The organism is Neobacillus niacini (assembly GCF_023715785.1).
Taxonomy (GTDB): Bacteria; Bacillota; Bacilli; order Bacillales; family Cytobacillaceae; genus Neobacillus; species Neobacillus niacini_E.
In genome coordinates this window covers 115,344-346,029 of the sequence record NZ_JAMBOX010000003.1, presented here as the reverse complement: position 1 = coordinate 346,029, position 230,686 = coordinate 115,344, and the positions used below count along the sequence as shown (strand labels likewise).

The window sequence follows — 230,686 nt, the reverse complement described above, 5'->3', positions numbered from 1 at the left end:
GAATGAGGAATGGCGCCAATCGAATGGCAGGCGTCAAAGCCGATTAAAATGTTTCGTTTATGGGCTTCGGCCGTCAACCGTTCCATATCTAGGATTTGACCGCTCCTATAGAGGACAGTCGGCAGGATCACGGTCGCAACCTCTTCGGTCATTGCCTCGATGATATCGTCTTCTTCGAGGATTCTGCCATCCCGGCTTTTAACAAGAATCAAATGTTCCTTTGGGTCAAGACCGCGGGATTGCAGCTGGCTTTTCAGGGCATATAGATCACTGGGAAAGTTCAATTCATCTGCTAAAATCTTAGTCCTTGCCCCAGTGGGTTTGTAAAACGTTGCAATATGCTGATGTAGATTGGTAGTAGTGGAACCGCTTACAATTATTTCGTCTGCAACTGCCCCTACGAGCGGAGCCAGCCTTTCGGCCAATTGTTCCGCCAAGTAAAACCATGGCTGTTTCCCCTTTGTCCAGCCGTCAATTCCGTGGTTCTTCCAATCTTCCAAGGAATTCAGCAGTGCGCGTTCTGCACGTTTTGAAAGCAATCCTAATGAATTCCCATCCATGTAAATACAATTGGGCGTTATGTAAAATTCCTGGCGAAATGAAGCTAGTGGATCCTCGCTGTCTAGCTTTCTGGCAAAATCAAGAGTTGGTTGAAAAGTGTATGAGCTCATTCTAATTCCCCGCTTTCGAAGTACTTTTTAATAGAATCATATCAACTGCTGGGAAATAGTGTCAATCGTACAATGGTCTATAGTTTAGATAAAAAAGGCAAAAAAAATAGATTGGTGTCGGCACCAATCAAAATTATGGGAAGTTTTAAGAAATGAGTTCAAGTGAACCTATTTCCTAATTAAGTTACCTTTATAATATAGAATAGTTGTGTAGAAGTTAGGGGGAAGTTGTGTGGAAGTTGTGAAGATTTGGGTTAACTAGGCCGAATTTCCTGATTTAGCCAAAGTCTATAATAGATTGTTTAAATATAAGTCCGCGTGATTTATAATTTAATTGTTAACCTAATTTAATTAATGGTTAACATATTAAAAGAGGTGATGATATGGATTGGTTAAACCTGGCTAAAAACGTACTCGATGGCTACCAGTTGACAAGGGAGGAAGCTGAGAAAATTTTGCTGTCAAAGGATGATGAGCTGCTATCCCTGGTCAATGCAGCTTTTGAAATTCGTAAAAGGCATTACGGCAAAAAGGTAAAACTGAATATGATTATTAATGCAAAAAGCGGGCTTTGTCCGGAGGATTGCGGTTACTGTGCCCAATCCAGTAAAGCGAAAACCGAAATCGACCGCTACACTCTGATCAGCAAGCAGACAATTGTTGAGGGGGCAAAGGAAGCAAAAAGAAACAAAATAGGTACATATTGTATCGTCATGAGCGGGCGGAAACCGACGAATAATGAGGTTGACACAGTCATTTCTGCGGTTCAGGAAATTAAAAACGAGGTTGAGGAAATTAAAATTTGTGCCTGTATGGGATTAGTCAATGAAGAGCAGGCAGTAAAACTGAAGGCGGCCGGGGTAGATCGCTTTAATCATAACATCAATACTAGCGCGAACCATCATGCTAACATTACTACGACTCATGATTATGATGACAGAGTGCAAACCATTGAGAACGTAAAAAAAGCAGGAATCTCTCCTTGTTCTGGGGTTATTTGTGGAATGGGTGAGACTGACGATGACATTATCGACATGGCATTTGCACTGAAGGAACTGGATGCCGACTCCATCCCAGTCAATTTCCTCCATCCGATCAAAGGAACGAAACTTGAGAATTTAAATGAACTAACACCAATCCGCTGTCTTAAAATCCTAGCCTTGTTTAGATTTATTAATCCAACAAAAGAAATTCGTATTTCCGGCGGGCGTGAGTTTAATTTGCGTTCCCTCCAGAACCTTGGGCTATTTATCGCCAACTCCATTTTCGTCGGCGATTATTTAACTACCGCTGGTCAAGGGGCTAAGGAGGATTACCAATTGATCAATGACCTTGGCTTTGAAATTGAAGAAAACCCATTTGAAACCGAGAGCCAGACATTAGCAAAGACATACTAAAAAAAGCCCCTTGTCAAAATGGCAGGGGCTGTTCAGAACAAAAAAATAGATTGGTGTCAGCACCAATCAAAATTATGGGAAGTTTTAAGAAATGAGTTCAGGCGAACCTATTTCTTAATAAGTTACTTTTATACTATAAAAAACTTGTGAAGAATTTATAAGGAACTTGTGTGGAAGTTGTGAAGATTTCCACTTTTAGTACCGTAGCACAACTTCTACGTGCATGCAGTCTCAGTTACGTAATTTTTAATAACTTCCAAGTCGCTTTCCAATTCTTTTTATTAATACGTACATCATAGACCCTCTTTAACTCAGCATTGGAAAATAGCGGTGTGGGTTTAACCAACAAATCTATCACATCCCCAATACCCCAAGGTGCTGCCAAAATGATACGATCATTTTCATCAAGCTTGACTCCCAAAGCCGTGACCGTTTCCGGAAACTTCGAAATTCCGTCCACTGCAGAGGAGTAGGGAGGCAGATTGTTAATAACATGCATCCTCGCTTGATTTTTTACAGACCAAGGGATATCCGGCCTCAAGGCTTTCAGCTTGCCCTCAAGGATCTTTTCATCAGCTTCACCTGTATTTACTGGATCAAAATAGATCACATCCACATCTTGAAGGGGAGTCCTAGCCTCAAACCCATGCAACACATCCCATATCTTTGAACGTACAAATCCAGCGCATACCCACCAATCAGGCAAGTTCAAAGTTTTTACCAACGTCAAGATTCCCATCATCCAGTTATCATCATTAATTGCCTGAATAATATCCTCCCCAGTCTTCAAACTGTCTAACACTCCCTCATTCGAACTCGATTTAAACATATGTCAACTTTACCTTTACATCCAACGTTATTTCAATACCTTTCATGTCCCATAAGCTCGCCATCTTAAAAAAATTTTTAAAAAATTAAATCCTTTTGCCAACTTCCTAGTCTAATATATAGACAAAACGGTTTAAGGGGGGAAACCTATAAATTAAATAAAACGGTGACCATCCAAGGTCAGAAGATCACCTTCATCGATGCTAAAGTTTATCCTTTAAGAGCGGCCATCCATGTAAAAATGGACCCTGAAAATTCAAAACGGATTCTTAATTTTGAAGATTTACGGCTTGTGGATGAGAACGGTGAGGCTTGGAATAAAATAAATAATGGCATTATCTCCAGTCAAATTTCGCCTGATGAAGCAATCGTCTATCTGCAGAGCAATTATTTTAAACAGCCAAAGGAATTGTATTTGGTGTTAAATAAGCTTCAAGCGGTTAATAAAGATGAAGTGTTTGTGGTGGTGGATACTGAAAAGCAGGAGATCCTGAAACAGCCAAAGGAAAACTACTTTAGTGAACTAAGGGTAGAGAAGGATGCGATTTATTTTAATTTTAAACCTGGGAAAGAATTTAATTATTTTCTTTTTACAAGAAAAGTGGATGGGAATGGGGAGGAGATTGCCTCTGAATGGGGTTCCTCGCAAAGTGGTTTCGAGAACGGGGTAATGGAAATCGGCGTGAATATACCTTCACTGCAAAACCAAATAAATCCTATCTCATTAGAACTGGTCTACTTTCCGTCCTGGATTAAGGGAGATTATAAACTTCGAATAAAATAAAGAAAATGGAGTCCTTCATTGGGGGCTCCATTTTGGCTTCGCTTATTTTTCCCACAGCTCAATCCATCTTCCTTCAGGATCTGCAATCCAAACAAATGTACCAAATTCGCTTATTTCAGGATCACGAAGGAGAGGAACCCCTTTTTGTTCAAGATGCTTCAAACATTCCTCCATACTTTTAACCTGAAAATTTAACATAACAGACTGCTCTTTTGGAAAATAGTCACTATTCTCGGAAAAAAACGAAAAGACCGTTTGATTTCCGGAACCTGGTGTTATAATTGTTCCATTCCAATCCTCCATGGAAAGCCCAAGGACCTCTTTATACCAGGCTTTTAAAACATCCATTTGTCTGGTTCTCCAAAAAACACCGCCAAATCCGACAATCTCCATTTTTATCACCTCTAATATATTTGTCTATCTATAAAAAATTCACCAAAATTTTAAAAATCCCTTCCAATATACCAACTAACCCAAAATAAGGCAACTTTTTTTTGAAAGAATCGTCTAACATAGATGGGGTGATATTTTGAACGGTTATAGTATTAGATTAGGTATGGAAAAGGACAAGGATTTCCTATGGGAGATGCTTTATCAGGCCATCTATATTCCTGAAGGCGAACCGCGACTTTCAAGGGATATTCTTAACGAACCGGAAATTGCAAAATCGCTGCAAGGCTGGGGTAGAACAGGTGATCAAGCGCTTATTGCTATGCACAGAGATAATACGCCAATCGGAGCCGTATGGGTGCGGTTATTCGATGAAACCAATAAAACGTATGGATATGTTGACGAAAAGACTCCGCTTTTAGGAATGGCTTTATTGCCTGAATACCGCGGAAAAGGAATTGGCACTGCCCTGCTTGCTGAAATGCTGAGACTCACAAAACAAGCAGGACACCCTGGCATTTCCTTAAGTGTCGATCCCAACAACCCTGCCCTTCAGTTATACAAACGATTCGGCTTTCAAAAAATTGGCGTCGATGGAACCTCATGGGACATGTTAGCAACATTTTAAGTATTGAAAGGGTGCCGGCATCTCTAATGGTGTCAGGCACCTTTTTTCATATAAAACTAACAAAGGATTCATATATTTGGTAATATTGAACTAGAAAATGCCAGAAATTTTTTCCTCTCCATTCCGCTATTTATTTAATTTCCTAACGAACAATTAAACCAACTGAAGGAGCATATGATGATGATAAATACACTACAGCCCCATATCAGATTAGGAAATGAGCAAGCCGCAGAGTATGCCCTGCTGCCGGGAGACCCGGGCCGCGTTGCCGAAGTTGCCAAATACCTGGAGAACCCGGAAGAGCTGGCCTATAACCGCGAATATAAAACAGTTAGAGGTCTTTATAAAGGGATTCCCATTTTGGTTACCTCTACCGGAATTGGCGGGGCGTCTGCCGGCATCGCCATCGAAGAACTAAAAAATATCGGTGTAAAAGCAATGATTCGCATCGGCAGCTGCGGGGCACTAAAGCAAAATCTGCGTATTGGCGACCTGGTCATTGCTTCCGGTGCAGTAAGAAACGATGGTGCCCCGGATGCCTATATTGACAAGTCCTATCCTGCTGTTCCCGATACCGAATTGCTGTTCCATGCCCTGACGGCCGCTAAAAGTAAAGGAATAAATTTTCACACAGGTATTGTCAGGTGTCATGACAGCTTTTATACTGATAGAGAACAAGAAATCGACAACTTTTGGTCCGAAAAAGGCGTCTTTGCCTCGGACATGGAAACAGCCGCCCTGTTTGTCATCGGGGGCTTACGAGGTGTCAAGACTGTCTCCATTTTGAATGTTGTTGTCGAAAAAGAAGGAGACCTGGAAGAAGGAATAAATGATTACGTCGACGCCGAGTCGGCCAGCAAGCGTGGGGAAGAAGCCGAAATTTTAACCGCACTTGAAGCCATAAGTTCCTATCATTCTAGCTTTCAAAAATAAAAGGGGGTTATTTTTATGAACAAGAAAAGCATGTGGTCGTTCCGTTTTTCTACTGCGGCACTGGTTCTTATTCCAGTGGCAGTCGGTGTCAACTACATCGGAAAGTTCATTGCCGGTGTTCTGAAACTGCCGTTATGGCTTGATTCCATCGGCACGGTCCTGGCGGCGATGCTGGGCGGCCCGGTTGTTGGAGCGTTGGCGGGTGCCATCAACAACATCATTTATGGGCTAACTGTTGATCCAATCTCGTTCGTTTATGGAATTACTAGTGTGGCGATCGGTCTTGCAGTCGGAATTCTGTTTTACAAAGGCTATATTTCTACCTTTGGAAAGGCGATTGTTGCCGGCCTGATTATCGGGTTAGTGGCAACGATTGTCTCTACACCGATTAATATCGGTTTCTGGGGCGGGCAAACAGGAAACGTCTGGGGCGATGCACTCTTTGCTGCCGTGCTGGCGAAAACTGACTCGGTCTGGCTGGCGTCCTTCCTTGACGAAATTGTTGTCGATGTACCGGATAAATTACTGGTTGTGTTAATCAGCTTCGGAATTTTTAAAGGATTACCGCGAAATGTCGTGCAATTATACAATAACAATGACAAAGTGGAAACATTGGATTAATTCTATAACTCTACCAATGAGGGCTCGCCGATTGGCGGGTCTTCATTTAGCTAATAGGAAAGTATAAATTCAACTACGCCTCTGTCTTCGTCCTAACGGACTCGCCAATCGGCGAGTTTTCATTTAATGATTGACCCTTGTCTCAATTTACAGGAAAATTGAGGTATATTGAAGGAAAGCTGGTGAGGCTTCTTGAAGTCGATTAGCTTATATGTGGACAGGGAATCGTTCGTCCATGATGTCGATCCCATCACGAAACTAATCTATATTTTATTTGCCATTTTGGTTCCGATCATTCTACCATCATTTACGGTCTCGTTCATTTGTGTCGGAATCAGTTTACTGCTGATACTGGCAGCGGGTGTTTTTCGAAAAACCCTGCCGATATTCGGATTTGTCTTTCTCGTTCTGATTACCGTTGTCATCATCCAAGGGCTGTTTAGGCCGGAAAACGAAACGGTGCTGTTTCAAATCGGTCCATTTGCCATGTATCAGGAAGGACTTCATTATGCATTAAAAATTACACTAAGGGTTGTCAATATTGTCGGGGCATTTATGATTCTGGTGCTGACAACCAAACCATCACATCTTGTCGAGTCATTGGTCCGCAAAGGCATGTCGCCAAGAATCGGTTATGTGATCGTTTCTGTGTTCCAAATCATTCCAGAAATGATGGCATCAATGAGTACAATCACCGATGCCCAGCGGTCGCGTGGGATGGAGACGGAAGGGAACCTGCTTGTCCGAATTAAGGCATTTCTGCCGCTGCTGGGTCCAGTTGTATTAGGGTCGCTGATCAATACGAAGGAGCGGGCAATGGCCTTGGAGGTAAGAGGTTTTAATTCACGGACCCCAAAGACCTATCTTAATGTGGAAAAAACCTATGCCTATAGCAAAGGGATTCAAGCCTTACTGCTGCTGCTTATCGTGGGCGCCGTTGCCTGGAGGATTTTTTTATGAAGAAAATTATTGCCCAAGGACTTAAATATAAATATCCATTAGCCGAAACATTGGCGCTCAATGACATTTCCTTTGAAGTGGAAGCAGGCGAATTCATTGGGGTTATTGGAAAGAATTCAGCGGGGAAATCGACATTATGCCAGGCCATGGTTGGACTTGTGCCGCATTTCTACAAGGGTGCGTACGGTGGGAAGGTCCTGGTTGACGGGCTCGAAGTCAAACAGCACAGTATTGCCGACCTCTCTTTAAAGGTAGGAATGGTGTTTCAAAACCCTTTCACGCAAGTGACGGGCTCTAAAATGACTGTTTATGAGGAAATTGCCTTTGGACTTGAGAATATCGGACTGCCGCGGGACGAAATGCTGAAACGAATTGATGAAGTGCTTAAGCTGTTAAAAATAGAACATGTCAAAGACCATAACCCGTTCGACCTCTCCGGCGGGCAGTTGCAGCGGATGGCCATCGCCGGCATCATCGCGATGAAACCGGAAATTTTAGTGCTGGATGAACCGACTTCCCAGTTGGACCCGGCCGGTTCCGATGAAGTGTTCAGGGCGATTCATGAGCTTAGTCAACAGGGTTTTACCGTCATTATGGCCGAACACAAAATGGAAAAGGTCGCCCAGTATTGTAATCGGGTTCTATTGCTCGATGAAGGTAAAGTTGCCGCTTTCGATACCCCTGAAAAAATATTTTCGCGGGATGATTTGGAATCGTATGGCGTCACAGCCCCGGTTTATACTAGGGTGTGCAGGGCATTGGGAGTGAAAAATGCGGGGACCGATTGTTACCCAGTTACGCTTGAGGATGCGGAGATGGCATTGCGAGGTGTGATCAAATGATAAAAGTGTCCAATCTTTCGTTTTCCTATCATAAAGCGGAGGGTCCCGTGCTCTCCGGAATCAATTTGGAGTTTGACCGGAGGTCCACAGCCATTATCGGCCAAAACGGTGCCGGAAAAACAACCTTTGTGAAGCTTCTAAAAGGCCTGTTAAAACCGGATGAAGGTGATATTCTGATTCAAAATCACAGTGTAAAACTGAAAACGGCGGCTGAATTGGCCAGAACGGTCGGGCTGGTGTTTCAAAATCCAAACGATCAGATTTTCAAACGAACGGTTCTTGAGGAAGCGATGTTCGGGCTGCTCAATATTAAGATGGGAAGGCATACAGCCGAGAATCAGGCCATCAAGGCTTTGAAGCTAGTTAACCTCGACGATAAACTTGAGATGAACCCTCATGATTTAAGCCTATCGGAAAAAAAGCTGCTCTGCATTGCTTCCATTGTCGCGATGGATCCAGACATCATCATTTTAGACGAACCGACCATTGCTCAGGACCATGCCGGCAAGAAAATCATTAGCCAAATCATTAAGGAGCTTGCGGAGAAAGAGAAACTGGTCATGACGATTATCCACGATATGGATTTTGTCGCCGAGAATTTTGAACGCACGATCGTGTTTAACGAGGGGAAGGTCCTGCTTGATGGGGAAACACGTGACGTGTTCGCCCAAAAAGATATTTTGCAAGAAGCGAATGTCGAAGCTCCGGGAATAACACAACTGGCGGAGAAACTAGGTTTTGAACATACCATTTTAACGGTAGAAGAATTTATTAAAGCTGTAAAGTGAGGAAGGTGACCATATAGGGCACCTTTTATTATGTGCTTTTAATTAAAAAATAATAAACAGATTTACTTTTTTATTCTCCGTTTCTGCTATATAATGAAGTTATTATAGTGTTCACAGAATTGTTAAAAATATAGCTTGACCAATGTTTATATAGGGTGAAATATGGTTTGGAGGGGTCGGTAATGTTACGTGCGGCAATTGCGGGTGTGTTGGGGTTTGTGCTTGTTTTTATCGAATCAATCATTGTAATGAAACTTAAAGGCTATGTAACCATCGAATTTGGCGGAATTGCTCCGTTTATCAACGTCTGGGCCATGAACTTCTTCTTCGTCTTTGCTATCCTGACGCAAGTGACGAATTGGTATACAAACAGAGAAAGCCTTAAAGAAGATAATAGCTATTAAAAAAGAGCGCCACAATCACCTTTTGGATGATTGTGGCGTTTTTCTTTTGCCTGTAGAGGGGTCAGGAGAGGGTCCAGCGATAAAAAAGAAGGCTTTAATTTGCCCGGTAAGGTGCCAGAGAAGGTGTCAACGGTAAAAAAGAGACCTTGATTTTACCCGGTAGGGGACCACAACAAGTTCAGCGGTAAAAATCCAAAAATAAATAAGACTAGGCCGTGGCCCAGTCTTATTTCCGATGCATCTTAAATTGCAAAAACAACTCATTATAATACGCCAAATTTCGTTTTCCTAGGTTCTCGTAAACTTCGAGCTTCTCGGTCAGCTCCGGTGACGGATAGAACCGCTCATCCTCCACAACTTCCTTAGGCAGGTACTTCAATGCCGCCTTATTCGGTGTGGAGTAGCCTACGTAATCGGTGTTTTGCGCAGCAACCTCGGGATCGAGCATGAAATTGATAAACTTGTGCGCCCCATCTACGTTCTTAGCGGTTTTCGGAATGACCATGTTATCAAACCACAAATTCGAGCCTTCCTTTGGCACCACATAGTCCAAATCCTCATTTTCTGACATGATTTCCGAAGCATCCCCAGACCAGACGAGACCAATCGAAGCCTCCTCATTGGCCATGAGCATCTTGATTTCATCTCCGACAATTGCTTTTACATTCGGCGTCAGCTTATCAAGTTTCGTCTTTGCTTCCTGCAAATGCTTTTTATTCGTATCATTTAATGAGTATCCAAGACTATTTAATCCCATGCCCATTACCTCACGGGCACCGTCAATCAACAAAATTTCATTTTTAAAAGCAGGGTCCCAGAGGTCATTCCAGCTGGTGATTTTTTTTCCGTTAATCTTAGATGGATTATAGACAACCCCAACAGTTCCCCAGAAATACGGAACGGAATATTTATTATCAGGGTCAAACGGTAAATCCATAAACCGCTGATCAATGTTTTTCAAGTTCGGCAGTTTGGAATGGTCAAGCGGAATCAGCAAATCATCCTGGCGCATTTTATCAATCGTGTATTCAGACGGGACCGCCACATCATAGCTGGTACCGCCCTGCTGAATTTTGGTCATCATCGCCTCATTAGAGTCAAAGGTTTCATAAATAACCTTGATGTCGGTTTCTTTTTCGAACCGTTTAATTAACTCCACATCAATGTAATCGCCCCAGTTATAAACGGTCAGCGTATTGTTCCCGGAATAGCCCTGGGAGGTGTTCAAATGGGAAATCGTCCCCAGCAGGATCCCGGAAACGACAACGATGATTAGGAAAAATCGGACCAAATTGTTCATCGCTTGCGCACCCCCATTCCATTAACCTTCGAAGCTCTTGTGATAAAGTAATAGATCACGACTAGCAGCATCGTAAAGAGGAACAAGAGGGCGGACAAGGCATTAATATTTAACGAGATTCCCCGCCGCGCCAGTGAGTAAATTTCCACGGACAGCGTCGAAAAACCGTTCCCGGTTACAAAGAAAGTGACGGCAAAATCATCGAAAGAATAAGTGAGCGCCATGAAAAAACCGGCCCAGATTCCCGGTGTAATGTACGGGATGATGACCTTGGTGAAAATATTCCACCGTCCCGCCCCCAGATCCCGTGCTGCATCAATTAACGATGGGCTCATCTCCAACAGTTTTGGGAGCACCATCAGCACAACGATCGGAATGCTAAAGGCAATATGCGACATCAAAACCGAATAGAAGCCCAGTTTGATTCCGGCCATCGTGAATAGGATTAAAAACGAGGCGCCGATGATAACGTCAGGGCTGACAATTAATATATTGTTTAACGAAATTAAGGTGTTTTTTGTCTGACTTTTTTTCGCCAAATAAATCACCAGTGCCCCGAGCACCCCGATGATCGTCGCAATCAGTGCCGACAACAATGCAATTACAATCGTATTTAATACAATAATAAATAATCTTGTATCCTGAAACAGTTCCCGGTACCAATCAAGCGAAAATCCTTCAAAGTCATACATCGTATCGCCGCTGTTGAACGAATAAAAAATTAGAAAGAAAATCGGTGCATATAGGATAAAAAAGATGATCGCCAAAAACAGTTTCGATAACGGAGTAATTTTTTTATCCAAGTTACACACCTCGCTTTCTGGTGTTTGTGAGGATCATAATCAGAACCATCGCAATAATTAAAAATACGGCAATCGTTGAGCCCATGCCCCAATCCTGGGTCACGAGGAAATGCTGTTCAATCGAGGTTCCCAGGGTAATCACCCGGTTTCCGGCAATTAACCGCGTCAGCATGAACAACGAAAGGGCAGGAATAAACACAACTTGGCAGCCCGATTTCACGCCATCAAGCGTCAGCGGAAAAATCACCCTTCGGAAAGTCACCCATCTCGATGCTCCCAGATCGCTTGCGGCATCCAGAAGCGTCGGGTTCAATTCATTTAGGGCATTGAAAATGGGCAAAATCATGAACGGGATAAAAATATATACCGAGACAAACACAAAGCTGAAATCGGTAAACAGGATTTGCTTCGAGCCAATGCCAATGATTTTTAAAAAGCTGTTGGCGGCGCCGTATGTCCCGAAAATCCCCAAAAAAGCATAGGCCTTCAATAAAAGATTAATCCACGAGGGAACGATAATCAGCAAAAGCCATAATTGCTTATGTTTGGTTTTTGTCAGCAGCAGTGCGGTCGGATAAGCAACCAACAGCGAAATCGCCGTGATTAAAAACGCATACCAAAACGAACTTAGGGTCATCTGCAGATATACGGGCGTGAAAAACTTTTGATAGTTAACAAATGAAAAATTTCCTTCAATATCAAATAAAGAATAATAAACGACGAGCACTATAGGTGCCACTACGAACAGGAGCATCCACAGGAAATAGGGGATGGAGTATAAATGGCGGGTTAGCTTATTTTCCATCGCCAGAACCCTGCCCATCACTATATGCCTCTAACCGGCGGTCGAATTCTTCCTCTGTCTCCCCGTGACGCATGACATGAATCGCTTCCGGGTCAAAATAAAGCCCGATTTCATCGCCGACATTCGCCTTTTTGGTGGAATGGACGAGCCACTCATTTCCGTCCTTGTCGTAGCAGGAAAGCTCATAATGAACCCCGCGGAACAATTGCGAGTCAACGCGGACCTGAAGTTTACCGCGGTCCAAAGTGGTAATTTCCAAATCCTCCGGACGGATGACAACTTCAATGGGTTCATTTTCGTTAAAGCCTTCGTCGACACAATCAAACTGCTTGCCCGTAAATTCAACCAGATGATCCCGGAGCATGACTCCGTCGACAATATTGGACTCACCAATAAAATCAGCAACGAAGCGATTGATCGGCTCATCGTATATATCGGTCGGTGTACCGCTTTGCTGAATGATCCCTTTGTTAAGAACAAAAATTTCATCGGACATCGCCAACGCTTCTTCTTGATCATGGGTAACAAAAATAAAGGTAATCCCAAGCCGGCGCTGCAGCTCACGAAGTTCATACTGCATTTCAGTGCGCAATTTTAAGTCTAGTGCCGAAAGCGGCTCATCAAGCAGGATGACTTCCGGTTCGTTCACAATTGCCCTCGCAATCGCTACCCGTTGCTTCTGCCCGCCGGACATCTCCCTAATTTCGCGTGTTTCATATCCCTGAAGGTTAACAAAGCTCAATGCTTCTCGAACCTTTTTAGTTATTTCACTGTTTTTTAGCTTTTTTATACGTAAGCCGAAAGCGACATTTTCAAACACATTTAAATGGGGGAACAACGCATAATCTTGAAACACCGTGTTCATCTTGCGTTTATTGGCAGGTACATGATTGATTTTTTCTCCGTTAAAATAAATATCACCGTTTGAAGGTTCGGTAAATCCGGCAATTAATCGCAATATTGTTGTTTTACCACAACCTGAGGGACCAAGTAAGGTGTAAAATTTCCCTCGTTCTATTTCAAAACTAACATCTTGAAGTATGGGTGGATCGTTATCGTATTGCTTTGTTACATGGTTAAATTGAATAATGGTAGTATTTGGCACAAATAGCCACCCCCTTGTATTATTATCTATTCGTTCGATTCGGGAACAATTATACAGGTTCTGTCAAAAAATTCAATCGTAGTTTGCTTTTACATAAAAAAATGCCTCATTCCATACTTGGAATGAGGCATTTTTTAAATTATGCGTTGCTTTTGACAGGCTCGCTGTTTTTGAAAACAGTTTTGCGGATGAATGGAACCACCCAGCGGTCAAGACCGATACGGCCTGCGTTATAACCAGCAGTTAAAATGATGAAGCCAAGCAAGATGTCTGTTGGGTTATGAGATACGGTTCCGGCAAGGAAGAAAGAGAAGTTCATCACAAGGCCAAAGAACATGGCAGCAGTTGTTAAGCAGCCCAAAAGTAATCCTAAACCAATCAATGTTTCACCGACAGGTACAACAACGTTGAAGATATCTACGTTTGGAAGAGCGAAGCCTTTTAGGAATTCCACATACCAGCTGTAAACCATGGCACCGTCCGGACCTTTAACCGGGTTGGCAATAGCGCCTTTTAAAAATCCAGAAGCATCGAAGCCGCCGCTGGTTAATTTACCTAGACCTGCGGTAAACCAAGAGTATCCAAGATATAGACGTAACACTGTTAAAATACCAGCAGCAATTTTGTTTTCTCTTAACCAATTTGCAAACATTTGAAACATCTCCTTAGTATGTTAAATAAGTTATAAATAATTACCACGCTATTAATATAGCAAATTAATTTCATGTCGGGAGTAGTTTGTGCACTAATTCACATTTTTGTAAAAAAGTATTGAACAATTTGTTACAAGGCGACAGTTAATACAATTTTTTACAAAAAATTTTTTGAAAAAACCTTGCTAAAACTAACCATATTAGTTAATATAAAACTAACGATATTAGTTTTAGGGGGATGGGTAAAATGAGAATCATTCAAAACGGATATTTGTATCAGGTTACGTTTATGGCAAATGTGTTTCCGGTCAACTGCTATTTGGTCGAGGAAGAGGACGGATTAACCCTAATTGACGCGGCACTTGATTTTGGCAAAAAGGGAATCATTCAAGCGGCCCAAAAAATGGGAAAGTCGATTACCAAAATTGTGTTGACCCATGCCCATGAAGACCATGTCGGGGCACTAGATTCATTAAAAGAAATCCTGCCAAATGTCCAAGTTTACATCTCCGCACGAGACAGCCGGTTAATGTCCGGCGACCGCTCGCTTGATGCGCATGAGGAGCAAACTCCCATCAAAGGTGGAGTTCCCAAGAATCTAAAAACGAGGGCCGATGTTTTATTAAAGGAAGGGGACTTCGTTGGTTCGTTGAAGGCATTTGAGACTCCAGGTCATACACCAGGATCGATGTCATTTTTGGACACTCGGACAAATGCAGTCATTGCCGGAGATGCTTTTCAAACACGGGGAGGAATCGCCGTTTCAGGAGATATGATGTTATTTTTTCCATTCCCGGCCTTTGCCACATGGAGTAAAAAGGCGGCTTTAGCCAGCGCCAAGAAACTGGTGAATTTAAAACCGAGTCTATTGGCGGTCGGACATGGGGAGCTGGTTGAAAATCCATTCCATGCAATGACCACAGCGATTAAAAATTTGGAACAGAAAATGAAATAAAGGAGCTTAGTGATGTCACCTAGACCAAGATTTGCACTAGACTTAACAACGATACTAGAAGCGGCGGGGGAACTAGCCAACCAGCAGGGAATGCAGGAGGTTACCCTGGCGAACTTGGCTAAAAGGCTCAATATCCGCCCGCCTTCATTATATAATCATTTTGATGGGCTTCCAGGCTTACGAAAACACCTCGCTATCTATGGATTAAATAAACTGTATGAGGAAATGACACAAGCGGCCATTGGGGTATCCGGCACTGAGGCAATCCTTTCAATCAGCCGGGCATATGTTAATTTTGCAAGGAACTATCCAGGAATATACGAGGCAACCTTGATGGCCCCGAATCCGGAGGATGCCGATGTCCAGCAGGCAGGATCAAAGATTGTCGGCCTCTCCGTCCGGTTGTTGCAGGCATATCCATTGGAGGGAGATATGGCTTTACATGCCGTCCGGGGCTTACGCAGCATTTTACACGGATTTTCCTCATTAGAGCAAAGGGGTGGCTTCAAAATGGCGTTGGATTTGGATGAAAGCCTAGAAATAATCATTAAAGCGTTTATTGATGGAATCCGTAAGGGGAAATGATCCCTTACGGATTTTTTTCCAGAAGAAACAGGTTGATAAATTTGATATAATAAAGGAAATTTTTGATTTAAAGGGTGATGGTTATGCTGAAACAGGAGAGCTACGGTTTAATGCTCGATGTTGAGACTACCGGATTAGGGCCAACTAAGGATGAAGTCATTGAACTGGCCTTGAAGCTTTTTTCCTTCCGGTCGGATACCGGTGAAATTCTTGATATACTGGAAGAAGAGTCATTTTTACGTGAACCGCTTTCTGCCACGGCACGGAAGAACTATAACCAAGCGTTCCGTGTTCACGGCATTCCCTTTGATGATGTTAGAGGAAAAAGCTTTTATGATGGAAAAATTAAAACCTATTTTCACAGGGCAGAGGCGGTTTTTGCGCATAATGCATCATTTGACCGCAGTTTTCTTTTTCATATGTACCCGGAAGTAAACGATTTGAAGTGGTACTGCACAATGCGAAATGTCCCGTGGAAACAATACGGATTCCCAAATGGCAAGCTGCTTACGCTTCTGCAGGCACATGAGATTACTAGCTATCAAACACATAGAGCGATGGATGATATTACATACTTGATGGAATTGCTGAAAAAGGTGAGTCCAAAGGGAAATCTCTACCTTCAGGAGGTTCTTGACTACGGACCGATGCGAAAATATCAGCCTGCTGCTTCAAGGGCAAAAATGGGGTAATAGTTAAGTAAAAAAGCTCTGATGCACTAGTTGCAATCAGAGCTTTTTCTTTTATGAATGCGGCTTCCCTTCAGTAAACACCTGGAAGGTGACCCCGAATTTGTCCGTTACTGTGCCATAAGCTGGGCTAAAGAACGTTTCCTGGATCGGCATTTCCACTTGGCCTCCGTCCGAAAGCGCCTCGAACATTCTCCTTGCCTGCTCCGCATCGTTTGTGGTAATACAAATTGTTACTTGCGTTCCGGTTTGGTGCGGTTGTCCCGGGAATGTGTCAGAAAACATAATTTCAGACTCGCCGACCTTTATGGAAGCGTGACTGACACGGTCCTTGGCATCTGCAGGCAGCGGGAAATCCGGGTTTTCAGGCATTTCGCCAAAGGATTGCATAAACAGAACTTGGGCGTCCAACGCCTTCTCATAAAATTGGACTGCTTCCCGTGCGTTTCCATTCATCACTAAATAGGGTATTAATTTAACGGCCATCCAATATTCACTCCTTGAATTAAAATTATTAGCTAACGTTTTTAGAAATTGAAATCAACGCAGTTGCTATTATTAACCAATAATTACATTATAAAACAAGGAACGGGTGTTCGTAAACATTTTTTTGAAGTTAATGAGATGATGATTGGGAAAAAGTTGTAAAAGTGGGTTGTTTAGTGTAAAATTACACCAATCGAGTGGGTCCGTTCGTGCAAACTTTTAACGGGAGGAAGGTCCGTCTTGAAAAAAGGCATAATCAGTATACTATTGTTTAGTTTACTAAGTTTTCCCTACGTATTTATCGCGATGTTTCTTGATGTTTCACAAGGCTCAATGCTAGGGTACGGTATTATGGCCGTAATGAGCCTGATATTGGGTTACACCGCAAGGTATTTCGGCTTGGTACCAGTACTGGTGATTGGCAACCTGGTCTCATTGGTCATTTCCTATTATCTCAATACAACAATGGCCGGACACGAAAAATGGGGCTGGTACTTCAAACCCCTCACATCCCAACAACTGCTAATCGTTGTAAGTATCCTAAACCTAATCCCCCAAATCCTTGGACTAACCATCCACCGAAACCAAAAAGATAAACCCAAAAAGGCAAGGATCTAATCCCTTGCCTTTTCCTCATTATGGGGTAATTTTTAGGTGTCCACCTGAGGAGTACAAATGTCCACGAGTGGTGCCTGACACCATTTAGGTTGACACCATTTATTTAAATGTACCGATGTATTTGGATTGCGGCCGGTAAATGGTGTTGTTTTCGGCTTGTTCGAGGATGTGTGCCGTCCAGCCGACGATCCTGCTTGCGGTGAAGGTTGGTGTGAATAGGTCTGCTTCCATGTGGATGGCTTTCATGATGGCGGCAGCGTAGAACTCTACATTTGTATAAAGGGACCGTCCGGGTTTTAGTTCTTCCAACACCTTAACAGCGGTTTTCTCTGTCTCCATTGCAAGGTCGAGCCATTCATCTTGACCAACTAGTTCCTGCAATTTGGCCTTTAAGGCAATGGCGCGGGGGTCATGAGTTTTGTAGACTCGATGGCCAAAGCCCATTAATCTTTCTCCCCTAAACAATTTATTCTTCATTACCATTTCGGCGTCGCCAACTGCCACAACCTCATCCAACAGTTCAATAACCCCTGAAGGAGCTCCGCCATGAAGCGGCCCTTTCATGGTTCCAATTGCCGAAGTGACAGCAGAAACCATATCGGATTCAGTCGATGCGGTCACCCGTGCGGAAAAGGTGGAGGCGTTCATTCCGTGTTCAAGAGTCAGGATCATATACGTTTCTAGAGCTTCCACATGTGCTGTTAAAGGGTTGGTGCCGTTAAGCATGTAAAGGTAATTGGCGACATGGTCCAACTCATCCGAAGGCCGGATAAACTCTTTTCCTTCCAACTGTCTTTTCCGATAGGCGATAATGGTCGGCGCAAGGGCGGTAATCCGAATCGCCTGTGAAACTGTCGGCTTCCAGCCATAGTCAGAGTCAAAGTTTCCGGCTTCTGCTGAAATGGCTGTTCTTATGACACTCATTAGGTCCATGGCATGCGGGAGTAGGTCGATTAATTTTTTCATATAATCCGGAAGCTGCCTGTGACTCTTTAACTCTGCTTTCAGGGAACTTAACTGTAGTTCATCCGGTAAATAGCCAAACCAGAGAAGATAGGTAACCTCTTCAAAAGAAAGGCTTTTGGTGAGACTTCCGACATCATATCCCCGATATATTAGCTGTCCATTTTCACCATCAATATGGCTGATTAACGTTTCAGCAGCAACAATTCCCTTTAACCCCTTTTGAATCATAAAAAATCTCCCCTTTCCTTATTTAGTAATAGTTTATAAAATAAATGTAATTAAGAAAATTAAATTATTTTAAATTGATTGATTACTATTTTTAATAAGGAGGAGAGTATGGAGTTCCAATGGCTTAACACGTTTATTACGGCTGCCAGTTGCGGGAATTTTCGCAGGACGGCGGAAATCCTTTATATTTCACAGCCATCTGTCACCGTCCATATTAAACAATTGGAACAAGAGCTTGGGATTCCGTTGTTTGACCGGGATGGGAAAAAAGTAAAACTGACCGAGGCGGGGAGGAGGTACCTGGTCCATGCAAAAAAACTGCTTGAGGTCTATCAGAGCGGGCTTGAGGACATTCAGTCATTTAGTCAGGGGTATACAACGCAATTTTCGATTGCCATTTCACCGTTGATTGCGGATACGATTCTGCCATATGTCCTAAGAAGCTATACGAACCAGCATCCAGAAGTGGAAATTTCGATAAAAATTATTGAATCCGTGGGAATTGAACAAGCAGTATTGGAAGAAGAGGTCGATATTGGGTTATCTTGCTTAAACAGCACTGATCCTGAATTGATTAGCAGACTATTATACAATGACCGGGTGATCCTGATTGCGCCGCACGACGGACGCGATTCTGAAACGGCTCCGCCGTTGGATGAAGAAGAGGTATTAACATCCAACTACCTGTTAACACATAATCATCCAGGTTACTGGGATGGCCTTTGCCACGCCATAAAAAGTAAATACCCTAGTGTGCGAATGATGAAAGTATCCCAAGTTCACATCACGAAAAGATTCATTGTCGAGGGTTTGGGAGTCTCGTTTCTACCGACATCAACTGTCAGAAGAGAGCTGCTGGAAGGAAGGCTATTGGAGGTAGATTGCCATACGATTCAATTGCCCGAAGCCAACACCTACGCCATCATGAAATACGACCACACCAAACAAAAAGAATTCCTCGAATTTATCTCAAACTATCGAATTTAATCAACGGTGGCATCAATGGTGTCAGGCACCACCCGTGGACAAATGTCCGTGTGGGGTGGACACTTTCGGCGGTCGGTGCCTGAACCAAAACAGTCTTATTTCAACTTTGTTAGGTATCTTTCGGTTACGATGTTGCGGTGGTGGATTTCGTGGCCAGCGATGATGTAGGCGATGGCGCGGGCGGTGACCTCAAGGTTGTTTGCGTTCCCGACGTTGGCCCATGCTGCCTCAGGCATATTTTCGATTAATGATATGGTTGCTTTTCTGACGGCGATGAAATCGGCAAGGATGTTTTTCAATGGCAAGTCACTCATTTGTGCTCCGGCGATATATTCATTTTCATCAAAGCCAGCTAACGGAGTCTTGTCGCCGCGGCCGACTCGAAGCAGGCGATAGCTCATAATTCTCTCGGTATCCGCCATGTGGCAAAGAACTTCTTTCATGCTCCATTTGCCAGGTTCATAACGAAAATGTTCGTCTGGCTCGGAAATCCCTTCGAACAACGAAATCACCTTTTCCAGGTTATCTTTTAGAATCGATAAAATATCCCCTTGGGGAACCAACCCGACATATGGAACATAATAATCTGGAAACTCATGGTTATTCGGACGCTGCAGCATGCTAAAAACTCCCTTCCATCCTTTTTTTACTATTAATACTATTTCAATTTTAGTATCTTTTTCCTCTAAATACCAATAAAGTGAAACTTCAATCAGTGGGGTTTTTTCCCCACTGATTGTTAGTTGAACCAATCGGACATTTAGGGGCAGTTAGTCCTACCTATACTTCTTGGTTTTTTGCATATTTAGGTGGGGCTTACTGCCCGTTAATGTGGGATAAAAAAGCTGCTGCCCGGTTCAAAGACCCAAGCAACAGCTTTTGAAAAACTATTTAAACATTCTATCGAAACGAACACGCTTGTTAATGAAGTACATCACTGGCATACCGACAGCCATTACGACGAACTCACCCGCAGCGGTTGTAAGCCATGTAAACATAAATGGCAGGTCAAAGGCCAAATGCAGTTCAAGCGCAATCAAGAACATCGTAAATGTAAATACCACAGTGTTCACAATCATCCGAGCCCAAAGACCCTTAATAAACTTGGCACTCATCATCGTTATCAATAAGGCAATTAACGACTGGCCGACACCAAAGATAAGGTCATAGGCCTTCATTGGCGAAAAGAATAAATTGGTTAAAAATACCCCTAAAATAATCCCGTAAAGGTACTTTTTGTTGAAAACGATCAAGTGGTTGAACATTTCCGAAACCCGGAACTGTACCTGTGTAAACCCGAACGGCTGGATTAACGCCGAAACGGCGATGTACAAGGCGGCCACGATTCCGTTGACAACAATTTCCTTCACTCTGCTGCCCGATTGCCCGGCGGCAGCAACACCTGTACCGGCACCCATTTGCGCCAGCGGCTTTGTTGTGTTTTCCATATTCACTTCTCCTTAGTTTTTTATAGTGGGAGGTTCTCGAACCACTCTATAATACTTACAAACTAATATATTAATATAAACGGCCAGCTTGGTCAATGACACTTTTTTGAAAAATATTGAAACTCGCGCGCCATACTAACGTATATAATAGAAAAATAATAGGGGGCGGGCAGATGTACGAATACAAATTTGAAAAAATAGAATTAAGCAAGTTAAGTGGGAAACCGAAAGAAAGCTATCATGAAGTCATTCAACAGAATGCGAGGAAAGGCTGGAGGCTGGTGCAAATTTTTGCGCCCGGGGTCGGAGCTTACGGTTCCGCCGCCTATTACGAAGCCATTTTTGAAAAAAGAATTGACTAAATACAAGAGGTGAGGCCGAAAAAACAGCCTCACCTTCTATTAATTATGTACCTCGCTCATTAATGCATGAACGTTGTTTTCGGTGTCTTTGAAAAACGTCATCCATGTTTCGGTTTGTCCCATTTTCGCAACAACGTGGGGTTCACCGACGAATTCAACGCCCTTTTCCATCATCTTTTCATAGCTTTCCTTAATATTTTCTACTTGAAAATAAACGACGGAGCTTGGATGGGCAAACTGCTCCTTTTCCGGAAGGCTCAGGAGAAGACGCAGACCGTTACAGTCGAAAAAAGCCATTGTATCCGTACTAAACAGCAGCGGCAGCTCGAGCTTCTCTTTGTAAAATTGAATGGATCTTTCTACATCTTTTACGGGTACCCCAATTTGTCCAACCTTTTGAATATTTGTCATAATCCTCCTCCTTTCCAAGTTAATCATAGAATACTGGGGGAATTGTTGCAATTTTTGAAAAATCATTCGTTCATGTTACAGTGAAGTAAAAGAAGGGGGTACGTCATGCTTCATCATCTTGAAATCAATGTTTCAAATCTAAATAAAACGATCGAATTCTGGGAATGGTTATTAACTGAATTGGGTTACCAGCAATACCAGCAGTGGGATTTCGGCATCAGTTGGAAGTACGGTGAAACCTATCTTGTTTTTGTACAAGCAGAGGAACGGTTCATGGACCCTCCATACCATCGCCGAAGGGTTGGGTTAAATCATCTTGCCTTTCATGTAGAATCGAGGGAACAGGTTGATGCAATGACTGAAAAATTAAAGGAGAAGGGTTTGCGTATTCTCTATTCAGACAAACACCCGTATGCAGGCGGCCAGCATCATTATGCCGTATTTTTTGAAGACCCCGACCGAATAAAGGTCGAGTTGGTGGCACCGTGAAAAATATAAGTATTTTAAAGTAAAAGGAAGGAGAAATCTGCATGAGTTTAGTTGAAATTATTGTTTTAAATGACGAGGATGCACGTGCGGCGGAAGCGCATGGGGCGGACAGGCTTGAATTGGTTTCGGCAATCGGCGAAGGAGGGTTGACTCCAAGCTACGGTATCATCAAAACCGTTGTAAAGAGTGTCAAGATTCCGGTAATGGTGATGATCAGGCCGCATAGTTATTCTTTTACATATCGGGGACAAGAGTGGGCTGCGATATGTGAGGATATCAAAATTGCCCAGGAACTTGGGGCTGCAGGAATCGTTTTCGGTGCAACCACGGAAACGGGAACGCTGGATAGTGACCTGCTTGGCATGGTGCTCGAGGAAAGCAAAGGACTGTCGGTTACGTTTCATCGCGCGATTGATGTTGGAAACACACAGGGGATTTACCGTTCTTTATGTGAGGGGCCTTTTCGGGTGGATCGGGTGTTAACATCAGGGGGAAGGCCGACCGCAATTGAGGGTGCTGATACGATAAAAAGCATGATGCAGATTGGAGCGGCAAGCGCTCATGCGCCAATTATTATGCCTGGTTCGGGATTGACAGGCGAAAATATTGGTGAGTTACATAAGGATCTGCAAGCCTTAGAATACCATTTCGGCTCGGCAGTCCGGTTCGAAGGAAGTTTCCTTAAGCCCATTAATGGAAAGGTAATTGAAAAAGTAAAGGATGTAGTAATTTAAAATCGATACCCAGAACGATGGGAATTTGTGTAATTCAGCAATGAGTGTGATTTATATCACAAAACACCATCCGACAAATCTTTATAATATTTTATTACAGGGGAAAATAAACAAGGGATGGTGAGCAATTTGGATATTTCATTTAAATCACTTTATACAGAAATCGGCGGGCAGGAAACGATTAATAAACTGGTCGACGCCTTTTACCCGCGCGTCTATGCGGATCCTGAATTGGCTCCATTATTTGAAGGGGACATGGAAGAAATTAAACGCAAGCAACGGATGTTCCTGCCGCAATTCTTGGGCGGCCCGGCACTGTACAGCCAGGAGTTCGGACCTCCGGCGATGCAGCAGCGTCATCTGCCATTTGAAGTGACGCCAAGAAGAGCCCAGTGCTGGCTTCGCTGCATGAAAGAAGCATTTCGAGAAATCGGTCTTGACCAGACTCCGGCGGGCCAAGTTTTCTACGATCGCCTGACCCAAGTAGCCGGAATAATGGTAAACAGTTCCGATAAAGAAGATTAATATAGGGACCCATCTCAAACGAGATGGGTCCTTTTCTTATCTAGAGCAAAAAAGGACCTCGTCTTAATAAGAAAGGTCCGGACTCTGATTATCTTTTTACAAGATTGAGAGATTGAGTGCTTTCACGTGGAACCAGATGATGAATCACATTGATATGGGGGGCAATGTGCTCCTCACCTTTGCAAAGTTTAATCAGATTTCTTGTTGCTGTCATTCCGATCTCAACTGCAGAATATTCAACCGTCGACAATGAAGGGCGTACCAACTTCGTTATTTCAAGACCGTCAAAACCAAATACCGAGATATCTTCCGGAACTCGATAGCCATTGTCGCTCAGATAGTTGATGGCCCCGATTGCCATCGAATCCGTCGAACAAAAAACGGCAGTCGGTAAAGTATTTTGCTCCAATAGGGATGCCATTGCTTTCCCTCCACCTTCTATTGAAAAATCACTATCTGCAACTAACCGTTCATCGAATGGTATACCGGCATCCGCCAATGCATTCTTGTACCCCGTAAATCGATCCTCCCTAATAGATTTCCCATTTGTTCCTCGAATCATGGCAATTTGCCTATGTCCATTTAAAATTAGATATGTTACTGCTTCATAAGAGGCAGTAAGGTTGTCAACATGTACAGATGGAATTGAAGGGATGGAAGAAATTTGCCCAGCAAGCACAACTGGGATAATATTTTTCCTGGTAATCTCTGTATATTGTTCATCCCATTGATTTCCCATAAAAATGATACCTTGAACAGATAAGACATTGCTGAATAAATCAATATAATGCATTTCATTTTCCCGGGTACTGTCGGTCAAACCAATTACAGTGTCATATCCATAAATTTTGCAAACACGGTTAATTCCTAAAATTAAATCATCAAGCACTGTATTGCTGTGCTGCGGGCAAATCACCCCGATTAAAAGCCGTTCTTGTTGCAAAACCAGGTTCTGGGCAACAAAGGGAAGATAATTTGTTTCCTTTAGAACATCCAATACCCGCTTGCGGATTTCCTCGTTAACAGGCTTGCTATTATTAAGTACCCTTGAGACGGTTGATGTGGATACACCCGCCATTTTGGCAATTTCCTTAAGCGTAATTTTCATAGAGACACTTCCTTATAAAAACTAGAGTAAAAGTAGTAAACTTTTAAAAAATAAATATATTGACCTAGGAAATATTCTGTCATATAATCTGCTTGTAAGCAAGAAATTTTCCTAATTGGAAACGCTTTTTTAAAAAGGAGATGAGTAAATGGGGATCAAAGGATTTATGAAGAAATCAGCAGCTATTGGCGTTGCGGCCGCTTTAACACTTTCATTGGCTGCATGTAGCGGAAAATCAAGTAATGAATCAACAGGTTCAAAAGATGGCAAGGTTAATATCATCGTAACAAATGCTAAAGGTGAGATTGACGCACAGTTCAAACAAGCAGCAAAGGATTTTATGAAAGCGAATCCAGAAGTTAAAATTGAAGTAAACTCGACTGCCGTTGGGGATACACTGAATGTTTTCGATAAACTGACGTCTTCTGGGAAAACGGTTACACTGGCCATGTTTGAACCGTATGCTGCCTTACATAAATACAAAGATGTCGGCATCGACCTTTCAGACAAGAAATGGAATGAAGAAACAGACGTAGCACTTAAAAACGCCGATGGCAAAGTGGTTGGCTTCCCATTTGCAGTAGAAGGCATGGGGTTAGTATACAATCAACAAGTAGTGGAAAAAGCAGTGGGTGGAAACTTTGACCCATTCTCCATTAATACAAGAGATAAATTTAAAGATCTATTAGATAAGATTAAAGCATCCGGCGTTGAGTACCCAGTCGCTTATCAGACAGAAGCATGGTCTGTGGGTAACCACTATAGTTCATTATTCTTAAATCAGTCTGAAAATCCTACTACTCTTGCTGATCAATTAGCTGCCGGCAAAGAAGATCTTGCCAAGAATGACGTATGGAATGGCTACTATGACACTATGGAACTATTAGCTTCCAAAGAATATAACAAATTTGGTGACCGCCCGATCGGCCAATACTATGATGCAGCACATGTAGCTGTTGGTAAAGGCGAATCTGCTATTCTATTCAACGGTAACTGGGCATTTGATTCACTGAAGGCCCTTGAAGGCTCCAAGTTCGGATTTATGCCAGTTCCTGTTGACAACAATGCTGACAATGAACTGAACAATAAAATCGCTGCTGGCCCTACTCAAGTATTTGTGATCAATAAAAAGGCATCAAAAGAGCAGCAGGAAGCAGCTGAGAAATTCCTTGAATGGCTAGTATATGATGAAGCAGGACAAGATTTCGTCGTAAATAAGGCTCAAATCATTTCTGCATTCAAGAACAATCCAAACAAAGTGACAAATCCGCTTGGTGTTGCAATTGGTAACGCAATTGAGAAAGGCAAGACAATGCCGTTCACTACTAACTATATCAATGCTTCCGAGTGGTCTACAACAGTCGGACCTGAGGTTCAAAAATTTATTGCAAAAGAATCTAAGAGAGCCGATTTGGCAAAATTCGTTGAGGAAAACTTTAAAAAGCAAAAGTAATTCCTAAACTGATTTTAACATGAGAAAACCACTAGAGTGGGCGGGGAGTGAGGATCTCGCCCACTTGTTTTTAATTTTAGGACAGGATGTGAAATAAATGAAGCGTGGAAGCAAATTGGCCGACTGGGGCAATTCTCTGTTATTCCTGGGACCGACAACGTTATTTTTTGCGATGACAGTCATCATTCCTTTCCTGTATGGAATTTACCTGACGCTTTTCAAAATGGATAACCCAACTGACCCAATGGTGTTTTCCGGAATATATAATTATCTTAATGCGATGGATGATAAGGATTTCTGGGAATCACTTTGGCTGACGCTTAAGTTCGTATTTGCCACTGTCTTTTTTGTGAATATGGTAGGTTTTGGGTTGGCTTACCTGGTTACTTCGGGTATGAAAATTCAAAACTCACTAAGGACCGCCTATTTTACTCCAAACTTAATCGGTGGATTGCTGCTAGGTTATATCTGGCAATTTATATTTGTCCAATCCTTACCGGCAATCGGGGGAAAAATGGGGATTAGATGGCTGGAGCTTGGTTGGCTGGGTGATCCGGATATGGCTTTCTGGGCGCTTGTCATCGTTACGATTTGGCAAACCTCCGGCTATATGATGATTATTTTCATTGCCGGATTAATCAGTATTCCGAAGGACCTAATTGAAGCATCCACCATTGATGGCGCAGGTCCTTTAAGAAGATTATTTAATGTAACGCTTCCGTTAATGGTGCCATCCTTTGTTGTCACCGTCTTCTTATCACTGAAAAATGCATTTATGGTTTATGACTTGAACTTTGCCCTGACAAAAGGCGGCCCGTTCGACAGCACCAAGATGGTTTCGATGCATGTTGTAAATAAAGCCTTTGTTGAATCGAATTATGGCACTGGTCAAGCTGAGGCCATCATTTTATTCGTTATTGTTGCTGTTGTTACCGGTTTTCAGGTTTATTCCAGCAAGAAAATGGAGGTTGAGGCATAATGGCAAAACGGAAAATAATGACTTCCATCTTCACTTACGTCATTGCGATCATAGCCTTAATTTGCTTTATATTTCCCTTCTATTTGCTGATCATTAACTCGTTTAAAAGTAATGGGGAAATCTTGGTCTCTCCGTTTTCTTTACCTACAAGTTGGGATTTCTCGCAATTTGCTGATGTCATAGAGAAGATGAATTTTGCCGTTACATTTAAAAACACATTCCTAATTACAACAATCAGTACGATTTTAATTGTATTTTTTTCCGCAATGTCGGCTTATCACCTTGTAAGAAAACCATCCAAATATAATAAAATATTTTTCACCATATTAGTTGCCTCCATGGTCATTCCGTTCCAATCGTTAATGATTCCGCTTATGCATATTTATGGGGCAAAGCTTCAGGTGATTGATGTCATACCGATTCCGTTGTTAATTGCCTTTTATATTGGTTTTGGCAGTGCGCTTTCGATTTTTATGTTTCATGGGTTTATTAAATCCATCCCGCTTGAGATTGAAGAAGCGGCCAGGATTGATGGATGCAGCACATTACAAACGTTTTTCCTGATTGTTCTTCCAATGCTCAAGCCAATAACCGTTACGATTGCGATTCTCAATGTCTTATGGATCTGGAATGATTACTTGCTTCCTTCCTTAGTACTTAATAATGAAAATGTATATACAATGCCTGTTCAAATGAAGGTTTTTAACGGAACCTATATGAATAACTGGGAATTGTTAATTCCAGCCATTTTAATGACAATCGTTCCAATCTTAATTATGTACATGATTGGTCAGAAGCAAATTATTAAGGGTGTCATGCAAGGTTCAATCAAATAATAGGATTGTAGGATAAAGAAGAAGCCGGTAATGCAGATGTTCAGTTAAAACCGTATGCTGGATTTTTAATAGGTTGTGTAAAGTGCAAAAAAGTTAATGAGAGGTGCGGTATGACAAAAAAATGGTGGAAAGAAGCAGTCGCCTATCAAGTGTATCCCCGCAGTTTTATGGATAGCAATGGGGATGGTATCGGGGATTTAAAAGGAGTAACGAGCAAATTAGATTATCTAAAAGAATTGGGGATCGACGTCATCTGGTTATCTCCAATGTATAAATCACCTAACGATGATAATGGCTACGACATTTCCGACTATCAAGATATTATGGATGAATTCGGGACGATGGCAGATTTTGATGAACTGCTTCAGGAAGTTCATAAGCGTGGGATGAAAATAATCCTCGACCTTGTCATCAATCATACGAGTGATGAACATCAGTGGTTTATTGAGTCGCGTTCTTCCAAAGACAACCCAAAGCGCGATTGGTATATTTGGCGGGATGGGAAAAATGGCAAAGAACCGAACAACTGGGAATCGATTTTTAACGGTCCTGCTTGGAAATATGATGAAGAGACAGATCAATATTTCATGCATATTTTTTCCGCGAAACAGCCCGATTTGAATTGGGAAAATCCTGAGGTAAGGAATGCCTTATATGATATGGTCAATTGGTGGCTTGATAAGGGGATTGACGGGTTCCGTGTTGATGCCATTTCTCATATTAAAAAGGAACCAGGCTTCCCGGATATGCCGAACCCGGAGGGCTTTGATTATGTTCCTTGCTTTCCTTACATGATGAATGTGGACGGCATTGATGATTACCTAACCGAGCTTTCAAAAAAGACTTTCAAGAAGCGAGATGTGATGACAGTCGGTGAAGCGAACGGAGTCGGCATTAATGACGTTGATAAATGGGTCAACGAAGAAAACGGCTATTTTAATATGATTTTTCAATTTGAATTCCTTAAACTTTGGGAGAAAGATGGCGATGGCTCAGTCGACATCCGCAAGCTCAAAAAGAACCTGACGAAATGGCAGCTTGGGCTTGAAGGGAGAGGCTGGAATGCACTCTATATTGAGAATCATGACCAGACCCGCCGGGTGTCGAGTTGGGGGGATGATCAGCTATTTTGGAAGGAAAGCGCCAAAATGCTGGGAGCTCTTTATTTCCTAATGAAAGGAACGCCCTTTATCTATCAGGGCCAGGAAATCGGGATGACCAACGTTCAGTTCCCTTCCATTGAGGATTACAATGATGTCGGCATGGTCAATTACTATAAGATTGAAACGGCGAAAGGGCGTCCACACACTGAAGTGATAAAGGTCATCTGGGAATCAGGACGTGACAATTCCCGTACCCCGATGCAATGGGATGCTGGAAATATGGCCGGATTTACAACGGCCGATCGCACTTGGATGAAAGTGAATCCTAATTATCGGAAAATTAATGTGGCAGCACAATTAAACGATTCGGATTCGATCTTATCTTTTTATAAAAAATTGATTCGCCTGCGCAAAGAAAACCCGCTATTTGTGTATGGTACATACGAATTGCTATTGCCTAATCATCCAAGGCTTTTCGTGTATACCCGGACAATGGGCGGTAAAAAGGCGATTGTCATCAATAACTTCAGCAAAAAGCCAGCAAGATTCAAGGTGCCATCTTGTGTGTCCTTTTCTGCTTCTGAACTCATTCTTAACAACTATGATGTTAAGGATCGTAAATTAAGAAAAGAATTCACGCTGAAGCCTTTTGAAACAAGAGTATATCTTCTGAAATAAGAAAAGACGATTCGGGAATCCCGAATCGTCTTTTTGGTGAATCGGATAAACGATACAATATTTATCATATTCAATTGGAATGAGAGCGCTTTCTTAAAGTATTTTTCAGCTAATTGTCGAATTCATCGGTTTCTGATATCTTTAAATAAAAAATTAAATCTACCAATCCATAAGGAGAACGGAGAAATAGGATGAGAAGGACTTTTACAAACTACCGGGAACTGGCAATCCTCATATTTTGTCTGCTCTTTTTTTCAGAAATATTGGGTATAGTAGGAACCCGTCTCTTTCCCACTTTACCATATATAAATTTGATTAGCTTAATGATCCTTTTTATAACGATTCCGATTTTGGTTTACGTCTTAAAAGACTTAAATAAAAAAGAAGAGGCGCATAAACATGATAAGCAAAGATTAAGAAATATTTATGACACCCTCGATGTTGCCATTTGGTCACATGATCTGAAGACAAATGCGCTATTCATTACACAGGGAATTGAAAAATTATACGGGTACTCGTCGGAGGATTTTTATCACGACAAAACACTGTGGAAAAAAGTTATTTACCCTGATGACATGCAAGTGATTGCTGAAAGAGAAGAACGCCTAGCCGAGGGCGAAGCTGTCACCAGTGAGTACCGGATTATACGGCCTGGCGGCGAGGTGCGCTGGATTCTGGACCGCGGTTTTCCGACAATGGATGACAATGGCAAAATGGTGTTTTTTAATAGTGTTTTGTTTGATAATACGGATCGAAAAGAGAGTGAAGGCAGATATCGAAGTTTAGTAGAAATGTCACCAGATATTATTGCAGTCGTCAGCCTGCAGAAGGTAGAGTATATTAACGAAGCGGGCTGGAAGCTGATGGGGGCCACCTCCCATAAGGAAATAATCGGACAATCTCCGTTAAGGTTTGTACCATTACGAATCGTCCAGAAAATTCGCACCAAGGTGGGAACCTTAAATAATCCCAGACAAGAAAGAGTCAGCATTGAATTTCAAGTGAAACGGCTCGATGGTAAAACGATTGATGTGGAGATGGCCTCGACACCCATCCTTTATGAAGGCAGATTTGCGGTGCAAATTGTCGGAAGGGACATCACCGATCGAAAAGAAGCGGAAAAAACAATTAAAACGATGGCCTACTACGATACCCTTACAGGTTTGCCCAATCGCAACAGCTTTAAAAAGCATTTAAATGATGTCTTGACCTTTCAAAAAGATAAAATGCTTGCCGTTCTATTTTTGGACCTGGATAGATTTAAAATTATTAATGATACGAAAGGACATACCGTAGGAGATCTTATTCTTCAAAAGGTAGCCCATCGTCTGGAACTGACTATTCGAAATGACGGGTTCGTCTCTCGGCAGGGCGGCGATGAATTTATTATTTTACTAGGTGACACAAGCAAGGAAAAAGTAAGGGATAAGTGTCGCCAGATTTTAAATCAGTTTGCGAAGCCTTTTGAAGTGGAGGGCCAGGAATTTTTTGTGACAACCAGCATTGGCATCAGTCTCTATCCGGATGATGGGATAGATGAAGAATCATTAATTAAATTTGCGGATACGGCCATGTACCAGGCAAAAGAGCGGGGGAAAAATAATTATCAATTTTATTCCTCCAATTTAAATGGGGTGTCGGTCCGTAAAATGGAGCTAGAAACCTGCTTAAGGAAAGCTTTGGAGAAGAACCAATTTTTGCTTCATTATCAGCCCCAGGTGTCCCTAAAAACAGGGGAAATCGTCGGCATTGAGGCGCTGATTCGCTGGCAGCAACCGGAAAGCGGCTTTATTTCACCGGCAGAATTCATTCCGCTTGCCGAGGAAACAGGTTTGATTGTTCCGATTGGAAAATGGGTTTTGCGTGAGGCATGCAAACAAAGGAAAGCATGGAGCGATGCTGGGATTCCTGACTTTCCAATCGCGGTCAATGTCTCAGTCCGTCAATTTGAAGATGAAGATTTTATTCACTATATCTCTAGTGTTTTAAATGAATTTACACTTGATGCCAGTATGCTGGAATTGGAGATTACAGAAAGTATTATGCAAAACCTGGAGAGATCCTTCGTTATCCTTAATGAATTGAAGGAACTTGGCATCCTACTGTCAATTGATGATTTCGGTACAGGGTATTCCTCGTTAAGTTACCTGAACTACTTGCCGATTAATAGAATAAAAATTGATAAATCGTTTGTGAATGAAATATCCAATCGCTCCAGCCAAGGGGCCTTGGTCAAAACCATCATTGATATGGGCTTGAATCTGAACTTTGGTGTGGTGGCTGAAGGAATTGAGACAGAGCAACAACTTGAGTTTTTAAAGAAAAACGCATGTGATACAGGACAAGGCTATTTCTTTAGCAGGCCGCTGCCTGCCGATGAAGTGGGGGCGATGCTGGAAAAACAAAAAACTGGTATGCCGAGCTAATCGGAATACCAGTTTTTTTCTTGATCCTTCGCGGAGTCCCCTGTGGAACACATCGTTGATTTTGCCATTTGTTTCATTGACCCCATTTCATGTTGATGGTTAAGGTACAGCAGTTGTTTGGATGTGCTTGGGTTGTTTGTGTGCCAAGAATAAAGTTTACCCCTGTGGGCGTAAATTGGGTTATGACCGGAATTTTTAGGCCGGTAGTTTTTATCAGGCGGTCGACTTCCGCATTATTTCCTTGCTGGGCAGCGGTCATGATTCTTCTTGCGAATGAAATATCTCCCAGTCGATCTAACAATAAACTCCCTTGCGCCATTAACAGACGAAATGATTTCACGGAGCTTTCAAATATTTTAATATCGACTGGCGGATAAGCCCGCGGCGGGACATATGGGCCTATGGTATAAACGGGGTAAAACTGGCTGGGAGGAAGTACCGGGTAATGAGGGGTATAATACATAAGAACGCTCCTTCCATAAATAAAAAAACACACCGCAATATACGGTATGTATTTCCGGGATAGTTGGTTCCGAAAGTGAAACAGGGACAGTTCACGTGCATGTTTTTACGCACAGAACGGCCCCTGTATAACTAATTAATATTTATAATCCCGCTTGAGACATCCAGGTTGATAGTATGCTTTCCTGACCCATGTTTTCCACTGATCATCTCTCTATTCTGCACTTTATCCTTTAACGGCAGGTCGCAGGAGATCTTACCGCTGCTCACTTCACCATTTAAGGTGAAATCGGCATCGTCTGGCAAATCCAAATCAACAAGCCCAGAGCTAATATCCATTTTAATGCTGTCGGTCAACTGCTCAACTTGAACCGCTAGCCTTCCGGAACTGACATCGGCTGCAATTCCGCCTGAATAGTGGTCGATATCAAGATTCCCCGAGCTGACATCAAAGATACCTTTTTCTGTTTTAATAGAATTCATATTGACATTACCAGATGAAACGTCCTGATAAAGCTCTTTCACCTCAAGATTGCGAAGATTCATATTACCTGAACCTATATCTAAGGTTAATTTTTCTAATTTCATTGGTTTATTTTTGGAGGCACCGGAAAAATTCAAATTCCCTGAGCCAAGGTCAATCCACATATCCTGATCATAATCTTCCGGAATGTATATTTTTAGATTGCTTTTTTGGCTGCCCCAGTTAAACCAATTAAACCATTTGCTTTTTAAGCGAACCTCTACTTCGTCACCATTTTCTTTAACTGTCAGCTTTTGCTTTCCTTCATATTCCGCCCGTAAATTCTTCCGGTCTTCTGGAATGATCGTAGTGCTGACACTACCCACATCCACCTTGATTACTTCCGTATTATTGGTAATGGCCGCTTCATCATTTTTATTGCCGTTTCCACCTAATACATCCAGCACATTGGATTGATTAAAGACAATATATAGGCCAGTAATGACTAATAAAAGAATTAAAATTCGCTTCATTTTTCCCCATCCCCTTTTCTTCCTTACATCTTCTATATTTAGAATAAGAAATCCTTTGTTTTTTCGCGATGTACCAGGGGATTAATTTTGACTAAGGCTTGAGATGTATTTATGCTTTTCCGTGCGTGAAATAGTTTAACTATAATTGCATGGAAAGTTGTGATATCTTTTTTAGTGTAGTAATTAGGTTGTTTTGGAAAGAAGGAATTCCACAATGAACGAAATGGAACAAAGAGGCAGTGCCGCTTTATCGGGGATACAGGGAATCCAATGGGCGATTTTTATGTTAACCAATGTGATTGCTGTCCCGGTGGTGGTGGGCGCCGCCTTTCAAATGTCCCCGGCGGAAATTGCAGGCTTCATGGAAAGAATGCTGTTGATTTCCGGTGCGGCTACATTAATTCAAATCTTCTTCGGCCATCGCCTTCAAGTGGTCGAGGGTGCCGCCGGGATGTGGTGGGCGATTTTTATCCTGCTTGGGACCATGAGCGCCCCCGGTGAACACGGACAACTGCTGCAACAATTAGAAATGGGACTTATCATTTCCGGAATCTTTCTGGCTATCCTCGGCTTTTTGCCGATTATTGAAAAAGTCCGCAATCTGTTTACTCCAATCGTGACAGGTGTTTATTTAATTTTACTTGTCAGTCAGCTGAGCGGTTCATTTTTCAAAAGCATTCTCGGTGTGACTGCGACTGGCCAGTTGAATGGAAAAATTGCGTTCATTTGTTTCGTTGAAATCTTGATCATCCTAGTGATTTCTTTAAAGACCAATGGCCTATTAAAAAGCATGGGGCCCTTTTTTGGCATTATTGTTGGCTGGTTGTTGTTTTATTGGCTGGGACTCATTCATCCCGGAAAAACTTACGAGCCGTCAAGCTGGTTTTCGGTACCAAAGCCGCTTAGCTGGGGTATACCGGAGTTTGATGCGGGAATCATCCTGACCTCGATCATCACCTCCATTGTGCTGATTTCAAATGTTATAGCCAGTATCTTGGTGGTCGGAATTGCGCTGGAAAAAGAAATTAAGCCGGTTCAATACCAAAAGGGGATTTTCGGCAATGGAGTCAACTTGGTTTTATCCGGGTTGTTTTCGGTTGTTGGGGTTGTTCCCTTGTCCGTATCGGCAGGATTTATTACGACAACCGGGATTAAAGCGAAACGCCCAGTGATCATTGGAGCCCTGATGATGATTGTCATTGCCTTTTTTCCATATATTTCCGGATTTTTGGCTGTCATGCCATTAGAAGTTGCCTATGCGTCCTTGTTTATTCCTTTTTCACAAATGCTTGGCTTCGGTATACGCGATTTAATGGGACAGGAGCCTTCCCAACGCAATTTATTGGTCATCGGCCTTTCATTGATGGTTGGCATTGGCCTGATGTTCCTGCCTCCGGAAAGCTTTGAATCGGTGGTGCCATGGCTGCGCAATATCGTGGCTAATGGCTTAATCGTTGGCTTAGTGCTGTGTCTTCTGCTTGAACATGTCATTTTTCGCAGAAAAATCTCTTTACCATGATGTGGAGAGATTTTTTTGCATAGAAAGTGTGGATTAGAGGAAACTAATATATTGACATGAAACCAAATGGTTTTATATAATTCAGAATGTGAAACCAAAAGGTTTTGTATTTTTAATAGGAAAGTAGGAGAACAAATGGTAAATACACTGGAAGATATCAAAAAATCTGTTGTCATCGAGGCACCCATTCAAAAAGTATGGGACCAGGTTTCCACCGCTGAAGGGATTGCCGCATGGTTCATGCCAAATGATTTCAAACCGGAAGTCGGCCATGAATTCCATTTGCAGTCACCATTTGGTCCATCCCCATGCAAGGTAACGGAATTGGACCCGCCCAATAAACTTTCGTTTAATTGGGATACCGAAGGCTGGTTTGCTTCGTTTATTTTGAAAGACTTGGGCGGCAAGACCGAATTCACGTTGATCCACGGAGGCTGGAAAGCAGCTGATGAAATCATCGGCAAAGCCGGGCAGAAGTCCTCTGTCATTCGGGAAACAATGTCAGGCGGCTGGGAAGGCATCGTGCAAAAATTAAAACGGATCGTGGAGGGCTAAGTGTCCGCATCAGCTCAAAAACATGATGTTTTTCAAGCGATTGCTGACCCGACACGGCGAGAGGTATTAAAGCTTCTTGCCGAAAAAGAACTGCCGATTTCCGAAATCACTTCACATTTTTCGATTAGCCGCACGGCCATCGCTAAGCATCTGCAAGTTCTCTCTGAAGCGGAATTGGTCCGCGGCCGCAAACAGGGCAGGGAAAAAATCTATCAGCTTCAGCTGGAACCGTTAAAGGAATTGAAACAATTCTACGACCAGTTCTGGACCAACAGGCTGTCCGTGTTGAAACATATCATGGAAAATCCGGGGGAATCCAGCTTGAGAGTAATCGAATCCGAGAAAAGTCAAGATTAACGAGGGCCACATGGTGGTCCTTTTTTGATGGGATTTGTGATACACTTTTTAGTAAAAAGGGGTCGACATCTTTGAATATTATAGACTTGCATTGTGATGTACTTCTAAAGCTTTGGGAGGCCAAAGGGGAGTTGCGGTTTGCCGATGCGCCGGAACTGCAGGCGAATAAGACTCGATTGCAGCAGGGAAATGTTAAAGTCCAATTCTTTGCCATTTTTATCGAGCCATATCTCAATTCAGATCAAAAATTCCAGGTGGCGCTGGAGCAGGTTGATTATTTTTACAAGGAAGTCCTCGGTAAAAATCCTGACATGGTGCATATCAAGGAATGGTCAGAAATTGACAACCTTAAAATTGGCCAGATTGGGGCGGTGTTAACACTTGAAGGTGTCGATGCAATCGGCAATGATTTAACGAAGCTTGAAACACTATATCGCCTTGGAGTTCGATTAGTCGGGCTGACTTGGAATTTTGCCAACTTGGCTGCAGACGGTGCTGGGGAGCCGCGCGGCGGCGGACTGACCCTGTTCGGAAAAGAAGTCGTGAAATTAAATAACAAGAATCAGGTCCTGACCGATGTTTCACACTTGAGTGACAAGGCGTTTTGGGATGTAATGGAACTGGCACAGTACCCGATTGCCAGTCATTCAAACGCCAGGGCACTCTGCAACAGTCCACGTAATTTAACCGATGAAATGGCAAAAGTGATGTTTAAAAAAGGCGGGATGATTCATGTTGTCTATCATCCGCCGTTTATTAAAGAATCCGGGGAAGTAACCATTACTGACCTCGTGAAGCATATTGATCACTTTTGTTCTTTGGGTGGGGTGAAGCAGATTGGCTTGGGATCGGATTTTGATGGGATTTCCCAATTTGTCATCAACCTGGAGGACGCGTCAAAAACGCAAAATCTCATCAATGAGCTTTTAAAATACTACTCCGAGGATGAAGTTAGAGGCTTTGCTTCTGAAAACTTCCTTTATCACAGGACGGGGGTGAAACGATGAAGGCGAGAGAACTGGGAATCAAAGTCGGAAGGCTGCCGGTTGGGGTGAAAAATTGCATTACCGATGTTCGCGGTGTGATGGTCGGTCATGTGACGCTGGATTTTTCGATAGGTGAAACGGGTGAAGACTATGCTTGCACGGGTGTGACGGCGATCCTTCCGCATAACGGCAATATCTTTAAAGAAAAGGTGACAGCGGCAAGCTATGTCATTAATGGCTTTGGAAAAACAACCGGGCTAGTCCAGGTTAACGAATTGGGAGTCCTAGAGTCGCCAATCATGCTGACCAATACCTTTGGCGTGCCTGCGGTAACCCAAGGGACATTGGCTTACATGCTTGATCTGAATCCGGAAATTGGCGATACGACCGGAACCATCAATGTGGTGGTCGGCGAATGTAATGACGGCCACCTCAATTCTATTCGCTTGTTTCCGGTCAAGCCGGAACATGCTATTGAGGCGATTAACAAGGCCACGAACGGGCAAGCAGAAGAAGGAGCGGTCGGGGCCGGTAAAGGGATGGTTTGTTTTGGTTATAAAGGTGGTATCGGCTCTTCATCACGTGTGGTGGAAGGTTACACAGTTGGCTGTCTTGTTTTAAGCAATTTTGGGAAACAGGAAGAGTTTCGGGCGTTTCAGTATGAAGGCGAGGGGGGGCTCTCGGAAACGTCAGACGGTTCGATTATGATTGTGTTGGCAACAGATGCTCCGTTAAGTGACAGGCAGCTGCTTCGAGTTTCCAAACGCTGCGGTATTGGTCTTGGCAGAACCGGAAGCCATTTTGGCCACGGCAGCGGCGATATTGTCATTTCTTTTTCAACGGCCCAAAGAATCGCCCATTTTTCAGAGGAGATGACGGAAACGCGGATCCAGCTGCGTGAAGACCACCCGCTTATGAATGAATTATTTGCAGCGGCGGCAGAAGCGGCCGAGGAAGCGATTCTTAATTCACTATCACAGGCGGTCACTACCAAAGGAAGGGCGGGGCGGGTAGTTAACGCCCTTGATTTTACGAAAGCGAGATAAGGACTATGTATTTAACATTAAAAGAAACAGCGGAATATCTTAATATGCCAGAAGCGACAGTAGAAAAACTAATTCAGCAGAAGAAAATCCGCGCTCTTTACGACGGTATCGAGTATTTAATTTATAAAGATCAATTTAACACCCATCTAAGACAAATGGAAAAATACAAACAACTCGTCGAAGAAATCCTGAACGAACCAATCCCGGAAGACCTCGATGTGAAAGACGAAGATTAATTGCCAAGCGGATGAGAAACACATAGTGTATACAAAATTTTACAATTTGTCCATCTGGAGTGGACAAATTCGGTAATTTGTCTTTTTCTGGTGCCTGACACCAATCTTTATTTTCCAAGAAACAGGTGATTGTATGAGCAATATTTTTTTAAAGCGAATTTATGAGCCGTATGATGAGATGGATGGATGCAGGGTTTTGGTGGATCGTGTTTGGCCGCGGGGCATTTCGAAGGAGTCTGCCAAGCTGCAGTATTGGTTTAAGGACATTGCTCCAAGCCCGGAATTGAGGAAATGGTTCTGTCATAAGCCTGAACTGTTCCCAGAATTTCGCAGTCGCTATCTTGAAGAACTCCGATCCGACGATCAAAAGCAAAACCTGATGAGACAAGTCCTCGAAACTGCAGCCAATGAGCAGGTAACGCTATTATACGGGGCAAAGGATCCAGTATATAATCATGCTGTCGTTTTGCATGAAGAGCTGATGAATCGAATTAACGGAGAAAGTCTGTGAAAAAGCATTATTACCTATTTTCGATGGCACTGCTATTATTGCTGGTTATTACGGGATGCACAAAAGATGAGGAAAAACCTGCAGTAGAAAAAGTAGAATTAACAATTTCGGCTGCGGCCAGTTTACAGGCAGCGCTAAATGAAATAAAAGATGACTTCGAAAAGGAACATCCCAATATAAAAATTAACTATAATTTTGGCGCGTCAGGAGCGCTGCAACAGCAAATTTCTCAAGGTGCGCCTGTCGACTTATTCTTTTCCGCCACAGAGGATAAATTTGATCAACTGGTGAGAGACGGCCTAATTGACAAGGACAATAGTGTTGATCTTGTCGGTAATGAACTCGTTCTGGTGGTGCCGAAGGGTTCGGCGAAAGGGATCAAGACACTTGCAGACATCACTAAAGCAGACAAGATTTCACTTGGAACCCCAGAATCGGTCCCCGCGGGAAAATACGCGAAGCAAACACTAGAAAACTTGAAGGTTTGGGAAAACATTGAATCCAAAGTAATCTATGCCAAGGATGTCCGTCAGGTGCTGACCTATGTAGAAACCGGAAACGTCGATGCAGGATTCGTTTATAAAACGGATGCGCTTATGTCCAAAAAGGTGGAGGTGGTCGCAACCGCCGCAGAGAATACCCACGAACCGATTATTTATCCGGTAGGCGTGATTAAGGAAACCGCCCACCCAAAGGAAGCGCAACTATTTTTCGATTATCTGCAAACGGAAAAATCGCTGAAGATCTTAAAAAAGTATGGTTTTATAGAAATCTAAAAGAAATCAAAAAAAGAGCCTAGCCCGTCGGGAAGGCTCTTTCCTATATTACATACAAAAACACACTCAAGAAATGCGCCAGGCTGCCAAGCATGATAAAAATGTGGAAAATTTCATGGAAGCCCCAATGCTTGAATTTTAAGAACTTTGGTTTTGCCCCGTAAATCACGCCGCCAACTGTGTAGAAGACTCCACCTAGTACCAAAAGGAACAAGCCCACCGGATTCAAACTGCCTGCAAGCGGTGAGAAAACGAAAACAACCATCCAGCCCATGGCGATATAAAGAGCGGTTGAAATCCACCGTGGGCAATGGAACCAAACCATTTTAAACACAACTCCGCAGACCGCAATTCCGGAAATGATGGAAAACAGAATGGCACCCGTTTTTCCATTCAAACTGATAAAGCAAAATGGAGTATAGGTACCGGCAATCAGGATAAAGATCATTGAATGGTCAAGCCGTCTCAGAAAAGCAATCACCTTATCCTTTGCCATTACCATGTGATAAGTGGCCGATGCGGAATAAAGTAAAATCATGCTAATCCCAAAAATGATGACAGCTGTAATGGCTAATGGTGATGGTGTGGTCATTGATGCTTTGATGACCATCGCCAGCAGTCCTACAAATGACAAAATTGCTCCAATTAAATGTGTGAGACCGTTGATAGGTTCGCGGATATAAGCGTTCATAATGAATCCCTCCTGTTACAACATGTAGTTTTAATAACTACATATAATGATACGAGTGTATCTTCATCTAGTCAATGCCTTTTCCATCAGGTATAATAAAAACATTAGTAAATGAACGGGGTTTTACAAATGGAAAAAATCAACCAAATCATCGAGGGGATAAACCTGGAGGCGAATTTGGCAATAGAGGATATCCCAAAGATTGATTTATATATGGATCAAGTCATTCAATTGTTTGAAAGCAAGTTTGCGGACTCTAGACGAAATGACGAGGAAAAAGTCCTGACCAAGACGATGATTAACAACTATGCAAAGGGAAAGCTGATGTTTCCGATAAAAAATAAAAAATATTCGAGGGAACATCTGATGTTAATCAGCTTAATCTACCAATTAAAAGGGGCCCTTTCTATCAATGATATTAAAACAACGCTTGATGGTTTGAATAAAAGAGTTGTTAAAGAGGATATCGATTTGGATTCTTTTTATCAAAGCTACTTGAATATTACTGAAAAAGATGTCGACGATTTTAAGCAAGATATCAATAGAAGGGTAGAGGAAGTGAAGAAAGAAATCACTGATGGACAAAGTGGCCAGTCGCCATACCTTGAACAGGTGCTGATGATTGCCTCACTTGTGCATATGGGGAATTTGTATCGGAAAGTAGCAGAGCGGCTTGTTGATGAAATCATCATTGAAAAAGAAGAAAAGCGCCATAGATAATATAGTCTATGGCGCTTTTTTTAAACGAAAAAGGTGAAAATTTTTTTCAGAATTATTGATTGAGGGGGAAATAATTTACGTTATCGATTAATTGTGATATATTCTGTTTGAAAGCGTTTAATACCAAGACAACTTATTCAGTTAAGGAGCAAAAGAAATGATAGCAGATCATATAGGCAATTTTGAACTATATAAAGGAATAACCGAAAGAGTTAATCGTGCGGTTCAATACATTCAGAACCACGATTTTGCAGGACTCCAAACAGGTACGCATGAAGTGGAAGGGGATGAAATTTTCTTCAACTTAATCGAGTATGTAACAAAAGATCAGGAGGAACGTTTCTGGGAATCTCACAAAAAATATCTCGATCTTCACTATATTCTTGAGGGTTCCGAATTTATTGCCCGTGAGCAATTTGACAAAATGACTGTAACAAAGGAATACGATGAACAGGACGACTATTACTTGCTTGAAGGCAAGGTGCAATCCAAGGTAAAGCTGGAACAAGGCGACTTTATGTTGTTGTTTCCGGATGATGTTCATATGACGGGCATCAAAGTGGACGATCCGGAAAAGGTTAGAAAAGTGGTTTTTAAAATACTTATTTAGGATGTGCAGTACAAATGATTAAAGACATCATGACAACAGATGTATTGGTTGTTGGCAGCGGTATTGCCGGTCTTAAAGTGAGCATGGAACTGGCCAAGGCCGGAAAAAATATCATTATGTCAACCAAAACACAACTGTGTTCCGGTTCAAGTTTTTTTCCGTTAAAGGCCTCATTAGGAACACAAGTTACTAAAAATGAAGAAGATAAGGCCGTGTTTTTAGAGGATATTGACGCCGTCAGCCATAATATGCAAGACCGAGAAATGGCGAAAATCTACATTGATGAGATACAGGACAGGGTCGAGGAGTATCCCGAAATCGGGATTGAGCCTTATAAGCTTTCCGATGACCGCAAAGCCTGTTTTGCCAATCATGGCAGAACGATATACATGCTGAAGGACTGGGACAAAATCAGGACAAATGTGACAGAAATAATGGAAAACTACCCTAATATTTCCTTAATGGAAAGAACGGCGGTCGTTTCTCTACTTAAAGAGAATGATAGAATATGCGGTGCCATCCTTTTGAATCGGGATAATGATTTCATCATGATTAACTGTAAAGCCGTTGTCCTTGCTACTGGTGGGTTTGGAAATATTTACAAGCATAATCTGAATCCAAATGATGTCGATGGTTCCGGGCATATTCTTGCGCTTGAAGCAGGAGCTAGCCTGGTGAATATGGAGTTCATTCAGTTCATACCCGGCTTTACCTCGCCAAAATATAAGACATTATGGGGCGAGCATACCTTAAATTATTGCAAAGACTTTGTCGATGACAAAGGAAAAAGCATATTGGATAAAGTGCTTCCGGAAGGAATGTCGAAGGAGGACTGCTTTAAGGTCCGCAGCACCCATGGGCCATTCACAAACTCCTTGCCATCTAAATATTTTGATATCGCGATGATGAAAGAAATTTTCAGAACGAATAGTGAAGATGGATTCGAGCTGATCTATGATTCCGAAATCTACCAGAATAATAGTGATTTCTATACCATTTATTTAAATTGGCTAGATGAACGCGGAATCAACCTGATCAGGGATACGATGAAAATTGCTCCGTTTGCCCATGCCAGCAACGGCGGCGTCAAAGTGGACAGCCATGGCCGGACAGGTGTCCCGGGGCTTTATGCAATCGGGGAATTGGCTGGAGGTATTGAGGGTGCTAACAGACTCGGAGGAAATTCTACCGGGGCGTGTATGGTATTTGGAAAAAGAGCGGCACAGGATTGTCTCCAATACCTAGAGGGAGTCAATCTGGAAAAAATCAATTCACAGCAAGAGACTGCAACATTGTCTCAAGCGATTCAATCCTTTTCGGCACAAACCAATGATTCCATAACACCACATGAAGTGCTGGATGCTGTAAGAGAAATAATGTGGTTCAATGGCAATGTCATTCGTGATGAAAAAAATCTTCAGGCTGCTTTGGAAAAAATAGAGAGATTGAAGTCCTCTTTTAACATGGAGTTTTTCATAAATAATGTCAAAGAAAGAAAAAGTGCCTTCAAGGCAAGAAACTTTTTGGTCCTTTCGAGCCTGTTGCTTAAGGCCATGCAAGAAAGAAGGGAAAGCAGGGGGGCACATTACCGTGAAGACTATCCAGCCGAGGATGAATTTTATAACAGAAGATTATTCATTTCACTACGTAATGGGGAAATGAACCTTGATTTTGAAGCAAGGTAAAATTGGCATGGGATTTTCAAAAAAGGTGAAGAATTTTTTCAGGAAATCAAAAAAAGAAGAAAATTATTTACATAGTTAGATTACTATGATATATTTTTATTGTAAACGGTAACATTACTATCACTCAGGTGGGGAAGACATATGAATCTAGAAAAATTTAAAGGTATTATTCCGGCATTTTATGCTTGCTATGATGATGCAGGAGAAGTATCAGAAGACAGAACAAAGGATCTTTGTAACTACCTTTACGAAAAAGGGGTAAAGGGTCTTTATGTAGGTGGAAGCTCAGGCGAATGTATTTACCAAAACCTTGAGGAAAGAAAAGCAACGTTAAAATATGTTGCCGAAGCGGTTAAAGGCAAGCTTACGTTAATTGCTCATGTGGGTGCGCCGTCTACGAGGGAAAGCGTTATTTTAGCCAAGCATGCAGCAGAGTTGGGATATGATGCATTATCTGCCATTCCTCCAATCTACTTTAAGCTTCCGGACAGCTCAGTAATCAAGTATTGGACGGAAATCATGGATTCAACAGAATTGCCATTTATTATATACAATATCCCGCAGACAACAGGATACAATCTGTCGCTTTCGACTTTTAACAAGTTAATTGAGAACAAGAAAGTAATCGGCGTTAAGAACTCTTCAATGCCAGTTATGGATATTGAACGGTTTAAGGCAGCGGCCGGAGAAGATTTTATTGTCTTTAATGGTCCGGATGAACAGTATGTTTCCGGAAGATTAATCGGTGCTGACAGCGGGATTGGCGGGACATACGCAGCTATGCCGGAACTGCTTTTAAAAGCAGAAGAGTTTGTGGCAACCGGCAATTTTGAACTAGCAAGGAACATTCAAAGGGATATTAACGATATTATTATTGCTTTATGTTCTTTGAACGGCCATATGTATTCCACGATTAAGGAACTTCTCAAATTACGCGGCGTCAATATCGGAAGCGTAAGAGGGCCGCTTGAGCCTGTGACAGGCGACGACCTAAACAAGGTAAAAGAAATTAAGGATATGATTGATAACGCCATTCGCAAATACGGGATGTAACACTATGAAAAAAAGAATCGTTTGTTTCGGAGATTCTAATACATGGGGTTTCGATGCCAAAACATTGGAAAGATTTCCGGAAGGTGTCAGATGGACAAGCCTCCTGGCCGAGCGTTTGGGTGAAGAGTTTCAAGTGGTGGAAGAGGGACTTTCAGGCCGGACTGCTGTAGTGGATGATCCTTTATTCGAAGGGTTAAATGGATTGAATTATATTCATCCCTGTTTGATGAGCCATGCGCCGCTCGAACTGGTCATCATCATGCTTGGTACAAATGATACGAAGGAAAGGTTTCATTTAACTTCGTATAACATTGCACAAGGGATCGCCAGAATCTCGCAAAAAGCAAAGGCCACAACCGCAGGCATAAAGGGAGCTAGTCCAATAGTTTTGGTGGTTGCCCCGCCTCCAATCGGTAAAGAGTATTTTGAAACCGAAGTGGGAAAATCAATGGGAAAAGATTGTGACCTTAAGTCAGCGGAGCTATCATCACACTTGAAAGGCCTAATGCAAATACAAAATACGGAATTCCTCGATACCAAGGGGATTGTCCCGATGAATACGATTGATTATATGCATCTTGATGAGGAAGGTCACAGGCTTCTTGCCGAGCTTGTCTTCAATAAAATAAAAAATATTTTATCAAGGGAGAGAAACGTATGTTAAAAAAGCGTTTTCTATCAACCGCTTTAACCGGTGTTCTGGCACTTTCAGCTTTATTAGCTGGATGTTCAGATAAAGATTCAGGTAAACCTGCAGCAGGTTCCAAAGACAAAACTGTAGAATTATCCCTGATGTTAACACCACAGTGGAAAGGTGTTATGGATGCAAATGAAAAAGGGGCTGACTATGATAGCTTCTTCAAATATGCTGCGGAGAAATTCTCAAAGCAATATAAGGAATATGATGTAAAAGTTAATGTTGAAGTCATCGCCAGTGACCAACGTGATGAGCTGTTAAACGTTAAATTAAACGGCGGCACTCCTCCGGATATCTTCTTTGAAAATACATTTGCTATGGGTGACTACGCACATCGCGGTGCTTTAGTTCCATTAAATGATATTGTGGATGATACTGCCAAGAAAGATATTGATCAAAATTATTGGGAAAGTGTCACTTTCGGTAAGGACATTTACTTCTATCCATTCTCTCATATGCCAGGAACATTAGCCTATAATGCTGAGATGTTCAAGGCTGCCGGACTTGAGGAGTATATCGGCGGTGAGAATGAAATCAAGACTTGGACTTTAGATGAATACGAAACAATTTTAAACAAGCTTAAGAACGATTTACCAAAAGACAAATATTCAAATGCTTATCCAATGGGACTTTATGCCCTTAATAACCAAGGTGACACTTGGAACCTTGCTTATTTAAGAATGTTTGGCAATAAATTCTTTGATAAAAAAGGCAATATCGTGCTTGATGATGCAAAGGGTGCTAAAGCGGCTGAATGGTTAAAGAAAACGTATGATGCCGGCTTAACAAACCCAGGTGCCGAATCTGTTTCTTCTAATGACGTGCTAGCTATGTTTAAGAACCAAAAGATTGCGATCGCCTTTACGAACTCTGTTTTATTTAACAACACGAAGGCGGAAATGAATGAAGGAAAAGCACCAAAGTTTGATATCAGACTTGCTAACATTCCATCTGAAAGCGGCGACCCGTTAACATTCACATATGTTTCCGGCGCAGCAGTATTTAACACTCAAGACGAAACTAGAATCAAAGTAAGTAAGGATTTCGTAAAGTTCTTCTCCACTGACCCTGAGTTAGTTAAAGCATCAAAAAATGGTGTACCTGTAAGAACTTCAGTAGCGGATGAGTTCAAGGCAGACAACCCATTATTCGAAGCTTATGATAAAAATGCTCCATATTTGTTTAACTTTACAGGCAGTGTTCCTGGTTACAGCCAGTTAAGACAGGTTCTGTACCCTGAACTACAAGCTATTTTTACAGGTCAAAAATCACCTGAACAGGCGATGAAAGATTATCAGAAGAATGGTAACCAAATCATCAAAGAGGCAAAAGAGAACTCTGTGATTAAATAGCCTTTAGGTTAAAACATCAAAATTAAAGCCCCGGCATTGGGGCTTTAATTTTAGAAAGGTTAAGGATTCTTATGAAGTTTAACAAACATGCTTTAAAAGAAAATATGACAGGGTACCTGTTTATTGCTCCACAGCTCATCCTGTTCTTGGTATTCCTCGTTTATCCTATTATTGAAGGAATCCGGTTAAGCTTATACAGGATTAATTATACAAATGAAGTCTTTGTCGGTTTTGAAAACTATCAAAAATTATTCCAAAACCCGGTTTTTGTAAAATCCACTCTTAATACAGTTGTCTTTGTTGTTTTTATCGTGGCCTTAACGGTTGCATTTGCCATGTTCGTATCTGCGGCTGTGTTTGATAAAAACGCGAAATATGTCTCGTTTATTAGAGGAAGCTATTACATCCCAGTTATGGTTTCAATGGTCGTCATGAGTATGGTCTGGAGCTTTTTATTAAACCCGGCCAATGGTCTTATTCCTTATATCGCCAAACAAATGGAAATGTCATCTGTCAACTTCCTGGGTAATCCCAAAACGGTTTTACCTGTCATCATTTTTGTAACTTTTGCCACTAACGTTGGTCAAGCGATCATACTTTATATAGCGTCAATGATTGGGGTTCCGAAGGAATTATTTGAAGCGGCAGAAGTCGATGGCGCCAGCCGTACGACCATCATTTTCAAAATCTTAATTCCTTTGGTAAAGCCTACAACCATTTATATCATCATTATGAATATTATTGCTGTATTAAAAATATTCGTTGTTATCCAACTCTTAACTGGCGGCGGACCAAACAATGCATCAACAACACTTATGTACTTCTTATATAATAACGCCTTTAAGTTTAATCAGCTTGGTATTGCTTCTGCTGTCGGTGTCATTATGTTCTTAATTACATTAGTGCTATCGGTTCCACAATTAAGAGCAATGTTTAAAAAGGATTGAGGTGACATAGCATGTCTAAAAATAAAAATAAAAGAAAAAGAGAAACGGTTGACGTAGTAGCAAACGTGATAATTCTTTTCTTTGCAATCTTAAACCTATTTCCGCTTTACTGGCTATTTACCAGTTCATTAAAAAACAGTTCGGATGTTATCAAAATGCCGCCGGATTGGTTCCCAAAAACGATATCCTTCGACAACTATGTCGATGTGTTCCAAAACCAGCCGGCATTGCAGTGGACATTTAATAGTATTATTGTATCACTTGTTTCAACTGTCGCGGTTATCGTATTCAGTTCCATGGCAGCCTATGCTTTTTCAAAGCTTCATTTTAAAGGGAAAAATGTAATCTATATTATCTTTATTTCTAGTTTAATGATCCCAAAAGAGGTTATGATTGTTCCTTTGTTCAGAATTATTCAAGACTTGGGTATGGTCAATTCTCTAAATGGTATGATTTGGCCGAACGTCGCAACTGCTTTTGGAGTATTCTTGCTTAAAGGGTTCTTCGATTCAATCCCTGATTCTTTACGAGAAGCTGCCAAAATGGATGGTGCAGGGGAGTTTTATACCTTCTATAAAATTATTATGCCAATTGTAAAACCAGGTATTGGTGCATTATTTATTCTAAACTTTGTTCAGGTATGGAATGATTACCTATGGCAGCTAGTTGTTGGACAGAGTGAAGAATCCAAAACATTAATGGTTGGTATTGCATCGTTAATGCAGGACCTAAATCCAAACTTTGCCTATAAGATGGCAGGAGCTACTGTTGCAGCAATTCCGATGCTCGTAATATTTATCTGCTTCCAAAAATATTTTACTAAAGGCTTAGCAATTGGGGCAGAAAAGGGATAAAATTTAACTTGGAGATGCTTTAAATGGATCATAAGGATAAAATTTTCGAACAGCTTAGAGGAAAGTTAATTGTTTCGTGCCAGGCACTTCCTGAGGAGCCGTTGCACAGCCCATATATTATGGGAAGAATGGCGTATGCGGCTAAACTTGGAGGGGCAAGCGGCATTCGTGCCAATAGTGTCGAAGACATAAGGGAAATCAAGAAGACGGTTGATTTGCCGATCATTGGAATCATTAAGCGTGTCTATGAAGGATCTGATGTGTTTATCACACCTACAATGGAGGAAATTGATCTTCTTTATCGAGAAGGTGTCGATATCATTGCACTAGATGCAACCAATAGAATCAGGCCTGACGGCAAGACGATCGAAGAAGTTTTTCCGCTAATAAGAGAAAAATATAAAGATCAACTCTTTATGGCCGATTGTTCCACTTTTGAAGAAGGAAAGAAGGCCTATGAACTTGGCTTTGACTGTGTGGGGTCAACGCTGAGCGGTTATACGGCATACACAAAAGGAAAAGCATTGCCAGATACCGATATGCTTAGTAAATTAGTTAGTGAGCTACCGGTACCGGTTATTGCCGAGGGCGGTATTTGGACCCCTGACGCATTAAAGACTGTTTTCGACCTAGGCGTTTATACAGCTGTGGTAGGCACGGCGATTACAAGACCTATGGAAATTACGAAAAGATTTGTCAACGCTATCCAATAATGGAGAAAATTTTTTTCAGAACTAAATCCCTCGAGTTTCTCGTGGGATTTAGTTCTCCTAACGTGTAAAAGCAGAGGGTGAATAAAGTGAAAATATTAGCAGTCGATATTGGAGGGACTTCGATTAAGCTTTGTCTCTCTAATGAAGCAGGAAAAATCGATGTATTTAAAGAATATGATACTGAAAGTAAAAAGGGCGGGCCATATATAGTAGAAAAGCTGATCGAGATTATATCAGATTTTAGTGGATATGATGCGATTGGGATCAGCACCGCCGGTCAGGTTGACAGCGATGAAGGGTATATCATTTATGCCAATGAAAATATCCCTGACTATACCGGGACAAGATTAAAAGCGATTTTTGAGGAAAAATTTCATGTTCCTGTTAAAGTGGAAAATGATGTAAATGCAGCGGCGTTGGGTGAAAAGTACTTTGGTGCCGGCCGGGAGTTTACTGATTTTCTTTGCTTGACATATGGAACTGGGATTGGCGGAGCGATTATCGTTGATTCAAAGGTTTACAAAGGAGCTAAGGGGGTTGCCGGAGAATTCGGCCATATCATTACCCATCCCCAAGGCAATGACTGCAATTGCGGCGGGCATGGCTGTTATGAAACCTATGCTTCCACAACTGCCCTGGTAAGAAAGGCATTAGAAATTGACCCGGAATGCACAAATGGCAAGGTTATTTTTGAGAAAATTAAACAAGGGAATACCGCTTTATTAAATGTGCTTAACGCATGGGTAGAGGAAGCAGCGCTTGGGTTGGCTTCATTAATTCACATTTTTAACCCTCCTGCCATTATTGTGGGCGGCGGGGTCATGGAGCAAGATTTTCTGGTAGAAAAGGTTTCTGCTAAAGTGAAAGAATTAATTATGGAAAGCTTTTCTGAAGTGAAAATAATGAAAGCTTCGTTAGGAAATAAAGCTGGAATGTTAGGGGCAGTTTCACTTCATTTGCGAAGTGAGAATTAGAAGGGGTGCAACATGGCAAATGTAGATATTTTTTCACTCATTCGTTCAAGATACAATGCATTTACGAATACGGAAAAAAAAGTTGCAGATTACATCCTGGAACATACAAAGGATGTTCTATATATGTCGATTACCGACCTTGCGGATGCCTGCAATGTGGGTGAGTCGAGTGTTTTTAGGTTTTGTAAGACTATGAATCTTAAAGGGTATCAGGAATTTAAAATCGTATTGGCCCACAGCATATCACAAGGTGAAGGCACTCCTCAGCTTTCTGGGGAGATTACGATGCAGGATTCCGTCGAGGAGCTGTCTTCGAAGATTTTAACCACAACGGTTAGCGCCTTAACGGAGACCCGGAACCTATTAAATGAAAAGGATATCTCAAAGGCAATCGATTATATGATTGCAGCAGATAGAATTCATTTTTTTGGAGTGGGAGCATCGCTTATGACGGCTATGGAAGCCAAGAATAAGTTTATACGTATTACCAATAAAACGGAATGCTCGCTTGATTCACATCTCCAAATAATGTCGGCTGCGCTGATGACGCCGAAGGATGTTGCGGTGTTAATTTCTTATTCAGGATCAACGAAGGATACTATTGATGTCGCAAAGGTCGTTAAAGAGCGGGGAGCAAAAATCATTTCTATCACACGGTTCGCCAAGTCGCCATTAACCAGTTATGCCGACATCACATTGCTCTGCGGGGCCAATGAAGGTCCGCTCCAAGGCGGCAGTTTAACAGCAAAAATTTCACAGCTTTACCTTCTGGACCTTTTATATGTGGAGTATTTTAAAAGGACCTTCAATCAATCGGCACACAACAAAGAATTGACTGCCAATTCGGTTATTGAAAAAATGCTTTAATCAGAATGATGAAAGGAGCCTGCTCCTGCAATCTAATTAACCAAGATTGCAGGAGCAGGCTCCTTTTTCTCGACATACATTTAAGAAACTAGATGCCAATTTATTCAATTTCCATATTATGAACCCCTTTGCCTACTAAAAATTTTGCAGACTTGGAATGATCCATTGCAACGTTTTTCAGTTTTACATCATCAGCCTTATTTTGGCCTCCGAACACTTTAATCCCCGCTCCGGCAGTTTTAAAATTTTTTATAGAAACATTCTGCAGTACAACCTTTCTTGCCCGATATTGTATCGCCGCCACCGGGTTGCCTTTGTAATCATAATCCAGGTCTCCGATTAAGGTAAAATGATTGATGACGACATTATTATAGGCGGAAACAACCAGACCCCGCGGTGCCGATCCTTTATAAAGGTCTGTAAAAACCGGTGCAATCGAGGCTAAGTTTACCGCGATAATATTATAAGCCGACTTTGATTCGGCATCGGTGCTCTTGTGGTGGCCGATATGGCGAAAGTTGTATGATCGGTTATCATTCAAGGAAATATGCCCGACAATGATCACGTTTGAGGCCGCTGATGAATTCTGATGGGCCTTTATCTCAATGCCGCCAAAGCATCTGGCCGTTGAATTATTGACGAGCACCACATTCCTGGAACCGTCGTCGACCTCAATCCCGTTCGAATTTGAAAAACCTTTTTTATGGGCGCGACCACTCGGGTCGCACGTGTGACAGTTGGATATCAGGATATAATCGCTATGATGGGTGGTAATCCCGTCGTCACCGAAGCCATAGCCTGTCAAATTGTCGAGCCAAACGTACTTGCTGCCGCCGCGGGCACGATAGCCGTCCCCGGCATAATTGTACAGCGTTGATGTGATGTCAAAACCGTGCAGGCCCGGGTTGATGGCTTCAACCTCCTTTACCCAGCCATAAGTAACGTTGGCGTAAGTGAGACAGCTGGAATGATTGCCCCATGTGCTGGTTTTGGCCGCATCACCAAGGCGTTCGACATTCCAATTAAGGCTAAGCCCTTGGACCAGAATATGGTGGTTTCCGCGCCAATGGCTTGCGTTGGTAACAAGTCTTGTTCCCTTCGGTGCTTGATCATGCAGCCTGATGGTGGTAACCCCTTTTCCGGCACCAACAAGTTGAGTCCACGATGGGAGCCGGATTTCTTTCACAACATAAACACCTTGGGGCACAAGTACTTTTACCCTGCCGTTTCCAATTGCTCTTTGAAATGCTTTCGTACTGTCCGTTTTTCCATCCCCGATTGCACCGAAATCAGTTACATTGACTTCTTTAGCTATTTCAGTGGTAAGCAGATGAAATTCCCGGTCTAGCCTTGCCTTCCAGTCTGGATTCACAATGCCGGCAGAATCTACGGAAATCCTGGTTGGTTCCAAGACCTTTGAAGGCTGTGCCAAAAGCCGAAACAGTCTTTCAGCTGCTTTTTCCTTAAAAGGGAGCGGCCTAGTCGCGGGACTATTATGCAGGGGTGAAATGACCTTGGTCCTGCACTGCTCGAAAAGTTGCTGAGCTTCCAGGACAGCCGCTTTAAGGTCTAATTGTTTCTTGGTAATTTGCGAAAGCAGGTCAGCATTTTTACGCGGATCGTGTGTTTTCTTTAAATTCAGCATTGTTTTTCACCCCAAAAGAAGGTACCTAATAACAGTATTATAGCCTTCGGACATAATTTTTTTAATTGAAACATACGAAATCACGATTACCAGCAAGGATAACAAAATCCTAAAAACAAAAACAAAAACAAAGGATTAACAGGACTGGTGTAGAGTTCGGTCTTTTTTGGTTTGAATTCTGAATCTTTTGTGAACAGCTTTATCCGTAATGGGGAAATATCGTGCAATGAGTTAACATAAGAGTAGAAAAACAGAGAATATAACATCTTCAAAATTTTTTGAAGAGAGGTTTTTGTGATGAAAAGTCAAAAAACAGTCAGTATCCTTGTCCTGATCATTTCGGTTTTTTCCGTTGCTGCAACGTTGACTGCCATTCTATCCAAGCAAGGTCCAGGGGCATTCCAACACCAAACTATTTTCAAAGAAACTGTCAGCATTTACGGAAAAGGGCTTTATCAGCATGATTCCGTTGCAATGGCTTCACAGGCGATTGCCCAGGATTATGTCACCTTGATTTTAGGTGTTCCGCTACTGGTGCTTTCACTATTTTGGGCGAGAGAGAACTCGCTTAAGGGAAGATTACTACTAACCGGGACATTGGGCTATTTTTTCTATACCTATGCCTCGTATTCATTTCTTTCCATGTATAACCCGTTGTTCCTTGTTTATGTACTGCTGATGTCAGCAGCCTTCTTTGCGTTCACGATGGAGATGATGTCGTTTGATATTCAACGATTGCCCGGGGCTTTCTCAGAAAAGCTTCCGGTTAAATTTATTGGCGGGTTTTTGTTGTTGGCATCCATCGTATTCGGAATCATGTGGCTTGGTAGAATCATCCCGCCGCTTTTTAATCAAACGCCCCCCGAAGGGCTTGAGCATTATACCACTTTGGTCATTCAAGCACTTGATCTCGGTTTTATCGTTCCGGTGGGAATCATGGCGGGAATACTCATCATCCGGAAACAACCATTCGGATACCTCTTGGCACCCATACTCATCATCAAAGAAATCACCCTGCTCACAGCCCTGTCAGCAATGGTCATCCTGCAAATCGCCAACGGCATCCAAGTCAGTCCCGTTGTCCTTATACTAGTCCTGGCGCTAAACATCATAATCATCTATATCATGCTTTTAATTATGAAAAACGTAAAAGAGGTGTCAGGCACCGTTAGTGAACAAATGTCCACCTAGGGTGGACATTAAGTGCCCAAATGTCCTTGCAATAGCTAAAAGCCCTTCCATAGTGTATGGAAGGGCTTCTTTTTGTTCAGTGATTCACAAAAGACTGGGCAACAGGAAAATCTAGATGGTGATTCCGGCGATGAGCAGGGCAATTGGAAATAGGCTTACGACAACAAGGCGTGCTGTACTGACTTTTCCGTACAGAACAACAGTACCTATATGTTTGTCCCAGGTAGCGATGCCATGTTCCTTTAAATCCCGATAGGAGAATAGGAAACAAATAATATTGATAAATGGTACGCCGAACCCCATCCCGGCAGCATTTACAAAAATACTTCGTTTAAGAGCAGTAAAGAAATCAATCGGTACCCCTGTAACCGTTCTTACTCGAGCGTTTAATAATGATTTTCCCAGCGTATTCCCAAAGATTGATAGGATCACAGCTTCTACTAAAATATAGAGGATCAGGCACAGCATAAAAATAAAGATTGCTGACGAATCTGCGATAAAATGCGGCTTAAAAATCGAGAAGAAAGTAATGACAAATAATGAAAATAATGAGAGGTCAAAGAATCTGGCCAAATAACGCACAATGGGCCTTCCGTTGGGATAGGTATCCTTTGCAATTTCCATCCAACCTGCAGCATAGTTGATTATTCCCCCTGACTCATCCTGAAAATCTGACTCTGACAGTAAATCAAGCGTTTTGGCCGGATGCCAACAGTCCAAATCTTTGTTCCAAACAAAACTGTCCCGTGTTAAAATTCCCTGTTCTAAAAGCTTTTTTAGCTCAAATAGTCCAACGGGTCCTTGCTGCTGATGATCGCGGATGTAAAACCAAGCATTTCCCTCCTGTACTTCCATTCGATCGCCCCCAATTATAGGTAAAGTATAACACAGGAAAAAACAACCATTTTCTGAACTTTTTTTGACAGTTTATGAAGCATATTTTCTCGAAAAATAAAAATACTAACAAATGTTCGGAGGTGGAATTTTTGGAACAAAAGGACTTTGAAAAAATTTATCAGCAATATCGGCAGCAAAGCGAGCAGCAAGCCCAAATGGAGGCGGGTCCTAGTAATCCTAATGGTAAGGAAGAGTTTGTCGCCGTTAAGAAGAATGATGAAGGGGATATTATTGCCTTCAAAACCAATACCGGCAGGGAACTGGATTACCTGACTGCATTGGATGAAGCTAAAGCCGGAAACATCGCCCATGTCGGCGTCTTTCACAAGTATCGCAGGGATATCATTCGCAGCGAACCCGACGGTATTAAAGAAAATAACCTTGATCGACTACCAGAATTTTAGCCAGAAAAAATGAGCAGAATTCATTCTTTCTGCTCATTTTTTCAATAAGAATAATAATTTTTTTCAGTAAATAGTAAGAATACTCTTAAAGGAGTGATGGCATGCATTGGTATGAAAAGCTTAATCAATACTTTCCAATTGAAGAAATGAAGTCAAAGGAGCACATGGATACTTTACTGAAAGAACGTTCCGACATTTATCACAAAGAAGAGGGACGCTATCATGTGCTAATGTACGCTGAGCTTAACGACTTTATTTTCATAGATTATCTGTTTGTTTCCAAGGATGCCCGTGGGCAGGGGTTGGGACACAAGCTATTAGAAAAATTGAAGCAAAAAGGAAAGCCGATTATACTGGAGGTTGAACCTGTCAACTACGAAGACAGCGACACGGAAAAAAGGCTGCGTTTCTATAAACGGAATGGGTTTGAACATGCCCAATCCATAGGGTATGAACGAAGATCGCTTGCAACCAATGAAGTGAACAAAATGGAAATCCTCTATTGGGCACCAAATAATGAGTCTGAAGAAATGATTTTTGAAGCGATGAAGAAGACCTATAATTTAATTCACACTTATAAGGATCAACAATTCTATGGTGAATCCTACCAGCCGGCCGATGAGGTGCTAACGTTTAATGAAGAAACATCGACTCAAAATATTTTGGACAATGTGTGAGAAGAAAAAAAATGAGCCTGGAATGGTGTCCAAGCTCATTTTTTACTATTTATGCGTAAGCTCATATTGCTCAATTTTATCTTCATACGTTAAGGTTACGCCAATTTCATCCCAGCCATTTAACAGCATTTCCTTCGGATATGGAGCGATATCGAATTGGAATTGGAAGCCCTCGTTGTCATAAACCTTTTGTTCTTCGAGGTTTATTGTCAAGGAGTAACCTTCCGTTTCCGCTTTTTTCATGATGGTTTGCACTTGCTCATCACTGGCTTGGATGGCAAGGATGCCGTTTTTCACCGTATTATTTTTAAAAATATCGGCGTAGCTTGGAGCGATAATGACCTTAAAGCCAAAGTCCTGAATCGCCCACGGCGCATGCTCACGGGAGGAGCCGCAGCCAAAGTTTTCGCCGGCAACCAAGATGGATGCCCCTTTGTATTGCGGTTGATTTAATGGAAAGTCAGGGTTGGGATTTCCATCGTCATCAAACCGCCAGTTATAGAACAGGAATTGTCCAAACCCGCTGCGTTCAATTCTCTTTAAAAATTGCTTCGGAATAATTTGGTCAGTATCAACATTCGTTCTGTTTAATGGGCAGACAAGGCCCTGAAGCGTACGTAAAGGTTCCATAGATTAACCAACCTCCTGAGCTGTAAACTTTCGGACATCGACAAAATGGCCGGCAATGGCCGCAGCGGCTGCCATTTCAGGGCTGACCAGATGGGTGCGCGCGCCTTTTCCTTGACGTCCTTCAAAGTTGCGGTTTGATGTCGAAGCACAGCGTTCCCCGGATGGAATGATATCATCATTCATGCCAAGACACATGCTGCATCCGGCATCGCGCCATTCGAACCCTGCATCTTTAAAGACCTGGTCCAATCCTTCTTTTTCTGCGGACAGCTTGACGCTGAAGGAACCTGGGACAACAATGGCTGTTACCGAAGGGTTGACTTTCTTGCCGCGGATAATCTCGGCAGCCTTCCGCAAGTCGCTTAACCGGGAGTTAGTGCAGGAACCGATAAATACATGATCAATTTTAACATCGGAAATGGGCTGTCCAGCTTGAAGTCCCATGTATTCCAGAGCACGTACGATTTCATCCTTTTCAGAAGGCTTATCCGTTTCGTCTGGACTTGGCACATTTGCAGTTACCGGGATACACATGCCGGGATTTGTTCCCCACGTTACCTGCGGCTCAACTTCAGCTGCATCGATTTCTACGACTGTATCGTAGGTAGCACCTTCATCGGTGGCAAGCGCCTTCCAATGGGCTGCCGCTTCCTCAAATGCCTCTCCCTGTGGAACATGTTTTCTGCCGCGCAAATACTCCACTGTTGTTTCATCAGGGGAAATGAGCCCAGCCCGTGCCCCGCCTTCAATGGACATGTTGCAGACGGTCATCCGTTCTTCCATTGAAAATCCGCGGATCGCTTCTCCGGTATATTCAATAACATAGCCTGTTCCAAATCTGACGCCGAACTTTCCGATAATCGCAAGGATTAAGTCCTTGGCTGTCACGCCTGTCCCAAGCTTTCCGTTCACTTTTACATTCATTGTTTTTGGAGGAGCCTGCCAAAGCGTTTGCGTGGCAAGAACGTGTTCCACCTCGCTTGTTCCGATCCCGAAAGCGAGCGCACCGAATGCTCCATGTGTAGAGGTATGGCTGTCGCCGCAAACAATGGTTTTTCCGGGCTGTGTCAGACCTAACTCAGGGCCGATGACGTGAACGATGCCGTTATCGGGATGGTGGATATCTGCAAGGGTAATTCCGAACTCCTCACAGTTTTGCTGCAATGTATCGACTTGCTTTTTCGAAATCGGGTCATTGATAACTTGGCGTTGCCGGGTTGGAATGTTATGATCCATTGTTGCAAAAGTAAGTTCCGGCCGGCGGACTTTGCGGCCGTTCAATCGTAAGCCCTCGAAAGCCTGAGGAGAGGTTACTTCATGAACGAGGTGCAAATCAATATAAAGTAAATCCGGCTTTCCTTCTTCTTGATGGACCACATGCTGTTCCCAAATTTTTTGGATAATATTCTTTGGATTGTGCATAGCTTCCTTCCTCACGTTTATGGATTTTTTGCTTTTATTGTTTTTAGAGTAAACCGCCAGGCCATTCCTGCCCAGCCTGGCGGTCACCGAATCATTTATTAATAATAACAGCTTGCAATACACTTAGAGGCGTTTTGTGTCCTGATAAAGTCAACAATCAATTTTGTCATCTCTTCAGTTCCGACCCGGCGGCCATTTGGAATTTGCAAATCAGCCGTATGGTAGCCGGCATCCAGAACCGATTGAACAGCGGCCTCGATGATTTTCGCTTCTTCTTCTAATTGGAAGGAATAACGGAGCATCAGCGCCGTTGATAGAATCATCGCAACCGGGTTGGCAATGCCCTTACCGGCGATGTCCGGTGCCGAGCCGTGAACCGGTTCGTAAAGGCCGACACCCGCTTCATTCAAGGAAGCAGACGGGAGCATCCCAAGGGAGCCTGTTAACACGGAGGCTTCATCACTTAAGATGTCGCCAAACATGTTCTCCGTCACAACCACATCAAAGTGAGACGGGTTTATGATCAACTTCATCGCAGCGGCATCGACCAGTACATGCTCAACGGCAACATCCGGGTACTCCGCCTTCTTTTCCTCGACAACCTCGCGCCACATCTTGCTCGACTCGAGCACGTTGGCTTTATCAACCGAAGTAAGGCGTCCGCGGCGTCCGCGGGCGGCCTGAAACGCTTTGTCTACGATTCTTTCAATCTCGTAACGGGTATAAGCAAGTGTATCAACTACCGACTGGCCATTATCCCGCCGCTCGCTTGGGGAACCAAAGTAGATTCCGCCAGTCAGTTCACGGACAATAAGGAGGTCGCTGCCGGCAACGATTTCTTCCTTTAATGGCGATGCATGGAGCAGGTTTTTGAAGCCTTTGATCGGGCGCAGGTTCGCAAATAAATCAAGGGCTTTGCGAATTCCGAGCAATCCTCGCTCAGGACGGAGGTGGGAAGGGTTTTGATCCCACTTCGGCCCGCCGACCGCTCCAAGCAATACGGCATCCGCCTGCTTGCAGGCATCTACAGTGGTTGCCGGAAGAGGAGTGCCGTATTGGTCAATGGCTGCTCCTCCGATTTCATGGCTTTCGAAGCTGAAGGAGTGATTATACTCTTCAGCAATTGCAGTTAACACTTCTTTTGCGGAACTCATAACTTCCTTGCCGATTCCATCACCGGGAAGTAAAACAATTCGTTTTTTCATGAGAAGCAACCTCCTTATTTTTTAAAAATTTCTTTAAAGCGCCGGTTCTTTAATGACGGCCCCGTTTGTAAAGAATACACGGTTCACAGCGTTGATGAATGCTTTAGCGGTGGCCTCCAAGACATCTTGGGATGAGCCGCGGCCACTTACACTTACACCGTTTACGGTCATTTTTACATGTGCTTCTGCGAGGGCATCCCGTCCGCGTCCTACAGAGCTTAAATTGAAATCGGTTAGATGTATTTCCTCGCTCACGAGGGCCTCCAACGTATTGTATAAAGCTTCGACGCTTCCGCCGCCGGTGCGGGCGGTTTCCACACGCTCACCCTCAGGGGTCATCAAAGCCACTGTGGCAGTCGGCAGGTTGGCTGACCCATACTGTACCTGGAAGGCAAGCAACTCATATTTTTTCACATCAACAGTTGCCGTTTGAATATCAGTTAAAATTGTAAATAAATCTTCGTCGGTAATTTCCTTCTTGCGGTCAGTCAATTGCTTAAACGACTGGAATGCTTCATTCAGCTTTTCTTGAGAAAGCGTAAAGCCCATATGCTCGATTTTGTCTTTAAAAGCATGGCGTCCGGAGTGCTTGCCAAGAACAAGATCATTCGAGCCGACGCCTACCATCGAAGGAGTAATTATTTCATAGGTTAATGCATTCTTCAGCACGCCATCCTGGTGTATCCCAGATTCATGGGCAAAGGCATTTTTGCCGACAACAGCCTTATTGCCGGGAACCTTCATGCCGGTGAAGCGGCTTACCAAGTCGCTGGTGCGTTTGATTTCTTTTAAAACCATATTGGTTGTGTACGGATAGAAATCCTTGCGAATATTTATTGCAACAGCGATTTCTTCTAAAGAAGCATTGCCGGCGCGTTCGCCGATGCCGTTAATCGTGCCTTCGACCTGGGTCACTCCGTTTTCGATTGCCGCTAGCGAGTTGGCAACAGCCATTCCCAAGTCATCATGGCAGTGACAGGAAAGGGCGGCCTTATGAATATTTGGCACGTTCTCGCGGATATAGCGGAACATCTGGCCATATTCGGCAGGTGTTGTATAGCCTACTGTATCCGGCAGGTTGATCACTGTTGCACCTGCATCAATCACTTGTGTAATGATACGCACCAGAAAGTCCAAGTCGGAACGGGAGGCATCCTCCGCTGACCATTCCACATGGGTAAACTTCTTTTTTGCATACGAGACCATGTCTACTGCTGTCTGCACGACTTCGTCAGGTGTTTTCAACAACTTATATTGCATATGGATAGGGGAGGTGGCGATGAACACATGCAACCTTGGTTCTGCTGCATCTTTTAACGCATCCCACGCAATGTCAATGTCTGATTTAGTGGCGCGTGCCAGGCCGGTAACCGAAGAATTCTTGATTGTCTGGGCAATCGCTCTGACCGCTTCGAAATCTCCTTTAGAGGAAGCCGGAAAACCGGCCTCCATAATATCAACGCCAAGCCGCTCTAGCTGTCTGGCAATTTCCAATTTTTCAAGCTGGTTTAAATTTACACCAGGGGACTGCTCACCATCGCGTAAGGTTGTATCAAAGATGTTAACGTGAACCATGTACCACCACTTCCTTCTTCTGGTTTACAGGCTTTTTAATAAATGGCATTAACGCACGAAGCTCGCGGCCGACGACTTCAATTGGGTGGTTATTTTCGGCACGGTTGATTGCGTTAAATTGCGGACGGTTGGCTTGGTTTTCCAAGATCCAGCCTTTTGCGAACGCACCGGTTTGGATATCCTTTAATACTTCTTTCATGCGAGCTTTTGTATCTTCATTGACAACACGCGGTCCGGAAACGAAGTCTCCCCACTGGGCAGTGTCGGAGATGGAGTAGCGCATGTTCTCCAAGCCTCCTTCATATAACAGGTCAACGATTAATTTCAATTCATGCAAACATTCGAAGTAAGCGACTTCTGGCTGGTAACCTGCTTCAACCAACGTTTCGAAGCCAGCTTTGATTAATGCAGTAGTACCGCCGCAAAGAACCGCTTGTTCGCCGAATAGATCTGTTTCGGTTTCCTCTTGGAATGTCGTTTCTAGGACACCTGCACGTGCTGCACCAATCCCTTTTGCATATGCAAGGGCAACATCGCGCGCTTGACCAGTGTAGTCTTGGTATACCGCGTAAAGGGCAGGAACCCCGGCACCCTCGGTATAAGTACGGCGAACCAAGTGTCCTGGGCCTTTTGGCGCTACCAGGAATACATCAACATCAGCAGGAGGGACAACCTGGCTGAAATGAATGTTAAATCCATGGGCAAACACTAGTGCATTTCCAGCCTGGAGATTAGGTTTAATGCTTTCTTCATAAACCTTCGGCTGCATTTCGTCTGGTAAAAGCACCATAACAACATCTGCCTGGGCAGTTGCTTCCGCTACAGTCGTAACCTCAACACCGTCTTCTACTGCTTTATCCCAGGATTTTCCTTGACGCAAACCGACAACAACATCAAAGCCGCTTTCCTTTAAGTTAAGAGCGTGAGCATGACCCTGTGAGCCATAGCCGATGATGGCAATCTTTTTCCCTTGTAAAACTTCTTCTTGAATATCTCCGTTATATAATACTTTAGCCATTATAATCATCCTTTCAAAAATGAGCGTTTTATTTTAGTAGGTAAGTAGCAGATAGTTCATTTCCTTGCGGCTGATGCCCGCGTTGGAAGGCGGTCAAGCCGGTTCTGGCAATCTCTTTAATCCCATAGGGACGAAGCAATTCAATCAGGGCATCGATTTTATCCGGGCGGCCGGTAATCTGCACGGCCAGACTGTCTTTGCTGACGTCAATAATCATGGCGCGGAATGGGTCGATAATCCCGTTAATTTCGCCGCGAAGCTGGGCGCTGCTGGCCACTTTAATTAAGGCGAGCTCGCGAACGACAATCGCTTTATCGGTAATATCAGAAACCTTTAATACGTCAATTTGCTTGTTTAATTGTTTCGTAACCTGCTCAAGCCGCTGTTCATCTTCAACATCGACAACAAGCGTCATTTTCGAGACACCTTCTGTTTCTGTTGGGCCGACCGAGATGCTGGCGATATTGAATTGGCGCCGTTGCAGGACCCCGGTAACCCGGTTCAGGACGCCGCTGCGGTCCTGGACGGTTAGTGAAATTATTCGTTTCATTGTGGTTTCACCCCAATCATTTCATGAAGCCCTTTGCCAGGCGCGATCATTGGAAAAACTTTTTCCTTCTGAAGGACGCGGCAATCAATCAGTACAGGGCCATCGTAAGCCATTAATTCTGGCAGGGAGGCAACCAGGTCTTCCTGATTATCGATTTTTGCCCCGCGGATGCCGTAGCTTTCCGCAAGTTTGACGAAATCAGGCTGTGTCTGGAGTATGGACTCCGAGATGCGATTTTCATATTGCAGCTCCTGCCACTGGCGGACCATTCCCAGTGCGCCGTTGTTGACGATAATAATTTTGACAGGCAGGTTTCGTTCGTAAATGACGGAAAGCTCTTGCAATGTCATTTGGAAACCTGCGTCACCGACAATCGCCACGACGGTAGCGTCAGGTGCGGCCATTTGCGCGCCGATCGCAGCCGGAAAGCCGAAGCCCATTGTGCCAAGTCCGCCTGAAGTGATCCAGCGGTGAGGCTTGTTAAAGGTGTAGTACTGGGCTGCCCACATTTGGTGCTGTCCGACGTCGGTTGCGACAATTGCTTCGCCCTTGGTGACCTTATGAATCGCCTCAACCAGCCATTGCGGGCTCATGCCGCTCGAATCGAGCTTATACCAAAGAGGGAAATCCTTTTTGTATTGAGTCAGTTTTTCATGCCATTCTGCACATTCCGGCGAAGCAACCGCCTCGTCAAGCAATTGTGTTAGGGCCACCTTGGCGTCGGCAACAATTGGAATCTGCGTTGGTACATTTTTCCCGATTTCCGCCGGATCGATATCAATGTGGGCGACCTTGGCAAATGGCGCAAAGTGCTTCAAGTTGCCAGTTAACCGGTCATCGAAGCGGGCGCCGAAATTGATTAATAAATCACTTTCATATAAGGCCATGTTTGCCGTATAGGTTCCGTGCATGCCGCCCATTCCTAAAGACAATGGGCTGTCTGCAGGGAATGTTCCCAGTCCCAGCAGGGTAGTGACAACCGGAATATGATGTTTTTCGGCAAAAGTGGTTAATTCGGCAGATGCCTGACTGTGAAGCACGCCGGCACCGGCAAGGATCACCGGCTTTTTCGCCTTTGGAAGGGCCTCTGCCAATTTTCTGATTTGCAATGGATTTGGTTTATAGGTTGGCTGGTAGCCTGGCAAATGAATGCTAACCTCCTCCGGCACCATTGATAAAACTTCCGAAGATATATCCTTTGGTACATCGACGAGGACTGGCCCCGGCCGTCCTGTAGAAGCGATGTGAAAAGCTTCTTTCACGATTCTTGGCAGGTCGGCAACAGATTGTACCTGATAATTATGCTTTGTAATCGGTGTGGTAATCGCCATGACATCCGCCTCTTGAAAGGCATCCGTTCCGATTACCGACCGTGCAACCTGACCGGTAAATACGACGAGCGGTAAGGAATCCATCATTGCATCTGTAATTCCGGTTACCAAGTTCGTTGCTCCAGGCCCTGAAGTTCCAATGACGACTCCCGGTTTCCCCGTAATTCTGGCATAGCCCTCCGCAGCGTGAATCATGCCTTGCTCATGGCGGAAGAGAACGTGGTTGATGGAGCCTCGTGCCCGATAAATCGCATCATAAATCGGCAGGACGGCACCTCCGGGATACCCGAAAATTGTCTCAACACCTTCTTTGATTAATAGGTCAATCAGAAGGTCTGCACCTGTTTTTGGTGCGGTACTGGTTTGGAACTCCAGCTTTGCTTCTACTTTCACGTCGTAATTCCCTCCTTAAGTGTGATTGAATATTTGAAAAACTCAGCATATGGCTGTGTTTTGCTTAAACAACAAATAAAAAAGACCTAATACCCCCCGAATTGCTGCAGTCAAATACATCAAAAGCAGAATGTTCGGGGAGAAAAGGTCTTTCATTTCTCGGTACCACCCGGTTTTACAGCATCCTTACGAATGCTGCCTTATGAAGCGAAAACGAATCTTATAACGCTTCTTTTTGTAACAGGTGTGCAAGAACACCCGGTTAAACCTACTGAGTTTAAAACCGTTCAGATTAACACTCAGGGATGATGTCGGATTAGGAGGTATTACTGGGCTTCCAGCAACCCCAGCTCTCTGAAAATACCAATTCCTAAACCTTTATTCCCGTCATCGATTTTTCTATGAATTTTTCAAAAAGGGGAGGGAGGTAACCTCGAACCCCAGAAAAAACTAGATTTTCATAATTCCGCCGGTATTGGCAGATGTAACAAGCTTTGCATATTTTGCCAAATAGCCAGTCTTGATCTTTGGCTCCGGCTTTATCCAATTCGCGCGTCTCTCGGCTAAAACCTCGTCATCAACGAGCAGCTCAATCGATCGTGCTTCAAGGTCAATCAAGATTTTGTCGCCATTTTCAACGAAGGCAATTGGCCCGCCTTCTGCTGCTTCCGGAGAAATATGGCCAATCGAGATTCCCCGGCTGGCTCCTGAGAAGCGGCCATCGGTAATCAAGGCAACTTCTTTATCAAGTCCGCGTCCGGCGATAGCGGAGGTAGGTGCGAGCATCTCCGGCATTCCTGGTCCGCCTTTCGGGCCTTCGTAGCGAATCACCACGACATGGCCTGGCTTTACAGTACCATTATTAATATTTTCCTGTGCTTCTTCCTGAGATTCAAACACAATGGCTTCACCAAGGAAGGTTTTGATGGAGGGATCAACAGCTCCAACCTTGATGACACCGCCATCTGGAGCAATATTTCCGTACAGGATGGACAGGCCGCCAACAGGGCTGTACGGATTGTCTTTTGTCCGAATGACAGTTTCGTTTGTTATTGTTGCATCCTTCACATTTTCTTCGAGCGTTTTGCCGGTAATCGTCAAGCAGCCCTTATGCAAGGCACCTTCCACTTTAAAAAGTTCGTTGAGAATCGCGCTGACGCCGCCGGCACGATGGACATCATCCATGGAATAATCGGATGCCGGCATAATTTTTGCCAGATAAGGGACTCGTTCAGCAATTTTGTTAATGTCACGTAAATCGTATTCGATTTCTGCTTCATGGGCGATGGCCAGTGTATGTAGCACCGTATTCGTGGAGCCGCCCATGGCCATATCAAGTGCAAAAGCATTATCAATCGCTTCTCTTGTTACCATATCGCGTGGACGAATATCTTTTTTCACTAATTCAATCAGATGTCGTGCCGCCTGGCGGATTAACTCATGTCGTTCCTCAGAAGTAGCGACGATTGTGCCATTACCAGGGACCGTCATACCGAGGACTTCCATTAGGCAGTTCATCGAGTTAGCGGTAAACATTCCCGAACAAGAACCGCAAGTCGGGCAGGCGCTTGTTTCGATTTCCAACAGCTGCTGGGCGGACATCTTCCCGCTGTGGTAAGCGCCGACTCCCTCAAATACAGAGGTGAGGGACAGCTGCTTACCGGTAGAAGAAACACCGGCCTCCATCGGGCCGCCCGAGACAAATACGGACGGAACATTGGTTCTTACCGCCGCCATCAACATGCCCGGCGTGATTTTGTCACAGTTTGGAATGTAGAAAACTCCGTCGAACCAGTGGGCATTAATTACGGTTTCTGCGCTGTCGGCGATAATCTCTCTGCTTGGCAGCGAGTAGCGCATCCCAATATGGCCCATGGCAATTCCGTCATCAACACCGATTGTGTTAAATTCGAATGGGATGCCGCCGGCTTCGCGGATGGCTTCCTTGACAATCTCACCGAATTTGTTCAGGTGCTTATGCCCTGGAATAATATCGATATAGGAGTTGCAGACGCCGATAAACGGTTTGTCTAAGTCACTTGTTTTAACTCCGGTTGCATATAAAAGGCTTCGGTGGGGGGCACGATCAATCCCCTTTTTTATCATATCGCTTCGCATCTTTATAATCTCCTAACTGACAACAGCCTGGTTTGCTCTTTCAGGGTAGCAAGCCACTCCATCGGTAGTTACTATTTTTCTAAACTCTGCCAATAGGTCGTTCGTCACAGGTCCTGGTTTTCCGTTACTAATCGTACGGCCGTCAACATTAATGGCGGCAATGACCTCAACTGCTGTCCCTGTTAAAAATACTTCATCGGCCACATAAACATCATGTCTTCCGAATGGGGCTTCCTGTACCTCGTAGCCCTTCGCTCTTGCGACATCGATAATCGCGTTTCGTGTAATTCCTTCTAATGCCCCCAAGTAAACGGGAGGAGTTTTAATGACGCCATTTTTTACAATAAAGATATTGTCAGCCGAGCCTTCGGTTACATAGCCTTGGTCATTGAGCATTAAGGCTTCCTGTACGCCGGCCTGGCTCGCTTCGAGTTTAACAAGGATATTGTTTAAGTAATTCAACGATTTAATCTGTGGGCTTAACACATCCGGACGATTTCTTCTACTTGGAACGGATGCAATTTTGATGCCGTTTTCGTAAAATTCCTTCGGATACATCGTTAATTCCTCAGCAATGATGATCACATTTGGATTGGCGCAGGAAGATGGGTCAAGTCCGAGATTTCCTTTACCGCGGGAAACGACGACGCGGATATATGCACTTTCAAGTTCATTTTTTCTAACGGTGTCAACAATTAGTTGCGTCATTTCCTCCTGTGTATACGGAATCCTCAGCATAATGGATTGTGCTGATTCAAACAGTCTTTTTAGATGGGCATCGAGCCTGAAGACGTTGCCGTTATAAACACGAATGCCTTCAAATACTCCGTCTCCATATAAAAAACCATGATCAAAAACTGATACAACAGCATCCTCTTTCTTGACGAATTGTCCGCCAAGGAATATCCATTGACTTCCCAACATTACCACTCCTTTTAATGATAAAACGCATTAATTGAATAAAATAAAATTTGAAAATAAGAGCCCCGACCCAGCGATTTACATAGGCTGAGGAACTAAGGACTTACCAGATTAGAAACTATTTTCGATAATCTTACACCCATTTTCAAGCAGGGTCAACACAAAAATCTGACAATTCAAACTAATTAAATAAATTGGTAGCGTTTACAACCTTGTATTCATAAGGTTAAGCGGAATTTTTGTTTTTTGAAAAATTTTTTTTGCGTGGCAATTCTGTCCTTTTTCAAGGTGGGATATGGAGAGGGAAAACTAGTAGTATAGAAGCTTACTGTCAATAAGTGGGGATGTTCATTTTATAGAATATTAGGGTGAGAAAGAATGAATTTATTATTCTACTGTAGTAAGGTATTGGCTGATCCAAGAAAGCAGAGCCTGCTTTTTTTCACGATATGACGGATGATTGTGTAGCTGGTTGGGAGTTCTAATTTTACTGCTTCCCAATTTGAAATGAGCCATTCCATCCCTTGTGAGTAAGAGATGGAATGGCTTGAGAGGCAGTGCCTATGCGTTTAACTTTGGCTGTGGATGAATAAAATTCTCCTTTTTGCCTGATTTTTCTTCCGATTTTGCCATTTCCGGATATCCGTAGCTTCCATGCTCACTTACATCGAGACCGACCATCTCTTCTTCTTCCGATACCCGCAATCCGTTCATCATTGTTTTCATGACGGATAAGAGGATAAAGGATACAATAAATGCAAAACTGCCACAAACTAGCACACCTAATGCTTGCACTCCGAGCTGATGGAGACCTCCACCATAAAATAATCCTTTATTGCCGACTGTTGCCAATTCTGGAGTAGCAAAAAATCCAGTCGATAATGTTCCCCACACTCCCGCTGCACCATGAACCGAAAGGGCGGCGATCGGGTCGTCTATTTTTTTCTTTTCAAAAAACCTACTACTATAGAAGACCAAAATTCCAGCGATGAAACCGATTAGCACAGCAGCCCATGTATCGACAAATGCGCAGGATGCCGTAATCGCCACCAAGCCTGCCAATGCTCCGTTTAGCATCATTTGCACTTCTGCTTTACCTAAGACAATCCAGGAAATGATCATGGCTGCAATCACTCCGGCACCGGCTGCTAGGTTTGTATTCACAGCAACAAATCCGAAGAAGGCACCGTCAACAGAAATAGTACTTCCCGCGTTAAAACCGAACCAGCCTACCCAAAGCAAGAGCACGCTTAAAGCAGTGAAAACCTGGTTATGTCCTGCAAGATTATTAGCTGAACCATCTTTATTGTATTTTCCAATTCGGGGTTTGAGGATAATGGTTGCGGCAAATGCAGCCATGGCTCCGGTTAAATGAACGACAGTGGATCCAGCAAAATCTTGCTTGCCATGCTCTGCCAGCCAGCCGCCGCCCCAAATCCAGTGGGCAATCGGTGGATAGACTATGATGGAAAAAAGAACGGAAAATACAAGATAGGCACCTAGTTTTGCCCGTTCGGCGAAACCGCCAAAAGCAATGGTCAATGAAATTCCGGCAAAGGCCTGTTGGAATAGAAAGAACACTGGTCCGGAAAGCCCTAAGCCTTCGACATCATAACCAGAGTAAAAGAAATCAGAAAAGCCAATTAATGAATTACCGGTGCCAAATATTAGACCATAACTTACAGCCCAGAACATGATGGAGGCAATCCCAAACGTGAGAATTGTTTTTCCGGCAATATGTCCGGCATTCTTCATACGAGTAGAACCTGTTTCTAGCAGGATAAACCCCCCGATCATTAGGATGACAAGTACAGTACTAACCATTACCCAAAGACTGTTCATTAAAAAAGTAGTATCCATTTTTGCTCCCCCTTTTAATTGTTTGCACATTAGCTATAATCGTATTTTTACATGTATGTAAGATTTATTTCTATAATTGTGTAAGGATATATAACATAGTTTTTTAGGGGGCTGAGGCAAAAGATAAACGGGGGAATAATTTCAATCCAAGGCCATATGAAAGACCCTCATTAGGAATAAGGGCCTTTTCGGAATCCAAATTGGGCATTCAACTGTCCTTGAATCATTTTCCTTCTGATTTCCTCTGGGTTTTGCTTCTTTTGGGAGCGCAGCATTTCTTTTCGAATTTCATGAGTTTGGACACCGTCTTCAATTTTGTTGGCGATTTCCACTAATAGCTCGACATCTGCAAAAGAATATTTCCTGCTGCCGCCTGGTGTCCGATCTGGAAAAATCAGTTTCCGTTCTTCATAATAGCGGATTTGTCTTTCTGAAAGGCCAGTAAGTTCTCTGACTATGCCGATGTTAATTACTTTTTTATTCTTATAAGATGAATCACTCTCCATGTCAGTCCTCCCGCTTTTTTGTTTTCTTTTAGTTTATTAAAAACAGAAAAAAATTACATTGAATATGTTAGATTTTCTTACATTCGATTTATGTAAGGCCTAATGTAAGTAGGAAAAAAAGAACCGGGTATTTCCCGATTCTTCATCCTAATATTCCCCATCGAACGGTGTAAATGGGAAGTTAAACCTTCTCTCCACTGCACGAAGACGCTGATTCACGCGCTGTAACCTCCGTTGTAATTGGGTTACGTCACGTTCAAGTCTTTCCAATTCTCTTTGCTGGCGATTATGTTCTCTTTCAATCTGACTTACTCTGCGCTCAAGCTGCTGTGGCTGCCGGTTAGGGTCAAATTGCTCCTGGGGAACAAACGGGTTCAATTGCTCTTGAGGCAAATAGGAATTTAGTTGATCAACAGGAACATAGGAATGGTAGTGGTATTCTAGCGGCGTATGCGGCAGCTGGTATTGGCCATACGGATTCATCAGGGCATCTCTCCTTATGTGATAAATACCCTATAAATTATTCTGGGGTGATTGTAAGGAAACGGCGAATGCCCAAATAAAAATGAAAGAGGAGGGCATGTTTTAAACTACTTCAGCGTAAGATGGTAAAAATGGCCCAGTTTCACTGGGATAATATCTGTATCACTAAGATCTAGTGTTTTACTATAGTAAAAAATAAAACTATTGAATATAGAAACAAAAACGGTTATAATTTTATGTATTCTAAATATTGTTAAAATTACAAAAAATCATTTTACTAAAATATCTTAGGGGGGTACGAAGTTCTAATGAAAATGAAAAAGTGCAAATTGGCACTAACAGTAGTAGTGGCGGCGTTTGTGTTGATCCTCTCGGCTTGTGGTACAAGCAAGACCGGCGGGGGAGAAGATAAGACGCTTAAAGTAGTAACGGATGCCGCATATGCACCATTTGAATATCAGGATAAAGGAGAAGTTGTTGGGTTTGATATTGATTTCATCAAGGCGGTGGCAAAAGAAGCAGGATATGAAGTAAAGGTTAAACACGTTGGCTGGGATCCATTATTTGTTGAAATTAAAGGAAAAACTGCCGATATCGGTATTTCTGCTATTACCATCAATGATGACCGTAAACAAACCTATGATTTTTCGGTTCCATACTTCCTATCTACCAATAAAATCATGGTTCCGAAAGATAGCCCGATTAAAAGCGCTGCAGATTTAAAAGATAAAGTGGTGGCTGTTCAAAATGGAACAACAGGGCAAGAAGCGGTTGAGAAGCTTCTTGGGGCAGAAAATAAAAACCTAAAGAAATTTAAAGATAACAATCTAGCGATTATGGAGCTAAAAGGCGGGGGCGCAGATGCTGTAGTCGCTGATAACACCGTAATCGAGGAGTATGTTAAAAATAATCCAAATGAGAATTTCGTTATCATTGAGGATGAACGGGCTTTTGATAAAGAATTCTATGGATTGTTGTTTGCTAAGGACAGCAAGTTAAAGGCAGAATTCGATAAAGCTGTAAAAGAAGTATTTGAAAACGGGGAGTACGCGAAAATTTATAAAAATTGGTTTAAGGTAGACCCCGATTTAACGGAAATCAAGGAACAACAAAAATAATGTGTAACATAAAATTGCGTAACTCTTCCAAATCGGCAGTTACGCAATTTTTATTCCTAGAATAATAATTAGACAGACTGCTAGGTTCAAGATTAGGGGGATTTTAGAGATGGATATTCGTTGGGATTTACTTGCGGAGTATGCTCCATTTTTTGCAAAAGGAACATTGCTGACCATCGGACTATCAATTGTTAGTATATTGATTGGCTGCGTACTTGGGCTATTTATAGGGCTGGGAAAGATGTCTAATAACAAGTGGATTGCCTTTCCATTCAATGTCTATATCACGTTTTTCCGTGGGACACCTTTATTGGTACAAATATTATTGGTTCATTTTGGGCTTATTCCGATCGTTATGGGACAAACAAATGCAATTGTTGCCGCCATTACGGCTCTCTCATTAAATTCTGCAGCCTATGTCGCCGAAATATTTAGAGCCGGAATCCAATCCATTGATAAAGGACAAATGGAAGCCGCCCGCTCGCTTGGGATGAATCATGTGCAGGCCATGAGAAATGTCATCCTGCCGCAAGCTTTTAAAAGAATGATCCCACCTTTGGGAAATGAGTTTATTGTCTTAATCAAGGATTCCTCCTTAGCGGGCATTATAGCAGCAAAGGAGCTTATGTATTGGGGACAAGCCATGCAAGGGCAGTACTACCGCGTGTGGGAGCCTTACCTAACAGCTGCGGTCATCTATCTCGTGTTAACTTTCTCATTAAGCTTACTGTTATCACGACTTGAAAGAAGGTTGGCGGTACAATGATTGAAGTGAAAAATCTAAAGAAGAGTTTTGGTCAAAATGAAGTTTTAAAGAATATCAATGTGACGGTAAAGCCCCAAGAGGTAGTGGTCGTCATTGGGCCATCCGGTTCGGGGAAGTCAACCTTCCTCCGCTGTTTGAATTTGCTAGAGCCCATTACTGGCGGTCATGTCTGGATTGAAGGCAGCGATATTACTGATAAAAACACGAATATCAATGAAATCCGAACCGAAGTGGGCATGGTGTTTCAACAATTTAACTTGTTTCCTCATAAATCGGTGATAGAAAATATTATGCTTGCTCCAATGAAAGTAAGGAAGGTTTCAGCGGATAAAGCAAGAGAAAAGGGGCTGGAACTCTTACGGAAAGTAGGTCTTGCTGAAAAATCCGATGCTTATCCGGACTCTTTGTCCGGCGGGCAGAAGCAGCGGGTGGCGATTGCCAGGGCACTGGCGATGGAACCGAAAATCATGCTGTTTGATGAGCCCACCTCGGCGCTTGACCCGGAAATGGTCGGTGAGGTGCTTGAGGTTATGAAGCAGCTTGCAAGGGAAGGCATGACAATGGTGGTCGTGACCCACGAGATGGGCTTTGCCAGAGAAGTGGGGGACCGGGTCTTGTTTATGGACGGCGGCGTTATTGTGGAAGAGGGGCTTCCGAAGGAGTTGTTTGAAAATCCGAAGGAAGAGCGGACCAAGGCGTTTTTGAGCAAGGTATTATAGAGTTAGGGGGGGGAGGGCTTTCATCGCCTCCCTTTTTGTCTTATGAATGAAACACTTATGATACAATTTAATAAAGATCATTTGCTAGAATTGTAGAATTGGGACTTAAATGAGATAGTTTCGTCGAATAGTATGAGGAATAATTTTGCCTCTTTTCCATATGAATGACAGAGAGTGTGTGCAATGGGGGGAAACCAAATGACGATCGAGCAGCAATTAAAGGACAAAACCTTTTATAAAATGTTCATCAATGAGCATGAAACGATACATCCAATTCAGGTGCTGGGCGATGCGTTCCAGGAGGAGGCGCAGAAGGATTTGCCTGATTTGACCCGGATCCGTTTTGCCCAAGGCGAGGTCTATTTTCTTCATAAGGATTATGAAGCGGCCATTTTTAAATGGGAAAGCATTATCAATGAACTCGAGCCATGGGCCCGAAAAAATACGGCCGATGCCTATTACGAGTTGGGGATGTTATCAACGGCAGAAGATATCTATACAGCCATTGAAATCGATAATCCAACGTTATCCGCGGAAGTGGCGTTAAAGTTATTTTCGCTTTATCTCAAGCGGGAGAAAATCGATGCGGCAATTTCGACAATTAAAAAAGCGATAGACGCCAATCCAGATTACCCAAATCTGACTGAAATTGCCCGTGAGTTTTTTGAGCAGCGCGGGGACTGGGATAATGCGATAGAATTGGCTGTAAATGAAGCCAAACGGACCGGATCGCCTGAATGGTTTGAGACACTGAAAAGCTACGTGAATGAGGGTGTAACGAAGGGGCACGCACCGAGCTATTTTTCACAGGCTTTGGTGACATTGTTCAGCCTTGATTTACAGAGATTTGAGGAACTGGCAGCCTCATTATGGAACAGCTATCGGAATGAAAATTCCTATTATACGTGGATCCTAGAAATCAATCATCTACTGCTGAATTTGGATTTGGAAAAAAGCGACGGGAAATGGCAAGAGCTTTCAAGGCTTCATAAAGAAACGTATTTTGGCTATATTAACGGCGGTTACCTGATTAAACAACTGCAGGATTTCATTCCTGATTTATTGACGAACTGGGTCCGGCTAGCTGCCCCTGTCCATGTGGTATTGGCATCGGCTGCAGTGCTATCTTGGAACGAACTGTTTCCGGCAAGCTTAAGCATGACGATTGTTGAAGAGGCGGAAAGACTAATCAGTGTGACTGAGGCCGATATCGATGAACTAGAGGAGTGCCTGACACTATTTGAATCGATTACTGACTGGGCTGCCGTACATGATTTAGGCGAAAACAACCGGATGAAATGGGTGGTTGACCAGCTTGTCGATTTTGACACGCAGCATGTGATAGTTGCTGGACTTGGCGGCAGCGGAAAATCATCATTTATCAACACGATACTCGGTGAAGATTTACAGGATAGTCCAACCTCCTCCGTGGTACTCTTTAAGGATGCAGAGGAATTCGAAATCAGTGAAATTACCGATGGGGAGATCATCGAGCTTTCCGGGTTTAGTGAATTTCAGGAACGAATGGACCGGCTCCGTAATGCGCTGGAATCCATCATCGAATTCAAACTGCCAAATCAATTTTTGCAGAACAATAAGCTTGCTTTTATTGATACGCCGGGGTTAAATGGGAATCAACAAGACAACTATGACGTTTTAAAATATCTTCAGGTGGCCGACACGGTACTGTTTGTGATGGATGCCAAAGCACCGTTTACGGACAAAGAGCGAGCCGCTGTGGAGCAGATTCAGATGTTGGCGCCGGATATTCCTGTTCATTTCCTGCTTGCAAAAATGGATACAATTGTCGGTGAACATGAGGCGCAGCTGCTCGTAAAGGAGACGAAGTCGGCGATTCGGGAGTATTTGCCGGATGCCTTGGTGTTTGCCTGCTCTTCGCAATCCGACTGCGCTATGCAGCCTGAGGATGTTCAGCAGTTAATGGGCGCAATGAAGACTACAAGAAACCTTGAAGATAAACGATTGGCAAAACTGTTGTATTTTATTCGAATCACAATTGCCACATTGCTGCAAAAAAGGCTTGATGTCGAGAACCAATTAATCGAGACGGTGCGCTGGAATGAGGAAATGAACGCTAAGCTAAATGGTGCTGCCCATCAGTTAAATGATACTGCGGTGCAAAAATCGCGGGCTGTTTCCAAGCTTTATCATGATATTAAAGAACAGATGGAAGCTGAAATTTTTGAGTCTGTACCGAAAATGCTCCGGGAGTGCTCATCGCTCATCCAAGAGGATAGCAATTTTAGCACAATTCATTTGAATTTAAATCATGAAATGAACAATCGGCTGCAGGATTATGTAGAGCAGCAGGTCATGCCGAAGTACTACCATTTGCTTTTGGAATGGCTTAAGAGCTGCCGCACGGAATTCACTCAAAGCCAAGAAAATCTATTGGAGCTGGGTGACGCCTTCAATCAAATGTATGGGGAAGAGTATTTAAAACTCGAATGTGATTTCAAGGTGCTTGATGATTGGCGTCGTGATATCGACCGGCTCACCAGCCGCTTTCAGCTTGAGTCCGTCAATATTTTGTTAAAGCGGACCCCGTCTCAATTTTTATTAAAAAGCGCCGGCAAGCTGTTCGGGGCATTATCGCAAAATAAATCGATGGTTTACAACAAGTATAAATCGTTTGTCGAGGGCGAGGATTACCTGGATGTGGCCAAAGAGGTCAGCCGCCAATTTTTCCAGCCGTTTGAGCTGTTTGAAAAATCGTTGGAGCGTGATATTGGTTTGTTCTTCAAGAGCCCGTTGGCGGTCTTGAATCGTGCTGTTGCAGAGACCCGCTCAGAGGTCGAAACCAATCAGGAAATCCTGCGGAAATTGAATACAAATCCAGAGTTATTCCGCGACCCGCTGACTCTGTTCGAATTGCGCCTGCGCCAGTTCGAATGGATAACCGTGGCCGGGAAAGGAATGCAGACGGTGTATTGATGGTGTTGGGAAGATGTCCTTATATTAGTGGGGCATCTTCTTTTTTTGGGCTTTTGAACTTAGCCTTGAGGAAAAAAGCAGGTCCGAAAATCGTGAAAGTGTCGTCAAGAGGGCTCCTTGAGGACAAAAGCCGGTCGAAAAATCGTAAAACTGTCCTCGTGAAGGCTCAATGAGGACAATATTACTAGATAACTAGTCAAAACTGCCAAGAAAGGAATGCAGTCATATGTTTATGCTAATAAACTACCATAGGTCTTTTTTCTTAATATTATAAAAATATTTATTGAGTATCGTATATTAATTACATATGGATGGAATCTTCAAGAAGACCGGACTAAACCATCACCTTTGGCTTTCCCTTATTTAATTGGGAATGGAGGTTCGATAGTTACCCAAAATATCAGTTTCCCTGGTTGGAAGTCAGAGGAATTATTGACAGCAATCAATACACCTGAGGTTGCAGTAATCTTAAATATCCTAAAAGAGAATCCTAATGCAATAATCAAGCCAGAACAGATTGGAGCAGCAACACAAGCTATTATTGGCGAAGGGGGAACGGCAGAGAAAATCGGCACAAACATCGGTAAAATTATTGCTAAAATCAAAGAAGTAAATCCTTTTGCTGTTGTCTTCCTTTACAACATAACAGGAAAGATTGGTAGTTATTGAGATTACTAACATTACAAAGGATTCCCAAAATCCTGGCGGCGGAAATGGCGTTACACCAAACCCTACACCTGGCAGTGATGGAAATGACAAGCCAAATCCAACACCTGCATCCATTGATCAAAATAAGGACAAGCCTGCTCCGGCTCCAACTTCTAAAACAAATGGAAAAGGGCATTCATTGCCAAATACTGTGACAGCCTTGTACAACTATTTAGCACTGGGCGGTATACTGGTATTAGCCGGCGGGGCTATGATGATTAAGCGAAGGAGAGAAAATTAATATTAAACTTGTTAGGGACCCAAAATTGCGGTCCCTAATATTCTTAAATTACCTCTATCCACTTAGTTATTATTTCCCTCAGTTTTTCTTCTTTGGCTTTTACGTCATTTTTGTCAGTAAATTTCATTATAGCTCTGTCAACTGCTTGCCACTCTAATATTCCACTAGTATCTACAATCAGAGGTTCAATGGTATTTCGGTCTTTTACCTTAGCACCACAATGAAATACGAGTCGAATATAACCTTTTCCGTGAAGATTAAATGTCATTCGGTCTTCACCTTCATAACAGAAACTAGGTGCATTCCATTTAATATGTTCAGTAATTTTATGATCAGTGCTTAAAACTATTTTTCGAACCGCTTCTATTACTTCTTTAAGTGGATGTTCAAGGTTGTTTAAAAACTCTGCTACCAGTTCAGGACCCGACAAGTTTTTGCTTTTGCCTGTTTTTTTATTTGTTATCATTATAATTTGGTCACCCCTTGATTTCTTTTCAGTTTGTACATCCCCTATTTCCAATTAAGGTGCACTAATTAAACTGAACTTCCGGTTGTACACGCAAAGTCTATAAATATTTTAACATAAAATGGTACAATTCTTTCGTCTATTTACAATTTTATCCAATTAATATTATTATCACTGGACTCCTTTTTTAAGGAGAATTAAAGGATTTCTAATGGGGAATATGGAATTTATTTATAGGACTTTAGTACGGAAGGTGTGGACCAATTGCAACACAAAATTTTACTAGTAGAAGATGATACAGCCATCAGTGATATGGTGAAAAGCCAATTCATTAAAGAGGGATTTGAAATCACGGCGGCATATGACGGTGAACAGGCACTGCAAACATTTGCAAATGACTCATTTGATTTGATTGTGCTCGATTTAATGCTGCCGAAGCTGGATGGAATGGAATTTTTAAAAATCATTCGGGAAAAAAGCATGATTCCGATATTGATTATGTCTGCCAAAGACGGGGACTTGGATAAGGCGTTAGGGCTGGGCTTTGGCGCCGATGATTACATAGCAAAGCCGTTTTCGATGATTGAACTTGTCGCCAGAGTAAAGGCCGCCATCCGCAGAGCAACACATTATTCGCGTCCCGAGCAAGAAACAAAAGTGCTATCTGTTGGCGATTTGACGCTTGATTTGGACAATTTCTCGGCACAAAAATGCGGGACGGAAATTAAGCTTACTGCCAAGGAATTTCAAATTCTAAAGCTATTTATCTCCCATCCAAACCGGGTTTACACAAAGGCACAGATTTATAGCCTGGTATGGGAAGACGACTATTATGGCGACGAAAATGTGATTAACGTACATATGAGAAGATTGCGAGAGAAAATTGAAGACGATCCATCGTCACCGCAATATATTAAAACTTTATGGGGTATTGGCTATAAGCTTGGGGAGTTTTAAACGATGGTTATTTTTCTGTCTATCATCATTGCGGCTCTAATCGGCCTTAATTTTTTTCAATATAAAACGAGAAAGGGCCAGACTGCAAATTTAACCTATGTCCACGAAAAGCTGAAAAAGATCATTGATGCGAAAACCGATGAAAAACTGTTGGTCCATACGGATGTAGAACAATTGAAAAAAATATTAATCGAAATCAACCGTCTCCTGGAACTAAATCAAAAAGTTATGGCTACCTACAATAAGACAGAGATGTCAATGCGCAAGATGCTCTCCAATATCTCGCATGATTTAAAAACGCCGCTTACGGTGGTGTTGGGGTATGTCGAGATCATGCTAAATGATCCAGGGCGAGGTTCGGAGGAGACACGGGAGCTGCTGTCCAAAGTTCATGGGAAATCCCAAGAGGTCCTCGAGTTGATTAATAGGTTCTTTGATCTGGCGAAGCTAGAATCGGGTGATAAGGATATCCCTTTAAAAAGAGTGAACATGAATGAAGTGTGCCGAAAAAATATTTTAGGCTTTTACGAGGTGCTTTCAACAAAAGGTTTTGAGGTGGCGATTGATATCCCTGATGAAAACCTCTATGCCCTTGGGAACGAGGAAGAGCTTGATCGCGTGTTGAATAATTTAATTTCCAATGCCATTCAATATGGCGGAGGCGGCAAATTTATCGGTCTCACATTAAGAGGTGATGAGCAGTCCGTTTACGTCGATGTAATTGATAAGGGAAAAGGCATAAGCGAGCTCCACAAGGATTTAGTGTTTGAACGGATGTACACGCTTGAGGACTCACGGAATAAGCAATATCAAGGCAGTGGCCTCGGGCTGACGATCACCAAACGGCTCGTTGAGAAAATGGGCGGGGAAATCTTGCTTGCCAGCAAGCCATATGAAAAAACGACCTTTACAGTCAAGCTGAATCGAATTACATACTAACTATCAGGGGGGAGTTCAAACGATAGGAGCCCCCCTTTTACTTGTCTAGCTGCAGCGCCTAGGAGCTCGGGGTCATAAGCCCCTGGTCAAGGCGCTTCCGCTTTTCTAATTTCTTAAGAATTTCGTAAGATTTGATTAATAAAAAAGATAATTTTGCAGTCTAGAATAAGAATCAGTTAAGAACAAAGGGAGCTGGAAAAAATGAGTTACATCATTCAAACAAATCAACTGACTAAGTCCTATAAAGGCAAGGAAGTTGTTTCAAATGTCAATATGAAGGTGAAAAAAGGGGAAATTTACGGGTTTCTAGGACCGAATGGGGCAGGAAAGACAACAGTGATGCGGATGCTAACCAATCTTGTGAAACCAACAAGCGGGGAAATTGAAATTTTTGGTGAAAAGCTTACGAACACTTCATATGAAATCCTTAAAAGAATGGGCAGCATTATCGAATATCCCGTTTTTTACGATAAATTAACGGCCCGCGAAAACCTCGAGCTGCACTGCGAGTATATGGGCTACTACGATAAAAAAGCAATTGACCAGGCATTGGATTTAGTTAAATTGAAAAATATCGAAAATAAATCGGTAAAGGAATTTTCTCTTGGGATGAAGCAGCGGCTAGGAATTGCCCGTGCAATCATTACCAAGCCAGAGCTGTTGATCCTTGATGAACCGATTAATGGCCTGGACCCGGTCGGAATTAAAGAACTGCGTGATCTGTTTCATATGCTTAGCCGGGAGTATGGGATTACGATGCTCATTTCCACGCACATCCTTGGAGAGATGGAGCAAATTGCCGATACGATTGGCGTCATCAGCGACGGAAAACTAATTAAAGAAGTTTCGATGAACGAGATTCGCGAGCAAAATACCGAGTACATTGAACTTGCGGTTAGTGATATGAACAAGGCCGTGTATGTGCTTGAGGATATTCTGCGGATTACAAATTATAAAGTAATCGATGAAACGCGGATGAGAATTTATGATTCCCGTGTGACACAGGGCGAAATTTCCAAAACGTTTATTATGAATGGCGTGATGATTGAGGAAATCAATAAGAAGAATCATTCGCTTGAAGATTATTTCTTAACATTAATTAATGGGGGCGGTATCAGTGCGTAAATTAATCAGTCTTGAAATAAAGAAGTATAAATTATTTTCTTATCTTAAAGGTGTGGCGATTGCCAACCTTGCAATCATGGCAATGCTTTGCCTGGTCTATTATGGTGAAAAGGTTGAAGGGGTAGTGGCCTATGAAAATTATGAAATGGCATTCGGCGTAATCGGCAGTATCATCAGGCCTGTATTTATTATCTTTGCCGCTGTGCTCATATCCAAGTTGATCATAGATGAATACAGAAGCAATTCGATTTCCCTGATGTTCACCTACCCGATTAATCGGAAAAAAATAATTATCGCCAAGTTAGCTATTGTGGCCAGCTTTACATTTTTAACGATTGTTTTATCGAATTTGTTGATCGGCAGTGTCTTTTATCTCGTCGATTCCTATTTGCACTTTGTGCCAGAAGCTTTAACAGGAAAGGTGTTAACCGACAGTTTGATTACGATGACCCTAGAAGCGATTGCCTCTGCCGGCATGGCGCTGATTCCACTGTATTTTGGGATGCGGAAAAAATCGACTGTCGCTCCGATCGTATCGGCCATTGTGATGGTATCATTAATCAATTCAACCGTTAATGGGGTAAACTTGGTTACATTTATCGTTATACCAATCGCCCTAGCGATAATCGGATGCGCTATCGCCTACTTTTCTTTTAGAAATATTGAAAATGTGGATGTCATCTAAATATAAAGAGAAGGGCTGCTCAATAATAAGCAGCCCTGCTTTATTAATATCCTTTTTTGTAATCCACGAGATTGACACCGGGTTCCTCTTCGGAAAGATAGTTTTTTAGATTCGGAATCAGGATGTTTTCAACCACCCGCTGATTATAATGCTGTGTAGACCCGGAGGTGTGCGGTGTGATGATGACGTTTTCCATGTCCCATAGTGGGCTTTCCGCACTTAATGGCTCCCTTTCAAACACATCAAGTCCGGCACCGGCAATCGTTCCATTCTGCAATGCCTCAATGAGTTCTTGCTCGACCACTATTTCCCCGCGGCCGATATTAATAATGAAAGCAGTGGGTTTCATTTGCCGAAACTGGTTGGCACCAAACAAGTGGCGGGTATCCTTTGTTAATGGCAGTGTTACCGCCACATAATCGCACTGTGGCAATATTTCATCCAATTGCGCTGTTGTATACATCCCATCTACATTTTCGGCAGGTTTGCCCGAATGCCTGACACCAAGCACCCTCATTCCAAATGCCTTGGCAATTTTGGCGGTTTCCTTTCCAATGGCTCCAACGCCGATAATCCCAATGGTCTTTTCATGGATTTCAAGATTCATATTGGCATGGTGCCAGGTTTTAGCTTGCTGATTTTTTACATATGTATGAATTTTTCTCGTCAGCCCGAGCATTAAGGCGAAAATCGTTTCAGAAATCGGATAGGCATGAACCCCATTGGCACTTGTTAAAAAAATGCCTTTCGATTCCAATTGGCTTAGCGGCATGGCGTTGACACCGGCACTCCAGCTTTGCAGCCACTTCAGTTTGGCATCAGGCGCCAAGCAATATTCCTCAAGCCCCTTTTTCCAGCCGGCGATAATTTCAGCATCCTTCACATGATCCTGCCACACTTCTTTGTCTTTGCCGGCAATGACTTCCCAGTCGGGTATGATTTCATTTATTTCTTTAAGCAAGTTTTGTTCAAGATTATGGGTAATAACTAATTTTCTCCTTTGCACCTTCATTACTCCTTTTCAACTCTGTCTAAGTTAATGATAGCCGATTTATAAAAAAATGGTAACAACTGTATCTATTTTTTCTGAAAATAAACAGTTTAAAAATTCAAAAAAATCTAAACCTTTGATAGAATAGACGTAAGGCGTAAATAATCCGCAATTTGGAAAGCGATTTCATTGGAAAGAGAGGTTTATAGATATGAAACACCCCTATTTAAACGAGGACCACGAAATTTTTCGCCAGTCATTGAGAAAGTTTTTGGAAAAAGAAGCATATCCCTACTATGAGCAATGGGAAGAGGAGCAAATGATTCCTCGTTCGTTTTGGATGAAGATGGGGGAACAGGGCTTCCTGTGTCCGGACATCGATGAGAAATACGGCGGCAGCGGAGTCGATTGGGGATTTTCCGTTGTCATCAATGAAGAGCTTGAAAAAGTGGGAACCGGAACAATCGGAATTGGGCTACATAATGATATCGTTGTACCGTATATTACTGCCTACGGAACGGAGGAGCAGAAGCAGCGCTGGCTCCCGAAGTGCGTGACGGGCGAAACGATTACCGCTATCGCGATGACGGAACCAGGTACGGGTTCTGATTTGGCCAACATCAAAACAACAGCCAAGCTTGATGGCGACCATTATATCGTGAATGGACAAAAAACGTTTATCACAAACGGCATTCAATCTGACCTGATTGTAGTCGCGGTGAAAACGGACCTTCAGGCTGTGCCGAAGCATAAAGGGGTCAGCTTGCTAGTTATCGAGAGGGATACCCCGGGGTTTTCACGGGGCCGCAAACTGAACAAAGTTGGGCTCCATTCCCAGGACACGGCGGAATTAATTTTTGAAGACTGCCGCGTGCCAAAGGAAAATCTGCTTGGCGAAGAAGGCAAAGGGTTCCAATATTTGATGGAAAAGCTCCAGCAGGAACGGCTGCTTGTGGCGATTGGGGCACAAACCGCCTCTGAAGTCATGCTGCAAAAAACAATTGAATATGTTAAAAGCCGTGAAGCATTCGGCAAGCCGGTCAGCCAGTTCCAAAACACTCAGTTTAAAATTGTAGAAATGGCTACCGACATTCAGATGACCCGGGCCTTCCTGGACCAATTGATTGCTGAGCATATTGAAGGGAAAAACGTGGTGACCAAAGTCTCGATGGCAAAATGGAAGTTAACCGACAATGCCAAAAAAATTGCTTCCGAATGCATGCAGCTCCACGGCGGCTATGGCTACATGGAAGAGTATGAGATTGCCAGACGCTTCCGTGACATTCAGGTTGGCGCCATTTATGCCGGTACAAATGAAATCATGAAAACGATCATTGCCAAGAACCTAGGATTATAGAAAATTGAAAAAAAGGTGTTGAATAATGGAATTAAGGCAATCGGTCACTATGCCGATTGCCTTCCCCAATATATTACGGAGGCGATCCAATGACAACAACAATCGGTAAAATTTTTGATTTAACAGTGGAAAAGTACCTCAACAAAGAAGCCCTCTATGATGTAAGAAAAAACGTCCGATACACCTATAAGGAGTGGAGCGAACAAGTGAATCGCCTGGCCAATGCGCTCCAAAAAGAAGGCGTTAAAAAAGGCGACCGCGTTTCGACGTTCATGTTCAACACCGAAGAACTAGGAACAGCCTTTTTTGCCTGTGCCAAAATTGGTGCCATCTTCAATCCAATCAATTTCCGTCTCATGTCTGAAGAAGTCGCCTTTATTTTGTCCGATGCCGCCCCCAAGGTAGTTATTTTTGAAAAAGCATTGGAGCAAGTCATTGAGCCTATTGCAAGCCGATTCGACAAAACCTCATTTTGGTTCATTGACCAAGAAACTCCAGCCTATGCCGCCAACTACCAAGAAAAACTTGCCGCCGCCTCATCTGATCAAGTTGTTGTCGATGTGAGTGAAACAGATCTTTATGCGTTTATTTACACAAGTGGAACGACAGGAAGACCGAAGGGGGTCATGCATACCCATCGAAATATGGTCGAACAGAGTATGTTATGTATCGCTGCGCAAAAGCTGGAAAAAGAAGATGTCGGTCTTGTAACAGCACCGATGTTCCACTGTGCAGAACTGCACTGCGCCTTCCTGCCGCGGGTAAATGTAGGCGCGAAAAATGTTATTTTGCATCAATTTAATCCAAAGGTAATTCTATCGTTAATGGGGCAAGAAAAAATCACAAAATTCTTTGCTGCCCCAACGATGTGGAACATGCTTCTTCAAGAAGATTTAAGTCAATTTGATACTTCAAGCTTGAAGTTGGGATTGTACGGTGCGGCCCCAATGGCTCCAGCTTTGGTTCGTGCCCTACACAACCGTTTGGGAATTGGCTTGATTCAGGCCTATGGAATGACGGAAATGGGGCCGGCGATTACCTTCTTGTCGGAAAAAGACCAGCTGCGAAAAGTTGGTTCGGCAGGGCAGGCCGGGTTAAATCATGAAATTCGGGTTGTCCGCACAAGAGAAGACGGGCCATCGGAACCGGACGACATTATGCCGGTTGGTGAACCCGGTGAGATTATCGTTAGGGGACCTTCTATGCTTGTCGGTTATTACAACCGCGAAGAAGCAACGGAGAAAGCATTGTATAAGGGCTGGTATCATTCCGGTGATATCGGTTATCTTGATGACGAGGGCTACCTGTTTGTCAATGACCGGGTCGATGACATGATCATCAGCGGCGGGGAAAATATTTATCCGCGCGAGGTGGAGGACGTTTTGCACGCCCATGAGGGTGTCCTTGATGTTGCTGTTATCGGGCAACCGGATGACCGCTGGGGTGAAACCGTAACGGCGTTTGTCGTGAAAAAAGACCTAAATATCACGGAGCAGGATCTCGACGAGTATTGCAAAAACAGCGACAGCCTGGCAAACTATAAGCGCCCGCGCAAATATGTGTTCTGCGAAGTCCTGCCGCGAAATGCGAGCGGAAAAATCCAAAAATTTATTCTCAGGAAGCAGCTGGAGGAATTGTTTAGCCCGGGGTCAACGAATAAGTAGAAAGGTCCATCAGGTGTGGCACTAAAAGGGGACAGCTAGAATGCCGTCCCCTATTTCACTTTTTTCCATCAACCGCCAAAGAAGAAATCAAGGACATTTGATGCAGTAGATGTATTCTTATTGTAAAACTCCGAATAACCGCATTTCTTACAGTAAACAACCGTAAACGTGTTTTTTTGAACATCAAAGATCTTCGATAGCCCCGTTCCTGTCATGGCCACTTCCTTTGTTCCAGCATCCCTGCTGCCACACTTGATACAACCCTTTTCGCTCATATACTCTCCCCCTAAAAATATCTCTTTCTTTTGATTCATACGATTATGTTTGGAAAATGTTTCATATATGGATATTTTTAAGGAACGAAAAATGGATTGTCTATAGGGTAAATTTATTCCATAATAATTTATAAGATTGTGAATTTTAATTAAGGGATGAGAGACTTGAATTCTACCAGCTTAATAAATGTAACCAGAGGTAATTTGATTGAAAGTGTGCATTATGGACATATTGCGGTTGTGGATGCCAAAGGACAATTGCTTTATTATGCCGGGAATCCCAATGCAGTGGTATTTGCCCGGTCTTCAATGAAGCCGATTCAGGCTATCCCAGTAGTCGAAACTGGCGCTGCCGAACATTATAAATTAAGCGCCGCTGATCTGTCGCTATGCTGCGCTTCCCATAATGGCGAAAAAATGCATACGGACCGGGTGCTGTCCATTCTTGCGCGGGCAGGGCTTGGAGAAACCTGTTTGAAATGCGGAACCCACCCACCGCGCTGGGAAGAGAGATACATAGAGTTGATCCGTGAAGGGAAAGAAGTGACCCCTTTATTTAACAACTGCTCGGGGAAGCATACCGGGATGCTCGTGACGGCAAAGCACATGGACGAACCGCTCGAAAACTACTACGAACTGGATCACCCTGTTCAGCAACGGATTCTGGCGGCTGTGAGCGAGATGACAGAATACCCGAAGGAAAAAATCGAAATCGGGATTGATGGATGTGGTGTCCCGGTTCACGGACTGCCGCTCGAAAAAATAGCTTATGGATATGCAAGGCTGGCTAATCCGAAGGGACTGCCGGAAAAACGAAGTGAAGCGATTAAACGTGTTACTAAAGCGATGGTAAATGCACCTGAAATGGTTGGCGGAACCGACCGCTTTTGCTCCGATTTCATGCGAGTTGGGCAAGGCAGATTTATTGGAAAAGTAGGGGCGGAGGCTGTCTATACCATTGGAGATTTAGAAACAGGGCTTGGTATTGCCATCAAAATTGAAGATGGGAATAGCCGTGCCGTATATCCGGCCGCTGTCGAAGTGCTAAAGCAGCTAAATCTATTAACTGAGGGCCAAATCGGGCAATTGATGAGTCACTACCGTCCGCAATTAAGGAATGCTAGAAAAGAGGTAATTGGCGAGTTAGTGGCAGACTTTCAGCTGCAGCGTGGATAAATAAGTAAATTTGGGGACAAGTTTGGTTGAATTTATGCTGAACTGTCCTCGCTATTTTTTCTTTTTAAATCCGAAGACTTAAACGGTATAATAGGATAGTACATCTATAAATTGAAAGGAGGACCACCATCTTGTTTGAAAAAGCACTCCCACTACTGCAATCCTACTTCGGCTACAATTCCTTCCGAACTGGCCAGGAGCAGGCAATCACATCCGTCCTTGCCGGAAACAATACGATTTGTGTGATGCCAACCGGCGGCGGAAAATCGATTTGCTACCAGATTCCTGCCCTCATCCTGCCGGGAACCACCATCGTGATTTCCCCACTAATTTCACTGATGAAGGACCAGGTCGATGCTCTCATTCAAGCAGGTATACCAGCAACCTTTATCAATAGCTCGCTAAGCTACTCCGAGGCAAATGAACGGATCCGCAGTGCCAAACAAGGAGAATATAAACTGCTGTACATAGCGCCGGAGCGCCTTGAATCTCCAGATTTTATCGAGGACTTAAGAAACATGGACATCCGACTCGTTGCCGTTGATGAAGCCCACTGTATTTCCCAATGGGGCCATGACTTTCGCCCAAGCTACAGACATATCCAGAGAATGGTCACTAGTCTGCCCCAAACACCGAAAGTCCTCGCCTTAACGGCAACTGCAACCCCGAAAGTACGTGAGGACATCTGCAGCCTGCTCGCTATTGACGAGGAAAATACGATTATCACTGGGTTTGAACGGGAAAATTTATCATTCTCCGTCATTAAAGGCCAGGACCGGATTAAATATTTGCTCGATTATCTTAAAAAGAACGACAAAGAGGCCGGGATTATTTACGCAGCGACCAGGAAAAATGTCGACACCCTTTATGAACGTCTTCGGAAAGTAAATATCAACGTTGCCCGTTATCATGCGGGTATGGGGGATGCCGATCGCGCCAATGAGCAAGAGCGGTTTCTGACAGACCAGGCATCGGTTATGGTCGCCACCTCTGCCTTCGGAATGGGAATTGACAAATCCAATATCCGTTACTGTATTCACCTGCAGCTGCCAAAAAACATGGAAAGCTATTATCAGGAAGCAGGTCGTGCGGGCCGTGACGGACTTGCCAGCGAATGTATCGTGCTGTACTCTCCGCAGGATGTGCAGATTCAGCGTTTTCTGATTGACCAATCGAGTGACCCAGGTCGTATCAAGCAAGAGTTGGAAAAACTACAGCAAATGGTTGACTACTGCCATACAGAAAACTGTCTGCAGGAATTTATTCTGCAGTATTTTGGTGAAACGGAAACGGAACATTGCGGCCGATGCGGAAATTGCACTGACTTAAGAACGAGCATAGATGTGACAAAAGAGGCGCAAATGGTCCTGTCGTGCGTCATCCGGATGGGACAGCGCTTTGGCAAAAACTTAACCGCTCAAGTATTAACGGGCTCGAAAAATAAAAAAGTGACCGAGCTCCAGTTCGACAAGCTATCAACCTATGGAATCATGAAGGACAAAAGTGCCAAGGATGTCAGCGATTTTATCGAATTTTTAATTTCGCAGGAGTTACTGGCCATTGAGCAGGGAACCTTCCCCACCATTTATGTGTCTACAAAGGGAAAAGATGTGTTACTTGGCAAATTGCCAGTCCAACGCAGAGAAACCGTCCAGGTGAAGCAAGTCTCCAAGACGGACCCATTATTTGAAGAATTACGGGCAGTCCGCAAACAAATCGCCGATACTGAAAATGTGCCGCCATTCGTCATCTTTTCCGATGCTGCTCTCAAGGATATGTGCGCAAGCCTGCCAAAAACAAGCGAAGAATTTTTACAGGTAAGCGGTGTAGGAGAACATAAGCTGCAAAAATACGGCCTCCAGTTTATTCAGGCGGTCAGGGAGTTTTTGCAAAATAACCCGGATTATCAGAGTGATATCGAACCGGTGCAGGCTGCAACGAAAAAGCCAGCCAAAAAAGCCGTAACTGATTCTCACTTGGAGACGCTTAGCTTGCATCAACAGCATTTGTCGATTCAGGAAATCGCCGAAAAACGTGAACTTGCTGTCAGTACTGTGGAAGCTCATATACTGCAATGCGCTCAACAGCGGATGGATGTTGATTTTTCAAGGCTTATTCCAACAGAATACCTGCCGCTTTTAGAAAAAGCGGTCGCAGAAGCTGGCCGGGAGCGTTTAAAGCCCATTAAGGAACTGCTTCCCGAAGAAGTCAGTTATTTCATGATCAAAGTTTATGTCTATTATCTTAGTAAGAAATAAAATGGCTGGGTGAGTACCAGCCATTTTTTTGTAAAACCACAGGAAAATTATGCTAATATAAAACTATAAAACAATGGAGAAGGTGATGACCATCCAGGAAACAGTGCTAGTTTTAAAGGATTTACAAAAGAATTATGGGGCAAAACAGGTCTTAAAAGGGATTGATTTAGCGGTCGAAAGCGGACAAATCATCGGGTATATCGGGCCAAACGGTGCCGGAAAAAGCACCACCATCAAGATTCTCCTTGGTCTTGAAGGCGACTATTCCGGTTCGATAGAAATTTTTGGTGATAAAATCTCCGATAATAACGTCGATTATAAACGAAGAATTGGCTATGTGCCGGAAATTGCCGAACTCTATGATAATCTCACGGCGATGGAGTACCTAACCTTTGTCGGGGAATTATATGGGTTGGACCATCGGGATGCAGATTATAAAGCGGAGAAACTGATGGAGGCCTTTGGCTTGGAACAGGTATATCATTCACGGATTGCCTCCTATTCGAAAGGAATGCGGCAAAAGGTTCTGATTATCTCAAGTTTACTACATAACCCGGATTTGCTATTTTTGGATGAGCCGTTAAGCGGGCTGGATGCCAATAGTGTGATGGTATTCAAGGAAATCCTTGCGGTGCTGGCAGCCCAGGGTAAAACGATTTTCTATTCCTCACACATCATGGATGTAGTCGAGAAAATCAGCAACCGCATCATCTTGATCAACGATGGAAAAATTGTCGCTGATGGAAGTTTCAATGAATTAAGGGAGCAAAACAGGGAAGGGACACTTGAGCAAATCTTTAATCAGTTAACAGGCTTCAATCAATATAAGGCGATAGCTGAGGAATTTGTCTCCATCGTTCAAGAGGTGTAACCGTGAAAGACTTCCGAACATTAAAGATTCTCGATTTATTTAGCGGCTTATTTGAACGCTCGGGTATCGATTATCCGATCATGAGAAAAATCCTTGCTGTCAAACTTACGATGGATGGGCGCAGAACACCGACTATTTTTAATCAACAGGCAAAGAAAAAGAATAAACCTGAAGAAAATGGGTTTATCAAGTCGCTGGGTATGTATGCGCTTCTTAGTGTGATGCTCATTCCCTTGGTTGTCTTTGGCAAGTATTACATGTATCAAATGAGCATTTTTTTTGGCGTCATCATGTTTCTCGTGATGACCTCGATGATTTCCGATTTTTCCAACGTGCTTCTCGATATTCGTGACAAGGGAATCCTCGGGACGAAACCGATTGGGAAAAAGACAATCACTGCCGCAAAAACGATCCATATCGCCATCTATCTTTTCTTTTTGACCGCGGCGATTGCCACAGCGCCGCTAATTGCCGGGACGATACGACATGGAATTGTATTTTTGCTTTTAACCTTGGCAGGGCTAATTCTCATTAACCTTTTTATCGTCGTGTTAACTTCGATTATCTATTATTTCATTTTACGGTTCTTTGATGGGGAAAAGCTGAAAGATATCATCAATTACGTGCAAATTGGGCTGTCGATCTCAATTGCAGTAGGGTATCAGGTTGTCGTCCGGGCGTTTAATTTTGTGGATATGAATATTACCTTTACCCCAAGCTGGTGGCAATTTTTTGTTCCGCCCATTTGGTTTGCCGCACCATATGAACTGATCTTGGGACAGCAATCAAGCCTGTATCTGATTGCATTTTCATTACTGGCTGTGGCAATCCCGCTGTTATCCATCATCATTTACAGCCGGATGATGCCCTCATTTGAAAGTAATTTGCAAAAGCTGGCCAACCAAAGCGGTGAGAGCAAGCGGAAAGAGCGCAAATGGAAAAATTGGCTTGCAGGAGTTATTTGCCGCAGTAAAGAAGAGAGGCTCTTTTTTCGCTTTGCCGACAATATGATGCGAAATGAGCGGGAATTCCGTCTTAAGGTGTATCCGGCTTTAGGGATGGCCTTAGTTTTTCCGTTTATATTCATGTTTAATGAAATTCAAATGAACTCGTATGCCAACCTGGTTTCGAGTAAATGGTATCTTGCCATTTATTTTTGCAGTGTGATGATTCCAAACGCTGTTGCCATGCTGAGATATTCGGGGAAGTACAAAGGAGCTTGGATTTATCAAACGGCGCCAATCAGTGAGTTGGCATCACTGTATAGTGCAGCGCTAAAGGTATTTATCGTAAACCTGTTTTTCCCCATCTTTTTCATTTTAAGTGTGATTTTTGTGGGGATGTTTGGTTTTAAAATGATTCCGGACCTACTGGTAGTTCTGATTGCATCTATCCTGTACACGGTCGTTTGTTCACTGTTTTTAAAAGGGACACTTCCATTTTCCGAATCCTTCGAGGATGCTGCCCAAAGCGGCGGGCTGAAAATATTTCTGGCGCTGCTTTTGGTTGGGGGATTCATCGGTCTTCATTTCGTGGCAACGTTGATTCCGTTCGGAGTAATTATCTACTTATTCCTGCTCCTTGTGGTTACGGTTTTTGCCTGGAGAAAAGCTTATAAGACAATATGGAATTTTTAATAAAAAGCTGTCATTGGAATTGCTGATGACAGCCTTTTACCGTTGATTGTCGATATCGCGAAGATATTGTACCTGCCTGGAAATTTGTCGATTATCCTTTTTCAAGGGAATTCGGACCATTTTCATCATCATCCAAAAACGGCTTGTTAACGAAATAATACATCCAAGCCATGAGCAAGCTGCCTCCAAACAGGTTGCCTATGGTAACAGGAACCAGGTTGTGAATGACTCCGCCCCATGAGATTGTGCCGGGATGATTCAATACTAAGGCAATGGCGAAGGTGCACATATTGGCAATGCTGTGCTCGTATCCGGAAATGAAAAAGCAAAACACAAACAGCATCATCGCAAACATTTTCGGTCCATCTCCCTTTAGACCCAAGGGCAGGAAGAAGGCCAGGCAGACGAGCCAGTTACAAAGGATGGCGCGAAAAAACAACTCAACCGTCGGCACTTGCATCTTCTTTTCAACCACACTCAATAAAAACCCGTTTACTGTGGATTCAGCAAACAGACCGGTGGTGTAAATCAGGAATGCAAACACTGCTGCCCCTAAAATATTGCCGATATAACTACTGATCCACAATTTGATTACTTCCCGCCATGCCATTTTTTTGCGGAATGCCGCATAGGAATAATAAAAGGTGTTGCCTGTAAATAAGTCGCCTCCGCCGTAGGCAATTAAAATGATGGCCGCGCCAAAAGTAATCGCCGCCATTGGGTAGGTCAATGGGGAATGTTCTGTATAAAAATAATTCCCGGTTTTAAAGGCAACAATCACACCGAAACCGATAAACATACTGGCGAGCATCGACCGCAAAATATACCGCAACAGGCTTTGCCTAAAGATTTTCACCTTTTTAAATGCCAACTTTTCAACTTCGCTTAATGGCTGCATTTCCATAAAATAAACCACCATTTCCTTCATTATCCTTTTATTCTTAATAAGAAGAGGATTGTCTATGTATACAGATAAAAAAATTCACCATTTAATTGGCTGAGAGGTTTTCAGTTCCGCATATATTCTTTTTCTTCTGCTCTATTAAAATTTGAATTATACTAAATATATTGAAGGTTTTAATACATAGGGGTGAACGTTAATGAGGATTTTAGTAGTTGGAGCTGGTGCGGTTGGCGGCTATTTTGGAGGCCGGCTTGCAGAAAAGGGTGAAGATGTCACTTTTTTGGTAAGAGCGGGGCGGAAGAAACAGCTTGAAAAAACGGGTCTGGTGATTGAGAGTGTTCATGGGAACATGGTCCTTACGCCAAAAACGTTGATTGCCGGCGAGGAGGCAGGGCCGTTTGATTTAATTTTATTGTCTGTGAAAGCCTATCATTTGGATGAGGCGATAGCTAGTTTTAAGCAATATGTCACAGAGGGGACAGCGATTCTTCCACTGTTGAATGGAATCTATCATTTTGATCGCCTGAATGACGAATTTGGGAAAGAGCGCATCATTGGCGGGTTGTGTTTTATTGAATCGACTTTGGACAAGGACGGAAAAATCATTCATACTAGCGCAAAACACGACATTGTATTTGGGGAACGCTCTGGTGAAAGGACAGAAAGAATTTTAAAAATTGAAGAGGCATTTAGCGGAACAAACACGGGCTATCAGTTAAGTGACATTATTAACCGGGATAACTGGAATAAATATTTGTTTATCGCCACGCTTTCAGGGATTACCACATTAATGCGGTCACCGGTCGGACCTATTCGAGAAGTGCCAAGCAGCCGTGCGACACTCGCTTTGCTGTTAAATGAAATTGCCTCCCTGGCGAAACTTGCAGGAGCACCACTGCCCGAGGACATTGAAGCAAACATCATGAACCAAATAGAATCGCTGGCATATCCAATGAAATCATCTATGCAAAGGGACATGGAGAAGCTGGCGCAGGTTGAGGCTGACCACTTGCAAGGATTTCTGTTGGAAATTGCTAAAAGAAAAGGAATATCTGTTCCAGTCTTGGAAGCCGTTTATGGGAATCTTAAAGTTTATGAGCTGCAGTTACGAGCACAGTAAAACATGAAAGAGGGTGGACCACATGCAGTCTCACCCTCTTTTGATCTAAGCCGCGTGTTTTGCAAGCTTCGGATGGCGATGCATCGATATCAGCAAAATCACCCCGCTTATGATTAATAAGGCACTCGTACTGATAAATACTGCCGAGAACCCGAGATAGCCAGAAACAAACCCGCCAAACACCGGTCCGATAATATTTCCCAGAAACCTTAAACTGTTGTTGTAACCGAGGACTTCGCCCTGCATCGCTAGTGGGGCTTCCTGACGGATATAGGCAACTCTCACTGGAATAATCCCGCCGATGGCAACACCTAAAACGAAGCGGATGGCCACCAATTGCCATAGATTTGAAACGATAGCCCCAGGCAAGTAGATAATCCCGGCAAGGAATAACAGAATGACCAATATCCTAATATAGCCGTACTGATCGGCAATTTTCCCCCATTTCCGCGACATCAGCAGATTGCCCAAGCCAGCTGCGGAAAAAGCAATACCAGAATAAAAGGCGATATTCGCTGGGCCATGAAGTTCACTGACAAATAACGATAAAATAGGCTGAATGCTGAAGTGGGCAACCTGGACAAGGGCAGAGATAAGCAGAACGGTAAGCAGCACCGGATTTCGGATAATATGTTGCATGACTTCCTTGCTAGTGTAATGAGTTTTCGTTCCTGCTTTCACTTCGATGCGAAATTCCTTCGCCGCGATGACCAGGATAGCCGAAAGGAAAATCGTAAGTGATGTCCACTTGAAAGTGTCTGCATATCCAAATGTATCGGCCAGCACACCACCAAGCATTGGTCCAAATAACGAACCTGTGATGCTTCCCGTTTGCAGGGTTCCAAGAACCCGGCCGGCAATCTCCTTTGGCGTTTGCGTGGAAATAAATGCCTGGGACATCGGAATGAAGCCCGCGAAAAAGCCCATAAAAAACCGCAGCATGAATAACTGCCAAACAGACTGTGCAAATCCGATCAATAAAATCGATACGGCCATCCCAAAGGCTGAAGTCATCAGGATTTTCTTTCTGCCGTAACGGTCGCCGACTTTGCCCCAGATTGGGGAGAAGATGAATGCGGAGACAAAGGTAACGGCAAACGTCAACCCTGACCAATGCTGGACATATTTTTCCGTAAAATTGCCTAACGATTCAATGTATAAAGAAATAAAAGGCAGAACCATTGTCATACTTCCTGCCACGAAGAAATTGGCAAACCACATAATCGCCAGGTTGCGTTTTGCTCGCTCCTGCTGATTCACGCCGAAACACTTCTTTCTGGATAATATTTCGATTCACTAAATATTATAATACCTAAAATGCTGAAAAATTCAAACATTCCATATAATAGGGCAAATGGTTTAATTTAATGGAGAGTTGCAGTCGGATTTTCCCGGTTTTCGCCTCCAATTTATTGAAAAAAATCTTTAAGGGACAAATTTACTTTTGTCTCTTTTTTTATTTCTTTGGAACAATAATAGGGAAGGAGGTTTTTTAGATGGAACACTGCGATGCTTTTTTACGAAGCAAAAACTGGATTGATAACGACTTAGATTCCAGATACATAAACGTAAAACACCCATATGCGATCTTGGTCTCAGAGGATGAAGGACAAATAACTCTACGAGGAAACACGGGTTTTGATAACGGCCAAAATGGTGAGGAAATCTTCACATTTACCTCATTAAACGAACTCCAGGAATGGTTTGAGAACAATATTGGGGAATGACGGGATATAAAATTCCTGTCTTTTTTTATTTTTGGCAAAAAAAGTATTTGCAAAATTTGTATACGGGTGTACAATTAACAGCGTAAATTAAATTAACGTTGTTAACCTATATGGATCTGGAGAGTGGATATAAAAAAATGAGCACAAATGAAAGACGCAAAAAAGAAATAAAAGAGATGAAGCAGGAAATTATTGAGGCGGCGGTACAGCTATTTTTATCGGATGGCTATGAAAATGTCTCGATGAGGAAAATCGCCAAGAAAATCCAATATTCGCCTACTGCCATTTACAACTATTTTGCCAGTAAAGAAGAAATTCTGAAACAGTTGCTAATGAACGGCTATTCGATATTCCTCAACAGCTTAAAAGAAGGCGTAGCAAAGAGTGAGGAGGATGCTTTATCTCGATTGAAAGCCTCGCTCAATGCCTACATTCATTTCGGGCTGAGCCACCCGGATTATTACCGGCTCATTTTCATCGAAAACCTCCATTTGCTGCAAAAAATCATCATAGACGAGGATGACCGAACCAAAGGTTTTCAACTGTTAACCGAGTTGGTGGCCGAGGCGATGAATGAGGGTGTGTTAAAAAAGAATGAGGTTCAGTTAGTTTCACAGTCGTTATGGGCGTCACTTCACGGGATTACCGCCTTACTGATTACCTTTCCGGATTTTGGCTGGTCAGACTTTGATGGGTTAATTAGATTTCAGGTGGAAGCAATGATAAAAGGGGTATCTTAAAAGGGGGAAATTATAAAATGGTCAAACAAAAAATAAACTGGAAGCTATGGGTTGGTTACTTTATCATTATTGCGTTTATGGGGTATATCGTATTTATGTACGGTATAAACGATCCGCGGAAAGCCGGGATTGTAGCCGGGAAACTGGAAAATCCGAGTTTTACGTTCAATACCTGGAAGATATTTTTCTACATTCACATCCTGACAGGCGCTATCGCTATAATCCTTGGGCCATTTCAGTTTTTGAAAAAGAGCCGAAAAAAAATCAAAACGCACCGAATGATCGGCAAGATTTATGTCGGATCCATATTTCTCAGCGTCCCGGCCGGAATTTACCTGGCGTTTTATGCGACTGGAGGTTTTGGCAGTACCATCGCGTTCTTAATTCTTGATGTTGCCTGGTTTGTCACGACCTTCATGGGTCTAAAGCGGATTAAAGAACGAAACGTCCAAAGCCATCAGGAATGGATGATGCGCAGTTATGCCGTAACCCTTGTCTTTGTTACATTCAGGATATTGGTAGGGTTATTTGTCTTCCTGTTCGGCTTAGCGATTGGATTCCCGGTTACAGTCATTCTTTCGCTGATCATCCATCTTTATTTTATCGAAAGGTCTATAAAGAAAAACCGCAGTGGGGCGGTAAACCACATAGGACCCAAAATGGTGAAGGCTTAACCCTAAACTCCCTCCTGTTTTCAGGCGGGAGTTTTTATTTGAAAAAAATCCAATTATTATATTGACAACAATCATATTAACAACGATAATATAAACATCAATAATATTGAGGTGAAAAAAATGAATATACAAGATGTGATACTCGGCTTCCTATACGAGGAGCCAATGAGCGGTTACGACATTAAGCAGATGATGGAGAATTCTGTTTCCTATTTTTTCGAAGCATCATTCGGGGCGATTTACCCGGCATTAAGAAAAATGGAAAAGGAGGGACTCGTTGAAAAACAGGTCATTCAGCAGGAAGGTAAACCAAATAAGAATTTATATGCCATTACGGAAAGTGGAAGGGAACAGTTCCAGCAATATCTGGACAGTCCGATTAATCCAACCATCACAAGGTCGGATATCCTGATCCGCATCTTTTTTGGCCGGTTTACCACTAAGGAAAAAATCGTGGAATGGCTGGAGGAGGAACGGGAGAAGAATCAGGAAATGTATGACAATTTAACAAGAATTGCTGAATCATGCAGTTCAGACATGGAGCATTATAAGCGGTTTACACTGGAGTTTGGGATTCGCCAGGCGGAGATGGTAATAAGAATGATTGATAATGAATTAAAAAATCTAAACGAACAAGGGGAATAGAGTATGAGTATGAAGGGTACGGGTGGAATGAAGGTTGTATTGTTAATGTGTATGGGGATTTTTGTTTGTATGCTCGACTCCACGATTATGAATATCACACTACCGGCGATTCAGGACAGTCTAGATACTACGTTGGAAACCAGCTCGTGGATGCTGAATGTGTACACGATGACAATTGCCGTTTTGGCGATTCCGTTGGCAAGATTTGCCGATATGTTTGGCAGAAATAAATTTTTCATTGTCGGGTTATTCATTTTTGGAGTGGGATCAGCGTTATGCGGACTGGCAACCAGCGGTGAATTCCTGATTGCGGCCCGGTTTGTCCAAAGCTTGGGTGCCGCCATTTTAATTCCATGCAGCATGGTAATAGGGATTTCAGCGATGCCGATTGAAAAAAGAGTGCTCCCGTTAACACTGCTAGGAGCCACACAAGGATTATCGACGGCCTTGGGCCCTACAGTGGGCGGAATCATTACTGAAAAACTTAGCTGGCACTGGGTATTCTATGTAAACGTGCCAATCTGTATATTGGCCATTGCTGTATCCTTCCTAATTTTAAAAGTAAGGAACGAAAGCAGAGTAAAATCATCGATTGACTGGTATGGTCTCCTATTCTCCGTTTCAGCGATTTTTCCGTTGAATCTCGTTTTGATAAAAGGTAATACCTGGGGCTGGGACAGCAGCCAGTCCATTGTATGCTATCTGGTGACCGCCGCATCCATCGTGTTATTTATCATTGCTGAGAAAAAATCGAAGGCGCCAATGGTTAACTTAACTTTATTTAAAGATCGTCTATTTACAGGTTCAGTTGTCATCGTGACTACAGGGTTTATCTTCCTGATTGGCGTAATGGTCTTGCTTCCACAGTTTCTAACCAACTTCCAGCACAAGACAGAGCTCCAAGCCGCACTCCTCGTCACACCAGTATCTGCTGCCATCTTTGTTTTTTCCAACTTTGCCGGTTTGTTAACGAAAAAAATAGGCTACACCATTCCGGTGATGCTTGGTTTTTTTATCATGGGAATCGCCTATTTTTTATTACACAATTTAAGTCTTCACAGCACAGCAAAAGAGATTATCCTTCTCTGCAGCTTACTCGGTTTTGGGTTTAGTTTTGTGATCTCATCAGCGACAATAGCTAGCACCTCTTCGTTTGAAGGGGAAATGCTAACCGCATCGCAGAGCGTTTTCTCGATGCTGAGGCAAGTCGGGGTCGTTTTGGCAGTCGCCATCTTTGTTGCCGGGCTAACCAACAATATTGCTGATAAAAAACAAGATGTCATTCAATTTGCCGCGCAAAAGCTCGAGAAGCTAGAGGTACCGGATGATTTGAAACCGAATATCTTAACGGAAACAAAAACAGCTATAAATGACGAGGGTCAATCCCAAAAAGCCACGCCATCTTTTATAACTGAAAGTGAGCGTAAGCAGCTTGTTGATGCCAATGTTCAAAGAGCAATGGCCGCCATTCCAGAAAATCAAAGAGGTCTGGTTACTGAACAAATTCATAAAGAAGTAGAATCACAGGTCGATCAAGAGATCGCCAATACAGGAATGATTGTAAGGGGTTATACCAAAGAAGTAGAAAATTTTGCACAAGAAAGGATTTCATCCAGTTTTGCAGAACTTTATAAAACAAGTATTCCATTTGTATTGTTGTGCATTTTCACGGGATTTATTTTTAGAGAAAGAAGGACGAAACAAGCTCTGCAACCGGTAAAATCGCCAGTTATCGAATAAGTATAAGGGGGGAGCAAGGATGGAGTTAATAAAAGCATTAAATTTGGGTCTGCGGTTTCTAATAGAAATATTAGCACTGGTCATCTATGGATATTGGGGTTTCCATGTTTCCAAGGGAACAGTTATGAAATACCTCTTAGGCATCGGCACTCCCTTGCTGGTAGCGGTTATCTGGGGAATGTTTGGCTCCCCTAAGGCACCCTACGGCCTGACCGGAACCCCCTATCTTCTATTTGAACTCATTATTTTTGGTTTGCCGGCGGTTGCCTTGTTCTTTAGCGGAAAACAAACATGGGCAATACTCTATGGTGCCGTAATGGTAATCAATCTCGTTTTAATGAAGATTTGGCAGCAATGAAAGAAATCAGCCCAGGCATCTAAAGCCGGGCTGTTTTTTCAATTTAACAGCATCGCGAAACTTTGCTGCCTTTGCATTGTATCGGGCATCCTGTGCCTCACAGAAGATTACAGCTTTTGCCTGCCTGCAGTCAACGTTACAATCAACAGCCAAGTGGTTGGCAGCAAAGTGATACCAGAAAGCCATCAGTGCCTTGCCGGCCAATCGCCGCAAAATGGTGGCCAAACAACAACCATTTGTTGGTCGGAACATAGTCCTTCCTGTCATTATGTATTTCTGCAGGTGTTTTCCGTTTATCATCTAACTGAAAAACTTTTTGTGCGATAAACTTGCTGTAAAATTATTTATTTGAGTATTCTGAACTTTTTTACGAAAATAGAAAAGTCGTCTCCTCATTGCTCTAAGGGCCTGTTTTACTATAAACTAGGTATCAAACGTTCAATGTAATAGTGGTGAGATGAATGGAGTTTTCAAAGGATAATACATATGAAATAATGGAGGTCTGTTTGCTGGCCGGGAAGATCATCCTGCAAAGCGGCGGTGAGACGTACCGGGTCGAGGATACGATGATGCGGATGGCTGCTGCGTTTGGGATTGAACACTCACATAGCTATGTAACCCCAACAGGCATTATTTTTTCCGCAGAAGGCGAAGAGCCAACCAAGACAAAATTAATCAGAATTTCAGCACGGTCGACGGACCTTGAGAAAGTCGCATTGGTCAACAGCATTTCGCGAAAAATCTCCAGTGGGGAGATAGGGCTTAGTGAAGCAAAGCGGCAGTTGAAACAGCTTGAGGACATGGACCTTACCTTTCCTTTGATGATGCAGGTCGCTGCCGCATCACTGGCAAGCGGCTGCTTCATGATTATGTTTAAAGGTGTATGGGCAGATTTTATTCCTGCAATGATTTCAGGTGGGGCAGGCTATATGAGCTTTATCTACTTTCATCGCTTTGTCCCAATCAAGTTTTTTTCAGAATTTCTGGCAGCGTTTGTTATTGGACTGGTATCTTTATTTTTTGTAAAAACGGGCCTGGGTCAGCAGCTGGATAAGATTATCATCGGGTCGGTGATGCCGCTCGTTCCTGGTTTATTGCTCACCAATGCCATTCGGGATTTGATGGCCGGGCACTTGGTGTCCGGATTGTCAAAAGGGGCTGAGGCATTTTTAACGGCTTTTGCGATCGGAGCGGGCATTGCAGTGATTTTAAATTTTGTGTGATTGAGGGTATGAAAAGTGGAAGTTTTGGCTCAAGCGATAACTAGCTTTATCGCGACCAGCGCCTTTGGTATCCTGTTTAACGCGCCAAATGAAACTTTGGTAAAATGCGGTTTGATTGGCATGGGCGGCTGGTTGATTTACTTTCTTCTGAATGGTTACTTAAATGACGCCGTGACGGCCACTTTGGCTGCCACCGTTTTTATCGCTGTTCTCAGTCATGAATTGGCTAAGCGCTTTAAAACCCCGGTCATTATTTATAGTGTGGCTGGCATTATTCCGCTGGTTCCCGGCGGTCTGGCATATGAAACCATGAGAAATTTCGTGGAGAATGAATATAATACGGCTCTTGGTTCAGCGGCAAAGGTGTTGATGCTAGCTGGATCGATTGCCTTTGGTCTGGTCTTGTCGGAAGTCATTAATCAAGTGATTCGAAAAGTAGCGAAGCGGAAAGCGGGGCAATGAATTGGCGAAGGCAGAGGGAATGTCCCTCTGCCTTCTTTGCTTTCATCTATTTGTGTGATGGTAACTTGGTTGCTGCAAGTTCCATAAGCTCTCTTAATGTAAAAATTATAAATATCGTATTAAACGAATAGCCGCGGTACATTTTTCCACTGTAGGTTTTAAACCTAAACGATGTAAGCCCTACCTCTCCTACATCCTCACGGCTCCGAGGCCGCTCCAGTGTGAATAAGTCTTTCCGAAAAAAACATTAGTGGAAAGCCAGAAAAAAATTCCTACATTATAATCCAAAATCATCTTCAAGTTACCAAAATGTAAAGCACAATTAATAATAATACACCATATTTTTGGATTAGTCAACAAAAATATTTGAAATTCTATTAACAGGAAAATGTGAATAATGAATAGAAGATATGTTCATAAAGGAAACAGAATCGGAGGGAGACTAAATGGAAGGCTTTATCTATAAATATTATGATGGTCTCGGGTTGGCAGAGTTAATCAAAAACAAAGAATTGCAACCGAAGGAAGTGCTCCACGAAGCGATAAAAACAATCGAACAGCATAATCCATCGTTAAATGCGGTCATTAATAAATTTTACGAAAAAGCGGAAAAACAGGCTGAGACAAATGAGTTAACTGGGAACTTTGCCGGTGTACCGATTCTTTTAAAAGACATCGCACAGGAAATTGCCGGGGAGAAAATTACTTATGGGTCGAAGGCGTTTCAAAAATATCGGGCCCAGTCCGATTCGGAATATGTTAAGCGGGTCCGAAACACAGGTGCAGTGTTTGTCGGTCAAACCAATGTTCCGGAGTTTGCATTAATGGGAATCACGGAACCTGCCGTTTACGGGCCAACCCGCAACCCCTGGAATTTGGAATACACGCCCGGGGGCTCAAGCGGCGGTTCTGCCGCAGCGGTTGCCAGCGGTATGGTTCCGATTGCAGGAGCGAATGATGGCGGCGGCTCGATTCGGATACCCGGAGCCTACTGCGGTCTGTTCGGGATGAAGCCGACAAGGGGGCGGACACCGGTTGGCCCAAAGTATGGAAGAAACTGGCAGGGCGCTTCGGTAGATCATATTTTGTCAAGGTCGGTACGCGACAGTGCAGCTATGCTGGATGAAATCAGGGTCTTCGAAAAAGCTGCCGCCTTCCACGCACCGCCGTTTGAAGGTTCGTATTTTGAAATGGTCCAGACACCGCCAATTAGAAAGCTAAAGATTGCCTTTTCCGTTCGTTCGCCGCTTGGCACGGAAGTCCAGGCAGAGTGCAAGGAGGCCGTTTACAAGACAGCCCAGCTTCTGGAATCAATGGGGCATCATGTTGAGGAAGTGGATGCACCTGTGGACGGAAGAAAAATTGCCAAGAGCTATTTAACGATGTACTTCGGCGAAGTTGCTGCGGCGGTTGCCTCGTTAGAAGAGGTATTGGGACGGAAGGCCGTGATGAGCGATGTCGAGCAGACTACCTGGATTTTGGGTTTGGTCGGAAAGGCGACATCGGCGGAGGAAGTGGTTTTGAGCATTCGTGAATGGGATTATGCCGCGATTGCGATGGAGACGTTTCATGAAACCTATGACTTCTATATGACACCAACTACCGCGTTCCTTCCGGCAAAAATTGGCGAGCTAGAGCCTAAGAAGTCGGAACAGCTCGCAATGCAGGTCACCGGTAAACTGTCCATGGGCGGTCTATTGAAAAAGGTCGGGATTGTCGAACAGGTGGCCGAAAACAATTTAATGCGTACGCCATTTACCCAGTTAGCGAATTTAACTGGCCAACCGGCGATGACCGTACCGTTGCATCTAACAGCGGACGGATTTCCGGTGGGGGTCCAATTCATGGCGGCAAGAGGTAGAGAGGATTTGTTATATTCATTAGCAGGACAGCTGGAACTAAGCGATCTATGGGTGCCGGTTGAGAGGAATCCGATGTATTAGGTTAGTTCTGCATCTCGAAAGGAGCGTTTTTAGTTACTCGATTCTTTGAAGAGTAATTGGTTAACCAAATGGGGAAAAGTCAAGTTTACCGTCTTCAATCGGGTCTATTGGCTACCAAAATGTAAACGAGACAACGGTTTCGGTCGCTAATCGGGTTGATTGGCTACCCAAATTTCAAGTAGTTAGAGGTTTCGGTCGCCAATAGGCATCGGCAAAGTTTACCGGGAACAATCACTCAGACGTATTGTTGAAAATTGCGCAAACATTTCCCAACATTATTTTTTTTAGCATGGAAGGAAAGCGGAAATTTTTGTCGTATATTATCGATAAAACGATTGTTTCTTCGGAGGAATGACCATGCTGGCAGAAAAACTTCTTTTGCAATCATTAATTGTACTCGCACCTGTTCTGCTTTGCAGTGCTTCACCTGACCATAAGCAAAAATGGAATACCCCATTTTATTTTGGTTTATTCTATAGCGCTTCGGCGATGGCCTGCATGATTTTTCTTTATTCGAACTATGGTCAAAACTGGGATCTTCGCTATGCACCACTGCTATTGGCGATTTTCTACGGGGGGCCGGTTGCCGGTGCAATGGTCATTGCCTCCATCATCGGAATGCGTCTGTTAATCGGCGGAGAAGCCGTTATTTTTGCCATCGTCGGCTGTCTGCTAACAGCCATTGTTCCTTTCCTGCTTAGGAAAAAATTTTGGAATGTGACTTCAAATAAACGGGTGTTTTTAACGTTATTGGCAGGGGGCTGGTCGCTGGTTTTATGCTATTTGTCGCTATCAGCCTATCATTATGTAAAGGGTGATATTTTTAAATTTTTTATAAATATCCCGGATTTACTTCTGTTTGCCCTGATTTATACGTTAGCTTTAGTCCTTGCTGCCAAGCTTAATGAAGGGCTAATCGAAAGACGCGAATTGCGGAAGGAAATACAGCGGGCGGAAAAGTTAAATACATTGGGAGAGCTTGCGGCATCGATTGCCCATGAGGTTCGCAATCCATTAACAGTGGTTAAGGGGTTCCTGCAATTAATGCATCAGGAGGAAAATGAGAAAAATCACGAGTATTTATCTCTTGTGTTAAGTGAGTTAGGCAGAGCAGAATCCATTATTAATGACTACTTGAATTTCGCCAAACCCCAATTTGAGAAACTGGAAGTATTTCAATTGAAGGATATTTTATCGGAAGTTGTAATGCTCCTGGAACCCTTAGCGGTAAAACAAGGGGTTCAACTGGAGAGCTCTTTTGACAGTTCCGATTTTTCATTATACACGGATCGCAATCAATTGAAACAGGCACTTGTCAACATTATCAAAAATGCCATTGAAGCAACACCAGAAGGCGGGATGGTCATGATTCATACGGCGTCCAACCAATATCATGCATCTGTATTGATTGCAGATACCGGCAAAGGAATGACACCGGAACAATTATCAAGGATTGGGACTTTGTTTTATACCACTAAGGATAAAGGTACTGGCCTTGGTACATCGGTTTCTTTAAGAATAATTGAAACCATGAACGGAAGGGTAGCTTATGATAGCAAGCCTGGAGTAGGAACAAAGGTAACGTTGACGCTGCCTGCAGGAAAAAAAGAAGAATTGGCGGGTTAACCTAAATAATGTCTAAAAGATGTGTAGTAGACAACCAATCCACACACTAGCCATACGCTGAAGCTGATCCATGTCAATGCCGGCAGCTGCAATGCCAAATACCCGCAAAATAAGAAGGCCAGAATCGGGATCCAAGGAACTAACGGTACACGGAAGCCGGATTTTACAGTTTTATTTTTTCGCAAAAACAAAATCCCGATTGAAACAGTCATAAAGGCAAGCATTCGACATTGAACCAGGCCGGAGAGCAATTAAAAAAAGCCAGCTAACAATTTCTAAACAGGGAGTATCTCCATATGGAGGGGCTCCCTATTTTTTTCCCAATAAAATATTTGTCGAAAAAAATCGATTAATATGCAACATCATAATAAAAAATGGTAAAATAGTATGAGTAAATATAAAATCTAATTGAATCATTTGAAGTATCCACGTTTAAGGAGATACAAACATGAAAGAAGGCAAGAACAGTCCTAAGCTAATTTTCGAAGAAAAAAAGGCGATAACATTATTTCTGTCATTATTCTATTTGTTTTATTTCACCTATGAAATATTTTGGTATTTTATCTTGCCTAAGTATACAGACTATGGTGCATCACATTTACTTAATGATGGGCTAGGATATTGGCTTTATTTTTTCATCATAATGTTATTGCCTATTTCGTTAACATTTATTAAAAAAGGAAACCCATATATAGTTAAATATATTTTGCTATTTGGGTTTATTCTTTTCGACGGCATAAATAGCTTCTTAGTTTATTTTGGGTCTTCCCAATCGTTTGCATCAGGAAATATTGTCGAGTTATTGTTTGTATTCTTTTCACCTGTATTTGTAAATAAACAATATTATTGGTCTGTAACCTTTGGACTACTAGGCCGGTATTTGTTATTAGGATTAATCCTGCAAGATGGAAATGTTATGTCACCGATGCTGGGCATAATAATATTATCCGGGATTGCATTTATTCTTTTAATAAGATTTTTTTCTTACATTAAATCGATAACAAATGTTTATGAGGAGCTCAACCAAAAGGAAAAATTAGCGGTTATCGGCCAAATGGCTGCAGCAGTAGGACATGAAATCCGCAACCCACTTGCATCGTTAAAGGGATTTACTCAGTTACAAATAGAAACGAATGCGGCAGCTAATGGGTACTACCCGATTATGATACAAGAGATTGATCGGATTAATTCGATTGTTGACGATTTGATGTATCTTGGAAGACCAAGAGAGCCTAAATACGAGAAAGCCAATATTGAACAGATTATCAATTACACGTTATCACTGACAAATCATCAGGCTGTTGAAAATGGTGTAACCGTTGAAACGATTAAAAGAGAACCAATCCCATTAATTGATTGTGATGAAGGTCGGTTAAAACAGTTATTTATTAATTTAATAAAAAACGCTATCGAGGCAATGCCAGATGGAGGCAGGGTCAGAATCTCTATTCAGGTTCTAGATAATCAAAAATTAGAAATTTCTATTGAGGATGAAGGTCTCGGAATATCTAAAGAAAGTATTAATAATTTATTTGAACCTTTTTACACGACTAAAAAGGATGGTACGGGATTAGGCTTAATAGTCTCGCATCAAATTATAAAAGATCATAATGGTGACCTGAGGATAGAAAGCGAACAGGGAAATGGAACCAGGGTCATTGTTTCATTACCAATAACTCAAAGGAAATAGAGGGGAAAATTGTTCTTCAATTATACAAAATTCCTCAAAATAAAATGTTTCAAGGGGTTTCTACATGAGATATAATGTAGAGGAACAACGAAAATTGTAACTTTAGGAAAAAACTTTCGTCTATATAAAAGCGAAATGTGCATTCGGTAAACTTGGAGGGTCATATGATTCCACATGAAGAGCAACGAACCGTTAAATGGTTTTTAATATCTTTCTATATTATTTTGTTTGGCTATGACATTTTTTATTACTACCTTTTACCTATTTATATTTCGCACGAAGAACCTGGCTTACCCAGCAATTATTGGTATATTAATTATATTGTATTATTATTGCTCATTTTAGTAATGTTGTATATAAGTAGGATAAATAAGCAGTTTTTAATAAAATATGTGTTTTTTATCGGCTATTTAATAACTGCTTTTACGGTTGATATCTTAACATATTATGGAACAGTAGATGAATATTTCAGTGGGAATGTTGTGGAGGTATTTTTAATTTTGTCATTACCTCTTTTCCTGAATACAAGGTACTTTTGGTTGGTGAGTCTGGGGGTTACTGTAAAATATCTTTTAACAGGTATAATACTACAAACATCCTATGTAATATTACCAATTATATTGTTTTTGATATTATCTATAATGTCATATTTCCTCCTTTCTCGATTTCAAGGATATGTCAAAGCAATTAGTGATTCTTATGATAATCAGTTACAAGGGATTGTAAAAGGGGTTATTGCTACATTAGAATTAAAGGACCCTTATACAAGAGGTCACAGCGAACGGGTTGCTAATTATGCATTAATGTTAGGACAGGAAATAGGTAAGCTATCAAAAGAAGAACAAAACTCTTTTTATTATGCTTGCTTATTGCAAGATATCGGTAAGGTCCATATTCCGGATTCGATATTAATGAAACCTGGGAAACTTACGAAAGAAGAATTTGAAATAATTAAGCTCCATCCTGTTGTCGGAGCGGATGCAGTAAAAAATGTAGACGGGATAAAAGATAGTATCTGTGTAATACAATCCCACCATGAACGCTGGGATGGTAATGGGTACCCAAATAAATTAAAGGGAAACCAAATACCATTACTTGCAAGAGTAACTGCTATTGCAGATGCTTTTGATGCAATGACCTCTTCAAGGTCTTATCGTGCTGCATTGTCAGTCGAAGAAGCATATCAACGCATTATCGAAGGAATGGGTTCCCAATTTGATCCAATGTTGGCTGAAGAGTTTAAAAAGGTATTTCCAGCTTGGGTCAAATTTCATCAAAAATATCCATGGCAAGATGAAATGAACACGAAAAGGAGGTGGACACATGAAAATCCGTAGACTTAAGAAAGTAAAAACAACTTGTTGGTGGTGTCCTTTTGTTGGAGTCAGACCATAGGAAAGTTAGGATGCTAGTCTTTTGCTAGCATCCTTCTTTATGTGAAAAATAAATGTAAAAGGGTGTAATAATGAACATTTCACTCGAATCAATACTAGTATTGATTCCTCTTGAAATTCGCAAAGACAAGAAACATTTTATAGTGGAAGATCTCGGTTCGGGTGAGTTTTATGAAATGCCTGAGGTTTGTATTGATGCCATTCACCTCATTGATGATGGTGTTAGTCTGGTAGAAATAGAGCGGCGGCTGAAAGAGAAATTTCCTGATGAAGAAGTGGATCTCATCGATTTTGCCAATCAGCTTTTGGAACTGGAACTGGTTGCCGAAGTTGATGGGATCAAAGTAGAGATTCGGGAAAAGCAGCAGGACCTTCTTGGCTTTTTGGGGATTTCACCTAAGATGGGAAAATTCTTTTTTAATAAGGCAACGATGATGCTTTATGCCGTGTTATTTGTTATCAATATACTCTTATTTATCTTAAAACCGGCGTTATTTCCTCATTTTAAGGATATTTTTGTGTTCGATTTGATGGTATTTAATATTCCTGCTTGGATGGTGTTATCGGCTGTTTTGGTCATGATCCACGAGTTTGGCCACATATTGGCGATGCGCAGCTTTAATCTCCCGACTAGGCTGGAGATTGGGCACCGGTTAATCCTGGTTGTGCTGGAAACGGACATGGCACAGGCCTGGAAACTGCCGTCAAAGGATCGGAATATTTTATATCTTGCAGGGCTTTGCTTTGATTCAGCCATACTTTTTCTTGCATTGGCGGGTCAGCTGATTTTTTCAGAGGGGTCAGGGCTTTTCCTTAGTTTCATGAAGCTGGCAGCATTAGACACCTTAATTCGGATGGTCTATCAGTTTTGCATTTATATGAAAACAGACTTGTATTATGTGTTTGAAAATGTATCCGGCGCTTATAACCTGATGGAAAATGCCAATCAGGCAATTAGAAACAAGTTCTCATTTTTAAAAGCGGACAATCAATCAGAGGTAGTATTTGCCGGAGAACAAAGGACTGTTTTTACCTATACCATTTTTTATTTTATCGGTGTCGGGCTGACAATCCTGTTGTTTTTCGGCTACTATATCCCTCAATTAGTATTTGCGATGGCTAGACTCAACCATTGTTTTGGCTACGGACCGTCCAACCATCATTTCTGGGATGCAGCCTTGTCATCATTGCAATTATTAATCGGGGTGCTGCTTCTGCTATATTCCTGGCGAAAAAAGTACACAAAAAGGCAAATGTGACAAACCTATGTCAAATTTTGAATATCTAAGGTTTTTTTTCCCTAAGGATGGGGGAGTTCCCCGATAAAGATAACACTTCCTTTTTTCTTACAATAAGAGTAAGAAAACGGAAGTGTTATTTTTTTGGAGGAGGAGCTCTAATGCAAGCAACTAATAAAATGCAAGTTAATGCAGCTGCGAATACAAAGAGCACAGTTAATGATGCGTTTGCTTCGAAATTTGCAAAATTAATGTTTTTATCAGTCGCAGGACTAGCGATTTTAGTGTTTATCGGCACAAGAATGTTTACCCATATCGACTTGAATCTTTATGGATATATGGTAGGAACGCTTACTTTCCTCGGTGGGTTCTTTTACCGCTTTATTTCTTGGGGTGAACGGCCGCCAACCAAAATCATTATTAAAAAAGGACTAAAGCTGCTTTTTAGAAAAAGCACAGCGAAAACAGCTGTTAATCACTTGGCGATTTATGACTTCATCAAAAAGCGCGGCTTCTATCGCTGGATGCAGCACATTTTGATTGGTTGGGGCTGCGTGCTTGCCTGCTTAGTAACCTTCCCGCTGGTTTTCAGCTGGATGTACTTCACAATGGAAGACAACGGCTACTACACGGTGGTTGTAATGGGAATGAATTTGATCAATATTAAAGCTGATGGAATCATCGCTTGGTTTTCCTATAACGCATTAAACATCTCAGCAATCATGGTTATTACCGGTGTCTGTATGGCCCTTTACCGCCGCATGAAAAATATGCAGGCAAGAGCTGAACAAAAATTTATGTACGACTTCTTGCCGCTTTATTTACTGTTATTGATTTCAGTCACTGGACTGTTACTGACTGTTCAAAATGTATTTTTACACGGCTGGATGCAGCCGCAAATGTCACTGATTCACCAATTCTCAGTCATTGTGACTCTAATCTACTTGCCGTTCGGTAAGCTTGCCCATATCCCATTCCGTCCAATGAGCGTGCTGGCAAGAAACTACCGTGAACACTATGGGGAACAGCATATGAAAGAATGTAAGGTTTGTGGGGAGCAATTTGTTTCAGTAGAACAATCAACCGATGTTATCAATGTCTTGGGCGTCAATAGCATGGAATTTAACATGGAAGATGGCTTCAATCTTGCTGAACTTTGCCTGCCGTGCCGCAGAAAGTACCGTATTGCAAGATTCTCGGGAATTCCTACCCACCAAGTCAAGGTCAAGGAGGCAAACCAAAATGCAAGAGGTTAATTTTAAGAATGAAAGAGACCGGTTCTTTAAAGAGATTGAAAATGTAAATCATCCAGATGAAACGTTAGTTAAGACCCACTGCAGCTATTGCGCGATGCAGTGCGGGATGAACTTAAGAGTGAATACGAAAACCAATAAGATTATTGGTGTGGAGCCTCGTTACGATTGGCCGGTTACATTAGGTAAAATGTGTCCCAAAGGCGTTACTGCTTACCAGCAGGTAAACCACCAGGATCGTATCCTTAAACCGCTAATTCGCGAAGATAAATCATTAAAAGGCACGAACAAAGGATTCCGTGAAGCCACTTGGGAAGAGGCCTATGACTTGATTGTCAGCAAGTTTAAAGGACTGCAAGAGCAATATGGAAAAGATTCCATTTCCGTCTATAGCGGAGTTTCCATGACAAATGAAAAATGCTACCTGACAGGGAAGTTTGCCCGCGTTGGTCTACAAACTCGTTATATCGATTATAATGGACGTTTCTGCATGGCGAGTGCAGCAGGCGGACTAAACCGTTCTCTTGGAATCGACCGTGGTTCTACTGTTCCTTGGACAGATGTACATGAAACTGATTGTGTCTTCTTGGCTGGCAGTAATACGGCAGAATGTCACCCAACTTCGATGTTCCGTATTTGGGCGGTTCAGGAAAGAGGGGGCTATGTGATTGTAGCAGACCCGCGGGAGACTCCGATTGCAAGAAGAGCGGATCTTCATCTTGATTTGAGACCAGGTACAGACTTGGCGTTAGCAAATGGTATTTTGAATCTGCTTATCAAAAATGGTTATGTGGATGAAGAGTTTGTAACAAATCATACGAACGGTTTTGAAGAAACAAAGAAGGTAGTAAAAGATTTCACACCTGAGTATACAAGTCAAGTCACGGGTGTGGCACCTGAAAAAATTATCCGTGCTGCAGAAATTTACGGAAAAGCGCCAAACGCAATCGTTATGTTTGCACGGGGGATTGAGCAGCAGGTTAAAGGGGTAGATAATGTTTCTGCCTATACGAATATGGCCCTTGTAACTGGAAAAATTGGCCGTCCTAAATCTGGGGTTGCCACGATTACGGGACAAGGAAACGGTCAAGGCGGCCGCGAACATGGACAAAAAGCAGACGCGCTTCCTGGCTACCGTAAAATTGCCTATCCGGAGCATGTGGAATATATCGCCAATGTGTGGGGAATCCAACCAGAAGAAATGCCAAAAGAGGGTGTTTCTGCTTATGAAATGTTTGGGTTAATGGAGCAAAAGACCATCCGTGCTTTATACCTTTTATGCTCTAATCCTGCCGTTTCGGCCCCTAATCTAAATTATGTACGTGAACAGATGAAAAACTTGGATTTCATGGTATGTGTTGATTTTTATCTATCTGAATCTGCAGAGTTTGCCGATGTCATTCTGCCAACCACTACTTGGGCGGAGGATGAAGGAACAACCACTAATGTCGAAGGCCGTATCATCAAAATTAACCAAGCTCAAAAACCGCTGGGTGAAGCAAAGCCTGACTGGCAAATTCAAATTGAAATTGCTGAACGCATGGGCCGCGGCAACTATTTTTCGCACTTAAAAAGTGCCGAAGATATCTTTAATGAACTGCGTGTTGCTTCTAAAGGTGGAGTAGCTGATTATTACGGGGTTACTTGGGATAAGATTGAAAAACAAGACGGCGTATTCTGGCCATGTAAAGAGGAAAATGATCCTGGGACACCGCATTTATTCCTGGATAAGAAGTTTTATCATCCAGATGGTAGAGCAAAGATCTTTGCATTGCCTTACAGACCTCCAGCAGAGGAACCGGATCAGGAATATCCGCTCCGATTAACTTCTGGACGTGTAGTATACCACTACTTGTCTGGCAATCAAACGAGAAGAATTCAATTTTTGCGTGATATGTGTCCGGATCCATTTGTAGAAGTACATCCGGAAACAGCAGAAAAATATAATATCAACCACGAAGAAAATGTACGTTTATATACAAGAAGAGGCGAGGCTGTTTACAAGGTGAAAATCACCGAAGCGATTCGCAAAGATACCGTGTTTGTTCCGTATCACTGGGGACATGATGAATCTATTAATCTCCTGACCATTGGTGCGCTTGATCCAATTTCTCGGATGCCGGAATTCAAGGCTTGTGCCGCACAGATTGAAAAACTTGAAATGAAGAAGGTGCAGTAAAGTGGTAAAAAAGAGGTTATATCTTGAACTTGAAAACTGTATCGGGTGCCGTTCTTGTTTAGCAGCCTGCACGCAGTGCGGAGGGCACGAAGAGCGTAACCGCAACTATGTATACGATGTGAACCCGCTTGTTAACCGTCAAACGATGCCATTAATGTGCCTTCACTGTGTGAATCCTGCATGTGCAAGAAGCTGCCCTGCCCAGGCGATCCAAATTCACGAAACAGGAGCTGTCCTGTCTGCTCTTGTGGAAAAGTGTATCGGCTGCCAAAACTGTACTATTGCCTGCCCTTATGGAATACCGAAGTTCGATACCGAGCAGAATTTAATGTATAAGTGCGACCTTTGCATTGACCGCACAAAGGATGGTATTCCGCCAATGTGCGCGAGCGTATGTCCGTCTAATACACTTCAGTGGTTAACAGATGAAGAAATCGAAGCAAAACAAAAGCAATTTAACCTGGATAATGGTAAGTGGGTAACAAGCATGCCATATTTAGAAGGCGAAACTAACGTACGTGTGAATCTCCCTGGAATCCTGCAGGGTGTCACCAAACTGTTCTAGGAGGGATTACCATGAGCGATAAAAATAATAAAATCCCGTTCAATGAAGATAATTACACCCATAATATAAATCGAAACAATGAACGAAAGCTTGACCGCCGTGGCTTTATGAAGACATTGGTAGGGGCAGCGGGCGTGTTCGCCGTTTCCTCCCTCCCATGGGGAGTTCTGGCCGCTAAGGAACTGGGTGGCCTAGGTGACAAAAAATATCCGAAACAAAAAATTGCTGATTTGAATTCGGTGGCCGTTGGGGATGCTGTCGATTTTCACTTCCCTGGCGAACACGACAGCGCCATCTTGATCAGATTATCAGAGAAGAAATTTGTTGCTTACCAAAATGCATGTACCCACCTGCGCTGCCCCGTGTTCTGGCAAAAGGATGAAGGCGATTTGCTTTGCCCCTGCCACCATGGAAAGTTTGATGTGGAAACAGGCGCACCTACTGCGGGACCGCCAAGACGACCGCTTCCGGAAATCCATGTAAAAGTAGAAAACGGCGTTGTTTATGCCGTGGGGGTGAAGCGTTATGAAGCGTAGTTATATCCCGGTTGCCCTATTGCTCGCTGTCTTAATGTTGAATATCATTGCAACCCAGTACATGGTCCATCAATATTTTTATCAAAATTATACTAATACTATTATTGCCGCTGTCGTAAATGTGATTCTATTCCCGGTTGCCTTTCTGATTTACAAAAAAGGTGTGATGGTCAATGACTAGCGAAACCTATATCGATTTATGCTTTGTCCGCCCGCAGGCTGGGGATTTTTCCAGCGAAATTGAAGAATTGCTGCAAAAGCTGTTTGCCAAGAAACGCTTAAATTGGTATCTCGAGGAGAAGGTCGTTGACGGGGCGGAAATGGTCATCGCCGAAATTAAGGGCATGAGCACATGGGAGTCAGAGGATGAAACAATTCAATTCATTGAGGATCATGCTGAGGACAAATTTTGGGATTATCTGCAGGGTTATAAAATGTTCATTTACCCTGTGAAGAAGGGGTGTAATAGCTGTGGGGGCCATTAATCTTGAAGCAGTAAAAGAACGCTTTTCCGGCGCATCGGTGGAAATCGCGATTCTGGACCAAGAGGACGGAGACCAGGCACCGGCCGTTCGAAAATCGATCCGAAAAGTTCAGCTTTGTCCTGATGGGACACATATCCGGCTTTACTTTGACCATATGTATTTTCTCGCCGTTCCATTATCCAGTCAGGTCATCGAATCTGATAGCTTGTGGTCGGCGTATGACGCGGATAGCGGTTTAACCTATACAGTGAAAAAGGTACAGGTCTTGTAAGAGTCCCTGCCTTTTTTAATAAGAGGGATTGGAGGGCAGTCATGGATCCATTGAAAATGAAGCAGAAAATAAATTCCTATATTATCGATTCGCAGGAAGAGGAAATCAAGCGAATTGCGTTGGAGCTTCACGAAGGGGTCGGCCAAAACCTGTACAGTATTTTAACGGGGTTGCAATTTATCGAATCAGGGACACAAGAGCCGGCGATGAAAAATTATGTCCGTGAAATGGAACTGCTGATTGGAAAAACAATCCAGGAAATCAGGCTGCTTTCTGTTGAATTGCATCCGCCTGCCCTCACAACGTTAGGGCTGCTGCCAGCGATGAAAAGCTATATTAAATGCTATACTTCGACATTTGGGATTCTCGTTGATTTGAACTCTGACGGCATAGAGAAACAAATTCCCGAGAAAGATAGGATTGCGGTGTTCAGGGTTTGCCAGGAAGCATTGATGAATATTGCCAAATACGCAGATACATCGAATGTTAAAATTAACTTTTTTTGGAAAAAAGATGAATTGAAAATCACGATTGATGACTTTGGCAAGGGATTTCAGCCCAAGGAATATGGCGATTCATCCGGCCTTGCCGTGATGAAGGAACGAATGCTTCTGACTGGCGGACAGTGTGTGATATCCTCTAAAATAGGAGAAGGAACATCCGTAGAAATATCTCTTCCACTCGAATAGACATGAAAGGAGAGTTTATTTTTGATAAAAATCCTATTGGTAGATGACCATGCTGTTGTAAGAAGCGGGCTGAAAATGCTCTTGAATACGAATCCCGAAATCGAAGTGGTCGGGGAGGCCTCGGAAGGCAATGAAGGCATAAAAAAGGCACAGAAGCTGAAACCGAATGTGGTCGTCATGGACTTAAGCATGCCGCACGGGAAAGATGGGCTGTCGGCAACAAAAGAATTAAAGAAACTTATGCCTGAAGTAAACATATTGATTCTCACCATGCATGATGATGAAGAATATTTATTCCGCGCAATTCAAGGCGGAGCATCAGGATGTATTTTAAAAAGTGCCCCGCATGACGAATTAATGTCGGCAATTGAATCCGTCGCCAGAGGCGATGCGTATCTTCACCCTTCGGCCCAAAAGCGGCTAATGGAAGAATACCTGTCAGGCATTAAGCATGACGGAAGTGATACGTATAATTTGTTATCTGACAGGGAAAAAGAAGTGCTTACCCTGATTGCCAAAGGGTATTCCAACAAGGAAATTGCCGAACAGCTGGTCATCAGTGTGAAAACGGTCGAAACCCATAAAGGCAATCTGATGGAAAAACTGCAAATGAAAACCCGGCCGGAGCTCGTCGAATATGCCGTGAAAAAGGGGTTATTGGGTTATGGTATTTAAGGAGACACACGACATGTCACAGCTAAGGGAACTCCACTCAGTGATACAGGTTTGCGAGCAATTGAAAGAGCAAATTTCCTGCGAATTTGTTGGTCTTGCGATGCAGAATGAAGGTAGTCCTGATGTCAGATGGCACTATGCCTCCGGAAATTTAAATGATAAATACAAACGAATAACCGTCCGTTTCGGTAAAGGAATCGCGGGGAAGATTATTTCAAGCGGCAGTCCGATGATGCTGGAAGAGTTTCCTGCTAACATTGCAGGGAAAGTAACAGATTATCCGATTATGCTCGCTGAAAAACTTGTTTCCACCTATGCGGTCCCTTTATTTTTTAATTCGGTTCCTAAAGGAGTATTGCTTGTCGGAAAACGGGAGAAATACATTTTTTCGGAGCAAGAGCAGGAAATGGTGCAAGATTCTGCTTCTCTATTGGAACAGCTGCTTATGGGGGATATTCTATGATAGGGAGGATGGAAATGAAATGGGCAGGGATTTACGTCAGGCAAAAAGTGAACTGTTAGATTACAAATTTGCCCTCGATGCATCTTCGATTGTCGTCATCACGGATTCCCGGGGAATTATTACATATGTAAACGATACATTTTGCCAGATATCAAAGTACACCCGCGAGGAATTGCTGGGGCGTGACCACCGAGTTATCAGTTCAGGCTATCACTCGAAGGAATTTTTTCGGGACATGTGGCGAACGATTGGATCTGGAGAGGTTTGGAAGGGCGAAATCCGCAATAGGGCCAAGGATGGCACCTATTATTGGGTGGATACAACGATTGTTCCATTTATGAACGAACTGGGAAAGCCTTATCAATATCTGGCAATCCGGCACGAGGTGACGGAAAGAAAACGGGTTGAGAGGGAATTGCAGAAAATGATGGCCAGGATCATCGATGTTCAGGAAGAGGAACGAAAGCGATTGTCGCGGAACCTGCATGATGGGATCGGCCAAAATCTCTATAGCCATTTAATCACCATTAATCGCCTGCTGGCGGAAATGGACCATCCGTTGCTTCAGCAGATGCAGGAGGAAGCCACCCAACTTATTGAGGAGATTCGGCAAATCTCCTGGGAATTGCGTCCATCGGTGTTGGATGATCTTGGTTTGGTTCCGGCCATCCGTTCCTATTTGACGCGCTTCTCCGATCATCATCAGATTGACGTTTATTTTGATTGTGTATTAAATCGCCGTTTGGATATTAGTATTGAATTGACAATATACCGGATTATCCAGGAAGCATTAACGAATATTTGGAAGTATGCAGATGTCTCCGACGCCTCAGTCACCATCCGGGAAATGGATGATGCCGTCCGGGTAATGGTAGAGGACAAAGGGAAGGGTTTTCATTTGGGGACGCAGACTTCTGGAGTCGGCCTGTTCAGTATGGACGAACGGGCACGGTCGGTAGGCGGGCACCTGGCGATAACTAGTTCACCAGGTAAAGGGACAAAAATTATTTTAGAGGTGCCGGCTACGATAGATAAATAAAAAAACCAAGTCTGCTGCAGACTTGGTTCTTTTTATTAAATCTTAAATGAACTCTTCAACGAAACAATTCGGTTAAATACTAGCTTATCTACGGTTGTTACCTTAGGGTCAACGTTGAAATAGCCGTGTCTGAAGAACTGGAACTTATCATGCGGCATGGACTCTTTCATGTTTGGCTCGACAAAGCCTTGCAGGATTTCCAACGAATTTGGATTTACCTTATCAAGGAAAGTCTTGCCGTCGTCAGCATCTTCTTCGGATTCGTCCAAAATCAGTGGCTCATATAACCGGAACTCCGCAGGAACCGCGTGGGCTGCTTCCACCCAGTGAATTGTTCCCTTTACTTTTCTGCCGGTAAACCCTGTGCCACTCTTAGTTTGCGGATCATAGGTGCAGCGCAGTTCCACCACATTCCCGTCCGCATCCTTGACGACTTCTTCGCACTTAATGAAGTACGCATGCTTGAGACGGACCTCATTGCCAGGGAAGAGGCGGAAGTATTTGCTTGGCGGATTTTCCATGAAATCATCCTGCTCGATGTAAAGCTCGCGGGAGAAAGGAATTTTCCTCATGCCCATTTCTGGATTTTCTGGGTTAATTTCCGCATCCAAAAGCTCGATTTGCCCTTCAGGATAGTTCGTGATGACGACTTTTAACGGGTTAATCACGGCCATTGTCCGCGGGGCTTTTAGTTTTAAATCCTCGCGAACGAAGTGCTCTAGCATTTGATAATCAACCGTAGCGTTGTTTTTCGAAACGGCCGTTTCTTTTACAAATGTCCGGATGGACTCAGGGGTAAAGCCCTTGCGGCGCATGCCAGAAATCGTCGGCATCCGCGGGTCATCCCAGCCATCAACAAAGCCTTCGTCAACAAGCTGCTTGAGCTTCCGTTTGCTCATCACCGTATTGGTCAGATTCAAGCGGCCAAACTCGATTTGCTGCGGCGTGTTTTCCATTTCACATTGTTCGACAACCCAATTATAGAATGGGCGCTGATCCTCAAATTCTATTGTACAAATGGAGTGGGTCACACCTTCAATTGCATCCTCGAGCGGATGGGCAAAAGCGTACATCGGGTAAATGCACCATTTGTCACCGGTGTTATGGTGGGTCGCATGAGAGATTCGATAAATAACCGGGTCACGCAAATTGATGTTTGGAGATGCCATATCGATTTTAGCCCGCAGCACTTTTTCGCCATTGGCAAACTCGCCGGCCCGCATCTTTTCAAACAGCTCGAGATTTTCTTCAATCGAGCGGTTGCGGAAAGGACTTTCCTTTCCTGGCTCTGTCAGCGTTCCGCGGTATTCGCGGATTTGATCGGCACTCAAGTCATCGACATAAGCAAGTCCCTTATTGATTAACAGAACTGCCCGGTTGTACATTTCCTCGAAATAATTGGAAGCGAACTGTAAATTGTCCCATTCATAGCCGAGCCACTTAACATCCTCTTTAATCGAGTTGACGTATTCGATGTCTTCCTTGAGCGGATTGGTATCATCGAACCGCAGGTTTGTCAGGCCGTTAAAGTCATCCGCCAAGCCGAAATTCAGGATGATGGATTTAGCATGGCCAATATGAAGGTAACCGTTCGGCTCCGGCGGGAAGCGGGTTACGATTTTTTGATGCTTTCCCGATTCCAAATCTTTTATGATAATATCCTTTATAAAATTAGATGTATTATTGTCCACCCGTTTCAACCTCTTTCATCTTGGCTAATAAGAAATTATAAAAATTATACTATAATTTTATAATTTCTTAACGCATAAATTCAACTACGCCTCTGTCTTCGTCCTACCGCCAGTCGGCGAGTTTTCATTTATCTACTATCTATTCATATCATAAATGCTGATATTTTTCCATTCTTCCCAACAATTCATGCGAAAAACAGCTTTTTTAAAAAAAGATGCCAGCGGGTAAAATCCACTGGCATCGATTATTAAGAAGCTTTTTCCAATTTGTAGTTTTGATTTTCTGCAGAAGGACGACGGGTCAGTTTGTCGAAAACAAATCCCGCCAAGCCACCGGCAAGTGCCGGAACGACCCAGCCAAGGCCCACTGATGTCAATGGAAGACTGCCCATCAAGGTATCTAGGACGTGCATTTTTAGTCCGAACATTTTTAAGCCATCATACAAACTGACAAGACCGGTCAACAGCATCGCACCGGCATATACCTTTTGCGCCCCGCCGAAGAAGCGGTGCAGAAAGGCCAGAGTCACTAGCACGATTAACAACGGATAGGCCATTACAAGGAATGGAACAGAAACGGAGATAATTTGATTCAAGCCCAGGTTAGTGAGTGAAAAGCTCACAACCGTAACCGCCGTTACGACCATACGATAGCTAAGGTTCGGCAATAATTTTGAAAAATATTGGCCGCAGGCGATTGTCAAACCGACACAAGTTGTAAAGCAGGCGAGGGTAAAAATGACGCCAAGCAGAACAGTGCCGCCGCTGCCCAACACAAGTGTGGCAGCCGATGATAGGATTGCCGTTCCGTTATCAAATGTCCCGTATCCAGCCATTTTTGCCCCCAAGAGCCCGATGATTACATAAACAAGAGCCAGCGCGGCACCTGCAATAAGACCGGTTTTTAACGTATAGGCTGTTAACTGTTTTTTATCTGTTAAGCCTCTTTGCTTTAAGGCCGTCAAGATGGCAATCCCGAATGCAAGTGAAGCGAGAGCGTCCATAGTTGAATAGCCATCAACAAATCCCTTAAATAATGAAGCAGACTGATAAGTGTCAGTCGGTGCCTCAAGCGGTTTATTTAGGACAAAAAATCCGGCAACACACAAAACAACGATTGACAATAAAAGTATCGGCGAAATAAATCGGCCCATATAGTCGACCACTTTGGAAGTATTTAAACTTAATAAATAGACCAATAAAAAGAAAACAACAGAAAAACCTAATAATAGCAGCGGCTGGCTGACGGAAAGATTGCCCAAAAACGGCTCGACACCCATTTCGTATGCAACATTAGCATTACGCGGAATCGCGAATAAAGGTCCGATTGCCAGGTATACCACCACGGTAAAACTGGTGCCAAACCATGGGTGAACCCGGTTACCAAGTGTATTGGCATCATTTACAAGCACAATCGCGACCAATACTAAAAGCGGGAGTCCGACCCCTGTTAAAATAAATCCTGTTATCGCCGGCCAAAACGAGGTTCCGGCACCCAGACCTAAGAAGGGAGGGAAAATAAGGTTGCCTGCCCCAAAAAACATTGAAAATAGCATTAATCCTACAAAAAACGTGTCCTTCTTTTTCATTACATTTCTCTCCTTCCTGACGTTTTTACAAAATCAATATGACGTGACACAGACCAATTTGCTTGGAAAATTTTCCGGAGTACCACACCTTGCCAATAAAGGCGGGGTGAGCAGAGCTTCAGTAATTCCTTATCGGGCGAAAGAATTTATATTTCCCACTTATCCAGTCTCTACTGAAAGCCTTGAGCGGCGCTCCGCCCCTTTTCGATTCCAATACAAAAAGCCCGCCCCTATAGCTAGGGACGAGCTTGCTCGCGTTACCACCCTACTTCCGCAAACAAAAAAAACTTGCGGCTCTCGATCAACGTACCATCATACGTGTCCTCTTTTAACGGCAGGCAGTCCGGCATAAGCTTACTAAAGACTTCAGCTTAGCATCTCGGAGATGATTTTCACTTGAGTCTTGACACCGGCTTTCACCAGCCGCCGGCTCTCTGAGGTCAAGAAGGACAAGCTACTCTTCTCGTCATCGATTTTGTTTTTAAAAGTCAGATTTAATATTTGATATAGCTATTATATTATTTTCAAATAGTTTTGCAAGTGGTTTTTTTCGGAAAATTCCGATGAAATCGTTGCCATTATTGATATAACAATAATAAAAAACTTTTTGACGGATTTTCGTCGCTAATTTGACAGCTTTATGAATTGAATGGTTTTGATGATATAAATCACATACCTTAGTATACCAGTTCCCTATAGTTAAAGCATTAGGAATGGAGGGAACTCTATATGAAATCAAAAGCCTGGTATAAAAAGCAATTGAAACGGAAGCCGGTTCAGATTACCAGATATGTTGTTCAGGCTGTGTTTCTCTTGTTTTTATTATATGTTGGTCTGCAATTCTATCGATTTTACATGCATTTTGAAACGCTGGGAGAAACACCGTTTGTTGAGAGACCTTCAGCAGTTGAAGGGTTTTTGCCAATCAGTGCTCTGGTCGCCTTAAAGGTGTGGATGACAAGCGGCGAGTTTGATATGATTCACCCAGCAGGACTCGTCCTATTGGCATTTTTCATTGCTTCGGGACTGATTTTCCGCAAATCGTTTTGCAGTTGGTTTTGTCCGGTTGGAACCGTTAGTGAAATGACGGCGTGGCTGGGACGGAAAATTTTTAAAAAGAATTTTGAAATTCCGACATGGCTGACATGGATTTTAACCCCGATAAAGTATATTTTGCTGTATTTCTTTATCAGCATGATTATTGCGATGCCGACATTCCAGGCAAAGGCGTTCCTGGATGAACCGTATAATAAAATTTCTGATGTTAAAATGCTATTATTCTTCTTAAATATTGGCGGTTTTGCTTTGAAAGTGGTTCTGGTTATTTTCGTGTTATCACTGTTCTTCAGAAATTTCTGGTGCCGGTTCCTGTGCCCATACGGCGCGCTAATCGGGCTGGGCTCGATATTTAGAATTTCAAAGGTCCGCCGGAATGAGGATACCTGCACCAACTGCGAAATGTGCACAAAAGTTTGCCCGCAGCGAATCAAGGTCCATACAAAAAAGGTGGTCGCTTCACCAAATTGCAATGCCTGTATGTCTTGTGTGGAGGCCTGTCCGATTAAAGATACGTTGAATATGACTGTTGTGAATAAAAAGGTTAACAAGTGGTTCATCCCAGTTGGATTCCTTGCGTTATTTTTCATTGTTGTGGTTGTGGCGAAACTTACTGGTCACTGGGAAACAATCATAAGGTATGAGGAATGGAGGAATTTGATACCCGATGCAAATTATGTAGGACATTAATCATCTAATAGGCAGCCTGAGGGCTGCTTTATTTTTTTTGCAAAAAAAAAGCATTCGTTAATTGGATAAATTAACGAATGCTGCAACGACGATTCGATTGAGAAGACGGGCGAGTTCATCAAAATGAACGAGGCCGTCTTCGGTTTCGTTATAGTTTTGTACTACCACTTCATTGATTGCCCCAATCATTGCCTGTGAAACAATCCGAATCTCTGTTTTAGAAACGGTTGCTGGAAGCAAGCCTTGAACCGTTTGAAACATCAACTGGGCAAATTGCCGGTGGGCTTCACTCCTGGCTTTTTCTACCCCCTGGGAAACCCCAACTGATTCCACCAACATTAAATTGGCGACTTTAACGTCTGTAAAACAAATTTCAATATAACGGCGAATCCCGGCATAAGCCTTGTAGGCTGTTCGATTTTCTTTATTGATTGCCAAGTTTACTTCTTCAATAATCTCGAAAAATACCTCTTTGAACAGTGTTTCGATCAATTCTTCCTTGCTGGAAAAATGCTGATAGAAAGTTGTTTTGGATACGCGGGCCATCTCAACAATGTCCAAGACAGAAGTATTTTTGTAGCTTTCATTGGTAAAAAGCACTAGGCTCGCATAGAGAATTTTATCCCTTGCCTCTTTCGGCATTTCAGTCACAAAAAGCATTATTCATCAGTCCAATCTGTATATTGCCGGTACGAATTAGTATTAATTTTAAAAGATATTTGGCGGTTTAACAAGGAAATTAAACTTGTTAGCGGCATAGCCTGGGAAAACAATGTGGCTATAGTAAAAAGTCGAAATTTAGCGAAGGGATTTACTATTTAATACCGATACGTATTGGTATTATAAATATAATAGGAATATTTTGAATACTCTCATCTAAAAGAAGGTCATTAATTTTTCAAGGAGGCTCAACGATGGGAAAACAAATTGACATGTATTCATTAGCGGATCTGATGAAAAAAATTGCGGAAACGGTAAACGGAAACCCGGTTCCGATTGAGGGGTTTAATGCCATTTACCAGTTTGACATTACTGGAGAAGATGGCGGGGAATATCAGCTTCATTTTCAGGACGGTAAAGCGGCGGTAACGGAAGGGAGCGAGCATCCTGCTGACTGTACGTTGGTTATGTCACTGGCAAGCTTCCATCTGTTTATGTTAGGGAAGCTGAACGGAACGATGGCGTTCATGACAGGAAAGTTAAAAATGAAAGGGGATATTGGAAAAGCCCTAAAGATTGAATCGATTTTGAAGCAATACAATGTAAAAGACGCCCTATAAAAAAAGAAATCTGGAGGCAGCCACTTCTTCAGCCTCCTTGCTAATGGATTGGAGGGAGATTATGAAGGCAAATAACTTAGTGGAAGCAGTAGCGCGTACTGCCCGGAAGCATGCGGGTAAGGACGCATTCTTGTGGAAACTAGATGGGGTTTGGCATGGAATCAGCTACGAAACCTTTTGGAACAAGGTGAAGCATCTCGCGGCCGGTTTAGCTTATTTGGGAGTGAAGCGAAATGACAAAGTCGCTATACTTTCTGAAAATAACCCTTACTGGCCGGTTGCCGACCTGGCCATTATGAGTTTGGGTGCTGTCAGCGTACCGATTCATTCCACCCTGCCACCAGATCAAGTCAGCTATATCCTGAAAAATGCAGAATGTACCTTCATGTTCGTACAGGATGACTTTTTTCTTGATAAAATTCCCGAAGCTGACCGAGTGCCAACCGCCATTATTTTTCCACCTAAGAACTTCGTCCAAACAGAACAGATTGTGTCACTGCAGCATGTTGCCTCTCTTGGTTACAATCTCCCATATGAAAACTGGGATTATAATTGGAGCAATCTGACAAGAGATGACCTGGCGACGATTATCCACACATCTGGGACGACCGGAAACCCAAAAGGTGCGATGCTGACACATGGAAACATTCTCTCCAACGTGGAAGGGGTTCAATTCTGGGTCCTTGAAGCGAAACCTTCCGACATCCTGCTCTCACATTTACCGTTGTCCCACGTTTTTGAGCGGATGTCTGGACAGTTCATGCCGTTGTCCGTTGGCTGTACCATCGCTTACGCAGAGGGTATTGATAAAGTCCAGGAAAATCTTTTGGAAGTAAGGCCAACCGTACTAGTCAGCGTGCCACTCTTATTTGAAAAAGTGTACGCTACCGCTCAACAAATGGTCGAATCGGGGACGCCGTTGCGCAAGAAAATTTTTAAATGGGCTATTAATATCGGCTTGAAAAAATATGAGTACTATTTAAGCCAGAGCTTTGATGAGATGATGAAAAACGGTTACCTCCCAAAGGAAATCAGCCGCAGTTGGAAGATTGCCAACGCCTTGGTTTACAGCAAGGTAAAAAAGAAGCTAGGCGGCAGAATCCGAGGGCTTATTTCCGGCGGCGGCGCCCTCAATCCGGAAATCGGCCGGTTTTTCTGGGCGGTTGATATTCCTGCGCTTGAAGGTTACGGGTTAACGGAAACCTCACCGGTTGTCTGTACGAATCCGATGGTTCGCTCGAAAGTCGGTACAGTCGGCAAACCGCTGCCTAATCTTGAAATTAAAATTGCTGAAGATGGTGAGGTCATAGTCAAGGGCCCGAGTGTAATGAAGGGCTATTACAAGGACGATGAGGCAACAGCCGAGACATTCAGGGATGGCTGGTTTTTAACCGGAGATATTGGCAGTATCGATGAGGAGGGGTATTTGAAAATTGTCGACCGCAAGAAGCGAATAATTGTATTGACTACCGGAAAAAATGTCGCGCCGCAGCCGGTCGAAAACGCGATGACCCAAAGTCTTTATATTAATCATGCGGTTTTGATTGGCCAGGATAAAAAGTATGTGATCGCTTTAATCACGCCAAGCTTGGAAAACCTGCTGCCATGGGCAAAACAGAAGGGGCTGACAGCAGATATCAACCAATTGCTCAAGGAACCGGCGGTCCAGCAGCTGCTTACAAAAGAAGTAGCCAAGTTCACGAGTAAATTTGCCCGGCATGAACAGCCAAAGAAGGTAGTCATTATCGGCAAAGAATGGAACGTGCAAGACGGCGAGTTGACACCTTCATTAAAGGTTCGCCTGCCGGAAATCCAGAAGAAATACAGTGAGGTCATCGAGCTCGCTTATGCTGAAGAAATGTTTACCGATATGAGAATCGCGGCCAACGAGGCGGCAGTTGGATTATCCATCAATTCTGAAAGACGTGGGAGCAGAGAATAGGAAAAAAAGCGTAAACTCAAAGAGGGGATACGCTTTTTTAGCTAAGTAGGAAAGTATAAAATTTTTATCAAATTTGATACTTTCCTATGTCGCATAAATTCAACTACGGCTCTGTCATCGTCCTAACGGACTCGCCAATCGGCGAGTTTTCATTTATTGCACGCTTAGCATTAACGCCAAGTAGGCAGTCAATATAAATAAGATGCCCATGACAAGTGCCATGACTTTTGGGGCCTTTTTAATAAAGGTTAGGACTAACATGATCAGGAAAAGGACTGCTGACAAAAAAAGTACGATTGACAGGATACCTGGTGAAAATGCCAATGGAATCACTGGCTCACCTTCGTGAAAAAAGCTGAATAGCGGCGAAACACCTGTTTCATTAATCGTTGTTTCAATATTATGCGGCGGGGCTTCTTGTCCGAGCGCTCCGGTAACCACAAAAATTAATAATACGATCATACTCTCGAGTCTTGCCCAAGGGAGCGGATTAAACGCCGGATCATCCGAGACTTTTTTCCGGATTAAAATACTATTAATAAATGCAAATGCCAATAGTGGAATGATAGCTAGATGCTTTAGCAGCAGTGTCTGACCATAGGGCAGAGTCCAACTGTTTACATAGTTATCCTCGCTCATCATATAGCCCATAAGGTCGAATCCAGTCAAGGCTGCCAGCGCTAAACATGTAATAGCAACCGGTGTAAACCACTTTAAAAAATGCTTCCAGTTGTCATGGTTCGTAGAAAACCAGCTAATAACAATGAGAATGCCTATCCATGTTGTGATTGCCAGAAAATGCGTGGTATGGGTCAATGCCCCCTGCCAGCCTGTCAAGGAGCTGGCATGGCTCGACCAGCCTTGCAGAATAATTAAGACCAGAATAAGGACTAGCCCGGCCAGCGAAAAGAACGGTTTCCGCTCCAGTTTGATGGGCACAAGGTAAATGAATAAGATCAGCGACACGATCCATGTTTTAACCCAGGACTTTCCAACTTCAAAATTTAGCAAAACCGATTGAACGGTCACCCCAAGACCCATATCGCGGTATAAATATAAAATGAGTTTTAACACCGGAACAAATGAAAGAAAAGCAACTCCGAGAGTTGCTATCAATAGAATGTTTTTTGAAATTTTGATTCCAGGACGGGCGGTTTCCGGGATTAAATGCAAAATGAAACTGCCCAGTAAAATGGAAAAACAAAGATAAAGCAGAGCTTCACTTACAACATTGAACCATAACATCTAGACATGCTTCCTTCTGTAAAATAACCAGTAGCTTCCGGCGCCAAAAACGATCAACAATCCGACTGCCACTGGAATCATGTAGTCTTTAAATGTTGCTTCCTCAGGCTCAGCTTTTTGGGTGAGGACTGCCGCGGTTTGTGCCTGGCTGGTATCGGCTGCTTTAACATTTTCAGTTTCCGCAGTTGTGCCCTCGCTGGTTGAGGTGTTGTTTGCTGCAACTGTAACTGTCCCATCTGCAGTCTGGTTTTCCGGCAATTGGACGGAGAACGGGACCTCCCCCTCCAACGGATGGCCATCAGCTCCAATAATTTTCCAATGAATAGTATAACCGCCGTCGGCCAGTTCATCCTTCAGCGTTCCGACTAATTGATTATTGTTTACGGAAACTTGTGACAGCGGAATATTTGTGCCGTTTTGGTCCGTTAAGGAAAAGGTGCTTGTGGACTCGACCTTTGTTTCATAGGAAAGGGTAATGTTTTCAAGCGCATCAGTCACTACTTCACCGCTTTTAGGATTGGAATCCTTAAAATGTGAATGCGCAAAAACATTCGTTCCTAATAGAAAAAATAGGGTAGATATGATAAAGGAGATTTTCTTTAACATTATTTTCAACTCCATTATGTTATTAAATTGATGTAGTCATCATTTTATCACCATTTCTTCTTGTTCATATCAATTTTTAAGCAATGTTCACAAATATGTCAAATTAGCTGTGAGGAATGATAATAACTTAATTTTATATTTTTTGTTCTAATTGTTCTTTATAAAGAATAATTTGTTCTTGTTTATGATATTATGGGAATAAATGTATCAGCATAGGTATTACTAGAAACAATGAAAATATAAAGAGGAATCGGAATGAGACTTTGTTTATTTTTGCTTATTGCCGGCATATTGGATGCTGTCCTGACTCATTTTGGCATTATTTCAGGAATTATTGAGGAAGCCAATCCCTTGATGCGTGCCGTGATGGATAAAAGCTGGACCTATTTTTACTTCATTAAAATTCTTCTGCCCTTCTTGTTAATTTGTCTGTATTTCATGCATCCTTTGAAGGGAAGGCTACGCACCTTGTTGATATCCGCCTGTGTCATTTACTTCTCAGTTCTTGTTTTTCACATGGCTTGGATTCTACTCTATTTCCGAACTTCCGCTTAAACTAGACACTGAAACATAATTACGTTAGTATCAAAACAACATGAAAAAAGAAAAGGGAGTCATACATGTTAAACAAATTACAGCCATTTTTACAAGAGGCCTGGAAAAAGTCAGGTTTTCAAGAACCTACAGTCATTCAGCGGGAAGCCATTCCTCTCATCCTTGAAGGAAAGGATGTCATTGCAGAATCACCGACAGGGACGGGAAAAACGCTGGCTTATTTACTGCCGCTGCTCGATAAAATCGATGCCGAGCTGCAATCGTTGCAGGCTGTTGTGTTAGCATCATCACAGGAGTTGGTGATGCAAATATATCAGGAATTTCAAAAGTGGTCTGAGGGAAGCGCTATTAGAGGAACTTCTATTATCGGCGGGGCCAACCTGAAGCGACAGCTGGAAAAATTAAAAAAGCGCCCCCATGTCATTTTTGCTACGCCAGGAAGGCTGCTTGAGCTGATCAAACAGAAAAAGGTAAAAATGCACGAAGTCAAGCTCGTGGTGCTCGATGAAGGTGATCAGCTTTTGGCATCGGAGCACTTGTCCTCGGTTCAGAACATCGTCAAATCAACGATGTCCGACCGCCAAGTTGCATTATTTTCCGCCACCTTGAAGCCGGCAACGGAGAAAACAGCCAGGGAATTGACGGGTGAACCTGAAATTATTAAAGTCGCCAAAGATGAAGCTGCCACATCCGGAGAGGTTGAGCATCTTTATTTTTCTTGTGAACGCAGAGAAAAAGTCGAGCTGCTGGAAAAAGTCGCCCGGTTGGAGAGCAGCAAAACACTCGCATTCATTAATGATATTGGCGAGCTGCAGGTTATGAAGGAAAAGTTCGATTACAAAGCGTTGTCGGCTGGAGTCTTACATAGCGAAATGAAAAAATTGGATCGTCAGGCAGTGTTAAAGTCATTCCGCGACGGCAAGCTTAAAATGCTGATTGCCACCGACGTTGCGGCACGTGGTCTTGATATTGAGGGGGTTACCCATGTCGTGCAAATCGACCTGCCAAAGGATATCACCCAGTATATCCACCGCGCAGGCAGAACTGGCCGGATGGGAGCGGCTGGAACGGTGATTTCGCTAGTAACGGACCGGGAAGAGCGTGAGCTGAAACAATTTTGTCGAGAGTTAAACGTACCACTCCAAAAACGAATTTTTTATAAAGGGAAAATCGCAGCCGAAGAACAAAAGCTGCGTCGTTAAGGCAGCCAAGGGCCCCATACCCGTGGCGGCCTTTTTTATTTTTTAAAAAGGATTTGCGTTATTTTTCTTGAATAATAAAAGGGAGAAACGGAGGGGAAATACAATGGAAAATTCAAAATTGAAAAAGTATTATGACGAGTGGCTTGAGGATGCCTCAATCGCTCAAATACGTGAGAAACTTGAAAGCGGAGAGCTGACATCCAAGGAATTGGTACTCTTATATCTAAAGCGAATATCGGTTTATGATAAAGAAATTAATTCAGTTCTCGAGATCAATCCTGATGCTATACATATAGCCGAGGCGCTTGATATGGAGCGTAAGGTGAAAGGTCCGCGGGGGCCGCTGCATGGAGTCCCGATCTTAATTAAGGACAATATTGATACCCATGACAAAATGCATACAAGTGCCGGGTCGCTGGCGCTAAAAGACTCGATCGCACTTAAGGATTCTTATGTGGCCGAACAATTGCGCAATGCTGGTGCGGTGATTCTTGGAAAAACAAACATGACCGAATGGGCCAATTTCATGACCTACAAGATGAAAAACGGCTACAGCTCGCGCGGCGGGCAAGTGCTAAATCCTTATGGTCCGGGTTCATTCGATGTCGGCGGCTCCAGTTCGGGCTCCGGTGCAGCTATTGCTTGCAGTTTCGCTGCTGCGGCTGTAGGAACGGAAACATCCGGATCGATTTTAAATCCATCGTGCAAAAATTCGATTGTTGGCATCAAGCCCACGGTCGGCCTTATTAGCCGTAGCGGGATTATTCCGATTGCGCACTCCCAAGATACAGCTGGACCGATGGCTAGGACCGTTACAGATGCCGCGATTTTACTTACTGCTCTATGTGGACGGGACGAAAGGGATCCGATTACCCTAACCAACCCGTTTGATGGGATTGATTTTTCTAAGTCCTTGGTGGAAGATGGCCTGAAGGGAAAAAGAATTGGCATTGCTGTGGACGGATTCATCGAATTTTTAACAGATGAAAAGAAAAAAGTGTTCCATGCCTCTATCGAAGCGCTTAAAACATCCGATGCCGAAATAGTGGAGGATATTAAGATTCCTTCTGCTAAGGCGATGTGGAAATATGATGTGTTAACATATGAATTCAAACCCGACTTGAATGCGTATTTGAATGGTTTGGATCCTTCGGTCAAGGTGCGTAGTTTGAGCGATGTCATTGCGTTTAACAATCAAGATGAAGAGAAAATGCTGAAATACGGACAGACCGTACTGCTGGAATCGGAAGAAACTAGCGGTTCGTTAACTGAGGCCGCCTATATAGATACGCTCGAATTTGACTTGTACCATTCGCGGGAGCAAGGAATTGATTTTGCTCTGGAAAAATACAACTTGGATGCGATTGTGTTTCCGGCGGATGAGGGATCGCAAATCAGTGCTAAAGCAGGGTACCCATCGATTGCCGTACCGGCGGGCTATACGGAAGCCGGGGAGCCGGTCGGACTGACGTTTGCGGGAACAGCCTTTAGTGAGCCGGTGTTGATTGAAGTGGCTTACGGCTTTGAGCAACTGACAAAATATAGAAAAGCACCCGTTCTAAGGTCAGAATAGGACCCTTGGTTTCCACCCATACTAACAATGACTTTCTTTTTAAAAAGGAGTTGACAGATATGGGTAGAACGAAGCTTGGTAACGCAAATGCACAGCGCAATAACAATCGTAAGAAAGCAATGAAAACAAGCTCTGAGCTGGTTGAATTCGAAACCGGCGAAGCGTTAAAACGAAACCGTCCGCACGGAAACCCTAGATAAATGTAATGAACAGCGCCTCCCATTGGCAAAGTGGGAGGCGTTGGTTTTTGTTTTATGCTTCCTCCAATAAATCAAGCCCCTGGACAGCGGGACCTTCAATGACTTCGCCGGTATAGGAATAGCGGGAGCCGTGGCACGGGCAGTCCCATGTTTTCTCGGCGTGGTTCCACTCACATTCACAGCCGAGATGGGTGCAGGTCGTGTCGACAACATACATTTTGCCGCTATCGTCCTTGTAGGCACCAGCCCGCTTGCCGTTATACATGACGGCGCAGCCTTCACCAGCTGCCAGTTCATCAGGATCCTTTGGAACAAATTCAATCTTGCCTTTAATCAGGTGCTTGGCGACATCCAGGTTCGTTGTGATGACCTTTTTCAAATCCGGATCAGCCTGGAAGCGGTGTGGCGAATACAACTCCTTATAAGGGTTGTCCCGGCCAAGTGCATAATCAGTCAAAATATGTCCTGCGAGAATGCCTGTCGTCATGCCCCACTTTTTAAATCCAGTTGCCAATAGCACACTTTCCCGGTCTTGGGTGATTGGGCCGATATACGGAACGTTGTCCAAGGTAACCAAATCTTGGGCCGACCAGCGATAGGCGAATTCTTTGATCCCAAAAACCTCTTCGGCAAACTGCTCGAGGGCTTCAAAATGCTTCATCATATCTTCGCCCTGCCCGGTTTTATGCTTTTCGCCGCCAATAATGATCAATTTTTCGCCGCCTTCCAGCGGAGTGGAGCGAATCGAACGCGGCGGGTTATCGGCGCTGATGTACATGCCTCCAGGATACTCCTTGTCCGTTTTAATCCCGATCGCATAGGATCTGCTCGGGTACATTCTGGCAAAATAAAGCCCCGGTTTATCATAAAACGGGTAGTGGGAAGCCATAATGACATGCTTGCAGGTTACCCGCTTGCCGCCCTTCGTCACAACAACTGGCTGGTTCGTTTCAGCATTTTCAATATCCCAGGCTGTGGTATTTTCATAAACCTTGCAGCCGGCCTTAACAGCTTCATCCAAAAGCCTTCGCAAGAATTTTAGCGGGTGGTATTGGGCTTGATTATGCATAGCCAAAGCGCCCTTCACCTGAACATTGAATGGAATCGTATCCTTTAGTGCCCCGGGTATCCCCAGTCGGTGGTATGCTTCATATTCGGTTTGCAGCTTACTCTTGGTTTGGTCTGTTGTAGCATAGACATAAGCATCCTCTTTGCTGAAATCGCAGTCAATCCCTAGTTCATTGATCTTGTTTTCCACAAAATCAATTGCGCTCGAAGTCGACAGATAATATTGTTTCGCCTTGTCTTCACCGAAATGATTAATTAATTCATCGTAGATAATATCATGCTGGGCCGTTAGTTTCGCGGTCGTATGCCCGGTGGTGCCATTGAGAAAGCTTCCTGCTTCGATAATCGCCACTTTAACGCCTTCTTTGGAAAGCAAATAAGCCGCAGTAATTCCGGTGATACCGGCGCCGACAATGGCGACATCGACGGACAAATCCTCGGTTAATTTTTCAAAAGAAGGCAGCTTAAGATCACGCCAGTACGGCTTTGGCAGTTTGGGAATTTTCTCGGACGTCATAAAAACCCTCCAAAAATTAAAATAATCTCTTGTCTAATTTTTCCTAAAATTAAAAGTTTATGTAATAAGAATTGCGGAGAGCGAAGGACACTAGCCGCTAGGGCGCTGGAGCTGGACAATCGATAAAAAAGAACCCTATTTTGGGTCCTTATCAACAGGTAATTTATCAATCCGCTTAGCATCATCTGAATCAAGTGCGTTTCTTAAGAAATGTACCATCGTGCCTCCCACTATCCCAAGGCAAAGCACCAAACCAAAAGTCATTGTCCACCAAAGTGCCACCCGCAATCCCCCTTATGACTCGCCTTTTTAAAGATATATGCGGGAAGGGGATGAATCTTGCCTACAGCCTGGCAAAGCCGCAATAAATATGTGGTTATACTAGGTATAAAGAATTATTTTTTGGATTTGTATATTTTGGGTCAGAAATCAAAAATATATATTCGGAGGAGGCGAAAAAATGAAAAAATCCTTTTGGTTCGGTTTCATGTTTTTATTGGCTCTGTTCTGCATTCCAAGCGTTTCGTTTGCCCAGCAAATTTATACAGTCCAGCCGGGTGACTCGCTTTGGAAAATTGCCGTCAGGTACCAGGTTGGCCTCTCGGAAATTATTTCGGCCAACCCCCAGTTTAAAAATCCAGCCCTTATTTATCCTGGGCAAAAGGTGACGATTCCGGATATCAGCGGGGCAAAGTCAATCGAAAATCAAGTGATACAGCTAACCAATCAGGAGCGGGCGAAAAACGGCCTGCCGCCGATGACGGCAGATTGGGAACTGTCACGGGTTGCCCGTTATAAGGCAATGGACATGCGTGATAAAAACTATTTCAGCCACACAAGCCCGACCTATGGCAGCCCATTTGACATGATCAAGGCATTTGGCATCAGCTATCGTTCCGCGGCAGAGAATATCGCTGCCGGGCAGACTACACCTGCAGCGGTTGTCCAATCCTGGATGAACAGCTCCGGTCATCGCGCCAATATCTTGAGCAAGAATACCCGTATTGGCGTCGGCTATGCCAAAGGCGGTTCCTATGGCCACTACTGGGTGCAGATGTTTATCTCAAAATAACGAAAAAAAGGTCAGTTTTTTAAGCTTAGGCTTAAGGGACTGACCTTTTCTACGTCTCGAGACCGAGTCAAAAATCAAGCTCAGGCGCAATTATGGGAAGCGTGGAAAAAAGGTAAGATGAAATCAAGAAAGAGAAAGGGAGTGAATAACAAATGAAAAAATTTGGTTTATTGTTAGCGGGAGGTATCGCAGCGGTCATATTGTTATCAACGATCGGTCCGCTGGTTGGGTTGGCCGTCAGCCTGGTGCTGCTATATTACATCTTCAAACAGTTCGTCAAGGCCGATTCAACTTGGGCAAAGGTCGGGCTGGCCATCATCGGTTTTGTCGTCCTGATGGCTTCCATTCATAATACACCGGCTATCATCGGTGTTGCTGCAGCATATGTCCTTTACCTCGTTTACAAAAAGTGGAACGGAACCAAATCTACGGTTATCAAAGAAGAATCCGATCCATTTGCCAACTTTGAAAAGCAGTGGAATGAAATGAAACATTACTAGAAGGTTCACACCAAAAACTTTGCGGTTCACGACAAATTTGTTGGATTTCACTACAAAGTTTTGGGGGCTCACAACACAATAACAGAACCTCACAACAAAATTACAGAACCTCACAACAAAATTTGGAAATGAATAACCAATCTAATTTTAAAAAGGAGAGAATGAACATGACAAACATATTTTCAAGAATTAAAAACACGGTGTTAGCTGATTTACATGATGCACTTGACCAAAAGGAGAAGCAAAATCCGATTGCGCTGCTTAATCAGTATCTTCGCGAGTCCGAGCAGGAAACAGAAAAGGTACGCAAGCTGCTTGAGCGCCAGTACAAATTAAAGGATGAATTTGCACGGGAATATCAGCAGGCCTTGGAATTAGCGGAAAAACGCAAGTACCAAGCGGAGATTGCTCAAAAGGCGGGCGAAATTGAGCTTTACCAATTTGCAGAAGCAGAGCATCAACAATTTGCCAGCCGTGTCCAACGCCTAGGCGCATCTCTTGAGCAAGTGAAAGCCCAGTGCGGCGAATTGGAAAGAAAGTATGAGGAAATGAAGCACAAGCTCAAAGATATGCACCTAAGACGGATGGAGTTAATGGGCCGCGAAAATGTGACCCGCGCCAACCTGCGCATGAACCAGGTGCTTGACTCCAATGCTTATTCCGATAAACCATACTCGCGGTTTAATGAAATTGAAAGTTATTTAGACGGCTTGGAGAATCAAGTGAACAGCAACTATTACCGCAGCACGATTGATGCGAGAATTGCGGATTTAGAAAAAAATGCAAAATTGGATGAAAGCAAGTCCATTTAATATCGAAAAATGGTATTCTTAAAGAGGCGCGAGGGGTTCGAAGCGCCTCTTTTCCGATAAACAATTACGGTAAAAAGGGAGGGTGAGCCAATGTTTAAAAATAATAAGAATGATTATACCGGATGGCTGGTTTTTATCGGTTTTGCTGTACTGTTATTAGAGCTGCTTTTTTTCAACGAGGGGCTTATTTTCTCCCTTTTTATCGCGGGCGGAATGATTTATCTTGGCCGCCGGAAACCGGAGAAAAAGCTCAGCAAACTCCTATTTTTCGGGGGAATTGCTTTCCTGGTCGTCAATGTCTTTAGCATGATGACGTTCCGATTTTTATTATTGGCGATTTTACTGCACTTTTTTATACAATATCTGAATTCGAAAAAACAGCCTCAGAAAATGACAGTCAATCTCAGCAAGCCCGGGGATACGCCTAAGCAGGAAACCCTGGTCAAAACGAAGCCATTATTTGAAAATATATTTCTTGGCCAGCAAAAGACACCGCCCGGGGTTTACGAATGGAACGATGTCAATATCCAGGCGGGGATTGGCGATACAATAATTGACCTAAGTTACACGATGCTGCCTAAGGGTGAAACGGTCATTTTTATCCGAAACCTAATCGGTAATGTGCAAATATTAGTTCCTTATGAATATGAAGCGAGCGTTCAGCATTCCTGTCTGGTCGGTTCGGCCATGGTGTTTGAAAACCAAGAACCAAGAATGTTTAATCAATCGTTTCAATTAAGAACACCTGGGTATGAACAGGCCGAGCAAAAGGTGAAAATCGTTACCTCGCTCATCGTCGGGAATTTAGAGGTGACCCGGATATGAGTGCAGCGGGGCGTCAAATTGTCTGGAGTATTGGATTGTCCGTATTGATAGCCATCGTGGTAACCGGGGTTTTTACCTATGTGTTCCCCTTGAATAGCTGGTCCGAATTGTGGACAAAGCATTTCATGGATATTCCGATCGCCTTATTCATTCCGGCGTTTAGCATTGCGATGGGAATTCTCCTCGGTGCTCTCTCCGGTTTTTACTGGAGAAAGCAGTTTCGGTTCATTGAAAACTCGCTGCATCAGCTCGAGGAAGGAAAGCATGTCGATTTTAAAATAAATCCTCCCGTTGCCGAAATGCAGACGATTGCCGTACGAATTGAGAAACTCGGGAAGCAGATTGCTGAGCAGGCGAAGCTGTCACAGCGATTGGCGACGGAAAAAGTCGAGGATCAGGAATCACGAATTCAAGAACTCATTGAACAGGAAAGAAACCGGCTCGCCCGCGAATTGCATGACTCGGTCAGCCAGCAATTGTTTGCGGCCTCGATGATGATGTCGGCAATCAATGAAACCCGCGAATTGTCCGAGGAAAACTTTGAAACGAAACAGTTGAAAATGGTTGAGGAAATGATTCACCAATCACAGCTGGAAATGCGGGCACTATTGTTGCACCTGCGACCAGTCGCGTTAAAGAATAAATCGCTCCAGGAAGGAATCGAGGAGTTGTTAATCGAATTATCTCAAAAGGTGACGATGGATATTAAATGGAAGGTCGAAGAATTTCCGCTTGATAAAGGGGTCGAGGACCATTTGTTCCGGATTCTCCAGGAGTCCATCTCCAATACGCTTCGCCACTCGAAGGCGAGCATGTTAGAGGTGCTGTTAATTAAGCGGGACGATCTGATTATTATGCGAATCGTCGATGATGGGATTGGCTTTGAAGTGGAAGAAGCCAAAGCCGGCTCCTACGGCATGCAAAACATGCATGAACGGGCCGTTGAGGTTGGGGGTACATTAAAGGTCATCAGTGTAAAAAATAAAGGGACGAGGCTGGAAGTGAAGGTCCCAGTAGTAGAGAGTGGAGAGGTTGCAGATGATTAGAGTAGTGTTTGTCGATGATCATGAAATGGTACGAATCGGCGTATCAGCGTATTTGTCGGCACAGCCCGATATTGAAGTGGTCGGGGAGGCAGCTGACGGTAAAAAGGGAGTTGAGCTGGCGCTTGAGCTCCGTCCAGACATCATTTTAATGGATTTGGTCATGAAGGAAATGGACGGGATTGAAGCGACCCGGCAAATTATCGAGCAGTGGCCGGAAGCAAAAATCATCATTGTCACAAGCTTCCTCGATGATGAAAAGGTGTATCCGGCACTCGAGGCGGGAGCAACCAGCTATATGCTGAAAACGTCCAAGGCGAGCGAAATCGCCAAAGCAGTCCGTGATACCTTCAACGGCCAATCGGTTCTCGAGCCAGAGGTTACGGGAAAAATGATGTTGAAAATGCGCCAGAAAACACAGCATCTGCCACACGAAGACCTCACCAGCCGCGAACTCGAAATATTGCTGTTGATGACCGAAGGAAAAACCAATCAGGAAATCGCTGACGAATTATTTATTGCTTTAAAAACCGTCAAAACCCATGTCAGCAATATCTTGAGCAAATTGGACGTTCAGGACCGCACCCAGGCGGTTATTTATGCGTTTAAGCATTCGTTGACTAAATAACTTTAAAAAGGGCTGAAAAATCAGCCTTTTTTTAATTTCAAAAAATCTTCCCCTACTAAATAACGAACTTGTCTCATAATCTTATAAAAGAAAGGGGACAGGGATCATGGCTATTTACTACAAGGGGATTATCTTTCTGGCAGCGACTGCCTTTTTGGGAGAAGGAATCGAGATTTTGGTGAACATGATTCTGGCCCGGGAGCTTGGTTCACACGGGCTGGGACTTTATATGACAATCCTGCCTACTATATTTTTAATTGCCCTATTGGCGAGCTTCGAACTGCCGGTGTCGATTTCCAAATTCATTGCCGAGAGGGAGGATCGCTATCACCGCAATATCCTCCACCATGCCATTACCGTGACAATTACCTTCACGATTATTCTTCTATTGGTCGGGGCGGCGCTGCTCCCGTTTATTTCTGTATTTAATGGCTATCATCCGTATATCAGATGGCTCGTGTTGCTGTTGATTCCGGTTATTTCTTTTACCTCTGTTGCCAGGGGGTATTTTATGGGGCGCCAGCAAATGGGGAAAATTGCCGTCTCCAATTTTTTAAGAAAAATGGTTCAGCTTGCAGGTCTGTTTGTGCTATTCCGTTTTTTTGAATTTAACTCAGAATCCTCCCTGTTAGTGTCCATTTCGGTGCTGATTGCCAGTGAAATCGTGGTGTTCCTTTATTTGATTCTCATGTTCATCGTTCAATTTCAAACGATAAGAAGACAGCCTTTTTCCAATTTAAATCGAAAAATTGTCCGAAAAAATTTAATGGCCGTCTCGATTCCGACGACAGGAATGCGCCTGTTTTCCGCATTGACGGGTGCGATACAACCTTTTATTATAAAGGCGGCCTTGGTTCATGCCGGGTTGACCGGAACGATTGCTACGGAACAATTCGGTATGCTGATGGGCGTGGCGATGTCGATTGGCTTTTTTCCTGCCTTTATCGCCCACTCCCTGTTGATTGTGCTGATTCCTGCCGTCTCAAAAACCTATTCCGAGCGGGATTATGTTTCACTGCAAAAAATGCTACAGCAGTCGATGCTGTTAACCGTTGGATATGGCGTTGCCGCTGTGACTATTTTTTATATTTTTGCGCCGCAATTGACGTCGCTATTTTTTAAATCAACGACATCCGCCGTCTATTTGCAGCTGCTCTGGCCCTTTTTCCTGTTTCATTATTTCGTGATGCCGCTGCAGGGGTTCATGATTGGCCTCGATATGATCAAAGAAGCCTTTTTCCATATTATTTGGTCCACGGTCATTAGCTTTGGGATTATCCTTTGGCTTGGGTCGATGCCGGAATGGCGCATGAACGGTGTCATCATCGGCATGAATACCGGGGCCGTGCTAATGACGCTGATGCATTACGTCACTGTCTGCAAAAAAATTGGGGTAACTGTGCTTTTAAAAGGGTTATATCCAAAAACAATGGAGCGCTAAGATGAAAGGACTTTCCCGCCACCAAATAGAATACTATTTTATAGATAACAATTTTTAGAAAAAGGGGAAAATTGCGGTGACCAAAAAGATTCCTGCCCACTTGCAACAATTCATTTCGAAGCAGTATTACCAACAGTATACACCGATTAATCACGCGGTATGGCGGTTTGTCATGCGGCAAAATCATTATTACTTAAAAAATATTGCTCATTCGGCCTATGTAAATGGCCTGGAAAACTCGGGTATCAATATTGAATCAATCCCAAAAGTTGAGGAAATGAATGAGAGTCTGGCAAAGGTTGGTTGGGGGGCTGTGACGATTGACGGCCTGATTCCAGGGGCAGCCTTCTATGGTTTTCTACAAAACGGGCTCCTGCCTATTGCGACTGAAATTAGAAAAATCGAAAATATTGCCTATACGCCGGCGCCGGACATTATCCATGAAGCGGCAGGGCATGCACCGATACTATTAGATAAATCCTACCGTGAGTTTGTCCGCAAAATCGGCGAAATGGGCGCAAAGGCGCTTTCGAGCAAGGAAAAGCTTGAGGTATTCAAGGCGGTGCGGAACTTAACCATAGTTGCCGAGGATCCCCAATCAACCCTAGAGCAGGTTAAATAGGCGGAGAATCTGGTGGCGGAGGCGCGAAAAAAGGTCAAGGGATTAACCGAAGCGGACAAGGTTTCCCGGCTGTTTTGGTGGACGGTTGAATACGGGTTAATCGGTGAGCTTGATAACCCGAAAATCTATGGGGCCGGACTTCTGTCATCCGTCGGTGAAAGCCAAAGCTGCTTAGCCCCCAAGGTAAGAAAAATACCTTTTTCGGTTGAAGAATGTATCAACACCCCATATGATGTAACCAAGCCGCAGCCGCAGTTATTCGTCTGCAAAAACTTTGAGGAATTAGTCGCCAAGATTGATGATTTTGCGGGGACGATGGCTTTCCGTAAAGGCGGGACCGAAAGTCTTGAAAACGCATTAAGAACAGACAGCACCGCCACAGTTGTTTTTTGCTCCGGACTGCAGGTAACCGGAATAGTGGGAGAAATTTGTAAGGATGATGCCGGGGAAGCCATCTATTTTCGGACCAAGGGACCTACAGCCTTATCCTATGATGACAATCAGTTAGCCGGACACGGCACTGAAACCCATCGGAAGGACTTTGGGACACCAATCGGACGATTAGAAGGACGGCAAGCACTCGAGGATTGTAACGAAAAACAATTACACGATTTAGGAATCTAGGAAAATCGTAAAACGAGCTTAAACTTTGAAAGCGGTATCAAAGTGGACGGAATCGTTAAAAAGCTTCATCTTGTCAATGGCAGCCCCATTTTAATCTCGTTTCAGGATTGCACCGTATCCTATAAGGATCAAATCCTGTTTCAGCCTGATTGGGGCACCTATGACATGGCAGTCGGGGCCTCGATTACCTCCGTGATTGGCTGCTAAGGATTGAAATACTTGAACTCTATCAACAATTCGAAAAAACAATCCCAACATTTCCGGGCTAGTAAAGGCACTAGAACGACCGGTCTGGAGTCCGTCAATCAAACAACTTATTCAACGCGGTCTGGAACTAATTGAAAATAAATAGGAGCATGGGGACGCCCCATGCTCCTTTTACATTATTAGTCTCTGCTATTCAAAATCCCAAAAATACGCAATATGCTGATGAATAGGTTAACAAAGTCCAAATACAGGCTTAAGGCCATCCATGGCACATCTTCCGCCCGTACGCCATAATGCTTCATTCTGCTGATATCAAAGAGCACGTAGCCGCTGAATACCATCACGCCGATAAAGGAGTAGGCCAGCATGCCGGTTGAGCTTAACGGGAAGAGAATATTAAAGATTCCAATTGCCACTAACGCGAGAAGCGCAGCGAGCAGGAATCCGCCCAGAAACGAGAAGTTGCGTTTTGATTTGGCCGCGTAGACAGCAACGCCCGAGAAAACGATCGTGGTCGTCGCGAAGGCCATGACAACAACATTTGCCCCAGCAGTTGATGCGTAATAGGCGACAATCGGATATAACGTTATACCCGAGATAAACGTAAAAATATAAAGAAAAGAATACGAAATGGCTTTTTTCCGTCTAAAAAACACGGCTGCAATAATCATAACCAGTTCCAAAATTGCCAATGGCATAAATAGTGCCGGCGGGACATAAACTCCGGCCATCGTGCCCACGAAGGCGACGGCAAGAGATAAGGCAAATGTCCGCAACACCGAAGGCATAAATTGAGTAGATGATGTTTGTGTATACAATTCTCTTCACCTCATAATTGGTATCTTACACTTAAATTATACGTACAAGTCATCAGTGAGTTTCATTTTTTCGTAAAAAATCTTTATCTTCTTTTAACAGATCCCGGATTTCAGCCAACAGTTCTTCGGTACGGTCGGCCTTTACTTCCACTTTCACTTCTTCCTTCTTCTTTTTAAACCGGTTTAGAAATTTCACAAACAGAAAAATAGTGAAGGCGATTATGAAAAAGTCGATGACATTTTGGAGAAAGGCACCATATTTAATGCTTTTAAAGGCCAAGTCCTCGACATTCACCTTTCCTGTTATTAAAACAATGATTGGCATGATGATATTATCTACAAGAGAGGAGACGATTTTTCCGAACGCTGCACCAATAACTACCCCGACAGCGAGGTCGATGACATTCCCTTTCATCGCAAACTGCTTGAATTCATTCCACATAGAAGCTACCTCCGTTACAAGCTAATAGCTAAATTTTAACGTTTTATCACGTTTACCGCAATATCGGAAATATGCTTATTCCTTAAGGCCTTAACAGCGGCTTCCGTTCTGTTTTTGGTTTTGAGCTTAAGAACGGCGGCAATAAAAATATAGTACCCTTGTCATATGTTGGTCTGTTTTTTTACTACTACCGACATATTGGAAATTTTTTCATCAAAGCCCTATAATAGTACTATACCGTATCGTGAATCTTTTTAATTTTCAGATTAAGAGGGGGAGTATGATGGAGAATCCAGTTCAACCATTGGAGGGTACTACGAGTAAAAAGGTATTTTGGTCAGCACTGGCTTCAGGATTTTTAACGCTAGGTCTGCTTTTGGTATCATTTGGCGTTTCGGGGGTCGCCTATGCCGTCCCAATTGCGGGGGTAGGGGACTTTTATGTTGAGTTTGATAAATTAGTAGGAAAAGGGTATACCTTCTACCCGAAGATGGGAAAAACGAGCAGCTCTGATTCTGCCCCGCAGGGAACCAATATTATTGAAACCTTGACCATTGATAATTTGCAGCTTTATAAGGACTTTCAAGTCGGCGGCGAGTGGATTCGCGTTAAAATTACCGCTTCCAAGCCGGTGCAAATTAGCGGGCTGCAGCATGACGCTGGCCTAATCGAGGCCAACGCCAAGTTCGAAAATCTGGTGTTGGAGGAAAATAATAGCAGCGATTGGCAAAAGCAATTCCAGCAAACATCGTCAACGATTGTTTTGGAAAATGCGAAATTGAAAACGCATTACCTGTTCCAAAAAACAATTAATATGAACGGAATGAAGTTGACTGTCGAACGAATAAAGAAATAAGGGGGCGAGTTAGATGGGGTTAAAAACATGGCGGAAAAAGCGGCCGCTTTGGGGCGCGCTCTTGACCGTCATCAGCGGCCTGATGATTTTATGGATTCCATTAAACCTTTATCTAAGCACCTTCCTGCCGGGGTCGATTGCTATCATAGGCTTATTTTTCGGCGGCATGATTATCTTGATTGGGATACTTGCGTTTATTTTTCCAAATGCTTCACGGATTCTCGGAATTATGACGATTTTTCTCTCGATTCTTTCAGTGATTGGGGCATTGGGCGGTTTCCTCTTCGGAACGATTTTGGGTATTATCGGCGGTTCGCTGCTTACGGCCTGGCAGTTGGGGCCGGCTAAGGCGAAATCCACCCGTACCAACCCGATAGAAGAGTCAGTACACACCTTCTAAAGGAGAGTAGTCTATGTGGTGGAAACGAAAATTCATGTTGATTTGTTGCAGTCTTGCACTCCTGGTGTCCTCAGCAGGTTTATTCAGTCAAGGTATTAAGGCAGAAGAAAGGGATACAGAAGGGTTTATAATTGAGGCGGACCGGGTTGTAGGTTCGGGAATGACAGCTTCATTGGTCACGAGGGAAACTTCGAAAAACGATGGAAAGCCGATGCTCCGGTTCCAATATAATTCGGCCACCATCTATGGAATGAAATTGACGAAGCAGGTTCATTCCGATAAAGGTCCTGTCAGTATTACGTTAAAAGCAAAGGGGCCAGTAACGGTTTATGGGATGACGGTAGATGCATCGGCGATTTCGTTTAAGGGAGCCTGTGTAAAAGCAACGGAAACAGTCCCTGCGTTGGGGATGGAAAATGTCGTCATGGTTGCCCATTATATGAAATCGGACGACAGCGTAATCGACCAATTGACATTAAATACCGTATTTGGTAGTGTAGGACCGAAAAAGCCGGGACAGCTGAAAGTCCTGCAAGATTTGGCGGGACTCCCGCTTGAACAGCTGAAAAAAGAGATTGCGAGAATATCGGCGGGACATCTGCCGCTGACATGTGAGGACGGGACTGCCTCCGAAGATTTATCCGGCCCAATTGGATTGATTCCCAACCCGCTTGATGAGGTGATTGGCGGAGTCACTAATCCGCTTGACCCGATATTGCAGCCGTTAGACCCTGTAGTGGGGGGGCTTGACCCGGTGTTGGACCCGTTGAAACCAGTGCTCGACCCAGTACTGGATCCATTAAAGCCGGTACTTGACCCAATAAAGCCCGTGCTTGACCCCGTGGTTGGGTTGCTTGAACCGGTAACCAAGCCGCTTGGGCCAGTCCTGAAGCCATTAGAGCCGGTGCTAAAGCCGCTTGAACCTGTCCTCGAGCAGCTGGAACCTGTTGTCAGCGAAACAACCGAAGCGGTTGAAAAGACCGTGCAAACCGTTTGTCAGCAGGTGCAAGCATCCGGTGGCGTGATTACCAAGGAACTCGGATTGGTATTGATTGACGAAGCACTTGCCAAAAAAGTGCCATTAAATCAGGTTTGTCCGACTAACAGCTCTGTCACATCGATTGTTGTCAAGCTTCAGGAGAGCTTGCTGAATACCTTGGGACTGGGGAATTTATTGGGGAAATTGATTCCGTCCGACCCGATGGAACAGTTGAGAAAAATGCGTGAGGAAATTGCTAAAAAGCCGGACGGAACGGTGATTTATAAACCATAGGGAAGCTTGGGAGAGCAGCGGATGAGGGAAGTGGGGAAGTAAACTGCAGTAGGGTTTAACAAAACCCTGCTGTTTTTTTGCCTTTTGTTTATTTTTCCAACAATAAAAGTTACAATATAAAAGATTCTGAAAAAAGGAGAATACATATGAGTGAATTTCAAAAGAACCTTGAGAAATATGCCGAGCTTGCGGTCAAGGTCGGCGTAAATATCCAAAAGGGGCAAACGTTAGTGGTGAACGCCACGTTGGATGCAGCCGAGTTCGTTCGCTTGGTTGTGAAAAAAGCCTATGAGACCGGAGCCCATAATGTCATTGTCAACTGGACTGACGATACGGTCACAAGAACAAAGTACGAGCTTGCCCCTGATGAGGCTTTCAATGAATATCCGCTTTGGCGCGCCAAGGAAATGGAAGACCTGGTGGAAAAGGGAGCGGCGCTTATGTCTGTTGTTTCCTCTAGCCCCGACCTGTTAAAGGGAGTCAATCCCGAGCGCATTGCTAACTTCCAGAAGGCGGCCGGCAAGGCATTGATCAAACAACGCCAGGCCGTTCAATCTGACAAAGTCAGTTGGACTGTTGTCGCGGCGGCATCTCCGGTCTGGGCTGCTAAGGTATTCCCGAATGCACCGGCAGACAAACAAGTAGAGCTGCTTTGGGATGCGATTTTTAAAGCGGTGCGGGTGGACTCTGAAAATCCGGTTGAAGCCTGGAAAAAACACGACGAAACCCTTCACGAAAAGGTCAGTTACTTGAACGAGAAACGTTATGCCAAACTTCACTACAAAGCGACAGGTACAGATTTAACCATCGAGCTTCCGAAAAATCACCTTTGGGTGGGCGCCGGCAGCGTCAATGAAAATGGTGTAGAGTTTATGGCTAACATGCCGACCGAAGAGGTGTTTACCGTTCCATACCGAACTGGCGTAAACGGCACAGTGACCAGCACAAAACCGCTTAGCTACGGCGGTAATATCATTGACAATTTTTCGATCACCTTTGAAAATGGAAAAATTGTTTCGGTGAAGGCGGAGGAAGGCGAGGAGGTGCTGAAGCGCCTTGTTGATACGGATGAAGGCTCGCACTATCTCGGCGAGGTCGCGCTGGTTCCTTACGATTCGCCCATTTCGCAATCGAACATTTTGTTCTTTAACACACTGTTTGACGAGAATGCCTCAAACCATCTGGCAATCGGCAGCGCTTATGCCTTTTGTATTGAGGGTGGAAAGAAGATGTCGGCCGAAGAATTGAAGGAGAATGGGCTGAATGAAAGTATCACTCATGTCGATTTCATGATCGGTTCCGCTGATATGGACATCGACGGCATTACGTCTGATGGGAAAATTGAACCAGTGTTCCGTGGAGGAAATTGGGCATTTTAAAAAATTTGGCACCATGGTTACCTAAAAGGAATCATGGTGCTATTTTATTTGTTAGTTGAGCACACGGCGGAGATTCCTGCGGACAAAACGGGTTCGGAAGGGAGTGAAAATGTCCGCAGACGGGCCAACTGCGGACAAAATCAACCCGGAAAGAAGCAAAAATGTCCGAACACGAGCTAACTTTGGACAAAACCACTGCAAAAAGCAGCAGAAATGTCCGAGTCCGAAAGCCAGCTCCCCGCTAAGCTCCCAATTTCATCGACTTTTTCTCAGCCGAATAGAACATCAGCCAATATAAAGCAGCGCTAAGCAGCGCTAGAATAAACAAAACGAAATAGGTCCAGTTGTAGCCGATCCACACCGTCATTGGGATGGACAGCGGGGCAATCGTTCGGCTCAGGGTAAAGCGCAGGCTTGATGCCGCAAAATACTGGCCGCGCATGTGATCTGGGGCAATTCTCGAAACAAAGCTCTGTTGAAGCCCGACCCCCATTAGCTCCGCAAAAGTAAAGACAGCCATCCCCATGATTAAGCCCCAAATCCATTGGGTTTGACTGAAAATGATCAATGAAGCACCGTAAATAACCGAGGAGAGCACAAACACGTTTCTTTCACTATAACGGCTCATCCATTTGGTTACGGCAACCGTCAATAACGCCACGAGGAAGCCATTTTCTGCCAGTACAATCCCAAAGGCCTGCTCGCCGCCCACTTTAAATGACCAATCTCCGAAAGAAAACAGACTTTGATTATGGATAACATCCTTGATATAAACAGGCAGCAATAGGTCCAGTTGCATGAACGTCTGCCCAGCCAGTACACCTGCCGCAATAAACAGCAAAAATGTTCTATCCTTTACAATCACCGAATAATCCTTCAGCTGATTAAGCAAAAATTGATACCACTTTCCGCCTCCAGATAACACGGCTGCTTTTTGAACAGGTGCCGTTTCCTTTGTCCACCTTGCCAGAATGAAGCCGAGTGCGATACAAACAATGCCGGCAATCAGCAATAACTCAAAGCGGTAGCGGGCATAAAATATTCCGCCTAAAATTGGACCAATAACAACTGCGATATTGATTGAGGTATAAAAAATGGCAAAAACTTGGCTTCGATGTTTTTCCTCGACGACATCGGCCACCATCGCCTGGCTGGCCGGCCAGTAAAACGAACCGAAAACCCCGGCAACAGCAAACGCGATAAACCCGACCCATGGCGACTGATACCAAGGGGAACTTGCAAACGCAAAGACAACAAAAGACAGCCCCTGTCCGATTGCCGACAGCACCATCATTCGCTTCCGGCCGAAGCGGTCAGCGCAATAACCGCCCATCAGGTTGGCAACCACAGAGAAAATTTGTGAAAAAACGAGTAAAAATCCAGCTTTATTTTTTCCAAAGGCTTCGGCAAAATAAATTGCCAAGAACGGAAAAAACATCCAAAAGGTAATATTCATCGCCGCCTCGCCAAACAGGCGGACCTTTAAATTCGAGTCCCAATCTCTTATTCTCATACTAGTATCCTCATTTCCATTTGCTTGCCAATACATCATACTATTCTCGCAGAAGATTACACAAGAAAAAAACAACAGGACGGGCACGAGCCATCCCCCCCAAGTTACATTGTCATAAGCACGTATGTTATAGTTAACGTACGGAAATTTGAAAGGATGTATTTACTTATGAGCAAAAGTATCGTAATTGCTGAGAAACCATCAGTCGCCCGTGATATTGCACGTGTGCTCAATTGCAATAAGAAGGGCAATGGATTCCTTGAAGGCGATAAATATATTGTGACGTGGGCACTGGGGCATCTGGTCACGCTGGCTGACCCGGAAAGCTACGATGTGAAATATAAAACATGGAAATTGGAAGACCTGCCAATGCTGCCGGAGCGGTTGAAATTGACCGTCATTAAGCAGACTGGAAAACAGTTTAATGCCGTTAAAAGCCAGCTTGTCAGAAATGATGTCAACGAAATCATCATCGCGACAGATGCTGGGAGAGAAGGAGAATTAGTAGCCCGCTGGATTATTGATAAAGCAAAGGTCAATAAACCGATAAAGCGGCTATGGATCTCATCGGTTACCGATAAGGCCATTAAAGACGGCTTCTCTCACTTGAAGCCGGGCAAAGCATACGAAAACCTATATGCCTCGGCAGTCGCCCGGTCGGAGGCTGACTGGTATATTGGCCTAAATGCAACCAGAGCGTTAACCACCAGGTTCAATGCCCAATTAAACTGCGGACGCGTGCAAACACCTACTGTTGCGATTATCGCCGCACGCGAGGACGAAATCAAAAACTTCAAACCGCAAACCTATTACGGCATCGAAGCCCAAACATCCAACCAACTAAAGCTTACTTGGCAGGACCCAAAAGGAAACAGCCGCAGCTTCGATAAAGACAAAATCGAGGCGATTGTAAAGAAGTTAGGCAGACAGAATGCCGTTGTAACGGAAATTGAGAAAAAGCCGAAGAAGTCTTTTTCACCAGGTCTTTATGATTTAACAGAACTGCAGCGCGATGCGAATAAAATCTTTGGATACTCTGCCAAGGAAACGTTAAACATCATGCAAAAACTATACGAGCAGCATAAGGTGTTAACCTATCCTCGGACCGATTCTCGTTACCTTTCTTCCGACATTGTCGGGACGCTTCCAGAACGGTTGAAGGCATGCGCGGTTGGAGAATATCGTCCATTTGCCAATAAAATTTTAGCTAAACCGATAAAAGCTACCAAGGCATTTGTCGATGACAGCAAAGTGTCCGATCACCATGCCATCATTCCAACGGAAGGTTATGTAAACTTCTCTGCCTTCTCGGATAAAGAGCGAAAAATCTATGACTTGGTCGTTAAGCGGTTTTTGGCTGTCTTATTCCCGCCCCACGAATTTGAGCAATTAACGCTTCGGGCAAAAATCGGTGATCAAAACTTCGTGGCCAGAGGAAAAACCATTTTATCCATGGGATGGAAAGAAGTATATGCAAATCATTTTGAAGATGACGATGCGGCAGAGGACATCAAAGAACAGATTTTACCGCGCATCGAAAAGGGCGATACATTAAACGTGAAACTGATTGCGCAAACATCGGGGCAAACCACGCCGCCAGCGCGCTTTAATGAAGCAACATTGCTGTCGGCAATGGAAAACCCCGGGAAGTACATGGAAACAAGCAATAAACAGCTTGCTGAGACATTAAAATCCACGGGTGGGCTAGGTACTGTCGCGACACGTGCTGACATCATAGACAAACTATTCAATTCGTTCCTCATCGAAAAGCGCGGCAAAGACATTCATATTACGTCTAAAGGCCGGCAATTGCTGGATTTGGTGCCGGAGGAGTTGAAGTCACCCGCTTTAACGGCCGAATGGGAGCAAAAGCTTGAGCAAATTGCCCATGGCAAATTGAAAAAAGAAGTGTTTATCAGCGAAATGAAAAACTACACAAAAGAAATCGTTGCTGAAATTAAGGCAAGCGATAAAAAATACAAACACGACAATATTTCTACGAAAAATTGCCCGGATTGCGGTAAGCCAATGCTTGAAGTGAATGGCAAAAAAGGCAAAATGCTCGTCTGCCAAGACCGAGAATGCGGTCATCGAAAAAATGTTGCCCGCGTTACAAACGCACGCTGTCCGCAATGCCATAAAAAGCTGGAGCTGCGTGGCGAAGGAGAGGGTCAAATCTTCACCTGCAAATGCGGTTATCGTGAAAAACTCTCAGCTTTCCAAGCCCGTCGTAACAAAGAATCTAAAGGGAAAGTCGATAAGCGGACTGTACAAAAGTATCTAAAAAATCAAGACAAAGAGGATGAACCTTTGAATAATGCGCTGGCAGAAGCATTAAAAGGGTTAAAATTTGATTAACGCAATAAAAGGGGGCTGCTTCATAAATAGTAGTCCTCTTTTATTTGTTATTCTGCTAAAGTGCTATCGCGCTAAAATTCAGAAAATTCGATTGACAAGTCAAGGTTGCTTCACATACAATTATTATCAAAGCAATAATTTTTCGAATGGATGATGAGACATGCGGCATCGCCAAAAAATCAATGCAAAGTCAATTATAGAGGCTGGACTCCAAATCTGATTAGAAATGGAATCCAGCCTCTTTCTTTATTTTACTAAAGTGGTAGAGGAGTGGGATGGGATGATTACACTAACAGGCAATAGTTTAACATTAGAGCAAATGAAGGATGTATTATACAGAAAGCAAAAGGTTCGAGCATCGGAAGATAGTAAGAAGGCGGCGGCAAAGAGCCGAGAGGCAGTCGAACGGATTGTGTCGGAACGCAGGGTTGTGTACGGCATCAATACCGGGTTCGGTAAGTTTAGCGATGTGTTAATTGATCAAGCCGATGTCCAAGACCTGCAACTTAATCTGATCCGTTCCCATGCTTGCGGTGTCGGCGAACCGTTTCCGGAGGTAGTTGCGAAAGCAATGGTGCTGCTTCGTGCCAACGCGCTGCTAAAAGGTTATTCCGGAATTAGGCCGATGGTGATTGAAAGACTGATTGACCTTGTAAATAAAGACATCATTCCGGTGATTCCACAGCAGGGCTCCCTCGGCGCAAGCGGCGACCTGGCACCGTTATCCCATTTGGCATTAGTGTTAATCGGCGAGGGCGAAGTTTTTTACCAAGGAAAGCGGATGGAGGCACCAACAGCACTGCAGCAGGAGGGAATCCAGCCAGTGACACTAGAGGCCAAAGAGGGTTTGGCGCTTATCAACGGTACTCAGGCAATGACGGCAATGGGCGTTGTCGGCTACTTAGAAGCGGAGCAATTGGCTTATGAAAGTGAGCTCATCGCGTCGATGACCATTGAAGGGTTAAACGGTATCATTGACGCCTATGCCGAAGAGGTCCATGTCGCGAGGGGCTACCGGCAGCAAATCGATACGGCGGCAAGGATCCGCCACTATTTAAGCGACAGTCTGTTAACCACAATGCAGGGCGAACTGCGCGTACAGGATGCCTATTCATTAAGATGCATCCCGCAGGTGCATGGTGCATCGTGGCAGGCGCTCGATTATGTGAAAGAGAAACTAGAGATCGAAATGAATGCAGCGACGGACAATCCATTAATCTTTGATGATGGGGAAAAAGTCATCTCCGGCGGGAATTTCCACGGGCAGCCGATTGCCTTGGCGATGGATTTTATGAAAATTGCCGTGGCAGAGCTGGCAAATATATCAGAACGGCGGATTGAGCGGTTAGTAAACCCGCAATTAAATGATCTGCCGCCATTTTTAAGCCCGCAGCCCGGTCTGCAATCCGGGGCCATGATCATGCAATATGCAGCAGCAGCTCTCGTATCGGAAAATAAAACGTTGGCCCATCCGGCGAGCGTCGATTCGATTCCGTCTTCTGCAAATCAAGAAGACCATGTCAGCATGGGAACGATCGCCGCAAGACATGCGTATCAAATTATCCAAAATGCGCGACGAGTTCTTTCAATTGAAATGATTTGTGCGATGCAGGCTGTCGAGTACCGCGGGGTCGATAAGATGGCGGCTCACACCAAATCTTTTTACGAAAAGGGCCGGGAGCAAGTGACTTCGATTAAGCAGGACCGCGTGTTTTCAAAGGATATTGAAAAATTGACGCAGTGGTTGAAAACAATCGAATTCTCCCAATTCGTTAGAAGCATGACACACTAAGAAAAAGGCTGTCCGCAATACAGGGCAGCCTTTTTAAATCGGAAGAGCTAGTCCTGCTCCGTTTGCCCAGGAAGCCAGCGACCGGTGTCCTGACGCTGCTCTTCTTCTTCCATTCTATTTTTAAATGCTTCCTGGACGACGATTAGCTCTTCATCCCCAGGCGCCTCTTCCGTTTTCTTTTCAGCCATAAAGGCGTTTTTCGGGAATTCACCCGGATGATTCCTGTTTTTGTGGTTAAAATGCTGTCCACGTGCCAACTGCAACACTCCTTTCGTCTTCGGTGATAGCATTCCCAATCAAATGAAAAATCATTACCGCTATATAGACAATCTTGCTATAATAAACATAGTGGGTATGCTTAAAAAGGGGGGCGAAGTATGGATATGTTTCATATTGTCTCGGAAGATCGAATTAAAAAGGCATACAGAGATGGGGATTTTGACAACCTTAAAGGATTTGGAAAACCGCTTGAGCTCGAGGATTTATCAAGCATACCGGAAGAGTTGCGGATGGTTTACAAAATATTGAAAAATTCGGGCTATACCGAGGAAGAACATCATCTGCGTAAGGAAATGTTGACGATTGATGAGCTAATTAAGAACTGCGCTGACAGCAGTGAAAAAGAAAAACTGGTGCGGAAATTGAACGAGAAACTACTTAGGTATAATCAAGTAATATCCAAGCGCGGAACCAAAACAAATTCCGCACTATTTAAAAACTACGAATTGAAAATACAAAATAAATTAAAGTAACAAATTCTAATAAAAAAAGCTGAACGAAGATGTGTCGGTTAAAATCACTCTTCACCAGCTTTTTCTTCTGATTTTGCCGGCTTGCACATTTTGTCAAGCATAAATCCCGCAAACACTATAAACGCAATGGGAATGGTAAAGTTTAAAACATGAACGACTGTCAAGGTTGTTCGTCACTCCTTTCTAATTGTTCGAAAATTAATAATGTTTTGTTTATTTTCAAGTTGTTAATATTATATTCTATTTGTCACAATTTAGACAAATATTTTCGTTATAATAATTTAGCGTAATTTCAATTCTATTCGACATTCCTTTTTTTGATGGTGAAATTATCCAAAAGGATTTTTTCAATTTATATCGTAATAGTATTAAGGTAGAAAAAATGCCGATTGGAAGAGGTGCCGACAATGAACAATCTTGAAGCAATGGTCTTGGAAATGGTTAAGTCGAACCAGTTTATATCCGAGCAGCAGATATCCGAGAAAACAGGCTTGTCCCAAGCGGAAACTGGCATAATCATTTCCTCTTTGATTCAATCTGGCAAAATCATTGGCCGTGCCTTTGTGCTCCCTGAGGAAAAGAAGGTTCTTTGTATTGGCGGTGCCAATATTGACAGGAAAATTCAAGTTCTCGATCAATTAAAGTTCGGGACATCCAATCCATCTGTCAGTACGAAATCAAAGGGTGGCGTTGCGAGAAATGTCGCTGAAAATTTGGGCCGCCTCGGAATCACAACTTCGTTACTAGCCTATATTGGCGAAGATACTGAAGGCGAATGGCTCCTTCAGGAGACGAAGGATTATGTAAATATGAATCCTACAAAAATCATTAACGGAAAATCAACCGGAACCTATACAGCGGTGCTTGATACGGAAGGTGAGATGACGGTTGCTCTTGCCGATATGGCTATTTATGATGAGGTAGAGGAATCTTTTTTGGAAAGGAATTGGCATCACCTGCAAAACTCGGAAATGGTCTTCCTTGATACCAACTTTCCAATATCAGTTATCCATCAAGTAATTGAAAGCTGCAGAAAGGCGGACATCCCAATATGCATTTCCACGGTTTCTGCTTCCAAAACGAAAAAGCTGCCTGCCTCCCTAGAGGGTGTCACATGGCTGATTGCCAATCATAAAGAGGCAGAAGCCCTATCTGATCTGGAAATCCGTACGGAAGGTGACTTCTTCCGGGCTGCGGAGGTCATTTTGAGAAAGGGTGCTGAGCGTGTTGTCATCACTCGGGGAAACCAGGGGTTAATCTACTTTACCAAAGACGGCCGGGCGGGGGCATTGGTCGCACCGGAGATTCCGGTCATCGATGTCACCGGAGCAGGGGATTCGCTCACAGCCGGGATTCTTTTCGGGCATTTAAAGGGGCTCCATACCGAGGATTCTTGCAAACTTGGGCTGGCATGTTCATTGATTACGATTCAATCCAATGAAACGGTAAACCCGGAACTAAATTCACAGAAGCTCATATCTTTTTATCAAAAATATTTTACTACAGGTGTCACCCAGCGAGGGTTTCTATAAAATTTCATTAAAAAGAAGGAGATTTCGAGCCAAATCTCCTTCTTTCTTTTTTAAATTTGCCTTTAATCATAATAGCAAGAGATGGCTTTTGTAAAAGTTTGGCGAGTTTTGTCCGAAAAAGGAGTTCGTAAATTTGAAAATATTGACAAAAACTAACACATTGTTAGGAAAGAACTAGATATAATTTACCTATCTACATAAAGAATAAGCCTTAAGGCCTAACTTAGAGAAATAGATTGCCAGGGGCCCAAGGTCGGAGGTAAACAGAAAAAGGCAAACCTGTTGAAAAGCAGGGACGCAAAGCTTGCGGGTCTAAGGTAAGTGCGGAGATTTACTAGGATGGCCGAGCTGCCTGGAATACAGAGGTATTTTAGGAGGAAAATAACATGAGTACGGTGATTGGGCGAATGGAAATAATCGATAACGAATGGCTTGCACTTATCTTGGAAGCGAAAGAACTGGGATTATCGGTAGAAGAGGTACGGGACTTCCTGAATGGAAACAAAGCGCTGGGTCCAGAAACAGAAAAAAAAGCATCCTACAAAAATTAATTATTTTGTAGGATGCTTTTTTTCGCTAATAGGAAATTTTATAATTTCCTAACGCATAAATTCAACTACGCCTCTGTCTTCTTCCTAACGGACTCGCCAATCGGCGAGTTTTCATTTAATTCTTTCCTTGTTTATTCCGCCATTGAGTAAATTCCAAAAACTCGCGGAACTGATCTTTGGAAACGCCAGAAGTCATCGCTTCCTTGACAAGATTCATCCAATCACTATCCAACTCGCTTTTATCGAACTGTTCATGAATTAAATGTTCAACAGGAATATTTAACACACCCGCAATCTTTTCTAGAAACTGAATGGAAGGATTTTTTTGCAGGTTTCTTTCAAGAGAGCTTAAATAAGATTTCGCAACTCCTGCTTGCTCTGCAAGTTCAGACAGTGACATTCTTTTATCTTGGCGGAATTTTTTTACGCGGTCACCTATCATTGAGCCTCACACACCTATTAAATAATTTATATGTATATTCTAACAAAAAGAAAATTAAAGCACCATATTAAGAACAAGCAATTGTGACAAAAAAAATGAATTTTACCAAGGAAATGATAAATATTTTCCCAATAAGAAAGTAATTTTGAAAAAATATCCGTATAGAGTTAAGATAAGAGGTGTTGCCATTATTTTAACCAATTCGCACCATTATGTTCATTATATATTAAATTAATTCAAAAAGGCGGGGAACATAGATGATTGTCCTAAAATCACAGCGTGAAATTGAGGCCATGAAAAAGGCAGGAGAAATTTTGGCCGCCTGTCATAAGGAAATTGCGGAGCTTATTAAGCCAGGAATTACTACTTGGGAAATTGATCAATTCGTAGAACAGTTTTTGAAAAAACATAATGCCACACCCGAGCAAAAAGGCTATAAGGGATATGAATATGCCACCTGCGCCAGCATCAATGATGAAATTTGCCACGGCTTTCCCCGGAAAGAGCCTTTAAAAGAAGGGGATATTGTCACGATCGACATGGTTGTCAATTACAACGGTGCGTTGGCTGATTCCGCCTGGTCCTATGCAGTCGGAGAAGTTTCGGAACAAACCGAACATCTTCTAAAGGTAACCAAAGAGGCATTATATCGCGGGATTGCTCAAGCCGTGCCAGGGAATCGTATTGGCGATATCGGCCACGCGATTCAAACCTATGTGGAGAGTGAAGGACTATCGGTTGTCCGCGACTTTATCGGCCACGGAATTGGTTCATCCATTCACGAAAAACCGGACGTACCTCATTACGGTTTGCCCGGTAAAGGCCCGCGAATCAAAGAAGGCATGGTTTTCACCATTGAACCGATGGTCAATATTGGGATGCTGTTCACCCAGATGGATGCTAACGGTTGGACAGCGAGAACAGTGGACGGTACGTATTCGGCGCAATATGAACACACCATCGCCATTACAAAAGACGGTCCAATCATTTTGACAAACCAGGATGAAAAATAAAAAACAGATCGCACTGATCTGTTTTTTATTTTTTACGTAAACTTCCTAGTTCTTCAACAAGTGCCTGCATTTCACTTGGGCTGAATGAATTTTTCCGTAGAACCATTTCATAAATTTCTTTTAATTCCTCATACATTTCTTCATCAAAGTGAGACGGCTTAATCGCTCCGAGGTTTAAAACCTTTAATTTCTCTTTAATTTGCTCAATCATATACTCGACATTTTCAACTGATTTTTGCGTCAAATCCATTTTCGGTCATCCTTTCCGAATTCATATGTTCATCTTTTCATGTTGACGGATGCATGTCAATACTTCATCTGGTAATAGTGTTTACAGAAAAATAAACCGGGTAAACTTGCATAGGAAACGTAGATATCGCAAAATAAATGAAGGGGAAACATTTTTATCAGGATTTGTTTCATTTTTACATAAGGCTAAGGAGAGGTTAACATGACAAGAAAAAATCAGTTTTGGAAGGGAATGTTGTTCGGTGCGCTCGCCGGCGGAGCGGTCACCCTGCTTGATAAAGAAACACGCGAAGCGATGAAGGAACATGTGAAAAGAGTATCCGGGGTGGTTTCAGAAGTAGTTAGGCATCCCGGAGAAATGGCCGAAAAAGTAAAAGGAACTGCGACAAAATTAAAAACCACCTTTGAACAAGTCGGCGAGGATATTTCCTTCATCGTAGAAAAAGTGGACGAATTACGGGAGCTGACGCCGAAAGTAACGGATGCAATGAAGGAAACGAAAGAATCCCTCAGCCCAGACGATGAACTATTGGAAGAGCTGCTTGAAGAAAAAGAATATCGCTAAGCTAATTTGGGGCATATCAAGTTTTATTTGCGGAAATTGACTGTTATACGGGGAATTCAAGGTTTTATTTACGAATATGAATTGGTTAATTGCCATTTTCGGCCGTTTATTTGCGGATACCAATTTGCAGGGGTGATGGAATGAAGGATAAAGGAAATGTCCGCTCGTCATTGTTCCGATTGCTCTGGCATCGGATTGACGAAGATGATCTTCCGGGAATGAGTGCCCAATTGGCTTATTATTTTCTTCTTTCTCTTTTTCCGTTATTGATTGTGATGTTTTCACTTCTTCCTTATTTGCCGATTCATGAGCACGATATGCTGGGCATGATTCGCGGGTTTGCTCCCGAGGAAGCGATGCAATTAATTGAAAAAAACGTCACTGAAATTATGAGGCACCGTCACGGGGGGCTCCTCTCGTTCGGGGTTATCGGGACGATTTGGTCCGCGTCCAACGGCATTAATGCCATCGTCAAAGCGTTCAACAAAGCCTACAATGTCGAGGAAAGCCGCTCATTTTTAGTTTCGAGGGGAATGGCGATTCTGCTGACATTTGGGATGATCTTTGTTTTCATCGTTGCTATCGTTTTGCCTGTATTTGGCCGGGAAATCGGCCTTGTGTTATTTTCACAATTTGGCTATTCGGAAGAATTTATCCGGCTTTGGAATACCATCAGCGTCGCAGTCAGTGCGGTTATACTATTTCTGATTTTTACCGGCCTGTACTGGATCGCTCCGAATGTTAAATTGCGCTGCCGAAGTGCGTTTCCGGGGGCGATTTTTGCAACAATCGGCTGGATTATTTCTTCCCTTGGATTATCATTTTATGTCGGCAATTTCAGCAATTATACGGTCACGTACGGGAGTATCGGCGCGATTATCGTGTTGATGCTGTGGCTATATATTTCCGCCTTCATCATTATCTTGGGCGGGGAAATCAACGCCTTTTACAGTGAAGAAAAAAAGACTAACTGCTAATAGTTACCTTTATCGAAACTAACGCCGCGGTCCAAACTAGGATAGAGGGGGTAATCCTCAAGAAAAACAGGGAGGTTTGGACAATGACGAAGCATACAAAAAAAGATGGCAGCACAAAGCAGAAAAGCAAGGGTGCAAAAGGCAATAAAACATCAGGATCTGCAAACGGGTCCAACAGCTATCACTAAATACTTATGAATAAAGTAAAAGACCGGGTGATGCTCACCCGGTCTTATTTTAACAACCTTAAACTGTTTAAAATGACAAGAATCGTGCTGCCTTCATGGCCGATGACACCAAGCGGCAAATCGATTGATTGGAAGAAGTTTGAAGAAATAAGCACCATGATGACGGTGATCGAAAAAATGACATTCTGCTTAATGATTCTGTTCATGCGCTGAGACAGGCGGATGGCTTCGGCTATCCGCGGCAGGTCATTCTTCATCAACACGATATCGGCTGTTTCCAAGGCCACATCGGTTCCTTCCCCCATCGCAATTCCGACATTGGCAATGGCCAGGGCCGGGGCGTCGTTGATTCCGTCACCGACCATCGCCACCGTTTTATACCTATCTTTTAATTGTTTTAGATGGTCCACCTTTGATTCCGGCAAACATTCGGCATAATACTCGTCAACATGGGATTCAGCAGCAATCGCTTTGGCCGTATTTTCACTGTCACCTGTCAGCATGACGGTACGAATGCCTTGCTTTTTTAGATGGCCAATGCCAAGCTTCGTTTCTTCGCGGACAACATCCTTTAAAGCAATCATCGCACTTAGCTCGCTGTCAATCTCAATAAAAACGAGGGTATTGCCTTGAGCAGCCAACTCCTTTGCCATCCCTCCGGCAAAGTTCTCAGCATGATCCTTTCCTACAAAGGCGGCTTTCCCGATTTTCCACTGCTGACCGTTTATGTTCGCTTTAACGCCCCAGCCTGGGACATCCTCCAAACTATCGGGATGTAACAAATGATTCTTAACAGTTCCCTTGGCGAACTTAACAATTGCCTGAGCAAGAGGATGGTTAGAATGGCTTTCAATGGAAGCGGCTTTCCAAATCAGGTCACTCTTGTCGAGCCCCTCTTTGACTAATACATTGGTAACCTCAGGTTTGCCTTTTGTCAGCGTCCCGGTTTTATCAAAAGCAATCGCACCTAAATGACTGAGATTTTCGAGGTGCACGCCGCCCTTGACGAGAATTCCATGACGCGCACCGTTTGAAATAGCTGATAGGGTAGCAGGCATAATCGATGCGACTAACGCACATGGAGAGGCAACCACAAGCAAAATCATTGCCCGGTAAAAGGCTTCATGCCAACTCCAGCCCAGCAGAAACACCGGGAGAAAGAACATTGCGATGACCACAAGCAAGACTACCTTTACATAGGTCCCTTCAAAGCGTTCAATGAATTGCTGTGACGGCGACTTTTCGCTTTGTGCTGATTGCACCAATTGGATAATCTTTTGAAACAGCGTATCGCTGCTTTCTTTTGAAACTTCCACAGTAATCGAACCGGTCATGTTAACGGTTCCGGCGAAAACCTCTTCCTCGGTACTCTTGGACACAGGCATCGATTCACCAGTTATGGCCGCCTCATCGATATTGGTATGTCCCTTGACAATGATGCCATCGGAAGGGATTCGTTCACCCGGTTTGATTAATATTTGGTCGCCCACCTGAAGGTCGTCGACAGAAACGCGCTTTTCAAAGCCGTTAGTAATCAAAGTAGCTTCTGCCGGCTGCAGCTCCATTAAAGCAGAAATTTCTTTGTGGCTCTTATTCATCGTGTATGTCTCAAGCGCACCGCTAACGGCAAAGATGAAGATTAAAATCGCTCCCTCTGTCCAATATCCAATGATTGCCGAGCCGATCGCGGCAAAAATCATCAGCATTTCCACGTTCAATTCCTTATTTTCATAAGTGGACTCAATGCCTTCCTTTGCCTTGGCGAAGCCGCCAATCACAAACGCGAGCAAATAGGCGATAATCGAATCGGCCCCCTGACCGTACTTATCTAGGAGCCAGCCGGCAAGGATGAGAACCCCGCTTAATCCGGCAGCAATTAGCTCGGCGTATGGTTTTATTTTTTCAAAAAAGCTCACCTTCTGAATTCCTTTTGTGAGTACCTTTGTATCTGGAACCATGTTTTCTCCCTCCTAATTGAGAAAAATAATCAAACTCACAACCCCTAAAAAACACGAAAGCTGTCATCAAGTGATGACAGCGGTTTTCTTTGCGAGAAATATATAATTTTATACCCTTATCTTACCATACATTTTATGGCTAAGATATGATTTTGCTCCTAATAATTTTTATGCTCGAACATCAGGACGGCTTTTTTTCCAAATAGGAAGATGATAACGGAAACAGCTAGAAGCAGGACGCTTATAATGTAGAAAAAGCTGACATTCTGAAAAAATTTAATAAATAATCCGCCGATGATCGGGCCGCATAAGCTCCCTATACTAAAAAAGATGCCGCACAGCAAATTTCCCGTTGGCAGCAGGTTCCTTGGAACCAAGTCGGCCATGTAACTGATTCCCAGCGAGAAGGTGGAACCGACGACCATTCCGGAAATCAGGATCGCTGCCGCTAGGCCAATGAACGATTGTTCGAGAAAACTGGCCGCAGTAAAACTGCAAAATCCGAAAAAGAGGATGGTCATTAATACCTTTCTTCGTCCATATTGGTCACTAAGCACCCCTAATGGAAGCTGGGTGATAATACTCCCAATAGCAAATGCCGATAAAACTACCGACACACTGGAAACATCGATATCTCTCCTGAGCGCATAAACGGGGAAGCTGCCGTTTAACGACGATTCCAAAAATCCGTAAACGAGCGGCGGCAGAAACGCCACCCAGCCATATTTTATTGCTTCTTTGAATTGTTTGATCGTCGCAAGAAACGAATTGATTTTGACTTCCTGCTCCGGCACTTCATTTTTCAAGGTGAAGACAAAAACCCAACCCGCCAAACAAAGAATCGATGAGACAATAAATGGCAGGGCTTCATTTATATCGACGAGCGGAGTCATCAGCGGTCCGGTCGCAAAGCCGATACCGAAAAATAGCCCGTAAAGGGAGATATTCCGCCCTCTTTTTTCAGGAGAAGAAAAAGAGGTAATCCATGTTTGCGTCGCAAAATGCAAGGCGTGATCGCCGATGCCGATTAATAGCCGCAGGACAAACCAGAACCAGAATGATTTCCACATCGGAAACAATGCCAGTGATGCAATCACAAGCCCGCCGCCGAAAATGATGATGGGTTTATAACCGTATTTTCTGAGCGGCGGTTCCATAAATGGTGACACTAACAAAATTCCTATATAAAGGGCCGTCGCGTTTAACCCATTTAACGAGGAGGACAGGCCGTCCTTTTCAAAAATAACGGCAATTAACGGCAGGAGCATCCCCTGTGAAAAGCCGGAAACCGCCACAATGCTGACGAGGACCCAAAACCGCAGTTGATTTTTATTCATAAGCTTTCCTCAATTCAAAATTAGTTCCAAACTGATGGTATCCCAGAAACTTCCGCATATGCAAGAAAAATGTTGCGTCCGAATTTGAGAAAATGATACTCTTTAGATGAAAAATTTGACATTTTTAGGGTAATATAATGGATTAGAAACAAGGGATAGATTCAACAGAGATATGGAGGAAGTTGCATGACAAATAAAATTTTTATGCTTGGGACATTCATCGGTGTTCCGCTTTCTGTAATTGGAACACTCATGCATTGGCCGACGATGGTCCTTTTTACTATTTATTGTTTATCGATTATTGCCCTAGCCAGTTACATGGGGCGTGCGACAGAAAGCCTCGCGATTGTCGCCGGACCACGGATTGGCGGCTTGTTAAATGCCACGTTCGGAAACGCGGTCGAGCTGATTATATCAATTTTTTCCTTAAAAGCCGGGCTGGTGGGAGTCGTCCTTGCATCCTTGACCGGTTCTGTGCTTGGGAACCTGCTGCTTGTGGCGGGGCTATCGTTTTTCATCGGGGGGTTAAAGTTCAAACGGCAGAAATTCAATGTCCATGATGCCCGACATAATTCCGGCCTGTTGATGTTTGCGATTATCGTGGCTTTTGTCATTCCAGAAGTTTTTTCAATGGAAATGAATGAACCTAAAACATTAACATTAAGTATCGGCATTTCGATTATTCTAATCGCGCTTTATCTGGCCGCGTTATTCTTTAAACTGGTTACTCACCGCGGGGTTTATCAAAGCGCGGAAAGTGAAGCTGCTGCAGCAGCAGGACATCATGAGCAACCGGAATGGGGAAAATGGAAGGCCATTATCATCCTTTTAATCGCAACACTTGCTGTTGCCTATATTTCCGAGAATCTGGTTCATACTTTCCACTACGTTGCGGAATCGTTTGGCTGGACCGAATTATTTATCGGGGTAATCATCGTGGCAATTGTTGGTAATGCTGCTGAGCACGCCTCAGCCGTCCTTATGGCTGTTAAAAATAAGATGGATATCGCTGTGGAAATAGCCGTTGGCTCCACCTTGCAAATTGCCATGTTTGTTGCACCAGTGCTTGTGTTGTTTTCACTGATGTTCGAAACGAAAATGCCGCTTGTGTTCACGTTGCCAGAATTAATTGCAATGGTCAGCTCTGTCCTCTTGATGGTTATTATATCCAACGACGGTGAGTCCAACTGGTTTGAAGGCTTAACCCTGGTCGCGGCCTACTTCATTATGGGAATTGGCTTTTTTCTGTTATAAAAAAAAGAAAAGACTCTGTGCCGCTAGGGCATAGAGTCTTCTTTCATATGAATTCAAATTAGGGGTAATACGGTGTTTCGTCATCATCTGAACCTATTCATGTATGGGTAAATAATCAATCGCTTTTTCCTGGGACCATCAATCACCAACCTTCATGTTTGTTAGATAAGAGAAACACGAGTGTTGACTGTCATATATGTGAGTAATCCCAACCTCCTTAAAGATATTCGATAAATGGGTTAGCCGATTGATTTCAGCCCTCCTTTTTGAAAGGTTAAGTCTATTATAAGTGATAATTTAAATTTTGTAAATGTTCAGATTATTACAATTATATTACTTTCTTCATGAGCATCATGGCGCGGGAGGAATGTCCAGTTTAGTAAGATGCAAAATAATTTTACTGCAAGGGCCAGAAAAGGGATAATATTGATGAACTCCGAAAAAACTACTATCAGACTAATTTACTATGTAGTGAAAGGAGTTCTTCACACAGTGAAAAAACTTGTTTCTGTCTTTATGTGTTTGCTTTTAATGATAACCATTTTACCGGCAGCCTTCGCTGAAAAAGCTTCATCCGTCAAAAGGGATCAGGTAAAATACCAAATTCCGGCATCGGTGCGAAATATTTCAAAGGAAAATACGTACCCGAATTCCACACAGGACCTGCCGCAATTGCAGCCTAGCGAGCTGACGAAGAAATTGATCAACTCATCAAAGGTCAAAATCAAAAACCCTGATTTGATCCGCATGCTGAACGAGTCTAGCATTAACAGCACACCGTTTGCACTTGGCTATCGGGCCATCATTTATCTGGGCCAATGGCCACTGAACTATGAATCATCGGAAACCTCGCCAAACTGGGAATATCAAAAAATCAATACCAATTATTTTGATAATCGTGGCGGCAACGCTCCCTACAAAATTAAATATGTACAAGAGGCACAAAAAATTGTTCGCGGCGGACTGACGGCGAAAATACCAAATGCAGAAGACGTGAAGAAAATGATGCTTCTCACAGCGATGGATAAAACAAAGCTGCCCCTGGCATTTGAAACCATCATCGGAGCTGGAACGAAAAATGATCATATTTATAATATTCCAACCAACCGTTTGGGCTACCTCTATGCCTATGCCCCTGGCGTCAATGAAAAAGGGAAAGTCACTTACGGTGAGGTTTATTTAATGCTGAAAGGCAGTAAGAAATTTATTATTGTTAAAAATGTTACCTCCCAGGGCATCGGTGCTTGGATTCCTGTCCAGGATTATGTGTCGTTTGGGTTTGTAGCATCAGAACGGCCGAGATGATAAGTCTGCTCCTATCCATTTTCGTGGGTAGGGGCTTTTATTTTCGGAAAAATATTGCGAAAGCACCTTAATTCCTATAAGCTAAAAAAGGAAATTGAAAGGAGTGAATACCATTTGGGCAGCCAAATTCATGATAAAAATGTGCAAGTAAACTTTTTAAAGCAGCGATTGAATATGTTTATTGATGTCCTCGATGCCATCGATCCGGAGGAAACGGATCTTGAAGATATCGATCGATTAATTTCCATTCTTGATGAAATGGAATCAAAATGCCGCGAATTTAATAACCGCGACATGACTGAGCCTGTTAAATAAACAGGCTTATTTTTTTGCCTTGGTGGTCTTTGAGTGCAAAGGTTTTGCCGCATACTTCCATGTAATCGATTGCACCAAACCCTTTAATTCTGGCCACTTTAGGAGTATAATTTAAACGTGTGAAAAATTGTAATATTTAAATAGAGATGATCAGAGGACAAAGGGAAAGGGGAAATTCAAGTTGAATATCGCCACGTTTGAAGAAAGCATGTACAAGCTGGTTGTCGAAACGTCCACAAAGCTTCCTAAGGATGTGCGCCGTGCCATCAAGGCTGCCAAGGAAAAAGAAAACGCCGGCACCCGCGCGGCAATGAGCCTTGCGACCATTACCAACAACATAAAAATGGCCGACGACCAGGTATCGCCAATTTGTCAGGATACCGGGTTGCCAACTTTTAAAATTAAAACGCCAGTTGGAGTCAACCAGTTGGAAATCAAAGAAGCGATTAAAAAGTCAATTGTTCAAGCGACAAAAGAGGGTAAACTGCGTCCGAACTCCGTTGATTCGCTGACAGGGGAAAACAGCGGCGACAACCTCGGCGCCGGCGTTCCGGTTTTTAAGTTTGAACAATGGGACAAAGACTACATTGATGTGAAGCTGATTTTAAAAGGCGGCGGCTGTGAAAACAAAAACATCCAATACAGTCTGCCATGTGAACTAGAAGGACTGGGCCGTGCCGGCCGTGACCTTGACGGTATCCGCAAGTGCATCATGCATTCGGTTTACCAGGCACAAGGCCAAGGTTGTTCCGCCGGATTCATCGGCGTCGGCATCGGAGGCGACCGTTCATCAGGCTATGATTTGGCGAAGGAACAATTATTCCGTCCGGTTGAAGACGTGAACCCGAATGAAAATCTTCGCAAGCTTGAAGAGTATGTTTTGGAAAATGCCAACAAACTTGGAATCGGCACGATGGGCTTCGGTGGCGAAGCGACTTTGCTTGGCTGTAAAATCGGTGTGATGCACCGGATTCCGGCAAGCTTCTATGTGTCCGTCGCTTATAACTGTTGGGCATACCGCCGTATGGGCGTCAGCGTTGACCCGGAAACAGGCGCCATCCTCGAGTGGGCGTACCAAGATGGAGAGTTCATTGACTTTGCTTCCGAGTCCGAGTCTGCTGAGGCAGAGGTTGCCGCTTCTGTTGAAGAAGACGTCATCACCTTGGAAGCTCCTATTACAGAAGAGCAAATTCGTTCGCTAAAAGTCGGCGACGTTGTCAAAATTAATGGCATGATGTACACAGGCCGCGACGCGATTCACAAGTATTTAAGCGATCATGATTCACCAGTTGATTTGAACGGCCAGGTCATTTATCATTGTGGTCCGGTTATGCTAAAGGATAAAGAGGGTGTATGGCATGTGAAGGCTGCCGGCCCGACAACCAGTATCCGTGAGGAGCCTTACCAGGGCGATATTATGAAGAAATTCGGCATCCGCGCTGTCATCGGTAAAGGCGGCATGGGCCCTAAAACGTTGGCTGCTCTGCAGGAGCACGGCGGCGTGTACCTAAACGCCATCGGCGGTGCGGCGCAGTATTATGCAGACTGCATCAAAGGCGTCGAAGGCGTAGATTTAATGCAATTCGGTATTCCAGAAGCGATGTGGCACCTGCGTGTCGAAGGCTTCAAAGCAGTCGTCACAATGGACGCGCACGGCAACAGCCTGCATGCCGATGTGGATAAGTCTTCTCTCGAGAAGCTGTCCCAGTTCAATGAGCGGGTTTTTAACTAAAAGGGTAATTAGAAGGGTGGACCCGAGTGTGCGGGTCTGCCTTTTTTCTTTGGGATATTTCCAAAAATTGTAGTGAGAGTTGGGAAATTTGTAGTGAAAGTACGGAAATTTGTCGTGAGGAGAAGGAATTTTGTAGTGAGCATCGATCTAGAGTTGGAATTTACCTTTTTGTTCCAATAAATGCAGTGAGGGTTGGAAAATTTGTAGTGAAAGCACGGAAATTTGTCGTGAGGAGAAGGAATTTTGTAGTGAGCATCGATCTAGAGTTGGAATTTACCTTTTTGTTCCAAAAAATGTAGTGAGAGTTGGAAAATTTGTAGTGAAAGTACGGAAATTTGTCGTGAGGAGAAGGAATTTTGTAGTGAGCATCGATCTAGAGTTGGAATTTACCTTTTTGTTCCAAAAAATGTAGTGAGAGTTGGGAATTTTGTAGTGAAAGTACGGAAATTTGTCGTGAGGAGAAGGAATTTTGTAGTGAGCATCGATCTAGAGTTGGAATTTACCTTTTTGTTCTAAAAATTGTAGTGAGAGTTGGGAATTTTGTAGTGAAAGCACGGAAATTTGTCCTGAGCGAGGAAAAATTGTAGTTAACCCACTATTAGACAAGATATATTCATAATAAATCTGAAATTGGAGTAGGATTATCGAAATTTGTAGAGAAATGGTATTTAAATAAAATTAAGGGAGGAATTTTTTTGTTTAAAAAAGATATCCTAATTCCGATACTCCTGCTACAAGCTGAAGCACTCGAAGGGAGAATACCGGCGATCCATCCAAAGATGCCTGAAATTAAAATGAAAATCAGGTCATTAAAATCGGGCTATAATGGAGAAAAAGTTATCAATTATTATCTGAAGCAAATCCCTGCCCATAAGTATTATATTTTCCACGATCTCCGCTTACCTTACGGAGAAACGTTCTTCCAAATTGACGCAATGCTCCTTTCGAAAAAAATCCTTCTAATGCTTGATGGGAAAAATCATTCCGGTACACTTTACATTGATAAAAATCAAATGACCCAAGTGTACAATGGCAATAAGGAGATTTACGAGAACCCTATTACTCAGGCAAATCGCCACATAATTTTACTCAATTATTTTCTTTCGCAATATCAAACTTTAAATATTCCTATGGATTCTTTCGTGGTCATCACTAAATCTGCAACTGAAGTTGTTATTAGCCCTGGCTATCGTGAAGCTGAACAAAAGATTTGCAGAGCCGGTGACCTATTAAGAGTAATACAATTTGCAGAGAAGAATTTTAAGAGGGATGTCCTTAACGTTGATTATTTAACAGAACTTCTTTTGAAAAATCATACACCTAAAGAAACAGACATATTAAAAATGTTTGGAATAAATAAAAATGAAGTCCAAACAGGAGTACAATGTCCAAGATGTTTATTTATGCCGATGACCTTCAATAGGATGAATTGGATATGCCCCATTTGCCAATTTGTTTCAAAAGATGCCTTTTTAAGGGCAATAGATGATTACTTTTTAATTATTAGCTCGACTATTACAAATCGAGAATTATGTAGCTTCCTTCATTTACCGTCCCCAAGAGCGGCCACCTACATTTTTTCATTATTAAATCTCCCATTTTCAGGAATGAAGAATCATCGTATCTACTACCAGCCGCAACTTCCTTTAAATACTAATCATCATTTCCCGCCAACAACAAACAATATAAAAAACAATTTTGGGGGAAATTTGGATGAAACGATTATTGTGCGCACTTAGTGTGCTGATAGTATTGGTGCCAAGCATTACATACGCGGCCTTGCCAAACCGGCCGATTCACTGGGGCTTTAAAAAATCGGTCAACGAGCAGCCTCCGTATGCGGGGGCAGAATATGACGAGATCCTAGCCAAATACGGGGCAGTATACAAAGGTGACCCTGATAAAAAAATCCTGTACCTCACCTTCGACAGTGGTTATGAAAATGGGCAGATGCCAAAAATTCTTAAGGTGTTAAAAAAAGAAAAAGTGCCAGCGACATTTTTTGTAACGGGACACTTTTTACTATCGCAGCCTGAGCTGGCCAGACAAATTGTCGACGAGGGCCATATCATCGGCAACCATTCCTGGCACCATCCCGATTTTACAAGGGTCAGTGATGAACGAGTACGCGAAGAACTAAACAAAGTTAAGGTTAAAACCAAAGAAATTACGGGGCAGAAGAAAATGAAGTACCTCCGCCCGCCGCGTGGTGTTTTTAGCGAAAGGACGATGCAAATCGCAAAAGAAGAGGGATATACCCATATATTTTGGTCGCTCGCCTTTGTCGACTGGAATATCAACAGCCAAAAAGGGTGGCAATACTCGTATAACAACATCATGAAACAGGCACATCCCGGGGCCATCATCTTGCTCCACTCAGTTTCAAAAGACAACGCCGATGCACTAGAACAAGCCATCAAGGACCTTAAAGAAAGAGGTTACAAATTCAAAAACCTCGACCATTTAATGAAGAAAAAATAAGCCGGATTTCGCTTGAAATTCGGTTTTTCCTTGTTTCGTGATATAATACGGGGAAAAATAATAAAGGATGGAACCCCCGTGTGGCAGGAAACGATACATATTGAAGGCCCATATAATTTTGATAGCATTTTAGAACGGCATGCGCCCGACCCGTTAAAACAAGTAAATGCGCAAGAACGATTGATTCGAGTTCCAGTCGTCATCGGCAACGATTCCCATGTTGTCGACGTAAAGGCAATTGGAACAGTTGATGAGCCGATATTTGGGGTTTCCGGGATAAACGCCGCCGCTAAAGAGGCTATCATTGAAAGAACAGCAGAAATTTTTCAATGGAATATACCGTTAAAGCCGATTCATCAACATTTTCAAAAAACTGATTTAAAAGAAATATTCAATCAGTTCATTGGTACGCCGCTAGTACTCGATTTCAATTTGTTCGATTCGCTCGTCAAATGCATTATCCATCAACAAATCAATATGAAGTTTGCCTACACGTTAACCGAACGCTTTGTAAAAACGTTCGGTTATGAAAAAGATGGCATCTGGTTCTTTCCAAGTCCGGAAACAACTGCAAAACTGACAGTGGACCAGTTGCGCCCATTGCAAATGAGCGGCAGAAAAGCAGAGTATGTAATAGGTATTGCAAAAGAAATGGTCGAAAATGGCTTGGATCTTGAAGGGCTAAAGAGTGAACCCGATGAGGCGATCTTTGAAAAATTAATGAAAATCCGTGGTGTCGGCAGATGGACGGTAGAAAACTTTCTGCTGTTTGCCCTTGGCCGCCCGAACTTGTTTCCCCTGGCCGACATTGGGATCCAAAACGGAATCAAAAAGCTGTACGGGCTAGACCAAAAACCTACCCAAGAAGAAATGGAATCATACAAACAAGACTGGGAGCCCTATTTAAGCTATGCTTCCTTATATTTGTGGCGGAGCATTGAATAGATGTGACCCTCTAGAAAAATGGAGGATGCCCCCTCTAATATGGAGAAGCATCTAAAGCGGGCCGCGCACCTCTGTAAAGTGAATAAATCTGGAGTGAACCTAATGAAAACAGAACAAACTGTCAAAATCCAACCGAAACAGACCTTTCCGTTAACGATCAAAAGACTCGGCATTAATGGCGAGGGGGTCGGCTATTTTAAAAAGCAGGTCGTCTTTGTGCCCGGTGCCCTTCCTGGTGAGGAAGTAGTCGTGGAGGCAACGAAGATTCATCCAAAATTTGCCGAGGCAAAAATTAAAAAGATTCGCATCAAATCACCACATCGGGTGAAGCCGCTTTGTCCGGTATATGACCATTGCGGCGGCTGTCAGCTGCAGCACCTTGATTATCAGCAGCAGCTGAAGGAAAAGCGGGATATCGTGATTCAATCGCTTGAACGCCACACCAAACTGAACGTTGGAAAATTGGAGATCCGCGACACGATTGGAATGGAGAACCCGTGGGGCTATCGCAATAAAAGCAGCTTCCAGGTCGGCGAAAAAGCTGGCAAAGTATTGGCCGGACTTTATGGGCTTAATTCCCATCAATTGATTAACATTGACCAATGTGTTGTTCAGCATGCGCAAACAAATGAAGCAACATCAGCGATTAAACGGATTTTAGAAGAACTGCAAATCCCGATTTATAATGAAAAAACCAATAAAGGAATCGTCAGAACCATCGTCACCCGTGTCGGCGTGCAATCAGGAGAGCTTCAGGTGGTCCTAATTACATCGCAAAAAGAGCTGCCTAAAAAGGAACTGATCACTGAAGAAATCCAAAAGCGCCTGCCAAAGGCGAAATCCATCGTGCAAAATATAAACGGTGAGAAGACCTCACTGATTTTCGGGGACGAAACGCTGTCGCTGGCTGGAGAAGATTTTATTCAGGAAACATTGGGTGACCTACAGTTTGAATTATCGGCGCGGACCTTTTTTCAATTAAATCCGACTCAAACGGTGAAGCTTTACGACGAGGTAAAAAAGGCCGCCCAACTGACAGGGAAGGAAAAAGTGGTCGACGCTTATTGCGGTGTGGGTACAATTGGAATGTGGCTCGCTGACCAAGCAGCAGAGGTACGAGGCATGGACGTGATTCCGGAGTCCATCGAGGATGCCAAGAAAAATGCCAAGCGCCACGGCTTCACAAACACCAAATATGTTCCTGGCAAAGCGGAAGAGGTATTGCCAAAATGGGTCAAAAAAGGCTGGAAACCGGAAGTCATTGTCGTTGACCCGCCAAGAACAGGGCTTGATAAACAACTGATTCAGACGATCCTGCAGGTCGAAGCCCAGAAAGTAATCTATGTTTCCTGTAACCCGTCCACTCTGGCTAAGGACATTGAAACGTTAGGCAAAAAATATAAGGTAGAATATATGCAGCCGGTCGATATGTTCCCTCAGACCGCACATGTAGAGTGCTGTGTGTTGCTGGTTAAAAAATAAAAATTATATAAGGGATTAAAAAGCATTAATATGTAAAGATATCTTTACATATTGATGCTTTTGTTTTATGCTCAGTGTAAAGATATCTTTACCTTTTTTGGAGGTGGCTGATGGTTGAGGGTGATTAATCATATTAAAGAAATCCGGCTGAAGAAAGGAATTTCTCAAGTCAAGATGGCTGAGGATTTGCAAATTACGAGACAAACGATTAATGCCATTGAAAATAATAAATACAATCCGAGTTTGGAACTTGCATTAAAATTAATTGCATATTTTGATGTGCCACTTGAAGAAATGTTCTATTTAGAGGACGCATTAAAGCATAAGGAGGAATAGGCAATGAAAACACGTTATCAAATGATGATTTATGTCTTCATTATAGGGATGATTATAATCGGAGGATTATTAGGGGTATATTTGATTGGAAAAGAAGAAGGAGAGTTTAGCTTTGGGTTAGCTGCTGCAGTTATAGTTGGGTCATTCGGAGGATTCATGATTAGTTTTCTTTATTCAAAATGGCGTAAAAAAAGAAATGGTAATATACCTGAAGTAGATGAGCGGAGTCTGTTGCTTATGAAAAGGTATTTATTAATTGTTCTTTATGTTGTCCTAATAGGCAGTGGCGCTCTGCTGCTCGTTCTATATGCAATAGGTGTTCACACAATTGAAACTGGTATGTTAATTGTGTACATGATGCTTTTGTATATGTTAATTGGAATAGGCGCAGTTGTAGTAAAACGATGCTGATGAATGATGGAACTCGAATTGTTGGAACAAACAACTTCCGCAATTAGGACAGGAAACAAATTTTTTATTATTGAAACAACCGGCTTCTAAATCAAAGCCGGCTTATTTTTTTATTGGAGGGCTGTTACTATCTACATGAAAGGGTAGTAGATTATTTTCTTCTTCACTTCCGTAAAATTCCTTCTGAATTTCTTGATTTGCTATCTCTGCCTCCGAATTTGCCTCAGAGGTGCCTCGATAACTATAATCCTTGAATGGTTCACTTATTTTAACATTTGCATCTTTAGTCGAAATATCATTTTGTTTATAGGTTGACAATAATGATCCTCCTCATTTTTATTTGAAAAATTTATTAGTACCTTTAATAAATAGTTCTTAGGGAAGGCATTCTAAAGAAGAAATAGATTCTTAAACAGGCAAAGTTATTATGCACTAAGGAAGGCAAACTTAAACCACAACGATATTAGGAGGACTCAAAATGAAGTGGATGAAAAAACCAATTTTATTCATAACAATAGCAGCATTAATGATGTTTGCTGCAGCTTGCGGTGGTGGAGATGGAAATGGAGACAAAGACAATAATAAAGCTGGCGGCGAAAAAGGAAAGGAACTTTCGGGATCACTTGTAGTCTCCGGCTCCTCTGCCATGCAGCCTTTAGTAGCGGCCGCAGCCGAAGAGTTTATGGCTGAAAACCCTGGTGCGGATATTCAGGTGAATGCAGGCGGATCAGGTACAGGCTTGTCTCAAGTTGCCGAGGGTTCGGTCGATATTGGAAATTCTGACGTTTTTGCCGAGGAAAAAGAAGGAATCCCGGCAGAACAGCTTGTTGATCATAAAGTGGCAGTAGTCGGGATAACGGCCGCTGTAAATCCAAATGTAGGAGTTAAAGATCTATCAAAACAGGATTTAATCAAAGTTTTTACAGGTAAAATTACGAACTGGAAGGAACTTGGAGGAAAGGATCAAAAGATTGTTTTAGTAAACCGTCCAGATGCCTCCGGTACACGTGCGATCTTTAATAAATTTGCTCTTGATGGTGCAACTCCTGCAGAAGGAATTACAGAGGATTCATCTAACACGGTGAAGAAGATTCTAACGGAAACGGAAGGTTCAGTTGGATATCTAGCTTTTTCCTATTTCACAGATGATTCGGTTACCCCACTTGCAATTGATGGTGTTGAGCCAACCGAAGAAAATGTTCAAAGTGGCAAATTTCCAATCTGGGCATACCAGCATTCCTATACAAAAGGTGAGCCAAAAGGTCTTGCCAAAGCATTTCTTGATTATTTAATGTCAGACGATGTCCAAAACACGTTGTTAAAAGAGCAAGGTTATTTACCGGTGACAAAAATGAAAGTAGAACGAGATGTAGAGGGGAATGTCAAGAAACGTTAAAAATGGAAAGGGTAAATGCAATAAAAGCATTTACCCCTATTAAGTCATAAAGGGGGGGATGGGTGCATTATGGAAAAAATAATGCCTGCAAAGGACCGATTATTGAAATCAGGAAAAAATGGATTAGGAAATGAAATGCGTGGGAAGGTTCTCGTGATCTTATGCGCGGTGATTATGATTTCCGTTACGATATCCATAACCATTTTCTTAGGTACCAAGGGTCTTCAGTCGTTTATTAAGAACGGTGTCAGTCCGATTGAATTCATAACTAGCACAAAGTGGAATCCAACTAATAAAGCAAATCCGGAATATGGCGCATTTCCGTTTATTTTTGGCTCATTTGCTGTCACCTTCCTCTCAGCATTAGTTGCAGCACCGCTGGGGATTGGCGCAGCGATTTTTATGACAGAAATTGCTCCTTCGTGGGGAAAAAAGATCCTGCAGCCCGTGATTGAACTTCTGGTTGGGATTCCATCTGTTGTTTACGGGTTTATCGGGCTTTCGGTGTTAGTTCCCTTTATAAGAGAAAATATAGGCGGGCTTGGGTTTAGCTTATTAGCAGGAACGATTGTTCTTTCCATTATGATTTTACCGACGATTACGAGTATTGCAACGGATGCAATGAGTTCACTGCCTAAAAGTCTCCGTGAAGGTTCCTATGCGTTAGGGGCGACTCGCTGGCAAACGATTCGAAAAGTATTAATTCCTGCAGGATTGCCCACGCTTTTAACAGCCGTTATTCTTGGAATGGCCCGTGCATTTGGGGAGGCGTTAGCAGTCCAAATGGTTATAGGGAATGTAAGGGATTTGCCATCAAGCTTCCTTGATGCCTCGGCGACGTTAACCACAATCATTACATTAAATATGGGTCATACTACTTACGGAAGCGTAGAAAATAATACTCTGTGGTCGATGGGCTTAATTCTTTTAATCATGTCGTTCGTATTTATCATCCTCATTCGCTATTTTTCATCAAGGAGGAAAATGCAATGACCAGCAAATCGGCAGATCGGATTGCAACAGGTGTATTTATTGTTATAGCTGTCATCATCGTATCCATATTAGTCGGATTATTTTCCTATATTTTGGTGAAGGGTTTAACCCATATATCTTTGGACTTTTTAACATCACCATCCAGTAATGTCCGTGCCGGCGGCGGAATTCGGGACCAATTATTTAACTCATTTTATATCTTGGTTTTAACCATGATTATTTCCGTACCGCTTGGTTTAGGCGGCGGGATATATATGGCTGAGTATGCGAAGCCGGGAAAGGTTACGAATACTATTCGGTCTTGTATTGAGGTTTTATCTTCGCTTCCGTCCATTGTCATCGGAATGTTTGGCCTATTGATGTTTGTGAATTTAACTGGTTGGGGATATACCATTTTAGGAGGGGCCTTGGCGCTGACAGTATTTAACCTTCCTGTGCTGGTACGTGTCAGTGAGGACGCCATCCGGTCGGTACCGCGTGAATTGAAGGAGGGAAGTCTTGCCCTCGGAATTACTCATTGGCATACAATCAAAACGATTCTTTTGCCAAGTGCTTTTCCATCGATTTTAACGGGGGCGATTCTTGCATCAGGACGCGTTTTTGGTGAAGCGGCAGCACTATTATTTACAGCGGGTCTTTCCACACCAAGATTGAATTATTTGGATTGGAACCCATTTTCGGAACGGTCGCCTTTAAATATCTTCCGTCCTGCAGAAACACTTGCTGTCCATATTTGGTCCGTTAATACTCAAGGGTTAATTCCTGATATCGAAGAGGTTTCAAATGGATCGGCTGCTGTCTTAGTCATTTCTGTTTTACTATTTAATTTACTGGCAAGGTGGATTGGCACCCGAATTCATAAAAGGATCACGGCTACGAAATAAAGGGTGGTGGGAGCATTTGAGTGAAAATATTTTACAAGTGAGAAACCTAGAGATTTATTATGGTGATAAACGGGCAGTGAATGGCATTTCAATGGATGTTGAAAAAAATGCGATTACAGCACTAATCGGACCTTCAGGCTGTGGAAAGTCAACATTTTTACGGACGATTAATCGAATGAATGATTTAATTCCCGGAGCAAGGGCTGAAGGTGAAATCATTTATGAAGATCTCAATTTATTATCCGACCAAATGAATGTAGTCGCATTACGAAAAGAAATTGGGATGGTTTTTCAAAAACCCAATCCATTCCCTAAATCGATCTATGATAATATTACCCACGCTTTAAAATATAATCGGATAAAAAAGAAGAGCCAGTTAGATGAAATAGTGGAGGAAAGCTTGCGGAAAGCGGCATTATGGGATGAAGTAAAGGACCGTCTTCACAAATCAGCATTATCCCTCTCAGGTGGACAGCAGCAGCGTCTTTGTATAGCGAGGACAATTGCGATGAAACCGACAGTGGTGCTCCTTGATGAGCCATCTTCTGCGCTCGACCCGATTTCCAATGCCAAGGTAGAAGAATTGATTATTGAGTTAAAAAAGGAATATTCGATCATTATTGTTACCCATAACATGGGGCAAGCATCGCGTATTTCCGATAAAACAGCATTCTTTTTATCCGGTGATTTAATGGAATATGATGTCACAGAAAAAATTTTTACCAATCCTTCCAATCAAAAGACGGAAGAATATATTTCAGGACGGTTCGGATAGGGAGGGAACAGCGTGTCTACCATTACAACGGCGAGAACGGTTTTTGATATAAAGGATTTAAATTTATGGTATGGGAATCATCATGCGCTAAAAAAGATTCATTTTCCGATAAACAAAAAAGAGGTAACGGCGATCATAGGCCCGTCAGGTTGCGGAAAGTCAACCTTTATTAAAACTTTGAACTTGATGATTAATTATGTTCCAAATGTAAAGATGACAGGAGAAATTAATTACAATGGTCAAAATATTTTAAATGAAAAACTAGACCTTGTGGAATTGCGAAAAAATGTGGGGATGGTTTTCCAAAAGGGAAATCCATTTCCACAGTCGATTTATGATAATGTCGCGTACGGTCCGAGAATTCATGGAACGAAAAGAAAAACCCATCTCGATGAGATTGTCACGAAATCATTGATGGATGTAGCGTTGTGGGATGAGGTGAAGGATCGTTTACATACACCTGCTCTCGGTCTTTCCGGTGGGCAGCAGCAAAGGCTATGCATTGCCAGAGCACTTGCGACAAAGCCTGATGTCTTATTAATGGACGAGCCTACATCTGCATTAGATCCGATCTCAACATTAAAAATTGAAGAACTGATTCTAAATCTTAAAGAAAAATATACAATTGTTATAGTTACGCACAATATGCAGCAAGCTTCAAGGGTATCGGATAAAACCGCATTCTTTTTAATGGGTGAACTGATTGAGCTTGATGACACATCAACGATTTTTTCGAACCCTGCGGATGAACGTACAGAGGGTTATATTTCAGGTAGATTTGGATAAAAGGGGTGACCATATGAATACAAGATCAAATTTCGATAATAATTTAAAGCAACTAGACGATATGTTAATCGAGATGGCTCGGAAATCAGAGACTGCTATTAAAGAAAGTATCAACACCCTCATTCATCAAGATCTTGAGAAGGCAAAGGAAATTATTCAAAACGATACAGTCATTGATGATTTGGAACATGAAATAAACAATAAAGCCATTGTTTTAACCGCCATGGAATCACCTGTCGCAAGGGACCTTAGAGAAATTATCGTTGCGATAAAAATTTCTTCAGAAGTAGAACGAATTGCGGATAATGCCGTAAATATTGCTAAGTCAACCTTGCATATTGGCAACGAAAAGCTCATAAAGGAAATTATCGACATTCCCAAAATGATGAATATTGCGCTAGAAATGTTAAGCGATTCATTAACAGCGTTCTTAAAAGAGGACGTAGAATTAGCAAAAAAATCTGCTGCGAAGGATGACAAAGTGGATGAAATGTACGGCATATTAATAAAAGAACTTATGGGTTATCTCCAGCAAAGCCCAGATAAAACAAATCAAATTACCCAGTTAGCTTTCGTATGCAGATATATAGAGCGGGTTGCGGATCATGCGACTAACATTGCAGAGCATGTTGTCTACCTTGTGACTGGAAAACTTTCCAACTTAAATGAATAATCCAAGCATATATAAAGGCTGCCGAACCGATTTGCAAGAGGTTTGACAGCCTTTAAAAAGTATTAACACAAATATTCCAGCCTTCATTTGCTCCCAATTAATTCATTTTTCTTTTGGTTCTTCTAATCTATACCCAACTCCGCGAAACGTTTTTATATAGACTGGTCTTCTTGTGTCCTCTTCAATCTTATCTCTTAAATGAGAGATGTGAACATCTACAATTCTAGAATCCCCGGAAACCTCATAATTCCAAACAGCGTTAAGCAATTGGTCTCGAGATTGTATTCTGTTCTTATTTTTTGCAAGATGAAGGAGGAGTTCAAATTCCTTTAGTGTCAATTCTAATAGATGATCTTGGAAGCGAGCTTCATATTTGTCGGGATAGATGATTAATTCACCAACTATTATTTGCGACTCTTCCAATTCTGTGTTATTTCCATGTTCAGGTTGAAGCTGTACCCGTCTAAGAATAGCTTTTACTCTAGCAACCACCTCTCTAGGACTAAAGGGTTTAACCATATAGTCATCAGCACCAAACTCAAGACCTAATATTTTATCAAGCTCGCTGTCTTTAGCTGTCAACATTAAAATTGGAGTCTTGATCTTTTCTTGCCTAAGCTGCCTGCATACTTCCATTCCATCTAATTTGGGAAGCATGACATCTAAAATAATGAGATCAGGTGATTCCGTTATTACTATTGTTTTTCCCGCTTCCCCATCCATTGCCATGATGACTTCAAAACCTGCCTGCTCCAAATTATATTGAAGTAAAGTAACAATAGAAGGTTCATCATCGACTACAAGAATTTTACGTTTCATATTACCCCTCCGCAACACGCATGCTTTTTCCCCTGCTTCATCCAAATGAAGCAGTTCGAAGAAACTCAGGTAGTAAAAAAATATTCAGATACTTATCAATTTCCATATTATTAAACAATCGTTAACCCTTTATTAAGTGAATGTAAAGATTTATTAATTATGTAGCGGATCTAGGCAGGGGTTTCTATCTTTATTTTGGTATCACTAGACTTTACATATTTTTTACAACCAATTTATTTCTACTTTATATTTAATTAACACTCAATTAATAATGTTGTTATATAGTTAAAACCGTAAGAAAAATAGCAATCTAAAAAACTAGGAATTAACGGGAGGAATTTTTTCAAATGAAACGTCTAAAACATCTAAGCCTGCTTACATTACTTTCGGCCCTCATGATCATCATGGCTGCTTGCGGAAGCGGTACTTCAAATGAGAAGTCAGAAGGCAATGCCAGCAAAGAAACACCGAAAACCGAAGAAAAGCAAGAACTATCTGGTTCTCTAGTTATTTCCGGCTCATCTGCAATGCAACCATTAGTAGCAGCTGCAGCTGAAGAATTTATGGCAGAAAATCCGAAGGTTGATATTCAAGTAAATGCGGGCGGTTCTGGTACAGGTTTATCACAGGTTGCAGAAGGGTCAGTACAAATTGGGAACTCAGACGTTTTTGCTGAGGAAAAAGAAGGAATTCCGGCAGAAGAACTTGTTGACCATAAAGTGGCCGTAGTTGGTATGACTGCAGCTGTTAACCCTAAAGTAGGGATTAAGGATATTAAAAAAGACGATTTGATTAAAGTTTTCACTGGGAAAATCACTAACTGGAAAGAACTTGGCGGAGAGGATCAAAAAATCGTTCTAGTAAACCGTCCTGACTCTTCTGGTACAAGAGCAATCTTCAACAAGTTTGCCTTGGATGGTGCTACACCAGCGGAAGGGATTACAGAAGATTCTTCAAACACAGTTAAAAAGATCATTAGCGAGACTGAAGGAGCCATTGGATACCTTGCATTCTCCTATTTTACAGATGATTCTGTAACACCTTTGGCCATCGATGGAGTAGAAGCAAAAGCAGAAAACGTTCAATCTGGTAAATTCCCTGTGTGGGCATACCAACACTCCTATACTAAGGGTGAGCCGACAGAACTTGCAAAAGCATTCCTTGACTATTTAATGTCAGATGAAGTCCAAACAACTTTATTAAAAGAACAAGGCTATCTACCTGTTACAAAAATGAAAGTAGAACGTGATGTAGAAGGAAAACAAAAGAATATCTAAGCATTAGAAAAGAGGCAAGTGTTAAAAGAAACGGGCTCTCTTATGGAGTGCAAAACGTGAAAAAATAGCTGAATTAATAGACAAAATCAGGGAACCTAAATCCCTGATTTTGTCTGTTTTTATAATGTTTGTTTTCTGCGCTTAACCAAGGCTGCTCCGCCAGCTAAAATCAAAATACCACCAAGTGCCAAATAATTATACATGGAAGTCGCAGTATTAGGTAATGTCCTGTTTCTTCCGCCTTTGTTAGTGGTGGAAGCAGGTGTTGGGCTAGGGACAGGAGCCGGCTGGGCACTTCCGTTGTCGACAGGTGTCGGAGTTGGCTTGTCATTGTCCCCAGGAGTCGGTGTTGGCTTATTGTTGTCGTCATCGCCTGGAATATTGGTATCCTTCTTAATGTTAGTAACCTCGAAAACTACTAATTTGCTTTTTTCACGTCTATCCATTAGATAAACGGTGTATTTCCCGTTCTCGGTAATATCAAATTTATTATCAGTAATCGGGTTCCCACCTTGTTCACCATAGAAATCCTCTTCCGTTTTTTCGCCTTGCAGCCATTCCAACTTTGCAATCTCTGCGGCATTTGTTTTAACATTTATGGTCACAGGCCCTTCTGTTTGTTCCGTTGTTGCTGGTGTTACCTCAAGTGAGAGTGGGCCGACCTGGGCTAAAATTCCATTGGCTAACCCCGCCAGGACCTGTTGCCCCTTTGCGTTAGGGTGAACATCCGTTGGTGGAATTAGATATTCTGATTCGCCAGTACTATTGTTGTATCCCTGAGCAAATGCAGCAAAAGCATCAGCCAAAAGGACATTTTTTTCTAGAGCAATACGCCCATAAACTGCTGTATTAACACCCGGAACAGGTGGTTGTCCACCAGCAAGTAATGAATCCCCAAGAGGATGAAGCAGAGCCAGGCCATTGGCAAATGGATTGTAAATGTTATACAAAATAATTGTAGGATTGTTTTCATTGGTTTTTCTAATTAAGTCGATGATTTTACCCAAACTTATAGATAATGTACCTGAAATGACAGGTATTTTGGCCTGCAACTCGCCTAAAAGTTGCGGGCCGATTACTGGGTCGGCAACAAGTGCAGGGTTGCTGCGGATTGCCTTAACAGCATCATCTTGAAGAAAATCATTGCTCCCAATGTTAAGGGTAATAACATCGGCGTTTTTGATCGCGGCCAAATTTTCCGGCTTTTGAAGCTCTTCTAATAGCTTTTCTGAAGTCCAGCCGCCGCCACTAATATTTTTACCTACAACGTATTCACCCGTTCCTACTAAATATGGAAATGCGCCTTTATGCTGTTGCTGATTGTTGGGATCTGTTGTTGGTTCAAGATTCCACCCATATGTAATAGAATCACCGAGTGCGACAAGGTTAAGCTTACCATTACTTTCTGCTGACACGAACGACGAAAAGAGGGTGCTGAGGACTAGCATCAGCGCAAAAACAATCGAAAACCGTTTGAATTTCAAGGAAAATACCTCCTAAACTCCTATTTTTTGGTACAAATTCTATTATATTCTACCTATTTTGAATTCCCAATAAATATCATTCTACAAATTTTGCAAAAATGCTTAAGTTATAATGATGGTTGCTAATAATTACATTAATTTGACTATTGTGTGTCAAATTACACATCTGATATGCTAGTGCTGTGCTATCCTATGTATATATAACTTTTGGAGGTTAAAATTATGCAACTAACTATGGAAAACCCGAAAAATGCCAAAAGTGACAAACCGCCATATTCAAGAACGAATCCATTTCAAGCAAAGGTTCTAAAAAATATTAATTTAAATGGCGCTGGCTCCAGTAAGGAAACAAGACATATTGAGTTATCATTAAAAGACTCAGGTCTTTCATATAATCCAGGTGATGCGCTTGGAATTGTCCCATCTAATGATCCGGAACTTGTAGCATCCGTTCTTATGGAAATGGAATGGGATGAAGAGACGGTTGTAACTGTAGGGAAGCAGGGAGAGGCTCTGCCACTTAAGGAAGCGCTGACAAACTATTTTGAGATTACACTGATTACAAAGAAGATTTTACAACAGGCAGCAGTGTTTACAGAAAATGAAGAGCTGCAAAAGCTTGTAGAGGTTGAAAATGCTGACCAATTAAAGCAATATTGCTATGGCCGTGATTTACTTGATATGTTACGGGATTTTGGCCCATGGAAAGCTTCTGCCCAAGAAATCGTCTCGATGTTAAGAAAAATGACGCCTCGTCTCTATTCGATTGCCAGCAGCATCGCCGCTAATCCGGATGAGGTTCACTTGACGATTGGTGCTGTACGCTATACCTCTCATGGCCGTGACCGCAAGGGGGTTTGTTCGGTTTTATGTGCTGAACGTGTTGGGGAAGGCGATACGCTACCGGTTTATGTTCAGGCCAATAAACATTTCCATTTGCCTGAATCCCAAGACATGGATATCATCATGGTTGGACCAGGGACAGGCATCGCCCCATTCCGTTCCTTTATCCAGGAACTTGCCGTAAATAAAGCGGCCGGCAGGTCATGGTTATTTTTTGGAGACCAGCATGCAGCGACTGATTTTCTTTACCAAAATGAGCTGGAGCAATATCAGCAAGATGGTGTGTTAACCAGAATTGATGCCGCTTTCTCCCGTGATACCGATCAAAAAGTATATGTTCAGCATAAAATGCTTGAACACAGTAAAGAATTATTTGAGTGGATTGAAAATGGAGCTTATTTCTTTGTTTGTGGAGACAAGGAACGTATGGCAAAAGACGTCAATGATGCCCTTATCACCCTTATAGAAAAAGAAGGTTCGATGGACCGTGACGCGGCTGAAGCGTATCTAAAAGATATGCAAAAGCAAGGCCGTTATCTGCGTGATGTATATTAAATAGACCAAAGATAAAATGGAGAGCCCATCATTTGGGCTCTTCAGATTGTCGAGAAAGGGTATATTTCTCGGCAATTTTTTATTTTAATGGAAATTGAATGGCCGATTTTATTAAAATTGCCCCTGCTAGGGGGCCTGTTGATTTCCGTTCCAGGTGCTTCGCTTTCCGCGGGCGGTTCGGGAAGCCTCCTCAGCGCGTTCCGCGCCTGCGGGGTCTCCCCTGTCCCGTACTCCCGCAGGAGTCTTCGCACCTTCCGCTCCAATCAACAGGAGATAATCAACCTGAAGTATTGCAACACACCTTTTCCAACCAGAATAAATGTGTCGCAATCTTTTTCATGTTCTGGCAATCTGCGGTTAGAAGCGCTTGCTCACTTGCTTTTTTTATTCCCCGCAACCGGCAGTAGCGAAGCCCATGCAGCTCTTTTGAGTCTGCGAAGCTTCGCTCAATTTTTTCCTTTCTAAATTTATAAAGTTCTTTTCCTGATTTAGATAAGCGATTTACTCTTATCTTTTCCTTGTACTCCTCCCACTGATTCATCAATAGACACAAATTCAAATTCACTTTGGCTAGACTCTTTAGGCTTAAACATTGAATTCACCACTTATTATTAATAATTATTGTTTGAACTTCTTAACTTATTAATAACACCTGTTGATTTGCGCGGAAGGCACGAAGACTCCTGCGGGAGTACGGGGCATTGGGAGACCCCGCAGGCGCTTGCGCCGAGGAGGCTCCCAGGCACGCCCGCGGAAAGCGAAGTGCCTGGAGCGCAAATCAACAGACATATTGAATAGTTTTTGATTAATATCATTGAATTGTTAAAGTAGTTATATAAAATAAAGGCTGTCGAAAGTTTCTCGACAGCCTGGAGTGCCCATCATTTGGGCTCTTTTTTTATATACATGCTTTATAAAACTCGATTCGTGCTTTAATTTTGAAAATTGTATAAAATTGAAAAAGGAAATCCTATAGAACAAAAGGTGATATAGATGAAGATTGTTGGATCGAAAAAAACGCAAAACATGGCGACAAGTATTTTTACAGAGTTAGCAAATAAAAAAAGCGAGGCAATTAAAAAGGGCATGGACGTGATTGATTTAAGTGTCGGCAGTCCGGATATGCCGCCACCCGCTTATGTTGTCGATACGCTGGTACAATTTAGCAGGGATACAACGAAATATGGTTATACTTTGAAGGGAATTGATAAATTTAACGAGGCAGTGGCTTATTTTTACAAGCAACGTTATGGAATAGAGCTTGTTCCTGAAACGGAAGTATTGCAGCTAATGGGTTCCCAGGATGGGCTGGCCCCATTTGGCGATGGCAATGATTGACCCCGGGGATTATGTCCTTGTCCCAGACCCAGGCTATCCCATTTACGAGCATGGGGTGATGATTGCCGGCGGGTCCATTTATCCGATGCCGTTATTGGAGGAAAACGGATATTTGCCGAAATTGAGTGAAATCCCAGTGGAGGTATTACATAAAACAAAGATGATGATAATCAGCTATCCGGGAAACCCAGTCACAGCATTGGCTAGTAAGGAGTCTTTCGAAGAAGTAGTTGAATTTGCCAAAAAGTATAATATTCTTGTTATTCATGATTTTGCTTACTCAGAGCTGATTTATGACGGAAATCCGCAAATTAGCTTCATGTCGGTTACAGGGGCAAAGGAAGTTGGAATTGAATTCAATTCATTGTCAAAAACCTTTAATATGGCCGGCTGCCGGATTGGATACGCTGTCGGCAACGAGGAAGCCTTAAGGATACTGGCTTCATTTAAGTCCAATATTGATTACGGGGTATTTTATCCGATTCAAATGGCGGCGGTCACTGCGCTAACGTCGGATTACAATGTGCTCCGTGAACAGGTGAAAGAATACGAAAAACGCAGGGATGTTTTAATTGCCGGTCTTGAAAAGGGCGGCTGGAAGGTGGCAAAGTCACCGGCCACAATGTTTGTTTGGGCAAAAATCCCTTCCGGATGGACATCAAGGCAATTTGCCTTTAAATTAATCGAGAAAGCGGGAGTGGCGGTGGTCCCTGGCGATGCATTTGGAACCCAAGGGGAAGGCTATGTCAGAATGGCACTGGTTCAATCTCCTGAAAGATTGGTGAAAGCTGCCGAAAAGATTCAGAACTTTCTTCAAGAGGCAGCCGTTGTAACAAAAGAGTAAAAGATTTTAGTTGAAAAAGCGACATTAAACGTGAAAATGTCAAAAAAAGAAGCAGGAACCTTGTGCTGGGGTTCCTGCTTCTTTTGTTTATACTAGGACAAACAAGGTTTCTGTCACAAAATTGACAAGTATTACATTTACATGATACAAGAGGGAAGTTGTCGATTTTTTGTAATATTTTTCAACATTAAATTACATTTATATTACAAATCCGACACATTCATTGTGTTTCGACGAATTGGCATATAAACTATTAATATATTAGACGAGTGAAATAAAGATAAGTTACAAGAGGAGATTCTGTAATGAAAAAAATTATTAAATATACCATATCAGCTGCTGTACTTGCCAGCATGTTTCAAATAACAACACCTACATACGCAGAACGAATTCAGAAGAGTCAAATTGAAGAACAAAAGGCACAAGTTGAAGACATTGAAACACAATTACAACAATTGGGCAACCGAATCACCATAGCGATGGATAAGGTTCAAAAGTTAAATGAGCAAATCCAGGGACAACAGGTGAAAATTGAACAAGCTAAGGTTGAAATTGAACAGGCCCAGAAAGATTTAGATACACATAAAGAGATATATTCCGAAAGATTAAAGAGTATTCAGGCAGAAGGAAAAACGTCCATTGCTACCTATGCTGAATTTTTGCTTACATCTAATGACCTTTCCCAGTTTTTAACTCGTTTCAGTGCGATTTCAATGATTATCGAAAAAGATACTGATATGCTGAATAGTTTAAAAGAAAAGCAACAGGCTTTAGAAGCAGCAAAGGAAAAATTGCAAACTGAGTTGGCAGACTTAAACAAGAATAAAGAACAACTTGCTGCTGAGCAGAAGAAAATTGAAGAAGATAAAAGTAAAGCTGAAAGAATACTAGCAGAAAAGCAAAGTGAACTATCAAACTTGGAAACTGAATTTGCAGCTCAAGAAGAAAGAGACCGCCAAGAACGAATTGCCCGGGAAGAGGCAGCGCGCCAGGCTCGCTTGGCTGAACAGCGTGCAGCACAACAGCGTGCAACTCAACAGGTAGCACAGTCTTCCAGTGGAAGTTCTTCAAAGCCGGCACCATCGATTTCTGTAAATGTACCAGCCTCTGCGTCAGCAGATGCTATCATTTCTTATGCTAAGCAATTCTTAGGTGTACCATATGTTTGGGGCGGATCTACGCCAGCAGGATTTGACTGCTCCGGATTCACTTCTTATGTGTTTAGAAATGCGGCAGGCATCAGCCTTCCTAGGGTTTCAAGCGACCAGCAAAGAGTTGGAACAGCCGTCTCTCTTAATGACGTACAGCCGGGGGATTTAGTCTTTAGAGGCAGCCCAGCTTACCATGTAGGAATTTACATTGGCGGTGGGCTATATATCCATGCACCGCAAACAGGCGATGTTGTTAAAATTGCCGGCTTTAATCCAGCTAAGTTTACAAATGCGAGAAGAGTATTACAATAAGGATGATTGTAAGAAGCCTTTCCTAGCGAAAGGCTTTTTTGCTGTAAAAATATTTTACAAATCGATGGAAATATGTGATAATTGAGGAAATTTGCGGAGGAGGTAAGGTAGTTTATGGAACCATCTAATTGCCAGTATTAATTTTTCAAAAATTAATATCGATTTTGTATGGAGCGCATTTTTCCTAACTTTAGTGAGGTTTACTTGTTATGCTCTTATGGAATCAGGCAATATAGAAGGTAACTTACTTTACTGAAATTCGAGATGATCGTTGATTAACCCTGTACAAAGGCACTTTTTATAAGTGGCTAATTTAATGCAGACAATTATACTCATGCTAGAAATTTAGACTGTAAGAGGAATCCATCTTCTTACGGTCTTTTTTATTCACAGTGTTTTGTGCAAGATATATTTAATTGGGAAAAAGCAAATTGCAAGAACAAATCCCCCTAATCAAATGAATAGGGGGGATTTTAGTTAAATAGGAGATTGAATTACTTTTTAGCGCTTAGTGAAGTTAAATCGATATAACCAATGTTGCCAGGGTTTTGTGATCCGATCATGAGATAGGACTTGCCATTTAATTCATCGATGGCTTGAAGGCCGGTCACTTCACCGCCATCCGGGGCAGAGATGATCCGGGATAGCTTCTTGGTATCGACATTGTAGGCCCAGCCGAAATTATTGGTATGCATGTCACTGTCTTCTGCGATAAATAGCGTGCGGTATTTTTCAGAGAAAGCGATATTGTCTGGGTTGGCAATCTTATCAGGATTGGCTGTATTTCCATCCTCATCCTTAACAGGCAAGTCTTCCCCTGTAATCAGTCCGGACATTTTGGTTACGACGTAATCACTATCAATAGGGCGCCCGTCGCGATCTTTTTGTCCGGCAGCCAGATTCATTTCATAGATGGCGCCGGACCGGAGTTTTGGTAATTGAATATCATCGACAGGGTCAGCAGGATTTTTAGTCATTCCCTTTTCAATATAGGACATTGTCATATAAATTTTATTATCTGCTTTGTTAAACGTAAGAGTTTCCATTTTATTAAACTCCGCTGTTGCCCCGAGAAGAGCACCGTAACGGCGGGATTCCAAAAAGGCAGCCGCTTTTTCCATGCCCGGTTTTACCTTCAGCCATTCGAGATTGCCTGCAGCCTTTATCTGTTTAAAGCCGTTTGCTTGTGCATAGGCGGCATCATTTGTTGTTTCAAAAATATCACTGAATTTCAGGTCTTGTGCCATTTCCTTAATCTCTTGGTCGGTGGCATGCCCTAGTTTAATCCATTCAATGTCAGCGGCTCCGCCATTTTTGTCGCTGGTTTGCTTCCATTTTGCTGCGTATAAGGTACCTGCTGATAAATCCTTTGCTTTATCGGCTATGTACATGAACGACATCGTATAAGACCCGTCATCCCCGTAATAAACGGTACGGTTATCCGGTGCTACCGTTACATTTTCAATAGACATGCGGCCCATGCTATAATGCTTGACTGCTTTTGCTTCACCATTTGGGTGAACAGTTACTTCTGTATGATGTCCATAAAGGTATGGATTTCCGATAACGGAAAGGTCTTGATAATAATTACGGGCAAATTGTGTTACATCTGATTTTTCAGGGTTTGCTTCGTGGATGCGCGCGTTTGGTTCATATTCTTCCCCGCCTAAATGGGTGTTCCAAGGCGACAGGACACCGGCACAAGGTGTCCAAATCCCGCCATCTGCTGAAAAATCAATAGGCTCGATATCGGTGATTTTCATTTTGCCCGATTTCTTATCTTGTTCAACCGTATTTAAGTACATCGCTTTCGGCATGTTGCCAATTTCATTATTTGGCATACCTTCAAAGTGGTTAATCAAATATAATTTTCCGCTTTTTCCATTTACACTAAGCAGTGTATTCATATCTGGCGAAGTTGAAATATAAGGCTTTCCATCTTTGTTTTTTATAATATTCCCATTTACATCATAAGCAGCCCCAACTACCTTGCCGTTAATCATCTCGCCAGGACGGGCAAGGGAATGATATTCCAGGGGGACGATTTTTTGAGTGCCATCATTTAAGGTAACAATAGCTGATGCTTCGCTATACATGGAAGAGCGTTTCGCATCTGTGTCGGGTGCTTGCATCCCAACAAATTCAACCGATTTTACTGAAACTGGTTTTTGAGGATTAGCATGTACATTGATTGCAGTCGGGAACAGAATTGCTGCGCTTAAGAGTGGAACTAGGATCTTATTCGTTTTCATATTATTCTTCCTCCCAAAGTTTAATAGAATTAGTTACAACTTCATCATAATATTGGATTGTTAAACCAGTATTCAGGTGACGTAAAGAAAAGTTGAAATTTTCTAGTAATTTAGAAGGGTGTAAGAACGTAGGTAGAAAGGTATGAAAATCAACGTTTAGGGTTCAGAAAGGTCCCAGAAACTCTACATGAAAGAAAAGAACTTAATAGAATAGGTGGAGACTGGCAAGTTAAAAAAGCAGGCCTGCTTTTTTAACTGCTTTGCTGTAATTTTTCCAGCTTAGAAATTCTTGTTTTGCTTCCTAACCGGAAGGATACCACAATGGAAGCAAGTGTGAGAACAACAATCATCGCCACCACGCCGCTCCAGCCAAAATGCCCGTAAAATGCACCGCTAGCGGTCCCGCCAATGCTTGAACCGGCGTAATAGAAAAATAAGTATAGTGCCGAGGCCTGCGCTTTATCGTGGGTTGCTGCTTTCCCCACCCAGCTGCTGGCAATGGAATGGGCGGCAAAAAAGCCGTAGGTGAAAACCGCGATACCGAAAATCTTAAACCATAAATTCGTATTCAGCGTCATACAGGCGCCAATTAATAGAATGAGCAGAGACAGGAGTATGATTTTTCTTTTTCCATACTGATCAGAAAGCATTCCCATCCATGTTGAGCTGAAGGTACCGACAATATAGACAATAAAAATAAATCCTACCACGGTTTGGCTCAACGAATATGGCGGCTTAATTAATTGAAACCCGATATAGTTGTACAAAGAGACGAAGCTCCCCATCAGCAGAAACCCGATGCCAAATAGATAAAGTAGACCAGGCTCTTTAAATTGACTAAACAAGGAGCCTGTCAGTTGTTTTAGGGCAAATTTTTGCGGATTAAAATGGGTGGATGGAGGCAAAATCAATAGGAAGGCAATACTGGCCAATAAACTGATGATGCCGATACCAAATAATGCGATATGCCAGCTAAAATAATCCGTTAAAATGCCGCTGATGATCCTCCCTGCCATACCACCTACAGAATTTCCGCTGATGTATAATCCCATTGCCATTCCCAAACTTTTGGGTTCAATTTCTTCCCCCAAATAGGCCATCGCCACCGCCGGCAGTCCCGCTAAGGCGACTCCTTGTAAAATTCTCGATACAATTAAAAAATGAAAATTGGGCGTGAAGGCCGTGAGGATGCAAAGAATCGACGAGACAAACAATGAGAAAGTCATCACCGGTTTCCGGCCAAATACCTCCGATAAGGACCCGAATACTAATAAACTAATCGACAAAGCGATTGTGGCAGATGACAAACTTAAGCTTGAAACTGCCGGTGAGAGGTGAAATTCCTTGGCAAGGTCCGGGAGCAGCGGCTGTGTTCCCCAGAGGATGGCAAAGGTGCAAAAGCCGCCGGCAAATAAAGCCAAGTTTACCATTTTAAATTTGTGTGTGCCACGCCGTATATAACTCATTTTAATAGATGCCCCTTTTATACCAATACCTTTATTTGGGTGTAAACAATTGTAAGCAGTTCTATATTATTAATCTTTTCCTCTTTTGAGAAGCATAAATTTTCTATTGCGACAACAGCGGATAAATCTGATAATTCCACATTTCGGATTTTGAGCATTTGTACTCCAAATCTCAAAATCTAATGAATATCTCATTACTTTATCATACTCCTCTTTTTAGATGACTTCTATTTTTATACTCTTGCGTGAAATGGTAAAATTGACTAATGATAGACTGCATCCAGAAAGGGGAATGGAACTTGAACACGATTCGAAATATTTATTGCGTCGGGCGGAATTACGCTGCCCATGCTGCTGAATTGAACAATAAGGTGCCGACTAGCCCATTTTTATTTTCAAAGCCGACCCATGCGCTTGTGGAAGCAATGGGCCAGGAGATCCCTTTACCGGGAAATCGCGGCCCCGTTCATTTTGAAACGGAACTGGTGATTAGAATGGGGAGGCCCTACGAAAAGGGAATAAAAGTAGACGAAATTGTGGACGGTATGGCAATTGGGATCGATTTTACGTTGCGCGATGTCCAGAATGAGTTGAAGAAAAAAGGTTATCCATGGCTGCTTGCCAAAGGGTTCCCTAATTCAGCAGTAATAAGCAAGTTTATCCCGTTTCCGGGCGTAGAGGAGCTTTTGAAAAGAAATTTCTCGCTTGTGAAAACTGGAGAGGAGGTCCAGTCCGGCAATATTTCTAGTATGATCTTTGATTTGCAAACAATCATTGACTTTTCGGCTGAACACTTTGGGTTGGGGGAAGGAGATATCATATTTACCGGAACTCCAGAAGGTGTGGGAGAAGTGAAGAGTGGTGACAAGCTGTCATTGGTGTGGGATCAAACCGTGTTAGGCGAATGCATAATAAATCTGTCCTAATGTAGGGCTCATGAGGACAAAACCGTTGGAAACAGATAAGAAATGTCCACATGAACGGCTTATGCGGAAATTTTTGTTGTAAACATATTAATATGTGTACTCATGGCAGGTAATTCCCTCTTTTTGGAAAATGCCTGAAAAATAGCAAAAAACTTAATAGAATGAAATTATCTTATCTTATTGACTCGAAATCATAACCCTGTTACTATTCGTATATTATTTTAAAAAAATTTCCTTGTATAAGTTCAAGAATATGGCTTGAACGTCTCTACCGGGCTGCCGTAAATAGCCTGTCTACGAGGGACAATGGGTTCTATGTTTATAAACTAATTTTGTCCTTTGCAGAACATCCTCCGGCGGCCCGTGCTGGAGGATTTTTTAAATAGATTCGGAGGACACATAATGAAAAACTACTTTCAATTTTCCGAACGGGGCACTAGCTTTAAAAAAGAAAGTGCCGCGGGGCTTACCACATTTCTATCGATGGCGTATATCCTGGTTGTCAATCCTGTCATCCTGAGCCAAACCGGGATGGATAAGGGAGCGCTGTTTACAGCGACTGCACTGTCGGCGATTATCGGCTCTCTGTTAATTGGATTGATTGCCAATTATCCAATTGGCATCGCGCCGAGTATGGGAATTAATGCTTTTTTTACCTTTACTGTTTGTATCGGAATGAATATTCCATGGGAAACAGCGTTGGCCGGCGTCTTCATTGCAAGCGTTTTGTTCCTGATTCTAAGCTTGTTTAAAATCCGCGAAAAGATAATTAATATCATTCCCAAGGATTTAAAGCATGCAATTGCCGGAGGGATTGGCTTTTTCGTCGCTTTTATGGGCTTGAAAAATGCCGGTATTGTCACTGGGAACGAAGCGACATTTGTTGCAATTGGGAACCTTAAATCCGGTCCAACCATTCTTGCCATCACAGGCTTTATCATTACAGTTTTTCTATTGAACAGAGGAGTAAAGGCAGGTATTTTTTATGGAATGGTGCTTTCAACCGTTCTTGGCATCATCTTTGGCGTAATTAATCCGCCACATTCCATCATCGGTAAAATCCCAAGTCTTGAGCCATCTTTTGGGGTCGTGTTCAGCCAACTTGATGATATTTTTACGCCAAAAGTGCTTGCCGTTATTTTTACCTTTTTGTTTGTGGCCTTTTTTGATACGGCCGGAGCGTTAATTGCGATTGCAAGCCAGGCAGGGCTAATGAAGAACAATGAGATTCCTAATGCCGGGAAAGCCCTTCTGGCAGACTCAATGTCAGGTATTGTCGGCTCCGTTTTGGGCACATCGACAACAGCGTCATTCGTTGAGTCCAGTGCGGGGATTGCCATAGGCGGAAGAACCGGCTTCACCTCGGTTGTGATTGCAGCCTGCTTTACCGTTTCTTTATTTTTCTCACCTATTCTATCCATTGTTACTCCTGAAGTAACCGCCCCGGCACTGATCATCGTCGGAGCGATGATGGCGACAGAAATCAGCAAGATTGATTGGAGCAATTTTGCCATTGTCATTCCGTGTTTTGTAACGCTGATTACGATGCCGTTAACCTTCAGTGTTGCAACCGGGATTGCCCTTGGCTTCATTCTCTACCCGATTGCAATGATGGCTACCAAGAAAACGCAGGAAGTCCATCCGATTATGTTTGTTCTCTGTGCGATATTTATCGGATACTTTGTTTATGTGATATAAAAAAGCCGGGGAAGGTTCAGACAACCGTCCCCGTTTTTCATTAGTCCTTAATAATTAACCCCATTAAAGCCGCAAATTGAATCGCCTGGTAGGAGGAGACTTTACACCCCTTTAAATCGTCGATGGAAACGGTCATATGATCGAATGTTGAAGTGCTGATATCAATCCCTTTCAACGAGGTTCCTTCAAAGTTTGCCCTGTCGAGGTTACATGTTTGAAATTCTACGCTTTTAAGCTTGCATTCGAAAAAGTCGGTATTTTTTAAGGAAGCATCTTGGAATAAGACCTTTTCAAGTTTCGATTCCCCAAAAGCCGTCAAGTTCAATACTGAATGCTCAAACTGCACATTCCCTAACCGGGAGTCGGTAAAATCCGTGCCTACCAGTTTACTATTATTAAAAATGACCCTGTGGATGGAAGATTTGCTTAAATTGGCATTCGATAAATCGCAGTTTTCAAAACAAACATCGGTAATGTCTATATTTTGAAAATCGGTATGATTGAACCGACAGTTCTTTATTACCATGTTTGACAGCCTGGCCCGGCTGACTGCCTCATGTTCAAAAACACTGTCCGTAACCGTGCACATTTCGAGTTCTGCATCCCCGTCGTTTAAAATATCCATGAAATCCCTAGTTGATAATTCTTTCGAAATTTTAGGTGAATCGATTTTCATACAATGGCCTCTTTCTAACACGAATTAGCTACAGTATAAAACAAAAAACACCCCAAGGAAATTTTGTTCGGGTGTTTAAAAAAAATTATCTTTCGAATTTGTAATGCTGATAGCCCTTTTGGGTCACACACAATGTTGCTGTCACCCCAAAATTAGCTTCCACCCCTTTCATTTGATAAAATCAATACGATTGTACTCTTTGCACTTAGCAAAAGGTGTGATGGAGATAACGGGGCCATGTGATTAGATGTGAACATTTTTTGAACATATGAAAGGGGCGAAAATAATGCCTGAAGAAAAGATTCTTAAAAAACAAAAGCTGGGATTTCAGTGGGAAACGGAAGACCCGTTCCTTTTCTCCGTTCATCACAAAGACGCCTATCCGTCCGGTAATGAAGAGCAGGGGCCAAGTACCTCACTGGAGGGTAGAAATCTTGGCGAAGACTTTATAGTAAAAGATGGTTTTAGGATGTATCATGGAAAAACGGTTCCGGGATTTCCAGCACATCCGCATAAAGGGTTTGAAACTGTAACGATTGTTCTTGAAGGATTAGTGGACCATTTTGATTCGACCGGGGCAAAAGGGCGCTATGGAAATGGGGACGTGCAATGGCTGACAACCGGAAAGGGCTGCCTCCATACCGAAATGTTTCCGCTCGTACATAAGGACAAGGACAATCCGCTTGAGCTTTTTCAGATATGGCTAAATCTTGCGTCCAAGGATAAAAGTGCTGACCCAGAATATAAGATGCTGTGGGCTGAAGATATTCCTGTCATCGAATCTGCGGATGCCAGTGGGAGAAAAACGGTCGTCAGGTTGATTTCTGGGAAGCTGCTTGGAACAAACAGTTTGGAGCCAACCAATGCCTCATGGGCCAAAGATCCGAATCATCATGTGGGGATTTCTCTTCTTCATATGGAGCCAGGGGCTGTGTTCGTGCTCCCGGCTGTGTCTGGAACAATGAATAGAAATTTATATTTTTACGAAGGCGAGACCATTGGGATAGAAGGGACAACGATACAGGCTTATCACCGAGTTAAGCTTGCAGGTGATCAGGACATCGAAATCACTAATGGCGGAAGGGCTGCCTATCTTTTGCTTCTTGAAGGTGAGCCGATTGGGGAACCAGTGGCACAATACGGACCATTCGTGATGACCTCCCAACAGGAATTGCAGGAAGCCTTCAGCGAATATCGCAGAACCCAATTCGGCGGCTGGCCATGGGGGCGCCTAGACCCAGTTAACGAGCGCGACGCCGGAAGATTCGCCCAACATGGCAATGGGAAAATCGAAAAGAAATAAGCAGAGGACGGTTCCTAGCACCAGTTATGATATAGGGGACTGTCATATTCAGGACAACATTAGTAGAAGGTGAAAAATTTGTATAAATTAGTAGCAATCGATGTAGATGGCACATTGTTTAATGACCGAAGGGAAATTACCCAGGAGGTAAATGAAGCAATCCAAGCGGCAAAGGCCAAAGGTGTGAACGTGGTTATTTGTACCGGCAGGCCGATCGGCGGTGTCCGTCCAATTTTGGAAGAATTGAAATTAGCCGATAAAGATGAATACGTGATTACATATAATGGTGCACTGGTGCAAGGTACGAATTCGGGGGAGGTTGTTTCCGAGACTTCCTTGACGGTTTCCGATTTAAAAGAGCTGTACCAGTTAAGCCTGCAACTTGGCTCACCGATGCACTTTTTTGATACAGAACGAATCTACACGCCGAACAAAGACATTAGCCAGTATACTGTCTATGAATCTTTTGCGAACAAAGTACCGCTCTCATTTAGGGCGATAGAGGAAATTCCGGAAGACATGCTGATTCCGAAAGTGATGTTTATTGACGAACCGGAACGGTTAGCCGAAATCATGGCGGCCATCCCGGCTTCTTACCGTGAAAAATATACAATGGTGCAGAGCGCGCCTTTCTTTTTGGAAATCCTTCATCCAAGCGTCAACAAAGGAAATGCTGTAAAACAGCTAGCGGAAAAACTGGGAATGAAACGGGAAGAGGTTGTCTGCATCGGTGACGGTGAAAATGATCTGGAAATGGTGAAATACGCGGGCTGCGGTGTCGCAATGGGAAATGCCACAGCCAGCGTCAAAGAAGTTGCCGAGTTTCAGACGATGTCCAATAATGAAAACGGGGTCGCTTATGCGATTGAAAAATTGATCTTAAACCCATAAAGCAACGGAAAAAGACTTGGTTAAGAGCCAAGTCTTTTTTATCTGCACTTTTATGATGATATCTAGAAATGATCGGAAATATCCACAATTGCCACTCTCAACCAACATTCTCCACCGACACCCTAGTATTTCTCGCAAGAATCTTCCTAAATTGAGTGAAAAACAACGTTACGGTAACGACAACGGCAAGGAGGTCCGAAACCGGCTCTGCAAGGAAGACAGCAAACGTCTTATCGGAAAAGAACTGCGGCAGAATGTAAATCAATGGAATCAACAGGATTATTTTCCGCAGCAGCGCCAAAAACAGGGAGGTTTTTGCCTGGCCGAGGGCGATAAAAGTTTGCTGACAAGCAAGCTGTGCCCCCATCACAAATACCAATCCCATATAAATTCTTGTCGCCCATACGGTTGTTTCCACAAGTTCGGGATCACTGCTAAATATAGAAACAAACAGTGATGGGAAAATCATCAGCAGCAGCCAGAACACGACCGAATAGCCCATGGAAATGACAAATAGAAAGTTAAATGCTTTTTTCACACGTTCATTATTCTTTGCCCCGTAATTATAACTGATAATGGGTTGTGCCCCTTGGGTTAATCCTAAAATTGGCATAATTAAAACCTGCATGATACTCGCCAGAATGGTCATGGCCCCGACACCCAAATCGCCGCCATAATTTTTCAAAGAAGAATTAAAGGCGATATTCAGCAGGCTTTCCGTACTTTGCATAATAAAAGGCGACACCCCTAGCAGCAGGACGGGAACGATTACCGCTTTTTGTATTCTCATATACTTCTTCTGGATTCTCAGCTTTGTTCCACCGGCGAACAAGAAGCGTAATACCCATGCGGCGGAAATCGCTTGGGCAATGATATTGGCCAATGCAGCGCCTTGAACTCCCATTCCAAATATAAAAATAAAAATTGGCGCAAGAATGGTACTGATTATAGCGCCAATCATAACAGCAGCCATACTTGTTTTGGCAAAGCCTTGTGTCGATATGAATGGGGTCAGCCCCAAGACGATTTGGACAAAAATAGTGCCGCAAACATAGGTATTTAAAAAGGTTTTTGCATAGGGGAGGGTTTCCGGACCTGCCCCGAACAGCAACAACAATTCTTCGCCAAATGTTAAGAAAAATGCCGTTAAGACAATCGAAATTCCTAATAATGCAACAAAACAGTTTCCCAAAATTTGTTCTGCTTCATCAAATCTGCCTTTGCCCATTTTAATGGCTGCAAGCGGGGCACCTCCGAGTCCAATTAATGAACTAAAGGCGGCAATCATCATAATAATCGGAAAAGCAATTCCCACCCCCGTTAAGGCTGCTGAACCGATATCCGGAATATGCCCAATGTAAATACGGTCTACCACACTATAAAGCATGTTAACAAATTGGGCGGCAATAGCAGGCAGGGCCAAATTAACGAGAAGCCTCCCAACGCTTTCTGTTTCTAATCTATTGACAGTTGCAGTACTCATGATGTATAAACTTCCTTCCTAAATACATTTGACAATAATTAAATTCTATCATATATTGTCGCCTAATTAGGTGAAGGGCCAGACTTTTTAAGACCGGTCTTTTTTACCTCATTGGAGTGGCCAAGTAATAAAGGAAAAATAAAATCAGGGCCAGCTCAAAATGAGCCGGCCCTTTTCATGTTAAGAAGCGATTGAAGATTCTGTTTTCGCTGCTGCTATATTATTAGGGTGAAATTCTTTTTCCGTTTTTGAAATAACAACCGTTGCGACACCATTTCCAATCAAGTTTGTGATCGCGCGGGCTTCTGACATGAAACGGTCGACGCCAAGGATGAGTGCCATGCCCTCAACTGGTATCATTGGGAAGGCTGCCAAAGTGGCCGCCAAAGTAATGAAACCTGAACCTGTTACACCAGCTGCTCCTTTAGAGGTGAGCATTAACACGGCAAGCAAGGTCAAAAGCTGGATAACCGTCAAATGAACGCCGTAAGCTTGGGCGATGAACACTGCGGCCATAGAAAGATAAATGGAGGTTCCATCTAGATTAAATGAATAACCTGTTGGAACCACAAGGCCGACAACTGACTTGGAACAGCCATATTTCTCAAGCTTCTCCATCATTTTAGGCAGCGCAGACTCAGAAGAGGACGTTCCTAAAACTAATAGAATTTCATCTTTAATATATTTAAGGAAGCTAAAGATATTGAAGTTATAAAATTTTGCAATCGCCCCTAGAACCAATACGATAAACAGGAACATCGTAATATAAACAGAACCCATCAATTTCCCCAGTGAAACCAGCGATCCGATTCCAAAATTGCCAATCGTATAGGCCATCGCTCCGAATGCCGCAATCGGCGAAATCTTCATGATCATATTAACAATCGAGAAGAAAATTTCCGAGACTTTTTCAAAAAATGAAATCACGGGTGCGGCCTTTTCCCCAAGAGATGCAGCGGCAACTCCGAATAGGACAGCAAAGAACAGAACAGGAAGCAGTTCTCCACCGGAAAGCGCGGCAAGTGCATTATCCGGTACAATCCCTAGGATAAAGTCCATGATGCCGTGGCTTGTTTCCGCAGCCGCCTTCGTATACTGGGACACGTCAGCTCCTTCGGCCCCTTTGGTGTTAAAGCCATGGCCCGGCTTAATCAGCGAAACCACAAGAATCCCAATGGCCAAGGCAAATGTCGTAACAATTTCAAAGTAAAGAAGCGCCTTGCCGCCGATTCGGCCAACCTTCTTTAAATCACCCATATTGCCAATTCCAATGACAATGGTAAAGAAGATGATCGGTGCTATCACCATTTTAATGAGTTTAATAAAAATATCCGCTAGAACCTTTAGCTTTGCGCCGAATTCCGGAAACAAAAATCCCACGGTGATCCCTAGAATAATACCGATAATAACTTGAACCGTTAAATTACGAAAATTGATTTTCATTACATTCCCTCCCTTTGTTTGACAACGCTTTCAAATCCCCTATCTTTATATTAATTGATAATTTAGAATTATTATATTTTTGGTGATAATGTTCTTTTTGGTCTTTTTGGTCGAAAAAAAAGAAGACACTTACCGTGTCTCCATTTGCTCCATTCGCTGCTTAACAAATGCCTTCATTTCATCGTCTTTAACCATATCTAGAAACTTATGATATACAGGCTTTAATGCTTTAAACCATTTTTTCTGTTCCTGCTCTGACAAGTAGTCAATATCAATCGACGATTGCTGCTCAATCAAACCAAGCTGTTCCCGATTCACCCGAAGCGATTCGGAGACCATCCATGAGGTCGTCTCGGCCATTGCCTCGTTAATGTCTCGCTGAACTTGTTCCGGCAGGCTGTCCCAAAACTCTTTGTTCATTAAAACGGCATATCCTAAAAAGCCATGATTGCTCACGGTCATATATTTTTGCATCCCATAAATTCGCCGGGAGTAGATGTTCGAAATCGTATTTTCCTGACCGTCAAATGCCTCTTCCTGAAGCGAGGTATACAATTGGTCAAATGGAACTTCAATCGGCTTTGCGCCTAATGCCTTGAACTGTTCGGCAATAATCGGACTCGGCATAATGCGGAACCGCTGCCCGGAAAAATCCTCGGGATTTCGAAGCGGATTTAAGTTGCTCGACATTTGCTTAAATCCATTGCTCCATAACGCAAGCCCCTTGATGCCCTTATTCTCATTTAAAGTCAAAAACTTTTTCCCAAGCTCACTGGAAAGGGTATCTTTAATGTCCTGATCATTTTCAAACAGAAATGGCAAATCAAAGAGTGCCCATTCCGGCGAAAGCTTTGTCAGTTTTGATAGGGAAGGGGCTAGCATTTGCACATCATTATCGATTAAAGCCTCAAGCTCATCGTCATCTGTATAAAGCGACCCATTCGGGATAACCTCCACGATGACCAAGCCATCGGTTTTCTCCTCCACCAAATCAGCAAATCTTTGTGCGGCGAGACCTTTCGGCGTATTTTCGGCAACGACGTGGCTAAACTTAATGACGATTTGTTGTGATAATCCGTCCTGTTCATCATCGTAAGGGATCTCGTTGCCGGTAAAAAAATTCGAAGGGAAAAAGAAGATGCCGACAATTAAGGTCATGACAAGCAAGCTGGCTCCAAGCAAATACTTCATCCGAAATTCCTCCCTGTTCTCACTTTAATTTTATCATGATAAAATTATTTTAGTAGTATTGAAGAAAGGAATCCTGCTATGAACCGTCTGACCATGAAAACAAAGATTACCGCGTTAATATTTTTTATTGTAGGATTCTCCCTGTTGCTAGCCGGAATCATTATCATTAGTAATTTCATAGATTCGCAGGAAGAGGAATTAAAGAAACGAGCTCTGCTGACTGCCCAGACCATCGCTGAGGATGCTGAAATTAAGTCCAATATTACGGGAACGGCAGAGGAGAAAGACAAAATCCGCAGCCGGGTGGAAAAACTGCGAATCATCCATCACGCCGAATATATTGTTGTCATGGATATGAACCATATTCGTTTATCACACCCTATTTCCAGCTTGGTTGGAAAAGAGTCGGCTGGAAACGATGAGGCTCAGGCGTTTGCTGAACTAACCTATACCTCGAAGGCAAAAGGTGAGGTAGGAACGGTGATTCGCGCCTTTGTTCCGATTATGAATGCCGAGCACCAACAGGTTGGTGTCGTCCTGGCCGGCTATTTGCTGCCGACTTTTTTCGAAATGATTTGGGACATGCGGTTCCAAATCATCGTCGCTGGGGCAATATCGTTATTTTTTGGCGGCTGGGGAGCCTGGCTTTTGGCTTCAAAAATGAAAAAACAGATGTTCAATTTGGAGCCTCATGAAATTGCCCAATTGGTGCAGGAGCGGACGGAAACCTTCAACGCTATGCACGAAGGCATTATCGCGATTGACAAAGAGCAGCGGATTACCGTTTTTAACGATAAGGCCAAAACGATGATGGGGGTATCGGGTGATGTCATCGGCCGGCAGATTAGCGATGTGGTGCCTGACACCAGGCTTCCGGAAATCCTTGATCTGAAACGGCCTGTCTTTAACAAAGAGTTGACCGTAAGAAATTCAAATATCCTTAGCAATCGGATCCCGATTAAAGTAAATGAGGAAATCATCGGGGCAGTCGCGATTTTCCAAGACCGGACCGAAGCAAAAAAGCTGGCGGAAGAGTTAACGGGCGTCAAGGCGTTTGTCAGTGCCCTGAGAGTGCAAAATCACGAGTACATGAACAAGCTTCATACGATTGCCGGATTGCTGCAGCTCGGAAATCCGAAGAAAGCGCTGGAATATGTGTTTCAAACCACCGAAGAGCAAGAGGAATTAACGCAATTCTTGTCGAAAAGTATCAGGAGTGAAAGCTTGTCGGGCTTGCTGTTAAGCAAAGTCAGCCGCGCCAAGGAGTTGGGGATTCATTTACAGATTGACCGCAACAGCCGGCTGCATTCATTTCCGGAGCCGCTCGATGAACACGATTTTGTCATCATCATCGGAAATTTAATCGAAAACGCTTTCGATTCTTTTAAGAATAAAGAAATCGAGAAGAAAAATATTTATGTCAGCCTTGAGCAGGAAGAGGGGATTTTATCTATATTGGTTGAGGACAATGGGTGTGGAATCCCGGAAAACATCCTGCCGCATATTTTTACAAAGGGTTATTCAACAAAGGGCAGTGTAGATCATGGCATTGGGCTATTTTTAATAAAAGAAATAGTGGAAAAAGCGAATGGCACGATTCAGGTAGAATCGGACTTAGGAAAAGGCACTACCTTTATTGTGACGATTTAGTGGAGGGGGCTTTCGTCATGGCTAGTGAGTTGATTACAGTGCTGTTAATTGAGGACGACCCGATGGTCCAAGAAATAAACCGGCAGTTTGTCGAGAGGGTAGAGGGCTTTAAGGTTATCGGCTGTGCTGCAAACGGGAAGGAAGGCATTGAGCTGATAAAAAAAGAAAAGCCTGACCTTGCGTTTGTCGACATTTATATGCCAAATCAGGACGGGCTGACGACGATTAAACAAATCCGCTCTGAAGAGTTGGGGACCGATGTGATAGCGGTGACAGCGGCAAGTGATATGGAAACCGTCCGCGGGGTGCTACAGCTTGGTGCCGTCGATTATATTATGAAGCCATTTAAATTTGACCGGATTCAGCAGGCGCTGACAAATTATAGAACGTACCATCAAAGCTTTTTAAAAAGAGATTCCATTTCCCAGCAGGAGTTGGATGGCCTGTTGTTTCATCAGGGCCGGCAGGATAAAGGGGAACTGCCAAAGGGACTAAATGCACTTACTTTAGATAAAGTCATTGATTTTTTGAAAAATCAGGACGAGGCCACTTCGGCAGAAGCTGTTGCGGAAGGAATCGGCATCGCCCGGGTGACCGCCAGACGGTACCTAGAATATTTGGAGCAGAGCGGAAAAGTGGAAATTGTCATTGAATATGGCGGAGTTGGCCGGCCGGTGAATCAGTATAAAATCATTAATAGCTAGGTTAATTCAGGAGGCCTGTTCTTATGGAAGACATCAGGAATATCATTACTTTTATAAAAGAGCTAGAACGTTTAAAAATCAATACAAGGACTGCGTGGACCAGTACCGGAAGGCGGGAAAGCATCGCCGAACACTCCTGGCGTCTAAGTTTGTTTACCATAGTGCTGGAGGAATTTTTTCCCGAAATCGATTTTAATAAAGTCCTTAGGATGGATTTAATCCATGACTTGGGGGAAGCTTATGAAGGTGATTTCTCCGCAAATCTGGCCGTACAGCCACAGGAAAAACGAAAGCGGGAAGAGGAAGCGATTGAGCGTTTAATCGCACCGCTTTCGGTGAAAATGCAGCAGCAATTTCAAGCATTATGGCAAGAATATAATCAAGCAGAAACCAAAGAAGCGAAACTGGTCAAAGCACTTGATAAAATCGAGACCATCATCCAGCATAACCAAGGTGAAAATCCGTCCGATTTTGATTATGAATTTAACCTCGAATACGGAAAGAAATATTCCGATTTTGACCCTATCATTCGGGCGATTAGGGAATTGGTTGACCGGGAGACTTTGGGAAAAATACATAGGTGAGGACCAGGAAGATGAATATAAATGATTTTCAATACTACATAAATAAAACCATTCTAGACAGAGGCTACAATTATTACATGGTAGGTAATATTATAGATGTCAATGAACAGGGAAAAAACTATTTTATTTTTATCGTTGAGGGAAGTGAAGATTATGAGGTTGTCGTGAAACTCGACGATAACGGTGAGGTCTTGTATTCGGCTTGTGCATGCCCTTATGATTTCGGCCCGGTCTGCAAACACGAGGCAGCAGCTTATTTTAAACTGGCTGAAAGGTTGAAGAATCCTAATAATGACCAATCTTTCAAGCGTCCGAACTTGCATGAAATCTTAATCAATCTTTCAAAGGATGAATTGGTGAATATTATTGAAGATTTGACTTTTAACGATCCGGCTCTAAAAAATAGCTTGATTGTCCGATATGCAAAAGTCGACTACCCGCATGAACTTCAAAATTGCAAAAAGCTCATCGATTCTATCGTCCGGAAATATACTAGAGAAGGGTACATTAGGTACAATAAAACGTCTGCATTTGTAAGTGAAATGGAAGAAGTATTAGAAAAGGTCAGGAATACAGAAAATATAGTTTTAGCCGTTGATATTGCTTTATTATTGTTAGAGGAAGCAATCAAGGCATTTCAATATGCCGATGACTCTGACGGAGATATTGGCAGTTTGGTTACAGATTCAATTAAAACAATTGAAGAGGCAGTTACTGATCGGACTGGTTGGGACATACAAGAAAGTAAAATGGTCTTTGTAAAACTATTAGATTGTGTTGACAGTGGAATTTTTTCAGGATGGGAAGAGTTTAGAAATGATTTACTCGGGATCTGTGTTGAATTTGCGGATGATCAAGAACTTAGAGATAAGTTTAAAACAAAAATAAATTCCCTTATGGATTTGGAAGCTAGTGATAGCTATCAACGATATAACAATGAATCACTGTTGCAAATATTATTTAGTCTAATTGAAAAATACGGTGAGCCGGAAGAAGCGGAACAATTTATCAAAGACCATCTCCAATTTAAGTCGTTCCGGGAGCGATTAATTGAAATATATCGGCAGGAGGGGGATTTTCAAAAAGTTATTGAAGTGGCGGAAGAAGGAGAAAAGCAAGATAAACAGTATCCAGGTTTAGTGACTAGCTGGAAAAAGTTCCGCTATGAGGCTTATAAAGAATTGTCACGAAAAGAAGAACAGGAAAAATTGGCGAAGGAACTTTTGCTTGTAGGGGATTTCGACTATTATGTGGAACTGAGAGAATTGGCCGATGGCAATCAAACAGAATTCTATACTAACATAAAACAAGAGCTAAAAAACGGGAATGGCTGGTCGGCCAAGAGGATGTATCTCGAGTTGATTGACAAGGAAAATGATATAGATGAAATGATGGATTTTGTTCGGAACAACCCTTCTAATATTGAGTCTTACGCAGAGAGGCTAGTGGATCGATTCCGGGATGAAGTTATTGAAATATACAAGGAACATATCAAAGTGGAGGGAAAGCACTCCTCCAATCGCCGGGCATATCAAAATATTTGCAAGAAACTTAAGAAGTATAAAGCGATTGCAGGCAAAGAAAATCAAGCTGATTTGGTCAAAGAACTAATGCATTTATACAAAAAAAGACCTGCCTTTTTAGATGAGCTGGGGAAGATTAGATAAGGTCGATAATGGGGACGGAGTGAAAGATGCTGCAGGATTTCCCGGGCAGCCACATCCAAAAGAGGTTCATATTACCCGTGGAGCCGGAAAAAATCGTGATCATGGTAAAAAAGAAATGTCATATTGCCCGTGGAGTTAGAAATATCGCGGCGGTGGTAAAAAAGAGGCGTTTATATTGCCATATCTACAAAATTTACGAAGATATCTACATTTTTTCAAATATATCCACAAAGTCCACAACTTTGTAACAAAAAACGGCTCAGTTCAATGCAAACTGAGCCGTTCTGCATCCAGCCTATTTATTATTCATCCACTTTTCCCGTGTCAACTTCATATTAAAGGCATCAATCCATTCGCCCTCATACTCTAGATCATTTTTATCGACACTATCAACGACAAATCCCATTTTTTCATAGACTTTTATCGCTCTAGGGTTAAATGCATACACACCTAAAGTAAGTTGATTCAAATCAGTATTCTCAAATACATAATCGACGATCAGTTGTGTTGCTTCCGACCCCAGCCCCCGATTTCTCCCCCTGGGGCCAATGAGGATTCTAAAATTCATGCTATGGTTGACTTGGTCATATTCGTTGACCACCGCTTCCCCAACCAAGTTATTAAGGGATTTATCCACGATTGCAAGGTCTAACCGATTAGTTTGTTCATTTCTCGTATTATACCAATTCATGATTTTTTCTCTATCAAAATCCGCGGAGCCGCCCGTAAATTTTAAAACCTCGGGATCCTGCAAACATTCCACCAAATAGGGGAAATCCTCCATAACATTAAAACGCCTCAAAATAACTTTTTCCCCCACAAGTGTCGGCTTAAAATTTAAATCTATCACTTGTCTCACTCCATTATTAGTATTTACTAGCATAATTTTACAGTAAGATTACCATTTTGGGCAAAAAGCCCGACTAAAAAGTTGTCAATATAAAAATAATTAGTCACCGCAATCCATATAGTTTCCTGTACAATAAATAGGAGTCTTTTTGCAAATGGAGGGCTAGTGATGAATGCTTATGGACTTTTGCTGTTGGCTATCTTAAGTGAGGTGTTCGGCAGCTCTATGCTTAAAGCCACTAACGGCTTTAAAAAACTTCTGCCCTCTCTCGGAGTGGTCATCGGATACGGAGTAGCTTTCTATGCGTTATCTTTAGCATTAAAAACGGTGCCGCTTGGGATGGCATATGCGATTTGGGCAGGTTTAGGCACTGCTCTCACGGCTTTGGTGGGCATAACTTTTTATAAAGAAAAATTTAACCGTAAAAAATTCATTGGGATCGCCCTAATTATTTTTGGGGTTATACTATTAAACTTTGGCAGGGTGCATTAGGAGAGTGAAAAGATGAGAGGGTCTCTTTTTCTAGCCATTTCAATTATTTGTGAGGTATTTGCGACGACCATGCTGAAATTGTCGGATGGATTCACTGTCCTGCTTCCTTCAATTGGCGTTGTTGTCGGGTATGGACTTTCATTTTACTTTATTGCAAAAGCGCTCACTAAAATCCCTTTAAGTATTGCCTACGCCATATGGTCAGGAGTGGGGACAGCGCTTACTGCTTTAATCGGTGTTTTAGTTTGGGGAGAGCTGTTTAACATTCTTTCGCTTTCCGGGATTATCCTCATTATAGGCGGCGTTGTTTTATTGAACACTTCCGATAAGCCTGAAACTGCGAAAGAATTAAATCATTGAAAACCAAAAACGTTTTAATAAAAAAAGCGAACCCAATCCGGTTCGCTTTTTCCATATCCAAGAATTTTCAACTATCCACGTACAGTCCCGGTCGTCTTCTCCTTCTTCCCCTCAAACAACACAATCAACCCCGGCAGCAAAACGCCGCGTACAAGGAAGGTATCCAGCAAAATGCCGATGGCGACGATAAAGCCGAACACAAACAATAACTGGATCGGCTGCGTCATCAGGACCGCAAAGGTGGCGGCCAGAATAAGTCCTGCAGAAGAAATCACTCCGCCTGTGCTAGCGACCGCAATTTCTACCGCTTCCTTAACCGAATGCTTCGCCCGTTCCTCCTGGTATCGCGAAATTAGCATGATATTATAATCGATGCCCAGCGCAATCAGGAAGACAAACGAATAGAGCGGTACCCGGTTGCTGATGGTGTCGATATCAAAGAACAAATTGCTTAAGAACATCCCCAGCCCAAGGGCGGCAAGGAAGGAAATCAAGATTGTTCCAATCATATAAATCGACATTCGAATCGATCGGGTCAAGCTAATTAACATCACAAAAATCAACAGCGTTTCCAACGCGACAATCACAATCAAATCCCTGTCATTAATTGAACGGTCATCGACCTTTGTGGCAGTCTCGCCGGCAAAATAAAGCTTCCCATCCACACTCGCACCATCAGCAAGCTTATTCGAGCGGTCCCGCATCGACTCCAAAGCATCCATTGCCTTAGCGGAGTACGGATTTTCTGCAAAAGTCAGGCTGTATTGCACGACTTTGCCTTCATCCGCAACAGCATTTACCCGTACAGAACCTACCAAATCCTGTTCCGCCAGTTTATTTTTCAAAGACTCCTGCTGTTCTGCTGTAAGCGGCTCAGAACCCTCATATAACACAGTAGTAGGGGCAAGGTCACCTTTTTCGAACTTATCCTCAAGAATTTCATAGCCCATCCGTGAAGGCATATCTTTCGGGAAGGACTTCATCGTATCGAATTCATATTTCAAATTCACCATATTGCTTGCCGACAAGAGCAGGACCAATCCGACTATCACAACGGATAGCCCTGGTTTTGCTGCAACGAAGCGCCCGACTCGGCTCCAGAAAGAATTGCTTTTAATCGCAGTTTGCCCTACCTTCGGGATCATTGGCCAGAACGATTTTCTGCCGAAAAGGGCAAACATCGCCGGAACCAATGTAACCGATGCGAGCATGATAATCAGCATGGTCGTCGCAAATGTTGGCGCGAAGTTCCGATAGTCCCCGAACTGGGCAAAAAATAACACCAGCATAGCGGCCAGCACTGTTCCGCCGGAGTAGAATACAGGGGTACCAACTTCTCGCATTGCGAGCTTCATTGCCTCAAATTTATCATCATGCTTTTTCAATTCTTCCCTAAATCGGGAGAACACAAATAGTGAATAATCAATCAAGGCTGCAAATAAGAGAATTGTCATTATTGACAGCGTTTGGCTGCTCAAAACCAAGCCAGCTTTACCCATCAGGCCCAGCGTTTGCATTACTACTTCATACACGAATCCTGCAGTTAACAATGGAATCAACGCCAAGAGCGGCGAGCGGTAAATGACAATCAACAGAACGAGGATTAATCCTACTGTTGATAAAATTAGGACGACATCCGCCCGTGAAAACAAATCCAATGTGTCGGTGGCAATCCCGGCTGGGCCGGTCACATACAAGGTTAAATCGGAGTTATCCTTAACAACCTTATGGATGGCTTTTTCCACATCTTGAATTTCTTTATTCTCCAGTGCTGAATCAATTGTTATTGGAAGAATGGCCGTGGTTTGATCTTTAGAGAAGAAACCAGCAACTGCTTGTGGGGGCAGTTTCGAAAGCGGTACGACCTGGTCAACGCCTTCAATTTCTGCCTCCTCAATCTGTTGGACAATTCCCACTAGCTGAAGGACGTCCATTTTCTCTCCATTCTCAGCTTGAAAAACAAGAATAGCAGGGATGCCTTCATTATCCTTGAAATAATGATCTACTTTCCCTTGGGCAATTACGGACTGTGCGTCATCGGGAACCGTTTGAATGTTTGACACTTCATATTCCTTGGCGCTCGGGGCAAAGACAGCCAGCAGCATGGTCACCGCTAACCAGATTCCAAGCGTGACCCACATCCCTTTTTTCGTCGAGACACGGTCGGTGATAGACTGTAAGAATGATTTCATATAATAAACCCACCCTTCTGTAGAAGTTAAAGTGACAGTTGTGTCACTTTCGGTAAAAAATAAATGACACTATTGTCATACTCATTATCTTTTATAGTGACAATAGTGTCAATTTATTTATTTTGGAACATACCGTGACTGATAATCTCTTTAATTGACTTGACCCAGGTATCGTGTGGGATGCCAAAATGATTGGGAATTGCCACTGTTTGAAAAATCATCCCCAGCACCAGCATATCAGGGATTTGGGACTTGAGCTTCTTCTCAGACTTCCCCAGCGATACAAAGTTTTGCATATATTTGTACATTTCCAAATGCATGGCCTCAAGCTTCAATATATTAGTTCGAACCTTTTCACTTGTGGACAAAGGAATTTGTTTGCCAAACTCAATCAGCTGTTGGATGTTGATATTTTTAAAAATAAGCTTGAACAAGAAATCAAACTGCTTGTCAAATTCGTCCAATACAGCGATTTCCTTAAGTTCAACAAGGAAATGATTCATTTCATCAAGCATAAATTCCGTAATCAATTCTTCTTTATTTTCAAAGTATTTGTATATCGCCCCTCGAGAAACCTCGAGCCGATCTGCCAGCAGACTGAAGGTAAAGCCTTCATACCCATGCTCCAGCAACAACTGCTTGGTACATTGATAAAGTTCCTCCGTCGAAAATTTTCGTTCCCGTGCCATTACCGCCATCTCCATTCCAAAACCTTATTCAATTTAGTTTAACATATATCGTGATTTCATAAAAAACTCTCATATGGCAAAAGCTAAACAAAGTGGAATTTTATGGTCCCTTCAGGTGGAGGAAAACTCATGAGAAGGTCAATTTTTAAAAAAAGACAACGAATAAAAATGGAAATGAGCAAAGAATTTTTACCGAAAGATGTAAGCTATAAAACTGATGATTTCTTTTCCGGCGATTTGTATCGTGATTTGGAATATATCAAACAACTCTATTCATTCCCTTCGAATGTTGACTTCATGGTGAGGGAGCTTACCATCCCAATCATTGAAAAAAGAGCGGCTTTGTTTTATGTTCCATCCATGACAGATGACAAGCTAATTGATGAAGGAATTATCAAACCCCTGATCATGACCAGCAAGGTCGTCGTTGACTTGCCCTCTGCCATCAGTGTCAGTGCTGTGAGCGAGGAGAAAGAGATATCTAAAGCGGTAAAGGAATTAAATTCAGGAGCCACAGTCTTGATAATGGAAGGGCTGGCAAAAACATATATCATTCTAACGGCAAAGGTAGCCGGCAGAAGCGTAGAGAAGCCGCAGAATGAAACGACATTGCTTGGTCCTAAGGAAGCCTTTGTGGAAAAAGCGGAAATCAATATCTCTCTGATTCGCAAGAAGATTCGCAGTGAAGATTTCATGGTCGAAAAAATGACCATCGGGGCCCGCTCAAACAATGAAGTATTTCTAATTTATAATAAAGAATTGGCAAGTACACAGGTCTTGGAAGAATTAAAAGGAAGAATCGGAGCCGTAAAAAAAGACGCTGTGCAAAATTTAAGCCTGCTGATTCAACACATTGAAGATCGGAAAAAAAGCTTGGTTCCGACCATTTTACAAACAGAGCGTCCAGACAGGGCGGCCTCTTTCGTCGAGGATGGCTATGTCATTGTAGTCATGAATAACTCTCCGTTTGCACTGGTCACACCAGCAACGTTTTGGTCTTTTTACCATTCCGCAGATGATCATTATTTGCGTTTCATTTACGGAAACTTTACCAGATTGTTGCGGATATTCGCGATGTTTATCACCTTATTTACATCATCCATCTACATTGCCATTACCAATTATCATATGGAGATGCTGCCAACTGATTTATTATTGGCGATTGCCGGAGCTAGGGAAATGGTTCCAATGCCGGCCACGTCCCTGCTCCCTTTACCGATCAGGAGATAGAGGCGATTTCGGCTCTACATTTTGTTCTTTTACTGGCCAGCCATATTGTTCGTTAATTTCTTTCGCTAATTCATTGAGAAATTCATCAGATAAAAGTGGTTTATTTTGTTTAGGCATGTAGATCCTCCTCGCAAAAAATTTTATTTACATTAATGGAATAGAGTAGTACTATTTTCATTGTTTCATATTTCTAAATCGCTGAAACCGATTGGTGCGGGGGAACCAGTTAAGGCTTTATGCCTTATTCCATGGGGTGAATCCTTTTGAAGGTAGGGCTACTCAAGGTCCGAATCCGACAGCTAACCTCGTAAGCGTTATATGAGAAGGAAGGTGGAACTTGTGACGCTTATAAAATAAGAGTGTCTACAGGTCTATTTAGTTTGACTTGTGGACACTTTTTTTATTCAAAAAAATAATACTTCAACATCGGGATTTACTTTTTAAATGGGGAAAATAAGTTATAAAACTTTTGGACGGTGAATCAACCATGCTTTCTTTCATCAAACGTTTTCTGATTGGGCGGCCTTTAAAAACACATGAATTAGGGGAACAACGAATTAATAAGACAAAGGCATTGGCCATCCTGTCTTCGGATGCGCTGTCTTCTGTGGCTTACGGCCCGGAACAAATTTTGATTGTTCTCGTTTCAATCGGAGCTGCTGCATTATGGTATTCAATTCCAATCGCGGTGGGCGTATTAATTCTCTTGACTGCGCTTATTTTATCTTATCGCCAAATCATTTATGCCTACCCTCACGGCGGGGGGGCTTATGTCGTTTCAAAAAGTAATCTGGGCGTGAATCCTGGATTGGTGGCCGGCGGCTCGTTATTGGTCGATTATATCCTGACAGTGGCTGTTAGTGTGTCCGCAGGAACAGATGCGATTACTTCTGCTTTTCCGAATTTGCATGGCCATAATGTCGCGATTGCCGTCACTTTTGTCCTATTTCTAACAATTTTAAATTTAAGAGGGGTTACGGAGTCGGCTTCCATATTGGCGTACCCTGTATACCTGTTTGTGCTCGCCTTGTTCATTTTGATTGGTGTGGGTCTTTGGCATGTATTGACAGGAGATGTTTCTGCCAATTTGCATTCACATATTGGAACCCCTGTGGCTGGAGTCAGTTTGATCATCCTTTTAAGGGCGTTTGCTTCAGGAAGCTCAGCGTTAACAGGGGTCGAAGCCATCTCTAATGCGATTCCCAATTTCAAAGAACCTGCCCCTGTTAATGCTGCAAAGACATTAATGGCTATGGGCATCCTGCTTGCGGTGCTGTTTTCAGGTATTGTAACATTAGCCTATTTTTATGGGATTGCACCAAGAGCAGAGGTAACCGTTGTTTCGCAAATTGCCGAGGGAGTATTTGGGCGGAATTACATGTACTTCTTTATCCAAGGAACGACTGCCTTAATCTTAATTCTGGCCGCAAACACTGGTTATTCCGCTTTCCCGTTACTGGCGGTGAACCTGGCGAAGGATAAATTCATTCCACGAATGTTCCTGATTAGAGGAGACCGATTAGGGTACTCAAATGGAATTATTATACTTGGATTGGCATCGATTTTGCTAATAGCAGCATTCCAAGCAAAAACTGAGCATCTCATTCCGCTTTATGCGGTGGGGGTATTTGTACCGTTCACCTTATCGCAATCCGGGATGATGGTAAAATGGCTCCGCGAAAAACCTGCCGGCTGGCTGCCGAAATTTATCATCAATACGACCGGGGCACTGATCAGTTTTACTGTCACGATGATTTTCTTTATAACAAAATTTCCGCAGGTTTGGCCGGTCTTGATCTTTTTACCGCTTATCATTATGCTTTTTCATCGAATCCGCAGACATTATGAAGCGGTGGGAGATCAGCTCAGTATTACCACGGGTGAGCCGGTTATGCCAATTGAAGGGAATGTCATGATTGTACCTGTAGCGGGGATCACGCATGTGGTCGAAAATACGATGAACTATGCAAAATCCCTGTCACCCGACCAAATTATTGCAGTGTATGTGGCGTTTGAAAGAGAAGATGAACAGAAGTTTGAGGAAAAATGGAAGAAGTGGCAGCCCAATATTCGACTAGTGACACTACACTCCCATTATCGAAGTATCATTCATCCATTAACCAAATTTATTGATACAGTAGAAAAGAAAGCGAGCGAGGCAAACTATCAGGTTACCGTGATAATCCCGCAATTTATTCCAAAGAATAATTGGGAAAACATTCTTCATAACCAATCCAGTTTACTGATTCGCGCCTATTTATTGTATCGAAGGAACGTTATTATCACGACTGTACCTTATCATTTGAGAAAATAGACGAAGCAGGGGAACTGTCTCCTGCTTCCATTACAGGATCACGCTTGTGATCCTGTTTCTTATCTCTTCAACATTAGTATCTAATGACGTCGCAAGTTCGGTAAATAATATCGTTTGGATGGTATTTAAGAGCTTACGGTCCTGATCATAGAGCTTCTTATTATTTTGGCCAAATTCACGTTCTTTCCGCATTAACGTATTGGCAATTTGGGCAATGTCCTTGCGATTCCCCGATTTAACCACCGTGTGGTATTTCATATTACGCTGTCTAATATCTTCGATCCATTTTGCGCCTGGCTCTTTAAAGGAATCAATAATCTCCATGGCGTCGTCACGGTTCAACAACTCGAGCATCAGAACTTTATCACTATCGACAGGGGTGCTGATGGTTAATTTTGTATCTCCTAAAGGATGCATCACATAATACGTTCTGGTAACATCATATATGGTTTTTTCACATATATCTTCAATTTCGCATAAGCCATGTTCGGAATAGATAATGACATCTCCAATATGAAACATTTTATCACTCCTATCTTATAAGTCGTTAACCAAGTTTACAAATAATTTTATCATAATTTTTGTAAAATGTCAACTTTGTTGACAATTTTGAAGCGCTTTCGTATAGTAATAGCCAAAGAGACAAAATGAGGTGAATACGTTGGAAACGAATTTACATAAATTAGATTTTATTGACTTATTAAGTGAACGTCATATTCAACTTCGCAGAATGATTGAAAAAGTATGGAACGATAACAGTGACATCTATTTATCAAATTCAGAATGGTTTATTATGGCAAGGATTTATAAAAGTAAGCCAACTATTTCGTATGTGACAAAAAGTGTGGATATTTCCCGCCAAGCAACCCATAAATTCATCAAAAGCCTAGAGTCAAAGGGGTTAGTAGTAATAAGCAGTCTGGAAAATAACAAAAAGGATAAATGCATTCAGTTAACAGAACTAGGTGAAGAATGCTACGAAAAAAACCAGTCCATAAAGGTGGACATCATCAAAAAAATTATAGATGAAATTGGCGATGAAAAATTCCAATTACTCAATGATATATTGAAGCTCGATTGGGGCTTGTAGGTAAATACTGAGTGCAACTTAAATAAAAATATATTGTCAACCCGGTTGACATTGCGAAAAAATTTTTGATATAGTGGAGAACGTTAGTATTCGGGGGTGTGCTACAAAATGGATAAACTTTGTAACCAGAGACTGGTCTATTGAATAAAAAGGAGATTTAAATGAGTACACAAATTCAAGTAAAAAGTCCAAAGGTAATGGCGGCCATCTTAATGCTGGGGGCCTTTATCGGATTATTCGGCGAGACTGCCTTAAATATGGCATTAACAAATGTGATGGAGCAATTTTCAATAAAAGCAGCCACTGCACAATGGCTGACAACAGGATATTTATTAACATTGGCAATTTTGGTGCCGATATCAGCACTTTTAATGAAATGGTTTAGTACTCGCCAATTAGTCATTGGGGGACTTGTCATATCAATGGCAGGGGCGGTTCTAGCGGCGGTTTCTCCAAATTTTGTCATCTTGGAAACTGGCCGAATTGTCCAAGCGGTCGGAACAGGTATCATCATGCCGGTCATGGTAAGTGTTCTATTAATTATTTTTCCGGTTCACAAACGCGGCGTAGTCATGGGGATCATGGGTCTTGTGATTACATTAGGGCCTGCTTTAGGACCGACCCTTTCAGGTGTCGTTATAAGTACATTAGGCTGGCATTATATTTTCTGGATTAGCGCTGCTTTTTATGTCATATTGACTCTTGCAGCCACATTAAAAATCGTAAATGTCGGGGAAATTACGAAACCTAAAATCGATGGTCTATCCATCGTTTTATCAACAGCCGGTTTTGGCGGATTAATTTATGGATTGGCTTCTATGGCAGGAGCGCCTTTTACAACTCCTATCGTATGGGTGCCTTTGCTGATAGGAATTATGGCGCTTGTCTTATTTGGAGTTCGTCAAAAGACAATGGATAAGCCAATGATTAATTTAAGTGTATTCAGTAACTCCATGTTCACATTAGGAACAGCGATGATGTTCTTAAGCATTTTAGTGATTTTATCAGTTGGTATTTTATTGCCAATGTATTTAAAGGGTTCTTTATTATTTAGTGCCGCAGTGGCGGGTTTATTGCTGCTTCCTGGTAATGCCGTTAACGTGATCATGTCACCGATTGTCGGCACACTGTTCGATAAAATTGGGCCGCGTAAATTAACAATCGTTGGCTCAATCATTGTATTGATTGGAAATATCATGTTTGCTGCGACTATTTCAGCGACAACACCGGCTTGGCAAATCATTGCAGCATTCATGGTATTGTTCTTCGGGTTAACGATGGTAACCATCCCGGCGCAAACAAATGGACTCAATGCATTGCCGCGTGAGTTGTATGCAGATGGCTCAGCTGCCATGAATACATTGAACCAAGTAGCTGGTGCAGCAGGCACAGCTATTGCCATTACACTGCTTACAGCAGGCCAAACTAGTTTTGCAGCTGGCGCTCCAGAAGCAGGTCAGGGCGAAATATTAGCTGCCGGCGTAAAATATGCCTTCTACTTTGTTACGGGAATTTCAGTCTTTACATTAATCTGTTCTTTATTTATGAGAAAACCAAGCACCGTAAAGGAACAAGCTCCAGCGTTGGTAAAAGCAACACAACCGGTACGCAGCTAGTTACATGAAAAAAGAACCCTAATCGTAAAATAAAATGTTACGATTAGGGTTCTTTTTTATGGTGAGATCTATTTTTTGGAAATATAACGAATAGGACATTTTCCTTGTCATTCGTCAATTTGTTTATTTTAAAAATAAAACGATATACTGAATTTATCAAAAGCAACTGCTCTATATTTATTAAAGGAAGTGACTTAAATGAGTATCATTTTAGCATTATTAGCAGCCGTCTTTGCATCGTTCACCGCTATCCTGGCCAAGATCGGCATTGAAAAAGTAAATTCTAACCTGGCTACGGCAATAAGGACCATTGTTGTCTTAATCATGGCATTTATTGTCGTGATTATCACCGGCCAACTGGATTCCGTCATGCAGATTAGCACAAGGGCATTATGGTTCATTTTGTTTTCCGGTTTGGCAACAGGCTTGTCATGGTTGTTTTTCTTTAGAGCACTGGCCATCGGTGATGTGTCCAAGGTCGTTCCTATTGATAAAGCAAGTGTCGTATTGACGATTGGATTTTCCATCCTGGTTCTTGGCGAGCCGGCCAAATCGCTGGTTTTGGCAGGAGGGGCGATCATTGCCATCGGAACCTTTATTCTAATAGGAAAAAATGAAGAAAAGAAACGCTTCACCGGCTCGCAAATCTACATAGTCTATGCCATTATTGGGGCGGTCTTTGCCGCTTTGACCTCGATACTGGCGAAAATTGGGATGGAAGATGTTGATTCCAATCTGGCTACTTTCCTCCGAACAATCGTAATCCTGTTATTTGCTTGGGCAATTGTCTTTTTCAAAGGAACGCATAAGGAATTGAACAAGATTACGAAGAAGGGATACTTGTTTCTAATTCTGTCCGGGGTTGCGACGGGCCTATCGTGGTTATGTTATTTTGCCGCCATAGCGACGGGAAAGGTTTCTGTTGTCGCACCGATTGATAAATTCAGCGTCGTGTTGACGATGATTTTAAGTTTCATTGTTTTAAAAGAAAAGGCAGCCAAGCATACGATAATCGGTGGGATTGTTATCACGGCGGGAACGGTTCTGCTGATACTATAAAGGGAACAGCTGCCTGTGCTGTTCCCTTTTTGGCATGCTTGTTTAGTTTCTGGTTAGATTTTTGCGTTTCGAATAACGGCTTTCATCATGTCTTTATTTGGGTAGTCTGCTTTTTCATATAGCTGGATAACCCTATCTAAATCAAAGCTTACCCGCTGAATGGATGTACGGATATTGTCTTGTTCGATTTCTACCAATCCGTATGATGCCTTTGTTAAACCATCGAAAGGTAAACCGACGCTGCCAATATTCATGATCACTTTTCCGTTAATGTAGCGAATATATGGCCGATGGATATGGGCGTACACATAAATTGTGGCGTCGGCGGGCTTCATTAGCATGGACAGGATGGTGTCGTCATCGGCATGGGGGAGTATGATATCAAATAAACTTTCGGGTGTAGCATGGAAGGCAGCAATATCGACACCTTCAACATTTAGGTGTAATTGTGTTGGCAGGTTTTTAAGATATTGAAGGTCCTTAGGGTCAAGGTGTTCAACTGTCCATTGCCGCTCGGTATTCATTAATTCCAATGCTTTGTCAGGTACTTCCCCTTCGCGAACGCCACGGACTACCCATTCATCAGCATTTCCTTTGATAACTTCGGTGTCTAAACTCTGAATCAATTCCAGCGAGCGCTTTGGCTCAGGCCCTCGATAGCAAATGTCACCCAAAACATAAATTTTGTCTGCTTCCTGTTGCTTAATATCGGTAAGGACCGCATCAAGGGCAACCGCATTCCCATGAATATCGGAAATAAACGCCATTTTCATTTACAATCGACCCCCAGATTCTATTCTTGTGAAAATATAAACAGGATACTATCTTCCAAAAACTCTATTCCAAAATCCTTGTTTTTTATCAGGTGAGGAGTTCGTTGGCGCCTTTGGTTCTGCCTCTTTCAGAATCCCTTTTTCCCTTGCCTCCTTTAGCCAGATCGGGAATTCAGTTAACAGCGCATCGTAAAGCTTGTCATCTGAAATTTGATCGATGTCATCAATATGGAAGAAATTCGCGTTATCCACTACTCTGCCTTCCATCGTATCGAGTGTTCTTAAGAAATCAAAATTCCCGTTCCCAATGCCGACAAATTGCCAAAAGATCGGATACTTAGCGGACCTTTCAATTAGTGGTTTAATCGATTTCTTGCAGCCGCCATCATTAATAAATACAATGTAAGCTGGATCTTGCGAAGGTTCTTCTTCTAGATACTTTTTCAATACGTCTTTCATGACAGGCGGCTCATCATTTCTTCCAAATTTATGGACTAAATCATTCTCTAGAATAATTCGATTCACATAGCCTTCAAAATCCCTTTCGGTTACTGGCTTTAATCTAGAAAATTCATTGTCATACACCCACACATCCAAAACGCCATCATCATCAAACTGGGCGGCCATTGCTAATATTCTCTCGACAACTCTCTGGACTGTTCCATTTTTATACAAGTTTCTCATGGAACCCGTGATATCAAGAACTAGGCCAACCCGAGCGGTTACTTTCACGAGATTCTTTTTTTCTAAGACAATTTTTACAGTCTTTTTCTGCAAATCGATAGTCGCCATGCTTATCCCCCTTGTCCAATTCATAAATACAGCTTTATTATAGTCTTAAAACTTCATATAATTCCAATATTATCCTGTAGTGTGCATGGGATGTTATTTTTATCGTTTACTGAGATAAAAAAACGAAGCAAGGGGTTCGTCCCATGCTTCATTTTTTTGTTGCTTTTAAAATTTCCTTCAAAGTTGAATTAATATTATTTAGACTGATTAAAATAATCCCTAACATAATAAACGTAACGAGTTCCCCTGTGTAGACCGCGATAATGCCAAGCACGAACAAATAGAGTGTATTCCATCCATTTTTCAATTTTTCATCCCCATTCCCGATATTTCCAGACCTATTAACTAAATTTTAACACAGTTGTTTCTTCTTTATTATGAACCTTCTTTGAACGGAAGCAGTGAGCTCACTCTGAATTCGTTGAGTTTTGTTTGGTTTCGTTAAGTTTTGTTAAGGTTTTGTGAACAGTGTTGTGGTATTATTTACTTAACACAGTTATACATGGTGAAATAATCTTATCTAGTATAAATAAATATCCCCATAAAATGAGGTAAATAGCAATGGCGTATCAAATAGAGAATCTTCCGCAGGAATCAATTATGTTAAAACAATTTTTCATCGTTGCATTAGGTGGAAATTCTTATTTGCACCCATATATTGAAGCGTTGTACCGAAAGAATGAATGGGAATATTATGAGGCATACAAAAGCAGCGGTTTAAAGGGAAATCCTTTGTTTTCCATGTATTCCACGCAAAATGAGGAAAAAATTAGACAAGTGGCAGGGATCGTAGCCTGGTCGGAACAAACCAATGATTTTTCCCAAATTCAATCACTCATTAAAAAGGGATACAAGTTCGTTTATCAATACTTAAAGCAGCATACTTACATTGATTTTGACCATTTTATGCGGACTTTTTCCAGAAGAAAAAAAAGCGAGACTGTTAAAGAAGTTGAGCTGGTGTACCAAAATATCGTGCTTTGGTATTTGTGTGTTCGGGAAAAACGACCGTTTAATACAGAGAATGTGGCCTGGAAATCCTTTCAATCGGTATTGGGTACAACTTTAAATGAAATTAACATGCAAAAAGTTATTTTTTCTAAGGATATGATGGTGAAACATAAAGAGGAGATTACTCGTCTATATAAAAAATACAACATACCGAAAAATCCCCGATTTACTTCGTTAGGGGAATTGTTGGAGTATCTGATAAGTGATACCTTAAAAAGAATCTATGCAACTGATCCCGATTGTCCTTCCGTCCAGGCAGAGCAAAGGGTATTTCAAGATTCACCGGCAAAATATATTGGAGCCATCGGCGGTTGGTTAAAAACGCTGAACATTCATGAGTTGGATGCAACTGAACAGATTCCTTTGACAAAACACGATCTGGATATGGTCTTTTTGGAAATTCTTTATGCCCAAAAATATAATCACATTACGGAAGAAGACCAGGATTTGTTTTTTATCACATGCCTTTATCTTAAATGTCTTGGTTCGCTTTATCATGATACAAAAAAACTTTATCTGGATCACTCAAAATATGATTACTGTCTTGAAATGAAATCAAGAGAAATAGAAATCAATGAACAGGAATCCAAGCTATTGCGGAAGAGGCAAGAGTGGGAATGCATTGTTAAGAAGCAGCAACAGGAGATTGCTGGATTGACGAGCGAACTCTGGGAGGCCCAGGCGAAAATTCGTCAATTGGAGCAGCAAATCCAGAGCATGGAAGACTACACCAATGAGGTTCATGCTCTCAGAAATTACGCCTACCGTGAAGAACAGATGGACTTAGAAAAAACGCCACCACTGAACGCCATGATTGAATTTATTGAAAATAAGAGAATTATTATATTTGGCGGCTCAACAACTTGGCAGCAAAAATTAATCCAGCATCTGCCTACCATTGAGTTTATCGAGGTAGATGAGATTAATCGAGATATATCAAAAATTAAACGTGTGGATGCGGTATTTATCAATACTTCTGTATTTGCTCATTCCTTTTATAAAAAAATTATTAAGGAACTGAGCAACAGCAACACATCTCTGTATTATATAAATAGGAATGGCAATCCGGAGAAAACTATAGTGGAAATTTATAATTGGCTAACATGAAGTAAAGGCCGGTTTGTGATTAATGGAGGTTATTCATTTGAAGGATAAGCAAATTCATTTCACGGATAGAACATCTCTTTATGATTGCCTTCCTGAAGAGATGTTAGCGGGATTTTATTATCAATTACATAGAAATATTGAAAAAGGAATACTGTCTAAGATGATGTACCAAGAGTTACGGTTAATTGAAAATTCAGCCAGAAGAAGAGGCATGTCAATTGAATGCCTGAATAAGCAAGGAAGAATGGTCATAGCGAAAGAATTAAGTGGGATTATTGGATAACATGTAATGTCCGATTTTTCATTCTTGTGGTGATTCCTTTTTTACGGACATGGGATCAGTTTGACAACCCATGTCCTGAAGGTGAACTTATTCAAAACAAAATTTTTTCTCCTTTCATGTTCTTAGCGAAAATATCGATCATGGCAGCGTGAATTAAATACAATAAAGTCAACTATGCCAAACAGCCACATCGCCCCCCAGTATCAAACGCTCCTTAGCATGCTTCAAATACTTCCTCTCCTGATCAATATTACTGATAAACGTTTTTTATACATTTGAATCGAACCCATTTAGGTCCCTGAGTCAAAAATGCCAGGTTGTTTTTTTATAAATGTTGGACAAAATATACGAAGCAATTTAAAATGTGTAAGGTTACCATACAGCTGTAACTAGATTAAAAGCGTGTACATCATGTTTTAATGCATCAGGAGGGTAAAAATGCGCTATATTGTTTCAATTTTAGGTATTTTGATTGTTCTGCTTTTGGCTTGGCTGGCCAGCTCCAATCGAAAAGAAGTAAAAGTCAAACCAATTATTATGATGATTGTCATTCAAATTATTTTATCCGTGCTGCTGTTGAATACTGAATTTGGCTTCATCATTATCCGAGGGATTTCCACGATATTCAACAAACTTCTTGAATATGCAAACGAAGGGGTTTCCTTTGTGTTTGGCGGCATGGCGAATGTGGGAGAGGCTCCATTCTTCTTAAATGTGCTCCTGCCAATCGTGTTCATTTCAGTATTAATTGGAATTCTTCAATATTTAAAAATCCTGCCGTTCCTTATGAAGGGAATCGGATTGCTATTAAGTAAAGTCAATGGCATGGGTAAACTTGAATCGTATAACGCGGTGGCTTCGTTGATGGTCGGGCAATCAGAGGTGTTCATCACGGTAAAAAAACAACTGGGCCTCATTTCAAAGCAGCGTATGTATACGCTTTGTGCTTCGGCTATGTCGACTGTTTCGATGTCGATTGTTGGGGCTTATATGACGATGATCGACCCGAAATATGTCGTCACTGCTTTGGTTTTAAATTTATTCGGCGGATTCATCATCGCTTCAATCATTAATCCATACGAGGTAAAACCAAGTGAGGATATTTTGGAGATTCAGAATTTGGAAAAACAGTCCTTTTTTGAAATGCTGGGTGAGTATATCCTTGATGGTTTTAAGGTAGCAGTTATAGTAGGGGCCATGTTGATTGGCTTTATTGCTTTAATGGCAGGAATCAATCACGTGTTCCAATTACTGTTTGGCATTCCTTTCCAGCAGTTATTAGGGTATCTGTTTGCACCCTTCGCCTTTATTATGGGAATTCCTTTAAAGGAGGCGGTGAATGCCGGGGGGATTATGGCAACGAAGCTGGTGACCAATGAATTTGTCGCGATGCTGGATTTATCAGGAGGCAAGTATCACTTCAGTGAACGCACACTCGGAATTCTCTCCGTATTCTTGGTATCCTTCGCCAACTTCTCATCAATCGGCATTATTACCGGAGCGGTCAAAAGTCTGAATGAGCAGCAGGGAAATGTGGTCGCTCGCTTTGGGTTAAAACTGTTATATGGCGCAACGCTTGTTAGCATCCTTTCGGGTGTAATTGTTAGCATTATTCTATAAAAAGTATGATTCATCACCCTGACGGTAGAGGCTGCAGAGAGAAGTGTTCGCCGCACTTCTCTTTTTTATTATATATCCATTATATACAAAAGAATCCTTTTTAAAAGAAAATGAGAAGGTCCCGTCGCCATTATCGATAATGGACCAACCAATAATTACGTCTATACTTAATTGTGCTATTCTTCAAGGCGAAGAGTAGCTTTTTTAATTTTTTAAATCCAAAAAAATTTATCGTTTTGCTGTACACTTTTTTTAGAGATAAGACTCTTTATTATTGAAGGCCTTTAGAAGGGAGGCGCCATGGATTCTCAGCTTTTGTTGGAAATATACAAAAAACAAGCAAGAATGATTTATTTTTATTTAAAAAAGAATGGTTGCAGTCATGAAGATGCCGAAGATATAGTTCAAGAAAGTTATATGAAATATATCGCATATAGTAGTGGTGTTCCTTCGGATAAAGCCCTTGCTTATATTTTCGCCATTTCTATGAATGAATTTAAAAAAATGCTAAGGAAAAAAGGAAAAGAACAAGCTATTTCGATCGATGATGATCACTTCTGGAATAAATTTACGAATAACCAGGACACTGAATCTAGCGTATTAAGTCTCGAAATGAATCATGAAATCGCCCATACTTTAGAACGCATTCAAGAAGTCTATAAGCAGCTTTTATTATTAAAATATGAACTTGATCTCAGCTATAAAGAGATCGCCCTATTGCTAGGAATGAAGGAAGAAACTGTTAGGACTTACTTATTTCGGGCAAGAAAAGAATTTCAGAAAAAGTGGAGGGATCTTCATGAATGAACATTTAGATGATGTTTTTGATGAGAAGAAGATAAAAAAGGCAATAAAAAAAGGCAAAAAGAAGACAATCATCACGATAGTTTTGGTTTCTATACTCGTATTTGTTGTTTTAAACATAGCCAATTTCGCTATTTCTATTTACTTTAGCCAAAAGGCATTTAAGCAATGGGATGCGTATGTCCGACTAAGCACTCCGAATGGCTATATCAGTGAAACAGTGGATTCACGAAGTTTTTTAGGAGGGATGAGCCATTATAAAATCGCAAAAGACATGAAAATTAAATCCGTCGTCGTCGAACAAAAGCAATATCAATACGGTCTTATTCCATCTGTCTTGGTTTCAAGAGGTGCTGGCGGCAGCATCGGAGTTTCAGGAGAGGATTGGCAGTTCTCCTATAAAGAAAATGGCTGGAGAGAAATGCTGTTTTTCCATCCAAATGTTGCTTATAAAAAATATAAAAATGATGAGGAACTCATTAAAGGGATGCAAGGAGACAAAATATATGAGGTAGCCCTCTCCTTTGATCAGCCATACAAACCAAGTGAATTACCTTTCAATAAGCTTCCCGAAATGACTTGGTTTTGGGTAAACACCTATAGCAATAGCCAATTAAACACGTTTAAAAAAGAGGCGAAGGAATACGACTGGTCCGCAACGTTTATTAGGGAAAATGCAGCCTTAGGTTTTTCTATAAATACTCCTTTTATTACAACCGATGATTTGGAGTATAGATATAACAAATTCCTAAAATTACTAGATACAAGTTCTTACAGTGAACACCAAAAGGCATTCAGGACTTTAAAAAATAAAAAAATAGACGATGTAGAAATATTAGGGGTTGTCGTTTATGGGACAAAGGATGAAATAGCTGGGATTATGAAAGAGCCTATTATTAAAGCTTGTTCTCTTGGCGGATTCATTGATAATTATTAGTATGTAGGAAGCAGGGGACGGTCCCTGCTTCCATTTTTATTAAAAAGGATTTTCAGTGCCAGGTACTGCGCCTAAGGATTTGGTCTACCATAAAGAAAGAATTTATTTTTGGATTGTCTTTTCCATCAGTATCGTTTCCTACGTACTTTTCATTTTATCCATTATCGGATTGCCGATTATCCTGCAGTTGGGTAGCTCTGTATGGTTGAGTGTTGATTTTGTTGTGTTTGAAAAAATAGACGGAGAAATTCCGGTTATTTTGGGAGTTCCTTATTTTATCTCTAAAAATAAGCGGAGTTTTTCCGCTTATCTTGTCAAAATCTTTGATTATTCAGGTTAATAGCTCCAAATAAGGGCAAATCTCCGCTTATTTCAGCCTCTTAAGCCTCAACAATATACATTAACGGAAATTCTCCGCTTATTAATTCTCATACCTATACAAAAAAGCAAAAATAAATAATAATAGAGCCTATTCTTTTAAAACTATATCAAAAGTAAAATCGTCTATCTATTGTTACTGGTATAAGGACCATCCATCATGATGAAAAAGTTATGAAAAATGTGGAAGGAGATAGAAAATGAGATTACAAGAAATCACGAGTATTGTTAGGGATTATTTTTTTCTTGCGGCAATCTCGGTAATTGTATTGGGGATTCTTTTCTTTTTAGGATATTTCGTTTTTTACAGGAAATTCTTTGGCGGAAAAAAAAGACTTCCTAAGAAACAATTGCTGTTTGGAGGATTGTTTGCCGGATATGTCATCATGGTGATTGGAGTGACTTTTTTAAACAGAGGTTCAAATTTTCAGGGGAGTATGAACTTATCTTTTCTTAGTTCCTATCGGGAAGCTTGGTACAGCTTTAGGGTAAGGAATTGGCAGTTTCTGCTTTTAAATATTTTCATGTTTGTACCGTTTGGTATACTTTTGCCATTATTACATTCGCGATTTCAAAAAGCTATTTGGACATTCGGAGCAGCATTGCTATTTACCCTATCTATTGAAAGTTTCCAATTAATAACGGGATTCGGAATTTTTGAATTGGATGATCTGTTTCATAATCTGCTGGGTGCAATTATTGGATATGGTATACTCAAGGGCCTCATCAGGATAAAAGAAAAGGAAGTAAAGAAAGCAATTATCTGTTTTTCGCCTTTATTGCTGGTAGCCATCTCATTCGGAGGTATACTTACGTTTTACCATTTAAAGGAATTTGGCAATCTTTCCATTGTGCCTATTCATAAAACTGAAATGTCAAAAGCGACAGTTACCATGGATGTAAAGCTCAACGATAATAAAATGACAGTTCCTGTATATAAAGCACCAAGTTATACGAAGACTGCTGCTGATGCATTTGTCAAAGATTTTTCTAAAAGATTACATCTCGACACATCGAATATGGAGGTTATTTCCTATCAAGATGAAGGGGTGTATTGGTTCGGACGCGAGAGGTCTCATAATATATGGTTCAAATACTTAGATGGAAGTTATCGTTACACAGATTTTTCAAGCTTCGATGAGGATAAAGAATTAAAAGATGCAGATGAATCAACCTTAAAAGAAGAATTAACAAAGTTTGGGATAGATCTTCCGCAAGATACATATTTTCAAAAAGTCGAAACTGGTACGTTTAAGTGGACGGTAAATAAGAGGGTAGTAGCAAATCAGCTAATAGATGGATCATTATCGGTAAATTATTATAGTGATGGAACAGTGAAGAGGATTGACAATCAGTTCGTAACCTATGACAAGGTAAGGGATGTTGAAATAAAAAGCGAACAAGAAGCATATAAAGAAATTTTAGAAGGGAAATTTAAATATTTCTCTGAAAATAAAAGGATCAAAACCTTACATATCCATAAAATAGAGGTAAGCTACTATCTAGATTCTAAAGGTTTTTATCAACCTGTTTATGCTTTGCAAAGTACGGTAGATGGGGAGGATATGACACTCTTCATTCCGGGAATCTAGAAATATATACATCATAATGCAAAAAACTCGCCATGCAATGATTAAAGCTGTTCGAGCAAAGGATACGAGTTGACTTTGTTCAATAGATTCAATTAGCCGAAAATAGGCAGGATCTTGTTTGTTCCTTGCCTATTTTCGGCTATTTAATTGGAAACCATCCAGCTAGTCTATTATCCATTGGATTTGGGAGGCATCTAAATATTTGGTCGATTTCATCGTTGATAAGTCCATTATATACATGTTCCCAACTTTGTTTTTAAAAATACCTTCTAATAGAGTTCCAAAGGGGGTTAAATGTTCCATCGAATAATAAACTAAATATTTTCCATCCGGTGAAAAACCAATAGGTCCATACCCGGTAAATTTTCCATCATAAATTCCATAGAATTTTTTTATTATCTTTTCCTTTTTATTTTCTTTTGAGTAAATGGATCCTTGCCTTGAAGAAACAGAAAGATGATCAAATTGATTTTGGATATAGTCAGTTTTGGTTAACATATCCTCTTCCCGCAGCAAAATCGGTTGAACATCTCCTTCCTTTAAGGAAAACAAGGACCAGGAACCCTTATTCATAGCAATAAAATAAATGGTTTGACTGGTTTTATCGTAATTAAAATCGATAATATTATCATTATGGCCTCCGTAACTGTCTTTACCTTTCCCTTTATGGCTGTATAGTAGTATTTTATTTTGAAGTGTGGCATCCGATTTGAATAGGGTGAGTACTCCATCTACTCTTTCAGTATAATAAATGCTTCCTTTTAAGCCCGATACTATTTCTGAATGACTATTACTTTTCCAATACTGAAAAACATTAAAAGATATTACAATAAGAAATAGTAATAGTAGAATGCCAATGACTGTTTTTTTCATGAATACCCCTCATTTGTTTAAAATTTTCCACCGGTTTCACCAACAAACCATCGTGTAATTTTACACTAATTATAACGAATTATTCCATAATTGTGAATGCGTTTATTAAATTATCCCCACAGTTACATAACAAGCGAACTACAATGGCAACCTTATCTAAATTACGATGGACTTAATATTAACCAAGTTGATATGATATAAAAAATGGAATTTAAATATAAAGGAAGCAGGGGAAGGTTCTCTGCTTCTTATCGGGTTAAGTCTCTAAAACTTTTTTAAAAATAATTGGGATATTATGTTAATATGAGTGGTAGCAGGGATTTTGATAAATATAAAAGGAGCCCCCATGAAAAAAATCGCGCAATTTCTTTTATTTCTTTGTTTGTTCATAAGTTTACTAGGTCTAGTTTTTATCGTGATTATGACACAAAATGGCTTCACGGGTATTATCATTGCCCTCGGTATCAATGTGTTAATAATGGTTCTTCTAACTATCAGCATTTTTGGAATGATTACCGGGAAAATTAATTTTTTATATATTAAGAGCCGGATCGGGGCCCTTGGTTTGTTGCTTTTCTCCGTTATTTTTCTGTTATATATAAGCGGACTGGCGCTCGTTAACCTATTATTAGAAAAAGAAATATCCCAATCGAATTTGGGGTTTAAGGAAAAAACACTTGTGCTTGCTAATTTGTTTATTCCCCTTGGGTACGAGGATAATCTGCTTACCGAAAAAGTAGATGGTCTTACGATTAAATATCCTAAAGGTGGAGAAGGATCCATCCCAAATCTGCAAAGTTATTATCCTCAAGTAAAAGAAGAAGCGGATCAATTGTTTGGCCGAAAATTCTCCGATTCTTTTACCATTATCATTTATGAAAATAGAAAAATACCAACATTCAATTCAGGGTTTGAAAAATCAGTAGGATTTTTTCAAAATAACAATCAATCAATCCATATCCTGGGACCTAAACTAATCCAAGAATCAGAATTTGAACATACCTTTTATCATGAATATGCCCATTATCGAACCCACCAATTTTTAAGCAAAAATAATATTTCTATAAACAGTATTCCCGCATGGTTTCATGAGGGGATAGGTGAATTCTTTGGGTACTCGGATACCAATGTGGATATTGTTCCTGATGTGTTACTTGACTTAAAAAAACTTGATTCGAATGCAGACTTTCAACACGCAAGGCAAGGGAGTTATGATCCGTATCTCCAAAGCTATATAGCCGTTCGGGAACTTGTTCTAGGACATGGAACTAAAGTAATTCCAGAACTGTTGCTCGCAGCAAAAGATCATTCATTTTATGCCGCATTTCAAAAGGTTACAGGCAAAAGTTTTGAGGAGTTCCAAGGATCATTTATGGAAGAAAAGAAACGTGTTGATAGCTTAATAGAACAAGCTGCGGAAGCTGGAAAAAAGGGTGATTTCGCTACAGCTGAGACAATCTATTTGGATATTCTCCGAATCGATCCAAAAAATACTTTCGCTGCCGACTTCTTACTACATACCTATGTAAAGCAAGGCAAATTTGAAGAAGCAATCAAAACATTGGAAGTCGATAGAAAGGATTATCAACTGCATTTACTCTCCGAGTTATATCTTTTGTCCAACCCGCATAAATCATTAATTTATGCGGAAGAGGCAGAACAACTTGTAGCGAAAAATCAATCTTCAGGAGACTATGCAGCGAAATATGCAGAGGCTGTCCGAAAGATTAACTCTAACGATCCAATTGCGGGCTATGAATTATTATTTAAAGAGGACTTTATCAACTATAAAGAAATTCAAAATGAATTATATAAAATTCTAGCCGAAAAATATCCTGATGATATAAGAGTTCAAAAATTATTATAAGGAGTGTTGGGTTTTTCGGAAGAAAATAATGTTGGGGAGGCCGAAGTAAGCATGGCAAAATATGAAAAGACAATTATTGGTCAATTTGAGGAAGTGATTCATCATTTGGAACACGATATTGGTAATAGCGGAATAAGTATGAAATTAGTTGATGAAAGCAACTACACAATGGGAGACACGAAAGTTGCTGTTAGAGTTTATGATAAATATTTTATGAGGAATGGAAACAGAGCAAGTTTGAGCCTGACTGTAGTAGGTCAAAACAATAATATTTTTATTTCGGCCATTGGTGCCGGAGGGGGACAGGGTGTCTTCATAAATTTTAGTCTCGGTGCCGAGGCTGATATGGTGGGAATTGTGGAAAGAAGTGTAGAACAACGCAGTTCCTTTTAAAATGAAATAATCCGCAGCTTCTATTCGAAAACGGTACGGCTTCGTAGTCAAACGGCCGTACCATTTTTTTACTAAATGGAATTCTACTATTTGTTAATAACAGTTTGGGCATAGTCAATACTTAGCCTATTAGGACTGTATTTAATTAATAAAATTCCGAATACTATTTTGATGATACTATCGATGGCTCCAAAAACATAAAATGATACATTTGGTAATAAAAGCCCGAAACATGCATTTAAAGTGGTGAATATACCTAAAAATAAGGCGAATTTTCCATGAACAACGGTAAATGGAATAAAATGAAGCCCTACAAATAATAAAATGAGCATCCAGATTAAGCGGTAATCGCCCGAACTATTTAACACTGAACCAGTGATTCCACATGCTAAAGACACAAAGATTAATGCGAATTTAGAAGCCTTTTCTTGTTTCGGGGTGGAATTGCCAATTGCTAATTTTCGCCTTAAGCGAGAATTAAACATAATCCCTATTAAGCTAGCAATATAGCCTAGGATAAAAATTCCAACCTGCGGGAATTGATCATTCCCAAAGAAAGTAGATAAACCCATACTGAAACCAACTGCAATCAGAAATATGCCAAAGATACGTTGTCTTGGGTATGGATAATTCATATATTCACCTCACCATAATCGGAAGCAGGGGACGGTTCTCTGCTTCCTTTTCCATATTATTGCATTTTTTCAGTGGGAATTAAATAAATATTTCTGTTTTTGTAAGCTGAAAAAAAGTAACTCTTTAATTAAAAAGAATCATAAGAAATTCCTTACTAGGTTGATGCTGTGATAAAGAAATGTTTCCTACTCAAATGGATCGTTTAAAAAATATTTATTGGAATAACTGTAACATTTAAGTTGGTTAAACGTGTTACTGCCTCCGCTCATTAAACAATCTCATATTCTACGATATTGCGATCGATGACACGGGCGCCTTTGGCCTCCACGTATCTGCCACCGGCCGATGTGAAAACCGCCGCTGCAATGATTTGCTCCATCGCCTGCTTGACGGCTGCTTCGTCAATTGGTTCCTTCGGATTGTCCAAGGAAAGGCGGGCGGTTTTGCCCAGCTCAGTGCCAAATTGCAATTCCAATGTTTTTGCCATGTTATTCACCTCCTTTGTGATGCCGGCCGCCGCTTTGACGGGTGGGCACCAGATTAATCATCGGCTTCAGAATTAAGCGGTGATTTCAGTGCTGTCGTTACGTTCTGTTTTGTTTAGCGGGTCGTTGCATAAAGAGGCAATCGCCTGCGATGCCTGGAATAACTGATCCACCGTCACATCCTTCATCACATTGCTAAACGTCTTGGATTTGTAGATTGGTTTGCCAAGGTCGTCCAACCCTGCTTCAAACACCAAGCGAAGCTTAGTGCCTTCTAATAATCCCTGTGCCATGAGTCCCTCACCTCCTCTCACCCTCTATATACAGTTTTTGGGGAGAAAAGGACAGGGTTGTATATTTTGGTTACATATTTTTGATGAGATGAGCCCAGGGGAAAGGCAGGAAAATGATTTATCTAATTATTAGAGGTAATAAGCTTGACGACTCGTTCACGTATCGTTATACGATAGGTGGGCAAAAAGAAAAAGAAAAAGAAAAAGAAAAACAACAAGAAGCTCTCTACGGATTCATGGCGTATTTTCTTTTTGGATGATAGGATTAGAGGTAGAAGGAATTTCCAGTTAACTTTATTGTATACAACATGAATTGTCATTATCTTATTGGTTGTTACTAATATCAAAAGAGAAAATTAACAACCTTCCTTAACGGCTGCATACCCAAAATTTAGGAGGAGATAGGCAAGTGGATAGAAGAATACAAGAATTAATTGAATTTACAAAGATAAAGTTTGGGTTAAGCAACTACTACTTACAACGTCATCGTCTTTATCGCAATGTTAACATCTTCAATGAAACCAGCTATACGCTTAGTATGGAGTGGTTTCCGAAGCATGAAACTGTACATGAGGATGATGACTCAAACCCTGAAGGTACAGCAAGTATTGAGATCAATGTGAATACCCGTAAGTTTGAGAGTGCTATATTTGTGTTGGGCAAGACCTATGCCAAAGATGGGATTACGTTTGCCAATCTGGATACAAAGGCAATAATAAAATGGATTGAACAAGAAACAGGATTGAAATATGGGAAACAATTTCAATTACATAAAGAGGAGGAAGGAGAACTTCAATTTATCGGATGCTATAATGGTGTTCCGTTTTCTCCTTCAGGGTCTATTGAAGTTAAATTTGATTTGGAAGGGAAGCTCACCTCTTTCTCTGCCTATGGCCAATTTCCTGTAAGAGAATGGATTAGGGAAGAAAACTATTCACTTTCCCTTGGAAAAATAGAACACATAGCTAGAGGACAATTGAAATTGCTTCATTTTCCTTCATTTGAACAGGAAAGATTAATTCCTATATATGCCTTGGAAGAGATCTATGTTGAAAATGATGGGGCATCAACGATTCCATTTGAAATCATTGCGGATGTAAATTCATATCTAAAAATCAACAAAACCATTCATTGGGATGAACCGTTAGATCGACCGTTTGACAGAAAAGAAATAAAATGGATGAAGGATATTTCGGAAGACCAGGCATTTTCTTTGGAACCATCACCCGATTCATCTCCCATCACAAAAGCAGAGCAGGAGAAATGTATAAGCGAAGTTAAAGACTTTTTACGCCAGGAATATCCAAATGATACAGGTAAATGGATGCTAAAAACACTTCATCGTGAAAAAGGATACATTCATGCTATTTTAAGAGCAAATAAACAAAGTCAGCATGTGTTTCAAAGGAAACTCATGATCATCATTGATGCAAAGACCCTTAGAGCGGTAAATTATATGGATAATAAGCCGATGCTGGAAATGTATGACCAATTCCAAGCTCCCGGCCCAATCATGATTTCGAAAGAAGAAGCATATGAAAAACTGAATGATCAGTTTGAACTAAATCCTTATTATGTTTATGACTTCGATAGAAAACAATATGTTTTGTGCGGAAAATTCGACTGCCAGTTTGGAGTGAATGCTTCAACCGGAGAAGTTGTAGCATTAAAGGATTTGTAGGTGAAATATGAATAATGGAAAATCTCATAAACTGAAAAAGTGGAGATCGAAATACGCTGCGTCCATCACGGCATTGGCTTGTTTGTATAGTGTAGTGGTAAGTTGGGGAGATAATTGGTTTTTTACCGTAATTTTGGCCTTAGGGGTTTTGATTTGTGGAACTGTAGGTTTTTTTGATATAAAGCGAGCCTTAAACAAACATATATAAGGAGGCGGAAAATATGAAACGAATGGGATTTGAACCACCAACAGAACATTATGATAGTCGAATTGAGGACATTGATGAGCAAATATGCAAGCTTATCAAGCAGCGGAAAGACCTTACAAACAATAATCCTGGTTTTCCAACCGAACAGCTTATCAACAAGTGGTCAAAAAAATATGATTTATATGAGCTCTTCTTAAATGGCGTTTTTGGCCATTTTTATAACGAGGAATTATTTAAACCTATTGTAGAGCCAGAAGGGTTTGTTAAAAATATTCCGATCTTAAAATCATTTGAAAAGGATGATTTATTTTACACGGTAACATTTGTCCGTCAATTCCAAAATGCCAGTGTGGTTCACCTTACGATTGATCGGGATGATTCCGATGAAAACCCGAGGGATTTTTTGGACCATAACTGGTTTAGCCTTACCGTGGACGATGGAGAAGGGACGGAATACGACTGCCGAAATGAAGGAGGAGGCGGCTCGGGAGGACATACCTCATTTACTTTTATTGTATCGCCGCCTTTACCAGACCACTTGTCTAAAACAAAATTAGTCTTTCAAGAAACTAAAACACCCTACAATACAAAGCTGACTGGTTTTGAATTCACCATAAAAATGGACAACTAATTTAAACAATGCTACTGGCGACACTCAAATTTTTGGAGAGAAATAATAATTTTTTTGTGGTTGAAAAAACAGTCAAAAACACGGGAAAACCACCCGAAGCCATCTGAACTGCACCCCAATTGTTAGACATACCACTAACAATTGGAGGTGCAGTTTTTATATGTCTAAATTTAACATAGAGGAAAAAATAGAAGCAGTTAATCGTTATCAACAAGGGGCGGAGGGGGTTAAATCTATTGCGAAATCCATTGGAGTTCATCATTCCGTTTTACTGAATTGGATTAAACAGTATGAAAATCATTGGGTAGATGCTTTTATAAAACCCTATACAACTTATTCAACAGAGTTTAAACTAGACGTACTGAATTATATAAAAGAGACAGGGACGTCTATAAGAGAAACTGCTGCAATCTTTAATATTGCAACACATAGTACCATTCAAAAATGGCAAAAGAGTTTTGAATCACACGGAATAGACGGCCTAAAACCAACTCAGAAGGGGCGTTCATCCATGAAAAAGGAAACAAACAAATCTCAACCAGCGGAAGGTTCTGAAGAAGCGTTACGTGCTGAAATTGAGCGTCTACGTATGGAGAATGCCTATTTAAAAAAGTTGAGAGCCTTAATTCAAAACAAGGAAAAATTACAGAACAAGACAAAGCGCAAGTAATATACGAATTAAGGCATAAATTTAAAATCATCGATTTAGTGAAGGTCGCTGGTATTGCGCGAAGTACGTATTATTACTGGATAAAACAAATGGA

General features: G+C 42.4%; 233 protein-coding genes, 4 pseudogenes, 4 riboswitches and 1 other annotated feature (2 of these 242 only partly in view). Of the genes and pseudogenes, 161 read left to right on the top strand and 76 right to left on the bottom strand.

The features are described 5' to 3' along the window. Positions 1 to 671, bottom strand: partial view of a kynureninase gene (gene kynU / locus M3234_RS09340; protein WP_262304465.1) — the 5' portion only. 616 nt of this gene lie to the left of the window's left edge; the window shows 671 of its 1,287 coding nt (coding positions 1–671); its start codon is at positions 669 to 671; its stop codon lies off the left edge, out of view. Positions 672 to 1,054: 383 nt separating this feature from the next. Between kynU and bioB the strand changes: the two genes are divergently transcribed. After that, complete coding sequence (bioB, locus tag M3234_RS09335; RefSeq protein ID WP_262304464.1) at positions 1,055 to 2,068, top strand: biotin synthase BioB; 1,014 nt, start codon at positions 1,055 to 1,057, stop codon at positions 2,066 to 2,068. Between the two features lie 235 nt (positions 2,069 to 2,303). Here the strand turns inward: bioB and M3234_RS09330 are convergent, their stop codons facing one another. Beyond that, complete coding sequence (locus M3234_RS09330) at positions 2,304 to 2,810, bottom strand: nucleotidyltransferase family protein (protein ID WP_396953940.1); 507 nt, start codon at positions 2,808 to 2,810, stop codon at positions 2,304 to 2,306. A gap of 171 nt (positions 2,811 to 2,981) precedes the next feature. Here M3234_RS09330 and M3234_RS09325 point away from each other — a divergent pair, with 171 nt between their 5' ends. Further along, complete coding sequence (locus tag M3234_RS09325; RefSeq protein WP_311315634.1) at positions 2,982 to 3,680, top strand: DUF5643 domain-containing protein; 699 nt, start codon at positions 2,982 to 2,984, stop codon at positions 3,678 to 3,680. 42 nt (positions 3,681 to 3,722) lie between these two features. On the opposite strand, the gene M3234_RS09320 is transcribed toward M3234_RS09325, so the two are convergent. Next, on the bottom strand, positions 3,723 to 4,073 hold the full coding sequence (locus tag M3234_RS09320) for a VOC family protein (protein ID WP_262304461.1): 351 nt from the start codon (positions 4,071 to 4,073) through the stop codon (positions 3,723 to 3,725). A gap of 136 nt (positions 4,074 to 4,209) precedes the next feature. Here M3234_RS09320 and M3234_RS09315 point away from each other — a divergent pair, with 136 nt between their 5' ends. The 7 genes from M3234_RS09315 to M3234_RS09285 all read left to right on the top strand — a co-directional run bounded on the left by M3234_RS09315 (position 4,210) and on the right by M3234_RS09285 (position 9,246). After that, positions 4,210 to 4,698: a GNAT family N-acetyltransferase gene (locus M3234_RS09315; protein WP_262304460.1), complete on the top strand. Its 489-nt coding sequence runs from the start codon at positions 4,210 to 4,212 to the stop codon at positions 4,696 to 4,698. Between the two features lie 180 nt (positions 4,699 to 4,878). Beyond that, entirely contained in the window at positions 4,879 to 5,631 is a 753-nt protein-coding gene (locus M3234_RS09310; protein WP_262304459.1) for a nucleoside phosphorylase, read from the top strand. 15 nt (positions 5,632 to 5,646) lie between these two features. Next, positions 5,647 to 6,252: an ECF transporter S component gene (locus tag M3234_RS09305; RefSeq protein WP_262304458.1), complete on the top strand. Its 606-nt coding sequence runs from the start codon at positions 5,647 to 5,649 to the stop codon at positions 6,250 to 6,252. Positions 6,253 to 6,444: 192 nt separating this feature from the next. Continuing rightward, the gene (locus M3234_RS09300; RefSeq protein WP_262304457.1) at positions 6,445 to 7,212 is read left to right on the top strand and encodes an energy-coupling factor transporter transmembrane component T family protein; all 768 of its coding nucleotides are present in this window, start codon (positions 6,445 to 6,447) and stop codon (positions 7,210 to 7,212) included. After that, the gene (locus tag M3234_RS09295) at positions 7,209 to 8,054 is read left to right on the top strand and encodes an energy-coupling factor ABC transporter ATP-binding protein (RefSeq protein ID WP_262304456.1); all 846 of its coding nucleotides are present in this window, start codon (positions 7,209 to 7,211) and stop codon (positions 8,052 to 8,054) included. Before M3234_RS09300 ends, M3234_RS09295 begins: the two co-directional genes overlap by 4 nt. Then, positions 8,051 to 8,842, top strand: a complete 792-nt coding sequence (locus M3234_RS09290; protein WP_262304455.1) for an energy-coupling factor ABC transporter ATP-binding protein — start codon at positions 8,051 to 8,053, stop codon at positions 8,840 to 8,842. The genes M3234_RS09295 and M3234_RS09290 overlap by 4 nt, the downstream gene beginning before the upstream one ends. Before the next feature lie 182 nt (positions 8,843 to 9,024). Then, positions 9,025 to 9,246 carry a hypothetical protein gene (locus M3234_RS09285; protein WP_262304454.1) on the top strand — a complete coding sequence of 74 codons (222 nt, stop codon included), beginning with the start codon at positions 9,025 to 9,027 and terminating at the stop codon, positions 9,244 to 9,246. Between the two features lie 226 nt (positions 9,247 to 9,472). Here M3234_RS09285 and M3234_RS09280 read toward each other — a convergent pair whose 3' ends face one another. The 5 genes from M3234_RS09280 to M3234_RS09260 form a co-directional block, all read right to left on the bottom strand. Beyond that, complete coding sequence (locus M3234_RS09280; RefSeq protein WP_262304453.1) at positions 9,473 to 10,546, bottom strand: ABC transporter substrate-binding protein; 1,074 nt, start codon at positions 10,544 to 10,546, stop codon at positions 9,473 to 9,475. Next, positions 10,543 to 11,349: an ABC transporter permease gene (locus M3234_RS09275; RefSeq protein WP_262304452.1), complete on the bottom strand. Its 807-nt coding sequence runs from the start codon at positions 11,347 to 11,349 to the stop codon at positions 10,543 to 10,545. Before M3234_RS09275 ends, M3234_RS09280 begins: the two co-directional genes overlap by 4 nt. 1 nt (position 11,350) lies before the next feature. Continuing rightward, positions 11,351 to 12,154: an ABC transporter permease gene (locus M3234_RS09270; RefSeq protein WP_262304451.1), complete on the bottom strand. Its 804-nt coding sequence runs from the start codon at positions 12,152 to 12,154 to the stop codon at positions 11,351 to 11,353. After that, positions 12,144 to 13,259: an ABC transporter ATP-binding protein gene (locus tag M3234_RS09265; RefSeq protein ID WP_262304450.1), complete on the bottom strand. Its 1,116-nt coding sequence runs from the start codon at positions 13,257 to 13,259 to the stop codon at positions 12,144 to 12,146. Before M3234_RS09265 ends, M3234_RS09270 begins: the two co-directional genes overlap by 11 nt. Before the next feature lie 139 nt (positions 13,260 to 13,398). Continuing rightward, a complete protein-coding gene (locus tag M3234_RS09260; protein WP_262304449.1) occupies positions 13,399 to 13,911 on the bottom strand; it encodes a DoxX family membrane protein in 513 nt (170 codons plus the stop codon). Between the two features lie 248 nt (positions 13,912 to 14,159). Between M3234_RS09260 and M3234_RS09255 the strand changes: the two genes are divergently transcribed. The 3 genes from M3234_RS09255 to M3234_RS09245 all read left to right on the top strand — a co-directional run bounded on the left by M3234_RS09255 (position 14,160) and on the right by M3234_RS09245 (position 16,144). Beyond that, positions 14,160 to 14,867 (top strand): MBL fold metallo-hydrolase, encoded by a 708-nt coding sequence (locus M3234_RS09255; protein WP_262304448.1) that lies wholly within the window; start codon positions 14,160 to 14,162, stop codon positions 14,865 to 14,867. Between the two features lie 12 nt (positions 14,868 to 14,879). Continuing rightward, a complete protein-coding gene (locus M3234_RS09250; RefSeq protein WP_262304447.1) occupies positions 14,880 to 15,452 on the top strand; it encodes a TetR/AcrR family transcriptional regulator in 573 nt (190 codons plus the stop codon). Positions 15,453 to 15,535: 83 nt separating this feature from the next. Then, positions 15,536 to 16,144 carry an exonuclease domain-containing protein gene (locus tag M3234_RS09245; protein WP_262304446.1) on the top strand — a complete coding sequence of 203 codons (609 nt, stop codon included), beginning with the start codon at positions 15,536 to 15,538 and terminating at the stop codon, positions 16,142 to 16,144. A 51-nt stretch (positions 16,145 to 16,195) separates the two neighbouring features. Here M3234_RS09245 and M3234_RS09240 read toward each other — a convergent pair whose 3' ends face one another. Beyond that, a complete protein-coding gene (locus tag M3234_RS09240; RefSeq protein WP_262304445.1) occupies positions 16,196 to 16,627 on the bottom strand; it encodes a VOC family protein in 432 nt (143 codons plus the stop codon). Between the two features lie 240 nt (positions 16,628 to 16,867). On the opposite strand from M3234_RS09240, the gene M3234_RS09235 reads away from it, so the two are divergent. Beyond that, positions 16,868 to 17,245, top strand: a complete 378-nt coding sequence (locus M3234_RS09235; protein WP_262304444.1) for a hypothetical protein — start codon at positions 16,868 to 16,870, stop codon at positions 17,243 to 17,245. Between the two features lie 99 nt (positions 17,246 to 17,344). Here M3234_RS09235 and M3234_RS09230 read toward each other — a convergent pair whose 3' ends face one another. Continuing rightward, positions 17,345 to 18,439, bottom strand: coding sequence for a citrate synthase/methylcitrate synthase (locus M3234_RS09230; protein ID WP_262304443.1), 1,095 nt, complete (start codon positions 18,437 to 18,439; stop codon positions 17,345 to 17,347). 108 nt (positions 18,440 to 18,547) lie between these two features. Between M3234_RS09230 and M3234_RS09225 the strand changes: the two genes are divergently transcribed. Beyond that, positions 18,548 to 19,426, top strand: coding sequence for a LysR family transcriptional regulator (locus M3234_RS09225; RefSeq protein WP_262304442.1), 879 nt, complete (start codon positions 18,548 to 18,550; stop codon positions 19,424 to 19,426). Between the two features lie 95 nt (positions 19,427 to 19,521). Here M3234_RS09225 and M3234_RS09220 read toward each other — a convergent pair whose 3' ends face one another. Together M3234_RS09220 and M3234_RS09215 are read right to left on the bottom strand one after the other, a co-directional pair. Continuing rightward, positions 19,522 to 20,046 carry a DinB family protein gene (locus M3234_RS09220; protein ID WP_262304441.1) on the bottom strand — a complete coding sequence of 175 codons (525 nt, stop codon included), beginning with the start codon at positions 20,044 to 20,046 and terminating at the stop codon, positions 19,522 to 19,524. A gap of 267 nt (positions 20,047 to 20,313) precedes the next feature. Continuing rightward, positions 20,314 to 20,844 (bottom strand): QueT transporter family protein, encoded by a 531-nt coding sequence (locus M3234_RS09215; protein WP_262304507.1) that lies wholly within the window; start codon positions 20,842 to 20,844, stop codon positions 20,314 to 20,316. A 36-nt stretch (positions 20,845 to 20,880) separates the two neighbouring features. Continuing rightward, positions 20,881 to 20,925, bottom strand: a riboswitch (PreQ1 riboswitch). Positions 20,926 to 21,047: 122 nt separating this feature from the next. On the opposite strand from M3234_RS09215, the gene M3234_RS09210 reads away from it, so the two are divergent. Further along, complete coding sequence (locus tag M3234_RS09210) at positions 21,048 to 21,236, top strand: DUF4177 domain-containing protein (protein ID WP_262304440.1); 189 nt, start codon at positions 21,048 to 21,050, stop codon at positions 21,234 to 21,236. Positions 21,237 to 21,275: 39 nt separating this feature from the next. Here M3234_RS09210 and M3234_RS09205 read toward each other — a convergent pair whose 3' ends face one another. Beyond that, a complete protein-coding gene (locus M3234_RS09205; RefSeq protein ID WP_262304506.1) occupies positions 21,276 to 21,650 on the bottom strand; it encodes a VOC family protein in 375 nt (124 codons plus the stop codon). A 102-nt stretch (positions 21,651 to 21,752) separates the two neighbouring features. Here M3234_RS09205 and M3234_RS09200 point away from each other — a divergent pair, with 102 nt between their 5' ends. The 3 genes from M3234_RS09200 to M3234_RS09190 all read left to right on the top strand — a co-directional run bounded on the left by M3234_RS09200 (position 21,753) and on the right by M3234_RS09190 (position 23,395). Next, positions 21,753 to 22,136, top strand: coding sequence for a VOC family protein (locus tag M3234_RS09200; RefSeq protein WP_262304439.1), 384 nt, complete (start codon positions 21,753 to 21,755; stop codon positions 22,134 to 22,136). A gap of 41 nt (positions 22,137 to 22,177) precedes the next feature. Further along, on the top strand, positions 22,178 to 22,870 hold the full coding sequence (locus tag M3234_RS09195; RefSeq protein WP_262304438.1) for a copper homeostasis protein CutC: 693 nt from the start codon (positions 22,178 to 22,180) through the stop codon (positions 22,868 to 22,870). A 135-nt stretch (positions 22,871 to 23,005) separates the two neighbouring features. Further along, a complete protein-coding gene (locus tag M3234_RS09190) occupies positions 23,006 to 23,395 on the top strand; it encodes a globin domain-containing protein (protein WP_396953939.1) in 390 nt (129 codons plus the stop codon). A gap of 88 nt (positions 23,396 to 23,483) precedes the next feature. Here the strand turns inward: M3234_RS09190 and M3234_RS09185 are convergent, their stop codons facing one another. After that, positions 23,484 to 24,503 carry a LacI family DNA-binding transcriptional regulator gene (locus M3234_RS09185; RefSeq protein WP_262304436.1) on the bottom strand — a complete coding sequence of 340 codons (1,020 nt, stop codon included), beginning with the start codon at positions 24,501 to 24,503 and terminating at the stop codon, positions 23,484 to 23,486. Between the two features lie 148 nt (positions 24,504 to 24,651). Between M3234_RS09185 and M3234_RS09180 the strand changes: the two genes are divergently transcribed. The 5 genes from M3234_RS09180 to M3234_RS09160 all read left to right on the top strand — a co-directional run bounded on the left by M3234_RS09180 (position 24,652) and on the right by M3234_RS09160 (position 31,978). Beyond that, complete coding sequence (locus M3234_RS09180) at positions 24,652 to 25,956, top strand: ABC transporter substrate-binding protein (protein ID WP_262304435.1); 1,305 nt, start codon at positions 24,652 to 24,654, stop codon at positions 25,954 to 25,956. 97 nt (positions 25,957 to 26,053) lie between these two features. Further along, positions 26,054 to 26,935 carry a carbohydrate ABC transporter permease gene (locus tag M3234_RS09175; protein WP_262304434.1) on the top strand — a complete coding sequence of 294 codons (882 nt, stop codon included), beginning with the start codon at positions 26,054 to 26,056 and terminating at the stop codon, positions 26,933 to 26,935. Next, positions 26,935 to 27,771 (top strand): carbohydrate ABC transporter permease, encoded by an 837-nt coding sequence (locus M3234_RS09170; protein ID WP_262304433.1) that lies wholly within the window; start codon positions 26,935 to 26,937, stop codon positions 27,769 to 27,771. Before M3234_RS09175 ends, M3234_RS09170 begins: the two co-directional genes overlap by 1 nt. Before the next feature lie 110 nt (positions 27,772 to 27,881). After that, a complete protein-coding gene (locus tag M3234_RS09165; protein WP_262304432.1) occupies positions 27,882 to 29,552 on the top strand; it encodes a glycoside hydrolase family 13 protein in 1,671 nt (556 codons plus the stop codon). 323 nt (positions 29,553 to 29,875) lie between these two features. Continuing rightward, on the top strand, positions 29,876 to 31,978 hold the full coding sequence (locus M3234_RS09160) for a GGDEF and EAL domain-containing protein (RefSeq protein WP_262304431.1): 2,103 nt from the start codon (positions 29,876 to 29,878) through the stop codon (positions 31,976 to 31,978). A gap of 73 nt (positions 31,979 to 32,051) precedes the next feature. Here M3234_RS09160 and M3234_RS09155 read toward each other — a convergent pair whose 3' ends face one another. Next, on the bottom strand, positions 32,052 to 32,441 hold the full coding sequence (locus tag M3234_RS09155) for a YuzC family spore coat inner layer protein (RefSeq protein WP_262304430.1): 390 nt from the start codon (positions 32,439 to 32,441) through the stop codon (positions 32,052 to 32,054). A 131-nt stretch (positions 32,442 to 32,572) separates the two neighbouring features. After that, positions 32,573 to 33,436, bottom strand: a complete 864-nt coding sequence (gene liaG / locus M3234_RS09150) for a LiaG family protein (protein WP_262304429.1) — start codon at positions 33,434 to 33,436, stop codon at positions 32,573 to 32,575. A 214-nt stretch (positions 33,437 to 33,650) separates the two neighbouring features. On the opposite strand from liaG, the gene M3234_RS09145 reads away from it, so the two are divergent. The 8 genes from M3234_RS09145 to modA all read left to right on the top strand — a co-directional run bounded on the left by M3234_RS09145 (position 33,651) and on the right by modA (position 39,422). After that, entirely contained in the window at positions 33,651 to 34,955 is a 1,305-nt protein-coding gene (locus M3234_RS09145) for a purine/pyrimidine permease (protein ID WP_262304428.1), read from the top strand. A gap of 135 nt (positions 34,956 to 35,090) precedes the next feature. Beyond that, on the top strand, positions 35,091 to 35,510 hold the full coding sequence (locus tag M3234_RS09140; protein ID WP_262304427.1) for an SRPBCC family protein: 420 nt from the start codon (positions 35,091 to 35,093) through the stop codon (positions 35,508 to 35,510). Beyond that, positions 35,511 to 35,867 carry an ArsR/SmtB family transcription factor gene (locus M3234_RS09135; RefSeq protein WP_262304426.1) on the top strand — a complete coding sequence of 119 codons (357 nt, stop codon included), beginning with the start codon at positions 35,511 to 35,513 and terminating at the stop codon, positions 35,865 to 35,867. 71 nt (positions 35,868 to 35,938) lie between these two features. Then, a complete protein-coding gene (locus M3234_RS09130; RefSeq protein WP_262304425.1) occupies positions 35,939 to 36,874 on the top strand; it encodes a dipeptidase in 936 nt (311 codons plus the stop codon). Beyond that, entirely contained in the window at positions 36,871 to 37,899 is a 1,029-nt protein-coding gene (locus M3234_RS09125; protein WP_262304424.1) for a DmpA family aminopeptidase, read from the top strand. The genes M3234_RS09130 and M3234_RS09125 overlap by 4 nt, the downstream gene beginning before the upstream one ends. Positions 37,900 to 37,904: 5 nt before the next feature. Beyond that, positions 37,905 to 38,135, top strand: coding sequence for an excisionase family DNA-binding protein (locus M3234_RS09120; protein ID WP_262304423.1), 231 nt, complete (start codon positions 37,905 to 37,907; stop codon positions 38,133 to 38,135). A gap of 133 nt (positions 38,136 to 38,268) precedes the next feature. After that, positions 38,269 to 38,646, top strand: a complete 378-nt coding sequence (locus M3234_RS09115) for a DUF488 domain-containing protein (RefSeq protein ID WP_262304422.1) — start codon at positions 38,269 to 38,271, stop codon at positions 38,644 to 38,646. Continuing rightward, positions 38,643 to 39,422 carry a molybdate ABC transporter substrate-binding protein gene (gene modA / locus M3234_RS09110; protein ID WP_262304421.1) on the top strand — a complete coding sequence of 260 codons (780 nt, stop codon included), beginning with the start codon at positions 38,643 to 38,645 and terminating at the stop codon, positions 39,420 to 39,422. The genes M3234_RS09115 and modA overlap by 4 nt, the downstream gene beginning before the upstream one ends. A gap of 43 nt (positions 39,423 to 39,465) precedes the next feature. On the opposite strand, the gene trhA is transcribed toward modA, so the two are convergent. Next, positions 39,466 to 40,113 carry a PAQR family membrane homeostasis protein TrhA gene (gene trhA, locus M3234_RS09105; protein WP_262304420.1) on the bottom strand — a complete coding sequence of 216 codons (648 nt, stop codon included), beginning with the start codon at positions 40,111 to 40,113 and terminating at the stop codon, positions 39,466 to 39,468. Positions 40,114 to 40,242: 129 nt separating this feature from the next. Between trhA and M3234_RS09100 the strand changes: the two genes are divergently transcribed. The 11 genes from M3234_RS09100 (at position 40,243) to M3234_RS09050 (ending at position 50,585) form a co-directional block, all read left to right on the top strand. Then, positions 40,243 to 40,833, top strand: a complete 591-nt coding sequence (locus M3234_RS09100) for a DUF1836 domain-containing protein (RefSeq protein ID WP_262304419.1) — start codon at positions 40,243 to 40,245, stop codon at positions 40,831 to 40,833. Between the two features lie 157 nt (positions 40,834 to 40,990). Next, positions 40,991 to 41,443, top strand: coding sequence for a NanQ anomerase/TabA/YiaL family protein (locus M3234_RS09095; RefSeq protein ID WP_262304418.1), 453 nt, complete (start codon positions 40,991 to 40,993; stop codon positions 41,441 to 41,443). Positions 41,444 to 41,457: 14 nt separating this feature from the next. After that, a complete protein-coding gene (locus M3234_RS09090) occupies positions 41,458 to 43,128 on the top strand; it encodes an FAD-binding protein (protein WP_262304417.1) in 1,671 nt (556 codons plus the stop codon). Positions 43,129 to 43,269: 141 nt separating this feature from the next. Continuing rightward, positions 43,270 to 44,181, top strand: coding sequence for a dihydrodipicolinate synthase family protein (locus M3234_RS09085; protein WP_262304416.1), 912 nt, complete (start codon positions 43,270 to 43,272; stop codon positions 44,179 to 44,181). A 4-nt stretch (positions 44,182 to 44,185) separates the two neighbouring features. Further along, positions 44,186 to 44,845: an SGNH/GDSL hydrolase family protein gene (locus tag M3234_RS09080; protein ID WP_262304415.1), complete on the top strand. Its 660-nt coding sequence runs from the start codon at positions 44,186 to 44,188 to the stop codon at positions 44,843 to 44,845. Beyond that, positions 44,839 to 46,230, top strand: coding sequence for an ABC transporter substrate-binding protein (locus M3234_RS09075; protein WP_262304414.1), 1,392 nt, complete (start codon positions 44,839 to 44,841; stop codon positions 46,228 to 46,230). Before M3234_RS09080 ends, M3234_RS09075 begins: the two co-directional genes overlap by 7 nt. 71 nt (positions 46,231 to 46,301) lie before the next feature. Further along, a complete protein-coding gene (locus M3234_RS09070) occupies positions 46,302 to 47,177 on the top strand; it encodes a carbohydrate ABC transporter permease (protein ID WP_262304413.1) in 876 nt (291 codons plus the stop codon). Positions 47,178 to 47,188: 11 nt separating this feature from the next. Next, complete coding sequence (locus tag M3234_RS09065) at positions 47,189 to 48,031, top strand: carbohydrate ABC transporter permease (protein ID WP_262304412.1); 843 nt, start codon at positions 47,189 to 47,191, stop codon at positions 48,029 to 48,031. Between the two features lie 23 nt (positions 48,032 to 48,054). After that, positions 48,055 to 48,744 carry an N-acetylmannosamine-6-phosphate 2-epimerase gene (locus M3234_RS09060; RefSeq protein WP_262304411.1) on the top strand — a complete coding sequence of 230 codons (690 nt, stop codon included), beginning with the start codon at positions 48,055 to 48,057 and terminating at the stop codon, positions 48,742 to 48,744. Positions 48,745 to 48,830: 86 nt separating this feature from the next. Then, a complete protein-coding gene (locus M3234_RS09055) occupies positions 48,831 to 49,718 on the top strand; it encodes an ROK family protein (RefSeq protein WP_262304410.1) in 888 nt (295 codons plus the stop codon). Positions 49,719 to 49,730: 12 nt separating this feature from the next. Next, positions 49,731 to 50,585: a MurR/RpiR family transcriptional regulator gene (locus tag M3234_RS09050; RefSeq protein ID WP_262304409.1), complete on the top strand. Its 855-nt coding sequence runs from the start codon at positions 49,731 to 49,733 to the stop codon at positions 50,583 to 50,585. Between the two features lie 100 nt (positions 50,586 to 50,685). Here the strand turns inward: M3234_RS09050 and M3234_RS09045 are convergent, their stop codons facing one another. Next, positions 50,686 to 52,230: a glycoside hydrolase family 55 protein gene (locus M3234_RS09045; RefSeq protein WP_262304408.1), complete on the bottom strand. Its 1,545-nt coding sequence runs from the start codon at positions 52,228 to 52,230 to the stop codon at positions 50,686 to 50,688. 297 nt (positions 52,231 to 52,527) lie between these two features. On the opposite strand from M3234_RS09045, the gene M3234_RS09040 reads away from it, so the two are divergent. After that, positions 52,528 to 53,421, top strand: a complete 894-nt coding sequence (locus tag M3234_RS09040; RefSeq protein WP_262304407.1) for a hypothetical protein — start codon at positions 52,528 to 52,530, stop codon at positions 53,419 to 53,421. A 111-nt stretch (positions 53,422 to 53,532) separates the two neighbouring features. Here the strand turns inward: M3234_RS09040 and M3234_RS09035 are convergent, their stop codons facing one another. Beyond that, positions 53,533 to 54,276, bottom strand: a complete 744-nt coding sequence (locus M3234_RS09035; RefSeq protein WP_262304406.1) for an RDD family protein — start codon at positions 54,274 to 54,276, stop codon at positions 53,533 to 53,535. A 131-nt stretch (positions 54,277 to 54,407) separates the two neighbouring features. Here M3234_RS09035 and M3234_RS09030 point away from each other — a divergent pair, with 131 nt between their 5' ends. Both M3234_RS09030 and M3234_RS09025 read left to right on the top strand, forming a co-directional pair. Beyond that, positions 54,408 to 54,722: a DUF3892 domain-containing protein gene (locus M3234_RS09030; protein WP_262304405.1), complete on the top strand. Its 315-nt coding sequence runs from the start codon at positions 54,408 to 54,410 to the stop codon at positions 54,720 to 54,722. A 101-nt stretch (positions 54,723 to 54,823) separates the two neighbouring features. Beyond that, positions 54,824 to 55,399 (top strand): GNAT family N-acetyltransferase, encoded by a 576-nt coding sequence (locus M3234_RS09025; protein WP_262304404.1) that lies wholly within the window; start codon positions 54,824 to 54,826, stop codon positions 55,397 to 55,399. A gap of 45 nt (positions 55,400 to 55,444) precedes the next feature. On the opposite strand, the gene leuD is transcribed toward M3234_RS09025, so the two are convergent. The 12 genes from leuD to M3234_RS08965 form a co-directional block, all read right to left on the bottom strand. Continuing rightward, positions 55,445 to 56,029, bottom strand: coding sequence for a 3-isopropylmalate dehydratase small subunit (gene leuD, locus M3234_RS09020; protein ID WP_262304403.1), 585 nt, complete (start codon positions 56,027 to 56,029; stop codon positions 55,445 to 55,447). 3 nt (positions 56,030 to 56,032) lie between these two features. Then, a complete protein-coding gene (gene leuC, locus M3234_RS09015) occupies positions 56,033 to 57,451 on the bottom strand; it encodes a 3-isopropylmalate dehydratase large subunit (RefSeq protein WP_262304402.1) in 1,419 nt (472 codons plus the stop codon). A 98-nt stretch (positions 57,452 to 57,549) separates the two neighbouring features. Continuing rightward, positions 57,550 to 58,656: a 3-isopropylmalate dehydrogenase gene (leuB, locus tag M3234_RS09010; RefSeq protein ID WP_262304401.1), complete on the bottom strand. Its 1,107-nt coding sequence runs from the start codon at positions 58,654 to 58,656 to the stop codon at positions 57,550 to 57,552. 33 nt (positions 58,657 to 58,689) lie between these two features. Continuing rightward, positions 58,690 to 60,231: a 2-isopropylmalate synthase gene (locus tag M3234_RS09005; RefSeq protein ID WP_262304400.1), complete on the bottom strand. Its 1,542-nt coding sequence runs from the start codon at positions 60,229 to 60,231 to the stop codon at positions 58,690 to 58,692. Further along, positions 60,218 to 61,249, bottom strand: a complete 1,032-nt coding sequence (gene ilvC, locus M3234_RS09000; RefSeq protein ID WP_262304399.1) for a ketol-acid reductoisomerase — start codon at positions 61,247 to 61,249, stop codon at positions 60,218 to 60,220. Before ilvC ends, M3234_RS09005 begins: the two co-directional genes overlap by 14 nt. A gap of 28 nt (positions 61,250 to 61,277) precedes the next feature. After that, the gene (ilvN, locus tag M3234_RS08995) at positions 61,278 to 61,799 is read right to left on the bottom strand and encodes an acetolactate synthase small subunit (protein ID WP_262304398.1); all 522 of its coding nucleotides are present in this window, start codon (positions 61,797 to 61,799) and stop codon (positions 61,278 to 61,280) included. Next, a complete protein-coding gene (gene ilvB / locus M3234_RS08990; RefSeq protein ID WP_262304397.1) occupies positions 61,796 to 63,523 on the bottom strand; it encodes an acetolactate synthase large subunit in 1,728 nt (575 codons plus the stop codon). The genes ilvN and ilvB overlap by 4 nt, the downstream gene beginning before the upstream one ends. A gap of 450 nt (positions 63,524 to 63,973) precedes the next feature. Beyond that, positions 63,974 to 65,641 carry a dihydroxy-acid dehydratase gene (ilvD, locus tag M3234_RS08985; protein ID WP_262304396.1) on the bottom strand — a complete coding sequence of 556 codons (1,668 nt, stop codon included), beginning with the start codon at positions 65,639 to 65,641 and terminating at the stop codon, positions 63,974 to 63,976. 12 nt (positions 65,642 to 65,653) lie between these two features. After that, positions 65,654 to 66,562: a branched-chain-amino-acid transaminase gene (gene ilvE / locus M3234_RS08980; RefSeq protein WP_262304505.1), complete on the bottom strand. Its 909-nt coding sequence runs from the start codon at positions 66,560 to 66,562 to the stop codon at positions 65,654 to 65,656. A gap of 561 nt (positions 66,563 to 67,123) precedes the next feature. Beyond that, complete coding sequence (locus tag M3234_RS08975) at positions 67,124 to 68,422, bottom strand: ammonium transporter (protein ID WP_262304395.1); 1,299 nt, start codon at positions 68,420 to 68,422, stop codon at positions 67,124 to 67,126. A 170-nt stretch (positions 68,423 to 68,592) separates the two neighbouring features. Then, complete coding sequence (locus tag M3234_RS08970; RefSeq protein WP_262304394.1) at positions 68,593 to 68,928, bottom strand: MerR family transcriptional regulator; 336 nt, start codon at positions 68,926 to 68,928, stop codon at positions 68,593 to 68,595. A 147-nt stretch (positions 68,929 to 69,075) separates the two neighbouring features. Continuing rightward, positions 69,076 to 69,411, bottom strand: a complete 336-nt coding sequence (locus tag M3234_RS08965; protein WP_262304393.1) for a hypothetical protein — start codon at positions 69,409 to 69,411, stop codon at positions 69,076 to 69,078. A gap of 314 nt (positions 69,412 to 69,725) precedes the next feature. On the opposite strand from M3234_RS08965, the gene M3234_RS08960 reads away from it, so the two are divergent. From M3234_RS08960 to M3234_RS08935, 6 genes are all read left to right on the top strand, one after another. After that, positions 69,726 to 70,529 carry a basic amino acid ABC transporter substrate-binding protein gene (locus M3234_RS08960; RefSeq protein ID WP_262304504.1) on the top strand — a complete coding sequence of 268 codons (804 nt, stop codon included), beginning with the start codon at positions 69,726 to 69,728 and terminating at the stop codon, positions 70,527 to 70,529. 109 nt (positions 70,530 to 70,638) lie between these two features. After that, complete coding sequence (locus M3234_RS08955; protein WP_262304392.1) at positions 70,639 to 71,295, top strand: amino acid ABC transporter permease; 657 nt, start codon at positions 70,639 to 70,641, stop codon at positions 71,293 to 71,295. Continuing rightward, positions 71,292 to 72,014: an amino acid ABC transporter ATP-binding protein gene (locus M3234_RS08950; protein WP_262304391.1), complete on the top strand. Its 723-nt coding sequence runs from the start codon at positions 71,292 to 71,294 to the stop codon at positions 72,012 to 72,014. The genes M3234_RS08955 and M3234_RS08950 overlap by 4 nt, the downstream gene beginning before the upstream one ends. Positions 72,015 to 72,212: 198 nt before the next feature. After that, complete coding sequence (locus M3234_RS08945; protein ID WP_262304390.1) at positions 72,213 to 74,969, top strand: dynamin family protein; 2,757 nt, start codon at positions 72,213 to 72,215, stop codon at positions 74,967 to 74,969. A 432-nt stretch (positions 74,970 to 75,401) separates the two neighbouring features. Further along, positions 75,402 to 75,638, top strand: coding sequence for a hypothetical protein (locus tag M3234_RS08940; RefSeq protein ID WP_262304389.1), 237 nt, complete (start codon positions 75,402 to 75,404; stop codon positions 75,636 to 75,638). After that, positions 75,625 to 75,918 (top strand): LPXTG cell wall anchor domain-containing protein, encoded by a 294-nt coding sequence (locus M3234_RS08935; RefSeq protein ID WP_262304388.1) that lies wholly within the window; start codon positions 75,625 to 75,627, stop codon positions 75,916 to 75,918. Before M3234_RS08940 ends, M3234_RS08935 begins: the two co-directional genes overlap by 14 nt. 43 nt (positions 75,919 to 75,961) lie before the next feature. Here M3234_RS08935 and M3234_RS08930 read toward each other — a convergent pair whose 3' ends face one another. Beyond that, positions 75,962 to 76,384, bottom strand: coding sequence for a DUF1801 domain-containing protein (locus M3234_RS08930; protein WP_262304387.1), 423 nt, complete (start codon positions 76,382 to 76,384; stop codon positions 75,962 to 75,964). Positions 76,385 to 76,648: 264 nt separating this feature from the next. On the opposite strand from M3234_RS08930, the gene M3234_RS08925 reads away from it, so the two are divergent. From M3234_RS08925 to M3234_RS08910, 4 genes are all read left to right on the top strand, one after another. Beyond that, on the top strand, positions 76,649 to 77,341 hold the full coding sequence (locus tag M3234_RS08925; RefSeq protein ID WP_285858339.1) for a response regulator transcription factor: 693 nt from the start codon (positions 76,649 to 76,651) through the stop codon (positions 77,339 to 77,341). Between the two features lie 3 nt (positions 77,342 to 77,344). Further along, on the top strand, positions 77,345 to 78,280 hold the full coding sequence (locus M3234_RS08920; RefSeq protein ID WP_262304386.1) for a sensor histidine kinase: 936 nt from the start codon (positions 77,345 to 77,347) through the stop codon (positions 78,278 to 78,280). 201 nt (positions 78,281 to 78,481) lie between these two features. Next, a complete protein-coding gene (locus M3234_RS08915; RefSeq protein WP_262304385.1) occupies positions 78,482 to 79,405 on the top strand; it encodes an ABC transporter ATP-binding protein in 924 nt (307 codons plus the stop codon). Next, positions 79,398 to 80,090, top strand: coding sequence for an ABC transporter permease (locus tag M3234_RS08910; RefSeq protein ID WP_262304384.1), 693 nt, complete (start codon positions 79,398 to 79,400; stop codon positions 80,088 to 80,090). Before M3234_RS08915 ends, M3234_RS08910 begins: the two co-directional genes overlap by 8 nt. A 43-nt stretch (positions 80,091 to 80,133) precedes the next feature. On the opposite strand, the gene M3234_RS08905 is transcribed toward M3234_RS08910, so the two are convergent. Beyond that, the gene (locus M3234_RS08905) at positions 80,134 to 81,096 is read right to left on the bottom strand and encodes a D-2-hydroxyacid dehydrogenase (protein ID WP_262304383.1); all 963 of its coding nucleotides are present in this window, start codon (positions 81,094 to 81,096) and stop codon (positions 80,134 to 80,136) included. Positions 81,097 to 81,292: 196 nt separating this feature from the next. Here M3234_RS08905 and M3234_RS08900 point away from each other — a divergent pair, with 196 nt between their 5' ends. Together M3234_RS08900 and M3234_RS08895 are read left to right on the top strand one after the other, a co-directional pair. Continuing rightward, positions 81,293 to 82,438, top strand: coding sequence for an acyl-CoA dehydrogenase family protein (locus M3234_RS08900; protein ID WP_262304382.1), 1,146 nt, complete (start codon positions 81,293 to 81,295; stop codon positions 82,436 to 82,438). Positions 82,439 to 82,527: 89 nt separating this feature from the next. After that, positions 82,528 to 84,102, top strand: a complete 1,575-nt coding sequence (locus tag M3234_RS08895; protein ID WP_262304381.1) for a fatty acid--CoA ligase — start codon at positions 82,528 to 82,530, stop codon at positions 84,100 to 84,102. Positions 84,103 to 84,170: 68 nt separating this feature from the next. On the opposite strand, the gene M3234_RS08890 is transcribed toward M3234_RS08895, so the two are convergent. Further along, on the bottom strand, positions 84,171 to 84,377 hold the full coding sequence (locus M3234_RS08890) for a zinc ribbon domain-containing protein (RefSeq protein WP_262304380.1): 207 nt from the start codon (positions 84,375 to 84,377) through the stop codon (positions 84,171 to 84,173). Between the two features lie 165 nt (positions 84,378 to 84,542). Here M3234_RS08890 and M3234_RS08885 point away from each other — a divergent pair, with 165 nt between their 5' ends. The 4 genes from M3234_RS08885 to M3234_RS08870 all read left to right on the top strand — a co-directional run bounded on the left by M3234_RS08885 (position 84,543) and on the right by M3234_RS08870 (position 90,319). Beyond that, a complete protein-coding gene (locus M3234_RS08885) occupies positions 84,543 to 85,553 on the top strand; it encodes an asparaginase (protein WP_262304379.1) in 1,011 nt (336 codons plus the stop codon). Positions 85,554 to 85,684: 131 nt separating this feature from the next. After that, positions 85,685 to 87,811: a DNA helicase RecQ gene (recQ, locus tag M3234_RS08880; RefSeq protein ID WP_262304378.1), complete on the top strand. Its 2,127-nt coding sequence runs from the start codon at positions 85,685 to 85,687 to the stop codon at positions 87,809 to 87,811. Between the two features lie 85 nt (positions 87,812 to 87,896). After that, entirely contained in the window at positions 87,897 to 88,682 is a 786-nt protein-coding gene (locus tag M3234_RS08875; protein WP_262304377.1) for an ABC transporter ATP-binding protein, read from the top strand. Between the two features lie 2 nt (positions 88,683 to 88,684). After that, the gene (locus M3234_RS08870) at positions 88,685 to 90,319 is read left to right on the top strand and encodes a hypothetical protein (RefSeq protein ID WP_262304376.1); all 1,635 of its coding nucleotides are present in this window, start codon (positions 88,685 to 88,687) and stop codon (positions 90,317 to 90,319) included. A gap of 91 nt (positions 90,320 to 90,410) precedes the next feature. Here M3234_RS08870 and M3234_RS08865 read toward each other — a convergent pair whose 3' ends face one another. Next, entirely contained in the window at positions 90,411 to 91,223 is an 813-nt protein-coding gene (locus M3234_RS08865; RefSeq protein ID WP_262304375.1) for a formate/nitrite transporter family protein, read from the bottom strand. A gap of 196 nt (positions 91,224 to 91,419) precedes the next feature. Here M3234_RS08865 and M3234_RS08860 point away from each other — a divergent pair, with 196 nt between their 5' ends. Further along, positions 91,420 to 92,343, top strand: coding sequence for a ketopantoate reductase family protein (locus tag M3234_RS08860; RefSeq protein WP_262304374.1), 924 nt, complete (start codon positions 91,420 to 91,422; stop codon positions 92,341 to 92,343). 45 nt (positions 92,344 to 92,388) lie between these two features. Here the strand turns inward: M3234_RS08860 and M3234_RS08855 are convergent, their stop codons facing one another. After that, a complete protein-coding gene (locus M3234_RS08855) occupies positions 92,389 to 93,564 on the bottom strand; it encodes an MFS transporter (RefSeq protein ID WP_285858363.1) in 1,176 nt (391 codons plus the stop codon). Positions 93,565 to 93,839: 275 nt separating this feature from the next. Between M3234_RS08855 and M3234_RS08850 the strand changes: the two genes are divergently transcribed. The 6 genes from M3234_RS08850 (at position 93,840) to M3234_RS08825 (ending at position 98,227) form a co-directional block, all read left to right on the top strand. After that, on the top strand, positions 93,840 to 94,070 hold the full coding sequence (locus M3234_RS08850; protein ID WP_262304372.1) for a hypothetical protein: 231 nt from the start codon (positions 93,840 to 93,842) through the stop codon (positions 94,068 to 94,070). A 137-nt stretch (positions 94,071 to 94,207) separates the two neighbouring features. Further along, positions 94,208 to 94,810: a TetR/AcrR family transcriptional regulator gene (locus M3234_RS08845; RefSeq protein ID WP_262304371.1), complete on the top strand. Its 603-nt coding sequence runs from the start codon at positions 94,208 to 94,210 to the stop codon at positions 94,808 to 94,810. Positions 94,811 to 94,827: 17 nt separating this feature from the next. Further along, on the top strand, positions 94,828 to 95,484 hold the full coding sequence (locus M3234_RS08840; protein ID WP_262304370.1) for a DUF2306 domain-containing protein: 657 nt from the start codon (positions 94,828 to 94,830) through the stop codon (positions 95,482 to 95,484). A gap of 120 nt (positions 95,485 to 95,604) precedes the next feature. Beyond that, a complete protein-coding gene (locus tag M3234_RS08835; RefSeq protein ID WP_262304369.1) occupies positions 95,605 to 96,129 on the top strand; it encodes a PadR family transcriptional regulator in 525 nt (174 codons plus the stop codon). A 3-nt stretch (positions 96,130 to 96,132) separates the two neighbouring features. Next, positions 96,133 to 97,869: an MFS transporter gene (locus tag M3234_RS08830; protein WP_262304368.1), complete on the top strand. Its 1,737-nt coding sequence runs from the start codon at positions 96,133 to 96,135 to the stop codon at positions 97,867 to 97,869. A gap of 19 nt (positions 97,870 to 97,888) precedes the next feature. Then, entirely contained in the window at positions 97,889 to 98,227 is a 339-nt protein-coding gene (locus tag M3234_RS08825; protein WP_262304367.1) for a YrdB family protein, read from the top strand. Between the two features lie 6 nt (positions 98,228 to 98,233). Here the strand turns inward: M3234_RS08825 and M3234_RS08820 are convergent, their stop codons facing one another. Both M3234_RS08820 and M3234_RS08815 read right to left on the bottom strand, forming a co-directional pair. Continuing rightward, a complete protein-coding gene (locus M3234_RS08820) occupies positions 98,234 to 98,479 on the bottom strand; it encodes a hypothetical protein (protein ID WP_262304366.1) in 246 nt (81 codons plus the stop codon). After that, a pseudogene (locus tag M3234_RS08815) lies at positions 98,418 to 98,567 on the bottom strand (carbon starvation CstA family protein); the annotation flags it as partial. The pseudogene M3234_RS08815 and the gene M3234_RS08820, both read right to left, overlap by 62 nt. A 121-nt stretch (positions 98,568 to 98,688) precedes the next feature. Between M3234_RS08815 and M3234_RS08810 the strand changes: the two are divergent. The 4 genes from M3234_RS08810 to M3234_RS08795 all read left to right on the top strand — a co-directional run bounded on the left by M3234_RS08810 (position 98,689) and on the right by M3234_RS08795 (position 103,481). Next, positions 98,689 to 99,450: a threonine/serine exporter family protein gene (locus tag M3234_RS08810; protein WP_262304365.1), complete on the top strand. Its 762-nt coding sequence runs from the start codon at positions 98,689 to 98,691 to the stop codon at positions 99,448 to 99,450. A 15-nt stretch (positions 99,451 to 99,465) separates the two neighbouring features. Then, on the top strand, positions 99,466 to 99,912 hold the full coding sequence (locus M3234_RS08805) for a threonine/serine exporter family protein (RefSeq protein ID WP_262304364.1): 447 nt from the start codon (positions 99,466 to 99,468) through the stop codon (positions 99,910 to 99,912). A 446-nt stretch (positions 99,913 to 100,358) separates the two neighbouring features. Further along, positions 100,359 to 101,855, top strand: a complete 1,497-nt coding sequence (locus M3234_RS08800; RefSeq protein ID WP_262304363.1) for an amidase family protein — start codon at positions 100,359 to 100,361, stop codon at positions 101,853 to 101,855. Between the two features lie 357 nt (positions 101,856 to 102,212). Then, the gene (locus tag M3234_RS08795; RefSeq protein WP_262304362.1) at positions 102,213 to 103,481 is read left to right on the top strand and encodes an ATP-binding protein; all 1,269 of its coding nucleotides are present in this window, start codon (positions 102,213 to 102,215) and stop codon (positions 103,479 to 103,481) included. On the opposite strand, the pseudogene M3234_RS08790 reads toward M3234_RS08795, so the two are convergent. Then, positions 103,478 to 103,705: pseudogene (locus M3234_RS08790) on the bottom strand (amino acid permease C-terminal domain-containing protein); the annotation flags it as partial. The gene M3234_RS08795 and the pseudogene M3234_RS08790 overlap by 4 nt on opposite strands. A gap of 224 nt (positions 103,706 to 103,929) precedes the next feature. Here M3234_RS08790 and M3234_RS08785 point away from each other — a divergent pair. The 14 genes from M3234_RS08785 (at position 103,930) to M3234_RS08720 (ending at position 115,958) form a co-directional block, all read left to right on the top strand. Continuing rightward, entirely contained in the window at positions 103,930 to 105,171 is a 1,242-nt protein-coding gene (locus M3234_RS08785) for an ATP-binding protein (protein ID WP_262304361.1), read from the top strand. 164 nt (positions 105,172 to 105,335) lie between these two features. Next, entirely contained in the window at positions 105,336 to 106,508 is a 1,173-nt protein-coding gene (locus M3234_RS08780) for an HD-GYP domain-containing protein (protein ID WP_262304360.1), read from the top strand. A 128-nt stretch (positions 106,509 to 106,636) separates the two neighbouring features. Beyond that, positions 106,637 to 107,824: a hypothetical protein gene (locus M3234_RS08775; RefSeq protein ID WP_262304359.1), complete on the top strand. Its 1,188-nt coding sequence runs from the start codon at positions 106,637 to 106,639 to the stop codon at positions 107,822 to 107,824. A gap of 158 nt (positions 107,825 to 107,982) precedes the next feature. Continuing rightward, the gene (locus tag M3234_RS08770; protein ID WP_396953938.1) at positions 107,983 to 109,059 is read left to right on the top strand and encodes a hypothetical protein; all 1,077 of its coding nucleotides are present in this window, start codon (positions 107,983 to 107,985) and stop codon (positions 109,057 to 109,059) included. Next, the gene (locus M3234_RS08765) at positions 109,046 to 111,235 is read left to right on the top strand and encodes a molybdopterin oxidoreductase family protein (RefSeq protein ID WP_262304357.1); all 2,190 of its coding nucleotides are present in this window, start codon (positions 109,046 to 109,048) and stop codon (positions 111,233 to 111,235) included. The genes M3234_RS08770 and M3234_RS08765 overlap by 14 nt, the downstream gene beginning before the upstream one ends. Position 111,236: 1 nt before the next feature. Further along, positions 111,237 to 111,800 carry a 4Fe-4S dicluster domain-containing protein gene (locus M3234_RS08760; RefSeq protein WP_066306252.1) on the top strand — a complete coding sequence of 188 codons (564 nt, stop codon included), beginning with the start codon at positions 111,237 to 111,239 and terminating at the stop codon, positions 111,798 to 111,800. A gap of 11 nt (positions 111,801 to 111,811) precedes the next feature. After that, positions 111,812 to 112,336, top strand: a complete 525-nt coding sequence (locus tag M3234_RS08755; protein WP_262304356.1) for a Rieske 2Fe-2S domain-containing protein — start codon at positions 111,812 to 111,814, stop codon at positions 112,334 to 112,336. After that, positions 112,326 to 112,517 carry a hypothetical protein gene (locus M3234_RS08750; RefSeq protein WP_262304355.1) on the top strand — a complete coding sequence of 64 codons (192 nt, stop codon included), beginning with the start codon at positions 112,326 to 112,328 and terminating at the stop codon, positions 112,515 to 112,517. Before M3234_RS08755 ends, M3234_RS08750 begins: the two co-directional genes overlap by 11 nt. Further along, positions 112,510 to 112,821 carry a hypothetical protein gene (locus M3234_RS08745; protein ID WP_262304354.1) on the top strand — a complete coding sequence of 104 codons (312 nt, stop codon included), beginning with the start codon at positions 112,510 to 112,512 and terminating at the stop codon, positions 112,819 to 112,821. Before M3234_RS08750 ends, M3234_RS08745 begins: the two co-directional genes overlap by 8 nt. After that, positions 112,808 to 113,092 carry a hypothetical protein gene (locus M3234_RS08740; protein WP_262304353.1) on the top strand — a complete coding sequence of 95 codons (285 nt, stop codon included), beginning with the start codon at positions 112,808 to 112,810 and terminating at the stop codon, positions 113,090 to 113,092. Before M3234_RS08745 ends, M3234_RS08740 begins: the two co-directional genes overlap by 14 nt. A gap of 41 nt (positions 113,093 to 113,133) precedes the next feature. After that, entirely contained in the window at positions 113,134 to 113,781 is a 648-nt protein-coding gene (locus M3234_RS08735; RefSeq protein ID WP_262304352.1) for a sensor histidine kinase, read from the top strand. A 21-nt stretch (positions 113,782 to 113,802) separates the two neighbouring features. Then, positions 113,803 to 114,456, top strand: coding sequence for a response regulator (locus M3234_RS08730; protein ID WP_285858336.1), 654 nt, complete (start codon positions 113,803 to 113,805; stop codon positions 114,454 to 114,456). Positions 114,457 to 114,469: 13 nt separating this feature from the next. Beyond that, a complete protein-coding gene (locus M3234_RS08725; protein WP_262304351.1) occupies positions 114,470 to 114,919 on the top strand; it encodes a GAF domain-containing protein in 450 nt (149 codons plus the stop codon). Positions 114,920 to 114,938: 19 nt separating this feature from the next. Next, entirely contained in the window at positions 114,939 to 115,958 is a 1,020-nt protein-coding gene (locus tag M3234_RS08720; protein ID WP_262304350.1) for a PAS domain-containing sensor histidine kinase, read from the top strand. Between the two features lie 35 nt (positions 115,959 to 115,993). On the opposite strand, the gene M3234_RS08715 is transcribed toward M3234_RS08720, so the two are convergent. Further along, positions 115,994 to 117,649: a glutamine--tRNA ligase/YqeY domain fusion protein gene (locus tag M3234_RS08715; RefSeq protein ID WP_262304349.1), complete on the bottom strand. Its 1,656-nt coding sequence runs from the start codon at positions 117,647 to 117,649 to the stop codon at positions 115,994 to 115,996. A gap of 248 nt (positions 117,650 to 117,897) precedes the next feature. Continuing rightward, positions 117,898 to 119,238, bottom strand: a complete 1,341-nt coding sequence (brnQ, locus tag M3234_RS08710; RefSeq protein WP_262304348.1) for a branched-chain amino acid transport system II carrier protein — start codon at positions 119,236 to 119,238, stop codon at positions 117,898 to 117,900. A gap of 235 nt (positions 119,239 to 119,473) precedes the next feature. Then, positions 119,474 to 119,717 (bottom strand) — a binding site (T-box leader). 250 nt (positions 119,718 to 119,967) lie between these two features. On the opposite strand from brnQ, the gene M3234_RS08705 reads away from it, so the two are divergent. Beyond that, entirely contained in the window at positions 119,968 to 120,984 is a 1,017-nt protein-coding gene (locus M3234_RS08705; protein ID WP_262304347.1) for a 4Fe-4S binding protein, read from the top strand. A gap of 57 nt (positions 120,985 to 121,041) precedes the next feature. Here M3234_RS08705 and M3234_RS08700 read toward each other — a convergent pair whose 3' ends face one another. Continuing rightward, a complete protein-coding gene (locus M3234_RS08700) occupies positions 121,042 to 121,644 on the bottom strand; it encodes a TetR/AcrR family transcriptional regulator (protein ID WP_262304346.1) in 603 nt (200 codons plus the stop codon). Positions 121,645 to 121,898: 254 nt separating this feature from the next. Here M3234_RS08700 and M3234_RS08695 point away from each other — a divergent pair, with 254 nt between their 5' ends. Together M3234_RS08695 and M3234_RS08690 are read left to right on the top strand one after the other, a co-directional pair. Then, positions 121,899 to 122,264, top strand: a complete 366-nt coding sequence (locus M3234_RS08695) for an SCP2 sterol-binding domain-containing protein (RefSeq protein ID WP_262304345.1) — start codon at positions 121,899 to 121,901, stop codon at positions 122,262 to 122,264. Positions 122,265 to 122,325: 61 nt separating this feature from the next. Continuing rightward, a complete protein-coding gene (locus M3234_RS08690) occupies positions 122,326 to 124,206 on the top strand; it encodes an AMP-dependent synthetase/ligase (protein WP_262304344.1) in 1,881 nt (626 codons plus the stop codon). 153 nt (positions 124,207 to 124,359) lie between these two features. On the opposite strand, the gene M3234_RS08685 is transcribed toward M3234_RS08690, so the two are convergent. Both M3234_RS08685 and M3234_RS08680 read right to left on the bottom strand, forming a co-directional pair. Further along, on the bottom strand, positions 124,360 to 125,451 hold the full coding sequence (locus tag M3234_RS08685; protein ID WP_262304343.1) for a copper resistance D family protein: 1,092 nt from the start codon (positions 125,449 to 125,451) through the stop codon (positions 124,360 to 124,362). Further along, on the bottom strand, positions 125,452 to 126,057 hold the full coding sequence (locus M3234_RS08680; RefSeq protein WP_262304342.1) for a copper resistance CopC family protein: 606 nt from the start codon (positions 126,055 to 126,057) through the stop codon (positions 125,452 to 125,454). It lies immediately after the preceding gene. Positions 126,058 to 126,312: 255 nt separating this feature from the next. On the opposite strand from M3234_RS08680, the gene M3234_RS08675 reads away from it, so the two are divergent. From M3234_RS08675 to M3234_RS08660, 4 genes are all read left to right on the top strand, one after another. Continuing rightward, entirely contained in the window at positions 126,313 to 126,612 is a 300-nt protein-coding gene (locus M3234_RS08675) for a DUF5658 family protein (RefSeq protein WP_262304341.1), read from the top strand. A 65-nt stretch (positions 126,613 to 126,677) separates the two neighbouring features. Beyond that, entirely contained in the window at positions 126,678 to 127,814 is a 1,137-nt protein-coding gene (locus M3234_RS08670; RefSeq protein WP_262304340.1) for a DEAD/DEAH box helicase, read from the top strand. Between the two features lie 103 nt (positions 127,815 to 127,917). Beyond that, complete coding sequence (locus tag M3234_RS08665; protein WP_262304339.1) at positions 127,918 to 129,387, top strand: amidase family protein; 1,470 nt, start codon at positions 127,918 to 127,920, stop codon at positions 129,385 to 129,387. Positions 129,388 to 129,446: 59 nt separating this feature from the next. Then, positions 129,447 to 129,587, top strand: coding sequence for a hypothetical protein (locus M3234_RS08660; protein WP_172799159.1), 141 nt, complete (start codon positions 129,447 to 129,449; stop codon positions 129,585 to 129,587). Between the two features lie 52 nt (positions 129,588 to 129,639). Here M3234_RS08660 and M3234_RS08655 read toward each other — a convergent pair whose 3' ends face one another. Further along, positions 129,640 to 131,172: an FAD-dependent oxidoreductase gene (locus M3234_RS08655; RefSeq protein ID WP_262304338.1), complete on the bottom strand. Its 1,533-nt coding sequence runs from the start codon at positions 131,170 to 131,172 to the stop codon at positions 129,640 to 129,642. 135 nt (positions 131,173 to 131,307) lie between these two features. Beyond that, a complete protein-coding gene (locus M3234_RS08650; protein ID WP_262304337.1) occupies positions 131,308 to 131,454 on the bottom strand; it encodes a hypothetical protein in 147 nt (48 codons plus the stop codon). Between the two features lie 178 nt (positions 131,455 to 131,632). On the opposite strand from M3234_RS08650, the gene safA reads away from it, so the two are divergent. The 8 genes and pseudogenes from safA to M3234_RS08610 form a co-directional block, all read left to right on the top strand. After that, entirely contained in the window at positions 131,633 to 132,244 is a 612-nt protein-coding gene (gene safA, locus M3234_RS08645; RefSeq protein WP_262304336.1) for a SafA/ExsA family spore coat assembly protein, read from the top strand. Between the two features lie 152 nt (positions 132,245 to 132,396). Next, positions 132,397 to 132,744: a lmo0954 family membrane protein gene (locus M3234_RS08640; protein ID WP_262304335.1), complete on the top strand. Its 348-nt coding sequence runs from the start codon at positions 132,397 to 132,399 to the stop codon at positions 132,742 to 132,744. Between the two features lie 167 nt (positions 132,745 to 132,911). Further along, on the top strand, positions 132,912 to 133,556 hold the full coding sequence (locus tag M3234_RS08635; protein ID WP_262304334.1) for a PspA/IM30 family protein: 645 nt from the start codon (positions 132,912 to 132,914) through the stop codon (positions 133,554 to 133,556). Positions 133,557 to 133,646: 90 nt separating this feature from the next. Further along, positions 133,647 to 134,381, top strand: a complete 735-nt coding sequence (gene liaF, locus M3234_RS08630; protein ID WP_262304333.1) for a cell wall-active antibiotics response protein LiaF — start codon at positions 133,647 to 133,649, stop codon at positions 134,379 to 134,381. Beyond that, complete coding sequence (locus tag M3234_RS08625) at positions 134,378 to 135,427, top strand: sensor histidine kinase (protein WP_262304332.1); 1,050 nt, start codon at positions 134,378 to 134,380, stop codon at positions 135,425 to 135,427. Before liaF ends, M3234_RS08625 begins: the two co-directional genes overlap by 4 nt. Further along, the gene (locus tag M3234_RS08620) at positions 135,420 to 136,052 is read left to right on the top strand and encodes a response regulator transcription factor (protein WP_262304331.1); all 633 of its coding nucleotides are present in this window, start codon (positions 135,420 to 135,422) and stop codon (positions 136,050 to 136,052) included. Before M3234_RS08625 ends, M3234_RS08620 begins: the two co-directional genes overlap by 8 nt. A gap of 106 nt (positions 136,053 to 136,158) precedes the next feature. Then, positions 136,159 to 137,493: an oligosaccharide flippase family protein gene (locus tag M3234_RS08615; protein ID WP_262304330.1), complete on the top strand. Its 1,335-nt coding sequence runs from the start codon at positions 136,159 to 136,161 to the stop codon at positions 137,491 to 137,493. A 76-nt stretch (positions 137,494 to 137,569) separates the two neighbouring features. Then, positions 137,570 to 138,934 (top strand): annotated as a pseudogene (locus tag M3234_RS08610) (aromatic amino acid hydroxylase); the annotation flags it as partial. A gap of 191 nt (positions 138,935 to 139,125) precedes the next feature. Here M3234_RS08610 and M3234_RS08605 read toward each other — a convergent pair. Beyond that, the gene (locus tag M3234_RS08605; protein WP_396953937.1) at positions 139,126 to 139,734 is read right to left on the bottom strand and encodes a Bax inhibitor-1 family protein; all 609 of its coding nucleotides are present in this window, start codon (positions 139,732 to 139,734) and stop codon (positions 139,126 to 139,128) included. A gap of 82 nt (positions 139,735 to 139,816) precedes the next feature. Further along, positions 139,817 to 140,206: a large-conductance mechanosensitive channel protein MscL gene (gene mscL / locus M3234_RS08600; protein WP_066306135.1), complete on the bottom strand. Its 390-nt coding sequence runs from the start codon at positions 140,204 to 140,206 to the stop codon at positions 139,817 to 139,819. Positions 140,207 to 140,486: 280 nt separating this feature from the next. Here mscL and M3234_RS08595 point away from each other — a divergent pair, with 280 nt between their 5' ends. The 4 genes from M3234_RS08595 (at position 140,487) to M3234_RS08580 (ending at position 144,114) form a co-directional block, all read left to right on the top strand. Then, positions 140,487 to 141,062: a DUF6230 family protein gene (locus M3234_RS08595; protein WP_262304328.1), complete on the top strand. Its 576-nt coding sequence runs from the start codon at positions 140,487 to 140,489 to the stop codon at positions 141,060 to 141,062. A gap of 13 nt (positions 141,063 to 141,075) precedes the next feature. Next, the gene (locus tag M3234_RS08590; protein WP_066306125.1) at positions 141,076 to 141,462 is read left to right on the top strand and encodes a DUF6114 domain-containing protein; all 387 of its coding nucleotides are present in this window, start codon (positions 141,076 to 141,078) and stop codon (positions 141,460 to 141,462) included. Positions 141,463 to 141,475: 13 nt separating this feature from the next. Then, entirely contained in the window at positions 141,476 to 142,735 is a 1,260-nt protein-coding gene (locus tag M3234_RS08585; protein WP_262304327.1) for a hypothetical protein, read from the top strand. Between the two features lie 146 nt (positions 142,736 to 142,881). After that, entirely contained in the window at positions 142,882 to 144,114 is a 1,233-nt protein-coding gene (locus M3234_RS08580; RefSeq protein ID WP_262304326.1) for an aminopeptidase, read from the top strand. Positions 144,115 to 144,355: 241 nt separating this feature from the next. Here the strand turns inward: M3234_RS08580 and M3234_RS08575 are convergent, their stop codons facing one another. After that, a complete protein-coding gene (locus M3234_RS08575; RefSeq protein ID WP_262304325.1) occupies positions 144,356 to 145,627 on the bottom strand; it encodes an MDR family MFS transporter in 1,272 nt (423 codons plus the stop codon). Positions 145,628 to 145,795: 168 nt separating this feature from the next. Between M3234_RS08575 and M3234_RS08570 the strand changes: the two genes are divergently transcribed. Together M3234_RS08570 and hutH are read left to right on the top strand one after the other, a co-directional pair. Further along, positions 145,796 to 147,985 (top strand): DNA topoisomerase III, encoded by a 2,190-nt coding sequence (locus M3234_RS08570; RefSeq protein WP_262304324.1) that lies wholly within the window; start codon positions 145,796 to 145,798, stop codon positions 147,983 to 147,985. A gap of 280 nt (positions 147,986 to 148,265) precedes the next feature. Next, entirely contained in the window at positions 148,266 to 149,777 is a 1,512-nt protein-coding gene (hutH, locus tag M3234_RS08565) for a histidine ammonia-lyase (RefSeq protein WP_262304323.1), read from the top strand. Between the two features lie 47 nt (positions 149,778 to 149,824). Here the strand turns inward: hutH and M3234_RS08560 are convergent, their stop codons facing one another. Continuing rightward, on the bottom strand, positions 149,825 to 150,034 hold the full coding sequence (locus tag M3234_RS08560; protein WP_262304322.1) for a hypothetical protein: 210 nt from the start codon (positions 150,032 to 150,034) through the stop codon (positions 149,825 to 149,827). Positions 150,035 to 150,154: 120 nt separating this feature from the next. On the opposite strand from M3234_RS08560, the gene M3234_RS08555 reads away from it, so the two are divergent. From M3234_RS08555 to M3234_RS08545, 3 genes are all read left to right on the top strand, one after another. After that, on the top strand, positions 150,155 to 150,529 hold the full coding sequence (locus M3234_RS08555; protein ID WP_262304321.1) for a DnaJ family domain-containing protein: 375 nt from the start codon (positions 150,155 to 150,157) through the stop codon (positions 150,527 to 150,529). A 407-nt stretch (positions 150,530 to 150,936) separates the two neighbouring features. Then, entirely contained in the window at positions 150,937 to 152,061 is a 1,125-nt protein-coding gene (locus M3234_RS08550; RefSeq protein ID WP_262304320.1) for a carbohydrate kinase family protein, read from the top strand. Between the two features lie 262 nt (positions 152,062 to 152,323). After that, positions 152,324 to 152,417, top strand: a riboswitch (cyclic di-GMP riboswitch). Positions 152,418 to 152,447: 30 nt separating this feature from the next. Further along, positions 152,448 to 152,612 (top strand): anti-repressor SinI family protein, encoded by a 165-nt coding sequence (locus M3234_RS08545; protein ID WP_311315632.1) that lies wholly within the window; start codon positions 152,448 to 152,450, stop codon positions 152,610 to 152,612. A 115-nt stretch (positions 152,613 to 152,727) separates the two neighbouring features. Here the strand turns inward: M3234_RS08545 and M3234_RS08540 are convergent, their stop codons facing one another. After that, positions 152,728 to 153,054 carry a helix-turn-helix domain-containing protein gene (locus tag M3234_RS08540; protein ID WP_262304319.1) on the bottom strand — a complete coding sequence of 109 codons (327 nt, stop codon included), beginning with the start codon at positions 153,052 to 153,054 and terminating at the stop codon, positions 152,728 to 152,730. A gap of 257 nt (positions 153,055 to 153,311) precedes the next feature. Here M3234_RS08540 and map point away from each other — a divergent pair, with 257 nt between their 5' ends. Next, positions 153,312 to 154,067, top strand: a complete 756-nt coding sequence (gene map, locus M3234_RS08535) for a type I methionyl aminopeptidase (RefSeq protein WP_262304318.1) — start codon at positions 153,312 to 153,314, stop codon at positions 154,065 to 154,067. Between the two features lie 25 nt (positions 154,068 to 154,092). Here map and M3234_RS08530 read toward each other — a convergent pair whose 3' ends face one another. Further along, complete coding sequence (locus M3234_RS08530; RefSeq protein ID WP_066306069.1) at positions 154,093 to 154,317, bottom strand: DUF1128 domain-containing protein; 225 nt, start codon at positions 154,315 to 154,317, stop codon at positions 154,093 to 154,095. A 201-nt stretch (positions 154,318 to 154,518) separates the two neighbouring features. On the opposite strand from M3234_RS08530, the gene M3234_RS08525 reads away from it, so the two are divergent. Both M3234_RS08525 and M3234_RS08520 read left to right on the top strand, forming a co-directional pair. Beyond that, positions 154,519 to 154,881, top strand: a complete 363-nt coding sequence (locus M3234_RS08525; protein WP_262304317.1) for a YtxH domain-containing protein — start codon at positions 154,519 to 154,521, stop codon at positions 154,879 to 154,881. A gap of 140 nt (positions 154,882 to 155,021) precedes the next feature. Beyond that, positions 155,022 to 155,858, top strand: coding sequence for a YihY/virulence factor BrkB family protein (locus M3234_RS08520; protein ID WP_262304316.1), 837 nt, complete (start codon positions 155,022 to 155,024; stop codon positions 155,856 to 155,858). A 232-nt stretch (positions 155,859 to 156,090) separates the two neighbouring features. Here M3234_RS08520 and M3234_RS08515 read toward each other — a convergent pair whose 3' ends face one another. Together M3234_RS08515 and M3234_RS08510 are read right to left on the bottom strand one after the other, a co-directional pair. Continuing rightward, a complete protein-coding gene (locus M3234_RS08515; RefSeq protein ID WP_262304315.1) occupies positions 156,091 to 158,004 on the bottom strand; it encodes a heavy metal translocating P-type ATPase in 1,914 nt (637 codons plus the stop codon). 158 nt (positions 158,005 to 158,162) lie between these two features. Continuing rightward, positions 158,163 to 159,341, bottom strand: coding sequence for an MFS transporter (locus tag M3234_RS08510; protein ID WP_262304314.1), 1,179 nt, complete (start codon positions 159,339 to 159,341; stop codon positions 158,163 to 158,165). Between the two features lie 186 nt (positions 159,342 to 159,527). On the opposite strand from M3234_RS08510, the gene cax reads away from it, so the two are divergent. The 10 genes from cax (at position 159,528) to M3234_RS08460 (ending at position 169,602) form a co-directional block, all read left to right on the top strand. Next, on the top strand, positions 159,528 to 160,595 hold the full coding sequence (gene cax / locus M3234_RS08505) for a calcium/proton exchanger (RefSeq protein WP_262304313.1): 1,068 nt from the start codon (positions 159,528 to 159,530) through the stop codon (positions 160,593 to 160,595). 531 nt (positions 160,596 to 161,126) lie between these two features. Continuing rightward, the gene (locus tag M3234_RS08500; RefSeq protein WP_285858355.1) at positions 161,127 to 161,900 is read left to right on the top strand and encodes a YfkD famly protein; all 774 of its coding nucleotides are present in this window, start codon (positions 161,127 to 161,129) and stop codon (positions 161,898 to 161,900) included. A gap of 114 nt (positions 161,901 to 162,014) precedes the next feature. Continuing rightward, the gene (locus M3234_RS08495; RefSeq protein WP_262304311.1) at positions 162,015 to 162,215 is read left to right on the top strand and encodes an SE1561 family protein; all 201 of its coding nucleotides are present in this window, start codon (positions 162,015 to 162,017) and stop codon (positions 162,213 to 162,215) included. Positions 162,216 to 162,396: 181 nt separating this feature from the next. Beyond that, positions 162,397 to 163,947: a fumarate hydratase gene (locus M3234_RS08490; RefSeq protein WP_285858333.1), complete on the top strand. Its 1,551-nt coding sequence runs from the start codon at positions 162,397 to 162,399 to the stop codon at positions 163,945 to 163,947. Between the two features lie 695 nt (positions 163,948 to 164,642). Then, positions 164,643 to 165,686: a nuclease-related domain-containing protein gene (locus M3234_RS08485; RefSeq protein ID WP_262304310.1), complete on the top strand. Its 1,044-nt coding sequence runs from the start codon at positions 164,643 to 164,645 to the stop codon at positions 165,684 to 165,686. Then, on the top strand, positions 165,661 to 166,428 hold the full coding sequence (gene pdaA, locus M3234_RS08480; protein ID WP_262304309.1) for a delta-lactam-biosynthetic de-N-acetylase: 768 nt from the start codon (positions 165,661 to 165,663) through the stop codon (positions 166,426 to 166,428). The genes M3234_RS08485 and pdaA overlap by 26 nt, the downstream gene beginning before the upstream one ends. Positions 166,429 to 166,506: 78 nt before the next feature. Beyond that, positions 166,507 to 167,373 carry a DNA-3-methyladenine glycosylase family protein gene (locus M3234_RS08475; protein WP_262304308.1) on the top strand — a complete coding sequence of 289 codons (867 nt, stop codon included), beginning with the start codon at positions 166,507 to 166,509 and terminating at the stop codon, positions 167,371 to 167,373. A 102-nt stretch (positions 167,374 to 167,475) separates the two neighbouring features. Continuing rightward, the gene (gene rlmD / locus M3234_RS08470) at positions 167,476 to 168,855 is read left to right on the top strand and encodes a 23S rRNA (uracil(1939)-C(5))-methyltransferase RlmD (RefSeq protein ID WP_262304307.1); all 1,380 of its coding nucleotides are present in this window, start codon (positions 167,476 to 167,478) and stop codon (positions 168,853 to 168,855) included. 114 nt (positions 168,856 to 168,969) lie between these two features. Further along, complete coding sequence (locus M3234_RS08465; protein WP_262304306.1) at positions 168,970 to 169,191, top strand: helix-turn-helix transcriptional regulator; 222 nt, start codon at positions 168,970 to 168,972, stop codon at positions 169,189 to 169,191. Positions 169,192 to 169,194: 3 nt separating this feature from the next. Continuing rightward, positions 169,195 to 169,602 (top strand): hypothetical protein, encoded by a 408-nt coding sequence (locus M3234_RS08460; protein WP_262304305.1) that lies wholly within the window; start codon positions 169,195 to 169,197, stop codon positions 169,600 to 169,602. Between the two features lie 102 nt (positions 169,603 to 169,704). Here M3234_RS08460 and M3234_RS08455 read toward each other — a convergent pair whose 3' ends face one another. Further along, positions 169,705 to 169,920 (bottom strand): hypothetical protein, encoded by a 216-nt coding sequence (locus M3234_RS08455; protein ID WP_262304304.1) that lies wholly within the window; start codon positions 169,918 to 169,920, stop codon positions 169,705 to 169,707. Positions 169,921 to 170,080: 160 nt separating this feature from the next. Here M3234_RS08455 and M3234_RS08450 point away from each other — a divergent pair, with 160 nt between their 5' ends. From M3234_RS08450 to phoU, 6 genes are all read left to right on the top strand, one after another. After that, complete coding sequence (locus M3234_RS08450; RefSeq protein ID WP_396953935.1) at positions 170,081 to 170,998, top strand: phosphate ABC transporter substrate-binding protein; 918 nt, start codon at positions 170,081 to 170,083, stop codon at positions 170,996 to 170,998. Between the two features lie 81 nt (positions 170,999 to 171,079). Further along, complete coding sequence (pstC, locus tag M3234_RS08445; protein WP_396953936.1) at positions 171,080 to 171,991, top strand: phosphate ABC transporter permease subunit PstC; 912 nt, start codon at positions 171,080 to 171,082, stop codon at positions 171,989 to 171,991. Beyond that, the gene (gene pstA / locus M3234_RS08440; RefSeq protein WP_262304302.1) at positions 171,988 to 172,875 is read left to right on the top strand and encodes a phosphate ABC transporter permease PstA; all 888 of its coding nucleotides are present in this window, start codon (positions 171,988 to 171,990) and stop codon (positions 172,873 to 172,875) included. Before pstC ends, pstA begins: the two co-directional genes overlap by 4 nt. A 16-nt stretch (positions 172,876 to 172,891) precedes the next feature. Continuing rightward, on the top strand, positions 172,892 to 173,650 hold the full coding sequence (gene pstB / locus M3234_RS08435; protein ID WP_262304301.1) for a phosphate ABC transporter ATP-binding protein PstB: 759 nt from the start codon (positions 172,892 to 172,894) through the stop codon (positions 173,648 to 173,650). Positions 173,651 to 173,662: 12 nt separating this feature from the next. Continuing rightward, a complete protein-coding gene (pstB, locus tag M3234_RS08430; protein ID WP_262304300.1) occupies positions 173,663 to 174,436 on the top strand; it encodes a phosphate ABC transporter ATP-binding protein PstB in 774 nt (257 codons plus the stop codon). 13 nt (positions 174,437 to 174,449) lie between these two features. Then, positions 174,450 to 175,109 (top strand): phosphate signaling complex protein PhoU, encoded by a 660-nt coding sequence (gene phoU / locus M3234_RS08425; RefSeq protein ID WP_262304299.1) that lies wholly within the window; start codon positions 174,450 to 174,452, stop codon positions 175,107 to 175,109. Between the two features lie 102 nt (positions 175,110 to 175,211). Here phoU and M3234_RS08420 read toward each other — a convergent pair whose 3' ends face one another. Then, the gene (locus tag M3234_RS08420) at positions 175,212 to 175,928 is read right to left on the bottom strand and encodes a response regulator transcription factor (protein ID WP_262304298.1); all 717 of its coding nucleotides are present in this window, start codon (positions 175,926 to 175,928) and stop codon (positions 175,212 to 175,214) included. A 347-nt stretch (positions 175,929 to 176,275) separates the two neighbouring features. On the opposite strand from M3234_RS08420, the gene M3234_RS08415 reads away from it, so the two are divergent. Then, on the top strand, positions 176,276 to 177,205 hold the full coding sequence (locus tag M3234_RS08415; RefSeq protein WP_262304297.1) for a phosphate ABC transporter substrate-binding protein: 930 nt from the start codon (positions 176,276 to 176,278) through the stop codon (positions 177,203 to 177,205). A gap of 119 nt (positions 177,206 to 177,324) precedes the next feature. Here M3234_RS08415 and M3234_RS08410 read toward each other — a convergent pair whose 3' ends face one another. Beyond that, complete coding sequence (locus M3234_RS08410) at positions 177,325 to 178,689, bottom strand: GDSL-type esterase/lipase family protein (RefSeq protein WP_262304296.1); 1,365 nt, start codon at positions 178,687 to 178,689, stop codon at positions 177,325 to 177,327. A gap of 222 nt (positions 178,690 to 178,911) precedes the next feature. Here M3234_RS08410 and M3234_RS08405 point away from each other — a divergent pair, with 222 nt between their 5' ends. Further along, a complete protein-coding gene (locus M3234_RS08405) occupies positions 178,912 to 180,087 on the top strand; it encodes a sulfite reductase subunit alpha (RefSeq protein ID WP_262304295.1) in 1,176 nt (391 codons plus the stop codon). A gap of 277 nt (positions 180,088 to 180,364) precedes the next feature. Here the strand turns inward: M3234_RS08405 and M3234_RS08400 are convergent. Further along, positions 180,365 to 180,649: pseudogene (locus M3234_RS08400) on the bottom strand (transposase); the annotation flags it as partial. Positions 180,650 to 181,080: 431 nt separating this feature from the next. Here M3234_RS08400 and M3234_RS29520 point away from each other — a divergent pair. The 3 genes from M3234_RS29520 to M3234_RS08390 all read left to right on the top strand — a co-directional run bounded on the left by M3234_RS29520 (position 181,081) and on the right by M3234_RS08390 (position 183,732). After that, positions 181,081 to 181,425, top strand: coding sequence for an aminotransferase class I/II-fold pyridoxal phosphate-dependent enzyme (locus M3234_RS29520; protein ID WP_311315631.1), 345 nt, complete (start codon positions 181,081 to 181,083; stop codon positions 181,423 to 181,425). Further along, positions 181,391 to 182,269, top strand: coding sequence for an aminotransferase class I/II-fold pyridoxal phosphate-dependent enzyme (locus tag M3234_RS08395; RefSeq protein WP_311315630.1), 879 nt, complete (start codon positions 181,391 to 181,393; stop codon positions 182,267 to 182,269). Before M3234_RS29520 ends, M3234_RS08395 begins: the two co-directional genes overlap by 35 nt. Before the next feature lie 305 nt (positions 182,270 to 182,574). Next, on the top strand, positions 182,575 to 183,732 hold the full coding sequence (locus tag M3234_RS08390; protein ID WP_262304294.1) for a C40 family peptidase: 1,158 nt from the start codon (positions 182,575 to 182,577) through the stop codon (positions 183,730 to 183,732). A 494-nt stretch (positions 183,733 to 184,226) separates the two neighbouring features. On the opposite strand, the gene M3234_RS08385 is transcribed toward M3234_RS08390, so the two are convergent. Next, on the bottom strand, positions 184,227 to 185,984 hold the full coding sequence (locus M3234_RS08385) for a PhoX family protein (RefSeq protein WP_262304293.1): 1,758 nt from the start codon (positions 185,982 to 185,984) through the stop codon (positions 184,227 to 184,229). Between the two features lie 251 nt (positions 185,985 to 186,235). Then, positions 186,236 to 187,450, bottom strand: coding sequence for an MFS transporter (locus M3234_RS08380; RefSeq protein WP_262304292.1), 1,215 nt, complete (start codon positions 187,448 to 187,450; stop codon positions 186,236 to 186,238). Between the two features lie 299 nt (positions 187,451 to 187,749). Here M3234_RS08380 and M3234_RS08375 point away from each other — a divergent pair, with 299 nt between their 5' ends. Both M3234_RS08375 and M3234_RS08370 read left to right on the top strand, forming a co-directional pair. After that, entirely contained in the window at positions 187,750 to 188,376 is a 627-nt protein-coding gene (locus M3234_RS08375; RefSeq protein ID WP_262304291.1) for a fumarylacetoacetate hydrolase family protein, read from the top strand. A 215-nt stretch (positions 188,377 to 188,591) separates the two neighbouring features. Next, a riboswitch (purine riboswitch) is annotated at positions 188,592 to 188,693 on the top strand. An 85-nt stretch (positions 188,694 to 188,778) separates the two neighbouring features. Continuing rightward, positions 188,779 to 190,074 (top strand): NCS2 family permease, encoded by a 1,296-nt coding sequence (locus M3234_RS08370; protein ID WP_262304290.1) that lies wholly within the window; start codon positions 188,779 to 188,781, stop codon positions 190,072 to 190,074. 40 nt (positions 190,075 to 190,114) lie between these two features. Here M3234_RS08370 and M3234_RS08365 read toward each other — a convergent pair whose 3' ends face one another. Further along, positions 190,115 to 190,750 carry a pentapeptide repeat-containing protein gene (locus M3234_RS08365; RefSeq protein WP_262304289.1) on the bottom strand — a complete coding sequence of 212 codons (636 nt, stop codon included), beginning with the start codon at positions 190,748 to 190,750 and terminating at the stop codon, positions 190,115 to 190,117. A gap of 286 nt (positions 190,751 to 191,036) precedes the next feature. On the opposite strand from M3234_RS08365, the gene M3234_RS08360 reads away from it, so the two are divergent. Beyond that, positions 191,037 to 192,053 (top strand): pirin family protein, encoded by a 1,017-nt coding sequence (locus tag M3234_RS08360; protein WP_262304288.1) that lies wholly within the window; start codon positions 191,037 to 191,039, stop codon positions 192,051 to 192,053. Between the two features lie 78 nt (positions 192,054 to 192,131). Further along, on the top strand, positions 192,132 to 192,944 hold the full coding sequence (gene yidA, locus M3234_RS08355; RefSeq protein WP_262304287.1) for a sugar-phosphatase: 813 nt from the start codon (positions 192,132 to 192,134) through the stop codon (positions 192,942 to 192,944). Between the two features lie 97 nt (positions 192,945 to 193,041). On the opposite strand, the gene M3234_RS08350 is transcribed toward yidA, so the two are convergent. The 3 genes from M3234_RS08350 to M3234_RS08340 all read right to left on the bottom strand — a co-directional run bounded on the left by M3234_RS08350 (position 193,042) and on the right by M3234_RS08340 (position 197,061). After that, positions 193,042 to 194,427, bottom strand: coding sequence for an MATE family efflux transporter (locus M3234_RS08350; RefSeq protein WP_262304286.1), 1,386 nt, complete (start codon positions 194,425 to 194,427; stop codon positions 193,042 to 193,044). Positions 194,428 to 194,607: 180 nt separating this feature from the next. Continuing rightward, positions 194,608 to 195,870, bottom strand: a complete 1,263-nt coding sequence (locus M3234_RS08345; protein ID WP_262304285.1) for a dicarboxylate/amino acid:cation symporter — start codon at positions 195,868 to 195,870, stop codon at positions 194,608 to 194,610. A gap of 129 nt (positions 195,871 to 195,999) precedes the next feature. Next, entirely contained in the window at positions 196,000 to 197,061 is a 1,062-nt protein-coding gene (locus M3234_RS08340; protein WP_262304284.1) for a DctP family TRAP transporter solute-binding subunit, read from the bottom strand. A gap of 78 nt (positions 197,062 to 197,139) precedes the next feature. Between M3234_RS08340 and M3234_RS08335 the strand changes: the two genes are divergently transcribed. Genes M3234_RS08335 through M3234_RS08320 form a run of 4 tightly spaced genes read left to right on the top strand, consistent with a single transcriptional unit; the run spans position 197,140 to position 201,666 of the window. Beyond that, complete coding sequence (locus M3234_RS08335) at positions 197,140 to 198,711, top strand: ATP-binding protein (protein WP_262304283.1); 1,572 nt, start codon at positions 197,140 to 197,142, stop codon at positions 198,709 to 198,711. A gap of 17 nt (positions 198,712 to 198,728) precedes the next feature. Beyond that, positions 198,729 to 199,415, top strand: a complete 687-nt coding sequence (locus M3234_RS08330) for a response regulator (RefSeq protein WP_262304282.1) — start codon at positions 198,729 to 198,731, stop codon at positions 199,413 to 199,415. Between the two features lie 23 nt (positions 199,416 to 199,438). Next, positions 199,439 to 199,999 (top strand): HD domain-containing protein, encoded by a 561-nt coding sequence (locus M3234_RS08325; protein ID WP_262304281.1) that lies wholly within the window; start codon positions 199,439 to 199,441, stop codon positions 199,997 to 199,999. A gap of 11 nt (positions 200,000 to 200,010) precedes the next feature. Beyond that, positions 200,011 to 201,666, top strand: coding sequence for an SWIM zinc finger family protein (locus M3234_RS08320; RefSeq protein ID WP_262304280.1), 1,656 nt, complete (start codon positions 200,011 to 200,013; stop codon positions 201,664 to 201,666). Positions 201,667 to 201,961: 295 nt separating this feature from the next. Here the strand turns inward: M3234_RS08320 and M3234_RS08315 are convergent, their stop codons facing one another. After that, positions 201,962 to 202,516 carry a GNAT family N-acetyltransferase gene (locus M3234_RS08315; RefSeq protein WP_262304279.1) on the bottom strand — a complete coding sequence of 185 codons (555 nt, stop codon included), beginning with the start codon at positions 202,514 to 202,516 and terminating at the stop codon, positions 201,962 to 201,964. Positions 202,517 to 202,684: 168 nt separating this feature from the next. Here M3234_RS08315 and M3234_RS08310 point away from each other — a divergent pair, with 168 nt between their 5' ends. Together M3234_RS08310 and M3234_RS08305 are read left to right on the top strand one after the other, a co-directional pair. Continuing rightward, on the top strand, positions 202,685 to 203,008 hold the full coding sequence (locus M3234_RS08310) for a DMT family transporter (RefSeq protein WP_262304278.1): 324 nt from the start codon (positions 202,685 to 202,687) through the stop codon (positions 203,006 to 203,008). Between the two features lie 12 nt (positions 203,009 to 203,020). Beyond that, positions 203,021 to 203,368: a DMT family transporter gene (locus tag M3234_RS08305; protein ID WP_262304277.1), complete on the top strand. Its 348-nt coding sequence runs from the start codon at positions 203,021 to 203,023 to the stop codon at positions 203,366 to 203,368. Positions 203,369 to 203,439: 71 nt separating this feature from the next. Here the strand turns inward: M3234_RS08305 and M3234_RS08300 are convergent, their stop codons facing one another. Next, the gene (locus M3234_RS08300; RefSeq protein ID WP_262304276.1) at positions 203,440 to 205,560 is read right to left on the bottom strand and encodes an MMPL family transporter; all 2,121 of its coding nucleotides are present in this window, start codon (positions 205,558 to 205,560) and stop codon (positions 203,440 to 203,442) included. A 113-nt stretch (positions 205,561 to 205,673) separates the two neighbouring features. Next, positions 205,674 to 206,249, bottom strand: a complete 576-nt coding sequence (locus tag M3234_RS08295; RefSeq protein ID WP_262304275.1) for a TetR/AcrR family transcriptional regulator — start codon at positions 206,247 to 206,249, stop codon at positions 205,674 to 205,676. 129 nt (positions 206,250 to 206,378) lie between these two features. Between M3234_RS08295 and M3234_RS08290 the strand changes: the two genes are divergently transcribed. After that, entirely contained in the window at positions 206,379 to 207,479 is a 1,101-nt protein-coding gene (locus M3234_RS08290; protein WP_262304274.1) for a spore germination protein, read from the top strand. On the opposite strand, the gene M3234_RS08285 is transcribed toward M3234_RS08290, so the two are convergent. Further along, positions 207,462 to 207,596, bottom strand: coding sequence for a bacitracin ABC transporter ATP-binding protein (locus M3234_RS08285; RefSeq protein ID WP_262304273.1), 135 nt, complete (start codon positions 207,594 to 207,596; stop codon positions 207,462 to 207,464). The genes M3234_RS08290 and M3234_RS08285 overlap by 18 nt on opposite strands. Before the next feature lie 69 nt (positions 207,597 to 207,665). Further along, positions 207,666 to 207,809, top strand: a riboswitch (cyclic di-AMP (ydaO/yuaA leader). 157 nt (positions 207,810 to 207,966) lie between these two features. On the opposite strand from M3234_RS08285, the gene M3234_RS08280 reads away from it, so the two are divergent. Then, complete coding sequence (locus M3234_RS08280) at positions 207,967 to 209,793, top strand: APC family permease (RefSeq protein ID WP_262304272.1); 1,827 nt, start codon at positions 207,967 to 207,969, stop codon at positions 209,791 to 209,793. Between the two features lie 30 nt (positions 209,794 to 209,823). Here the strand turns inward: M3234_RS08280 and M3234_RS08275 are convergent, their stop codons facing one another. Further along, positions 209,824 to 210,315, bottom strand: a complete 492-nt coding sequence (locus M3234_RS08275; RefSeq protein ID WP_262304271.1) for a CarD family transcriptional regulator — start codon at positions 210,313 to 210,315, stop codon at positions 209,824 to 209,826. 139 nt (positions 210,316 to 210,454) lie between these two features. Here M3234_RS08275 and M3234_RS08270 point away from each other — a divergent pair, with 139 nt between their 5' ends. The 3 genes from M3234_RS08270 (at position 210,455) to M3234_RS08260 (ending at position 213,558) form a co-directional block, all read left to right on the top strand. Next, positions 210,455 to 210,883 carry a helix-turn-helix domain-containing protein gene (locus M3234_RS08270; protein WP_262304270.1) on the top strand — a complete coding sequence of 143 codons (429 nt, stop codon included), beginning with the start codon at positions 210,455 to 210,457 and terminating at the stop codon, positions 210,881 to 210,883. Between the two features lie 161 nt (positions 210,884 to 211,044). Continuing rightward, positions 211,045 to 212,499 (top strand): DHA2 family efflux MFS transporter permease subunit, encoded by a 1,455-nt coding sequence (locus M3234_RS08265; protein ID WP_262304269.1) that lies wholly within the window; start codon positions 211,045 to 211,047, stop codon positions 212,497 to 212,499. Between the two features lie 198 nt (positions 212,500 to 212,697). Beyond that, positions 212,698 to 213,558, top strand: coding sequence for an EamA family transporter (locus tag M3234_RS08260; protein WP_262304268.1), 861 nt, complete (start codon positions 212,698 to 212,700; stop codon positions 213,556 to 213,558). A 53-nt stretch (positions 213,559 to 213,611) separates the two neighbouring features. Here the strand turns inward: M3234_RS08260 and M3234_RS08255 are convergent, their stop codons facing one another. From M3234_RS08255 to M3234_RS08245, 3 genes are all read right to left on the bottom strand, one after another. Beyond that, positions 213,612 to 214,331: a metallophosphoesterase family protein gene (locus M3234_RS08255; RefSeq protein WP_262304267.1), complete on the bottom strand. Its 720-nt coding sequence runs from the start codon at positions 214,329 to 214,331 to the stop codon at positions 213,612 to 213,614. A gap of 48 nt (positions 214,332 to 214,379) precedes the next feature. Continuing rightward, positions 214,380 to 215,123 (bottom strand): vWA domain-containing protein, encoded by a 744-nt coding sequence (locus M3234_RS08250; protein WP_262304266.1) that lies wholly within the window; start codon positions 215,121 to 215,123, stop codon positions 214,380 to 214,382. 148 nt (positions 215,124 to 215,271) lie between these two features. Further along, a complete protein-coding gene (locus M3234_RS08245) occupies positions 215,272 to 215,430 on the bottom strand; it encodes a hypothetical protein (protein WP_172799158.1) in 159 nt (52 codons plus the stop codon). Positions 215,431 to 215,684: 254 nt separating this feature from the next. Here M3234_RS08245 and M3234_RS08240 point away from each other — a divergent pair, with 254 nt between their 5' ends. The 7 genes from M3234_RS08240 to M3234_RS08210 all read left to right on the top strand — a co-directional run bounded on the left by M3234_RS08240 (position 215,685) and on the right by M3234_RS08210 (position 222,855). After that, a complete protein-coding gene (locus tag M3234_RS08240) occupies positions 215,685 to 217,241 on the top strand; it encodes a hypothetical protein (protein WP_262304265.1) in 1,557 nt (518 codons plus the stop codon). A 37-nt stretch (positions 217,242 to 217,278) separates the two neighbouring features. Next, positions 217,279 to 217,524, top strand: a complete 246-nt coding sequence (locus M3234_RS08235; RefSeq protein ID WP_262304264.1) for a hypothetical protein — start codon at positions 217,279 to 217,281, stop codon at positions 217,522 to 217,524. A 438-nt stretch (positions 217,525 to 217,962) separates the two neighbouring features. After that, entirely contained in the window at positions 217,963 to 219,144 is a 1,182-nt protein-coding gene (locus M3234_RS08230) for a NupC/NupG family nucleoside CNT transporter (protein WP_262304263.1), read from the top strand. A 300-nt stretch (positions 219,145 to 219,444) separates the two neighbouring features. Beyond that, complete coding sequence (locus tag M3234_RS08225; RefSeq protein ID WP_262304262.1) at positions 219,445 to 219,951, top strand: RNA polymerase sigma factor; 507 nt, start codon at positions 219,445 to 219,447, stop codon at positions 219,949 to 219,951. After that, positions 219,944 to 220,885 (top strand): anti-sigma factor C-terminal domain-containing protein, encoded by a 942-nt coding sequence (locus M3234_RS08220; protein ID WP_262304261.1) that lies wholly within the window; start codon positions 219,944 to 219,946, stop codon positions 220,883 to 220,885. Before M3234_RS08225 ends, M3234_RS08220 begins: the two co-directional genes overlap by 8 nt. A gap of 55 nt (positions 220,886 to 220,940) precedes the next feature. Next, complete coding sequence (locus M3234_RS08215; RefSeq protein ID WP_262304260.1) at positions 220,941 to 221,225, top strand: hypothetical protein; 285 nt, start codon at positions 220,941 to 220,943, stop codon at positions 221,223 to 221,225. Between the two features lie 238 nt (positions 221,226 to 221,463). Continuing rightward, a complete protein-coding gene (locus tag M3234_RS08210) occupies positions 221,464 to 222,855 on the top strand; it encodes a VanZ family protein (protein ID WP_262304259.1) in 1,392 nt (463 codons plus the stop codon). 162 nt (positions 222,856 to 223,017) lie between these two features. Here the strand turns inward: M3234_RS08210 and M3234_RS08205 are convergent, their stop codons facing one another. Further along, positions 223,018 to 223,728, bottom strand: coding sequence for a hypothetical protein (locus M3234_RS08205; protein ID WP_262304258.1), 711 nt, complete (start codon positions 223,726 to 223,728; stop codon positions 223,018 to 223,020). Positions 223,729 to 224,407: 679 nt separating this feature from the next. Between M3234_RS08205 and M3234_RS08200 the strand changes: the two genes are divergently transcribed. Next, complete coding sequence (locus tag M3234_RS08200; protein ID WP_262304257.1) at positions 224,408 to 225,595, top strand: hypothetical protein; 1,188 nt, start codon at positions 224,408 to 224,410, stop codon at positions 225,593 to 225,595. 51 nt (positions 225,596 to 225,646) lie between these two features. Next, positions 225,647 to 225,988: a DUF6054 family protein gene (locus M3234_RS08195; protein WP_262304256.1), complete on the top strand. Its 342-nt coding sequence runs from the start codon at positions 225,647 to 225,649 to the stop codon at positions 225,986 to 225,988. 86 nt (positions 225,989 to 226,074) lie between these two features. On the opposite strand, the gene M3234_RS08190 is transcribed toward M3234_RS08195, so the two are convergent. The 3 genes from M3234_RS08190 to M3234_RS08180 form a co-directional block, all read right to left on the bottom strand. After that, on the bottom strand, positions 226,075 to 226,623 hold the full coding sequence (locus M3234_RS08190; RefSeq protein WP_262304255.1) for a DUF6609 family protein: 549 nt from the start codon (positions 226,621 to 226,623) through the stop codon (positions 226,075 to 226,077). A gap of 269 nt (positions 226,624 to 226,892) precedes the next feature. Beyond that, positions 226,893 to 227,111 (bottom strand): DUF2922 domain-containing protein, encoded by a 219-nt coding sequence (locus M3234_RS08185; RefSeq protein ID WP_262304254.1) that lies wholly within the window; start codon positions 227,109 to 227,111, stop codon positions 226,893 to 226,895. Between the two features lie 72 nt (positions 227,112 to 227,183). Next, positions 227,184 to 227,402 carry a DUF1659 domain-containing protein gene (locus tag M3234_RS08180; RefSeq protein WP_262304253.1) on the bottom strand — a complete coding sequence of 73 codons (219 nt, stop codon included), beginning with the start codon at positions 227,400 to 227,402 and terminating at the stop codon, positions 227,184 to 227,186. Between the two features lie 409 nt (positions 227,403 to 227,811). Here M3234_RS08180 and M3234_RS08175 point away from each other — a divergent pair, with 409 nt between their 5' ends. The 3 genes from M3234_RS08175 to M3234_RS08165 form a co-directional block, all read left to right on the top strand. After that, complete coding sequence (locus M3234_RS08175) at positions 227,812 to 229,083, top strand: hypothetical protein (protein WP_262304252.1); 1,272 nt, start codon at positions 227,812 to 227,814, stop codon at positions 229,081 to 229,083. 221 nt (positions 229,084 to 229,304) lie between these two features. Then, positions 229,305 to 229,922, top strand: a complete 618-nt coding sequence (locus M3234_RS08170) for a hypothetical protein (RefSeq protein WP_262304251.1) — start codon at positions 229,305 to 229,307, stop codon at positions 229,920 to 229,922. Between the two features lie 160 nt (positions 229,923 to 230,082). Beyond that, a protein-coding gene (locus M3234_RS08165; protein WP_262304250.1) for an IS3 family transposase occupies positions 230,083 to 230,686 on the top strand; the annotation gives its coding sequence in 2 pieces (ribosomal slippage) (positions 230,083 to 230,527 and positions 230,527 to 230,686; 1,350 coding nt in all); it runs 745 nt beyond the window's last position.

Excerpts from the sequence above, each read along its gene's own strand:
- bioB (WP_262304464.1), top strand. The coding sequence starts at position 1,055 with ATGGATTGGTTAAACCTGGCTAAAAACGTACTCGATGGCTACCAGTTG.
- M3234_RS09330 (WP_396953940.1), bottom strand. The coding sequence starts at position 2,810 with ATGATGGGAATCTTGACGTTGGTAAAAACTTTGAACTTGCCTGATTGG.
- M3234_RS09320 (WP_262304461.1), bottom strand. The coding sequence starts at position 4,073 with ATGGAGATTGTCGGATTTGGCGGTGTTTTTTGGAGAACCAGACAAATG.
- M3234_RS09310 (WP_262304459.1), top strand. The coding sequence starts at position 4,879 with ATGATAAATACACTACAGCCCCATATCAGATTAGGAAATGAGCAAGCC.
- M3234_RS09305 (WP_262304458.1), top strand. The coding sequence starts at position 5,647 with ATGAACAAGAAAAGCATGTGGTCGTTCCGTTTTTCTACTGCGGCACTG.
- M3234_RS09295 (WP_262304456.1), top strand. The coding sequence starts at position 7,209 with ATGAAGAAAATTATTGCCCAAGGACTTAAATATAAATATCCATTAGCC.
- M3234_RS09290 (WP_262304455.1), top strand. The coding sequence starts at position 8,051 with ATGATAAAAGTGTCCAATCTTTCGTTTTCCTATCATAAAGCGGAGGGT.
- M3234_RS09285 (WP_262304454.1), top strand. The coding sequence starts at position 9,025 with ATGTTACGTGCGGCAATTGCGGGTGTGTTGGGGTTTGTGCTTGTTTTT.
- M3234_RS09280 (WP_262304453.1), bottom strand. The coding sequence starts at position 10,546 with ATGAACAATTTGGTCCGATTTTTCCTAATCATCGTTGTCGTTTCCGGG.
- M3234_RS09270 (WP_262304451.1), bottom strand. The coding sequence starts at position 12,154 with ATGGAAAATAAGCTAACCCGCCATTTATACTCCATCCCCTATTTCCTG.
- M3234_RS09260 (WP_262304449.1), bottom strand. The coding sequence starts at position 13,911 with ATGTTTGCAAATTGGTTAAGAGAAAACAAAATTGCTGCTGGTATTTTA.
- M3234_RS09255 (WP_262304448.1), top strand. The coding sequence starts at position 14,160 with ATGAGAATCATTCAAAACGGATATTTGTATCAGGTTACGTTTATGGCA.
- M3234_RS09250 (WP_262304447.1), top strand. The coding sequence starts at position 14,880 with ATGTCACCTAGACCAAGATTTGCACTAGACTTAACAACGATACTAGAA.
- M3234_RS09245 (WP_262304446.1), top strand. The coding sequence starts at position 15,536 with ATGCTGAAACAGGAGAGCTACGGTTTAATGCTCGATGTTGAGACTACC.
- M3234_RS09240 (WP_262304445.1), bottom strand. The coding sequence starts at position 16,627 with ATGGCCGTTAAATTAATACCCTATTTAGTGATGAATGGAAACGCACGG.
- M3234_RS09230 (WP_262304443.1), bottom strand. The coding sequence starts at position 18,439 with ATGATTCAAAAGGGGTTAAAGGGAATTGTTGCTGCTGAAACGTTAATC.
- M3234_RS09225 (WP_262304442.1), top strand. The coding sequence starts at position 18,548 with ATGGAGTTCCAATGGCTTAACACGTTTATTACGGCTGCCAGTTGCGGG.
- M3234_RS09220 (WP_262304441.1), bottom strand. The coding sequence starts at position 20,046 with ATGCTGCAGCGTCCGAATAACCATGAGTTTCCAGATTATTATGTTCCA.
- M3234_RS09215 (WP_262304507.1), bottom strand. The coding sequence starts at position 20,844 with ATGGGTGCCGGTACAGGTGTTGCTGCCGCCGGGCAATCGGGCAGCAGA.
- M3234_RS09210 (WP_262304440.1), top strand. The coding sequence starts at position 21,048 with ATGTACGAATACAAATTTGAAAAAATAGAATTAAGCAAGTTAAGTGGG.
- M3234_RS09200 (WP_262304439.1), top strand. The coding sequence starts at position 21,753 with ATGCTTCATCATCTTGAAATCAATGTTTCAAATCTAAATAAAACGATC.
- M3234_RS09195 (WP_262304438.1), top strand. The coding sequence starts at position 22,178 with ATGAGTTTAGTTGAAATTATTGTTTTAAATGACGAGGATGCACGTGCG.
- M3234_RS09185 (WP_262304436.1), bottom strand. The coding sequence starts at position 24,503 with ATGAAAATTACGCTTAAGGAAATTGCCAAAATGGCGGGTGTATCCACA.
- M3234_RS09180 (WP_262304435.1), top strand. The coding sequence starts at position 24,652 with ATGGGGATCAAAGGATTTATGAAGAAATCAGCAGCTATTGGCGTTGCG.
- M3234_RS09175 (WP_262304434.1), top strand. The coding sequence starts at position 26,054 with ATGAAGCGTGGAAGCAAATTGGCCGACTGGGGCAATTCTCTGTTATTC.
- M3234_RS09170 (WP_262304433.1), top strand. The coding sequence starts at position 26,935 with ATGGCAAAACGGAAAATAATGACTTCCATCTTCACTTACGTCATTGCG.
- M3234_RS09165 (WP_262304432.1), top strand. The coding sequence starts at position 27,882 with ATGACAAAAAAATGGTGGAAAGAAGCAGTCGCCTATCAAGTGTATCCC.
- M3234_RS09160 (WP_262304431.1), top strand. The coding sequence starts at position 29,876 with ATGATCCTTTTTATAACGATTCCGATTTTGGTTTACGTCTTAAAAGAC.
- M3234_RS09155 (WP_262304430.1), bottom strand. The coding sequence starts at position 32,441 with ATGTATTATACCCCTCATTACCCGGTACTTCCTCCCAGCCAGTTTTAC.
- liaG (WP_262304429.1), bottom strand. The coding sequence starts at position 33,436 with ATGAAGCGAATTTTAATTCTTTTATTAGTCATTACTGGCCTATATATT.
- M3234_RS09145 (WP_262304428.1), top strand. The coding sequence starts at position 33,651 with ATGAACGAAATGGAACAAAGAGGCAGTGCCGCTTTATCGGGGATACAG.
- M3234_RS09140 (WP_262304427.1), top strand. The coding sequence starts at position 35,091 with ATGGTAAATACACTGGAAGATATCAAAAAATCTGTTGTCATCGAGGCA.
- M3234_RS09125 (WP_262304424.1), top strand. The coding sequence starts at position 36,871 with ATGAAGGCGAGAGAACTGGGAATCAAAGTCGGAAGGCTGCCGGTTGGG.
- M3234_RS09120 (WP_262304423.1), top strand. The coding sequence starts at position 37,905 with ATGTATTTAACATTAAAAGAAACAGCGGAATATCTTAATATGCCAGAA.
- M3234_RS09115 (WP_262304422.1), top strand. The coding sequence starts at position 38,269 with ATGAGCAATATTTTTTTAAAGCGAATTTATGAGCCGTATGATGAGATG.
- trhA (WP_262304420.1), bottom strand. The coding sequence starts at position 40,113 with ATGAACGCTTATATCCGCGAACCTATCAACGGTCTCACACATTTAATT.
- M3234_RS09100 (WP_262304419.1), top strand. The coding sequence starts at position 40,243 with ATGGAAAAAATCAACCAAATCATCGAGGGGATAAACCTGGAGGCGAAT.
- M3234_RS09095 (WP_262304418.1), top strand. The coding sequence starts at position 40,991 with ATGATAGCAGATCATATAGGCAATTTTGAACTATATAAAGGAATAACC.
- M3234_RS09090 (WP_262304417.1), top strand. The coding sequence starts at position 41,458 with ATGATTAAAGACATCATGACAACAGATGTATTGGTTGTTGGCAGCGGT.
- M3234_RS09085 (WP_262304416.1), top strand. The coding sequence starts at position 43,270 with ATGAATCTAGAAAAATTTAAAGGTATTATTCCGGCATTTTATGCTTGC.
- M3234_RS09080 (WP_262304415.1), top strand. The coding sequence starts at position 44,186 with ATGAAAAAAAGAATCGTTTGTTTCGGAGATTCTAATACATGGGGTTTC.
- M3234_RS09075 (WP_262304414.1), top strand. The coding sequence starts at position 44,839 with ATGTTAAAAAAGCGTTTTCTATCAACCGCTTTAACCGGTGTTCTGGCA.
- M3234_RS09070 (WP_262304413.1), top strand. The coding sequence starts at position 46,302 with ATGAAGTTTAACAAACATGCTTTAAAAGAAAATATGACAGGGTACCTG.
- M3234_RS09065 (WP_262304412.1), top strand. The coding sequence starts at position 47,189 with ATGTCTAAAAATAAAAATAAAAGAAAAAGAGAAACGGTTGACGTAGTA.
- M3234_RS09060 (WP_262304411.1), top strand. The coding sequence starts at position 48,055 with ATGGATCATAAGGATAAAATTTTCGAACAGCTTAGAGGAAAGTTAATT.
- M3234_RS09050 (WP_262304409.1), top strand. The coding sequence starts at position 49,731 with ATGGCAAATGTAGATATTTTTTCACTCATTCGTTCAAGATACAATGCA.
- M3234_RS09045 (WP_262304408.1), bottom strand. The coding sequence starts at position 52,230 with ATGCTGAATTTAAAGAAAACACACGATCCGCGTAAAAATGCTGACCTG.
- M3234_RS09040 (WP_262304407.1), top strand. The coding sequence starts at position 52,528 with ATGAAAAGTCAAAAAACAGTCAGTATCCTTGTCCTGATCATTTCGGTT.
- M3234_RS09035 (WP_262304406.1), bottom strand. The coding sequence starts at position 54,276 with ATGGAAGTACAGGAGGGAAATGCTTGGTTTTACATCCGCGATCATCAG.
- M3234_RS09025 (WP_262304404.1), top strand. The coding sequence starts at position 54,824 with ATGCATTGGTATGAAAAGCTTAATCAATACTTTCCAATTGAAGAAATG.
- leuD (WP_262304403.1), bottom strand. The coding sequence starts at position 56,029 with ATGGAACCTTTACGTACGCTTCAGGGCCTTGTCTGCCCATTAAACAGA.
- leuC (WP_262304402.1), bottom strand. The coding sequence starts at position 57,451 with ATGCACAATCCAAAGAATATTATCCAAAAAATTTGGGAACAGCATGTG.
- leuB (WP_262304401.1), bottom strand. The coding sequence starts at position 58,656 with ATGAAAAAACGAATTGTTTTACTTCCCGGTGATGGAATCGGCAAGGAA.
- M3234_RS09005 (WP_262304400.1), bottom strand. The coding sequence starts at position 60,231 with ATGGTTCACGTTAACATCTTTGATACAACCTTACGCGATGGTGAGCAG.
- ilvC (WP_262304399.1), bottom strand. The coding sequence starts at position 61,249 with ATGGCTAAAGTATTATATAACGGAGATATTCAAGAAGAAGTTTTACAA.
- ilvN (WP_262304398.1), bottom strand. The coding sequence starts at position 61,799 with ATGAAACGAATAATTTCACTAACCGTCCAGGACCGCAGCGGCGTCCTG.
- ilvD (WP_262304396.1), bottom strand. The coding sequence starts at position 65,641 with ATGCGAAGCGATATGATAAAAAAGGGGATTGATCGTGCCCCCCACCGA.
- M3234_RS08975 (WP_262304395.1), bottom strand. The coding sequence starts at position 68,422 with ATGGATACTACTTTTTTAATGAACAGTCTTTGGGTAATGGTTAGTACT.
- M3234_RS08970 (WP_262304394.1), bottom strand. The coding sequence starts at position 68,928 with ATGGAGAGTGATTCATCTTATAAGAATAAAAAAGTAATTAACATCGGC.
- M3234_RS08965 (WP_262304393.1), bottom strand. The coding sequence starts at position 69,411 with ATGAATCCGTATGGCCAATACCAGCTGCCGCATACGCCGCTAGAATAC.
- M3234_RS08960 (WP_262304504.1), top strand. The coding sequence starts at position 69,726 with ATGAAAAAGTGCAAATTGGCACTAACAGTAGTAGTGGCGGCGTTTGTG.
- M3234_RS08955 (WP_262304392.1), top strand. The coding sequence starts at position 70,639 with ATGGATATTCGTTGGGATTTACTTGCGGAGTATGCTCCATTTTTTGCA.
- M3234_RS08950 (WP_262304391.1), top strand. The coding sequence starts at position 71,292 with ATGATTGAAGTGAAAAATCTAAAGAAGAGTTTTGGTCAAAATGAAGTT.
- M3234_RS08945 (WP_262304390.1), top strand. The coding sequence starts at position 72,213 with ATGACGATCGAGCAGCAATTAAAGGACAAAACCTTTTATAAAATGTTC.
- M3234_RS08930 (WP_262304387.1), bottom strand. The coding sequence starts at position 76,384 with ATGATAACAAATAAAAAAACAGGCAAAAGCAAAAACTTGTCGGGTCCT.
- M3234_RS08920 (WP_262304386.1), top strand. The coding sequence starts at position 77,345 with ATGGTTATTTTTCTGTCTATCATCATTGCGGCTCTAATCGGCCTTAAT.
- M3234_RS08915 (WP_262304385.1), top strand. The coding sequence starts at position 78,482 with ATGAGTTACATCATTCAAACAAATCAACTGACTAAGTCCTATAAAGGC.
- M3234_RS08900 (WP_262304382.1), top strand. The coding sequence starts at position 81,293 with ATGAAACACCCCTATTTAAACGAGGACCACGAAATTTTTCGCCAGTCA.
- M3234_RS08895 (WP_262304381.1), top strand. The coding sequence starts at position 82,528 with ATGACAACAACAATCGGTAAAATTTTTGATTTAACAGTGGAAAAGTAC.
- M3234_RS08890 (WP_262304380.1), bottom strand. The coding sequence starts at position 84,377 with ATGAGCGAAAAGGGTTGTATCAAGTGTGGCAGCAGGGATGCTGGAACA.
- M3234_RS08875 (WP_262304377.1), top strand. The coding sequence starts at position 87,897 with ATGACCATCCAGGAAACAGTGCTAGTTTTAAAGGATTTACAAAAGAAT.
- M3234_RS08865 (WP_262304375.1), bottom strand. The coding sequence starts at position 91,223 with ATGGAAATGCAGCCATTAAGCGAAGTTGAAAAGTTGGCATTTAAAAAG.
- M3234_RS08860 (WP_262304374.1), top strand. The coding sequence starts at position 91,420 with ATGAGGATTTTAGTAGTTGGAGCTGGTGCGGTTGGCGGCTATTTTGGA.
- M3234_RS08855 (WP_285858363.1), bottom strand. The coding sequence starts at position 93,564 with ATGTGGTTTGCCAATTTCTTCGTGGCAGGAAGTATGACAATGGTTCTG.
- M3234_RS08850 (WP_262304372.1), top strand. The coding sequence starts at position 93,840 with ATGGAACACTGCGATGCTTTTTTACGAAGCAAAAACTGGATTGATAAC.
- M3234_RS08845 (WP_262304371.1), top strand. The coding sequence starts at position 94,208 with ATGAGCACAAATGAAAGACGCAAAAAAGAAATAAAAGAGATGAAGCAG.
- M3234_RS08840 (WP_262304370.1), top strand. The coding sequence starts at position 94,828 with ATGGTCAAACAAAAAATAAACTGGAAGCTATGGGTTGGTTACTTTATC.
- M3234_RS08835 (WP_262304369.1), top strand. The coding sequence starts at position 95,605 with ATGAATATACAAGATGTGATACTCGGCTTCCTATACGAGGAGCCAATG.
- M3234_RS08830 (WP_262304368.1), top strand. The coding sequence starts at position 96,133 with ATGAGTATGAAGGGTACGGGTGGAATGAAGGTTGTATTGTTAATGTGT.
- M3234_RS08825 (WP_262304367.1), top strand. The coding sequence starts at position 97,889 with ATGGAGTTAATAAAAGCATTAAATTTGGGTCTGCGGTTTCTAATAGAA.
- M3234_RS08820 (WP_262304366.1), bottom strand. The coding sequence starts at position 98,479 with ATGTTCCGACCAACAAATGGTTGTTGTTTGGCCACCATTTTGCGGCGA.
- M3234_RS08810 (WP_262304365.1), top strand. The coding sequence starts at position 98,689 with ATGGAGTTTTCAAAGGATAATACATATGAAATAATGGAGGTCTGTTTG.
- M3234_RS08800 (WP_262304363.1), top strand. The coding sequence starts at position 100,359 with ATGGAAGGCTTTATCTATAAATATTATGATGGTCTCGGGTTGGCAGAG.
- M3234_RS08795 (WP_262304362.1), top strand. The coding sequence starts at position 102,213 with ATGCTGGCAGAAAAACTTCTTTTGCAATCATTAATTGTACTCGCACCT.
- M3234_RS08785 (WP_262304361.1), top strand. The coding sequence starts at position 103,930 with ATGAAAGAAGGCAAGAACAGTCCTAAGCTAATTTTCGAAGAAAAAAAG.
- M3234_RS08780 (WP_262304360.1), top strand. The coding sequence starts at position 105,336 with ATGATTCCACATGAAGAGCAACGAACCGTTAAATGGTTTTTAATATCT.
- M3234_RS08775 (WP_262304359.1), top strand. The coding sequence starts at position 106,637 with ATGAACATTTCACTCGAATCAATACTAGTATTGATTCCTCTTGAAATT.
- M3234_RS08770 (WP_396953938.1), top strand. The coding sequence starts at position 107,983 with ATGCAAGTTAATGCAGCTGCGAATACAAAGAGCACAGTTAATGATGCG.
- M3234_RS08765 (WP_262304357.1), top strand. The coding sequence starts at position 109,046 with ATGCAAGAGGTTAATTTTAAGAATGAAAGAGACCGGTTCTTTAAAGAG.
- M3234_RS08755 (WP_262304356.1), top strand. The coding sequence starts at position 111,812 with ATGAGCGATAAAAATAATAAAATCCCGTTCAATGAAGATAATTACACC.
- M3234_RS08750 (WP_262304355.1), top strand. The coding sequence starts at position 112,326 with ATGAAGCGTAGTTATATCCCGGTTGCCCTATTGCTCGCTGTCTTAATG.
- M3234_RS08745 (WP_262304354.1), top strand. The coding sequence starts at position 112,510 with ATGACTAGCGAAACCTATATCGATTTATGCTTTGTCCGCCCGCAGGCT.
- M3234_RS08735 (WP_262304352.1), top strand. The coding sequence starts at position 113,134 with ATGGATCCATTGAAAATGAAGCAGAAAATAAATTCCTATATTATCGAT.
- M3234_RS08725 (WP_262304351.1), top strand. The coding sequence starts at position 114,470 with ATGTCACAGCTAAGGGAACTCCACTCAGTGATACAGGTTTGCGAGCAA.
- M3234_RS08720 (WP_262304350.1), top strand. The coding sequence starts at position 114,939 with ATGGGCAGGGATTTACGTCAGGCAAAAAGTGAACTGTTAGATTACAAA.
- brnQ (WP_262304348.1), bottom strand. The coding sequence starts at position 119,238 with ATGAAAAAGAAGGACACGTTTTTTGTAGGATTAATGCTATTTTCAATG.
- M3234_RS08705 (WP_262304347.1), top strand. The coding sequence starts at position 119,968 with ATGAAATCAAAAGCCTGGTATAAAAAGCAATTGAAACGGAAGCCGGTT.
- M3234_RS08700 (WP_262304346.1), bottom strand. The coding sequence starts at position 121,644 with ATGCTTTTTGTGACTGAAATGCCGAAAGAGGCAAGGGATAAAATTCTC.
- M3234_RS08695 (WP_262304345.1), top strand. The coding sequence starts at position 121,899 with ATGGGAAAACAAATTGACATGTATTCATTAGCGGATCTGATGAAAAAA.
- M3234_RS08690 (WP_262304344.1), top strand. The coding sequence starts at position 122,326 with ATGAAGGCAAATAACTTAGTGGAAGCAGTAGCGCGTACTGCCCGGAAG.
- M3234_RS08685 (WP_262304343.1), bottom strand. The coding sequence starts at position 125,451 with ATGTTATGGTTCAATGTTGTAAGTGAAGCTCTGCTTTATCTTTGTTTT.
- M3234_RS08680 (WP_262304342.1), bottom strand. The coding sequence starts at position 126,057 with ATGTTAAAGAAAATCTCCTTTATCATATCTACCCTATTTTTTCTATTA.
- M3234_RS08675 (WP_262304341.1), top strand. The coding sequence starts at position 126,313 with ATGAGACTTTGTTTATTTTTGCTTATTGCCGGCATATTGGATGCTGTC.
- M3234_RS08670 (WP_262304340.1), top strand. The coding sequence starts at position 126,678 with ATGTTAAACAAATTACAGCCATTTTTACAAGAGGCCTGGAAAAAGTCA.
- M3234_RS08665 (WP_262304339.1), top strand. The coding sequence starts at position 127,918 with ATGGAAAATTCAAAATTGAAAAAGTATTATGACGAGTGGCTTGAGGAT.
- M3234_RS08660 (WP_172799159.1), top strand. The coding sequence starts at position 129,447 with ATGGGTAGAACGAAGCTTGGTAACGCAAATGCACAGCGCAATAACAAT.
- M3234_RS08655 (WP_262304338.1), bottom strand. The coding sequence starts at position 131,172 with ATGACGTCCGAGAAAATTCCCAAACTGCCAAAGCCGTACTGGCGTGAT.
- safA (WP_262304336.1), top strand. The coding sequence starts at position 131,633 with ATGAAAAAATCCTTTTGGTTCGGTTTCATGTTTTTATTGGCTCTGTTC.
- M3234_RS08640 (WP_262304335.1), top strand. The coding sequence starts at position 132,397 with ATGAAAAAATTTGGTTTATTGTTAGCGGGAGGTATCGCAGCGGTCATA.
- M3234_RS08635 (WP_262304334.1), top strand. The coding sequence starts at position 132,912 with ATGACAAACATATTTTCAAGAATTAAAAACACGGTGTTAGCTGATTTA.
- liaF (WP_262304333.1), top strand. The coding sequence starts at position 133,647 with ATGTTTAAAAATAATAAGAATGATTATACCGGATGGCTGGTTTTTATC.
- M3234_RS08625 (WP_262304332.1), top strand. The coding sequence starts at position 134,378 with ATGAGTGCAGCGGGGCGTCAAATTGTCTGGAGTATTGGATTGTCCGTA.
- M3234_RS08620 (WP_262304331.1), top strand. The coding sequence starts at position 135,420 with ATGATTAGAGTAGTGTTTGTCGATGATCATGAAATGGTACGAATCGGC.
- M3234_RS08615 (WP_262304330.1), top strand. The coding sequence starts at position 136,159 with ATGGCTATTTACTACAAGGGGATTATCTTTCTGGCAGCGACTGCCTTT.
- M3234_RS08605 (WP_396953937.1), bottom strand. The coding sequence starts at position 139,734 with ATGCCTTCGGTGTTGCGGACATTTGCCTTATCTCTTGCCGTCGCCTTC.
- mscL (WP_066306135.1), bottom strand. The coding sequence starts at position 140,206 with ATGTGGAATGAATTCAAGCAGTTTGCGATGAAAGGGAATGTCATCGAC.
- M3234_RS08595 (WP_262304328.1), top strand. The coding sequence starts at position 140,487 with ATGATGGAGAATCCAGTTCAACCATTGGAGGGTACTACGAGTAAAAAG.
- M3234_RS08590 (WP_066306125.1), top strand. The coding sequence starts at position 141,076 with ATGGGGTTAAAAACATGGCGGAAAAAGCGGCCGCTTTGGGGCGCGCTC.
- M3234_RS08585 (WP_262304327.1), top strand. The coding sequence starts at position 141,476 with ATGTGGTGGAAACGAAAATTCATGTTGATTTGTTGCAGTCTTGCACTC.
- M3234_RS08580 (WP_262304326.1), top strand. The coding sequence starts at position 142,882 with ATGAGTGAATTTCAAAAGAACCTTGAGAAATATGCCGAGCTTGCGGTC.
- M3234_RS08575 (WP_262304325.1), bottom strand. The coding sequence starts at position 145,627 with ATGAGAATAAGAGATTGGGACTCGAATTTAAAGGTCCGCCTGTTTGGC.
- M3234_RS08570 (WP_262304324.1), top strand. The coding sequence starts at position 145,796 with ATGAGCAAAAGTATCGTAATTGCTGAGAAACCATCAGTCGCCCGTGAT.
- hutH (WP_262304323.1), top strand. The coding sequence starts at position 148,266 with ATGATTACACTAACAGGCAATAGTTTAACATTAGAGCAAATGAAGGAT.
- M3234_RS08555 (WP_262304321.1), top strand. The coding sequence starts at position 150,155 with ATGGATATGTTTCATATTGTCTCGGAAGATCGAATTAAAAAGGCATAC.
- M3234_RS08550 (WP_262304320.1), top strand. The coding sequence starts at position 150,937 with ATGAACAATCTTGAAGCAATGGTCTTGGAAATGGTTAAGTCGAACCAG.
- M3234_RS08545 (WP_311315632.1), top strand. The coding sequence starts at position 152,448 with ATGAGTACGGTGATTGGGCGAATGGAAATAATCGATAACGAATGGCTT.
- M3234_RS08540 (WP_262304319.1), bottom strand. The coding sequence starts at position 153,054 with ATGATAGGTGACCGCGTAAAAAAATTCCGCCAAGATAAAAGAATGTCA.
- map (WP_262304318.1), top strand. The coding sequence starts at position 153,312 with ATGATTGTCCTAAAATCACAGCGTGAAATTGAGGCCATGAAAAAGGCA.
- M3234_RS08530 (WP_066306069.1), bottom strand. The coding sequence starts at position 154,317 with ATGGATTTGACGCAAAAATCAGTTGAAAATGTCGAGTATATGATTGAG.
- M3234_RS08525 (WP_262304317.1), top strand. The coding sequence starts at position 154,519 with ATGACAAGAAAAAATCAGTTTTGGAAGGGAATGTTGTTCGGTGCGCTC.
- M3234_RS08520 (WP_262304316.1), top strand. The coding sequence starts at position 155,022 with ATGAAGGATAAAGGAAATGTCCGCTCGTCATTGTTCCGATTGCTCTGG.
- M3234_RS08515 (WP_262304315.1), bottom strand. The coding sequence starts at position 158,004 with ATGGTTCCAGATACAAAGGTACTCACAAAAGGAATTCAGAAGGTGAGC.
- M3234_RS08510 (WP_262304314.1), bottom strand. The coding sequence starts at position 159,341 with ATGAATAAAAATCAACTGCGGTTTTGGGTCCTCGTCAGCATTGTGGCG.
- cax (WP_262304313.1), top strand. The coding sequence starts at position 159,528 with ATGACAAATAAAATTTTTATGCTTGGGACATTCATCGGTGTTCCGCTT.
- M3234_RS08500 (WP_285858355.1), top strand. The coding sequence starts at position 161,127 with ATGATAACCATTTTACCGGCAGCCTTCGCTGAAAAAGCTTCATCCGTC.
- pdaA (WP_262304309.1), top strand. The coding sequence starts at position 165,661 with ATGAAACGATTATTGTGCGCACTTAGTGTGCTGATAGTATTGGTGCCA.
- rlmD (WP_262304307.1), top strand. The coding sequence starts at position 167,476 with ATGAAAACAGAACAAACTGTCAAAATCCAACCGAAACAGACCTTTCCG.
- M3234_RS08460 (WP_262304305.1), top strand. The coding sequence starts at position 169,195 with ATGAAAACACGTTATCAAATGATGATTTATGTCTTCATTATAGGGATG.
- M3234_RS08450 (WP_396953935.1), top strand. The coding sequence starts at position 170,081 with ATGAAGTGGATGAAAAAACCAATTTTATTCATAACAATAGCAGCATTA.
- pstC (WP_396953936.1), top strand. The coding sequence starts at position 171,080 with ATGCCTGCAAAGGACCGATTATTGAAATCAGGAAAAAATGGATTAGGA.
- pstA (WP_262304302.1), top strand. The coding sequence starts at position 171,988 with ATGACCAGCAAATCGGCAGATCGGATTGCAACAGGTGTATTTATTGTT.
- phoU (WP_262304299.1), top strand. The coding sequence starts at position 174,450 with ATGAATACAAGATCAAATTTCGATAATAATTTAAAGCAACTAGACGAT.
- M3234_RS08420 (WP_262304298.1), bottom strand. The coding sequence starts at position 175,928 with ATGAAACGTAAAATTCTTGTAGTCGATGATGAACCTTCTATTGTTACT.
- M3234_RS08415 (WP_262304297.1), top strand. The coding sequence starts at position 176,276 with ATGAAACGTCTAAAACATCTAAGCCTGCTTACATTACTTTCGGCCCTC.
- M3234_RS08405 (WP_262304295.1), top strand. The coding sequence starts at position 178,912 with ATGCAACTAACTATGGAAAACCCGAAAAATGCCAAAAGTGACAAACCG.
- M3234_RS29520 (WP_311315631.1), top strand. The coding sequence starts at position 181,081 with ATGAAGATTGTTGGATCGAAAAAAACGCAAAACATGGCGACAAGTATT.
- M3234_RS08395 (WP_311315630.1), top strand. The coding sequence starts at position 181,391 with ATGGGCTGGCCCCATTTGGCGATGGCAATGATTGACCCCGGGGATTAT.
- M3234_RS08390 (WP_262304294.1), top strand. The coding sequence starts at position 182,575 with ATGAAAAAAATTATTAAATATACCATATCAGCTGCTGTACTTGCCAGC.
- M3234_RS08385 (WP_262304293.1), bottom strand. The coding sequence starts at position 185,984 with ATGAAAACGAATAAGATCCTAGTTCCACTCTTAAGCGCAGCAATTCTG.
- M3234_RS08380 (WP_262304292.1), bottom strand. The coding sequence starts at position 187,450 with ATGAGTTATATACGGCGTGGCACACACAAATTTAAAATGGTAAACTTG.
- M3234_RS08370 (WP_262304290.1), top strand. The coding sequence starts at position 188,779 with ATGAAAAACTACTTTCAATTTTCCGAACGGGGCACTAGCTTTAAAAAA.
- M3234_RS08365 (WP_262304289.1), bottom strand. The coding sequence starts at position 190,750 with ATGAAAATCGATTCACCTAAAATTTCGAAAGAATTATCAACTAGGGAT.
- M3234_RS08360 (WP_262304288.1), top strand. The coding sequence starts at position 191,037 with ATGCCTGAAGAAAAGATTCTTAAAAAACAAAAGCTGGGATTTCAGTGG.
- M3234_RS08350 (WP_262304286.1), bottom strand. The coding sequence starts at position 194,427 with ATGAGTACTGCAACTGTCAATAGATTAGAAACAGAAAGCGTTGGGAGG.
- M3234_RS08345 (WP_262304285.1), bottom strand. The coding sequence starts at position 195,870 with ATGAAAATCAATTTTCGTAATTTAACGGTTCAAGTTATTATCGGTATT.
- M3234_RS08340 (WP_262304284.1), bottom strand. The coding sequence starts at position 197,061 with ATGAAGTATTTGCTTGGAGCCAGCTTGCTTGTCATGACCTTAATTGTC.
- M3234_RS08335 (WP_262304283.1), top strand. The coding sequence starts at position 197,140 with ATGAACCGTCTGACCATGAAAACAAAGATTACCGCGTTAATATTTTTT.
- M3234_RS08330 (WP_262304282.1), top strand. The coding sequence starts at position 198,729 with ATGGCTAGTGAGTTGATTACAGTGCTGTTAATTGAGGACGACCCGATG.
- M3234_RS08325 (WP_262304281.1), top strand. The coding sequence starts at position 199,439 with ATGGAAGACATCAGGAATATCATTACTTTTATAAAAGAGCTAGAACGT.
- M3234_RS08320 (WP_262304280.1), top strand. The coding sequence starts at position 200,011 with ATGAATATAAATGATTTTCAATACTACATAAATAAAACCATTCTAGAC.
- M3234_RS08310 (WP_262304278.1), top strand. The coding sequence starts at position 202,685 with ATGAATGCTTATGGACTTTTGCTGTTGGCTATCTTAAGTGAGGTGTTC.
- M3234_RS08305 (WP_262304277.1), top strand. The coding sequence starts at position 203,021 with ATGAGAGGGTCTCTTTTTCTAGCCATTTCAATTATTTGTGAGGTATTT.
- M3234_RS08300 (WP_262304276.1), bottom strand. The coding sequence starts at position 205,560 with ATGAAATCATTCTTACAGTCTATCACCGACCGTGTCTCGACGAAAAAA.
- M3234_RS08295 (WP_262304275.1), bottom strand. The coding sequence starts at position 206,249 with ATGGCACGGGAACGAAAATTTTCGACGGAGGAACTTTATCAATGTACC.
- M3234_RS08290 (WP_262304274.1), top strand. The coding sequence starts at position 206,379 with ATGAGAAGGTCAATTTTTAAAAAAAGACAACGAATAAAAATGGAAATG.
- M3234_RS08285 (WP_262304273.1), bottom strand. The coding sequence starts at position 207,596 with ATGCCTAAACAAAATAAACCACTTTTATCTGATGAATTTCTCAATGAA.
- M3234_RS08280 (WP_262304272.1), top strand. The coding sequence starts at position 207,967 with ATGCTTTCTTTCATCAAACGTTTTCTGATTGGGCGGCCTTTAAAAACA.
- M3234_RS08275 (WP_262304271.1), bottom strand. The coding sequence starts at position 210,315 with ATGTTTCATATTGGAGATGTCATTATCTATTCCGAACATGGCTTATGC.
- M3234_RS08265 (WP_262304269.1), top strand. The coding sequence starts at position 211,045 with ATGAGTACACAAATTCAAGTAAAAAGTCCAAAGGTAATGGCGGCCATC.
- M3234_RS08260 (WP_262304268.1), top strand. The coding sequence starts at position 212,698 with ATGAGTATCATTTTAGCATTATTAGCAGCCGTCTTTGCATCGTTCACC.
- M3234_RS08255 (WP_262304267.1), bottom strand. The coding sequence starts at position 214,331 with ATGAAAATGGCGTTTATTTCCGATATTCATGGGAATGCGGTTGCCCTT.
- M3234_RS08250 (WP_262304266.1), bottom strand. The coding sequence starts at position 215,123 with ATGGCGACTATCGATTTGCAGAAAAAGACTGTAAAAATTGTCTTAGAA.
- M3234_RS08240 (WP_262304265.1), top strand. The coding sequence starts at position 215,685 with ATGGCGTATCAAATAGAGAATCTTCCGCAGGAATCAATTATGTTAAAA.
- M3234_RS08230 (WP_262304263.1), top strand. The coding sequence starts at position 217,963 with ATGCGCTATATTGTTTCAATTTTAGGTATTTTGATTGTTCTGCTTTTG.
- M3234_RS08225 (WP_262304262.1), top strand. The coding sequence starts at position 219,445 with ATGGATTCTCAGCTTTTGTTGGAAATATACAAAAAACAAGCAAGAATG.
- M3234_RS08220 (WP_262304261.1), top strand. The coding sequence starts at position 219,944 with ATGAATGAACATTTAGATGATGTTTTTGATGAGAAGAAGATAAAAAAG.
- M3234_RS08210 (WP_262304259.1), top strand. The coding sequence starts at position 221,464 with ATGAGATTACAAGAAATCACGAGTATTGTTAGGGATTATTTTTTTCTT.
- M3234_RS08205 (WP_262304258.1), bottom strand. The coding sequence starts at position 223,728 with ATGAAAAAAACAGTCATTGGCATTCTACTATTACTATTTCTTATTGTA.
- M3234_RS08195 (WP_262304256.1), top strand. The coding sequence starts at position 225,647 with ATGGCAAAATATGAAAAGACAATTATTGGTCAATTTGAGGAAGTGATT.
- M3234_RS08190 (WP_262304255.1), bottom strand. The coding sequence starts at position 226,623 with ATGAATTATCCATACCCAAGACAACGTATCTTTGGCATATTTCTGATT.
- M3234_RS08185 (WP_262304254.1), bottom strand. The coding sequence starts at position 227,111 with ATGGCAAAAACATTGGAATTGCAATTTGGCACTGAGCTGGGCAAAACC.
- M3234_RS08180 (WP_262304253.1), bottom strand. The coding sequence starts at position 227,402 with ATGGCACAGGGATTATTAGAAGGCACTAAGCTTCGCTTGGTGTTTGAA.
- M3234_RS08170 (WP_262304251.1), top strand. The coding sequence starts at position 229,305 with ATGAAACGAATGGGATTTGAACCACCAACAGAACATTATGATAGTCGA.